This is a genomic window from Bradyrhizobium sp. I1.14.4, assembly GCF_050435825.1.
Classification (GTDB): Bacteria; Pseudomonadota; Alphaproteobacteria; order Rhizobiales; family Xanthobacteraceae; genus Bradyrhizobium.
In genome coordinates this window covers 1-224828 of the sequence record NZ_JBNDLA010000009.1, presented here as the reverse complement: position 1 = coordinate 224828, position 224828 = coordinate 1, and the positions used below count along the sequence as shown (strand labels likewise).

General features: G+C 64.5%; 231 protein-coding genes and 1 riboswitch (1 of these 232 running past the window's edge). Of the genes, 114 read left to right on the top strand and 117 right to left on the bottom strand.

Features of this window, described 5'->3' with window-relative positions; genetic code table 11:
* The 11 genes from ABIB78_RS20515 to ABIB78_RS20465 form a co-directional block, all read left to right on the top strand.
* A protein-coding gene (locus ABIB78_RS20515; RefSeq protein ID WP_429027870.1) for a D-amino acid dehydrogenase crosses the window boundary here: on the top strand, positions 1–694 show its 3' portion. It extends 614 nt beyond the left edge of the window; 694 of the gene's 1308 nt are visible here — the last part of the coding sequence; its start codon lies beyond the left edge, outside the window; it ends in the stop codon at positions 692–694.
* Positions 695–820: 126 nt separating this feature from the next.
* On the top strand, positions 821–1018 hold the full coding sequence (locus tag ABIB78_RS20510) for a hypothetical protein (protein WP_429027868.1): 198 nt from the start codon (positions 821–823) through the stop codon (positions 1016–1018).
* Positions 1015–2313 (top strand): ArgE/DapE family deacylase, encoded by a 1299-nt coding sequence (locus ABIB78_RS20505; RefSeq protein ID WP_429027866.1) that lies wholly within the window; start codon positions 1015–1017, stop codon positions 2311–2313. The genes ABIB78_RS20510 and ABIB78_RS20505 overlap by 4 nt, the downstream gene beginning before the upstream one ends.
* Positions 2314–2575: 262 nt before the next feature.
* Entirely contained in the window at positions 2576–3580 is a 1005-nt protein-coding gene (locus ABIB78_RS20500) for an ABC transporter permease (protein WP_429027863.1), read from the top strand.
* A 3-nt stretch (positions 3581–3583) separates the two neighbouring features.
* Positions 3584–4471 carry an ABC transporter permease gene (locus tag ABIB78_RS20495; RefSeq protein WP_429027861.1) on the top strand — a complete coding sequence of 296 codons (888 nt, stop codon included), beginning with the start codon at positions 3584–3586 and terminating at the stop codon, positions 4469–4471.
* Entirely contained in the window at positions 4468–6132 is a 1665-nt protein-coding gene (locus ABIB78_RS20490) for an ABC transporter ATP-binding protein (RefSeq protein WP_429027859.1), read from the top strand. Before ABIB78_RS20495 ends, ABIB78_RS20490 begins: the two co-directional genes overlap by 4 nt.
* Before the next feature lie 222 nt (positions 6133–6354).
* The gene (locus ABIB78_RS20485) at positions 6355–7875 is read left to right on the top strand and encodes a M81 family metallopeptidase (protein ID WP_429027857.1); all 1521 of its coding nucleotides are present in this window, start codon (positions 6355–6357) and stop codon (positions 7873–7875) included.
* Between the two features lie 7 nt (positions 7876–7882).
* Complete coding sequence (locus tag ABIB78_RS20480; RefSeq protein ID WP_429027855.1) at positions 7883–9055, top strand: M20 aminoacylase family protein; 1173 nt, start codon at positions 7883–7885, stop codon at positions 9053–9055.
* Positions 9048–10466, top strand: a complete 1419-nt coding sequence (locus ABIB78_RS20475; RefSeq protein WP_429027852.1) for an amidase — start codon at positions 9048–9050, stop codon at positions 10464–10466. Before ABIB78_RS20480 ends, ABIB78_RS20475 begins: the two co-directional genes overlap by 8 nt.
* Positions 10467–10594: 128 nt before the next feature.
* Positions 10595–11485 (top strand): crotonase/enoyl-CoA hydratase family protein, encoded by an 891-nt coding sequence (locus ABIB78_RS20470; protein WP_429027851.1) that lies wholly within the window; start codon positions 10595–10597, stop codon positions 11483–11485.
* Entirely contained in the window at positions 11482–12156 is a 675-nt protein-coding gene (locus ABIB78_RS20465) for an esterase/lipase family protein (RefSeq protein ID WP_429027848.1), read from the top strand. The genes ABIB78_RS20470 and ABIB78_RS20465 overlap by 4 nt, the downstream gene beginning before the upstream one ends.
* A 19-nt stretch (positions 12157–12175) precedes the next feature.
* On the opposite strand, the gene ABIB78_RS20460 is transcribed toward ABIB78_RS20465, so the two are convergent.
* The 3 genes from ABIB78_RS20460 to ABIB78_RS20450 all read right to left on the bottom strand — a co-directional run bounded on the left by ABIB78_RS20460 (position 12176) and on the right by ABIB78_RS20450 (position 14605).
* Entirely contained in the window at positions 12176–13153 is a 978-nt protein-coding gene (locus ABIB78_RS20460) for an NADPH:quinone oxidoreductase family protein (protein ID WP_429027846.1), read from the bottom strand.
* The gene (locus tag ABIB78_RS20455) at positions 13153–13764 is read right to left on the bottom strand and encodes a 2-hydroxychromene-2-carboxylate isomerase (RefSeq protein WP_429027843.1); all 612 of its coding nucleotides are present in this window, start codon (positions 13762–13764) and stop codon (positions 13153–13155) included. The genes ABIB78_RS20460 and ABIB78_RS20455 overlap by 1 nt, the downstream gene beginning before the upstream one ends.
* A gap of 136 nt (positions 13765–13900) precedes the next feature.
* Entirely contained in the window at positions 13901–14605 is a 705-nt protein-coding gene (locus ABIB78_RS20450; RefSeq protein WP_429027841.1) for a glutathione binding-like protein, read from the bottom strand.
* A gap of 99 nt (positions 14606–14704) precedes the next feature.
* Here ABIB78_RS20450 and ABIB78_RS20445 point away from each other — a divergent pair, with 99 nt between their 5' ends.
* Positions 14705–15727, top strand: a complete 1023-nt coding sequence (locus ABIB78_RS20445; RefSeq protein ID WP_429027839.1) for a methionine synthase — start codon at positions 14705–14707, stop codon at positions 15725–15727.
* A gap of 16 nt (positions 15728–15743) precedes the next feature.
* Here ABIB78_RS20445 and ABIB78_RS20440 read toward each other — a convergent pair whose 3' ends face one another.
* From ABIB78_RS20440 to ABIB78_RS20430, 3 genes are all read right to left on the bottom strand, one after another.
* Positions 15744–16367, bottom strand: a complete 624-nt coding sequence (locus ABIB78_RS20440; protein ID WP_429027837.1) for a hypothetical protein — start codon at positions 16365–16367, stop codon at positions 15744–15746.
* A 154-nt stretch (positions 16368–16521) separates the two neighbouring features.
* The gene (gene gpt / locus ABIB78_RS20435) at positions 16522–17049 is read right to left on the bottom strand and encodes a xanthine phosphoribosyltransferase (protein ID WP_429027835.1); all 528 of its coding nucleotides are present in this window, start codon (positions 17047–17049) and stop codon (positions 16522–16524) included.
* A gap of 6 nt (positions 17050–17055) precedes the next feature.
* Entirely contained in the window at positions 17056–17808 is a 753-nt protein-coding gene (locus ABIB78_RS20430) for a competence/damage-inducible protein A (RefSeq protein ID WP_429027832.1), read from the bottom strand.
* Positions 17809–18035: 227 nt separating this feature from the next.
* On the opposite strand from ABIB78_RS20430, the gene ABIB78_RS20425 reads away from it, so the two are divergent.
* The 5 genes from ABIB78_RS20425 (at position 18036) to ABIB78_RS20405 (ending at position 22878) form a co-directional block, all read left to right on the top strand.
* Positions 18036–19454: a circularly permuted type 2 ATP-grasp protein gene (locus ABIB78_RS20425; protein ID WP_429027829.1), complete on the top strand. Its 1419-nt coding sequence runs from the start codon at positions 18036–18038 to the stop codon at positions 19452–19454.
* Positions 19455–19462: 8 nt separating this feature from the next.
* A complete protein-coding gene (locus tag ABIB78_RS20420) occupies positions 19463–20407 on the top strand; it encodes an alpha-E domain-containing protein (RefSeq protein WP_429027827.1) in 945 nt (314 codons plus the stop codon).
* A gap of 171 nt (positions 20408–20578) precedes the next feature.
* Positions 20579–21421 carry a transglutaminase family protein gene (locus ABIB78_RS20415; RefSeq protein WP_429027825.1) on the top strand — a complete coding sequence of 281 codons (843 nt, stop codon included), beginning with the start codon at positions 20579–20581 and terminating at the stop codon, positions 21419–21421.
* Positions 21422–21538: 117 nt separating this feature from the next.
* Positions 21539–22381: an alpha/beta fold hydrolase gene (locus tag ABIB78_RS20410; protein WP_429027823.1), complete on the top strand. Its 843-nt coding sequence runs from the start codon at positions 21539–21541 to the stop codon at positions 22379–22381.
* A gap of 71 nt (positions 22382–22452) precedes the next feature.
* On the top strand, positions 22453–22878 hold the full coding sequence (locus tag ABIB78_RS20405) for a carboxymuconolactone decarboxylase family protein (RefSeq protein WP_429027821.1): 426 nt from the start codon (positions 22453–22455) through the stop codon (positions 22876–22878).
* A gap of 180 nt (positions 22879–23058) precedes the next feature.
* On the opposite strand, the gene ABIB78_RS20400 is transcribed toward ABIB78_RS20405, so the two are convergent.
* Genes ABIB78_RS20400 through pdhA form a run of 3 tightly spaced genes read right to left on the bottom strand, consistent with a single transcriptional unit; the run spans position 23059 to position 26250 of the window.
* Positions 23059–24159: a dihydrolipoamide acetyltransferase family protein gene (locus ABIB78_RS20400; protein WP_429027818.1), complete on the bottom strand. Its 1101-nt coding sequence runs from the start codon at positions 24157–24159 to the stop codon at positions 23059–23061.
* A 20-nt stretch (positions 24160–24179) separates the two neighbouring features.
* Positions 24180–25160, bottom strand: a complete 981-nt coding sequence (locus ABIB78_RS20395; RefSeq protein ID WP_429027815.1) for an alpha-ketoacid dehydrogenase subunit beta — start codon at positions 25158–25160, stop codon at positions 24180–24182.
* Entirely contained in the window at positions 25153–26250 is a 1098-nt protein-coding gene (gene pdhA / locus ABIB78_RS20390; RefSeq protein ID WP_429027814.1) for a pyruvate dehydrogenase (acetyl-transferring) E1 component subunit alpha, read from the bottom strand. Before pdhA ends, ABIB78_RS20395 begins: the two co-directional genes overlap by 8 nt.
* Positions 26251–26365: 115 nt before the next feature.
* Between pdhA and ABIB78_RS20385 the strand changes: the two genes are divergently transcribed.
* A complete protein-coding gene (locus ABIB78_RS20385) occupies positions 26366–26629 on the top strand; it encodes a hypothetical protein (protein WP_429027811.1) in 264 nt (87 codons plus the stop codon).
* A 340-nt stretch (positions 26630–26969) separates the two neighbouring features.
* Entirely contained in the window at positions 26970–27263 is a 294-nt protein-coding gene (locus ABIB78_RS20380) for a GYD domain-containing protein (protein ID WP_429027808.1), read from the top strand.
* A 131-nt stretch (positions 27264–27394) separates the two neighbouring features.
* On the opposite strand, the gene ABIB78_RS20375 is transcribed toward ABIB78_RS20380, so the two are convergent.
* On the bottom strand, positions 27395–28993 hold the full coding sequence (locus ABIB78_RS20375; RefSeq protein ID WP_429027805.1) for an ABC transporter substrate-binding protein: 1599 nt from the start codon (positions 28991–28993) through the stop codon (positions 27395–27397).
* Between the two features lie 306 nt (positions 28994–29299).
* Here ABIB78_RS20375 and ABIB78_RS20370 point away from each other — a divergent pair, with 306 nt between their 5' ends.
* The 5 genes from ABIB78_RS20370 (at position 29300) to ABIB78_RS20350 (ending at position 34819) form a co-directional block, all read left to right on the top strand.
* Positions 29300–30061 carry a peptidase gene (locus ABIB78_RS20370; protein ID WP_429027803.1) on the top strand — a complete coding sequence of 254 codons (762 nt, stop codon included), beginning with the start codon at positions 29300–29302 and terminating at the stop codon, positions 30059–30061.
* A gap of 12 nt (positions 30062–30073) precedes the next feature.
* Positions 30074–30835, top strand: a complete 762-nt coding sequence (locus ABIB78_RS20365; RefSeq protein ID WP_429027800.1) for an SDR family oxidoreductase — start codon at positions 30074–30076, stop codon at positions 30833–30835.
* A 619-nt stretch (positions 30836–31454) separates the two neighbouring features.
* Positions 31455–32441 (top strand): Bug family tripartite tricarboxylate transporter substrate binding protein, encoded by a 987-nt coding sequence (locus tag ABIB78_RS20360; RefSeq protein WP_429027799.1) that lies wholly within the window; start codon positions 31455–31457, stop codon positions 32439–32441.
* Positions 32442–32467: 26 nt separating this feature from the next.
* On the top strand, positions 32468–33661 hold the full coding sequence (locus ABIB78_RS20355; RefSeq protein ID WP_429027798.1) for an FAD-dependent monooxygenase: 1194 nt from the start codon (positions 32468–32470) through the stop codon (positions 33659–33661).
* A 63-nt stretch (positions 33662–33724) separates the two neighbouring features.
* Positions 33725–34819, top strand: coding sequence for an alpha/beta fold hydrolase (locus ABIB78_RS20350; RefSeq protein WP_429027795.1), 1095 nt, complete (start codon positions 33725–33727; stop codon positions 34817–34819).
* A 348-nt stretch (positions 34820–35167) separates the two neighbouring features.
* Here ABIB78_RS20350 and ABIB78_RS20345 read toward each other — a convergent pair whose 3' ends face one another.
* Positions 35168–36388 (bottom strand): MFS transporter, encoded by a 1221-nt coding sequence (locus tag ABIB78_RS20345; RefSeq protein WP_429027792.1) that lies wholly within the window; start codon positions 36386–36388, stop codon positions 35168–35170.
* 116 nt (positions 36389–36504) lie between these two features.
* On the opposite strand from ABIB78_RS20345, the gene ABIB78_RS20340 reads away from it, so the two are divergent.
* A complete protein-coding gene (locus ABIB78_RS20340) occupies positions 36505–37761 on the top strand; it encodes a NupC/NupG family nucleoside CNT transporter (protein WP_429027789.1) in 1257 nt (418 codons plus the stop codon).
* A 213-nt stretch (positions 37762–37974) separates the two neighbouring features.
* Here ABIB78_RS20340 and ABIB78_RS20335 read toward each other — a convergent pair whose 3' ends face one another.
* Both ABIB78_RS20335 and ABIB78_RS20330 read right to left on the bottom strand, forming a co-directional pair.
* Positions 37975–38529: a cupin domain-containing protein gene (locus ABIB78_RS20335; RefSeq protein ID WP_429027787.1), complete on the bottom strand. Its 555-nt coding sequence runs from the start codon at positions 38527–38529 to the stop codon at positions 37975–37977.
* Positions 38530–38627: 98 nt separating this feature from the next.
* Positions 38628–38918 (bottom strand): usg protein, encoded by a 291-nt coding sequence (locus tag ABIB78_RS20330; RefSeq protein ID WP_429027785.1) that lies wholly within the window; start codon positions 38916–38918, stop codon positions 38628–38630.
* Between the two features lie 379 nt (positions 38919–39297).
* Here ABIB78_RS20330 and ABIB78_RS20325 point away from each other — a divergent pair, with 379 nt between their 5' ends.
* Positions 39298–39612 (top strand): co-chaperone GroES, encoded by a 315-nt coding sequence (locus ABIB78_RS20325; protein WP_176530387.1) that lies wholly within the window; start codon positions 39298–39300, stop codon positions 39610–39612.
* A 57-nt stretch (positions 39613–39669) separates the two neighbouring features.
* A complete protein-coding gene (groL, locus tag ABIB78_RS20320) occupies positions 39670–41310 on the top strand; it encodes a chaperonin GroEL (RefSeq protein WP_429027783.1) in 1641 nt (546 codons plus the stop codon).
* A 134-nt stretch (positions 41311–41444) separates the two neighbouring features.
* On the opposite strand, the gene ABIB78_RS20315 is transcribed toward groL, so the two are convergent.
* A complete protein-coding gene (locus tag ABIB78_RS20315) occupies positions 41445–42284 on the bottom strand; it encodes a LysR family transcriptional regulator (protein WP_429027780.1) in 840 nt (279 codons plus the stop codon).
* Positions 42285–42410: 126 nt separating this feature from the next.
* Here ABIB78_RS20315 and ABIB78_RS20310 point away from each other — a divergent pair, with 126 nt between their 5' ends.
* The 5 genes from ABIB78_RS20310 (at position 42411) to ABIB78_RS20290 (ending at position 45075) form a co-directional block, all read left to right on the top strand.
* A complete protein-coding gene (locus ABIB78_RS20310) occupies positions 42411–42893 on the top strand; it encodes an isochorismatase family protein (RefSeq protein ID WP_429027778.1) in 483 nt (160 codons plus the stop codon).
* Positions 42894–42902: 9 nt separating this feature from the next.
* Positions 42903–43532: a glutathione binding-like protein gene (locus ABIB78_RS20305; RefSeq protein ID WP_429027775.1), complete on the top strand. Its 630-nt coding sequence runs from the start codon at positions 42903–42905 to the stop codon at positions 43530–43532.
* A gap of 447 nt (positions 43533–43979) precedes the next feature.
* The gene (locus ABIB78_RS20300; protein WP_429027774.1) at positions 43980–44411 is read left to right on the top strand and encodes a phasin family protein; all 432 of its coding nucleotides are present in this window, start codon (positions 43980–43982) and stop codon (positions 44409–44411) included.
* Positions 44412–44623: 212 nt separating this feature from the next.
* The gene (locus ABIB78_RS20295; protein WP_429027772.1) at positions 44624–44836 is read left to right on the top strand and encodes a hypothetical protein; all 213 of its coding nucleotides are present in this window, start codon (positions 44624–44626) and stop codon (positions 44834–44836) included.
* A gap of 41 nt (positions 44837–44877) precedes the next feature.
* Complete coding sequence (locus ABIB78_RS20290) at positions 44878–45075, top strand: hypothetical protein (RefSeq protein WP_429027769.1); 198 nt, start codon at positions 44878–44880, stop codon at positions 45073–45075.
* 17 nt (positions 45076–45092) lie between these two features.
* On the opposite strand, the gene ABIB78_RS20285 is transcribed toward ABIB78_RS20290, so the two are convergent.
* The 8 genes from ABIB78_RS20285 to ABIB78_RS20250 all read right to left on the bottom strand — a co-directional run bounded on the left by ABIB78_RS20285 (position 45093) and on the right by ABIB78_RS20250 (position 53582).
* The gene (locus ABIB78_RS20285; RefSeq protein WP_429027985.1) at positions 45093–45830 is read right to left on the bottom strand and encodes a Crp/Fnr family transcriptional regulator; all 738 of its coding nucleotides are present in this window, start codon (positions 45828–45830) and stop codon (positions 45093–45095) included.
* Positions 45831–46072: 242 nt separating this feature from the next.
* The gene (locus ABIB78_RS20280) at positions 46073–47569 is read right to left on the bottom strand and encodes an AMP nucleosidase (RefSeq protein WP_429027766.1); all 1497 of its coding nucleotides are present in this window, start codon (positions 47567–47569) and stop codon (positions 46073–46075) included.
* 138 nt (positions 47570–47707) lie between these two features.
* Positions 47708–48844, bottom strand: a complete 1137-nt coding sequence (locus ABIB78_RS20275; RefSeq protein WP_429027764.1) for a tlde1 domain-containing protein — start codon at positions 48842–48844, stop codon at positions 47708–47710.
* Between the two features lie 427 nt (positions 48845–49271).
* On the bottom strand, positions 49272–49967 hold the full coding sequence (locus ABIB78_RS20270) for a DUF899 family protein (protein ID WP_429027762.1): 696 nt from the start codon (positions 49965–49967) through the stop codon (positions 49272–49274).
* A gap of 78 nt (positions 49968–50045) precedes the next feature.
* Positions 50046–51548, bottom strand: a complete 1503-nt coding sequence (locus ABIB78_RS20265) for a glycosyltransferase family 39 protein (RefSeq protein WP_429027760.1) — start codon at positions 51546–51548, stop codon at positions 50046–50048.
* 7 nt (positions 51549–51555) lie between these two features.
* Complete coding sequence (locus tag ABIB78_RS20260) at positions 51556–52689, bottom strand: glycosyltransferase (RefSeq protein ID WP_429027758.1); 1134 nt, start codon at positions 52687–52689, stop codon at positions 51556–51558.
* A 247-nt stretch (positions 52690–52936) separates the two neighbouring features.
* On the bottom strand, positions 52937–53143 hold the full coding sequence (locus tag ABIB78_RS20255) for a hypothetical protein (RefSeq protein WP_429027757.1): 207 nt from the start codon (positions 53141–53143) through the stop codon (positions 52937–52939).
* Positions 53144–53210: 67 nt separating this feature from the next.
* On the bottom strand, positions 53211–53582 hold the full coding sequence (locus ABIB78_RS20250; RefSeq protein WP_429027754.1) for a hypothetical protein: 372 nt from the start codon (positions 53580–53582) through the stop codon (positions 53211–53213).
* A gap of 141 nt (positions 53583–53723) precedes the next feature.
* Between ABIB78_RS20250 and ABIB78_RS20245 the strand changes: the two genes are divergently transcribed.
* Together ABIB78_RS20245 and ABIB78_RS20240 are read left to right on the top strand one after the other, a co-directional pair.
* The gene (locus ABIB78_RS20245; protein ID WP_429027752.1) at positions 53724–54551 is read left to right on the top strand and encodes a DUF72 domain-containing protein; all 828 of its coding nucleotides are present in this window, start codon (positions 53724–53726) and stop codon (positions 54549–54551) included.
* Positions 54552–54561: 10 nt separating this feature from the next.
* Positions 54562–55023 carry a DUF488 family protein gene (locus ABIB78_RS20240; RefSeq protein WP_429027750.1) on the top strand — a complete coding sequence of 154 codons (462 nt, stop codon included), beginning with the start codon at positions 54562–54564 and terminating at the stop codon, positions 55021–55023.
* On the opposite strand, the gene ABIB78_RS20235 is transcribed toward ABIB78_RS20240, so the two are convergent.
* The 16 genes from ABIB78_RS20235 to ABIB78_RS20160 form a co-directional block, all read right to left on the bottom strand.
* A complete protein-coding gene (locus ABIB78_RS20235; protein WP_429027748.1) occupies positions 55020–55937 on the bottom strand; it encodes a PhzF family phenazine biosynthesis protein in 918 nt (305 codons plus the stop codon). The two genes, ABIB78_RS20240 and ABIB78_RS20235, sit on opposite strands and share 4 nt — an antisense overlap.
* A 103-nt stretch (positions 55938–56040) precedes the next feature.
* Positions 56041–57354, bottom strand: a complete 1314-nt coding sequence (locus ABIB78_RS20230; RefSeq protein ID WP_429027746.1) for an adenylate/guanylate cyclase domain-containing protein — start codon at positions 57352–57354, stop codon at positions 56041–56043.
* A 72-nt stretch (positions 57355–57426) separates the two neighbouring features.
* The gene (locus ABIB78_RS20225; protein ID WP_429027744.1) at positions 57427–58590 is read right to left on the bottom strand and encodes an ABC transporter permease; all 1164 of its coding nucleotides are present in this window, start codon (positions 58588–58590) and stop codon (positions 57427–57429) included.
* 5 nt (positions 58591–58595) lie between these two features.
* The gene (locus ABIB78_RS20220) at positions 58596–59555 is read right to left on the bottom strand and encodes an ABC transporter ATP-binding protein (RefSeq protein ID WP_429027742.1); all 960 of its coding nucleotides are present in this window, start codon (positions 59553–59555) and stop codon (positions 58596–58598) included.
* Positions 59552–60337 carry an HlyD family secretion protein gene (locus tag ABIB78_RS20215; protein ID WP_429027739.1) on the bottom strand — a complete coding sequence of 262 codons (786 nt, stop codon included), beginning with the start codon at positions 60335–60337 and terminating at the stop codon, positions 59552–59554. The genes ABIB78_RS20220 and ABIB78_RS20215 overlap by 4 nt, the downstream gene beginning before the upstream one ends.
* Positions 60334–61059 carry a TetR/AcrR family transcriptional regulator gene (locus ABIB78_RS20210; protein WP_429027738.1) on the bottom strand — a complete coding sequence of 242 codons (726 nt, stop codon included), beginning with the start codon at positions 61057–61059 and terminating at the stop codon, positions 60334–60336. The genes ABIB78_RS20215 and ABIB78_RS20210 overlap by 4 nt, the downstream gene beginning before the upstream one ends.
* A 357-nt stretch (positions 61060–61416) precedes the next feature.
* The gene (locus ABIB78_RS20205) at positions 61417–61827 is read right to left on the bottom strand and encodes a DUF2000 family protein (protein ID WP_429027736.1); all 411 of its coding nucleotides are present in this window, start codon (positions 61825–61827) and stop codon (positions 61417–61419) included.
* 33 nt (positions 61828–61860) lie between these two features.
* Entirely contained in the window at positions 61861–62217 is a 357-nt protein-coding gene (locus ABIB78_RS20200) for a DUF4189 domain-containing protein (protein WP_429027984.1), read from the bottom strand.
* Between the two features lie 279 nt (positions 62218–62496).
* Entirely contained in the window at positions 62497–64101 is a 1605-nt protein-coding gene (locus tag ABIB78_RS20195; RefSeq protein WP_429027735.1) for an NTP transferase domain-containing protein, read from the bottom strand.
* Positions 64098–64799, bottom strand: coding sequence for an XdhC family protein (locus ABIB78_RS20190; protein ID WP_429027733.1), 702 nt, complete (start codon positions 64797–64799; stop codon positions 64098–64100). Before ABIB78_RS20190 ends, ABIB78_RS20195 begins: the two co-directional genes overlap by 4 nt.
* A 168-nt stretch (positions 64800–64967) precedes the next feature.
* Positions 64968–65291 carry an XdhC family protein gene (locus ABIB78_RS20185; RefSeq protein ID WP_021077800.1) on the bottom strand — a complete coding sequence of 108 codons (324 nt, stop codon included), beginning with the start codon at positions 65289–65291 and terminating at the stop codon, positions 64968–64970.
* Between the two features lie 12 nt (positions 65292–65303).
* The gene (locus ABIB78_RS20180; protein WP_429027730.1) at positions 65304–66506 is read right to left on the bottom strand and encodes a vWA domain-containing protein; all 1203 of its coding nucleotides are present in this window, start codon (positions 66504–66506) and stop codon (positions 65304–65306) included.
* Positions 66507–66565: 59 nt separating this feature from the next.
* Entirely contained in the window at positions 66566–67474 is a 909-nt protein-coding gene (locus tag ABIB78_RS20175) for an AAA family ATPase (RefSeq protein ID WP_429027728.1), read from the bottom strand.
* Positions 67475–67521: 47 nt separating this feature from the next.
* Positions 67522–68328: an FAD binding domain-containing protein gene (locus ABIB78_RS20170; protein WP_429027726.1), complete on the bottom strand. Its 807-nt coding sequence runs from the start codon at positions 68326–68328 to the stop codon at positions 67522–67524.
* An 83-nt stretch (positions 68329–68411) separates the two neighbouring features.
* Positions 68412–68897: a (2Fe-2S)-binding protein gene (locus ABIB78_RS20165; protein WP_429027724.1), complete on the bottom strand. Its 486-nt coding sequence runs from the start codon at positions 68895–68897 to the stop codon at positions 68412–68414.
* A gap of 169 nt (positions 68898–69066) precedes the next feature.
* Positions 69067–69513 carry an SRPBCC family protein gene (locus ABIB78_RS20160; RefSeq protein WP_429027723.1) on the bottom strand — a complete coding sequence of 149 codons (447 nt, stop codon included), beginning with the start codon at positions 69511–69513 and terminating at the stop codon, positions 69067–69069.
* Between the two features lie 211 nt (positions 69514–69724).
* On the opposite strand from ABIB78_RS20160, the gene ABIB78_RS20155 reads away from it, so the two are divergent.
* From ABIB78_RS20155 to ABIB78_RS20145, 3 genes are all read left to right on the top strand, one after another.
* Entirely contained in the window at positions 69725–71080 is a 1356-nt protein-coding gene (locus tag ABIB78_RS20155; protein WP_429027720.1) for a 3-carboxy-cis,cis-muconate cycloisomerase, read from the top strand.
* 106 nt (positions 71081–71186) lie between these two features.
* On the top strand, positions 71187–71969 hold the full coding sequence (gene pcaD / locus ABIB78_RS20150) for a 3-oxoadipate enol-lactonase (RefSeq protein ID WP_429027982.1): 783 nt from the start codon (positions 71187–71189) through the stop codon (positions 71967–71969).
* A 142-nt stretch (positions 71970–72111) separates the two neighbouring features.
* Positions 72112–72504 carry a carboxymuconolactone decarboxylase family protein gene (locus ABIB78_RS20145; RefSeq protein WP_429027718.1) on the top strand — a complete coding sequence of 131 codons (393 nt, stop codon included), beginning with the start codon at positions 72112–72114 and terminating at the stop codon, positions 72502–72504.
* Here ABIB78_RS20145 and ABIB78_RS20140 read toward each other — a convergent pair.
* Together ABIB78_RS20140 and ABIB78_RS20135 are read right to left on the bottom strand one after the other, a co-directional pair.
* On the bottom strand, positions 72484–73011 hold the full coding sequence (locus ABIB78_RS20140; RefSeq protein ID WP_429027716.1) for a hypothetical protein: 528 nt from the start codon (positions 73009–73011) through the stop codon (positions 72484–72486). The genes ABIB78_RS20145 and ABIB78_RS20140 overlap by 21 nt on opposite strands.
* Positions 73012–73283: 272 nt before the next feature.
* Positions 73284–73442: a hypothetical protein gene (locus ABIB78_RS20135; RefSeq protein ID WP_429027714.1), complete on the bottom strand. Its 159-nt coding sequence runs from the start codon at positions 73440–73442 to the stop codon at positions 73284–73286.
* 372 nt (positions 73443–73814) lie between these two features.
* Between ABIB78_RS20135 and ABIB78_RS20130 the strand changes: the two genes are divergently transcribed.
* The 6 genes from ABIB78_RS20130 (at position 73815) to ABIB78_RS20105 (ending at position 80097) form a co-directional block, all read left to right on the top strand.
* A complete protein-coding gene (locus tag ABIB78_RS20130) occupies positions 73815–74732 on the top strand; it encodes an ABC transporter permease subunit (RefSeq protein WP_429027713.1) in 918 nt (305 codons plus the stop codon).
* 10 nt (positions 74733–74742) lie between these two features.
* Positions 74743–76068: a high-affinity branched-chain amino acid ABC transporter permease LivM gene (gene livM / locus ABIB78_RS20125; RefSeq protein WP_429027712.1), complete on the top strand. Its 1326-nt coding sequence runs from the start codon at positions 74743–74745 to the stop codon at positions 76066–76068.
* Complete coding sequence (locus ABIB78_RS20120; RefSeq protein ID WP_429027710.1) at positions 76065–76898, top strand: ABC transporter ATP-binding protein; 834 nt, start codon at positions 76065–76067, stop codon at positions 76896–76898. Before livM ends, ABIB78_RS20120 begins: the two co-directional genes overlap by 4 nt.
* The gene (locus tag ABIB78_RS20115) at positions 76895–77644 is read left to right on the top strand and encodes an ABC transporter ATP-binding protein (RefSeq protein ID WP_429027708.1); all 750 of its coding nucleotides are present in this window, start codon (positions 76895–76897) and stop codon (positions 77642–77644) included. Before ABIB78_RS20120 ends, ABIB78_RS20115 begins: the two co-directional genes overlap by 4 nt.
* Positions 77645–77809: 165 nt before the next feature.
* Positions 77810–78928, top strand: coding sequence for a branched-chain amino acid ABC transporter substrate-binding protein (locus ABIB78_RS20110; RefSeq protein ID WP_429027706.1), 1119 nt, complete (start codon positions 77810–77812; stop codon positions 78926–78928).
* A gap of 173 nt (positions 78929–79101) precedes the next feature.
* Positions 79102–80097, top strand: a complete 996-nt coding sequence (locus ABIB78_RS20105; RefSeq protein ID WP_429027704.1) for a P1 family peptidase — start codon at positions 79102–79104, stop codon at positions 80095–80097.
* Between the two features lie 200 nt (positions 80098–80297).
* Here the strand turns inward: ABIB78_RS20105 and ABIB78_RS20100 are convergent, their stop codons facing one another.
* Complete coding sequence (locus ABIB78_RS20100; protein WP_429027702.1) at positions 80298–81122, bottom strand: EF-hand domain-containing protein; 825 nt, start codon at positions 81120–81122, stop codon at positions 80298–80300.
* 251 nt (positions 81123–81373) lie between these two features.
* Here ABIB78_RS20100 and rpe point away from each other — a divergent pair, with 251 nt between their 5' ends.
* On the top strand, positions 81374–82075 hold the full coding sequence (gene rpe, locus ABIB78_RS20095) for a ribulose-phosphate 3-epimerase (protein ID WP_429027699.1): 702 nt from the start codon (positions 81374–81376) through the stop codon (positions 82073–82075).
* Between the two features lie 13 nt (positions 82076–82088).
* On the opposite strand, the gene ABIB78_RS20090 is transcribed toward rpe, so the two are convergent.
* From ABIB78_RS20090 to ABIB78_RS20060, 7 genes are all read right to left on the bottom strand, one after another.
* Entirely contained in the window at positions 82089–83567 is a 1479-nt protein-coding gene (locus ABIB78_RS20090) for a serine/threonine protein kinase (RefSeq protein ID WP_429027697.1), read from the bottom strand.
* A gap of 5 nt (positions 83568–83572) precedes the next feature.
* Positions 83573–84313, bottom strand: coding sequence for a metallophosphoesterase family protein (locus tag ABIB78_RS20085; protein WP_429027695.1), 741 nt, complete (start codon positions 84311–84313; stop codon positions 83573–83575).
* Between the two features lie 108 nt (positions 84314–84421).
* Positions 84422–85015, bottom strand: a complete 594-nt coding sequence (locus ABIB78_RS20080; protein WP_429027692.1) for a TetR family transcriptional regulator — start codon at positions 85013–85015, stop codon at positions 84422–84424.
* Positions 85012–85146, bottom strand: coding sequence for a hypothetical protein (locus ABIB78_RS20075; RefSeq protein ID WP_016843141.1), 135 nt, complete (start codon positions 85144–85146; stop codon positions 85012–85014). The genes ABIB78_RS20080 and ABIB78_RS20075 overlap by 4 nt, the downstream gene beginning before the upstream one ends.
* A 615-nt stretch (positions 85147–85761) precedes the next feature.
* Positions 85762–86370 (bottom strand): hypothetical protein, encoded by a 609-nt coding sequence (locus tag ABIB78_RS20070; RefSeq protein WP_429027690.1) that lies wholly within the window; start codon positions 86368–86370, stop codon positions 85762–85764.
* Positions 86363–87037, bottom strand: coding sequence for a hypothetical protein (locus ABIB78_RS20065; protein WP_429027688.1), 675 nt, complete (start codon positions 87035–87037; stop codon positions 86363–86365). The genes ABIB78_RS20070 and ABIB78_RS20065 overlap by 8 nt, the downstream gene beginning before the upstream one ends.
* The gene (locus tag ABIB78_RS20060) at positions 87027–87827 is read right to left on the bottom strand and encodes a MotA/TolQ/ExbB proton channel family protein (RefSeq protein WP_429027686.1); all 801 of its coding nucleotides are present in this window, start codon (positions 87825–87827) and stop codon (positions 87027–87029) included. The genes ABIB78_RS20065 and ABIB78_RS20060 overlap by 11 nt, the downstream gene beginning before the upstream one ends.
* A 258-nt stretch (positions 87828–88085) precedes the next feature.
* Between ABIB78_RS20060 and ABIB78_RS20055 the strand changes: the two genes are divergently transcribed.
* The 4 genes from ABIB78_RS20055 (at position 88086) to ABIB78_RS20040 (ending at position 93027) form a co-directional block, all read left to right on the top strand.
* Positions 88086–89459, top strand: coding sequence for a sensor histidine kinase (locus ABIB78_RS20055; RefSeq protein ID WP_429027684.1), 1374 nt, complete (start codon positions 88086–88088; stop codon positions 89457–89459).
* A 25-nt stretch (positions 89460–89484) separates the two neighbouring features.
* On the top strand, positions 89485–90129 hold the full coding sequence (locus ABIB78_RS20050; RefSeq protein ID WP_429027682.1) for a response regulator: 645 nt from the start codon (positions 89485–89487) through the stop codon (positions 90127–90129).
* A gap of 313 nt (positions 90130–90442) precedes the next feature.
* Complete coding sequence (gene purB, locus ABIB78_RS20045; RefSeq protein ID WP_429027681.1) at positions 90443–91750, top strand: adenylosuccinate lyase; 1308 nt, start codon at positions 90443–90445, stop codon at positions 91748–91750.
* A gap of 104 nt (positions 91751–91854) precedes the next feature.
* Positions 91855–93027, top strand: coding sequence for a M20 aminoacylase family protein (locus tag ABIB78_RS20040; protein ID WP_429027680.1), 1173 nt, complete (start codon positions 91855–91857; stop codon positions 93025–93027).
* A gap of 128 nt (positions 93028–93155) precedes the next feature.
* On the opposite strand, the gene ABIB78_RS20035 is transcribed toward ABIB78_RS20040, so the two are convergent.
* Complete coding sequence (locus tag ABIB78_RS20035; RefSeq protein ID WP_429027679.1) at positions 93156–93719, bottom strand: cytochrome b; 564 nt, start codon at positions 93717–93719, stop codon at positions 93156–93158.
* 172 nt (positions 93720–93891) lie between these two features.
* Here ABIB78_RS20035 and murI point away from each other — a divergent pair, with 172 nt between their 5' ends.
* The 8 genes from murI to ABIB78_RS19995 all read left to right on the top strand — a co-directional run bounded on the left by murI (position 93892) and on the right by ABIB78_RS19995 (position 102604).
* A complete protein-coding gene (gene murI, locus ABIB78_RS20030) occupies positions 93892–94689 on the top strand; it encodes a glutamate racemase (RefSeq protein ID WP_429027677.1) in 798 nt (265 codons plus the stop codon).
* A gap of 59 nt (positions 94690–94748) precedes the next feature.
* Positions 94749–95525 carry an HpcH/HpaI aldolase family protein gene (locus ABIB78_RS20025; RefSeq protein WP_429027676.1) on the top strand — a complete coding sequence of 259 codons (777 nt, stop codon included), beginning with the start codon at positions 94749–94751 and terminating at the stop codon, positions 95523–95525.
* Between the two features lie 263 nt (positions 95526–95788).
* Entirely contained in the window at positions 95789–96052 is a 264-nt protein-coding gene (locus ABIB78_RS20020; RefSeq protein WP_429027674.1) for a thiosulfate oxidation carrier complex protein SoxZ, read from the top strand.
* 277 nt (positions 96053–96329) lie between these two features.
* Positions 96330–99785 carry an ATP-binding protein gene (locus ABIB78_RS20015; RefSeq protein WP_429027673.1) on the top strand — a complete coding sequence of 1152 codons (3456 nt, stop codon included), beginning with the start codon at positions 96330–96332 and terminating at the stop codon, positions 99783–99785.
* A gap of 457 nt (positions 99786–100242) precedes the next feature.
* The gene (rpsD, locus tag ABIB78_RS20010; RefSeq protein ID WP_429027671.1) at positions 100243–100860 is read left to right on the top strand and encodes a 30S ribosomal protein S4; all 618 of its coding nucleotides are present in this window, start codon (positions 100243–100245) and stop codon (positions 100858–100860) included.
* Positions 100861–100993: 133 nt separating this feature from the next.
* On the top strand, positions 100994–101221 hold the full coding sequence (locus ABIB78_RS20005) for a hypothetical protein (RefSeq protein ID WP_429027669.1): 228 nt from the start codon (positions 100994–100996) through the stop codon (positions 101219–101221).
* A complete protein-coding gene (locus tag ABIB78_RS20000; protein ID WP_429027668.1) occupies positions 101200–101496 on the top strand; it encodes a type II toxin-antitoxin system RelE/ParE family toxin in 297 nt (98 codons plus the stop codon). Before ABIB78_RS20005 ends, ABIB78_RS20000 begins: the two co-directional genes overlap by 22 nt.
* A gap of 40 nt (positions 101497–101536) precedes the next feature.
* Positions 101537–102604 (top strand): threonine aldolase family protein, encoded by a 1068-nt coding sequence (locus ABIB78_RS19995; protein ID WP_429027665.1) that lies wholly within the window; start codon positions 101537–101539, stop codon positions 102602–102604.
* Between the two features lie 145 nt (positions 102605–102749).
* Here ABIB78_RS19995 and ABIB78_RS19990 read toward each other — a convergent pair whose 3' ends face one another.
* From ABIB78_RS19990 to grxD, 4 genes are all read right to left on the bottom strand, one after another.
* A complete protein-coding gene (locus tag ABIB78_RS19990; protein ID WP_429027663.1) occupies positions 102750–104012 on the bottom strand; it encodes a serine hydrolase domain-containing protein in 1263 nt (420 codons plus the stop codon).
* A gap of 99 nt (positions 104013–104111) precedes the next feature.
* Positions 104112–105392, bottom strand: a complete 1281-nt coding sequence (locus ABIB78_RS19985; RefSeq protein WP_429027660.1) for a serine hydrolase domain-containing protein — start codon at positions 105390–105392, stop codon at positions 104112–104114.
* Positions 105393–105432: 40 nt separating this feature from the next.
* Positions 105433–105987 (bottom strand): O-acetyl-ADP-ribose deacetylase, encoded by a 555-nt coding sequence (locus tag ABIB78_RS19980; RefSeq protein WP_429027981.1) that lies wholly within the window; start codon positions 105985–105987, stop codon positions 105433–105435.
* A complete protein-coding gene (grxD, locus tag ABIB78_RS19975; protein ID WP_028336765.1) occupies positions 105984–106316 on the bottom strand; it encodes a Grx4 family monothiol glutaredoxin in 333 nt (110 codons plus the stop codon). Before grxD ends, ABIB78_RS19980 begins: the two co-directional genes overlap by 4 nt.
* Positions 106317–106608: 292 nt before the next feature.
* Here grxD and egtB point away from each other — a divergent pair, with 292 nt between their 5' ends.
* The 3 genes from egtB to ABIB78_RS19960 are packed head-to-tail and all read left to right on the top strand — an operon-like array spanning position 106609 to position 109310.
* Positions 106609–107862 carry an ergothioneine biosynthesis protein EgtB gene (gene egtB / locus ABIB78_RS19970; RefSeq protein ID WP_429027657.1) on the top strand — a complete coding sequence of 418 codons (1254 nt, stop codon included), beginning with the start codon at positions 106609–106611 and terminating at the stop codon, positions 107860–107862.
* A 53-nt stretch (positions 107863–107915) separates the two neighbouring features.
* Positions 107916–108884, top strand: coding sequence for an L-histidine N(alpha)-methyltransferase (gene egtD / locus ABIB78_RS19965; protein WP_429027655.1), 969 nt, complete (start codon positions 107916–107918; stop codon positions 108882–108884).
* A gap of 30 nt (positions 108885–108914) precedes the next feature.
* Positions 108915–109310, top strand: a complete 396-nt coding sequence (locus ABIB78_RS19960) for a DUF4345 domain-containing protein (RefSeq protein ID WP_429027652.1) — start codon at positions 108915–108917, stop codon at positions 109308–109310.
* Between the two features lie 11 nt (positions 109311–109321).
* On the opposite strand, the gene ABIB78_RS19955 is transcribed toward ABIB78_RS19960, so the two are convergent.
* Both ABIB78_RS19955 and ABIB78_RS19950 read right to left on the bottom strand, forming a co-directional pair.
* Positions 109322–110503, bottom strand: a complete 1182-nt coding sequence (locus ABIB78_RS19955; protein WP_429027649.1) for a low temperature requirement protein A — start codon at positions 110501–110503, stop codon at positions 109322–109324.
* Positions 110504–110536: 33 nt separating this feature from the next.
* The gene (locus tag ABIB78_RS19950; protein WP_016843470.1) at positions 110537–110773 is read right to left on the bottom strand and encodes a BolA family protein; all 237 of its coding nucleotides are present in this window, start codon (positions 110771–110773) and stop codon (positions 110537–110539) included.
* 182 nt (positions 110774–110955) lie between these two features.
* Between ABIB78_RS19950 and ABIB78_RS19945 the strand changes: the two genes are divergently transcribed.
* Positions 110956–111315, top strand: coding sequence for a DUF427 domain-containing protein (locus ABIB78_RS19945; protein ID WP_429027647.1), 360 nt, complete (start codon positions 110956–110958; stop codon positions 111313–111315).
* 121 nt (positions 111316–111436) lie between these two features.
* Here ABIB78_RS19945 and ABIB78_RS19940 read toward each other — a convergent pair whose 3' ends face one another.
* Entirely contained in the window at positions 111437–111610 is a 174-nt protein-coding gene (locus tag ABIB78_RS19940; RefSeq protein ID WP_429027646.1) for a DUF1328 domain-containing protein, read from the bottom strand.
* 199 nt (positions 111611–111809) lie between these two features.
* Here ABIB78_RS19940 and ABIB78_RS19935 point away from each other — a divergent pair, with 199 nt between their 5' ends.
* Entirely contained in the window at positions 111810–112994 is a 1185-nt protein-coding gene (locus ABIB78_RS19935; RefSeq protein ID WP_429027644.1) for an acyltransferase family protein, read from the top strand.
* A 177-nt stretch (positions 112995–113171) separates the two neighbouring features.
* Positions 113172–113432, top strand: a complete 261-nt coding sequence (locus tag ABIB78_RS19930; RefSeq protein WP_429027641.1) for a GlsB/YeaQ/YmgE family stress response membrane protein — start codon at positions 113172–113174, stop codon at positions 113430–113432.
* A 110-nt stretch (positions 113433–113542) separates the two neighbouring features.
* Here the strand turns inward: ABIB78_RS19930 and purL are convergent, their stop codons facing one another.
* On the bottom strand, positions 113543–115774 hold the full coding sequence (gene purL, locus ABIB78_RS19925; protein WP_429027639.1) for a phosphoribosylformylglycinamidine synthase subunit PurL: 2232 nt from the start codon (positions 115772–115774) through the stop codon (positions 113543–113545).
* 174 nt (positions 115775–115948) lie between these two features.
* On the opposite strand from purL, the gene ABIB78_RS19920 reads away from it, so the two are divergent.
* A complete protein-coding gene (locus ABIB78_RS19920; RefSeq protein ID WP_429027636.1) occupies positions 115949–116428 on the top strand; it encodes a PaaI family thioesterase in 480 nt (159 codons plus the stop codon).
* Between the two features lie 273 nt (positions 116429–116701).
* Positions 116702–118930 carry an alkaline phosphatase family protein gene (locus ABIB78_RS19915; protein WP_429027633.1) on the top strand — a complete coding sequence of 743 codons (2229 nt, stop codon included), beginning with the start codon at positions 116702–116704 and terminating at the stop codon, positions 118928–118930.
* Positions 118931–119020: 90 nt separating this feature from the next.
* Here ABIB78_RS19915 and pstS read toward each other — a convergent pair whose 3' ends face one another.
* Positions 119021–120013 carry a phosphate ABC transporter substrate-binding protein PstS gene (pstS, locus tag ABIB78_RS19910; protein WP_429027631.1) on the bottom strand — a complete coding sequence of 331 codons (993 nt, stop codon included), beginning with the start codon at positions 120011–120013 and terminating at the stop codon, positions 119021–119023.
* 284 nt (positions 120014–120297) lie between these two features.
* Here pstS and ABIB78_RS19905 point away from each other — a divergent pair, with 284 nt between their 5' ends.
* Positions 120298–121278 (top strand): DMT family transporter, encoded by a 981-nt coding sequence (locus tag ABIB78_RS19905; protein WP_429027629.1) that lies wholly within the window; start codon positions 120298–120300, stop codon positions 121276–121278.
* 9 nt (positions 121279–121287) lie between these two features.
* Here ABIB78_RS19905 and ABIB78_RS19900 read toward each other — a convergent pair whose 3' ends face one another.
* Genes ABIB78_RS19900 through purC form a run of 5 tightly spaced genes read right to left on the bottom strand, consistent with a single transcriptional unit; the run spans position 121288 to position 124567 of the window.
* Positions 121288–122250, bottom strand: coding sequence for a tripartite tricarboxylate transporter substrate binding protein BugD (locus ABIB78_RS19900; RefSeq protein WP_429027627.1), 963 nt, complete (start codon positions 122248–122250; stop codon positions 121288–121290).
* 5 nt (positions 122251–122255) lie between these two features.
* On the bottom strand, positions 122256–122957 hold the full coding sequence (purQ, locus tag ABIB78_RS19895) for a phosphoribosylformylglycinamidine synthase subunit PurQ (protein WP_429027626.1): 702 nt from the start codon (positions 122955–122957) through the stop codon (positions 122256–122258).
* Between the two features lie 4 nt (positions 122958–122961).
* Positions 122962–123528: a hypothetical protein gene (locus tag ABIB78_RS19890; RefSeq protein ID WP_429027624.1), complete on the bottom strand. Its 567-nt coding sequence runs from the start codon at positions 123526–123528 to the stop codon at positions 122962–122964.
* A 13-nt stretch (positions 123529–123541) separates the two neighbouring features.
* Positions 123542–123784: a phosphoribosylformylglycinamidine synthase subunit PurS gene (purS, locus tag ABIB78_RS19885; RefSeq protein WP_407151658.1), complete on the bottom strand. Its 243-nt coding sequence runs from the start codon at positions 123782–123784 to the stop codon at positions 123542–123544.
* 15 nt (positions 123785–123799) lie between these two features.
* Positions 123800–124567 carry a phosphoribosylaminoimidazolesuccinocarboxamide synthase gene (purC, locus tag ABIB78_RS19880; protein ID WP_016843454.1) on the bottom strand — a complete coding sequence of 256 codons (768 nt, stop codon included), beginning with the start codon at positions 124565–124567 and terminating at the stop codon, positions 123800–123802.
* A 349-nt stretch (positions 124568–124916) separates the two neighbouring features.
* Here purC and ABIB78_RS19875 point away from each other — a divergent pair, with 349 nt between their 5' ends.
* Positions 124917–125240: a DUF1476 domain-containing protein gene (locus tag ABIB78_RS19875; RefSeq protein ID WP_429027622.1), complete on the top strand. Its 324-nt coding sequence runs from the start codon at positions 124917–124919 to the stop codon at positions 125238–125240.
* A 32-nt stretch (positions 125241–125272) separates the two neighbouring features.
* Here the strand turns inward: ABIB78_RS19875 and ABIB78_RS19870 are convergent, their stop codons facing one another.
* The gene (locus tag ABIB78_RS19870; protein ID WP_429027621.1) at positions 125273–126217 is read right to left on the bottom strand and encodes a LysR family transcriptional regulator; all 945 of its coding nucleotides are present in this window, start codon (positions 126215–126217) and stop codon (positions 125273–125275) included.
* A gap of 112 nt (positions 126218–126329) precedes the next feature.
* On the opposite strand from ABIB78_RS19870, the gene ABIB78_RS19865 reads away from it, so the two are divergent.
* Positions 126330–127157, top strand: coding sequence for an isocitrate lyase/PEP mutase family protein (locus tag ABIB78_RS19865; protein ID WP_429027619.1), 828 nt, complete (start codon positions 126330–126332; stop codon positions 127155–127157).
* 297 nt (positions 127158–127454) lie between these two features.
* Positions 127455–128885 carry an adenylosuccinate lyase gene (gene purB / locus ABIB78_RS19860; protein ID WP_429027617.1) on the top strand — a complete coding sequence of 477 codons (1431 nt, stop codon included), beginning with the start codon at positions 127455–127457 and terminating at the stop codon, positions 128883–128885.
* A 95-nt stretch (positions 128886–128980) separates the two neighbouring features.
* Here the strand turns inward: purB (ABIB78_RS19860) and cynS are convergent, their stop codons facing one another.
* From cynS to ABIB78_RS19825, 7 genes are all read right to left on the bottom strand, one after another.
* Complete coding sequence (cynS, locus tag ABIB78_RS19855) at positions 128981–129463, bottom strand: cyanase (protein ID WP_429027616.1); 483 nt, start codon at positions 129461–129463, stop codon at positions 128981–128983.
* Positions 129464–129482: 19 nt separating this feature from the next.
* Positions 129483–130394 (bottom strand): ABC transporter ATP-binding protein, encoded by a 912-nt coding sequence (locus ABIB78_RS19850; protein ID WP_429027615.1) that lies wholly within the window; start codon positions 130392–130394, stop codon positions 129483–129485.
* A 2-nt stretch (positions 130395–130396) separates the two neighbouring features.
* Entirely contained in the window at positions 130397–131236 is an 840-nt protein-coding gene (gene ntrB / locus ABIB78_RS19845) for a nitrate ABC transporter permease (RefSeq protein ID WP_429027613.1), read from the bottom strand.
* A 160-nt stretch (positions 131237–131396) separates the two neighbouring features.
* Positions 131397–132788 (bottom strand): CmpA/NrtA family ABC transporter substrate-binding protein, encoded by a 1392-nt coding sequence (locus ABIB78_RS19840; protein WP_429027611.1) that lies wholly within the window; start codon positions 132786–132788, stop codon positions 131397–131399.
* A 106-nt stretch (positions 132789–132894) separates the two neighbouring features.
* Positions 132895–133773 (bottom strand): sulfurtransferase, encoded by an 879-nt coding sequence (locus ABIB78_RS19835; protein WP_429027609.1) that lies wholly within the window; start codon positions 133771–133773, stop codon positions 132895–132897.
* A gap of 49 nt (positions 133774–133822) precedes the next feature.
* Complete coding sequence (locus ABIB78_RS19830; protein WP_429027606.1) at positions 133823–134953, bottom strand: acyl-CoA dehydrogenase family protein; 1131 nt, start codon at positions 134951–134953, stop codon at positions 133823–133825.
* Between the two features lie 35 nt (positions 134954–134988).
* On the bottom strand, positions 134989–135531 hold the full coding sequence (locus ABIB78_RS19825) for an OsmC family protein (RefSeq protein ID WP_429027603.1): 543 nt from the start codon (positions 135529–135531) through the stop codon (positions 134989–134991).
* Positions 135532–135785: 254 nt separating this feature from the next.
* On the opposite strand from ABIB78_RS19825, the gene ABIB78_RS19820 reads away from it, so the two are divergent.
* Positions 135786–136448 carry a TetR/AcrR family transcriptional regulator gene (locus ABIB78_RS19820; protein ID WP_429027601.1) on the top strand — a complete coding sequence of 221 codons (663 nt, stop codon included), beginning with the start codon at positions 135786–135788 and terminating at the stop codon, positions 136446–136448.
* A gap of 11 nt (positions 136449–136459) precedes the next feature.
* Here ABIB78_RS19820 and ABIB78_RS19815 read toward each other — a convergent pair whose 3' ends face one another.
* The gene (locus tag ABIB78_RS19815) at positions 136460–137188 is read right to left on the bottom strand and encodes an SDR family oxidoreductase (protein ID WP_429027598.1); all 729 of its coding nucleotides are present in this window, start codon (positions 137186–137188) and stop codon (positions 136460–136462) included.
* 216 nt (positions 137189–137404) lie between these two features.
* On the opposite strand from ABIB78_RS19815, the gene ABIB78_RS19810 reads away from it, so the two are divergent.
* From ABIB78_RS19810 to ABIB78_RS19795, 4 genes are all read left to right on the top strand, one after another.
* Positions 137405–139825: a phosphoketolase family protein gene (locus tag ABIB78_RS19810; protein WP_429027596.1), complete on the top strand. Its 2421-nt coding sequence runs from the start codon at positions 137405–137407 to the stop codon at positions 139823–139825.
* A gap of 37 nt (positions 139826–139862) precedes the next feature.
* Entirely contained in the window at positions 139863–141041 is a 1179-nt protein-coding gene (locus tag ABIB78_RS19805; RefSeq protein ID WP_429027593.1) for an acetate/propionate family kinase, read from the top strand.
* 175 nt (positions 141042–141216) lie between these two features.
* A complete protein-coding gene (locus ABIB78_RS19800; protein WP_429027590.1) occupies positions 141217–142443 on the top strand; it encodes an ABC transporter substrate-binding protein in 1227 nt (408 codons plus the stop codon).
* 180 nt (positions 142444–142623) lie between these two features.
* Positions 142624–143316 (top strand): glutathione S-transferase C-terminal domain-containing protein, encoded by a 693-nt coding sequence (locus ABIB78_RS19795; protein WP_429027588.1) that lies wholly within the window; start codon positions 142624–142626, stop codon positions 143314–143316.
* A 431-nt stretch (positions 143317–143747) separates the two neighbouring features.
* Here ABIB78_RS19795 and ABIB78_RS19790 read toward each other — a convergent pair whose 3' ends face one another.
* Positions 143748–144947, bottom strand: coding sequence for a TrmJ/YjtD family RNA methyltransferase (locus ABIB78_RS19790; RefSeq protein ID WP_429027586.1), 1200 nt, complete (start codon positions 144945–144947; stop codon positions 143748–143750).
* 305 nt (positions 144948–145252) lie between these two features.
* On the opposite strand from ABIB78_RS19790, the gene ABIB78_RS19785 reads away from it, so the two are divergent.
* The 3 genes from ABIB78_RS19785 to ABIB78_RS19775 all read left to right on the top strand — a co-directional run bounded on the left by ABIB78_RS19785 (position 145253) and on the right by ABIB78_RS19775 (position 148959).
* Complete coding sequence (locus tag ABIB78_RS19785) at positions 145253–146980, top strand: alpha/beta hydrolase family protein (protein ID WP_429027584.1); 1728 nt, start codon at positions 145253–145255, stop codon at positions 146978–146980.
* A 225-nt stretch (positions 146981–147205) separates the two neighbouring features.
* Positions 147206–148420 (top strand): NADP-dependent isocitrate dehydrogenase, encoded by a 1215-nt coding sequence (locus tag ABIB78_RS19780; RefSeq protein ID WP_429027582.1) that lies wholly within the window; start codon positions 147206–147208, stop codon positions 148418–148420.
* A 38-nt stretch (positions 148421–148458) separates the two neighbouring features.
* Positions 148459–148959, top strand: coding sequence for a DUF3455 domain-containing protein (locus ABIB78_RS19775; protein WP_429027580.1), 501 nt, complete (start codon positions 148459–148461; stop codon positions 148957–148959).
* On the opposite strand, the gene ABIB78_RS19770 is transcribed toward ABIB78_RS19775, so the two are convergent.
* Both ABIB78_RS19770 and alaS read right to left on the bottom strand, forming a co-directional pair.
* Positions 148956–150206, bottom strand: a complete 1251-nt coding sequence (locus ABIB78_RS19770; RefSeq protein ID WP_429027980.1) for a cyclic nucleotide-gated ion channel — start codon at positions 150204–150206, stop codon at positions 148956–148958. The genes ABIB78_RS19775 and ABIB78_RS19770 overlap by 4 nt on opposite strands.
* A gap of 8 nt (positions 150207–150214) precedes the next feature.
* On the bottom strand, positions 150215–152902 hold the full coding sequence (gene alaS / locus ABIB78_RS19765) for an alanine--tRNA ligase (protein ID WP_429027577.1): 2688 nt from the start codon (positions 152900–152902) through the stop codon (positions 150215–150217).
* A 202-nt stretch (positions 152903–153104) separates the two neighbouring features.
* Positions 153105–153192: riboswitch (glycine riboswitch) on the top strand.
* 141 nt (positions 153193–153333) lie between these two features.
* Here alaS and gcvT point away from each other — a divergent pair.
* The 4 genes from gcvT to ABIB78_RS19745 all read left to right on the top strand — a co-directional run bounded on the left by gcvT (position 153334) and on the right by ABIB78_RS19745 (position 158370).
* On the top strand, positions 153334–154479 hold the full coding sequence (gene gcvT, locus ABIB78_RS19760) for a glycine cleavage system aminomethyltransferase GcvT (RefSeq protein WP_429027574.1): 1146 nt from the start codon (positions 153334–153336) through the stop codon (positions 154477–154479).
* 8 nt (positions 154480–154487) lie between these two features.
* Positions 154488–154853, top strand: coding sequence for a glycine cleavage system protein GcvH (gene gcvH, locus ABIB78_RS19755; protein ID WP_429027572.1), 366 nt, complete (start codon positions 154488–154490; stop codon positions 154851–154853).
* A gap of 10 nt (positions 154854–154863) precedes the next feature.
* Positions 154864–157752, top strand: coding sequence for an aminomethyl-transferring glycine dehydrogenase (gene gcvP / locus ABIB78_RS19750; protein WP_429027571.1), 2889 nt, complete (start codon positions 154864–154866; stop codon positions 157750–157752).
* A 180-nt stretch (positions 157753–157932) separates the two neighbouring features.
* Complete coding sequence (locus ABIB78_RS19745) at positions 157933–158370, top strand: acyl-CoA thioesterase (RefSeq protein ID WP_429027569.1); 438 nt, start codon at positions 157933–157935, stop codon at positions 158368–158370.
* A gap of 61 nt (positions 158371–158431) precedes the next feature.
* Here the strand turns inward: ABIB78_RS19745 and ABIB78_RS19740 are convergent, their stop codons facing one another.
* Together ABIB78_RS19740 and recA are read right to left on the bottom strand one after the other, a co-directional pair.
* Positions 158432–159406, bottom strand: a complete 975-nt coding sequence (locus ABIB78_RS19740) for a hypothetical protein (protein ID WP_429027568.1) — start codon at positions 159404–159406, stop codon at positions 158432–158434.
* A 107-nt stretch (positions 159407–159513) separates the two neighbouring features.
* Positions 159514–160602: a recombinase RecA gene (gene recA, locus ABIB78_RS19735; RefSeq protein WP_429027567.1), complete on the bottom strand. Its 1089-nt coding sequence runs from the start codon at positions 160600–160602 to the stop codon at positions 159514–159516.
* Between the two features lie 2404 nt (positions 160603–163006).
* On the opposite strand from recA, the gene ABIB78_RS19730 reads away from it, so the two are divergent.
* A complete protein-coding gene (locus tag ABIB78_RS19730) occupies positions 163007–163213 on the top strand; it encodes a hypothetical protein (protein ID WP_429027978.1) in 207 nt (68 codons plus the stop codon).
* A gap of 51 nt (positions 163214–163264) precedes the next feature.
* On the opposite strand, the gene ABIB78_RS19725 is transcribed toward ABIB78_RS19730, so the two are convergent.
* The 3 genes from ABIB78_RS19725 to ABIB78_RS19715 all read right to left on the bottom strand — a co-directional run bounded on the left by ABIB78_RS19725 (position 163265) and on the right by ABIB78_RS19715 (position 164106).
* Positions 163265–163495: a hypothetical protein gene (locus tag ABIB78_RS19725; protein ID WP_166207085.1), complete on the bottom strand. Its 231-nt coding sequence runs from the start codon at positions 163493–163495 to the stop codon at positions 163265–163267.
* 99 nt (positions 163496–163594) lie between these two features.
* Positions 163595–163900 carry a hypothetical protein gene (locus ABIB78_RS19720; RefSeq protein ID WP_429027565.1) on the bottom strand — a complete coding sequence of 102 codons (306 nt, stop codon included), beginning with the start codon at positions 163898–163900 and terminating at the stop codon, positions 163595–163597.
* Positions 163901–163974: 74 nt separating this feature from the next.
* Complete coding sequence (locus tag ABIB78_RS19715; RefSeq protein ID WP_429027564.1) at positions 163975–164106, bottom strand: peptidylprolyl isomerase; 132 nt, start codon at positions 164104–164106, stop codon at positions 163975–163977.
* Positions 164107–164281: 175 nt separating this feature from the next.
* Here ABIB78_RS19715 and ABIB78_RS19710 point away from each other — a divergent pair, with 175 nt between their 5' ends.
* Together ABIB78_RS19710 and ABIB78_RS19705 are read left to right on the top strand one after the other, a co-directional pair.
* Complete coding sequence (locus ABIB78_RS19710) at positions 164282–165757, top strand: amidase (RefSeq protein WP_429027562.1); 1476 nt, start codon at positions 164282–164284, stop codon at positions 165755–165757.
* Between the two features lie 46 nt (positions 165758–165803).
* Positions 165804–166265, top strand: coding sequence for a PaaI family thioesterase (locus ABIB78_RS19705; protein WP_429027560.1), 462 nt, complete (start codon positions 165804–165806; stop codon positions 166263–166265).
* Between the two features lie 211 nt (positions 166266–166476).
* On the opposite strand, the gene ABIB78_RS19700 is transcribed toward ABIB78_RS19705, so the two are convergent.
* The 4 genes from ABIB78_RS19700 to ABIB78_RS19685 form a co-directional block, all read right to left on the bottom strand.
* The gene (locus ABIB78_RS19700) at positions 166477–166809 is read right to left on the bottom strand and encodes a hypothetical protein (protein ID WP_429027558.1); all 333 of its coding nucleotides are present in this window, start codon (positions 166807–166809) and stop codon (positions 166477–166479) included.
* Between the two features lie 1035 nt (positions 166810–167844).
* Positions 167845–169869 carry a pyrroloquinoline quinone-dependent dehydrogenase gene (locus ABIB78_RS19695; RefSeq protein ID WP_429027556.1) on the bottom strand — a complete coding sequence of 675 codons (2025 nt, stop codon included), beginning with the start codon at positions 169867–169869 and terminating at the stop codon, positions 167845–167847.
* 72 nt (positions 169870–169941) lie between these two features.
* Positions 169942–171387: a caspase family protein gene (locus ABIB78_RS19690; protein WP_429027554.1), complete on the bottom strand. Its 1446-nt coding sequence runs from the start codon at positions 171385–171387 to the stop codon at positions 169942–169944.
* 130 nt (positions 171388–171517) lie between these two features.
* On the bottom strand, positions 171518–171748 hold the full coding sequence (locus ABIB78_RS19685; RefSeq protein ID WP_429027552.1) for a hypothetical protein: 231 nt from the start codon (positions 171746–171748) through the stop codon (positions 171518–171520).
* Between the two features lie 180 nt (positions 171749–171928).
* Here ABIB78_RS19685 and ABIB78_RS19680 point away from each other — a divergent pair, with 180 nt between their 5' ends.
* Positions 171929–172360 (top strand): hypothetical protein, encoded by a 432-nt coding sequence (locus ABIB78_RS19680; RefSeq protein ID WP_429027551.1) that lies wholly within the window; start codon positions 171929–171931, stop codon positions 172358–172360.
* Between the two features lie 191 nt (positions 172361–172551).
* Here the strand turns inward: ABIB78_RS19680 and ABIB78_RS19675 are convergent, their stop codons facing one another.
* Positions 172552–173301, bottom strand: coding sequence for an SDR family NAD(P)-dependent oxidoreductase (locus ABIB78_RS19675; protein WP_429027977.1), 750 nt, complete (start codon positions 173299–173301; stop codon positions 172552–172554).
* A gap of 326 nt (positions 173302–173627) precedes the next feature.
* On the opposite strand from ABIB78_RS19675, the gene ABIB78_RS19670 reads away from it, so the two are divergent.
* Complete coding sequence (locus ABIB78_RS19670) at positions 173628–174812, top strand: GNAT family N-acetyltransferase (protein ID WP_429027548.1); 1185 nt, start codon at positions 173628–173630, stop codon at positions 174810–174812.
* Positions 174813–175111: 299 nt separating this feature from the next.
* On the opposite strand, the gene ABIB78_RS19665 is transcribed toward ABIB78_RS19670, so the two are convergent.
* The 3 genes from ABIB78_RS19665 to ABIB78_RS19655 all read right to left on the bottom strand — a co-directional run bounded on the left by ABIB78_RS19665 (position 175112) and on the right by ABIB78_RS19655 (position 177388).
* On the bottom strand, positions 175112–175750 hold the full coding sequence (locus ABIB78_RS19665; RefSeq protein WP_429027546.1) for an NIPSNAP family protein: 639 nt from the start codon (positions 175748–175750) through the stop codon (positions 175112–175114).
* 85 nt (positions 175751–175835) lie between these two features.
* Positions 175836–176501: a DsbA family oxidoreductase gene (locus ABIB78_RS19660; RefSeq protein WP_429027543.1), complete on the bottom strand. Its 666-nt coding sequence runs from the start codon at positions 176499–176501 to the stop codon at positions 175836–175838.
* A gap of 62 nt (positions 176502–176563) precedes the next feature.
* Positions 176564–177388, bottom strand: coding sequence for a helix-turn-helix domain-containing protein (locus ABIB78_RS19655; RefSeq protein WP_429027540.1), 825 nt, complete (start codon positions 177386–177388; stop codon positions 176564–176566).
* Positions 177389–177482: 94 nt separating this feature from the next.
* Between ABIB78_RS19655 and ABIB78_RS19650 the strand changes: the two genes are divergently transcribed.
* On the top strand, positions 177483–177707 hold the full coding sequence (locus ABIB78_RS19650) for a hypothetical protein (protein WP_429027537.1): 225 nt from the start codon (positions 177483–177485) through the stop codon (positions 177705–177707).
* Positions 177708–177737: 30 nt separating this feature from the next.
* A complete protein-coding gene (locus tag ABIB78_RS19645) occupies positions 177738–178136 on the top strand; it encodes a hypothetical protein (protein ID WP_429027535.1) in 399 nt (132 codons plus the stop codon).
* Positions 178137–178284: 148 nt separating this feature from the next.
* Here the strand turns inward: ABIB78_RS19645 and ABIB78_RS19640 are convergent, their stop codons facing one another.
* Positions 178285–178761 (bottom strand): group III truncated hemoglobin, encoded by a 477-nt coding sequence (locus tag ABIB78_RS19640; protein ID WP_429027532.1) that lies wholly within the window; start codon positions 178759–178761, stop codon positions 178285–178287.
* Between the two features lie 84 nt (positions 178762–178845).
* Here ABIB78_RS19640 and ABIB78_RS19635 point away from each other — a divergent pair, with 84 nt between their 5' ends.
* Entirely contained in the window at positions 178846–179280 is a 435-nt protein-coding gene (locus ABIB78_RS19635) for an RrF2 family transcriptional regulator (RefSeq protein WP_429027530.1), read from the top strand.
* Between the two features lie 42 nt (positions 179281–179322).
* On the opposite strand, the gene ABIB78_RS19630 is transcribed toward ABIB78_RS19635, so the two are convergent.
* Positions 179323–180090, bottom strand: a complete 768-nt coding sequence (locus tag ABIB78_RS19630; protein WP_429027528.1) for an SET domain-containing protein — start codon at positions 180088–180090, stop codon at positions 179323–179325.
* A gap of 193 nt (positions 180091–180283) precedes the next feature.
* Here ABIB78_RS19630 and ABIB78_RS19625 point away from each other — a divergent pair, with 193 nt between their 5' ends.
* Positions 180284–180856 carry a hypothetical protein gene (locus ABIB78_RS19625; RefSeq protein WP_429027975.1) on the top strand — a complete coding sequence of 191 codons (573 nt, stop codon included), beginning with the start codon at positions 180284–180286 and terminating at the stop codon, positions 180854–180856.
* A 22-nt stretch (positions 180857–180878) separates the two neighbouring features.
* On the opposite strand, the gene ABIB78_RS19620 is transcribed toward ABIB78_RS19625, so the two are convergent.
* The gene (locus tag ABIB78_RS19620) at positions 180879–181604 is read right to left on the bottom strand and encodes a TetR/AcrR family transcriptional regulator (RefSeq protein WP_429027526.1); all 726 of its coding nucleotides are present in this window, start codon (positions 181602–181604) and stop codon (positions 180879–180881) included.
* Positions 181605–181716: 112 nt separating this feature from the next.
* Between ABIB78_RS19620 and ABIB78_RS19615 the strand changes: the two genes are divergently transcribed.
* The 4 genes from ABIB78_RS19615 to ABIB78_RS19600 all read left to right on the top strand — a co-directional run bounded on the left by ABIB78_RS19615 (position 181717) and on the right by ABIB78_RS19600 (position 184975).
* A complete protein-coding gene (locus ABIB78_RS19615) occupies positions 181717–183120 on the top strand; it encodes a carotenoid oxygenase family protein (protein WP_429027523.1) in 1404 nt (467 codons plus the stop codon).
* Positions 183121–183414: 294 nt separating this feature from the next.
* Positions 183415–183990, top strand: coding sequence for a hypothetical protein (locus ABIB78_RS19610; protein ID WP_429027521.1), 576 nt, complete (start codon positions 183415–183417; stop codon positions 183988–183990).
* Between the two features lie 54 nt (positions 183991–184044).
* The gene (locus ABIB78_RS19605; RefSeq protein ID WP_429027519.1) at positions 184045–184599 is read left to right on the top strand and encodes an inner membrane-spanning protein YciB; all 555 of its coding nucleotides are present in this window, start codon (positions 184045–184047) and stop codon (positions 184597–184599) included.
* A gap of 79 nt (positions 184600–184678) precedes the next feature.
* The gene (locus ABIB78_RS19600; protein ID WP_429027516.1) at positions 184679–184975 is read left to right on the top strand and encodes a hypothetical protein; all 297 of its coding nucleotides are present in this window, start codon (positions 184679–184681) and stop codon (positions 184973–184975) included.
* A 112-nt stretch (positions 184976–185087) separates the two neighbouring features.
* Here ABIB78_RS19600 and ABIB78_RS19595 read toward each other — a convergent pair whose 3' ends face one another.
* Both ABIB78_RS19595 and ABIB78_RS19590 read right to left on the bottom strand, forming a co-directional pair.
* Positions 185088–185762 carry a DUF429 domain-containing protein gene (locus ABIB78_RS19595; RefSeq protein WP_429027514.1) on the bottom strand — a complete coding sequence of 225 codons (675 nt, stop codon included), beginning with the start codon at positions 185760–185762 and terminating at the stop codon, positions 185088–185090.
* A gap of 9 nt (positions 185763–185771) precedes the next feature.
* Entirely contained in the window at positions 185772–187442 is a 1671-nt protein-coding gene (locus tag ABIB78_RS19590) for a fumarate hydratase (RefSeq protein WP_429027512.1), read from the bottom strand.
* Between the two features lie 231 nt (positions 187443–187673).
* Here ABIB78_RS19590 and ABIB78_RS19585 point away from each other — a divergent pair, with 231 nt between their 5' ends.
* A complete protein-coding gene (locus ABIB78_RS19585; protein WP_429027510.1) occupies positions 187674–187991 on the top strand; it encodes a Kazal-type serine protease inhibitor family protein in 318 nt (105 codons plus the stop codon).
* Between the two features lie 102 nt (positions 187992–188093).
* Positions 188094–188555, top strand: a complete 462-nt coding sequence (locus ABIB78_RS19580; protein WP_429027973.1) for a hypothetical protein — start codon at positions 188094–188096, stop codon at positions 188553–188555.
* A gap of 4 nt (positions 188556–188559) precedes the next feature.
* Here the strand turns inward: ABIB78_RS19580 and ABIB78_RS19575 are convergent, their stop codons facing one another.
* Positions 188560–189000, bottom strand: a complete 441-nt coding sequence (locus tag ABIB78_RS19575; RefSeq protein ID WP_429027509.1) for an SRPBCC family protein — start codon at positions 188998–189000, stop codon at positions 188560–188562.
* Positions 189000–189326, bottom strand: a complete 327-nt coding sequence (locus ABIB78_RS19570) for an ArsR/SmtB family transcription factor (protein ID WP_429027508.1) — start codon at positions 189324–189326, stop codon at positions 189000–189002. Before ABIB78_RS19570 ends, ABIB78_RS19575 begins: the two co-directional genes overlap by 1 nt.
* Before the next feature lie 157 nt (positions 189327–189483).
* On the opposite strand from ABIB78_RS19570, the gene ABIB78_RS19565 reads away from it, so the two are divergent.
* Together ABIB78_RS19565 and ABIB78_RS19560 are read left to right on the top strand one after the other, a co-directional pair.
* The gene (locus tag ABIB78_RS19565; protein WP_429027505.1) at positions 189484–190158 is read left to right on the top strand and encodes a methyltransferase family protein; all 675 of its coding nucleotides are present in this window, start codon (positions 189484–189486) and stop codon (positions 190156–190158) included.
* A gap of 9 nt (positions 190159–190167) precedes the next feature.
* On the top strand, positions 190168–190527 hold the full coding sequence (locus ABIB78_RS19560) for a GFA family protein (RefSeq protein ID WP_429027502.1): 360 nt from the start codon (positions 190168–190170) through the stop codon (positions 190525–190527).
* A 116-nt stretch (positions 190528–190643) separates the two neighbouring features.
* Here the strand turns inward: ABIB78_RS19560 and ABIB78_RS19555 are convergent, their stop codons facing one another.
* Positions 190644–191351, bottom strand: coding sequence for a glutathione S-transferase (locus tag ABIB78_RS19555; RefSeq protein ID WP_429027499.1), 708 nt, complete (start codon positions 191349–191351; stop codon positions 190644–190646).
* Positions 191352–191505: 154 nt separating this feature from the next.
* On the opposite strand from ABIB78_RS19555, the gene ABIB78_RS19550 reads away from it, so the two are divergent.
* The gene (locus ABIB78_RS19550) at positions 191506–191742 is read left to right on the top strand and encodes a DUF3606 domain-containing protein (protein ID WP_429027496.1); all 237 of its coding nucleotides are present in this window, start codon (positions 191506–191508) and stop codon (positions 191740–191742) included.
* A 58-nt stretch (positions 191743–191800) separates the two neighbouring features.
* Here ABIB78_RS19550 and ABIB78_RS19545 read toward each other — a convergent pair whose 3' ends face one another.
* The 9 genes from ABIB78_RS19545 to flgB all read right to left on the bottom strand — a co-directional run bounded on the left by ABIB78_RS19545 (position 191801) and on the right by flgB (position 200053).
* Positions 191801–192427, bottom strand: a complete 627-nt coding sequence (locus ABIB78_RS19545) for a lectin (RefSeq protein ID WP_429027972.1) — start codon at positions 192425–192427, stop codon at positions 191801–191803.
* Between the two features lie 204 nt (positions 192428–192631).
* A complete protein-coding gene (locus ABIB78_RS19540; protein WP_429027494.1) occupies positions 192632–193591 on the bottom strand; it encodes a Tim44 domain-containing protein in 960 nt (319 codons plus the stop codon).
* Between the two features lie 244 nt (positions 193592–193835).
* A complete protein-coding gene (cckA, locus tag ABIB78_RS19535; RefSeq protein WP_429027970.1) occupies positions 193836–196415 on the bottom strand; it encodes a cell cycle histidine kinase CckA in 2580 nt (859 codons plus the stop codon).
* A gap of 141 nt (positions 196416–196556) precedes the next feature.
* Complete coding sequence (gene flhB, locus ABIB78_RS19530; protein WP_429027492.1) at positions 196557–197630, bottom strand: flagellar biosynthesis protein FlhB; 1074 nt, start codon at positions 197628–197630, stop codon at positions 196557–196559.
* A gap of 107 nt (positions 197631–197737) precedes the next feature.
* A complete protein-coding gene (gene fliR, locus ABIB78_RS19525; protein ID WP_429027489.1) occupies positions 197738–198508 on the bottom strand; it encodes a flagellar biosynthetic protein FliR in 771 nt (256 codons plus the stop codon).
* A gap of 18 nt (positions 198509–198526) precedes the next feature.
* On the bottom strand, positions 198527–198790 hold the full coding sequence (gene fliQ, locus ABIB78_RS19520; protein ID WP_050401183.1) for a flagellar biosynthesis protein FliQ: 264 nt from the start codon (positions 198788–198790) through the stop codon (positions 198527–198529).
* 62 nt (positions 198791–198852) lie between these two features.
* Positions 198853–199164, bottom strand: coding sequence for a flagellar hook-basal body complex protein FliE (gene fliE, locus ABIB78_RS19515; protein WP_429027486.1), 312 nt, complete (start codon positions 199162–199164; stop codon positions 198853–198855).
* Positions 199165–199189: 25 nt separating this feature from the next.
* Positions 199190–199615, bottom strand: a complete 426-nt coding sequence (gene flgC / locus ABIB78_RS19510; RefSeq protein ID WP_429027483.1) for a flagellar basal body rod protein FlgC — start codon at positions 199613–199615, stop codon at positions 199190–199192.
* A gap of 27 nt (positions 199616–199642) precedes the next feature.
* Complete coding sequence (gene flgB / locus ABIB78_RS19505; RefSeq protein ID WP_429027480.1) at positions 199643–200053, bottom strand: flagellar basal body rod protein FlgB; 411 nt, start codon at positions 200051–200053, stop codon at positions 199643–199645.
* Positions 200054–200393: 340 nt separating this feature from the next.
* Here flgB and ABIB78_RS19500 point away from each other — a divergent pair, with 340 nt between their 5' ends.
* From ABIB78_RS19500 to ABIB78_RS19485, 4 genes are all read left to right on the top strand, one after another.
* Positions 200394–201353 (top strand): flagellar biosynthetic protein FliO, encoded by a 960-nt coding sequence (locus ABIB78_RS19500; protein WP_429027478.1) that lies wholly within the window; start codon positions 200394–200396, stop codon positions 201351–201353.
* A complete protein-coding gene (gene fliP, locus ABIB78_RS19495; protein ID WP_429027476.1) occupies positions 201350–202102 on the top strand; it encodes a flagellar type III secretion system pore protein FliP in 753 nt (250 codons plus the stop codon). Before ABIB78_RS19500 ends, fliP begins: the two co-directional genes overlap by 4 nt.
* A gap of 86 nt (positions 202103–202188) precedes the next feature.
* Positions 202189–203076, top strand: coding sequence for a hypothetical protein (locus ABIB78_RS19490; RefSeq protein ID WP_429027475.1), 888 nt, complete (start codon positions 202189–202191; stop codon positions 203074–203076).
* Positions 203077–203129: 53 nt separating this feature from the next.
* A complete protein-coding gene (locus ABIB78_RS19485; RefSeq protein WP_429027472.1) occupies positions 203130–204281 on the top strand; it encodes an aminotransferase class V-fold PLP-dependent enzyme in 1152 nt (383 codons plus the stop codon).
* Here the strand turns inward: ABIB78_RS19485 and ABIB78_RS19480 are convergent.
* Positions 204278–205513 (bottom strand): YbfB/YjiJ family MFS transporter, encoded by a 1236-nt coding sequence (locus tag ABIB78_RS19480; RefSeq protein WP_429027471.1) that lies wholly within the window; start codon positions 205511–205513, stop codon positions 204278–204280. The two genes, ABIB78_RS19485 and ABIB78_RS19480, sit on opposite strands and share 4 nt — an antisense overlap.
* A 506-nt stretch (positions 205514–206019) precedes the next feature.
* Between ABIB78_RS19480 and ABIB78_RS19475 the strand changes: the two genes are divergently transcribed.
* Both ABIB78_RS19475 and ABIB78_RS19470 read left to right on the top strand, forming a co-directional pair.
* Entirely contained in the window at positions 206020–206331 is a 312-nt protein-coding gene (locus tag ABIB78_RS19475; protein WP_429027470.1) for a glyoxalase superfamily protein, read from the top strand.
* Positions 206332–206344: 13 nt separating this feature from the next.
* Positions 206345–206863, top strand: coding sequence for a hypothetical protein (locus ABIB78_RS19470; RefSeq protein ID WP_429027468.1), 519 nt, complete (start codon positions 206345–206347; stop codon positions 206861–206863).
* Positions 206864–206875: 12 nt separating this feature from the next.
* On the opposite strand, the gene ABIB78_RS19465 is transcribed toward ABIB78_RS19470, so the two are convergent.
* Positions 206876–210700 carry a tetratricopeptide repeat protein gene (locus ABIB78_RS19465; protein WP_429027465.1) on the bottom strand — a complete coding sequence of 1275 codons (3825 nt, stop codon included), beginning with the start codon at positions 210698–210700 and terminating at the stop codon, positions 206876–206878.
* Positions 210701–210944: 244 nt separating this feature from the next.
* Between ABIB78_RS19465 and ABIB78_RS19460 the strand changes: the two genes are divergently transcribed.
* Positions 210945–211172: a DNA-binding protein gene (locus tag ABIB78_RS19460; RefSeq protein WP_429027463.1), complete on the top strand. Its 228-nt coding sequence runs from the start codon at positions 210945–210947 to the stop codon at positions 211170–211172.
* Positions 211129–211236: a hypothetical protein gene (locus tag ABIB78_RS19455; RefSeq protein WP_429027461.1), complete on the top strand. Its 108-nt coding sequence runs from the start codon at positions 211129–211131 to the stop codon at positions 211234–211236. Before ABIB78_RS19460 ends, ABIB78_RS19455 begins: the two co-directional genes overlap by 44 nt.
* Before the next feature lie 100 nt (positions 211237–211336).
* On the opposite strand, the gene ABIB78_RS19450 is transcribed toward ABIB78_RS19455, so the two are convergent.
* Positions 211337–212179: a c-type cytochrome gene (locus ABIB78_RS19450; protein ID WP_429027459.1), complete on the bottom strand. Its 843-nt coding sequence runs from the start codon at positions 212177–212179 to the stop codon at positions 211337–211339.
* Between the two features lie 454 nt (positions 212180–212633).
* Here ABIB78_RS19450 and ABIB78_RS19445 point away from each other — a divergent pair, with 454 nt between their 5' ends.
* Positions 212634–212969 (top strand): YybH family protein, encoded by a 336-nt coding sequence (locus ABIB78_RS19445; protein WP_429027969.1) that lies wholly within the window; start codon positions 212634–212636, stop codon positions 212967–212969.
* Between the two features lie 66 nt (positions 212970–213035).
* On the opposite strand, the gene ABIB78_RS19440 is transcribed toward ABIB78_RS19445, so the two are convergent.
* The 4 genes from ABIB78_RS19440 to fliL are packed head-to-tail and all read right to left on the bottom strand — an operon-like array spanning position 213036 to position 216024.
* Complete coding sequence (locus ABIB78_RS19440; protein WP_429027457.1) at positions 213036–213848, bottom strand: MotE family protein; 813 nt, start codon at positions 213846–213848, stop codon at positions 213036–213038.
* Entirely contained in the window at positions 213845–214318 is a 474-nt protein-coding gene (locus tag ABIB78_RS19435; RefSeq protein ID WP_429027454.1) for a DUF6468 domain-containing protein, read from the bottom strand. The genes ABIB78_RS19440 and ABIB78_RS19435 overlap by 4 nt, the downstream gene beginning before the upstream one ends.
* Entirely contained in the window at positions 214315–215517 is a 1203-nt protein-coding gene (fliM, locus tag ABIB78_RS19430; RefSeq protein WP_429027452.1) for a flagellar motor switch protein FliM, read from the bottom strand. The genes ABIB78_RS19435 and fliM overlap by 4 nt, the downstream gene beginning before the upstream one ends.
* Before the next feature lie 18 nt (positions 215518–215535).
* Positions 215536–216024 (bottom strand): flagellar basal body-associated protein FliL, encoded by a 489-nt coding sequence (gene fliL, locus ABIB78_RS19425; RefSeq protein ID WP_429027451.1) that lies wholly within the window; start codon positions 216022–216024, stop codon positions 215536–215538.
* 384 nt (positions 216025–216408) lie between these two features.
* Between fliL and flgF the strand changes: the two genes are divergently transcribed.
* The 6 genes from flgF to ABIB78_RS19395 all read left to right on the top strand — a co-directional run bounded on the left by flgF (position 216409) and on the right by ABIB78_RS19395 (position 221056).
* Complete coding sequence (gene flgF / locus ABIB78_RS19420) at positions 216409–217173, top strand: flagellar basal-body rod protein FlgF (protein WP_429027449.1); 765 nt, start codon at positions 216409–216411, stop codon at positions 217171–217173.
* Between the two features lie 16 nt (positions 217174–217189).
* Positions 217190–217978, top strand: coding sequence for a flagellar basal-body rod protein FlgG (flgG, locus tag ABIB78_RS19415; RefSeq protein ID WP_429027447.1), 789 nt, complete (start codon positions 217190–217192; stop codon positions 217976–217978).
* A 2-nt stretch (positions 217979–217980) separates the two neighbouring features.
* Entirely contained in the window at positions 217981–219036 is a 1056-nt protein-coding gene (gene flgA, locus ABIB78_RS19410; protein WP_429027446.1) for a flagellar basal body P-ring formation chaperone FlgA, read from the top strand.
* Between the two features lie 5 nt (positions 219037–219041).
* Positions 219042–219794, top strand: coding sequence for a flagellar basal body L-ring protein FlgH (flgH, locus tag ABIB78_RS19405; RefSeq protein WP_429027444.1), 753 nt, complete (start codon positions 219042–219044; stop codon positions 219792–219794).
* A gap of 425 nt (positions 219795–220219) precedes the next feature.
* Positions 220220–220663, top strand: a complete 444-nt coding sequence (locus tag ABIB78_RS19400; protein ID WP_429027443.1) for a hypothetical protein — start codon at positions 220220–220222, stop codon at positions 220661–220663.
* A 99-nt stretch (positions 220664–220762) separates the two neighbouring features.
* Positions 220763–221056, top strand: a complete 294-nt coding sequence (locus tag ABIB78_RS19395; RefSeq protein WP_429027440.1) for an antibiotic biosynthesis monooxygenase — start codon at positions 220763–220765, stop codon at positions 221054–221056.
* Positions 221057–221098: 42 nt separating this feature from the next.
* Here the strand turns inward: ABIB78_RS19395 and ABIB78_RS19390 are convergent, their stop codons facing one another.
* From ABIB78_RS19390 to ABIB78_RS19370, 5 genes are all read right to left on the bottom strand, one after another.
* On the bottom strand, positions 221099–221602 hold the full coding sequence (locus ABIB78_RS19390; protein WP_429027439.1) for an N-acetyltransferase family protein: 504 nt from the start codon (positions 221600–221602) through the stop codon (positions 221099–221101).
* A 40-nt stretch (positions 221603–221642) separates the two neighbouring features.
* Entirely contained in the window at positions 221643–222089 is a 447-nt protein-coding gene (locus ABIB78_RS19385; protein WP_429027437.1) for a DUF1801 domain-containing protein, read from the bottom strand.
* 46 nt (positions 222090–222135) lie between these two features.
* Positions 222136–222369: a hypothetical protein gene (locus tag ABIB78_RS19380; RefSeq protein WP_429027967.1), complete on the bottom strand. Its 234-nt coding sequence runs from the start codon at positions 222367–222369 to the stop codon at positions 222136–222138.
* Between the two features lie 224 nt (positions 222370–222593).
* Positions 222594–223025, bottom strand: coding sequence for an SRPBCC family protein (locus ABIB78_RS19375; RefSeq protein WP_429027435.1), 432 nt, complete (start codon positions 223023–223025; stop codon positions 222594–222596).
* Positions 223022–223345: an ArsR/SmtB family transcription factor gene (locus ABIB78_RS19370; protein ID WP_429027433.1), complete on the bottom strand. Its 324-nt coding sequence runs from the start codon at positions 223343–223345 to the stop codon at positions 223022–223024. The genes ABIB78_RS19375 and ABIB78_RS19370 overlap by 4 nt, the downstream gene beginning before the upstream one ends.
* Before the next feature lie 523 nt (positions 223346–223868).
* On the opposite strand from ABIB78_RS19370, the gene ABIB78_RS19365 reads away from it, so the two are divergent.
* Positions 223869–224615 carry a carbonic anhydrase gene (locus tag ABIB78_RS19365; protein ID WP_429027431.1) on the top strand — a complete coding sequence of 249 codons (747 nt, stop codon included), beginning with the start codon at positions 223869–223871 and terminating at the stop codon, positions 224613–224615.
* The last annotated feature ends 213 nt before the right edge of the window (positions 224616–224828 follow it).

The following is a 224828-nucleotide window of genomic DNA, read 5'->3' as shown; positions in this document are numbered from 1 at the left end:
CGCCTGCGTCCGCCGCGGCGCGAGCTTCGTCCATGAGGCTGATGTCGATACGATCGCGCGCGGCGATGAGGGCTTCCGCATCGGCTGGAACGACGCAGCTTCGCATGATGCCGGAGTCGCGACGCGACATGAGTTGCAGGCGGATGGCATCGTGATTTGCGCCGGCGTGGCGAGCCGCCATTTCGCCGGCCTGCTCAACGATCGCGTCAACGTCTATCCGGTGAAGGGTTATTCGATCACGGTGCAGCTCGATGCTCCGCAAAGCCGGGACGCCGCGCCGACCGTCAGCCTGCTCGACGAAGCCGCGAAGATCGTCACCAGCCGGCTTGGCGCCGACCGCTTCCGCGTCGCCGGCACGGCCGAGTTCAACGGCTTCAACCGCGACATTCGCGCCGACCGCATCCAGCCGCTGGTGGACTGGGTGCGACAGCATTTCCCCGGGATCGATACGTCGAAAGTCGTGCCCTGGGCGGGCCTGCGCCCGATGATGCCGAACATGATGCCGGTGGTTCGCGCCGGACGGATTCCGGGCGTGTTCTACAATACGGGCCATGGTCATCTCGGCTGGACGCTGTCAGCTGCGACGGCGCAGATGGTCGCAGGGGCGATCGACGATTGGCGCGACCTCGATGCGCCACCGATGGCGCCGTCGCAGGTCGATGCGATCGAGACCGCCCGCGCAGCTTTCCCCTAATTATCCGGTCGAAGAGGAAGAATATGAGCGTACTTGCGTGTGGCCAAGTCGGAATTCGCTGAGAAACGCCGCGTGACAGGGACTAGCGTCACAATGGGGAAAAGCGCTTCAGCGCGGGAGGGGACAATGCGCATTGGGGTAGCGGGCACGCATGACATTGCGGTCCGGCGCGGGATTCCGGACGGCACGTGTGCCGGCGGCGATCTCTTCGGCGGACCGATACGTAACCTCGCCACCGGCACGCGCACCAACTCGATGCGCGACCTTTCCGAAACGGTCAACGCTCAGGCTCACGCACAAGGCTCCATGAGAGGCGAGACATGACAACCGAGACGTTGACCAAGCCGGATCAGATTGCCGCAGAGCTGTCCGCGGCCGTCGATCGAAACTTCGACGATCAGATCGCGTTCCTGTCGCGCATGGTGCAGTTCCGCAGCCTGCGCGGACAGGAAGCGCCACAGCAACTCTGGCTGGCCGAGCAATTCGCGAAGCGCCGCTACGACGTCGATGTGTTCAGCCTTGCGGACGTCAACCTGATGAGCCATCCGAAGGCTGCGCCAATGGACGGCATCGATCTTGCCGGATCGCAGCAGGTTGTTGCGACGATGAACAGCAAAGGCAGCGGACGCAGCCTGATCTTGCAAGGTCATATCGACGTGGTGCCGGAGGGGCCTGCTGACCTTTGGGACCAACCGCCGTTCTCGGGCGCCGTGCGCGACGGCTGGATGTTCGGGCGTGGGGCGCAAGACATGAAGGCCGGTGTCTCGGCAATGATCTTCGCGCTCGATGCGATCGGCGACGCCGGATATGCCCCGGGCGGGCGCGTCCATCTGCAGACCGTGACCGAGGAAGAGAGCACCGGCAACGGCGCACTCTCGACCTTGATGCGCGGCTATCGCGCCGATGCCTGCCTCATTCCCGAGCCGACCGGACACACCCTCACGCGCGCCCAGGTCGGCGCCGTCTGGTTTCGCCTGCGCGTCCGCGGCACGCCGGTGCATGTCGCCTATTCCGAGGCCGGTACGAGCGCCATCCTGTCGGCGATGCATCTGGTGCGCGCGTTTCAGGACTACACCAAGGCGCTCAATGCCCGGGCACTCGACAACGGCTGGTTCCGCAGTGTCAAGAATCCGATCAAGTTCAATGTCGGGATCATCAAAGGCGGCGATTGGGCCAGTTCGACCGCGGCCTGGTGCGAGCTGGATTGCCGGCTCGGTCTCCTGCCCGGCGAAACACCGCAGCAAGCGATGCGTGGCATCGAGGAATGCCTGGCCGAAGCGCACAAGGCCGACGACTTCCTGGCCGACAATCCGGCCGAGCTCGTGTGGAGTGGTTTTCAGGCAGACCCAGCGGTGTGCGAGCCCGGCAGCGAAGCGGAGGCAGCGCTGTCTGCCGCCCATCACTCCGTCTTCCAGGCTCCAATGCAGGAGCGGCTGTCTACGGCCGTCAACGACACCCGTTACTATTGCGTCGACTATGGCATCCCTGCACTTTGCTACGGTCCTTACGGTATCGGCCCACATGCGTTCAACGAACGTGTCGAGCTCGACAGCCTTCGCAAGACAACGCAGAGCATCGCACTGTTCGTAGCCAACTGGTGCGGCATGATGCGAGCGTGAATGGACTTGTCGTTTCAGTTCGGTGGTGCATGGCGACATCTGCAATTCGAAATAGCAGATTCAGACCAAGGGAGCTTCCAACGGTTTGAACCCCGCCTTGATATGACGTCGCCATTGGCACAGTATTTGCCTGTAAATTCATCACTTTCGCGCTAGCTTTGAGACAAGACGCAGAAGCGCATGAGACACATCACGGGGACACCATGAGTATGATGCGGCCCAGCCTTCGCTTCGCACCATCTGACGGCAGGAGATAGCAACGATGCTCGGCTATCTCCTCCGACGCATCCTCGCCGCCGTTCCCGTGATGGGCGTGGTGGCCCTGTTCGTGTTCCTGTTGCTGCGGTTGACGCCGGGTGACCCCGCCGCAATCCTCGCCGGCGACAATGCGACGCCGGAACAGCTCGAGCGCATCCGCACCTCGCTTGGTCTCAACGAGCCGATCTACATCCAGTTCTACACCTGGGTCGCCAAACTGCTGCACGGCGACCTCGGCGTCTCCCTGATCTCGAACAAGCCGATCCTCGAAATGATCGGCCCGCGCCTCGAGCCTTCGATTTCGGTCGCGCTGGCCACCCTCATCCTCTCGATCCTGGTGGCGGTGCCCCTCGGCGTGATCGCGGCGTGGAAGCACGGCACCTGGATCGACCGCTTCGTGATGGGGCTTTCGGTGCTCGGCTTCTCGGTGCCGGTGTTCGTGATCGGCTATGTGCTGATCCAGGTGTTTGCGATCGATCTGCGCTGGGTGCCGGTGCAGGGCTACAAGAGCATCATGTCGGCCTGCGCGACAGCGCCACCGAAATCGCTCAGTACGCTGGAGGTCGCCGCCTGTCTGAGGGACAGCTTCGGTCCGTTCTTCCAGCGCCTCATCCTGCCGACCTGCACGCTCTCCTTCATCTATGTCGCGCTGATCGCGCGCATGACGCGAGCCTCGATGCTCGATGTGCTGGGTGAGGATTACGTGCGCACGGCACGCGCCAAGGGCATCGGCGAGACCGGCGTGCTGCTGCGCCACGCGCTGCGCAACGCCGCGGTTCCGGTCGTCACCGTGATCGGTTCCGGTTTCGCGCTGCTGATCTCGGGCGTCGTCGTCACCGAGAGCGTGTTCAACCTGCCCGGCATCGGCCGCCTCACCGTCGATGCGGTGCTGGCGCGCGACTATCCGGTGATCCAGGCCATGATCCTCCTGACGTCGGGTATCTATGTCGCGGTCAATCTCTTGATCGACCTCGCCTACACCCTGCTCGATCCTCGTATCCGGTACTGAGCAATGGCGATCGAAACCCTCCCCGAATCCTCCATTCCCGTCACCCGGCCGTTCCGCGTCAAGCTCGGCTTCCTGACATCAACGCCGATCATCGCGGCTGCGACGATCTGCCTCTCCCTCGTCATCCTGATGGCGATCTTCGCGCCGCTGCTCGCGCCGCACGATCCGCTGCTGCTGACGCCGTCGCAACGGCTGAAGCCGTCAAGCGCGCAATTTTTGCTCGGTACCGACGCCTATGGACGCGACCTGCTGTCGCGCGTCGTCTATGGCGCACGGATCTCGCTGTTGATCGGGCTCGGCGCCGCCGTCTGCTCCATCGCCATCGGCCTGCTGATCGGCCTGGTCGCCGGCTTCTTCCGCTGGGTCGATGCGGTGATGATGCGCGTGATGGACGGCTTGATGGCGATCCCCGCCATCCTGCTCGCGATCGCCGTCGTTTCGCTGTCGGGCGCCAGCATCTGGACCGTGATGATCGCAATCACGATCCCCGAGATCCCGCGCGTGGCGCGGCTGGTGCGCTCGGTGGTGCTGACCGCGCGCGAGGAGCCCTATGTCGAGGCCGCGATCTCGCTCGGCTCGAGCCTGCCGAAAATCATGTGGCGGCACTTGATGCCGAACACCATCGCGCCGCTGATCGTGCAAGGCACCTATGTCTGCGCATCCGCGATCCTGACCGAGGCGATCCTGTCGTTCCTCGGCGCCGGCATTTCGCCGGAAACGCCGACCTGGGGCAACATCATGGCCGAGGGCCGCGCCTACTTCCAGGTCAAGCCGTCGCTGATCTTCTGGCCGGGGCTGCTGCTCTCGATCGCCATTCTCAGCGTCAACCTGATCGGCGACGCCGCGCGCGACGCGCTCGATCCCCGTATGAAGCAGCGTGAGGGCAAGTGACCGCAACCAACTCTTCCAACGTCGTCCTCGACATCAACAATCTCGTCGTCGGCCTCGGCCGCAAGGCTGAAGCGCATCGCATCATCGACGACCTCTCGCTGCAGGTGCACGAGGGCGAGACGCTGTGCCTCGTCGGCGAAAGCGGCTCCGGCAAGTCGGTTACCTCCCTCACCGTGATGGGCCTGTTGCAGAAGGGCACGCTGGTGCCGTCTGGCGGCAGCGCCAAACTGGTCGGCGAGGAACTGCTGACCGCCAGCGACCGCCGGCTGCGTCAGCTCCGCGCCACGCGGATGGCGATGATCTTCCAGGAGCCGATGACCGCGCTCAATCCGGTGATGCCGGTCGGCCGCCAGATCGACGAGGTGCTGCGCGCCCATACCGATCTCGACTCCCGTGCCCGGCGTCAGAAGATCCTGGCGATGATGGAGCATGTGCGGCTGCCGGATGTGGAGCGCATCTTCTCCTCCTACCCGCACCGCCTGTCGGGCGGACAGCGCCAGCGCATCATGATCGCGATGGCGCTGGTGCTTGAACCCAAATTGCTGATCGCGGACGAGCCGACCACCGCGCTCGACGTCACCACCCAGAAGCAGATCCTCGCCCTGATCCGCGACCTGCAGCGCGATCACGGCACCGCCGTTCTGTTCATCACCCACGACATGGGCGTGGTGGCTGAGATCGCCGATCGCGTCGCCGTGATGCGACATGGCCGGCTGGTCGAAACCGGTCCGCTGCAGGACGTGCTGCGCAATCCGACAATGGAGTACACCCGCAACCTGCTGTCCGCGGTGCCGAGCCTCGTGCCGCGCGCGCCACGCCCGCAGACGAGGGAGCCGGTGGTGCTGGAGGCCAACGAGCTCAGCAAGGTCTACCGGGAGCGGTCGCTCTACGGCAAAGCCCGCGAGGTCGCCGCCGCCAGCAACGTCACGCTCACTCTGCGCAAAGGCCGCACGCTCGGCATCGTCGGCGAAAGCGGTTCCGGCAAATCGACGGTGGCGCGCTGCATCGTCCGGCTGATCGATCCGACCTCGGGCGGGGTGCGCCTCGCCGGCCGCGAGATCTCCGACCTGTCGCGCCGGCTGTTGCAGCCGCACCGGCAGAAGATCCAGATCATCTTCCAGGACCCCTACCGCTCGCTCAATCCGCGCGTCACCGTCGGCGAGAGCATCGCGGAGGGCCCGATCAATTACGGCATGCCGCGCAAGGACGCGCTGGCGCGGGCCCGCGAGCTGCTCGAGCTCGTCCACCTGCCGCCCGACGCGATCTCGCGCTATCCGCACCAGTTCTCCGGCGGCCAGCGCCAGCGCATTGCGATCGCACGCGCGCTGGCGCTCGATCCCGACGTGCTGGTGGCTGACGAGGCTGTGTCCGCGCTCGACGTCTCGGTGCAGGCGCAGGTTCTGAATCTGCTTGACGAAATCCAGACGCGGCTGGGCATCGCGCTGCTCTTCATCACGCATGATTTGCGGGTCGCCGCGCAAATCTGCGACGACGTCGCCGTGATGCAGCGTGGCCGTGTCGTGGAACAGGGACCGGCGGCGGAGGTGCTGACCAATCCGCAGCAGGCCTATACCCGTGCGCTGCTCGACGCAGCACCCGGGCGCGGCTGGGACTTCGCCAACTTCCGCCCAGTTTCGGAAGGCATTGTGGCGACAGCCTAGGTCTTTGGCCGTAAGCCTTTACGCCCACAGGGCATGCAAATCCGGCAGTGCTCCCCGGCTTGCGCTTGGCGCGACGACACGCTTAACGTCGCGCGCTGGAGCATGGCCCGGAAGGTGGACACCGGTCTTCCCGAAAGATCACGCTCCAACCAACGAGACGAGATCATGACGCGCGCCGTTCTGATCGCATCATGATCGAAGAAACGTATCGAGACCAACTTGATGACCCGCATTGCCGTTGGCGGCTTCCTGCACGAGACCAACACCTTCGCACCGACGAAGGCAACGTATGACGACTTCGTGCATGGCGGCGGTTGGCCGTCGATGACGCATGGCACCGAGGTACTCAAGGTCATGCGCAAGATCAATGCCGGCCTCGCCGGGTTTGTCGAGGCCGCGGAGGCCAATGGCTGGGAGCTGGTCCCGACGATTGCAGCCGGCGCAACCCCGTCGGCGCATGTGACGAGGGATGCCTTCGAGCGGATCGTCAAGGACATGGTCGACGGCATTGCCGCGGCCGGGCCGATCGACGGAGTCTATCTCGATCTGCACGGCGCGATGGTGACCGAGCACCACGACGACGGCGAAGGTGAGATCCTTGCCCGGGTACGCAAGGCAATCGGCAGGGACATTCCGCTGGTCGCGAGCCTTGATCTGCATGCGAACGTCTCGCCCGAGATGATCGAACATGCCGACGCGCTGATCGCCTACCGAACCTATCCGCATGTTGACATGGCTGGCACCGGCCGCGCCTGCGCCCGGCATTTGGCCTTGTTGCTCAAATCCAAGCAGCGTCTCGCAAAGGCGTTCCGGCAGCTGCCGTTCCTGATCCCGATCAGTTGGCAGTGCACCAACGACCAGCCGGCCAAAGGCATCTATCAGAAGCTTGCGGCGCTCGAGAGCGACGCGGTTCCGACACTTTCGTTTGCGTTCGGCTTCCCGGCCGCCGATATCAGGGACTGCGGCCCGAGCGTGTTCGCCTATGGCCGGAGCCAAGCCGATGCCGACGCCGCTGCCGACCGCATTGTCACACTTGTCGAAAGCCACGAAGACGATTTTGACGGCCGAATCTATTCGCCCGACGAGGGCGTGCTGCTTGCGATGGAACTGGCGGCATCGGCGGCGAGGCCGATCGTGATCGCCGACACCCAGGACAATCCCGGCGCCGGCGGCAATTCCGATACCACAGGCATGCTGCGGGCGTTGGTCCGCAACAAAGCGAGCGCCGCCACCGGCGTGATCTGCGACCCGCAGTCGGCGAAGGCGGCGCATGCGGCCGGTGTCGGCGCAACCGTCACGCTCGATCTCGGCGGCAAATCGGGCATTCCGGGCGACGCACCATACAGAGAGACCTTCGTCGTCGAAAAGCTCTCGGACGGCAAGTTCATCGCGCCAGGCCCCTTCTACGGTGGTCGTGACATGGACATGGGACCATCCGCTTGCCTACGCATCGGCAACGTCCGCGTCGTCGTCGGCTCCTACAAGGCCCAGCTTGCGGACCAGGCGATGTACCGCTATGTCGGCATCGAACCGACGGCGCAGAAGATCCTGGTCAACAAGAGTTCGGTGCATTTCCGCGCCGATTTCGAGCCTATTGCCGAAAAGCTCTTGATCTGCGCCGCGCCTGGGCCGATGCCGGCCGATCCCGCCACGCTGCCGTGGAAACATTTGCGCCCCGGCATCCGTATCAAGCCGAACGGCCCCGCTTTCACACCCGCCTCCCCATCACGCACAAACGGATAGAGAGACCATGCCGACCATTGAGCGCATCGACAGTTTTGCCGACGAACTCACCGCCATCAGACGGGATCTGCATGCGCATCCCGAGATCGGCTTCGAGGAGGTCCGCACATCAGGCATCGTCGCCGACAAGCTCACGAGCTGGGGCATTGAGGTGCATCGCGGCCTCGGCGGCACCGGCGTGGTCGGCGTGCTCAAGGGCAAGGGCAGCGGCACCAGGAAGATCGGCCTGCGCGCCGACATGGACGCGCTGCCGATGGAGGAGAACACCAATCTGAAGTGGCGCTCCACCATTCCCGGCCGCTTCCACGGCTGCGGCCATGACGGCCACACCACGATGCTGCTCGGCTCGGCGCGCTATCTCGCCGAGACCCGCAATTTCGACGGCACGGTGCATTTCATCTTCCAGCCGGCCGAGGAAGGCCTCGGCGGCGCCCGCGCCATGATCAAGGACGGCCTGTTCAAGCAGTTCCCCTGCGACGAGGTCTACGGCCTGCACAACGCGCCCGACCTCAACCATGGCGAGATCGCGATCCTGCCGGGACCTGCAATGGCCGCAGCCGACTTCTTCGACATCAGGATCCAGGGCTACGGCGCGCATGGCGCGATGCCGGAGCGCTCCAAGGACGCGGTCGTGATCGCAATGACGCTCGGACAAGCGTTGCAGTCGATCGTCAGCCGCAACGTCGATCCGCTGCAGGCTGCGGTGCTGTCGATCACGCAGATCCATTCCGGGTCGGCGTACAACGTCATTCCCGGCGAAGCCTGGATGTGCGGCACGGTGCGCTGCTTCTCCGACGAGATCCGTGCGCTGATCCGCAAGCGCATGCGCGAAATCTGCGCCGGCTTTGCGGCGGCATATGACGCCGAAATCTCGGTCGAGATCCGCGACGGCTTCAGCGTACTGGTGAACCAGGAAGAGCAGTCCCGCGTGGTCGAGGAAGTCGCGCGCACCGTGGTCGATCCGGCCAAGGTGATCACCCGCTCGACGCCGAAGATGGGCAGCGAGGATTTCGCCGACATGATGCAGGCCATTCCCGGCGCGTATTTCTGGGTCGGCCATGACGGTTCAGTGCCCGTGCACAATCCCGGTTACGTTCTCGACGACAAGATCCTGCCGATCGGCGCCAGCATGTTCGCCCGCATCATCGAGAAACGCATGCCGGCAGGTGCGCATGCATAAACCGAAACAGGACGCGATCACATCGCTGCATGATCTGTCGGCCGTCGACCTGCTCGCCGGCTATCGTGCCAAGCAGTTCTCGCCATCCGAGGTGCTGGAGGACATCATCTCCCAGGTCGCGACCTGGGAGCCGCACATCAAGGCGCTGTACCTGTACGACCCTGACGGGGCGCGGAAGGTCGCCAAGACCGCGACCGAGCGCTGGCAGCAGAGCGAGCCGGCCGGCACGCTCGATGGCGTTCCCGTCACCATCAAGGACAATGTCGCGACCAAGGGACAGCCGGTGCCGCTGGGCACGGCAAGCGTCAAGCTTGCGCCGGCGGAAAAGGATGCGCCGCCTGCCGCCCGGCTGCGCGAAGCCGGCTGCGTGATCTTCTCCAAGACCACGATGCCGGATTACGGCATGCTGTCGTCGGGACTGTCGTCATTCCATCCCCTCACCCGCAATCCCTGGGATGTCAGCAAGAACCCCGGCGGCTCGAGCGCGGGCGCGGGCGCGGCCGGTGCTGCCGGCTACGGCCCGCTGCATCTCGGCACCGATATCGGCGGCTCGGTGCGGCTGCCGGCCAGCTGGTGCGGCCTCGTCGCCCTGAAGCCGAGCCTCGGCCGCGTGCCGATCGATCCGCCCTATGTCGGCCGCGTGGCGGGTCCGATGACCCGCACCGTCGATGACGCTGCGCTGATGATGAGCGTGCTGTCGCGCCCCGACCGCCGCGACGGCATGAGCCTGCCGGCACTCGAGGTGAACTGGAAGGCGCTGGAGAAGTCGCCGCGCAAGCTGCGCATCGGGCTGATGCTCGATGCCGGATCCGGCCAGAAGGTCGAGAAGGAGGTTCGCGAGGTCGTCGTCAAGGCGGCGAAGGCGTTCGAGTCCGCCGGCGCCGTCATCACCGAGATCGACGGCATCCTGACCCCGGAGATGCTCGCGGGGCTCGACAATTTCTGGCGGGCGCGGACCTGGGACGAGCTATCGAAATTGTCGCAGGCCGATCGCGGCAAGACCCTGCCCTACATCCTCAACTGGGCCGAGGCGGGCGCAAAGCTCTCCGGCGTCGATGTGGTGCGTGGTTTCAACATGACGATGGCGATCCGAGCGGGTGCCGCAAAGCTGTTCTGCGAGGTCGACTATTTGATCTCGCCGGTGTCGCCGGTCGTGAACTTCCCGGCGGAGTTCGCCGCGCCACTCAACGACCCCGCAAAGCCGTTCGAGCACATCTGCTTTACCGTGTCGTGGAATATGTCGGAGAATCCCGCGCTGTCGATCAACGGCGGCTACGACAAGAAGGGCTTTCCGATCGGCGTCCAGATCATCGGCCGCCGCTTCGACGACGTCGGCGTGCTCGGCATGGGCAAGGCTTTCGAAGCCCTGCGCGGCCCGCAGAAGCCGTGGCCCATGCCGCCGAAGAAGTAGCGCCTCGGCCTTCCAAATTGTCATGCGCGGGCTCGACCCGCGCATCCATCTTCTTCATAAAGAAAGGATGGATTGCCGGGTCAAGCCGGGCAATGACAAATGGATAAAAAAGGAAGGAAATCATCCCCATGGCGTATGAGACGATCAAGTACGAGGTCGCCGAGCAGATCCTGACCATCACGCTGAACCGGCCCGACAAGCTCAACGCCTTCAACGCCACAATGCAGCAGGAGCTGATCGACGCGTTCGACAAGGCCGACAAGGATGACGACGTCAGGGCCATCATCGTGACCGGTGCGGGCCGCGGCTTCTGCGCCGGCGCCGACCTGTCCTCCGGCGCCAACACCTTCGACCGCGATGCGCGGCGCGGCCCGGTCAAGCGCAATGCCGACGGCAGCGTCGACTACAGCGATCCGCAGGTGCGCGACGGCGGCGGCCAGGTCACGCTGCGCATTTTCAAATGCCTGAAGCCGGTCATCGCCGCGGTGAACGGCCCGGCGGTCGGCATCGGCGTCACCATGCAGCTTGCGATGGATATCCGCATCGCCTCCGAAGCCGCGCGCTTCGGCTTCGTGTTCTCCCAGCGCGGCATCGTGCCGGAAGCCGCCTCGAGCTGGTTCCTGCCGCGCATCGTCGGCATCTCGCAGGCGCTGGAATGGTGCTACAGTGGCCGCGTCTTCCCGGCGCAGGAAGCACTGGCCGGCCGGCTCGTCAGCAAGGTGGTGCCGCCGGACGATCTATTGCCGGCCGCGCGAGCGCTCGCCAAGGAGTTCGCGGCCAAGACCGCGCCGGTGTCGGTGGCGCTGATCCGCCAGATGATGTGGCGCATGATGGGCGCCGACGATCCGATGGAAGCGCACAAGGTCGACAGCCGCGGCATTTATGCCCGCGGCCGCTCCGAGGATGTCAAGGAAGGCGTGGTGTCGTTCCTGGAAAAGCGCCCGGCGCAGTTCAAGAACAAGGTATCGTCGGACATGCCGGACTATTTCCCGTGGTGGCAAGACCGCGACTATAAGTGAGCGAACGGCGTCCCGCGGCGTCCACACCTGACGGCGTCGTCCTGCTGCATGGCATCAGCAGGACGGCGCGCTCGTTTCGCAGGATGGAGCTGGCGCTCAGGGATGCCGGCTTTGCCACCCTCAATCTCGACTATGACAGCCGGCGCAAGCCGCTCGATGCGCTGGCCGAGGACATCCATCCCGCGCTCGATCGGTTCGCGCAGAGCCTCGACGGCTCCGTGCATTTCGTCTGCCATTCGATGGGCGGTCTCCTGGCTCGCGTCTATCTGGCACGACATCGCCCAACCCGGTTCGGTCGCGTCGTGATGCTCGGCACGCCGAATGCCGGCAGCGAGATTGCCGACCGCCTGAAAAACGTCGCGGCCTATCGTGCCTTCTTCGGCCCGGCCGGCCAGCAGCTCGTTACCCGCCGCGATGCCGCGACCAGCGCACTGCTGCCGGCGATCGATTATGCTGCCGGCATCATCGCCGGCAACCGCTCGATTTATCCGATCACCTCCATGGGCCTGCCGCGGCCGCACGACGGCCGGGTGTCGGTCGCCAACACAAGGCTCGACGGCATGGCCGATCACATCGTGATCCGCACCTCGCATCCCTGGCTGGTGCGCAATCGGGAGGCGATTGCGCAGACGATCGTGTTTCTGCGAGAAGGGAAGTTCGCCACGCCATAGCCGTCATTGCAATGACGAGCTACTGCTGCATCATCAATGCCACACGCCCGATGGCCTTGCGTTCGATCAGCAATCGCATCGCCTTCGCGTAGTCCTCCAGCGGCAGCCGGTGTGAGATATTCGGCCGCACCCGGCCCGCCTCGGCCCATTCGCTCAGCGCCTTGAACCTGGCCTCGCCGAGCGCGGGATCCTTCCGCACCGCCTCGCCGGCGCGGACGCCGAGCACGCTCGCACCCTTGATCATCAGGAGGTTGGTGCGGGCAAGGCCGATGCCGCCGGTGAAGCCGACGACGAGAATTCGCGCGCCCCAGTTGATGCAGCGCATCGAGTTCTCGAACACCTCGCCGCCGACGGGATCGAACACGACGTCGGCGCCGCGGCCGTCGGTGAGACGCTTGACCGCATCGCGGAACGGCTCGCGCGCGTAGAGCACGAGGTGATCGGCGCCGCGCGCCCTGGCGATCGCGAGCTTCTCCTCGCTAGAGGCCGCAGCGATCACGGTGGCACCGAGCAGCTTGCCGATCTCGACCGCGGCAAGTCCGACGCCGCCGGCCGCGCCATGCACCAGCAGCACCTCGCCCGGCTTGATCTGCCCGCGGTCGATCAGCGCGTGATGGGCCGTGCCGTGCGCGGCAAGGAAGGTCGCGCCTTCGGCATAGTCGAAGGTCGACGGCACCGGCACGAGCTGCGACGGTGTCGCAACCGTCTCATCGCAATAGGCGCCGAAGCGCATCTTGACGATCACCTTGTCGCCAATGGCGACGCCTGCCGCGTCATTGACCTCGACGACATCGCCGGCGGCTTCCGAGCCCGGCGTGAACGGCAGCGGCGGCTTGAGCTGGTACTCGCCGGCGGCCATCAGGATGTCGGGGAAATTGATGCCGGCGGCGCGGACCGCAACACGCACCTGCCCCGGCTGCAAAGGCGCCGAGGCAAAATTCTCGAGCTGAAGACGCTCGGGCGGTCCGAGCTCGCGGCAAACAACGGCTTTCGGCATCAGGCAGCCCGCGCCTTGAGACGTGCCAGCGCCTCGCGGATCAGCGGCAGGCGGTCGTTGCCGAAATACATGTCGGTCTTGTCGAGATAGATCGTGGGCGAGCCGAAGCCGCCGCGCGCCATCACCTCTTCGGTGTTGGCCTTGAGCTGATCCTTGATCGCCTGGTCGCCGATGCCGGCAAGGAACTGCGCCGGATCGATCCCGAGCTTGGTGCAGATTTCGGTCAGCACGGCATCCTGCGAGATGTCCCTGTCGTCACCCCAATAGGCCTCGAACACCGCGCGGGCGAACGGCACCATCTTCTCATTGCCGAGCCAGATGCAGCCGCGCATCGCCTTGACGCTGTTCACCGGGAACACGGTCGGCGGCATCTTGATCGCAAGGCCCGCCGAGCGCGCCCAGTCGGTAAGATCCTTCTTCATGTAGCGCGCCTTGAGCGGCACCGGCTTCTCGCGCTGCGCGTAGACCGACGGATTGACGGTGTTGAAGATGCCGCCCACCAGGATCGGCCGCCAGGTGATCGGAACGTCGAACTCCCTCGCGATCGGCTGGATGTTGTGCCAGGCGAGATAGGTCCACGGGCTGGAACAGTCGAAGAAGAATTCGATCATGGCATTTTCCCTCATTTTCGTTTCTCTTGATCCTCATCCTGAGGAGCGCGCATCACGCGCGTCTCGAAGGATGAGGCGCGTTTGTGGCCTCATGGTTCGAGACGGCTGCGCCTCCTCACCATGAGGGGTTAAAGCGTCATTTCCTCTCCACCAGCTCCTTCGCACGCTGGCCGAACATGTTCTTGCGCGATTCCTCGTCGAACGGCTCCTTGACGAATTTTCCGATCGCAAGGCCCGCCTGCACCTGCGGGCGAGCACGCACCGCCGCATACCAGCGCTTGATGTTCGGGTAATCGTCGAGGGTAAAGCCCTGCGCCTTGTGGGTCATGGTCCAGGGGAAGCAGGCGATGTCGGCGATCGAATAGTCGTCGCCGGCGACATAGGCGCCGGTCTTGCCGAGCTGGCGGTCGAGCACGCCGTAGAGCCGCGCCGTCTCGTCGCGGTAGCGCTCGATCGCATACGGGATTTTCTCTGCCGCATAGAGCGCGAAATGGCCGTGCTGGCCGAGCATCGGCCCGAGGCCGCCGATCTGCCACATCACCCATTGGATGACGTTCGACCGCGCACGCAGCTCCTGCGACAGGAAACGGCCGGCCTTGTCGGCAAGATAGATCAGGATCGCACCGGTCTCGAACACCGAGAACGGCCCGCCGCCGTCAGCGGGCTGATGGTCGACGATCGCGGGGATGCGGTTGTTCGGGCTTATCGCCAGGAATTCGGGCCGAAACTGCTCGCCGGCGCGAATGTTCACCGGGATCACCTTGTAGGGCAACCCCAGTTCCTCCAGCATGATCGAGATCTTCCAGCCGTTCGGCGTCGGCGCATAGTGCAGGTCGATCATCGGCGTCCTATTCCCGGTCACAAAGACTTTTGTTGTTCTGTACCTTCACCTTAGGACATGGCACACAGGCGCTCAATCAGAACCCAGCGGGAGGCACCCATGCTGTTTCCAACCACAATCGCAGGCTCGCTGCCGAAACCGGAATGGCTCGCCGAGCCGAACATGCTGTGGGCGCCCTGGAAATCGGAAGGTGCCGAACTCGCCCGCGCCAAGCGCGACGCCACGGTGCTTGCGGTCAAGCTGCAGGAGGACGCCGGCGTCGACATCGTCACCGAGGGCGAGCAGGCGCGCCAGCATTTCGTGCACGGCTTTCTGGAGCGGATCGAGGGCATCGATTTCGCCCACAAGGTCGAGATGGGCATCCGCAAGGACCGCTATAAAGCAATGGTCCCGCAGGTGGTCGCGCCGTTGCAGCTCAAGGGTCGCGTCCATGAAAGCGAGGCGCGTGCGGCGCGCGCCCACACCAAGAACAGGCTGAAATTCACCCTGCCCGGCCCCATGACGATCATCGATACCATCGCCGACAAATATTACGGCGACCGCGTGAAGATGGCGTTCGCCTTCGCGGAGCTGTTGAACCAGGAAGCCAGGGCATTGCAGGCCGACGGCGTCGACGTGATCCAGTTCGACGAGCCTGCCTTCAACGTCTACATGGACGAAGTCCGCGACTGGGGCATCAAGGCGCTGGAGCGCGCCGCCGAAGGCCTGACCTGCGCCACCGCCGTACACATCTGTTACGGCTACGGCATCAAGGCCAACACCGACTGGAAGCAGACGCTCGGCGGCGAGTGGCGGCAATATGAGGAAACCTTCCCGGTGATCGACAAGAGCACGATCCAGCAGGTCGCGATCGAATGCCGCAACTCGAAGGTGCCGATCGAGCTGCTCGCCGCGCTCCCCGGCAAGATCGTGCAGGCCGGCGTGATCGACGTCGCCAGCGACGAGGTCGAAACCGCTGACGACGTCCTCGAGGTGATCGAGGCGGTCGCGAAATACGTGCCGAAGGGCAACATCATCGCGACCACCAATTGCGGCATGGCGCCGATGCGGCGGGACATCGCCGAAGCCAAGCTGATCGCGCTCGGCGCCGGCGCAATACTGGCACGGCAGCGGCTGGCGTGAGGACTACGCCGACAGATCAACCCAGAACGGCCATCGCGCTCGGATGCAACACCGGCCGGTAGCCGACCTGGAACGCGCGGACGGTCGATGGTGGCGTCAGCAGCATGGCCGGCTCCGGTACGTCGGCCCGGCTGTAACCGGCGAACGACCAGCGCAACGTGGCGCCGTCGGCGACAAGGTAGCTCTCCCCGCCAGCCTGCACCATCGCGCCGTCGGGCAGCTTGTTGACGGGCACAGGCAACGGATGCAGCCGCTTCTTGCCGCGGTCGAGCCGCTCGGCATGCAGCACCGCATCCATCGCCTTGGCGCTGAGATCGTGCGCGCCGTTACCTCTCTCCCAGGCGGCACGAAACCGCTTGGCGTCGTCGCGGCGGCAGTAGAAGCAGGGCCGGTGTCCGGCCGCGAATGCGGTGGCCTCATCGAGGAAGAACAGCTCGGTCCAGCTCTGCCGGCTCATCACCTTGCGCCGCCGTCCCCTGAACTCGCAGACGCAGGTGAGCCAGGCCGGGCTCGACCAGCGCTTGTTCAAAAGCGTCCGCGTCGCGGGATCGTGGATGATGCCGCGATTGCCGGTGAATGTGCCGCGATGTTCTGACGCGACGATGTCGCCTGTCGGGGTGACGCGGTTTTGCAGGGGCATACTTCTTACTTCCCCCTCGCCCCGCGCTTGCGGGGAGAGGGTCGGGGTGAGGGGCCACTTCCACAAAGATAGTGAGAGATAAATACGCGGCGAATCCCCCTCACCCGATCGATTCGCGATCGACCTCTCTCCGTAAGCGGGGCGAGGTGGAGTTCTAGGCCGCGCCGTCGCGGATCGGCGGCTGAAACGACAGCGCGGTGTCCCAGGGAAAATAGATCCATGTATCCTGCGACACCTCGGTGATGTAGGTGTCGACCAGCGGCCGTCCCTTGGGCTTGGCGTAGACGGTTGCGAAATGCGCGTCGGGAAGCAGCTCGCGCACCAGCTTGCCGGTCTTGCCGGTATCGACGAGGTCGTCGACGATCAGAAGCCCCTTGCCGGTGCCGCCGCCGAGCTTGGCGGTCTGCTCGGAGATGCCCTTGAGCACCTTCAGATCGCCCTGCTTGTCATGGTCGTAGCTTGCGACGCAGACGGTATCGATCACCCGCAAGCCGAGTTCGCGCGCGACGATCGCCGCCGGCACCAGCCCGCCACGGGTGATCGCGATCACCGCATGGAACGGGCCGACCTCGTTCAGCCGCCAGGTCAGCGCCCGGCAGTCCCGGTGGAATTGATCCCACGAGACTGGAAACGGCCTGCCGGCCCGCTCCTGTGCACTCGGTTCAGAATTTCGCTCGACCATATCGCTTCAACCCACCGGCTTCTTCTGCGCAGCCTGTACCTGCTTCAGCATCTCCTTCACCGCGGCCATCGCCGCTGCGAGCTTCTCCGGATCGCGCGAGCGCACCACCAGATTGGTGTTCGGCCTCTGGTACTCATCCTGGAACGGATAGCTGCCGATGATGGTCTCGGGATAGGCTTCGGCGATCGCCCGCAGCGGGCCGCCGATATCGCCTTCCCTTGCGTCGGCGCGGACCGAATCCGACAGCATCCGCACACCGGATTTCAAGGTCGGCGCCACGATATCCATCATCGCCTGCATGATGGTGGGGATGCCGGCCATCACGATGACGTTGCCGAGCTTGAAGCCCGGCGCCAGGATGGTCGCGCTCTGGATCAACTCGGCGCCGTCGGGCACCCGCGCCATCCGCAGCCGCGCCTCGTTGAGGTCCTGCTCGCTCCAGCGCTCCCTGAAGCGCGCCACCACGTCGGGGTGATGGTGGATATCGACACCGAACGCCTTCGCCACGCTGTCGGCGGTGATGTCGTCATGGGTCGGCCCGATGCCGCCGGTGGTGAACACGTAGGTGTACCTATGCCGCAGCGCATCAAGGGCGGAGACGATGTCGGCCTCGTCGTCGGCTACGACGCGGACCTCCTTCAGGTCGATGCCGATATTGGTCAGGTATTCGGCGATGAAGCCGATGTTCTTGTCCTTGGTCCGGCCGGACAGGATCTCGTCGCCGATCACCAATATCCCCGCCGTGACGATCTCACTCATGGTCTCATTTCCTTAAACTTGATCCCCTGACATTGCCGTTCCAATGCCTTGATGTCACGAGGTTTTGCCGCCGAATTAAGCAGACCTCAGCCGGTTTTTCGGGCAGGCCTTCCGCCTTCCCCTTAGCAAATGCCACAAGCCAATGCATATCGCGCTGGCCCGCCCCTTGCTACCATCCCATCAAGTCATGCACTGTGTCACATGGCTTGGGAGGGCAGTCGGGATATATGGCAGTCGCGTTCGATGAGATGAACGGCCTCGGCGAGGATCTCCGCCCGGCCTACCAGGAGCTCTCCCGCTGGCTCAAAGAGACGCCGCCGGATGCGCTCGAATATCGACGCCAGGAAGCGGAGCTGCTGTTCCGCCGGATCGGCATCACGTTTGCGGTCTATGGCGATACTGAAGCCCAGGAGCGGCTGATCCCCTTTGACGTCATTCCGCGCATCATGTCCGCGACCGAGTGGACGCTGCTGGAGAAGGGCCTCAAGCAGCGCGTGCTCGCGCTCAACATGTTCCTCAAGGACATCTATCACGGCCGCGATATCCTGCGCGCCAACATCATCCCCGAAGACCTGATCTTCCAGAACCCGGTGTTCCGGCCGGAGATGAACGGCCAGGACGTGCCGCACGACATCTACGTGCATATCGCCGGCATCGACATCATCCGCACCGATCCGGACAACTTCATCGTGCTGGAAGACAATGCACGCACGCCGTCCGGCGTCTCCTACATGCTGGAAAACCGCGAGATCATGATGCGGCTGTTTCCGGACCTGTTTTCGCGTCACCGCGTCGCGCCGGTGGAACGTTATCCGGACGAGCTGTTGTCGGCGCTGCGGTCGGTAGCGCCGCTCAGCGCCGCCGCCGAGCCGACGGTCGCGCTGATGACGCCCGGCGTCTACAACTCGGCCTATTACGAGCACTCCTTCCTGGCCGACAAGCTCGGCATCGAGCTGGTCGAGGGGCGCGACCTCATCGTCAAGAACGACGAGGTGTTCATGCGCACCACCGAGGGTCTGAAGCGGGTCGACGTGATCTACCGTCGTGTCGATGACGATTTCCTCGACCCTCTCACCTTCCGGCCGGATTCTGCGCTCGGTGTCCCCGGCCTGATGTCGGCCTACGCGGCCGGCAACATCACGCTCGCCAACGCGGTCGGCACCGGCATCGCCGACGACAAGGCGATCTATTCCTACATGCCCGACATCGTAAAATTCTATCTCAGCGAGGAGCCGATCCTGAAGAACGTGCAGACCTGGCGCTGCCGCGAGCCGCAGGACCTGTCCTACGTGCTCGACAACCTCGCCGACCTCGTCGTCAAGGAGGTGCACGGCTCGGGCGGCTACGGCATGCTGATCGGTCCTGCCGCCACCAAGGCAACGATCGAGGCGTTTCGCGACAAGCTCAAGCGCGAGCCGGAGGGGTTCATCGCCCAGCCGACGCTGGCGCTGTCGACCTGCCCGACCTGCACCGACAAGGGCCTGGCGCCGCGCCATGTCGACCTCCGCCCCTTCGTGCTGACCGGCAGCAGCCACACCACCATCGTGCCCGGCGGACTGACCCGCGTCGCGCTGAAGGAAGGCTCGCTCGTGGTCAATTCGAGCCAGGGCGGCGGCACCAAGGACACCTGGATACTGAGCGAGTAGTTGAAAGCATGCTGTCGCGCACCGCCGAAAACCTGTTCTGGCTGGCCCGTTATGTCGAACGCGCCGAGTACCTCGCGCGCACGATCGACGCCACGCTCCGCGTCACCGCGCTGCCCGCGGCCTATGTCGGCAAGACCAACGAGTGGGACTCCGCGCTGCTCACCGCCGGCGTTGGCGCGGCCTTCTACGACCATTACGAAGAAGCTAATGAGCGAAACGTCGTCGAGTATCTGTCGTTCTCGTCGGAGAATCCGTCCTCGATCAAGAACTGCATCGAGGCCGCGCGGCTCAATTCGCGCTCGGTGCGCACCGCGCTGACGTCGGAGATGTGGGACACCATCAACTCAGCGTGGATCGAGCTGCAGGCGGTCTGGAACAAGGGTCCCGCCAACCGCGAGGAGCTGGCGAAATTCCTGCGCTTCGTGCAGGAGACTTCACTGCGCTTCGACGGTTCGGCCTACCGGACCATGCTGCGCAACGACGCCTACTGGTTCTCGCGGCTTGGCGTGCATCTCGAGCGCGCCGACAACACCGCCCGCATTCTCGACGTCAAGTACCACATGCTGCTCCCCGAGGAAGAGCATGTCGGCGGCCCGCTGGATTACTATCAGTGGACCTCGATCCTGCGCTCGGTGTCGGCGACGACCGCCTATCACTGGGTCTACCGGGAAACCCTGAAACCCTGGCTGATCGCCGACCTGCTGATCCTCAACGACACGCTACCGCGCTCGCTCGCCAGCTGCTACAGCAATCTCGTGCGCAATCTGGACCAGATCGGCGTCGCCTATGGCCGCCAGGGAGCCTCGCAACGCCACGCCCGCGGCATCAGGAACCGGCTCGAGCACAGCCATATGGACGATATCTTCCAGCACGGCGTGCATGAATTCATCCAGGAATTCCTTGCGGACAATTCGCGGCTGGGTGAGATCGTCACCAAACAGTACCTGATTTGATCGATACAGCCGGAAAACGCTCAATTTGTCGTCATGGCCGGGCTTGACCCGGCCATCCACGTCTTGCTTTGAAGGCCTATAAGGAAGAAAGACGTGGATGCCCGGGACGTCTGGCGCGAAGACGTGCTTCGCGCTTTTGCCCGGGCATGACGATCCAACCCCGGTTGAGCCATGCGCCTGCGGATAGCCCACACCACCACCTATCGCTACGAGCCGGCGGCCTCGGGCGTGATCCAGATTCTGCGGATGACGCCGGGTAGCCATGACAGCCAGTACGTCGCCGATTGGCAGATCGACGTCTCGACCGATTCCCGGCTCGACACCCATGAGGATGCCTTCGGCAACGTCACCAATGTGCTGACGCACGGCTCGATAACGGACCTCACGATCCATTGCGAGGGTCTGGTCGAGACCCAAGACACCGGCGGCGTGCTGCGCGGCAGCGACGAGCGGTTTCCACCGAGCCTGTTCCTGCGTGCGACGCCGCTGACCGACCTCACCCCGGCGATGACGAGTTTCGTGCGCGAGCTGCGAGCGGAAGCCGGCGCCGACGTGCTCGGCTTTCTGCACGCGGTCATGGTGCAGATCTATGAGCATATGACCTTTGACGAGGACCCGACCAACAGTGCTACCTCGGCCTCCGAGGCGTTCGCGTTGAAGCGCGGCGTCTGTCAGGACTACGCGCACATCCTGATTGCCTGCGCGCGCGCCGGCGGCGTTCCGGCTCGGTTCGTCTCCGGCCACTTCCTGCGCTCCGACGGCATGGTCAACCAACAGGCCGGCCACGCCTGGGCCGAGGCTTTCGTGCCTGACCTCGGCTGGGTCGGCTTCGACGCCGCCAACGGCATCTGCACCACCGACGCCCACGCCCGCGTCGCGATCGGCCTCGATTATCTCGGCGCCGCCCCGGTCCGCGGCACCCGCTATGGCGGCGGCAACGAGACGCTGACGGTCGCCGTCAAGGTCGACCAGGCCGGACGCCCCGGGCAGTGGCAGAGCCAGACGCAATCGTAGGCGGACCTCGTCTTAACATCGTCATTCTCGGGGCGCCTGCTGGCGCGAGCGCGGAATCTGCAAGCCGCTCCGGCGGGTCGCAAGGCTGTCTTGCGCGGGCTTCTGGAGAGCATGATCATGGACCGGCGTCTTTTCCTTGCGACTGTGCTGTTCGGCCTGGCGCGCATCCCGCGTGCCGACGCGCTGGAGCGCTGGGAGAATTTGCCCGCGACGCCGGCGCCGATCGCAGGGCGCAGCGCCCGTGCCGAGGTCAATGGGATCAGCCTGTTCCACGTCGAGACCGGTGACGGAAGCCCGGTGGTCTTCCTGCATGGCGGGCTTTCCAATTCCGATTACTTCGGGCTGCAGGTCCCGGAGGTGGCGCGCCGGCATCGCGTGATTTGCGTCGACAGCCGCGGCCATGGCCGCAGCACCCGCAATGCGCAGCCGTTCGGATACGATCTGATGACGGACGATGTCGTGGCGTTGCTCGATCACCTGAAGATTCCGCGTGCGGCGATCGTCGGCTGGAGCGACGGCGCGATCATTGGACTGGACATGGCGATGCGCCATCCCGATCGGATCAGCCGTGTGTTCGCGTTCGGCGCCAACACCCAGACGTCAGGGCTCAAGCCCGACGTCGACAAGAACCCGACCTTCGCGCAGTTCATCGCGCGGGCGAAGACCGAGTACGAGCGCCTCTCGCCGACGCCGGGCGAATATGACCAATTCCTGCAGCAGATCGAGAAGATGTGGGATAGCCAGCCGAACTGGACCGATGAGCAGTTGCGCACGATCCGCGCGCCCGTGCTGATCGCGGACGGCCAATACGACGAAGGTATCGAGCGCGAGCATACCGAATACATGGCCGCGACCATTCCGGGTGCCGGCCTGCTCATCCTTCCCAATGCCAGCCACTTCGCGTTCCTGCAGGATCCCGCGCTATTCAACGCCGCGCTGCTGGACTTTCTCGACTCCTGATCGCGGACACGGCGCCGGCCGGGCCCTGCTACGATCGTTATTGTCTTCAAACTGACGCAATGAGACAAACCATGGCAACTGTAAAACTGCTGTCCGACAATGAACTCTCAGCCGACGCACGCGCTGTCTTCGACGACATCCGCAAGACCAGGAACTCGGACTTCATCAATAATTTCTGGCGCGCGCTCGCGCATGATCCGAAGACCCTGCGGCGAACCTGGGAGAGCATCAAGGAGGTGATGGCACCCGGCGCGCTCGACCCGAAGGTCAAGGAGATGCTCTACGTCGCGGTCTCGGTGGCCCATGGCTGCAGCTACTGCATTCACTCGCACACCGCGAGTGCCCGCGCCAAGGGCATGACCGAAGCCGAATATCAGGAAATGCTGGCGATCGTCGGCATGGCCGCCGAGACCAATCGGCTGGTCACCGCGCTCGGCGTGCCGGTGGACGAGGCGTTCCTCGTCGATGCACCGGCGCGACGAAGCCAGGAGCCGTGAGAGACTCCTGCCGCGCTCTATTGAAGTCATGCGATCGCTCTAACCGCCCTATCGAGCGCCGCTTGTCCAGCCAGACATCCACGAAGCGTAGATCGTTATGCCCGGAGTGGCAGGAATTATCGTTCAACCAAGTTTCGGTCGGGATATCGACGCCGATAGCTGTCTCGCGAAGGAGTGATGTCACGAAATGCGCTCAAGGTCGGATTTGAGGACAACCAGGAAACGGGCCGCTTCGCCACCCGTCACCACCCGATGGTCGAAGGTGAGCGACAGCGGCAGCGTGCGTCTGACTGCGGCCTGCCCCTGATGCGCGACCACGCGCGCCGAAATCCGCCCGGCGCCGACGATCGCGGTCTGCGGCGGCACGATGATGAGATTGGCGAAGCGGCCTCCAATCATTCCGAAGTTCGACAACGTGATCGTGGCACCGCGCAGCTCTTCCGGGGGTATCGCGCGCGCGATAGCGTCGGCGCGCAGGCGGTCGAGCCCAGCCCGCAGGTCCGATTCGCTCCGCTCCGCGACGTTGCGCAGCACGGGAACGATCAGGCCGCCGCCGGTATCGACCGCGATGCCGAGATCGATGCGCTCGATCAGACGCCGCTCTCCCGAGCCGGAATGATACCAGGCATTGAGCGCCGGCTCTGCCTTGCATGCGGCGGCGATCGCATGCACCAAACGGATTGTCACGTCCTCGCCCGGTCGCCAGTCGTTGATGTCGGCTTCATCGGTGACCGTCGCAGGGACGATTTCCGCGTGCGCCGCCGTCATGCGTTGGGCCATTGCGCGGCGCAGGCCGCGCAGCGGCTCGGCGGGGCCGCCGTGAGACATCCGCTTCGCCGCCCGCTCGACATCGGCCCGCGTGATGGTACCGCCGGGCCCCGTCGCCTCGACGAGATCGAGCGCGACGTCAAGCTTGCGCGCGAGGGCGCGTACCGCCGGAAATACCTGAGCTGCCTCCCCGCTCGGCGGCTTCGAAGGAGCTGCCGGCGCCGGCCGTTGCTCGCCGGTGCCGAGTTCGCCCACAATCGTGCCGGTGTCCTCCCCGGCGCCCTCGGCAAACTCCACGAGCGGGGCGCCGACCTTCACGATATCGCCCTGGGCACCGAACAGCCGCGCGATGCGTCCGTTCGACGGCGCCGGTATCTCGACCACTGCCTTGTCGGTCTCGACCGAAACGAGCGGCTGGTCGGTCACGACGTGGTCGCCCTCGTTGACGTACCAGGTGACGATCTCCGCTTCTTCAAGACCTTCACCAAGGTCCGGCAACATGAACTGGCGCATGGGACAAGGTCCGTTGGTGTTCAGTTGTATTGGCACGCCTTTCGGGCTGCGGTCGCGATGCGTCCGACCGACGGCATGTAGTGTTGCTCAAGGCGCGCCATCGGGACGACCGTGTCGTAGCCGGTAACGCGGGTCACGGGCGCGAGCAGCGAGGATAGTCCGCGCTCGGCGATCAGGGCGGCGATCTCCGCGCCAAATCCGCCGGTGTGCGCCGCCTCGTGCACGATGACACAGCGTCCCGTCTTTGCGACCGAACCGAGCACGGTGTTTTCATCGTAGGGCTTGAGCGTGGCGAGGTCGACGACCTCGGCGGCGATGCCCTCATCGGCAAGCGTGTCTGCTGCAGCCATCGTTTCCTTCAACATCGCGCCCCAGCTGATCAGCGTGATGTCGCGACCTTCCCTCAGGACAAAGGCGTGATCGAGCGGCAAGGCTTCGCCGTTGTCCTCCACCTCGCCTTTCGCCGCGCGGTACAGCCGCGTCGGCTCCAGGAACACCACCGGATCGGGATCGCGGATCGCGGCGAGGAGAAGTCCATAGGCGCGTTCCGGAGACGAAGGCATGACGACACGCAGGCCCGGAATGTGGGCCAGCATCGCCTCGGTGCTTTCGGAATGATGCTCGGGCGCGCGAATGCCGGCGCCATGCGGCGTGCGCAGAACCATCGGACAGGTGAGCCGTCCCTGGGTACGGTTGCGCATCCGTGATGCGTGGTTCACCAGTTGATCGAGACAGGGATAGATGAATCCCATGAACTGGATTTCGCCGACGGGCTTCAGTCCCTGCGCGGCCATCCCGACACAGAGCCCGCTGATCAGGAGTTCGGCAAGCGGCGTATCAAGCACGCGCTCCGGACCGAAGCGCTCCTGCAAGCCGATGGTCGCGCGGAAGACGCCGCCATTGACGCCGATATCCTCGCCGAGCACGACCACATCGGGATCATCAGCCATGGCGCGGCCGAGCGCCAGATTGATGGCTTCGACCAACGTCAGTTCAGGCATCGTCCTCTCCCGCGAGTTCGCGACGCTGCGCGGCATAGGCCTCGGGCAGATCGGCATAGAGGTTGTCGAACATGGTTTCTGGCCGGCGCGGCGGCGTCGTCAGATAGCGCTGCACCGCCGCCTCGATGCGCTCATGGCACTCGGCGGCAAGCTGCTCCTCGTCCGCCTTCGTCCACATCTTTTGACCCACAAGATAGGACCTGAGCCGCGCAATCGGCTCTTCCTTCCAATGCGCCTGGACTTCCTCGGCCGGACGATAGCGCAGTGCATCATCTGACGTCGTGTGATCGCCGAGCCGGTAGGTGACTGCTTCGATCAAGCGAGGGCCCTTGCCGTCGCGGGCAGCGGCAATAGCCTCCTCGGCCGCGGCGCGCATCGCCACCACGTCGCACCCATCCACTTGCTCGCCGCTGAACCCGGCAGCGATCGCCTTCTGGGCCAGCGTTTCGGAAGCAGTCTGCAGCCGCAGCGGCACCGATATGGCCCATTGATTGTTGGTGGCGACGAACACGAGCGGCAATTTGTGAACGCCGGCAAAATTCATGGCCTCGTAGACATCGCCTTTCGAGGTGGCGCCGTCGCCGAACAGGCAAACGGCCACGCGCGGCTGCTTGCGCAGCTTCAAGGCATAGGCCACGCCGGCGGCATGCGGCGCCTGTGATCCGACGGGAACGCAGAACGGAAAATCGTGGACCGGACCGGAGAACTGATTGCCACGTTCATCGCCGCCCCAGAACAGCAGGATCTCCTCGGGCTTGACGCCGCGCCAAAGCAACGCGCCATTGTCGCGATAGGAAGGCAGCAGAACGTCATCTTGCCGCATCGCACTCGCGATGCCGACCGACACGGCCTCCTGGCCGAGCGAAATGGCATAGGTTCCCAGCCGGCCGGTGCGCTGCAACGCAACAGCCTTACGGTCGAACAGGCGCAAGAGCACCATCGACCGGTAAAGTTCGATTAGCAGCTTGGCATCGGCGGCGAAGGCGGGAAGCGGCCGGCTGATCGCGCCGTCCGGTGCGAGGTAGTTGCGGCGGCGCACCTCAAAGCGCGCAATGACGGGGAGCTCTTCGTTTGCTCTTTTGCTGGCCACGCTCACTCTCCCGGAGCGGTTCTGCCTCCCACGTTCAGCTATTTGGTGTTCGAGCCGCGACGATGCAATACCGGCGCAACTTTGCTCCTGGCGCGCGCGCCGCGGGGATCGATCGATGAGATTCCGTGGAAACGGCGCCGCGATCGCGCTATATGAGACCATGGCAAATGGTCAGGTTGTCCTCGTAACAACTGAGCCGTTGGACGGCGGCCCGCCTGTTCGCTCGGTCTTCTTCGTGGCTGAAGGAGACGCGGCAAAGGCGACGGCAATTATTGCGGAAATGATGGCCCCGAATGAAAGGGTTGAAGCGTGGGGGCCGCTTCCAGAAGCGGCTGTCAAGGCGCTCGGATTGAAACCGGGTGACTACACCCATTCTTGACTTGCAGCAGATGACTTGCGGAGCGTGCGATCTCGACGCAGCGTTCTCGCTTGTGCGAATTTCGCGTGATCACGGAGCCTCGCCACTGCGCTTGCGATCACAACGCGGGGAGCCCTCTTTCGCGAGCAAAGGACATGGCGTAATCTATGATGAGCTGCCCTTTGAGACGGGACGGGCCGACGTCTCCGTTTGACGGAACGGGCAGCGGTCAGGCCGTCGGCAGGCATCTCAGCCTGGAAGCAGCGCCTGCCTTATGTGGCGCTCCCTCAACTTCAACATGAAGCAGGTTGGCCTGCCGCGCGCGGCAGAGAGGGGAAATGCGTAACCCTTGGAGGACGACATGGCGACATTCATAGTGAGGATCGACTGGACCGACCAGGGAATTCGTAATGTCAAGGACGCTCCCAAGCGCAGCCGAGCGGCGAGAGAACTCGCCAAGACGCTCGGTGTCGAAATCAAGGAGGTCTATCTCACCTCCGGCGAGCATGACATCCTTCTCCTCGCCGAAGCGCCTCTCGGCGACAACATCACAAAGCTCGCGCTTGCCCTCAGTTCTCAGGGAAACATACGGACCTGCACCTCGCGGGCCTGGCCCGAGGCCGAGTGGACCAAGCTGATATCCGAGCTTCCGTAGCCGCTTCTGATGTTCTGACGGATCTCTAAGCGGTCTGATTGACGGTGCCCTCGCTATTCTGACACCCGGCGATCGGCGCGAGCGCTTCGCGTGTTCGCAGGGCGGCAGCGCATGTCGTCAGGCAGCATGCATTATTTGTCCAGCCAGACATCCTCGAAGCGCAGATTGTTGTACTGGCTGTTGTCATGCGGATGGAAATTCCTCACATAGGGCTGCCAGCAATTGCCGGCCGATGAGTGCAGGATGACCGGCCGTGCGGCGTCGTCGACCAGCAGGCGCTCGATGTCGAACACGATCTTCCGGCGCTTGTCCTTGTCGACCTCGCGCGACTGCGCGACGAGCAACTTGTCGACCTCGGCATTGCAATACTGGGTGTAGTTGCGCTCGGAGTTGCAGGAATAGTTCTCGACCAGATTGCCGTCGGGATCGTCGACGCTGACGCCGGTGACATTGAGGCCGATCGTGTAATCCTTGCGCTGCAGCCGCGAGTACCAGCGCGGCGTATCCAGAATGTCGAGCTCGGCGACGATATAGATCTTCTTGAGCTGGTCGGCGAGGATCACGGCCGGATCGCGATAGGTCGGCAGATTGCGGGTCTGGATCTTGATCGACAGCGGCTTGGCGTCGCTGTAGCCGAGCTTCTGCATGATCGCCTGCGCTTCGGCGAGGTTCTTCCCGGTATCGGGGCCGTAGCCCATCAGCGTCGACAGCACGTCAGCCGGCATGCCCCACTCGCCTTCGGGCTTGGCCTGCATCGCGCCGCCGAGCCGGCCTGTGCCCTCGAACAGGATGCTGTTGAAGGCCTTGCGATCCAGCGCCAGCGACATCGCCTTGCGGATATCGGGATTGTCGAACGGCGGATTGACGCGGTTCACCAGGAGATTGATCTGCAGATTGGTCGACGTCATCTCGCAGATCGCGTTCGGCGCCCGCGCCTTGACGTCCTTCATCAGGGGAATGCTGACATCGGAGGGAAAGGTGATGTCATAGTCGCCGGTCGCGAATGCCAGCATGCGCGTGGCACGGCTGTCGATCGAGCGCACCGTGATCTCGTCGAGATACGGCCGGTCCTTCTTGAAATAGTCGGGGTTGCGGACGAGACGGATCGAATCTCCGCGGCGGAATTCGACGAACTTGAACGGCCCGGTGCCGACCGGCCTGGTGCGCATCACCTGCTGCGGCACGTGGCAGGGATAGACCACCGAGAAGGCGCTGGCGAGCAGCGCCAGCAGGCCGGGCTGTGGCTCGGTCAATTCGAAGGTCGCTTCATCGTCGCCGTTGACGCTAACGTCCTTGAGCTTCGAGTACCAGACCTTGCGCGGATTGCGCTTGAAGTCCTGGGTCTCGCTCTTGCCGATCAGCATCCGCCAGGTGCATTGCACGTCCTTGGCTGTGAAAGGCTGGCCGTCATGCCACTTCACGCCGTGCCTGAGCTTGAAGGTGAGCTTCGTGTTGGTCGAATCCCACGACCAGCTCTCGGCTAGATCAGGGATCACGGTGTCGATGCTTTCGTGCGCCTTAGCCGGATCGAACACCACGAGGTTGTTGAAGACAGCCGCGAACGGCATCACCGAGGCGATGGTGGATTCCTCGAGCAGTGAGGTCGAGGGCGGATTGTCGTTATGATAGAGCCGCAGGGTGCCGCCCTTCTTCTGCGCCGATGCAGGGCTCGCAGCCATTGTCGTCGCGATGCCCAATGCCACGATGCACGCGGCCAGTTTGAACGACATTCTCGCCTCCCGGAATTTCTTGTTGTTTGTCGGTTGCCGACAGTCGAGCACAACGCCGTGTGCCTCGCAATGATACGGGGCGCAGAGCAGTGCCGGCTGCGCGCAACGCAGAACGAGCCCGGCGCCCCGACATCTCCGGCCAGGCAGAAGGCTGGAACAGGCCCATACAGGTCATCACCGCCATCGGCCGCCCTGCCCTTTTGACCGGCTGTCGCATGTCCCGCCGCGGGGAATTGGGGTTGGATGCGACCTCGAAATTGGCTACACGTTTTGCGCCGAGAAACTCGGACCGCTTGAGGACTGGAAATGACCTATTGCTGCGGAATTCTGGTGCGCGACGGCCTTGTCATGATCGCCGATACCCGCACCAATGCCGGTCTCGACAACGTCTCAACCTTCCGCAAGCTGCACATCTTCGAAAAGCCCGGCGACCGCATCATGGCGATCGCCAGCGCCGGCAATCTCGCGATCAGCCAGTCGGTGCTGTCGACCCTGACCGAGGGCATGGAAGATCCGCACACCGGCGAGCTCGAGACGCTGATGAACGCGCCGACCATGTTCCAGGCAGCGCAGCGGATCGGCCGCGCCATCCGGTCGGTGCATGTCACCGAGGGTGATGCGCTGCGTTCCGAGGATATCTCGTTCGACGTCTCGTTCCTGTTCGGCGGCCAGATCAAGGGCTCGCGGATGCGCCTGTTCATGGTCTACACCGCGGGCAACTTCATCGAGTGCACCACGGACACGCCGTATTTGCAGATCGGCGAGCATAAATACGGCAAGCCGGTGCTCGACCGCGCCATGCATTACGACGTCGAGCTCTACGAGGCGCTCAAAACGGGGCTGATCTCGATGGATTCGACGATGCGCTCCAATCTCGGCGTCGGCCTGCCGATCGACGTGCTGGTGGTGCGCGCCGATGCCTGCGAGGCCGATCTCAACCACCGCATCGAGGCCGGCGAGCCCTATTTCCACGACCTGCGCTCGCGCTGGTCGGCGGCGCTGCGCGCGGCACACCAGAATATTCCACGCCCACCCTATAAGAACGAAACCGAAGCAAAAACCAAGTAAGAGGAAACTCGGATGACTGAGGCAACCAGCAGGATCGCACTCGTCACCGGCGCCGGCACCGGCGTCGGACGCGCGGCATCGCTCGCTCTGATGAACGCAGGCTACACCGTGGTGCTCGTCGGCCGTCGCATCGAGATGCTGGAAGAGACCAGCAAGCTCGGTCCCGCCGGCAAGAGCCTGTGCGTCACCGCCGACATGGCCGACCCGGCCGCGATCGCTGCGCTGTTCGACAAGGTGAAGGTGACCTATGGCCGGCTCGACGTTCTCTTCAACAATGCAGGCATGGGCGCACCGCCCGTCAACTTCGAGGACCTGCCGCTCGAGCAGTGGCAGGCCGTGGTCAACACCAACCTGACCGCGCCGTTCCTGTGCACCCAGCACGCCTTCCGCATCATGAAGGACCAGACGCCGCGCGGCGGCCGCATCATCAACAACGGCTCGATCTCGGCGCATGCGCCGCGGCCGTTCTCGGCGGCCTACACCTCGACCAAGCACGCCATCACCGGCCTCACCAAGGCCTCCAACCTCGACGGCCGCATGTATGACATCGCGGTCGGCCAGGTCGATATCGGCAATGCCGCGACCCCGATGACCGACCGCATGGTGAACGGCCCCGGCGTGCTGCAACCGGACGGCACGACCAAGCACGAACCGCGCATGGATGCGAAGGCGGTCGGCGACGCCGTGGCCTACATGGCCGGCCTGCCGCTCGACGCCAACGTGCTGTTCATGACAGTGATGGCGACCAAGATGCCGTTCGTGGGACGGGGCTGATCTTCTCGCCGCTTGCGGCAGGGCTATCACGTCGTCATGGCCGGGCTGGTCCCGGCCATCCACGCCGTTCCCTGGGCCCACGCCAAAATATTGAAAACAACCCCATGCAAAGGAGCCGGGGGTTGCCGGCGTTCGACGCGGCAACTTGACTCGTCGGGCAACTCAGCAATATTCTTTCAATATTCCGAAATCATGCAAGCGTCCCTCGCCCGTGGCTATCGCATACGGCATTTGCGGACTTCTGCACCTGAACTTTCCCGCCGGCAGCATGGCCTTGATGGCAATCCATTCACAATCGGCGAGTTTATAGCGCACAGTTCGAGCCCCCAGTTTGGAAGCTTGAATCACAGGGGTCTGGCCAGACGCAGCGCTTCCGGGCAGGCCCCGGTCGGACGCTTACGGGCAGAAGCGGACATCAGCCAGCAGACAATCTCCGCTGAAACCATCGAAAATGACCCATTGCGGACACCTCGATCGACGATCTCAGTCCCGATTTTCGGGACGCTAAGGTTCGCACCTTGAAGGTTTCCTGGGACATCGGCCCCATGACAACTTTCGAATTGCATATGACTATCCCTCCATTGGTTGCGGCCTGAAGGCTGCTTGCAGGAGGCAATCAGTGAATTATCTCGCCCGTTCTTCAATTGCGATTTGCCTCATCGCGGCTGTTTGTACGACTGCCGCCACGGTCAGTGGGTTGGCCGCGGCCGAGGATTTTCCCCACCGCGCGATCAAGATCGTCGTACCCGTACCGCCGGGACCGTTGTTGGATGTCGTACCCCGGATCATCGCCGAGAAGCTGTCAGCGAAATGGGGCGTAGCCGTCATCATCGAGAACCGACCTGGGGCGGCTCAGAACCTCGGTGCCGAGGCCGTGGCCAGGTCAGATCCCGACGGATACACGCTCCTGGCCTCGCCCCCGGGGCCGCTCGTGGTCAGCGGTCATGTTCGGAGCAAGTTGAACTTTGATCCAGACGCGTTCGTGCCGGTGAGCCTGATGGTCAAGCTTCCGACCGTGCTCGTCATCAATCCCACGGTACCGGCCTCAAATCTCCAAGAGTTGCTTGCCTATGCCAAGGCCAATCCCGGCAAACTCACATTCGGATCGCCAGGAACGGGTAGCACACCGCACCTCGCCACCGAGCAATTGATGAAGGCTGCCGGCATTCGCCTGGTCCACGTGTCCTATCAAGGCATGGCGCCGGCGATGAATGATCTGATCGGCGGTCATATCGACATGATGATCGACCTCTACGGCAACGTCGCAGGCAACATCAAGGAGGGCAAGCTCAAGCTGCTTGCTGTTACAACGCCAGCACGACTGCAACAGGAGCCTGCCGTTCCGACGATTTCCGAGGCCGTGCCGGGATTTGCTCATGAGGAATGGTTTGCGATCGTAGCTCCACCAAAAACGCCGGACGCTATCGCCGCAAAGCTTTCCGCAGCGATCAGAGAAGTCCTGGCGCTCCCTGACGTTGCCGGACGGCTGGCCGATCTCGCAGCGGTTCCGGTGGGCAGTAATCCGGATGAAGCCGCCGCCTACATCAAGGCCGAAAGCGCCCGCTGGAGGGAGCTGATCGACACGACCGGTCTCAAGATCAACTGATTCCGCCTCCGGCCAGAGCCCTTGAGATGAGCAAACCCCGCGCCTTGGTCATCGGCGGCTCCCTGAGCGGACTGCTCACGGCGAACCTGCTACAATCCATTGGGTGGCATGCCGATATTTTCGAACGCGCACGTGGAGATCTCGCCGGGCGTGGGGCCGGACTTGGTGCGCAGGCCGACTTGTTCATGGTCATGCGACAGATTGGAATCCGTATCGACAGGTCGATGTGGACGGAGGTGCGCTCGCACGTCTGCCTTGCCCGGAGCGGTGAGTCGATTTGCAAACTGCCGGTGCGAGAAGTGACTACGGCATGGGATCGGGTCTACCAGTCTCTCAGGGAAACGTTCTCGACCGGACCCTACCATGGGGGAATGACGCTCATGCGCTGCGAACAGAAGGACCGCAGTGTTGTTGCCTTGTTCGAAAATGGCGCGCGCGTCGAAGCCGATCTGCTGATTGGGGCGGATGGTATTCGTTCAACGGTGCGCCGGCAGTACGTGCCTGAAATCGCCCCGCGCTATGTCGGCTATGTCGCATGGCGAGGCATCGTCGAGGAAAACAGCATCTCGCCGCAATGGCGCGCCAGTACACTCCAGGACATGGTATTCTGCCTGCCGAACGGTGAACTCGCGTTTTCCATCCCGATCGCAGATCGTGACGTGGTTGGCGGCCGCAGATGCATGTTTGTCTGGTTTCGTCCGGCCGACTTCGGTTCCACGCTGCGGGAGTGGTGCACCGATGCGACGGGATATTGTCACGGAGATTCGATACCGCCCCCTCTTATCCGAAAAGAGGTCATCGCCGAACTCAAGCTGACCGCTCGCACATTGCTGGCTCCTCAGCTCGCCGAGTTGGTCGCCAGCGCTCGACAGCCGATTCTTTCTGCAATTTTTGATCTCGAAACGACGTGCATGACGTTCGGTCGTGTCGCGCTCGTTGGCGATGCGGCTTTCGTGGCTCGACCGCATGTCGGCACCAGCGTCACCAAGGCCGCACAGGACGCCTGGGCGCTTGCCGATGAGCTTGCCAAAGGAGACATTGGCGGCGCATTGGCCGCCTACGAGCGCCGCCGAAAGCAAGCGGGCAGGGAGCTTGTCGCGCGTGGACGTCGCTTGGGCAAATATCTCGAACCCACAGGCGACGGCACACGGCCTCCGATTGATACACTTCTACAGCAATACGGACCCGGCAGCATTGGCGCGTGGCCCTCGACGGTCTAGTCATGGATATGGTAATTTGATGCCACATCGTGCTGAAGCCGCACACCCCCGTGGGTACCCGTGTTGCCGTCAACGCAGCAGATTCGCTTTTGCGCCAGCCGCGATGGCACACGCATCGCCTATGCGATATGCGGCAACGGACCTCCGCTGGTGTGGGTCGCGCATTTTGTCCACCACCTCAATTTCGATTGGGACAGCCCGGTCTGGCGGCCTTGGATATCGGCGCTGGCAAAGCGGCACACCCTGATCCGCTACGATTTTCGCGGGACCGGCCTATCCGATCGTACGGGTGTTGAGTTCACCTTCGAGAAGCTCGTTGAGGATTTTGAAGCCGTCGTCAGCGCGTCTGGAGTCCGCAATTTCGCACTCGTGGCCATGTCCGGTGGCGCGCGAGTCGTTGTACCCTTTGCCGTGCAGAATCCTGATCGTGTCAGCCGGCTCGTGCTGTATGGCACATCGCCGGCGGGGCCACTGACGGCAAAGGCCCCGCCTGAGCGGGTCGAGAATATGCAGGTACAGCTCAAGGCGTTCGAGTTGGGTTGGCCGCAGGACATTCCCGGATTTGGGACCTTCCTGACATCTCTGCACATTCCAGACGCGACTGCAGAGCAGGCTCGTTCTTTCAACGAGCTGCTACGTTTGACAACCTCTGCCGCAAACGGGGTCGCGCTGCTGCGCGCGCTCGTGGAGAGTGATATGCAGGACCTGCTGCCGAACCTGCGCTGTCCAACACTTGTCTTTCATTCCCGTCAGAGCGCGGTGTTGCCCTTTGATGATGGTCGGAAGGTCGCAGCGTTAGTTCCCGACGCACGATTTGTGCCGCTCGAGAGCCGCAATCACATTCTGTTGGGCACCGAGCCGGCCTGGAAGCAGTTCGTGCATGAGCTCGACGAGTTCCTTCCCTGTACCTCTCATGACAGGGCGACCGAGCCATTCGATGAATTGACAGCGCGGGAGCGCGATATCGTCGAACTTCTTGCACACGGTATGAGCAATGCCGACATCTCTGTCCGGCTGAAGATCTCGGCAAAGACCGTCCGCAATCATGTCTCGGCCGTCTTGGGGAAACTCGGAGCAAACAGCCGCGCCCAAGCCGTGGCTGTTGCTCGCGACGCGGGCTTCGGCCGAAGAATGATGATGCGTACCCGCTCTGATTAGCTCTAAGTGTGAACTGGCGTTAGGCGCCCGTGAGGGCCCCGCTACAGCCGATGTCAGCTTGTGGCCCATCGCGACATACTGCGCTGCCGCATGAACCTGGTCGCTATAGGTGCAAAGCCGACGTAGTCACCTGTCACATGACGCCACCGGGTTTATAGGTGCACGGCCTGACCACATCTCCGTCATTGCGCGCGAAGCGAAGCGAAGCAATCCATCCATCCTTACGGAGAAAGCAGGGTTGCTTCCGCCTTCGCCAAGCCGTCGGCGAACAAGTCGTCGCTTCAGCGCAAATTGTTTTGCAATTTCGTTGCTTCGCTCCTCGCAATGACGGTGGGTGGAAGCGTCGCCCTACTCCAGCTTCTCGACGTCCCGCAGCGTCGGGAACAGCTTCATCCAGAGCAGCGCGACCGCAACCGTGGCGACGCCGCCGAGCACGGCCGACGGCACCGCGCCGAGCAGCGCGGCGGTGACGCCGCTCTCGAACTGGCCGAGCTGGTTCGACGCATTGATAAACAGGAAATTGACCGCGCCGACGCGGCCTCGCATCTCGTCGGGCGTGGCAAGCTGCACCAGCGAGAAGCGGATCACGACACTGATCGTGTCGGCGGCGCCGAGCACCGCCAGCGCCAGCGCCGACAGCCACATCCAGTGCGACAGCGCGAACACCACCGTCGCCACGCCGAACACGATCACCGCCTGGAACATGCGCATGCCGACGCGGCGGTTGATGGTATGCCGTGCCAGCACCATCGTCATCAGTAGCGCGCCCACCGCCGGCGCAGCACGCAGGATGCCGAGACCGAGCGGACCGGTCATCAGGATGTCGCGCGCATAGATCGGCAGCAGCGCCGTGACACCACCGAACAGCACCGCGAACAAGTCGAGCGAGATGGTGCCGAGGATCGCCGGATTGCGGCGAACGAAAGTGACGCCGGCAAACAGATCGTCCGACGACGCGCCATTCGCTGGCGCCTGCCGCAGCCGGCCGATGCCGCCGGTCAGGGCCGCGCCGAACAGCCAGAACACCATCATCACCGCATAGGGCGCGCTCGGCATCATCGCATAGGCGAAGCCGCCGAGCGCGGGGCCGGTGATGGTCGCGACCTGCGCCGCACCACTCGAGATCGCGGTCGCCCGCTGCAGCGAGCCCTGTGGTGCGATCAGCGGCAACAGCGCGGCGGTCGCCGGGCTCTCGAACGCGCCGGCGATTCCGAGCACGAAGGTCGCAGCGAAGATCTGGATCTCGGAGATGGTGCCGGCAAATGTGCTTCCGGCGAGAAACAATGCGGTCAGCGCTTCCGCAAGCTGGCAGGCCTGGACCACGCGCTTGCGCTCGAAGCGGTCGGCGGCGTGACCGGCAACGAACACCAGCAGCGCCGTCGGCAGAAACTGCACCAGTCCGACCATGCCGAGGTCGAACGCGCTGCCGGTCAGATCATAGATCTGCCAGCCGATCGCCACCGCGCCGATCTGGCTGGAGAAGCGCGACAGGCTGCGCGACGACAAGAAGAACAGGAACGGTCTGTGGCCGAGCAGATCGCGGGCGCCGGCCGGCGTGGCGGAGGACATGCATGATTGCGTGACTGAGCCCCTGCAACTTGTCAATGGATTCGGGATGAACGCGCAACAGCATTGCGCTGCGCGAGGCCCCTGCCCATAATCCCGTGCGGGTTCTTGGGGGCGTGATGCTGCAGTTGCAATCGGCGTTCGGCGTGGTGGCGTTGCTCGTAATCGCCTGGGCGCTGAGCGAGAATCGCTTGATGGTGTCGCTGCGCCAGGCGGCGATCGGGCTCGTCGTCACGATCGTGACCGCGCTGGTGCTGATCAAGGTGCCGCTGGTGACGCAGGCCTTCGGCGCGATCAACGATGCCGTCGGCACCATCGCGGCCGCGACGCGCGCCGGCACCGCCTTCGTGTTCGGCTATGTCGGCGGCGGCCCGGCGCCATTCGATCCCAAGGCGCCGGGCTCGGACTTCATCCTCGCCTTCCAGGCGCTGCCGATCGTGCTGGTCATGAGCGTGCTGACGACGCTGCTGTTCTATTGGCGCGTGCTGCCGCCGGTGGTGCGCGGCATGGCCTGGCTGCTGGAGCGCACGCTCGGTGTCGGCGGCGCGGTCGGGCTCTCGACCGCGGCCAATATCTTCCTCGGCATGGTGGAAGCGCCGCTCTTCATCCGCCCCTATCTCGCGCAGCTCAGCCGCAGCGAATTGTTTCTGGTGATGACCGGCGGCATGGCCGGGATCGCCGGCACCGTGCTGGTGCTGTACGCCACGCTGCTCGCGCCGCTGATCCCCGATGCCGCCGCGCATTTCGTCATCGCCTCGGTGCTCGGCGCGCCGGCCGCCATTTTGGTTAGCCTGATCATGGTGCCGGAGACGTCCGGCAAGCGAACCGGCGGATCGCTCGACAATCCCGACATTCAGGTGTCGTCGACGATGGACGCCATCGTGAAGGGCACGGCCGCCGGGCTCGAGCTCCTGATGAACATCATCGCGATGCTGCTGGTGCTGGTCGCGCTAGTCTATCTCGCGAACGCGATCATCGGCCTGCTGCCGGAGATCGGCGGCGCCAGGATCTCGCTGCAGCGCCTGCTCGGTTACGTGATGGCGCCGGTGTGCTGGCTGATGGGCCTGCCGTGGCCGCAGGCGATCACGGCCGGAAGCCTGATGGGCACCAAGACCGTGCTGAACGAGCTGATTGCCTATGTCGACCTGTCGAAACTCGGCCCCGACGCGCTCGATCCGCGCTCGCGGCTGATCATGCTCTACGCGATGTGCGGTTTTGCCAACTTCGCGAGCCTCGGCATCATGATCGGCGGCCTCGGCATCATGGCGCCCGAACGGCGCGACGAGATCAACGCGCTCGGGCTGAAGTCGATTGTATCGGGCACGCTGACGACGTGCCTGATGGGCGCGATCGTGGGGGTGCTGACGCAGCCGTAGATCGGATGAAGCGCAGCGCAATCCGGGGCCCTCGTGACGGTGCGCGTGAGTCCCGGATTTCGCTTCGCTCCGCCCGGACTGCGAAACCGTTGGCCGCCACCTACAAAATTGTCATGCCCGGGCTTGACCCGGGCATCCATCAACCTGGAAAGAGTCTTGCGAAGCAAGATGGATGGCCGGGTCAAAGCCCCGCCATGACGACTGGAGAAAGGCTTACGCCTTCAACTCCACCGTCTTGAACTCGGCCGGCAGGATCACCTCCAGCAGCTCGACGTCGTCGGAGTAGTCCAGGATCATGTGCCGGATGCGCGGTGGCTGGGTCCAGGCGCTGCCCTCTTTCATCAGCGTCTCGCCCTCGCCTTCCATGTAGGTCTTCACCCAGCCCTTGAGCACATAGACCATCTGGAAGTCGACGTCGTGGAAGTGCAGCTTCGACACCTCGTCCGGATTGCACGGCCCCTGCAGCCGGATCACATGCGCCTGCGCGAGGCCATGCGAGGCGGCGGCGATGCCGAGGTCGCGGTACTTGGCGTAGGTGCGCAGCCCGTCGGCCTTGAAATCCTCTTCGCGGTGATGGCTGATCGCGACGCGCTGCTTCGGCCGAGCCTTCGTTGCAGTCTTCGGCGCGCCCTTCTTCGCGGCGGTGACGCGGCCCTTGGACTTGATGGTCTTGCGCGCGGAAGATTTCTTGGCGCCGGCGCCAAGCCCCGACCATTTCTTCTTCACCGCGGTCTTGGCTGCGGATCTCGATGCCGTCTTCTTGGCCATTGTTCGCCTCCCGTCTTTTTGTGACGGGCGAAGGCTAACACAAGTCGCGCCGCGCGAGGTGGGCAAAGGCGCAGGCGACGCCCCGCCCCCTTTGCGGATCAATGCAGCCGGAACACGCCTTCGACGGCGCGCAACTCGGCCGGCTTCACCAGCTTGGAATGCGCCACCGTCACCGAAAACAGCGGGCCCTCGAGCTTCTGCTGCCAGAAGGCGAGGAAATCCTGCAGCGCCGGAAATTTCGGAAACAGGTCGTAGTTCTGCCAGACATAGGTTTGCAGCAACGAGGGATGGTCCGGCATCCGATAGAGGATTTGCGCCGTCGTCAGTCCATACCCCAGCAACTGCTTCCGGAAATCGTCGGAAACAACCCCACCAACTCGCGAGACCATGCCAACCTCCTGTGACGGAGCGCATTCACAAGGCGGCCGACCCCCGCCGGACCACCGGCAATGGATGCGCTCACATGAGAGAAATGTGACGCACGCGACTAACCCATCTCAAGCCTAAATGTTTAATAGGTTGTTGAAATTTCTTGCGTTGGCAGCAGCTTACCGCATCTGCTAATAGCCTTGGCGGGCCTGCGGGCGGCATTAAGGATGCCGAAATGATCGTGGCAGGCGACACCCACGAGTGCCAATTTTTCTGCTAGAGGCACTTGCCCGCCGCCACGGCTTGGCCTATCTCCTGCGCAGCCCGTCTGGCACTCGCTGGACTGGACTGCTAACACTCCAAAAATCTACAGCATCTACAAACGTTTAGGAGGACTGCATGAAATTCCGTCCGCTTCACGACCGCGTCGTGGTCAAGCGTATCGACGCCGAAGAGAAGACCGCTGGCGGCATCATCATTCCGGACAGTGCCAAGGAAAAGCCCTCGCAGGGCGAAGTCATCGCCGTCGGCCCGGGTGGCCGCGACGAAGCTGGCAAGCTGATCCCCATCGACATCAAGGTCGGCGACCGCGTCCTGTTCGGCAAGTGGTCCGGCACCGAGGTCAAGATCGACAGTGAAGACCTGCTGATCATGAAGGAAAGCGACATCATGGGCGTGCTCGACGTCCCCGCTTCCAAGAAGAAGGCAGCCTAAGCGCCTCCTCCTTCCCAAGATTCCTCCAGGGTAAAACCATTCCAAGGAAAAATTCAGATGGCAGCTAAAGAAGTCAAATTCTCCGTCGATGCGCGCGACAAGATGCTGCGCGGCGTCGACATCCTCGCCAATGCGGTGAAGGTCACGCTCGGCCCGAAGGGCCGCAACGTCGTGCTCGAGAAGTCGTTCGGCGCTCCCCGCATCACCAAGGACGGCGTCACCGTCGCCAAGGAGATCGAGCTCGAGGACAAGTTCGAGAACATGGGCGCGCAGATGGTGCGCGAAGTCGCCTCCAAGTCCGCTGACGCGGCCGGCGACGGTACCACCACCGCCACCGTGCTCGCCCAGGCGATCGTGCGTGAAGGCGCCAAGTCGGTTGCCGCCGGCATGAACCCGATGGACCTGAAGCGCGGTATCGACCTCGCGGTCGAAGCCGTCGTTGCGGACCTCCAGAAGAACTCGAAGAAGGTCACCTCGAACGAGGAGATCGCCCAGGTCGGCACCATTTCGGCCAACGGCGATGCCGAGATCGGCAAGTTCCTCGCCGACGCCATGAAGAAGGTCGGCAACGAGGGCGTGATCACGGTCGAGGAAGCCAAGTCGCTCGAGACCGAGCTCGACGTCGTCGAGGGCATGCAGTTCGACCGCGGCTACATCTCGCCCTACTTCGTCACCAACGCCGACAAGATGCGCGTTGAGATGGACGACGCCTACATCCTGATCAACGAGAAGAAGCTCTCCTCGCTGAACGAGCTGCTGCCGCTGCTCGAGGCCGTGGTGCAGACCGGCAAGCCGCTGGTCATCGTCGCTGAGGACGTCGAAGGCGAAGCCCTCGCCACCCTCGTCGTCAACCGCCTGCGTGGCGGCCTGAAGGTCGCGGCCGTCAAGGCTCCGGGCTTCGGCGATCGCCGCAAGGCCATGCTGCAGGACATCGCGATCCTGACCGGCGGCCAGGCCATCTCGGAAGACCTCGGCATCAAGCTCGAGAACGTCACGCTGCAGATGCTCGGCCGCGCCAAGAAGGTGATGATCGACAAGGAAAACACCACGATCGTCAACGGCGCCGGCAAGAAGTCCGACATCGACGCCCGCGTTGCCCAGATCAAGGCGCAGATCGAGGAGACCACCTCGGACTACGACCGTGAGAAGCTGCAGGAGCGTCTCGCCAAGCTCGCAGGCGGCGTCGCGGTGATCCGCGTCGGCGGCGCGACCGAGGTCGAGGTGAAGGAGCGCAAGGATCGCGTTGATGACGCGATGCATGCGACCCGCGCGGCTGTCGAGGAAGGCATTGTTCCGGGCGGCGGCGTCGCCCTGCTCCGTGCTTCCGAGCAGCTCAAGGGCCTGCGCACCAAGAACGACGACCAGAAGACCGGCGTCGAGATCGTGCGCAAGGCGCTGTCGTCTCCCGCCCGCCAGATCGCGATCAACGCCGGTGAAGACGGTTCGGTCATCGTCGGCAAGATCCTGGAGAACAAGGCCTATAACTACGGCTTCGACTCCCAGACCGGCGACTATGCCGACCTCGTCAAGAAGGGCATCATCGACCCGACCAAGGTCGTCCGTACTGCGATCCAGAACGCTGCCTCGGTTGCCGCGCTGCTGATCACCACGGAAGCGATGGTTGCCGAGCTGCCGAAGAAGAACGCCGGCGGCCCCGCGATGCCTCCGGGCGGCGGCATGGGCGGCATGGACTTCTAAGTCCAGCCACTCGGGCAATTCACGAAATGCAAAACCCCGGCAGCAATGCCGGGGTTTTTGCTTTTGGGGTTTCGTCATTCCGGGGCACGCGAAGCGTGAGCCCGGAATGAAAGCAAATCGACACCCTGCTTCCACTACCCGCTGTGCGCGACATCCTGAAAGCAGGCACGCAGCCACTCGATGGTGATGCGCGTCGCCGCGTCGCGCGTGAGATGGCTTTGCACCAGGAGCCAGACGTCACGTCGCTTCGGCAATAGCGTGGCGCGCAGACGGCGGTCGGCCAGCAGATCCACGCAACTATGCTCCGGCAGCACGCCGGCCGCGTGATGCGACTGGATGAGCCTGCGGATGATACGGACATTGTCGGTCACACAGCGTGCGCGAAGTCGCCTTGCGCGCAGGAACTGCATTTCCGGAATTCCTCCGAGCTCATCCGGATAGGCGCACGTCACCGCTTCTCCCGTTGTTGTCGCGACCGGCTCGAAGAAATACAGCCGGACTTCGGCGAGTTTCGAGATCGCGAAGTCGCCCTTGTCGGGCTTGCGCAGGCGGATCGCGAGATCGGCCTCCCAGCGCGAGAATTTTACGTTCTCGCTCGAGGTCAGGAATTGCAGCGTCAGCCCTGGATGGGCGCGCAGCAATTCACTTGCGCGCGGCGCCAGCACCTCCTCCGCGATCGCATTGGTGGAAGCGATGCGCAGCCGGCCGACTGGCCCAGGCAGGCTTTCGCCGATCCGGCCGATCTCCTCGGCATGCGCAGCCATTGCCTGGACATGCGCCAGCACCACATCGCACTGCCGGGTCGGCCTGCGGACGCCGTCGGCGGCCTCGAACAGGCGCAGGCCGAGCGCGCGCTCGATCCGCGCCAGCCTGCGTCCGACAGTGGTCTCGTCGATGCGCAGCCGCGCGCTGGCGCCGGCATAGGTGCCCTCGTCCCTGACGGCCGCGATGATGCGAAGGTCGTCCCAATTCATGGCCGCAGGCTACATCGTGCCTGGCCTTCCTGCAATAACGCAGCCACCGGCTGCAATATCCCTGCATAACAGCAGGCAGGTCCGCGGCTATATTTCGGCGACCCGTCCGCTGGAGATCTCAGGACCATGACCGCAGCTAAAACCTTGATGCAGCTTGCCGGTATCGACCTCACCCCGCCCCGCCTCGGCGAGGCCTGCCTGGTGCTGATCGATATCCAGAACGAATATCTCGCGGGTCCCCTGGCTTTGCCCGACGCCAATCCCGCGATTGCGCGCGCAACCGCATTGCTCGTGCGCGCGCGGGAAAGCGGCGCCGCGATCATCCACATCGCGCACAAGGGACAGCCGGGAAGCCTGTTTGATCGCACCGCCGAGCGTGGCGCGATCGTCGCACCGCTGGAGCCGCGGGCGGGTGAGATCGTGAGCTCGACGGCCCGCGCCGCGCTCGATCTCGGCTTCCGCACCACTGTTGATGCCGACAGCTGCGCCACCCGCGACCTGCCGGACGGTGTCGGCGGCACGATTGCGGCAAGGCTCATTCACGACGTCGCGCTCGCCGAGCTGTCCGACCGCTTCGCGATCATCGCGCGCGGCGACGCTCTCGCCTGAGGATGCAATATGCTGCAGCTCTATTTCTTTCCCATGGCCTGCTCGCTCGCCAGCCGCATCGCGTTGATGGAAGCTGGCATCGAGGCGCGTTACCACCTGGCCCATATCTGGACCAAGAAGGTGCTGGACGACGACAGCGATTTTCGCGCGGTGTCCCGGAAGGGCGCGGTGCCGGTACTTGTGCTTGAGAACGGCGAGCGGCTGACCGAAAGCGCGGCCGTGCTGCAGTATATCGCCGATCGGAAGCCCGGGCTCGGTCTCGCGCCGCTGCCGGCCGACCCGGACCGCTATCGCTTGCAGGAATGGCTGAGCTTCATCGGCACCGAGATCCACAAAGGCTTCCTGTTTCCGACCTTCTGGTACAAGGACGATGCATCGAAGGCCGGCGCGCGCGAACGGATCGGGCAAACCGTGGCGGTCGCCGCGGCGCACCTCGCAAACCGCGAATTCCTCGTCGGCAACAGCTTCACGGTCGCGGACGGCTATCTGGCCTGGGCGCTGATGCTGCTTCGCCACGCCGGTGTCGATCTCGCGCAATGGCCCGATCTCGCCGACTATCTCGCGCGCATGCAGGCCCGGCCGCACATTAGGGCCGCCGTAGGCATCGAGATGCAGATGCGCAAGACGATGACGGTGTGATCGCAGCGGCGGACACGAACCTCGGTAGTGCACCCCGAATACACCCGCGCGGATCGTCGAGCCGGCGAGGAATGCAAGACCCGTCAGCGATGCCGGCGTTTTTGCTTACGGGCAAACCACCCTGACCCCTTCCACAGCGCAGCTCATGCGTCCGCTTGGCACAACCTGCCGCTGAGGAAAAAGTTTTCTGCTGCCCACGATATCCACAGACATGCACGGCCCCCCTGCAAACATACGTTGGTTTAAGTTGACAACTTGAAAAAAATATTTTGCGAGAGTCGCAAACCGAACCGACAGTCCGGCCTTCATCCCGCACAGTAGCGTCGGGACTGGATCGGCTTACCCATCATCTGAATCGAACACGGAGCGTCAGCTCTCGTGACGCGAGCGAGCGTTGCGGGGAAGGCCTTCGCTTGAGAAGGGGACTGCGCCTTGAGTGAAAGTGAGATGAAAGTCACAACGAACGGCACGAATATCTTCGGAATGCCGTTACTGGATTTCCCGAGGGTCGCCCTGCCCGGTGCGATCGGCGATCTTGCCGAACAAGGTCTTGTCCGCGCGCAGGCCGCGTCGAAGCAGATGACGGAGGCGTTGGGCGAAGCGTATTCATGCAACGCGCGAGGCGCGACAGACTACGGGCTCAAGGTGTTCGAAATCTCACACGCCAATGCCGCCTCCGCGCTCGATTTCTTCGTCCACCTGCTCGGCAGCAAGTCAGCGACCGATGTCTTGACCTTGTCCACTGAGCACGCCCGCAAGGCCTTTGATATGGCATCCGACCAGAACAAGGAACTGTGGGCGCTTGGCCAGAAGCTTGCCACGGAAACAAGCGAGCCGGTCAAGAAGCACTTCGCCAGGGTTTTCCACCAAGCCGGCTAGAAAGCGGCGATCAATTCACGTCGAGGATTCGTCAGAGGAGGGATCCGGCCGGTTGGAACAAGCCCAGCGACGAGCACGCAGCCCCCACTGCCCGATGCTCAGTCGACCGCCGCAGGTGCGCGATGCCCCAAGTCACCGCACCGACAGAGGCCCAATCCAACCGGCCGGCGCTTTTTGACAAGAGCAGAAAAGCAATATCGAGGGAGGCTCACATGGACATGCTCATGGTCAAATGTCCGCAAACCGGACACGCGATTTCCACCGGCATCCGGACCGATCGCGAGAGCTTTAGACGCAGCACGGTATTCTTCTCACGCACCCATTGCCCATTCTGCCGCACTGATCACGCCTGGTTCGCGCGGGACGCCTGGGTGGAGGAGCCAAGCATCCGCGTGCGGCGCCGCGCCGCCGGCGCGCCTGCCTGAACGACGACACCGACCATTGATGATCGCGATGGAGGGACACCATGGCGCGCATGCAGATCGCAACGGAAACATCCACCTGGCTATTGCAGGCCAAGGACTTTCTCGACGAGGCGCGACGGCTGAAGCCTGGACCGGAGCGCAATGAATTGCGCCAGACGGCGAAGGTGCTGCGCGAAATTGCGAAGCTGGAGACGGCATCCGCCCCTGCACAGAGGCTTGATCGGCGACGGAGAAGCTGATCGCGCCTCAACCGCGCTCACAGTGCGTCGTCCGTTTCGGTTTCGGAGATGCGCGGATTGTCGGTGAGGGCCGCCGCGCGAGATCGGGCCTTATTGTCCGAGAAGATCTCCTCGGCTTCAAGACGCATGACGCGATGGCATTCGCACGCCGCCGCCGAGAGCCGCGACCTGTCGATCTCGATCCGGCCTCGTTGATCGGACCTGATTGCGCCGCGGGTGCGCAGATTGCGCATCAAGAGCGTCACCGTCGTTCGTCGCACGCCTAGGATTTGCGACAGCGCCTGCTGGGTCAGCGGCAGGACGTCGCTGTCGACATGGTCGCGAAGCTGGAGCAGCCAGCGCGCCATCCGGGCCTCGACCGGGTGCAGCGCATTGCAGGCGGAGCCGAGCTGGAACTGGATCAGCATCGACCTGATGTGCTTTTGCATCGCCTGCCGGATCGCGGCACTGCGTCCGAAAGCGGCATGAAAGCGCGGCGCCGAAATTCGCGAGGCGGCGCCCGCAGCACGAACGACTGCGGTGATACCCGACGGGGACGACCCGAGCACCGAAAGACTGCCCACCGCCCCTTCGCGCCCGACCACGCCGGTCGCAACTGTGTGCCCGTCTGCCATGTCGATCATCAGCGTGATCGCCCCGCTATGGGGGAAGAAGACGTAGTCGATCTCGTCACCTGCGCGCGCCAGGATCGCATCCTGATCGAGCGCAACCGTCTCGAGCTCGGGACGCAACAGATCCAGGTCCGCCGCCGGCAGTGTTGCGAGAAGGCGATTACCATTGCCGCCGGAAGCATTCACCGGCGGTGACCCATAGTGAAACGACACCCAACTAACCCACTCGGATACGCTCTCAAAAAACAAACTCCAAACGCTTGACCGTAAGGCGGAATTTTCTGCAGCAGTACTCCGAGAAGTTAGAGGCAAATGCGCCGCCGGACGCAATAGCAAAATGCGCATGGTCCGACCGTAGAACTGCGGAACCCAAAAGTTCCACGGAGCTACTGAAACGCGACCTCGGCAAAGCTGCGCAGCTTGCGCGAATGCAGCCGCTCGGTTTCCTGCTGCTTGAGCCGCTCCAGCGCCCTGAGGCCGATCTCGAGGTGCTGGCCGACACGTTGGCGGTAGAATTCGCTCGCCATGCCCGCGAGCTTGATCTCGCCATGCAGCGGCTTGTCGGAGACGCACAGCAGCGTGCCGTAGGGCACGCGGAAGCGATAGCCGTTGGCGGCGATCGTCGCCGATTCCATGTCGAGCGCGATGGAGCGCGATTGCGACATGCGCCGGATCACCTGCGGCCCGCTGATCTCCCAATTGCGATTGTCGACGCTGGCGACCGTGCCGGTGCGCATCAGCCGCTTGAGCTCGAAGCCGGAGAGTCCGGTCACCTCGCCGACCGCTTCCTCGAGTGCGACCTGCATTTCCGCAAGCGCGGGGATCGGCACCCACAGCGGCAGCTCGTGATCGAGCACGTGATCCTCGCGGACATAGCCATGGGCGAGCACGTAGTCGCCGAGCCGCTGCGTATTCCTGAGACCTGCGCAATGCCCGATCATCAGCCAGGCATGCGGCCGCAGCACCGCGACGTGATCGGTGATGTTGCGCGCATTGGATGGACCGATCCCGATATTGATCAGGCTGATGCCGCGATACCCGGGCTCGACGAGATGAAACGCCGGCATCTGCGGGACGCGCTCGAATGCGGTCCCCGTCGTGCCGCCGCCGAGCTGCGCGTTGCGCGTGATCACATTGCCAGGCGCCACGAAGGCCTCGAGGCCAGCCTCGCCCGAGGTAAGGCGCTGCTGGGAGAGCTGTACGAAGGCATCGACGTAGAACTGGTAGTTCGTGAAGATCACGAAATTCTGGAAATGCTCGGGATCGGTGCCCGTGTAGTGATAGAGCCGGCGCAAGGAGTAATCGACCCGCGCGGCGCGGAACAAAGCCAGCGGCTCGGGCGTGCCGGGCGTCAGTTCGAACGTCCCGTCGGCGATCGCGTCGTCCATCGCGGCGAGATCGGGCGTATCGAAGACGTCGCGCAGCGATCGCGTGAACGCCGAACTGTCGGCGATGGTCAGCGCCGCCTCGATATTGATGTCCCGCCGGTAGGCGAAATGGATCGGAATCGGCTCGTTGGATTCGCCGATCTCGACCGCCACGCCGTGGTTCTTGATCAGGAGCCCGATCTGCTCGGTGAGATAGGTCCGGAAAATATCCGGCCGCGTGATGCTGGTCTCGTGGATACCCGGCCCTGCGACAAAGCCGTAGGCAAGCCGCGAATCGAGCCGGGCATGCGACGAGGTCGTGATGCGGACGAACGGATAATGCGCGCGCACCCGCGTGGTGACAACGGCGCCATTGACATAGGCCTCAAAGCGATTGCGCAGGAAGCCGGTGTTGCGCTCGTAGATCTCTTCGAGACGGGCAACGGCCGCGGCGGCATCGACGAACGCTTCGGTCGCGATGGGCGGTGGAGTTTCAATAGGCGGCGTGGGAGACATGTTCGCTTTGCACCAGATCCGTTGCCGAGCTTGGACTCGCCCTGGATCAGCGCAGTATAGCGACAATGGCCTTCAGTTCCAGATGGAGCTGGAATCGCGCCGCGCAACGGGGCAGCGAACCGTCCGGAAGAAGAGCGCCTACTGAATCTTGGCGAGCACCGCGAGACGGCGGATGCCCTTGTTGCGGTAGGCGTCGAGGAACGCGTAATAGTCCTTGAACGAGACGCAGCCGTTGGAATCGCCGTTCGGGCCGAGCATGAAGGTGTGCGCGAGCAGGCCGTCGCGGTTGAAGATCTTGCCCTCGCCGCCGATCGGATTGAGGCGCAGCGCCGGCACGCCGTGGAACAGCGCCTCGCGCGGCTTGAGCTCGTAAATGTGCGGCGGCGTCACGCCGACCATCTTCAGATGCGAGGACCTGGGATCGTCGAGCCTGGAGCCGAGGCCGGAATGCGCCTCGAGGCGGGTGCCGTCAGGCAGGTACACGGTCCTGGCCGAGATGTCGTAGACCGCGGTCTGGCGGTCATAGGGCGGCGAGCCGCCGAGCATCGGGTTCTGGTCCAGTGTCGACGGGATGCTGCCGGTGACATTGGCGTCGGCCGAGGCGAAGGAGAGCAGTCCGCCGCTCGACTCGCGCTTGCCCCACAGCTTCTCGACCATGGTCTGCCGCTCGCTCGATGCAATCGACATCACCGCGGCCTTGGCGCGCGCCGCCATGTCGCGGACGCCACCGGATTTCGTCGCCTGCTTGGCCTCGAGAGGCTTCGCCTCGGTTGCCTTCTCCGCCGTCTTGGGCTGAACCGTCGCAGAGGGATCGTTGAGCGCTACCTTCAGATTGGCGGCGGCTTGCTTCCTGGCGGTCTCGATCGACTTCGGCGCCGGCAACGGCTTCGATGTCTCGGCGAGTTCAGCGGTGGCCACCGCCCTCGCCGCTTCGGCGACCTTGGGCGCGGCGGCCTGCTTGATCGGGTCGATCTGCGATGCGGCGTCGGCCACGACGCTCGACGCGACGCCCTCGGGCGAGGCGGCCGCAAACCGATCGTTAAACATAGGCGAAGGTGCCGGTGCTTCCGACTTCGCGATCCCGGCCTTCGCGGGGGCCGCGGGCGTCAAGGACGCGAACACCTCGTTGAACGCGGGAGTGGGCCGCGCGGCGACCGCCACGGGCCGCTTCACCACCGGCGCATCAAACGACGCATTGCCGACTGATGGATAGACGCTCGCCGCAAAGATGTTGGCATAGACGGTCCAGGCGCAGCCAAGCACCAGCCCCGCCACCGCGGCGCTGCCGAGGAAATGCTGTGGGAGAATTTTTCGGGAGGATTTCTTGCGGCTCGGCGCCCCAAGAACACACGCACTCGCACTCGTACCCATACACCCGGCGCTCAAAACAGGTCCACCTTTGTCCCTCACTCGACGCCAGGTCGAACGATGTTCGGCTCAACGTCGCGCGGGGGCACAGACGGCCATTAAGGCGACTTTTAGTTAAATGCGACTTAACCGGATGCGATCCCCTGCAACGCGGGAAGTGCCTGTGGCGTAGGGCTTTTTTAAGATGACATTGGACCGCCAAAGCGGCTTTTGTGTCCCGCGATGAGACACTCCGGCAGGCTGCTCCAGCCGCAGCATGCCGGCATGAAGTCAGGGAGAATTTCCTTGCCGATCGCCCCCGTAATCACGCGGGGATCGCGCAAAAACCATCTCCTCAATAGGCGAGCTTCGGATACCAGTCCGTGCCACGTCCTTCGGGCGTGGTGTCGAGCACGGTCCAGAGCGGATCCATGTCCGGCGCGCCGCGCGGGTCCTGGCCAGGGTCCATCGTGCCCGCCCCCATTTCGCCGGCCCAGAAATGACGCAGCGTGCCGTTGTGGCGTGTGAAGACATTGTAGCCGGGCAGGTCGCTGTCATCCTTGCTGACATAGTCGCGCGTGTAGTCACCCGACGCATCCGAGTAGATCTTGTGACGCGTCCAGCCGCGCGCCTTTTTTGCCTCGATCAGCCGTGCGATCGGCGAGCGCGCCACGAACACGAACGACACGCGCTGCTCGATGTCGGGCAGCTTCTCTTCCCATGTGCCCATGAACGACGTGCACATCGGACACGGCTTCTCGCGCTGCGGGCCGAACATGTAGCTGTAGATGATGAGTGTCTGCTTGTTGCCGAACAGATCGCCGAGCGACGCCACACCGGCCTCGCCGGTGAACTCATAGGCCCTGGTTACCTCGCCGCCCGGCGGCAAAGCGCGGCGCAGCTCGGCCACGCGCGCGATATGCCGGCGCAGCTCGATCTCTTCGACGAGCAGCGCCTGGCGCGCGCGACGATACTCGACGCTCTCGTTGGGAAAGCGCGTGACGTTGGTCTTGGCGAGCTCGGCGGCAGGCTTGAGGATGGAACTGGTCATATCGGAACCTCGTGTGGTTGACAGGCTCCCTGGAAGACGAGCCGGAACCGGACGATCCGACATTCAACGGCGGTAGCTTTACTGCAGTTCCGGCGGCGGCGAGCGGTCAAGGACGTCGCCCTTTGGACCTTCCAGTAGCTCAAGCGCATACGTCTCAACAATCAACGACCCACGCATGCGCTTGGCCTCGGCAATGGTTTCGACATGAGCGAAGTTGTCGCGCACCGAGGCCGGCATCGCCTGCTCGACCTCATGCACGTACAGCAGCTTGCCGGCCAGCTGCGCCGCGCTCGGCTCGGGCATGTTGACCCAGCGAATGCGCTGGCTCTGCTGGGCGACGCAGGTGCCTTTGGGGAGATAGAAGGCAAGCCAGCCGGTGGTGCCGTAGTCCGCCGCCAGCACGCAGGTCGCGCCGGACCGCACGCGCGCCGCCTCGATCTCGTTGGCCAGCTCCTGCCAGCCGACACCGACGCTGCGCACGGTGGCGTCGCGGCGGTACCCCGAGAGCAAACCGGTGTTGGCCTGCACGATCAGCAGCGCGAACAGCACGACGCCGACGGGCGCGGCCCAACGGCGGCAGAAGTCGATCATGCGCTGCTCGCGCGGCGCCCACTGCACCTGGATCGCGGCGACCGCGGCCGCCACCGCAAAGGCCGGATAAACCGGCGCGAACCAGTTGGCCTCGACCCGCGCATGCAGCGCGTGCCAGGTGAAGTAGACCACGATGGTCCAGAACATCGTGCTGACCAGCACCCGTGCGGCCATCGCGCCGGCGCGGCGCCGGGAGAGCGCATAGAGGCCCATCACGCCGAGGATGAAGACCAGCGGCGTCGCGAAAGCAAACTGCGTCGGGATCAGCTCGGCGATGTAGGTCGGCCGGAAATCCTCGATCCGGGCGCGGCCCATCTGCTTGATGAACGACACCCATTGGTGATCGGCATTCCAGAGGATGACCGGCGCGAACAGGCCGGCCGCAACCAGGCCGCCGAGATAGAGCCAGGGCGAGAGATACCAGCGCCGCAGCTTCGGCACCATCGCAAGCCAGATCAGGATCGCCGGACCAAAGAACAGCGCCGTGTATTTTGACAGCAGCGCCGCCCCGGCGCTGGCGCCGACCGCAAGCCACCAGGCGCCGCGGCCGCTCTCCAGTACCTTTGCGAGCGCGTACAGCAGGAAGCTGGCGGCAACCAGCAGCGGCGCATCCGGCGTCACGATCAATGTGCCGACGGCGGCCATCAGCGTGACATTGAGCAGGACCGTTGCGCTGGCGGCGATGCGGTCGCCGCCGAACAGGATTTCGGCCGCACGGTAGATCGCCCAGCTCATCGGCAGCGCGAGCAGGATCGACACCAGCCGCACGCCGAACGGCGTGTCGCCCGCGATCATGGTGCCGAGCCGGATCACCACGGCCGCCATCGGCGGATGGTCATAATAGCCGCCGGCGAGCGCCTTCGACCACATCCAGTAGTAGGCTTCGTCGAAGGTCAGCGGCGTCCATGCGGCAGCCGCCAGCCGCAGCACGACCAGCGCGCACACCGCAAGCGCGGTGTTCCGGGCGAGCCGCGCCTCGTTCGGGTTCATGCCACCGTCATCGCTTGCGCCAGACGAACAGCCCGGACATCGCGTAGTTCCAGACCACGCCCATCAGCGCACCGGCCGCGCCCGCAAGCCACCAGATCGGCTCCTGGTCGTAGACCGAGAACGCGACGCCGACATTGGCGAGCAGGCCGACGCTGCAGACCAGATAGAACAGCAGCAGGCCGCGCAGGATGCCAAACCCCTTCAGCCGCTGGTCGCGATAGGTCAGGAAATTGTTGAGGATGAAGTTGCTAGTCATGGCGACGATCGCGCCGGTGGCCTGGGCCTCCGGGAATGGCGCCTTGAACAGCTCCAGCGAGATGAACAGCACCATGAGATGCACCAGCAGGCCGAGCCCGCCGACGGCGGCGAACAGAATGAAGCGCAGCGAGATCAGATCATTGGTCAGCTTCGCCAGCACCAGGCCGAGGAAGTCGAGCGCGACCATGGAGTCGAGCTTGCTCTCGCCATGCTGGCGGGCACCGAACGTATAGGGAATTTCGACCGCGCGAAGCTTGCCCTCCGCCGTCGCCACGACGTCGAGCAGGATCTTGAAGCCCTGAGTGGACAGTTGCGGCGCAAGCTGCTCGAAACCGTCGCGGCGGATCATGAAGAAGCCGCTCATGGGATCGGCGATCTCGACCTTCAGCGCGCGGCGCGCGATCTCGGTGGCAAACGCGCTGGCGCCGGCGCGCTGCTTATTGAAGCCGTCGGCCTTGTAGCCCTCGATGTAGCGGCTGCCGACCACGAGCTCGGCCTCGCCGCTCTGCAGCAGTGCCACCATCTTCGGGAGCTGGGTCTCGTCATGCTGGAGGTCGGCGTCCATGACCGCGGCATAGGGCGCACTCGATGCCAGGATGCCCTCGATGCAGGCGCCGGACAGACCGCGCCGGCCGATCCGGCGGATGCAGCGTACGCGGGAATCCTTCCGCGCCAGCGCGCGCACCACGTCCCAGGTTCCGTCGGGCGAATTGTCATCGACGAAGATGACTTCCCAGGACACGTCCTTCAGGGTCGCGTCGAGCCGACGGTACAGTACCGTGACATTGTCGCGTTCGTTGAAGGTCGGGACGACCACCGAAAGCTGCGGCAGACTTGCTGCCTGCGACGAGGTCTCGGGGCCTAGCTTGATGGCGTCATTCATGAGCGCCAGCGTATAGCCGCAGCCTCCCCCGCTGCCAAGGCGGGCCGGCCCAAACGCTGTCTCGGGAAGCGGGAAAACGGGGCAAAATGCCCCTGAAAATGCCAACGACCACGAACAAAGGGGCGCGCGTACATCCGGCGCAGCCAAACAATGTGGTGGTCGTCCCAGCGCCGAAGCCCTGAAGCTGCAACGTCGCCGTTATGAGCCAGATAGGAAGCCCCCATGCGGTCCGCAAGGGGCAGGTGGGTTAGTTGTTCGGGACTTCCCGGATCACCGGGCCGCGCGGCGCCGGGGCCGCCGGCGCGGCCTCAGCGGGAGCCGCCTGCGGCCGCGCCGCTCCAGGCTGGGTCGGGTTATGGAGTTGGCTCGGCGACGGCCCATAGATGAACGCCGCCGCCAGCACGATGGCTGCGACCACTACGCCCAAAAAGCCTGCCGTCGATTGTGAGTTCATCCCGATCATCCCCTCGCCTGGCCGGATTGATATCAAAAATCGGCCGGCCGCAACAGGATTTGGGAACCTATTTCGCCGCGGCCTTGCGCCGGGTGAAGGCGGTCACGATGTCCTTCTGCGCCAGCTCGATCGCGCGATTGGCCGTCGTCAGATTGGCGTCGCCATCCTGCTTCGGAAATTGCAGCGACAGGAAGTCGATCAGCGACACCCGGAAGTTCTGCCGCTCCGAGGGACAGACATTGGCGATCAGCGCGATGAACTCCTGGTCGGACATCGTCTTGTTGCTGTCGCGGGGATATTCGCGGGCGAGACAATTCCAGTAGGCGTCGCGGCCGGTGATCGCGAGCTTGTGGGCATCGTCGACCTCGTCGGCCATCGCAGCAGACGATATGGCAGCGGAGGACGTGATCAATAGGGCGACCGCAACCAACATGCGCATTGTTGTTCTCCATTCTGGCGCATCGTAGCGAAGAGCGACAACCACGATAAGCACCCCCACGCTCATCTGGCAAACTGGCCAATCACGATTATTTTGACTACTCTCGATCCCTGTTCCCCCTTCCTCGCGATGAGTGCAGTCGTGGCCAAAGCTCCCACCAAGGCGACCAAGACGGACGCAGGCAATATCTATATCGGCATCGGCGGCTGGACCTTCGAGCCTTGGCGCGGCGTGTTCTATCCGGAGAAGCTCACGCAGGCGAAGGAGCTGTCCTACGCCGCCTCGAAGCTGACCTCGATCGAGATCAACGGCACCTATTACGGCTCGCAGAAGCCGGAGAGCTTTCGCAAATGGGCCAGCGAGGTGCCCGACGGCTTCATCTTCTCGCTGAAGGGGCCGCGCTTCGCCACCAACCGCCGCGTGCTCGCCGAAGCCGGCGATTCGGTGAAGCGGTTCTATGATTCGGGTGTGCTGGAGCTCAAGGACCGGCTCGGCCCGGTGCTCTGGCAGTTCGCGCCGACCAAGAAGTTCGACGGCGCCGACTTCGGCAAGTTCCTCGAGCTGCTGCCGCGCAAGCTCGACGGCCGCGCGCTGCGCCATGTCGTCGAGGTCCGTCACGACAGCTTTTGCGTACCCGAATTCATCGCGCTGCTGCGCCAGTTCGAAGTGCCCGTGGTGTTCGCCGAGCACGGCAAATATCCGGCGATTGCCGATCTCGCCAGCGACTTCGTCTATGCCCGGCTGCAGAAGGGCAATGACGAACTGAAGACCTGCTATCCGCCGAAGCAGCTCGACGCCTGGGCCAAGCGGTTTCAGGACTGGGCCGGCGGCGGCGAGCCCGACGATCTGCCGAAGGTCGACAAGACCGCGCCGAAGAAAGCCCCGCGCGACGTGTTCGCTTACGTGATCCACGAAGGCAAGGTTCGCGCGCCCGCAGGCGCGATGGAACTGATCGAACGGGTGAAGTGAGGGAGAGCCGATGGCGAAGGCAGCGAGGCTGTTCACCATCGGCTACGAGCAGACGCCGTCCAAGGCCGTGCTCGACGAACTCGAGCACGCCGGCGTCAAGCTCCTGGTCGACGTCCGCGCGGTCGCCTCCTCGCGCCGCCCCGGCTTCTCCAAGAGCCAGCTCGCGGCGGGCCTCGACGAACGCGGCATCGGCTACGTCCACCTGCGCGGCCTCGGCACGCCGAAGAGCGGACGGGAGGCGGCGCGCAGCGGGCAATATGCGCTGCTGCACAAGATCTATGCGGCGCACCTGAAGACGGCGCAGGCCAGGGAAGAGCTCGACGAGTTGTCGGCGCTGGTGAAGCAGTCCGGCCCGGTCTGCATCCTCTGCTACGAGCGCAACCACGAACACTGCCACCGCCGCTGGATCGCCGAGATCATCGAGGAGCGCGACGGGATCAAGATCGAGAACCTCGCTGCACCGCAGGTCTAGCCGCCCTCACCCGGCACGCTCACCGTTCCTTCCATCATCTTGACGCAACCGCCGCCGACATGCACCGACTTGATCGCGCCGTCCTGCTTGCGGACCCGCGTCAGCAGCAGGCTTGGCCGGCCCATGTCGACGCCCTGCCCGATCCGCAGCCGCAATTCGCCGTCACGCGCCGGATCGATATCGGCAAGCAGCGCCGCGCAGGCCGCAGTCGCGCTGCCGGTTGCGGGATCTTCCGACAGGCCGCTCGCGCCCGGATGAAACATGCGCGCCTGCAAATCGAGCGGCTGCTCGCCTGCCGGCACATCACGCGTGTAGAAATAGACGACGTCGCGGCCGATCTGCGCCAGCGCCCGGGCAAACGCCGCGGCGTCCGGCCGCGCCCGCTTCAGCGCCTCGCGCGAGGCGATCTCCACCACCAGGAACGGCAGGCCCACCGAGACGACTTGCGGCGCATGACGATCGGTCTTCACGTCGTCGGCCGACAGCGACAGGCAGGCGGCCGCGTCGGCCGCACTCACCACGTTGGTCCGCTCCAGCCGCTGTGGTGCCGTCAGCTCGGCGCCAATCACCCTGCCTCCGTCGGAGAGGATCTCGACCGGCACCAGGCCCGCCTTCTCCTCGAACCTCAGCCGCGCCGGCGGCTTCGCCTCCTGGCCCGCCAGCACGAACGCGGTGCCGACATTGGGATGGCCGGCGAACGGAATTTCCGAGCGCACCGTGAAGATGCGAACCTGGGCGTCGTTGGCCTTGTCCTGCGGCGGCAGCACGAAGGTCGTCTCGGAATAGTTGAACTCGGTCGCGATCGCCTGCATCTCTTCCGTCGATAGCCCTTCGGCGTCGAGCACCACGGCGAGCGGATTGCCGCCAAAGGCGCGGTCGGTGAAAACGTCGACGGTGATATAGCGCCGCTGCATCTTGCGTATCCTTGTGCTCAGGGTCGCTCACGACCAATCGCATGCATTCTAACATGGCCGGAATCGCGCGCTTCAGTGCATTCGGTGCAATCACAACAGGCATCTACCCCAATTGCCAGACCGGCACCGGCTGCTCGTAACCCCGCACCGGGATCTCGCCGCGCGAGACGGCGTCCTTGCACTCCTCGCCGAGCGCGTCGCGCACGGCAGACGAAATCAAAAATTGTGTGCCGAGATCCTTGTTAAGCGCTTCGAGCCGCGCGGCAAAGTTCACGGTGTCGCCGATCACGGTGTATTCCTTGCGCCGGGGCGAGCCGATATTGCCGGCGACGACCTCGCCGACATGGATGCCGATGCCGATGCGCAGCGGCCAGCTCGATGCCGCATTGGCGCGATCATTGGCGGCCAGCATCTCGCGCGCGGCGGCAACCGCCTGATGCGCGGCGTCGCCGGCCTCGAACGGCGCGCCGAACAGCGCGAGAAAGCCGTCGCCGAGAAACTTGTTCACGATGCCGCCGTGGCGATCGAGGATATCGACCAGCACCGCAAAGGCGCCGTCGAGCCGGTCCACCACCTCCTGCGGCGAGCGCGTGCGGGCGCCCGCGGTGAAGCTGCGGAAATCGACGAACATCACGGCGACACGGCGGATGTCGCTCCCGGTGCTGGCGCCCTCCGCCATCAACCGCTCGACCACCTGCGGCGAGACGTGCTGGCCGAACAGATTGGTGATGCGGTCGCGCGCGGTGGCGGCCGCGATGCTGGCCGCGAACTGCCGGCGCAGCTGCAGGCCGACCGCACCCGCCAGCATGCCGCAGATCAGGACGATCGTGCTGCGCGCAGCGTGATAATAGATGCCGGGATCGGCGTTGACGCCATCGGCCGCATGGAAGAACACCGCCATGTAGAACAGCTCGGCCGCCGCGACGAAGCCGGTGAAGGTCGAGAGCCAGAAATCGAGCCGCAGCGTCGACAGGATGATGAAGACGAAGTAGATCAGCGGCGCCACAAAGCCGAGCGCCTCCTGCCGGCCCATGCTGCCGATATGCATTGCCAGCACCACGGTCGGCAGCGACGTCTCGACCAGCACGCCGACATAGCGCCTGACCACCGGCAGGTCGCGCCCCTTGCGCATGTGCCGGCTGATGGCTCCGTGCACCCACAGCTCGAACACAATGAGCGGCACGATGACGTAGAAGACGTAGACCGGACTGAGATTGCCGTGCCAGACGCGGCTGACCGCCTCCGGCGCGAAGAAATGCACCAGCAGGCTGATGACACCGAGCAGGATTGTCGTGCCGGTCAGCACCTTGATGCGGAGCAGCTCGGTGGTCATCACCTCGCGCATCAGGGCGTGATGGAAATCGGCGGATACGGCCGTGTCTGCCGCTGCGTTGCCCTTGTCCGAAAATTCCGTCATTCCCCCATCCCCGTCGTTCCGGGGCGCGAAGCGAACCCGGAACGACGCTCTGTCGTATCAGCCATCCTAGCCTCAATCGAGCGTGCGGCGGAAGCGCGTCACGGCGACGGTCATGGCGAACAGCATCAGGGCGACCAGCGCGATGGTGTCGTATTGCAGGTTCGCCATCGCCGCGCCCTTCAGCATGATGGCGCGGACGATGCGCACGAAATGGGTCAACGGCAGCCCCTCTCCGATATACTGCGCCCAAACCGGCATGCCCGCGAATGGAAACATGAAGCCCGACAGCAGGATGCTCGGCAGGAAGAACATCATCGAGAGCTGCATCGCCTGCAGCTGGTTCTGCACGATGGTCGAGAAGGTGTAGCCGATCGACAGGTTGGTGGTGATGAACAGCGTGGTGAGCAGCGCGAGCAGCGTCAGGCTGCCGAGGATCGGCACGCCGAACAGCACAACGCCGATGCCGATGATCAGCGTGGCCTGGATGAAGCCGACCAATACGTAGGGGATGATCTTGCCGAACATCACCTCGACCGGCTTGATCGGCATCGACAACAGGCTCTCCATGGTGCCGCGCTCGATCTCCCGCGTCACCGACAACGCCGTGAAGATCAGCATCGTCATGGTCAGGATGGTTCCGACCAGGCCGGGCACGATGTTGAGGCGCGAATCCGCCGCCGGGTTGTAGCGGGCATGGGCGCGGATTTCGAACGGCATTTCGGGCGGGTCACCGATGTGCAAATCATGCGCCAGCGCCGACTGCACCAGCGGCCCGAGCGTCCCGAGCGCGGTGCCTGATGCGACCGGATCGGTGGCATCGGCCGCGACCAGCAGCGCCGGTCTGTCGCCGCGCCGCACCGCACGCTCGAAGCCGCGCGGAATCTCGACGCCGAACAGCACCTTGCCGGATTGCAGCAGCTCGTCGAATTCGTCGACGGTGTGGACCTCGCGGATGAAATGGAAATAGGCGGTGTTCTCCATCGCCTTCAGGATCGAACGCCCGAGGTCGGTATCCTCCTGGGTCAGCACCGCAGTCGGCAGATTGCGCGGCGTGGTGTTGATGGCGTAGCCGAACAGCGTCAGCTGCATGACCGGCAGCATGATGATCATGGCGAACGAGACGCGGTCGCGGCGGAGCTGGATGAACTCCTTGACCAGCATCGCATAGCTCCGCCGCCAGAAACCGAACCCCGGCTCCCTTGTTTCGCCATTCCGGATGGTATCCGTCGCACTCATGGCCGTTATCCCTGGAAATTATCTTTGGAGCGCCCCATCAAATCGATGAAGACGTCTTCGAGCGACGGCTCGCTCGGCTGCCAGTGCCATTTCGCAGTGCTGCGGTAGGGCGCAATCGCAGCCTCGAGCGCCGCCTTGTCGCGGCCGGAGACGTGCAGGCTGGTGCCGAACGGCGCCACCATGTCGACGCCGGGCTTGTCCGTGAGCTCGGCCATCAGTCCGTTGAAATCCTCGCCCGTTACCGTCCAGGTCGACAGCGCGGAGGCCGCGATGACCTCGTCCACCGTGCCGTGCGCCAGCAGATGGCCGTAGGCGATATAGGCGATCTCGTGACAGCGCTCGGCCTCGTCCATGTAGTGGGTCGAGACCAGCACCGTGAGGCCTTCGGCGGCGAGCGCGTGGATCTCGTTCCAGAAATCGCGCCGCGCCTTGGGATCGACCCCGGCGGTCGGCTCGTCCAGCAACAGCAATTGCGGATTGGGCAGCGTACAGGCGCCGAGTGCCAGCCGCTGCTTCCAGCCACCGGAGAGATTGGCGGCGAGCTGCTCCTCGCGGCCCTTCAGCCCGATCCGCGCGATCATGTCGGCCGCGGCGCCGCGGGCGTCGGGCATGCCATAGAGCCGTGCGACGAACTCGAGATTCTCGCGCACCGACAGATCCTGGTAGAGGCTGAAGCGCTGCGTCATGTAGCCGACCTTGCGCTTGATCTTGTCGGCATCGCGCCGGATGTCGTAGCCGAGGCAGGTGCCCTCGCCGCTGTCGGGCGTCAACAGGCCGCACAGGATGCGGATGGTCGTGGTCTTGCCGCTGCCGTTGGGGCCGAGGAAGCCATAGATCGAACCGCGCTTGACCTGCATCGACAGGTCATGGACCACCTCTCTCCCGCCAAACGATTTGGTGAGGCCCTTCACATCGATCGCGATGCGAGATGCGTTGGGCTGCGCGCTGGTGGGGCCGCCATTCATCTGCGATCCGCCATTGGCGTCTTCGGATTGAGGTAGATGCTGATCGGTTGACCGACGCGCAGGACATCGGGCCGGCTCGGCCGCGCCTGGATCAGATAGACCAGCTTGTTGCGCTCATCGAGGCTGTAGATCACGGGCGGCGTGTACTCCGCAGTGGTGGCGATGAAATAAATCTTTGCGGTAAGATCGGCGGCGCAATTGTCGCAGGTCACCCTCACCTCGTCGCCGAGCGCAAGCTTCGGCAATTCCGTCTCCGGTACGAAGAAGCGCAGCTTCATGTTGCCGGGCGGCATGATCGACAGCACCGGCCGCTGCGCCTGCACCATCTCGCCCTCGCGGAAATAGATCTGCTGGATCGCGCCCGCGATCGGCGCAAAGCCCTTGCGGCGGTCGAGCCGGGTTTGCGAGGTGTTGACGCGCGCCTCCGCGACGCGCAGCGCCGAGACGGCGGAGTCCAGATTGGCCTGGGTGCCGGCGCCGGTGCCGCGCAGCGAGGCCGCTCGGTCGTAGCTCTGCTGGGCATTCGCGAGCGTCGCGTTGTTCTGGTTGAGATCGGCGCGCTGCAGGTCGTCATCGACCGAATAAAGCAGCTCGCCGGGCTTGACCTCGTCGCCCTCGCGTACGTTGAGCTTGATCACGCGGCCGGATTCATCGGGGCTGACGAAGATCATGTCGGCCTCGACCCAGCCCTGGAAGCCGGGGTCCCGCTTCTCCTTGCAACCGGCCAGCGCCGCCGCCAGCGCGACGACTGCGACCAGCTTCAACATCTGCGGCGCGGTCATGTCGTCCTCCGTTCGCCGAAGATCAAATCGAGATGCACCTTGAACATCGCGAGCCCATCGAGCGGCGCATGCCGGGCAAACAGGCTCTGCCAGATCACCGCGACGATCGCAGGCGCAACGACCAGCTGAGGAAATTCGCCGAGTTCCCGGTGCCTGATCTCGCCGCGCGTGATCGCGAGCTGGACCAGCGCCCGCATCGCGGCCATCCCCTTCGACACCACCTCGCGAAAATAAAAATCGGCGATCGCCGGAAAGCGCGGCCCTTCGGACACGATCAGGCGGATGATGTCGCCGCGCCGGGTCGCCACGACCTCACGCATGAAGGTCTCGGCAAACCCCTCCACCGCGTCGCGCACGGGACCGGTGATGGTGGGCAGCGCGGTCAAGCGGCCGATCAGCGGCACCAATGCGGTGCGGATCAGCTCCTCGAACATCGACTCCTTGTCCTTGAAGTAGAGATAGAGCGTGCCCTTGGCGACGCCCGCCCGCTTGGCGATGTCGTCGAGCCGCGTCGCGGCGAAGCCGCGCGCGATGAACTCGTCCATCGCCGCCTCCACGATCGCAGCCCGCCGCTCCGCGGATTTCCCGGCGCGGTTCGCAGCCGGCTTCGCCTCGGGCAGTTTTGCCGAGACCACCTTCGGGATCCTCGCTGCGGCCGCCCGGATCGTGGTCCGGCGCTTGGCAGCCTGAGTGCGGGTCGTCTTCTCGGTGCGCTTGGTCATATCCACAATATGACTGACCAGTCAGTCATTGTCAATCTGTCGAAAGAAAACGTTCGTCGGCGTCAAGTGTTCCTGTTGTGTGGTCCGTCCTGGGATGCCTGCATGCGACCGCGATCTCGCGGCCTAAACGCCCGAGTTTTCTGCTTATTTCCGCCGCTCTGAAACCAGAGGGCGCAGGGAAAGCCGGGCAGCGGAAGGTCCTCCTCGCGGGCAGAGCAATCGCATACGGGAGCTATCCCCACAAATTCGTCATGCCCGGGTTTGTCCGGGCATCCACGTCTTCGTTTCCACGCGAAGAAAGACGTGGATGGCCGGGACAAGCCCGGCCATGACGGTGCGGGAAGGTCTTGCGCCCGACTAGCTGTGAAACTTCAGCCCGTCGAGGATCTTGTCGACCACCTTGCGCTCGGCGCGGACGGCGAGGCCGACCAGATTGAGATCGCTACGTGCCACCGCCTTCACCACCCCGCGGTTGGCGGCGTCATGCGTAGTCCCGAACATGTCCTCGGTGTAGAGCGCCGGCTGCACATCGCGCGCCAGCGCGCGATCCAGCGCCCGCGACAGCTGCGCGCGGTCGGCGCCGTAGATCAGGATCGGCTGGCCGATCAGGGAGAGATATCTGGTCCCCGAGCCGTCCTCGTAATTGTCGCCGATACATTCGGGGAAGGAAGCGGCGATGCCACCGGCCAGAAAGGACGCCACGTTGAGCTTCTGCCAGACTTCCAGGTCGGTGCGGATCACGACCGCGATCTTGGTGTCGAATTGCATGGGGCAAGTCTAGCGGCAGGTTGCCCGGCCGCGCTACCCCTTGGCGTCGCAGGCCCAGGCGCGGATCACGCATTCCTTGCCGCCATAGTCGTAGCACTTCTTGGTGGCGGCATTGAGCGAGCTCGAGATCTTCGGCGCCACCGCGTAGCCATGGGCGCCGCAGGGATTTTTCATGTCGATCGCAAGCGCGGCACAGGCGCGCTTCATGGCGACAGTGGTGCAATCACCCTTGCACTGTTTCAGCGCCGCGGCGCGCGCCGCGCCTTCCGCGGGATAGTCGTAGGCCTGGCCATACGCCCCGCATTTGCCGACCGCGAACGCGCCGGCCGCGCGAGCCTTGGGGACGAAATTGTCCACGGAGAAACGCGTGGCGCCAAGCAGTAACGTCAGGACGAGAATCGTCAGCGCGCGACGCTGCGCGGCGGCGGTCGAAATGATCAAGTGGAAATCCCCCAAAGCCCGGCGCGGACTGTACGCAGGGGTCGTTTCCAGATAGTGAATGACGGGTGAAGGCTAGTCTATCCGTTCGTCGTCCCTGCGAAAGCAGGGACCCACAACCACCGAATGTCGTTGTTGGCACGGAAGCGGCCCCAGCCTCGCAAGAGAACCAGCATTTGTGGTTATGGTTCCCGGCTCGCGCTTCGCTTGGCCGGGACGAGGCGGATAATGTTATCCCCGCCGCGCAGCTTCCAGCGCCTGCGGCGTGTCGATGTCGAGGAAGGCGCTGTTGCCTTCGACCGGGACCTCGGCGACCACCTCCGTATGCTTGGCGATCAAATGGCGGGCGCCGATGTCGCCGTCGAGCGTCATCAGCTCCTTGAAGAAGCGTCGCGACCACAAAACCGGATTGCCGCGGCGGCCCTCGTTGACGGGGACCGCGATCAGATGGCCGCGGTCGGGCGCGAAGGACTCGATCAGTCGGTCGATCAACTTTGCATCGATCAGCGGCATGTCGCCGAGGCAGACGACCGCGCCGTCGGCGCTGTCGGAGACCGCCGAGATGCCCGCCTTGACCGAGCTGGCGAGGCCACCGGCGAAATCGGGATTGCGGACGAACTTCACCTTCAGTCCATCAAGCGCCTGCTCGACCAGGTCGGCCTGATGCCCGGTGACGACGATCACCTCCGAGGCTTTCGAGGCCAGCGCCTGCTCGGCGACGATGCGCGCGAGCTTCTTGCCGTCGAGCTCGGCGAGCAGCTTGTTCGGGCCGCCCATCCGGGTCGAGCGGCCGGCGGCGAGCACGATCGCCGCGACGTTGCGATTGCCTTCGGTGTCCGGCACGGTGCGCGGCTGCGGCCGCGTCACGATCTCCATCAACAGGCCGCCGACGCCCATGCCGGTGAGATCCGATCGGGTCACCTTGATGCCGGCGAGCAGCCGCATCAGCACCCAGTCAAAACCGTTCTCGACCGGCGAGCGCGCGCAGCCCGGCGCGCCCAGCACCGGCACGCCGCCGGCGCTGCCGATCAGAAGCAGATTGCCGGGATCGACCGGCATGCCGAAATGCTCGATCGCGCCGCCGATCCCGGTGATCGCGGCCGGGATGACATCGCGGCGGTCGGCGATCGCCGACGCCCCGAACACGATGACGAGTTCGGCGCCTAAGCCGAGCAATTCCTTGATCGCGGCCGCGAGCACCGTTTCGTCATGCGGCACCCGGCGCTCGGCGATGACGGTGGCGCCGGCCGGCGCGAGACGCTCGGCGGTGACGCGCAGCGTCTTGTCGATCACCTTGGGCGAAAGGCCCGGCAGCAGCGTCGAGACCACGCCGACCTTCCGGATCAGATAGGGCGCGATCCGCAGCGTATCCTTGCCGGCCACCGCGACGGCGGCATCGCGCAGCCTGCCCTCGACGCCGAACGGGATCAGCTTGACGGTTGCGATCATCTCGCCTTCAACCACCGGCTTGAACGCCGCGAGGGTGGCGAAGGTGATGGCCTCGTCGACGCCGTTGATGCGGTCGACCGCGGCGCGGTCGACCACCAGCACGCCGGCGCGCGCCGCGAACAGGTTGGCGCGGCCGGTGAAAGCGCGCTCGACATTGACGCCCTCGCCCGCCACCGCCTGTGCGATGCTCGCCGCCGCGACGTCCTCGGAGACGTCGCCCTCGTCGAGCCGGACCACGACGATCTCGTCGACGCCGGCCTTGGTCAGCGCCTCGACCTCGGCAGGACCGATCGTGGTGCCCTTCTTGAGCACCAGCGTGCCCTGGCGGAGCGTATGCACGGTGACGCCGCCAATCGCGTCGGCTGGACTGGCGGGACCGAATTTCATGCCGCTTCTTCTTTTTGTTTGGGAGGCAGACGCAGCTGCGCGGTGATCTCCGCCATGATTGCAACCGCGATCTCCGACGGCGACACCGCGCCGATGTCGAGGCCGATCGGCGCGTGGATGCGCGCGATGTCGCTATCCTTGGCGCCTTGCGCGCGCAGCCGCTCGGCGCGCTTGGCGTGGGTCTTCCGCGAGCCGAGGGCGCCGATATAGAAGCAGTCGCGGTCGAAGGCGTGCAGCAGCGCCGGATCGTCGATCTTGGGATCGTGCGTCACAGCGACGAACGCGGTGTAGTGATCGACGTTGAGCGGCGGCAGCGCGACGTCGGGCCATTCGGCGACCAGCGGCACGTCAGGGAAACGCTCCGGGCTCGCAAACGCGGTACGCGGATCGACCACCGTCACGTCATAGTCGAGCGAGCGCGCCAGCGGCGCCAGCGCCTGGCTGATATGGACCGCGCCGACGATCACGAGCTTTGCGGTCGGCGCGTAGACATTGAGGAACAGCTTCTTGTCTCCGACCTCGATAGTGCCGCTCTTGCCCATCCGCAATTGCTTCGCCAGTTCGGCGCGCAGCGGATCGGCGGCGATGTCCCCGGCCTTGACCAGGCGCTGCTCGCCATTGGCGGTGTCGGTGACGATGATGACCGGGCGGCGCGCGGCGCGCTCGGCGTTCAGCTCTTTCAAGATCTCGAGTTTCACGACAAGTGCCCCGTTTCCGAAGTTCGTACCTCTCTCGCGGCGCCCTCTCGTACGAACTTCGGAAACAAGAGGGGCACTTGCAACTTAACGATTGTAGTGCCGCTTATCGATTTGAAGTTCCTGAACCGCACGCGCGGCATACACTACAGGAACTTCAAATCGGCGGCACTACCCGACCTTCTCGACGAAGACGCGGATGGTGCCGCCGCAGGACAGGCCGACATTCCAGGCGGTCTCGTCGGCGACACCGAATTCGAGCATCTTGGGCTGGCCGCTCGCGATCACGTCGAGCGCCTCAGTGACGACGGCGCCCTCGACGCACCCGCCGGAGACCGAGCCGAGAAACGTGCCGTCGTCATTGATGACGAGGCTCGATCCGGCCGGGCGCGGCGCCGAGCCCCAGGTCTCGACCACGGTGGCGAGCGCCACGCCGTGGCCCTGTTTCTGCCAGGTCTCGGCGGCCTGCAGGATATCTTCGTCGCGGTTGAGCATGAGCGGTCTCCCTCAAGCAACAGAGCGGATCAGGCTGCGGTGGTGCGCCGGCGGCGGGGATGACAGCGCCCCGATCAAGCCCTTGATGGACGTCAAGTTATGCACCGGGCGAAATTCGTCAACGTGGGGCAACATCATTTTGATGCCTTGGGCCTTGGCCTCGAAGCCCGAGTAGCGCAGCAGCGGGTTGAGCCAGATCAGGCGGCGGCAGGAGCGGTGCAATCGGTCCATCTCGAAGGCCAGTTTGGCATCGGCCTCCCGTTCTAGTCCATCGGATATAAGGAGGACGATTGCGCCCTGCCCGAGCACCCGGCGGGCCCAGAGCTGGTTGAAGGTGTGGAGCGAGGTCGCGATCCGCGTGCCGCCGGCCCAGTCCTCCACCGAGGACGAGCAGCTCGCCAGCGCCTCGTCGGGGTCACGCGCCCGTAACGCGCGCGTCACATTGGTCAGGCGGGTGCCGAACAGGAACACCGAGACCCGCTTGCGGTAGTCGGTGATGGCATGCAGGAAGTGCAGGAACAGGCGGGTGTACTCACTCATCGAGCCCGAGATATCGAGCAGCGCCACGATCGGCGCCGGCTTCTCGATCCGGCCGAGCTTTCGGATATCGATGATCTCGCCGCCGGTGCGCAGCGAATTGCGCACGGTGCGGCGCATGTCGAGCCGCAGTCCCCGCGCAACCGGCCGATAGCGGCGGGTGACGAGCTCGGCCTGCGGCAGCCGCATCATCGCGATCTCTCGCGTCACCTCGGCGATCTCGGCCGCGGTCATCTGCGCAAAATCCTTCTTCTGCAGCACCTCCTTGTCGGAGACCGAGAGCTTCAGCTCCTGCTCCTGGGCCTGCGGCCGCTCCTCGCTCCGCGCCGGCTGCGCCATCGCCTCCTGGACGCGGCGCGAGGCCGGCGGCGGCTTCTTTTTGGCGTGGTCGGGCAGCGGCACCGAATCCAGCATGCTCTTCCACTCCTCGGCGGCACGGAAGAACAGCTCGAAGGCCTGGCGGAAGATCAGCGCATGCTCATGGCGCTTGACGAAGATCGCTTCCAGCGTGGCGTAGAAATCGCCGCGATGGCCGACTTCGATCAGCTGCAGCGCGTCGAGCGCGTCGATCACCGAGCCCGGCCCCACCGGAAGGCCTGCCGCCCGCAGCGCGCGGGCAAAGCCGACCACGTTGTCGGCCATATGGCCGGTCGGGGGCGCGAGGTGGTTGATCGCCATTCGAAACTCCCGACTTCGTCATTCGCCCCGGAACGACGGACGCGAAATGCGACTGCGACTTACGTCTCGCTCGTCGCTTCCTTCAATGTCTTCTGCAACGCATCGCCCTGCATGCGCGCGATGTCGTCCTGGTATTTCAGCAACGCACCCAGCGTGTCGCCGACGACCTGCGGCGTCAGCGAGCGCGCGTCGAGCTCGGACAGCGCGGTGGCCCAGTCGATGGTCTCGGCGACACCCGGCGACTTGTAGAAATCCTGGTTGCGCAGCGCCTGCACGAAGCGGACGACCTGCTGCGACAGCTTTGCGGAAATGTTCGGCACCCGCGACTTGACGATCGCGAGCTCGCGCTCGGCTGAGGGATAATCCACCCAGTGATAGAGGCAGCGCCGCTTCAGCGCGTCGTGGATCTCGCGGGTGCGGTTCGAGGTGATGATCACGATCGGCGGCGCCGGCGCCTTGACGGTGCCGAGCTCCGGGATCGTGACCTGGAAGTCGCTGAGGATTTCCAGGAGATACGCCTCGAACGCCTCGTCGGCGCGGTCGAGCTCGTCAATCAGAAGCACCGGCGGCCCCGCGACATCGGGCTCGAGCGCCTGTAACAGCGGCCGCTTGATCAGAAAGCGCTCGGCGAAAATGTCGCTCGCGAGCTGGTCGCGATCGGTATCGCCGGAGGCTTCCGCCAGCCGGATCGCAATCATCTGCGCCGCGCTGCTCCACTCGTAGACCGCGGAGGCGACGTCGAGGCCTTCATAGCATTGCAGGCGGATCAGCTTGCGCCCGAGCGCCGCCGACAAGACTTTTGCAATCTCGGTCTTGCCGACGCCGGCCTCGCCTTCGAGGAACAACGGCCGGCCCATGCGCAGCGCGAGATAGGCCACGGTCGCCAGCGACCGTTCGGCGAGGTAGCCGCGCAACGTCAACAGCTCCTCGATCGCATCGACGGAAGTGGGTAACGCCGGTGCGCTCATGGAACAGCCAGTCTTCGAACAGGAGTTGGTAAAATCACGCCTTAGATTTAGTCCTTGGCGTTCGCGGCTTCCACCGCCCTGCGCGTCAAAACACCGATCAGGTGGGCGCGGTATTCCGCGCTGCCGTGCAGGTCGCTGTTGAGCCCTTCGGCCGGAACGGAGATGCCGTCGAGCACCTTGTGCGAGAAGCGCTTCTTCAAGGCGTCCTCGAACGCGGTGACGCGGAACACGCCGTCGGAGCCCGCGCCGGTGACCGCGACGCGCACGTCCGACGGACGCTTGGCCACGAACACACCGACCAGCGCATAGCGCGAGGCCTGATTGCGAAACTTGATATAGGCCGCCTTCTTCGGCACCGGAAACATCACCTTGGTGATGATCTCGTCGCCCTCCAGCGCGGTCGTGAACAGGCCCTGGAAATATTCTTCAGCCTTCAGCCGGCGCTTGTTGGTGACGATGGTCGCGCCAAGCGCCAGCACCGCGGCCGGATAGTCGGCGGTCGGATCATTGTTGGCGAGCGAGCCGCCGATGGTGCCGCGGTGGCGCACGGCGGGATCGCCGATCATGCCCGCGAGTTCGGCAAGCGCCGGGATCGCCTCGCCCACGACCGCGGAGTCCGCGACTTCGGCGTGTTTGGCGGTGGCGCCGATCACCAGCGAGCGGCCCTTCATCTCGATCGTGTCGAGACCTTCGATATGGGAGAGGTCGACCAGATGCGGCGGGCTCGCGAGCCGCTGCTTCATGACCGGCACCAGCGTATGGCCGCCGGCGATCAGCTTGGCGTCCTCGTTCTTCACCAGGAGATTGGCGGCCTGCCGCACGGTCCCGGGGCGATGATATTTGAATTCGTACATTGGAATGTCCTGATCGCTTGTCGCGACATTTACTGGAGCATGATCTTGTCGGAAAATCGCTTCGCACTTTTCCGGATCAAGCCTTAGGCGAGGTCCGATTTGGCCATCGCCTTGGCGCCGGCGGCGATCGAAGCGACGATGTTCTGGTAGCCGGTGCAGCGGCACAGATTGCCTTCCAGCTCCTCGCGGATCACCTCGTCGGAGAGGTCGTGGCCCTTGCGATGGACCAGGTCGACGGCGGTCATGATCATGCCCGGCGTGCAGAAGCCGCATTGCAGGCCGTGATGCTCGCGGAAGGCCTCCTGCATCGGATGCAGCGGCGCACCGTCGGCCGCCAGCCCCTCGATGGTCTTGACCTCATGACCGTCGGCCATCACCGCGAGCGTCGTGCAGGACTTCACCGCCCTGCCGTCCAGGTGTACGACGCAGGCGCCGCACTGCGAGGTGTCGCAGCCGACATGGGTGCCTGTCAGCCGCAGATTTTCGCGCAGAAACTGGACCAGAAGGGTACGGGGGTCGACATTCGCGTTAACGGGATTGCCGTTCACGATCATTGAAATCTTGGCCATCAGCACTCTCTTATCTGCGCCACCGCATGTCGGCGAAGCAGGCGGTTTAAAATCATTCCAGACGGCATAATATGGGCGCGCCCCGAGATGGGCAACCTTTCGAGCCACCCATCCAGGACATAACGGGAAGACATGGCGGGGCCTGAATCATCCGGCCCGATTGTGGGGGTTAACCCTGCACCGCCTTGGCGAAATTTGCAAAGAATTCGTCCGCCAGCTTCTTGGCGGCGCCATTGATCAGGCGCTGGCCGAGCTGGGCGAGCTTGCCGCCGATCTGCGCCTCTACGTTGTAGCTCAGAAGCGTGCCGCCATCCTTGTCGGCAAGCCCGACGGTGGCGCCGCCCTTGGCGAAGCCGGCCACCCCGCCCTCGCCTTCGCCTGAAATCTTGTAGCCGTTCGGGGGATCGAGATCGCTCAATGTGACCTTGCCCTTGAAGCGGGCGGAGACCGGGCCGACCTTCATCTTGGCGGTGGCGCGGAAGCCGCCCTCGTCGGTCTTCTCCAGCTCTTCGCAGCCGGGAATGCAGGCCTTCAACACTTCGGGATCGTTGAGCTTGTCCCACACAGCCTGGCGCGGCGCTGTAAGCTGGACTTCGCCGGTCATTGTCATGGCCATGGGGGACCTCCTCGATCGTGAGAAACCTTTTCCCCCAAGTAAAGCAGCCGCGGCTCAAAGGAAAGGGCACCTTCGGAGGATGAGCGATGCATATTCGCAACCGCAGCAAGCCAAGCCCGCTGTTCACGAAATCGCGCAAACCGCACTGTTGAAAATGCAGGCAGCCCCGGGGCATTGGCAGGAACGCGCGGGAGTGGTTAGGTCGCGCGCCATGAGTACAGCCCTCTCCCCCCTGCTTGCGCCGATGCTGTCCAGCGCCGCGATGCGCGCGGTGTGCGACGACGCTACCACTCTGCAGAACATGCTGGATTTCGAGGCCGCGCTGGCCCGCGCCGAAGTGGCCTGCGGCGTGATTCCCGCCGCTGCCGCGGGGCCGATCGGCGACGCCTGCAAGACCGAATCATTCGACCTGGCCGCGCTGGCCGACGCCGCGACGCGGTCGGGCAACCTGGCGATCCCGCTGGTGAAGGCCCTGACCGCCAATGTCGCCAAGGCGGATGCCGAAGCGGCGCGCTATGTGCACTGGGGCGCGACCAGCCAGGACGTCATCGACACCGCGACCATGGTGTCGTTGCGCGCCGGCGTCGATGCGTTGCTCGCCGACCTCAACCGCGCCGTTGCGGGCTTTGCCAAGCTTGCGCGCGTCCACCGTGACACCGCGGTGGTGGCCCGGACCTGGCTGCAGCACGCGCTGCCGATGCCCTTCGGCCTGAAGCTCGCCGAATATGCCGCGGCCCTGCATCGCTCCCGCAAGCGGCTGCAACGCCTGCGCCGCGAAGCGTTGGCCCTGCAATTCGGCGGTGCCGCCGGCACGCTCGCCGCGCTCGGCGACAAGGGTCTGGCGGTCGCCGCAGCGCTCGCCAAAGAGCTGGACCTGCCCTTGCCGGATGCGCCTTGGCACACCCATCGCGACCGCATCGCCGAGGCCGCGTCCGTATTCGCCATCCTCGCCGGCAGCTGCGGCAAGATCGCACGCGATGTTTCGCTGATGATGCAGACCGATGTGGGCGAAGCCTTCGAGCCCGCGGGCGTCGGCCGCGGCGGCTCCTCCACCATGCCGCACAAGCGCAATCCCGTCGCCGCCGCGAGCGCGCTGGGCGCCGCGACCATGGCGCCGAACCTCGCCGCGACGATCTACGCTGCGCAGGTGCAGGACCATGAGCGCAGCGCCGGACCATGGCACGCCGAATGGCCGACATTGCCGAGCCTGATGCTGGTGACCTCGGGCGCGCTCGCCGCCATCGTGGACCTCGCTGAAGGGCTCGAGGTCGATGCGGCGCGCATGCGCAGCAATCTGGAGGCGACCGGCGGGCTGATCATGGCGGAAGCGGTCGCGATGGCGCTCGCCGAAACAATCGGCAAGAGCGAAGCCCATCATCTGATCGAGGCTGCCAGCAAGACAGCGGTCGCGAAGAAAAAGCACTTGCGCGACGTGCTGTCGGCGGATGCAAAGGTGACCGCGCATCTCGACGCGAAGAGGATCGCGGAATTGTTCGAACCGATGGCCTATCAGGGCGCGTCGCAAGCGCTGATCGACCGCCTGCTCGCCTCGCTCGACGACAAGTAGCGGAGATGTCATTGCCGGGCTTGACCCGGCAATCCAGATTCGCGGCGAGATTCAAAGTTGGATGGATGCGCGGATCAAGTCCGCGCATGACGAGAGGGACAAGACGATGCCGATGATCAACGCCGACGGGTGCCTGCTCAATGTCCAGGTGGACGGCCGCGACGGCGGGCCGACGTTGATGCTGTCGAACTCGCTCGGCTGCACTTTGCAGATGTGGGAGCCGCAGATGCGGGCGCTGACGCAGATGTTCCGCGTCATCCGCTACGACCGCCGGGGTCACGGCAAATCCGGCGTGCCGGCCGGCCCCTACTCCATGGAGCGCTTCGGCCGCGACGTGCTGGCGATCCTCGACGATCTCAACATCGAGAAGGTGCACTGGTGCGGCCTGTCGATGGGCGGCATGGTCGGGCAATGGCTCGGCGCCAACGCGCCTGAGCGGTTCGGCAGGATCATTCTCGCCAACACCGCCTGTTATTATCCCGATCCGACCAACTGGCTGAACCGCATCAAGACAGTGAAGCAAGGCGGCATCGCCGCGGTCGCCGACGCCGTGATCGCAGGATGGCTGACGGCAGACTTCCGCGAGCGCGAGCCGGAGACCGCGGTGCGCATGAAGGCGATGTTGCTGGCCTCTCCCGTCGAGGGCTATCTCGCCTGCTGCGAGGCGCTGTCGACGCTCGATCAGCGCGCGCTGCTGCCAAGGATCAAGAGCCCGACCCTGGTGATCGCAGGAAAGCAGGACATGGCAACGCCGGTGTCGGCGGGTGAAATGATCCGCAGCGGCATTCCCGGCGCGAGCATGACACTGCTCGATGCCGCGCATATTTCCAATGTCGAGCAGCCGCACGCCTTCACCGAGGCTGTGGTCGGGTTCCTGACGCAACGGTAACAGCAGAGACCGTCATTGCGAGGAGCGAAGCGACGAAGCAATGCATGCCTCCGCAAGCGGCGAGATGGATTGCTTCGCGGAGCCTGTCATCGGGCGCGCATTCGCGCGACCCGTTGGCTCGCAATGACGGGAGGAGACATCAATGGACGACGATCAGCGCCGCGACGACGGCATGACGCAGCGCCGCAAGGTGCTCGGCAATGAATGGGTCGACAAGTCGCTTCAGAACCGCAACGCGTTCAACACCGACTTCCAGGACCTGATCACACGCTATGCGTGGGGCGACATCTGGACCCGGCCGCATTTCGATCACCGCACGCGGCGCGTGCTTGTGATCGGCACCATGGTCGCGCTCGGCCAGTGGGACGAATTCCGCCTCCATGTGCGCGCAGCGCTGGCCGAAGGCGGCTTCACGCCCGACGACATCAAGGAGATCCTGCTGCAGCAGGCGATCTATTGCGGCGTTCCCGCAGCCAATCACGCCGTCAAGGAAGCCGGCGCGATCATTGCCGAGCTAGGGCTGCTGAAGGGATAGCTCGCTTGCCGGTGCATCCGCCCGGGCGGCAGAAACCTCGGCAGTTCGCTTCGGCGAGGTCTCGAACAGCATGACGATCGCGGTGCCGAGCAGCATCAGAAGCTCGGCCGCATGCATGCGCAACGCTTCGATCTCGCCGACCTTGGAGGCCATCATCATGCTGGCAAAGCTCAGCACGCTGCCGAGGCAGAGCGCCACCGCAAGTGCCTCGTCGGCGCCGCTGCTGCTCTTGCGCAACGGCGAAAAGGCGGCCATCGCGAGGAAGATCGCAAAAAACGCCACCACGGTGATCCGCGCCAGCGCCAGCAGCCATGCGAGCCGCACCGTCGCCATCTTGGCGAGGTGCAGATGGTCGCTCGCATACAGCGCGATCGACACGCTCGGCCGCTCATAGAGGCCGTGGATCGGCGACACCATGATGCTGAAGGCGATGATGGTCCAGACCGGAATGAAATAGGCCGCAAGCAGCGCGCCATTGAAGGAGCTGATCCGCCAGTTGTTCGACATTGCCGCTTCCCGTTTCTCTCCGGCGCCTTTCGGATTGGCGACGGTTCAGCGTGCTGAGGTAACGCTGATCAATTGCCGGCGGCAATTTAAACCCTTTGTTTACCTTAACTGGGCTGGGGATTGTTTCGGGACGGTCGGCGCCGTGCCAGAACGGCGCAAAATGGGGCACCGCGCCAACAATTGGAGCACAGCGCAAACGGAGCACACGCAAAATAAAGGGTCCCGCCCTTCGGCGAGACCCTTCTGTTACTGCAACTGCTCACTTATCCGAACTAGCGCTCCGGATCGGGCTTATGATCCTGCCGTCCCGGATCCTGCTGCTGCTGGCCGGGCTTCTGGCCGCCGCCTTGCTGCTGCTGAGCTTCCTTCTGACCTGGCTTCTGACCCGGCTTTTGGCCTTGCTGGCCCGGGTTCTGATTCTGGTTACTCATGCGGGTACTCCCTTTGCTTTCGTGAAGCTGGGGACAACGCGCGCGTCAGGAGCGCAGTTGCTCAGGGAACAAGGGTTCCGGCGTGATCATTGCAAGGCAACCACGTGTCGACCCTGTGACATCGGAACCGCACCCGCCGAAGTAGTTATGTACAAGCCCTTTCGGCCACAGCCAGCGCTGTTGCCGCCGCCGGGGTTCCACTGTTAGAAAATGACACGACGCGACGGATCAGGCTGCCGGGGGCCCTCGCCGCGTCAGCCCTCGACGTAGCGTTTTCGAGCGAAGTGGGAACCGGTTCGCATGAAGAAAACGCGTCCAAGTCAAAACGAGAGCCTGTTCGGTTCTCAACCGAACAGGCTCTAACGGCAGCGCATGGATTATTTCGCCCAGCAACTGATCAACGGCCTCGTGCTCGGTTCGATCTACGGTCTGATCGCCATCGGCTACACGATGGTCTACGGCATCGTCGGCATGATCAACTTCGCCCATGGCGACATCTTCATGATCGGCGGCTTCATCGCACTGATCTCGTTCCTGGTGCTGGTGTCGCTCGGCCTCACCGCGATCCCCCTGATCCTGCTGATCGTGCTGCTGGTCTCGATGGCGATCACCGCGCTCTATGGCTGGACCATCGAGCGCATCGCCTACCGGCCGCTGCGGCATTCGTTCCGGCTTGCGCCGATGCTCTCGGCGATCGGCATGTCATTCGTGCTGACCAACTACTCGCAGGTGTCGCAGGGCGCGCGCGTCAAGCCGGTGCCGCCGATCATCACCGGCGGCTACACGCTGCATGAAGGCTCCCAAGGCTTCGCCGTGCAGCTCTCCAACGTCCAGATCATGGTCGTGCTCGCCACCATCGTGGTGCTTGCGCTGTTCACCTGGCTGGTCTCGCGCACCCGGCTCGGACGCGACATGCGCGCCTGCGAGCAGGACCAGACCATGGCCGCGCTGCTCGGCGTCGACGTCGACCGCACCATCTCGATGACCTTCGTGATCGGTGCCGCGCTCGCCGCCGTCGCCGGCATGATGTACCTGCTGTATTACGGCTTGGTCGATTTCTTCATGGGCTTCGTCGCCGGCATCAAGGCGTTCACCGCCGCCGTGCTCGGCGGCATCGGCTCGCTGCCGGGCGCGATGCTCGGCGGGCTCGCGATCGGCCTGATCGAGACGATGTGGTCGGCCTATTTCTCGGTGGAGTACAAGGACGTCGCCGCGTTCTCGATCCTGATCGTGGTGCTGATCTTCATGCCGACCGGCCTGCTTGGCCGTCCCGAAGTCGAAAAAGTCTGACAGGCACTTCGTGAGCCCGACCACAGCCCGCCCCTCGCACGCCGCGCAGCCCTCGGGCGGCGCCTTCATTCTCAAGAAAGCCCTGATCAGCGCCGCTGTCGCGCTGGTGCTGTTCTCGCTGATGATCGGCGTGCGTACCGAGGCCGGATCGCAAGGCGGCCTGATCTACTGGACGCGGTTCGGCGACCTCGCCGCCATGGTTGCGGTCGTGTTCGGCGGCAGCATCATTGTCGAGTTGCTGCGGCAATGGTGGGGACCGGTCGGCACGATCAGGATCGTTCCGCCGCCGGTGCAGGCCGCGATGTCGTTCGCCGGCCGATGGCTCGCGACGGCGCTGCTGGTCTTCACCTTCCTCGTCCCCGTAATCTTCTACGACCAGCGCTACATTCTCGACCTCGGGATCCTGGTCCTGACCTATGTGATGCTGGGATGGGGATTGAACGTCGTGGTCGGCCTCGCGGGCCTGCTCGATCTCGGCTACGTCGCGTTCTACGCGGTCGGCGCCTATTCCTACGCGTTGCTTGCGACCAATTTCGGATTGTCGTTCTGGGTCTGCCTGCCGCTCGCCGGCATCCTCGCCGCGTTCTGGGGCGTGCTGCTCGGTTTTCCGGTGCTGCGGCTGCGCGGCGATTATCTGGCGATCGTGACGCTTGCCTTCGGCGAGATCATTCGCCTCGTCATCATTAACTGGCAGAGCCTGACCGGCGGCCCGAACGGCGTTTCGGGAATTCCCCGCCCGACCATGTTCGGCATTCCGCTGACGCCGAGCGATGACGGCCTCGCGGCCAGGCTCGGCATCGAATTCTCGCCGACCCACCGCATCGTGTTCCTGTTCTACCTGATCCTGGCGATGGCGTTGCTCACCAACTGGGTAACGATCCGGCTCCGGCGGCTGCCGATCGGCCGCGCCTGGGAAGCGCTGCGCGAGGACGAGGTCGCCTGCCGCGCGCTCGGCATCAACGTCACGACGACCAAGCTGACGGCGTTTGCGACCGGCGCCATGTTCGGCGGTCTTGCCGGCGCGTTCTTCGCCACGCGGCAGGGTTTCATCAGCCCGGAATCCTTCACCTTCCAGGAATCGGCGCTGGTGCTTGCGATCGTCGTGCTCGGCGGCATGGGCTCGCAGCTTGGCGTCGCGCTCGCCGCACTCGCGATGATCGGCGGCTTCGAACTGTTCCGCGGCCTCGACCAATACCGCATGCTGGTGTTTGGCATGGCCATGGTGCTGCTGATGATCTGGCGGCCGCGCGGGCTGATCGGCCATCGCGCTCCGACCGTGTTCCTGGAGCGCAACCAGGCGATCTCGTCCGACCTCGTCAAGGAAGGCCACGGATGAGCGGCGACCACATCCTCACCGTCGACCGCCTGATGATGCGCTTCGGTGGCATCGTCGCGGTCAACGAACTCTCCTTTGCCGCCGAGCGGCGCAAGATCACCGCGCTGATCGGGCCGAACGGCGCCGGCAAGACCACCGTCTTCAACTGCATCACCGGCTTCTACCGGCCGACCGGCGGTGCGATCCGCCTCAGCCACGACGACGGCCGCACCATCCAGCTCGAGCGGTTGAACGATTTTCGCATCTCCAAGCAGGCCAAGGTCGCGCGCACCTTCCAGAACATCCGGCTGTTTCCCGGCATGACCGCGCTGGAAAATCTGATGGTCGCCCAGCACAACGCGCTGATGCGCGCCTCGGGCCTGACCCTGCTCGGCCTGATCGGCGTGCCGTCCTGGCGCCAGGCCGAGCAGCGCGCCATCGATCTGGCGCGGGCCTGGCTCGACCGCGTCGGCCTGCTCGACCGTGCCGACGATGCCGCGGGCAACCTGCCCTATGGCGACCAGAGGCGGCTCGAGATCGCGCGCGCGATGTGCACCGAGCCGGCGCTGCTCTGCCTCGACGAGCCGGCGGCCGGCCTGAACGCGCGCGAGAGCGGCGGGCTCAGCGAGCTGTTGCTGTCGATCCGCAGCGAACAGGGCACCTCGATCCTGCTGATCGAGCACGACATGTCTGTCGTGATGGAGATCTCCGATCACGTCGTGGTCATGGACTACGGCGTCAAGATCGCCGAAGGCACGCCGCAGGCCGTGCGCGACGACCCCAAGGTGATCGCCGCCTATCTCGGCGCCGACGAGGAAGAGGCGATCGCCGTGATGGAGAGCGGCACGTGAGCGCGGCACTGGCAATCACACCCCTGCTCGCGGTGCGTGGCGTGCGCGCGGCGTACGGCAAGATCGAGGCGCTGAAGGGCGTCGACATCGAGATCAATGCCGGCGAGATCGTCGCCCTGATCGGCGCCAACGGCGCCGGCAAGTCGACGCTGATGATGACGGTCTTCGGCCGGCCGCGCGCCCGCGCCGGCCTGATCGAATTCGACGGCCGTGACATCACCGGCGTGCCGACCCACGAGATCGCCCGGTTGCGCATCGCGCAATCGCCCGAGGGCCGGCGGATTTTTCCGCGCATGAGCGTCGCGGAAAACCTGCAGATGGGCGCCGATGCCACCGAATGCAGCGAGGCCGAGCGCGAAGCCGGGCTGGAACGCGTGTTCGCGCTGTTCCCGCGCCTGAAGGAACGCGTCGCGCAGCGCGGCGGCACGCTGTCGGGCGGCGAGCAGCAGATGCTGGCGATCGGCCGCGCTCTGATGAGCCGGCCGCGGCTGCTGATGCTGGACGAGCCCTCGCTCGGCCTCGCCCCGCTGATCGCGCGCCAGATCTTCGATGCCATCCGCACGCTGAACCGGCAGGACGGCCTCACCGTGCTGATCGTCGAGCAGAATGCCAACCATGCGCTGAAGCTCGCCCATCGCGGCTACGTCATGGTCAACGGCCTGATCACGCTGGCCGGAACCGGCGCCGAATTGCTGCAGCGCCCGGAAATCCGCGCCGCCTATCTGGAAGGCGGCCGCCGCGGCTAGCTGCACGTTCCGTGCCGTCCCTGCAGCAAGATGCAGCTGATGCAGCGTCGATTTGCCTGAAAATTGCCGGTGACTTCGCTGCGAAATCAGCCGAGAATGCCCGCGGTTTTGGGGCCCGGCGTGCCGGGCTCTTCCGCAAGAGGCAACGACCACGAGGGACGTCTCATGAAATCACTGAAGCTGATCGGCCTGGCATTGGGCGCTTCGTTCGCATTGTCGGCGAGCGCATTCGCGCAAGACATCACCGTCGCAGTCGCGGGCCCGATGACGGGCTCCGAATCCGCTTTCGGCAGGCAGATGAAGAACGGCGCCGAGCAGGCGGTCGCCGACATCAACGCCGCCGGTGGCGTGCTCGGCAAGAAGCTCGCGCTTGAAGCCGACGACGACGCCTGCGATCCGAAGCAGGCGCGCTCGATCGCGGAAAAGATCGGCTCTTCGAAGATTCCGTTCGTGGCTGGCCATTTCTGCTCGTCGTCGTCGATCCCGGCGTCCGAGGCCTATGCCGACGCCAACGTGCTGCAGATCACGCCGGCCTCGACCAACCCGCTGTTCACCGAGCGCAAGCTCTGGAACGTGGCGCGCGTCTGCGGCCGCGACGACCAGCAGGGCCTGGTCGCCGCCGACTACATCATGAAGAACTACAAGGGCAAGAACGTCGCGATCCTGAACGACAAGACCACGTATGGCAAAGGCCTCGCCGACGAGACCAAGAAGGCGCTGAACAAGGCCGGCTTCCAGGAGAAGATGTTCGAGTCCTACAACAAGGGCGACAAGGACTTCAACTCGATCGTCTCGCGCCTGAAGCGCGACAACATCGATCTGGTCTATGTCGGCGGCTATCATCAGGAATCCGGCCTGATCCTGCGCCAGATGCGCGACCAGGGCCTGCAGACCGTGCTGATGGCCGGCGACGCCCTGAACGACAAGGAGTTCGCTTCGATCACCGGACCGGCCGCGGAAGGCACGCTGTTCACCTTCGGCCCCGATCCGCGCAACAAGCCGACCGCGAAGGCGATCGTCGAGAAGTTCAAGGCCAAGAACATCGACCCCGAGGGCTACACGCTATACACCTACGCCGCTATGCAGGTCTGGACCCAGGCCGTCGCCAAGGCCGGCTCTACCGACGCCAAGAAGGTGATGGCCACCATCAAGGCCGGCGAGTGGGACACCGTGCTCGGCAAGATGGCCTTCGACGCCAAGGGCGACATCAAGGCGATCGACTACGTCGTCTACAAGTGGGACGCCAAGGGCAACTACACCGAGATCAATCCGAAGGGCTCCTGAGCCTCTCGCGCCCGATCTGAATCCGAGAACAACGCCCCGGTCCGCCGGGGCGTTTTTTTGCCCTGATGCCTGCAAGTCTTACCGCAGGTCCCCGCCCGCGCGCGTCGGACGGTTGATGCATCCGCCGCTGCTGCTATACCGGATCGATCGGACAGCAGGCGGACAGACCCATCGTGAAAAACCTTCTCACCGATATTGCCGGCGTCAGCGTCGGCCATGCCGACGACGCCGTGATCGCTTCCGGCGTCACCGCCATCCTGTTCGAGCGGCCGGCGGTGGCCTCGATCGATGTCCGCGGTGGCGGCCCCGGCACCCGCGAGGACGCGCTGCTTGCCCCGCACAACGTCGTCGAGGCGATCGACGCCATCACGCTGTCGGGCGGCTCCGCGCTCGGGCTCGACGCCGCTGGCGGCGTGCAGGCCTGGCTCGCCGAGCGCGGCCGCGGCTTTCGCATCCGCGACGCGGTGATCCCGATCGTGCCGGGCGCGATCTGCTTCGACCTGCTCAACGGCGGCAACAAGGCGTGGGGGCGCTTTCCGCCCTATCGCGATCTCGGCTACGCGGCTGCAGATTCGGCGTCGGAGGTGTTCGAACTCGGCAGCGTCGGCGCCGGCATGGGCGCAACCACGGCCAATCTGAAGGGCGGCCTCGGCTCGGCGTCTGATGTGACCGACGACGGCGTCAAGGTCGCAGCGCTCGCGGTGGTCAACGCGGTCGGCAGCGTCACGGTCGGCAACGGCCCCTGGTTCTGGGCTGCACCGTTCGAGATCGGCGGCGAGTTCGGCGGCCGCGGCTTGCCGCCCTCGTTCACGTCAGACATGCTCAAGATTCGGCTGAAGGGAGGCGCGGACGCAACCAGCGCCGAGAACACCACCCTCGTCGTGGTCGTGACCGATGCGCAGCTGACGAAGCCGCAGGCCAAGCGGCTTGCGATGATCGCGCAGACCGGCATGGCGCGCGCGATCTATCCGGTGCACGCCCCGCTCGACGGCGATGTGGTGTTTGCCGCCGCGACCGGCGCCAAGCCGATCGATCCGCTGTTCGGCCTGACCAAGCTCGGCGCGCTCGCGGCCAACACGGTGGCGCGCGCGATCGCCCGCGGCGTCCATTCCGCGACCGTGCTGCGCTTCCCCGGCGCGCTGCCGAGCTGGCACGATCGGTTCGGTTAGGCCGCGAAGGCAGTGTGCTCCCTCGCCCCGTTCTTACGGGGAGAGGGTTGGGGTGAGGGGCTGCCTCCGCATCGAGGGTGACAGACAGACTCGCGGAGAATCCCCCTCACCGGGAACGCATCTAGCGATGCGTTCGGGCCTCTCCCGCACGCGGGGAGAGGCGGAGCTCGCGGCTACGCTGTCTCAGACAGCGTAATGTGTTACGCGCTGACCGACACACCTGCGGAGGCCTGCGCCGAGATCGCCTGCGACTGGCGCTGGATCAACTGCTCGATGAAATTATAGGACGAGGTCGCGCTGCTGCTGGCGGAGGACGGGGTCGCATTGCTGGTGCCGGACGCCGCGGCCGGCGACGTCATCGACACCTTCGAGCCGTCGGCATAGGTCATTGTCGTGGTGGTCGAACCGTCGCTGTTGGTCACCGACGTCGAGGTGGCGCCGTCCAGCGCCTGCATCAGCGGATCGGAGCTCGATCCACCCGAACCGCTGCTGGAGCCGGATCCATCGGTCGCGTCACCGGCCGCGTGATGGTGATGATGGCCGCCGCCCTTGTGGCCCTGCAAGGCCTGCGACATCTCGTCGAGGCTGACGCTGCCGTCGCCGTTGGCATCGAGCTTGGAGAACACGTCGTCGGCCTGCGCGGTGTTGGTACCGCCGGCGCCGAGCGCGTTCTCGAACTCGGATTGGGTGATCTGCCCATTGCCGTCGGCGTCGATCTGCGAGAACAGGTCCTTCAGCGCATCCGACCGGCTGGTCGGGGTCGCGCTGGTGGAAGCGGTGGTCTGCGACTGGCTCTGCGCATCGAGCAGCGCGCTCATGGTCTGCGGCGAAATCTGCGCGGCGCCGCTGCCCGATCCGGCAGTGGTGGTGCTGCTGGTCGAAGTCGATGCACCGGTCGAGGGGGCGAACAGCCCGGTCGACTGACTTCCCTGGCTGGAGCCGCCCGTCTGGGTCGTCGACTTCGACGACATCAGCGAGCTCAAAAGATCGATGGCCGACGATGCAGCGCCAATTGCAAATAACATGGCAATACTCCGACAAAGCCGCGCATGCGGCTCGAACGCGTGTCAGTGGCGCAGCAAGGGGCGTGCCATGGCAAAAACCCAGTAAAACCAGGCCTTGGCGCATCGATGCGGGTTCCGCGCACCCGGCAAGAGCTGCCGCCGGCGGCAGAATTTTCCAGGCCCGACACGCCAACCGCTCGCATTGCCCGCCACGCGTCCGCATGTTAGGCGGACTGACCCGTCGCCCCCTGAAGTCTTCCGGAACAGCTGACATGACTCAGTCATTCACCCCGCGTCCCCTCGTTATCGCTCCGTCGATCCTGGCGTCGGATTTCTCAAAGCTCGGCGAGGAGGTCCGCGCCGTCGACCAGGCCGGCGCCGACTGGATCCATCTCGACGTGATGGACGGACACTTTGTTCCCAACATCTCCTATGGCCCCGACGTCATCAAGGCGATGCGGCCGCACACCAAGAAGATCTTCGACGCCCATCTGATGATCGCGCCCTGCGACCCCTATCTGGAGGCCTTCGCCAAAGCGGGCTGCGACCACATCACGGTGCATGCCGAGGCCGGCCCGCATTTGCATCGTTCGCTGCAGGCGATCCGCGCACTCGGCAAGAAGGCCGGCGTCTCGATCAATCCGGGAACGCCGCCGAGCGCGATCGAATATGTGCTCGACCTGATCGACCTCGTACTGGTCATGTCGGTCAATCCCGGCTTCGGCGGCCAGGCCTTCATCCGCTCGGCGATCGGCAAGATCAGCGACGTCAGGGCGATGACAGCCGGCCGGCCGATCGACATCGAGGTCGATGGCGGCGTTGCGCCCGATGTCGCGGGCCAGCTCGCCGCCGCAGGAGCCAATGCCTTTGTCGCGGGATCTGCCGTGTTCAAGGGCGGCACGGTCGAGGCCTACAAGACCAACATTGCCGCGATCCGCCATGCCGCGGCCGAGGCGCGCGGCGAAGCGATCTGAGGCCGCTCGGCCGTCAGAATAAAGCTGGCGGCGTGACCGCGGCATCGGCCGGCTGGTCCGCGCCGCCATCGCCCTCATCAGCATCCGTCGCCGGCGTCAGCCGCGACGGCCGTACCACGGTCACCGTGCACGGCGCTTCCGCGGCGACCTTGGCGGATACGCTGCCGAGCAGCGCGCGGCGCATCGAGGTCTGCCGCGCGCCGATGATGATGTGATCGACCAGATTGACCGCGGCGAATTCCAGGATCGCGGCGGCTGGATCGATCGCCTCCAGCACATGCACGGTCAGCCGCCCCTCCTCGAGCTTGAACGGCCGCGCCCAATGCTGCAGCGCCACCAGGCGGTCGACATGCTTGTTCTGGCCCTGCTCGTCGTGGGTGCGGTCGATCGCCAGGCGATTGAGCTTGAGTACGTTGACGCAAGCGAGCCGAGCCGACGGCGACGTCGACAGCACCTGCTCCGCGGTGACGCGGATGGTGTCGTTCAGCGCCTCGGTTCCCTCGCCGATATCGAGCGCGACGGCGACGATCGGACTCGATGCGAGCTGCGCCGCGACATCAGACTTCGGCTGCGGCGGCACCGCGCCGAGATTGAAGCGGCGGCGCCAGACCGTGCCGAGCGGATCGCGGTTGAGCCGCTGCGCCCGCGCCGTCAGCTTCACCTGCTCGGGATGGCCGAGATCGAACGCAAGCTGCGCCGCGGTCGGATAGCGCGCGGCCGGATCGATCTCGAGACACCGGAGCACGATCTCCTGCAGCCAAGGCGGATAGTCGGGCTTCAGCTTGCGCGGCGGAACGGGATCACGCCACAGCCGCCGGCGCATGCCGCGCAGGGTCTCGGTCTCGCCGTACGGGCGAACGCCGGTGGTGAAGAAATAGAGCAGCACGCCGAGCGAAAACAGATCGCTGTGCGGATCGTCGCGCACGCCGTTAAGGCGCTCCGGCGCCATGTAGGGCGCGGTGCCGTAAGGCAGGCGAAACTCCTCCTGCAACAGGTCCGGCAGATGCTGGTGATGCGAGAGGCCGAAATCGATCAGCACCGCCTCGCCGCGGTCGCGGAACATGATGCTGCTCGGCTTGACGTCGTGATGGATCACGTTCTGCCGGTGCAGGCCGGCGAGCGCGGTGGCAATCTTGCCGCCGATCACCCTCGCCTCCTCATACGGCAACGGGAGAGCGTCGAGCCGCTTGTAGAGCGTCTGCCCACCGATGCGCTCCATCACCACATAGGCCTGGCGCTCGAAGTCGCCGGTGCCGAAACAGGCCGGCACATGCGGCCCCGACAGCCGCGGCAGGATCATCTGCTCCATCTCGAAGCTGACGATTGCGGCAGGGTCCTCACCCTCCGAGGTGAGCGGCACCTTCATCAGCAGCGGCACGTTGATGCCCGGATGGGTGACGCTCCAAAGCATCGCCATGCCGCCACGGTGCAGGCGCTCGCCGATGGTGAAGCCATCGATCTCGGCGCCCGGCTGCATCGTCAGCGCCGCCATGTCAGTCACCTGCCGATCGGCAGACGGTCGGCGAGCCAGTGCGGCAGGCCGTTCGCCTTGATCCGCGCCGCGGCGGTCGCGACATCGTAGGGGATGCGATGATAGGTGATCTCGCGACTCGCGGTGTCGAACATCGCAAACGATGCCGCGGGATCACCGTCGCGCGGCTGGCCGACCGAGCCGAGCACGGCAAGCCAGCGCCGGCCCGTCAGCAATTGCACCGGTACGCCCGAAGTCGGAACGAAGCTCGTCATCTTCGCGGTTGAGGACATCGAGTAGAGGCCGGGACGGTGGATGTGGCCGCAGAAGGTGATCTGCAGGTCGGTTGCCATCATGCTGCGCGCAGCGTCGGCGGTATCCCGGACATAGCGCCACTTCGCCGGGTCGGAGGCCTCCGAATGCACGTAGAGACGGTTGTCTTCCTCGCGCGTGATCGGCAGGCCCGCGAGGAAGGCCCTCTGCCCGGCACTGAGCCGGCTGCGGGTCCAGTCGATGGCGGCCTGTGCCTCGGCATTCATGCTGTCGCTCGGCACACCGATCGCATTGTCATGATTGCCGCGCACCGCGATCGCGCCTTTGGCCACGAGGTCCATCACCGTATCGACGGCCCATTCGGGATCGGCGCCGTAGCCGACGATATCGCCGAGGCAGATCAGCCGCTCGGCGCCGCGCGCACGCGCGGCGTCGAGGCAGGCGGCGAAGCCCTGCCGGTTGGCATGGATATCGGCAAAGAGTGCAAGCCGCATCGTGGTCCGCGTGACTGATCCCTGCCCGATATCAAGCACACGCGGCCCCGGGCTCGCAATCGGGCCAAAGGCATCAGGGAGTTCAGGATATGTCGGAAGGAGCGCCGGCTAGTGCTTGCAGGCCTGAAGCCCCTTCAGCAGCAACGCGATCAGGGCGTCGATCCGCGACGGGCATTCGGGCTTGGCCCATTCCTCGGCATGCGCCGGGTGGTGGTAGCGGACGGTGGCGTCGAACACCGCACGAGCGGTGGCCTTGACGTTATCGATCTCGAACACGCCCTGCGCGACACCGTCGGACAAAATCTTCGCGACCAGATCGACCTGCTTGTCCTTGTAGGCTTCCACCACCTCGCGCGCCTCCTGGGCCAGCGCGAGATAGGTCGCAAACATCTCGGGATCGTCGCAGACCTTCTTCTGCTTGATCGCGAACATGGTCCGCAGCCACTTCTCCAGCCGCTCCGGCGCCGGGCCGGACGCGGCCGCGAGCTTGCAGAGCGGTTCGTTGGCGCGGTCGAGCCAGCGCTTGGCGACCGCGTCGCGGAGCGAGGCTTTGCTGGGGAAATGGCGGTAGACGCTGCCATGGCTGACATCCAGCGCTCGGGCAACGTCGACAACGGTGGCCTTGGCCAGCCCGTAGCGCCTCAAGACATCCTCAGTTGCCTCGAGGATCCGCTCCGGAGTCAAAACCACCGCCTCGTTCATGCGTTTACCGTCTGGTTATCGCTGTCCTGGCCGCGCGTGAACTTGGCGGCCTGGGCGGCCAAGTGGCGGGCGACGCGAAGATTGAGCCACTGTTGAATCTGGGCGGTCAATTGAAAGATTTCTATGGTCATGGAGGTAGTCCTTCGAGGTAGTCAAATTAAGTACGGCTTCCCCGGCCAAACGCCGAAACAGCCACTGGGCGCCCTCCTCCCTTGGGCCAATGAGTATATACACCATCCCGCTGACAGATTTCAATATCTGTCAGACAATATTTTGTGAAATGACAGGGGGTCCCTGTAGCCTCCGCCCTCGAGTCCGGATTGTGGGCGCTACACCGTTCCGCGAGCAGCCGGGCGATCTGCCAGTCCGTGCATTATGTCACCTCGGGGTATCCGGGAGAGAACTGCATGGACCGGCCGATAACTTTCAAGGAAATCGCAAAGATTACCGCCGGCGCGGTGGCCTCGCTCGTCATTGTCGGATGGCTGATGGTGCTCGCGATCGCATTCCTGACAGTGCTGTGAGGTCGCTTCACTGCAGCGGAACCGGGCGCCGGAATCGAAAGGGGCCGCCTCACGCAGCGGCCCCTTTGCCGGGAAAATGGCTTGGGGATAAAATCTAGCCCCGGTTAGCTCCAAGATTACACCGTTCAGGGAATTGAGGAATTCCGGATGATTACTGTCCACCCAGCTGACTGATTATTGGCGATCCCTATTTTTGTGCCATCCTCTTATTGGTGCGCCCTCCTATTGCTGCTCGTCCTTGGGCGGCATCCGGGGCGGCGGCAGCGGCGTGAAGACCGACCCTTGCGCGCCTGCCGGCGGGGGCACGAACGTACCCGTCGTGGAATCGCCGCCCGTGGTCTCCAGGATCGTCTTCGGCGTGATGTACTCCCTAACGAAGTCCATGATGGTTCCGTCGCCGCCGCCGAAATCCGCAGCCCGTCCGCCCTGCGGATGCCCGGCCTTGATCTCGTTCTCGGCGGTATGGGTCTGTTCGGCCAGCGCGTCGCTGTAGGGAATGCGGAAGGCGCGCGGGACCGCGCTCGGTCGGTTATCGTCGTCGAGCTCCTCGACCCAGAGATAGATCGAGCCCGGGTCGCCCTCCAGCGAATGCGGCTCCACGATCCGCGTCGACAGCAGCTTGAAGTTGGCCGGCAGCTTTTCCGCGGACGCCCAGCCGAGCAGGCCGCGCATGCCGCCAAAGCTGACGAAGTAGAAGGCGCTGGTCACGACGATGACAACAGCCTTCAGCGACCAATGCAGCCGCGCATAGACCAGCACGATCAGGAGCAGCGCACCGACCACGGCGTAGGCGACCGCGAGCGTAAGGATCACTGACTGCAAGCTAATCACGACGAAGCATCCTGACGCCGGTTTTCGGATCGAGATCGCCGCCGTTGCGCCAACTGCTGCGGAAGGTCTCGAGCAGCGATTTCGGCCGCCGATCGACGTTGATCACCTTGCCCTCGGCGTCGAGACGAAACCTGACCGCGGTCTTCTCGTCGCCGGTGTGATCGACGGTCAGCTTGTCGTCGAAGATCACCTGCGCCGTCGGATTGAGCTTCTGCACCTTCACATTGGCCTGCACCGGCTCGCCGGTCGTGGCCTGGAAATGCGAGACGTTGACGGTGTATTCGCCGGCGACGATGCCGCGCAGCGTGACGATCTCCTCGCGGATCGGGGACGCGATCTTCTTGCCGTTGACCACGATGAAGTCGTTGGCGCCGCCGCGGTCGTCGCGGTCGAGCGTCAGGAAGCCGGCTTCGCGATGCCTGTACCAGGCGATGTTGCCGGCGGGGTCCTGCACGAACAGGTCGAGATCGTCAGGATGATTGTCCGGCCAGTCCATCGTGATGATGAACTCCGCTTTGGACTCAATCTTGCCTTCCTTGGAGTCCGGCGACACCGCCAGCAACGCCAGGAAGAACAGGAAGGCGATCACCTGCAGCGCCTTGAACAGCATGACACCAAGGGGATCGAATGCTTCCTCACGCGGATAGAGCCCGAACTCATCCATCATGGCGGCGTCCAAGGGACGTTTCAAGGCGACGTTCCAAGGCCGGGGTGACGTGCGTCTCGGTCAGCACGACGGCATCGGAAAACACCCGCTGGGTCGCGGAATCCAGCATGTAATACTGGATCCGGACCAGGATGGACCCGATCAACCCGGCCAGCGTCGTGTACATCGCGACCGCCATGCCGTCGCTCATCAGGCCCATCGACGATTTCATCGCGACCTTGTCGGCGGCATCGAGGGAGGCGATCGGCGCCAGCATGATGATGAAGCCGATGATGGTGCCGAGCAGGCCGAGCTTCATCAGCGTGTCGGAGACGAAGGCGCCAAAGCCGTTTGACCCGCGCAGGCGGTCCGCCAACGTCCGCAGCAGCAGCGTCTGGTCGATCCGGCCTTTCGCTTGCGCCTCGGCCTTCTGCACCAGGCTGCGGATGTGATCGGTGACGAGGCCACCGGGCAGGCTGCGCGCATCCGATACAAGCGCCTCTGATACAAGAACCTTGGCACCGTCAGGCGCGGCGAGGATCGCGCGACAGGAACGCGCCACCTCGCCTTCCCGCGCGATCGCCCGCGTCCGCCAGAAGCAATGGATGCAGGTGACGAGGTAGAGAACCGCGATGACGCTGGAAATGTAGGTGCGGTCGGAACTGACCATGAGGCGGATCAGCCCGTAGCGCCACAGCAGGAAGGCGGCGAAGACCGAAAGGCCGGTGAAGATCATCCAGAGCAGCAAAACGCTGCGCTCCGCCGCATCCGTGCCGGCCGATGCGGCCGCGGCGTCGACCTTGGCATCCATGCTGCGTGAGCTCCCTGTGCCGACTGCTCATGAGGCTCTGCGAGGGCCTCATTGCCGTTAGAGCAGAGCCGGCCGGCGCCGTCCAAAGACATCTGCCCAAGTATCGTCGGGCAAATTTCCCGACCTGCATAGCTTCGCACGCTTGCGATTGGCGGGGAATACCGGTGCTGTTAGCATCACTCTCTCGTTTGAGCATGATGTTCCCCGGAAAACCGCGTCACGCCTTTCCGGATCATGCGCTGGCCGTGGAGTGATCGCATGCGCCTCGTGCTTCAACTGGTCGCCCGCCTGCTCGTCATCGTCGCGCTGTGCCTCGGCGCGGCCACCGTCTGGGCCACGGTCGACGCCTATCGCAGTGTCGATCGCGCCACCGAGGCGTCCGCCGCTCGGGTCTCGCAGGCACTCGAGGCGCTGTACTGGCGTGAATTGCTGCTGCGCAGCAACCGGATGCGCGAGCAATTGCTGCCGATGCCGGACTGGCGCACCATCGAAACCATGGGCCTGATCGCGCCCGGGATCTGCCTGCAATTCGAACCGGCGGGTGCCTTCGAGAAGCCGCTCTGCGGCCAGAGCAAGGGGATCGGCAAGGCGCCGCCACGCTGGTTCGCGGCCGCCGTGCAGATGGTGCTCGGCGATCACGCCACCGTAGAGCGGCCGATCAGTGCCCGCGCCGCGACCGCGGGAACCGTGCGCGCCACCGCCGATCCAGCCGCCGCGATCGCGCTCGCCTGGCAGCACATCCTGGACAACATCCATGTCGCGCTCCTGATGGCGCTCGCGATTGCGCTGCTCGCCTCGCTTGCGATCGCGCATACGCTGGCGCCCGCCCACTCGATCGTGTCAGCGCTGCGGCGCATGGCCGACGGCGAGTACCGGACACCGCTGCCGCGCGTCCGCTCGATGGATCTCGCGATGATCGGACGCGCCGTCGGCGATCTCGGCGACCGTCTCGCAGAGGCCGCGGAGGAGCGCACGGTGCTGACGAGGCGGCTGCTGGAAATCCGCAATGACGAACGCCGCACGCTCGCCCGCGAGCTGCACGATGAATTCGGCCAGAATCTCACCGCGATCCTCGCCTTCGCCAACACGATCGAGGCGAGCGCCGGGGACAAGTACGCTGACGGCACCGAAATTGCCCAGGATGCACGGATGATTTCGCAGGCCACGCGCCGCATCATCGCCTGCCTGCGCGACACGTTGAACCGTCTGCGTCATCCGCCGGCCGAGGAACTCGGGCTCGAAGCAAGCCTGATCGATCTCGTCGACAGCTGGCGATCGCGCGACGCGACGCAGCCGATGATCCAGCTCGACTTGCAGGGCGACCTTGCCGACATCAGCGGCACGGTCGCCGCGACCGCCTATCGCGTCGCGCAGGAGTGCCTGACCAATGCGCTGCGCCACAGCGCCGCGCGCGAGATCGTGCTGCGGATCGAGCGGCGGACCGGAACGGAGAATGCGCTCCTGGTGCGCGTCGAGGATGACGGCGGCGGCGATGCGGCCAAGGTGGCGCAGTCGGCGGGCTTCGGCCTCACCGGGGTCAGCGAGCGCGTCGCCGCGCTCGGCGGCTCGCTGTCGATCGCGCGCGCCAGCCGCGGCCTTAGCGTCGCCGCCACGATCCCGCTCGCCGCCTGAGATGACGACCGCAAAGACGATATCCGTGAAGACAAGAGGCATCTCGATCCTGCTGGTCGACGACCATCCCGTCGTCCGACAGGGTTATCGGCGCGTGCTCGAGCATCAGGACGATTTCAGCGTGGTCGCCGAGGCCGACAACGCCGCCAATGCCTACCGCGCTTTCAAGTCGCACGAGCCCGACGTCGTGGTGATGGACATCTCGATGCCCGGCGCCAGCGGGCTGGAAGCGATCCGCAACATCCGCGCGCGCGACGCCGACGCCCGCATCCTGGTCTTCAGCATGCACAGCGAGGCCGCGCAAGTGAAGGCGGCGTTCGGCGCCGGCGCCAGCGGCTTCGTCACCAAGGGCAGCGAGCCGGCCGAGCTGATCGCGGCGATCCGCTCGATCGCGCGCGGCGAGCACGCCATGAGCGACGACGTCGCGCGGGTGCTCGCCCTGGAAAGCCTGGTGCCGACCCAATCGGCGCTCGACCAGCTCGGCGAGCGGGAGATCGAAATCCTCCGGCAGCTCGCGGCCGGCAGTACCAAGGAGCAGATCGCGGCCAACCTCAACCTCAGCACCAAGACCGTGCAGAACTACCACTACCTCATCAAGGCCAAGACCGGCATGCGGACCGACGCCCAGCTGGTCCGCCTGGCGGTCGAATGCGGGCTGGCAAATTTGTAGCGGGACTGCTCCCGCTCCGCGTTCTTACGGGGAGAGGATTGGGGTGAGGGGCCGCCTCCGCGAATTCGGTGACAGCTGGATTCATGGAGATTCCCCCTCACCCGGATCGCATCTCGCGATGCGTTCCGACCTCTCCCCGCACTCGGGGCGAGGTGGCGTGGAGCCCGGCTCGATCGGATTTCGACCCACCCCATTTGCTCTTGCGAATCCCCGTATCAGTGGCCTCCCCCGGCCCGATTTGCTAAAGCACGGCATAGAAACAAAATCGGCCGGCAGCGCGGTGATGCCCGCCCCGCTCGTTTCGGAGATTTCGATGATCCCCCGCTATACCCGCCCGGAAATGGCTTCTATCTGGGAGCCGCAGACGCGTTTCAGGATCTGGTTCGAGATCGAGGCGCACGCCGCCGACGCGCAGGCCGAGCTCGGCGTGATCCCCAAGGAAGCCGCGAAGACGATCTGGGCCAAGGGCAAGGACGCCATTTTCGACGTCGCGCGGATCGACGAGATCGAGCGCGAGACCAAACATGACGTCATCGCCTTCCTGACCCATCTCGCCGAGATCGTCGGGCCCGAAGCGCGCTTCGTGCACCAGGGCATGACCTCCTCGGACGTGCTCGACACCTGCCTCAACGTCCAGCTCAAGCGCGCGGCCGACCTGCTGATTGCCGATCTCGACCGGGTGCTTGCGGCGCTGAAGACGCGCGCATTCGAGCACAAGATGACGCCGACCATCGGCCGCTCCCACGGCATCCATGCCGAACCGGTCACCTTCGGCCTCAAACTCGCCTACGCCCACGCCGAGTTCTCACGCGCCCGCGCCCGCCTGGTCGCCGCGCGCGACGAGATCGCGACCTGCGCGATCTCGGGCGCGGTCGGCACCTTCGCCCAGATCGACCCGCGGGTTGAAGAGCACGTCGCGAAAGCGATGGGCCTGCGGCCGGAGCCGGTCTCGACGCAAGTTATCCCGCGCGACCGCCACGCGATGTATTTCGCCACGCTGGGCGTGATCGCCGCTTCGGTTGAGCGGCTCGCGGTGGAAGTACGCCATCTACAGCGCACCGAGGTGCTGGAAGCCGAAGAGTTCTTCTCCGAGGGCCAGAAGGGCTCGTCGGCGATGCCGCACAAGCGCAACCCGGTGCTGTCGGAAAACCTCTCCGGCCTGTCGCGCATGGTGCGCGCCTATGTGACGCCGGCGCTGGAGAACGTTGTGCTCTGGCACGAGCGCGACATCTCGCACTCCTCGGCCGAGCGCATGATGGGCCCCGACGCGACTGTCACGCTCGACTTCGCGCTGGTCCGCCTGGCCGGCCTGATCGAGAAGCTCCTAGTCTATCCGCAAAACATGCAGAAGAACCTCGACCGGCTCGGCGGCCTCGTGCATTCGCAGCGCGTCCTGATCGCGCTGACCCAGAAGGGCGCCAGCCGCGAGGACGCCTACAAATTCGTGCAGCGCAACGCAATGCCGGTCTGGCGCGGCGAAGGCGACTTCCAGACGCTGCTGAAACAGGACGCCGAGGTGAAGAAGTACCTGACGGATGCCGAGATCGATGAGAAGTTCGACCTCGGCTATCACCTCAAGCATATCGACACGATCTTCAAGCGGGTGTTCGGGGAGAGCTGAGACCCTCTCCGGCATTGCCACGTGACAACACGGCGGGTTGCGCTACGCTAGCTCGCCCTACGAACTGACCCGCCCTACGCAAGCACAAGAAACGGACGCTCCCCATGCCCATCGTCAATCGTGTTGCCGCCCTCTCGGATGAAATGGCCGCCTGGCGCCATGACTTCCACGAGAACCCCGAATTGCTCTACGAAGTCCACCGCACCGCCGGCATCGTTGCCGAGAAGCTGCGCGAGTTCGGCTGCGACGAGGTGGTGACGGGGATCGGACGCACCGGCGTGGTCGGCGTGATCCGCGGCCGCAAGTCCAATTCGGGCAGGACCATCGGGCTGCGCGCCGACATGGACGCGCTGCCGATCGCGGAGGCCTCGGGCGTCGACTACGCCTCGAAGATTCCCGGCAAGATGCACGCCTGCGGCCATGACGGCCACACCGCGATGCTGCTGGGCGCCGCGAAATATCTGACCGAGACGCGCAATTTCGACGGCACCGCGGTCGTGATCTTCCAGCCCGCCGAGGAAGGCGGCGCCGGCGGCAAGGCGATGGTCGACGACGGACTGATGACCCGCTGGGGCATTCAGGAGGTCTACGGCCTGCACAACATGCCCGGCCTGCCCGAGGGTTATTTCGCGACCACGCCGGGCCCGATGCTCGCCTCGTCGGACACGTTGAAGATCATCGTCCACGGCAAGGGCGGCCACGCCGGCGCCGCGCCGCACGAGGCAGTCGACAGCGTCCTGATCGGCGCCCAGATCATCAATGCGCTGCAGTCGATCGTGTCGCGCAATGTCGATCCGCTGAAATCGGCGGTCATCTCGATCACCATGTTCGAGGCCGGCAGCGCGTTCAATGTGATCCCGGAGACCGTCACGCTGGGCGGCACCGTGCGCACGCTCGATCCCGGGGTGCGCGACCTGGTCGAGCGCCGGATCGGCGAGGTCGCCTCCAATATCGCCAAGGCCTATGGCGGGTCGGCCGACACGGAGTATGTGCGCATGTATCCGGTGACGCTGAATCACGCGCGTGAGGCCGGCGTCGCCGCCGAGATCGCCCGCGATGTGGTCGGCGCCGACCGCGTCAACGAGAACCTGGTGCCTGTCATGGGCGCCGAGGATTTCGCCTTCATGCTGGAGGCGCGCCCCGGAGCGTTTGTTTTCCTCGGCATGGGCGACGGCCCGATGTGCCACCACCCCGCCTACAAGTTCAACGACAACATCCTCGGCCACGGCGCCTCCTACTGGGTGCGCCTGGTCGAGAAGCAGATGCCGGCGGGATAGAGCATGATCCGGAAAAGTGCGAAGCGGTTTTCCGAAAAGATCATGCTCAAACAAACAGCTGAAGCGCGATGACGGTTCAACTCGATTTCATCGCGCTTTAATCCGCGCCCGGCGCCGACCCCTGTGCTTCAAGCCGCGCGGTCGGCGGGGTTCGCCCCGATCATCCGTGCGCCGACGCGGTCGCGCTTGACGAAATGATGGAAGGCGGCCGCGGCGAGGTGCAGCACGATCAGCGCGAGCAAGACATAGGCGAAGAAGATGTGGCGCCCCTCATAGGCGTCCGCCGCGGCCTTGTCTGGCGACGTGATCTGGGGAACGTGGAACAGGCCGAAGAAGCTCGAATAGTCCTGTGCGCGGCTACCCGAATGCGCCCAGCCCAGCATCGCCACCAGGATGGTGACGGCGTAGAGCGCGCCATGGCTGATCCGGGCGGCGATCCGCTGCCAGGAGGGCATGTCGGCCGGCAGCGCCGGCGTCGGATTGACGCCGCGCCAGAGCAGCCGCAGCACCGTGAGCGACAGCACCAGATAGCCGATGTCGGCATGGATCGACCGGTAGAAGAACTTGTCGGCCCGCGCCGGGATGTGGTTCATCCACCAGCCATAGGCCAGCATGCCGATGATGGCGATGCCCAGCACCCAGTGGAATGTTCGGGCAAGCGAGCCCCAGCTTGCGGCGGTATTGCGGATCATGATCGACTGGCTCCGTTTAGATTTAGCACGTCGCAGCAATGGTTTGCCGTGATACTTGCAGGTATTGGCCAAGGCCATATGAAATTCCCGCCTTCACCGCCTTTTGTCGGCCGCAGAGGCCGGGTAGCCAAAGACAACTGAATAGTAACCCTGGTTCGGATAGAATTTCCGCGTGTCCACCCCCCCAACCATCCTTGTCTTCGATTCCGGCCTCGGCGGCCTCACGGTGCTGCGCGAGATCGTCCGCACCCGGCCCGACGCGCACTATGTCTACGTCGCCGACGACGCCTTCTTTCCCTATGGCCACCACGGTGAGGACGAGATCATCGCCCGGGTGGTGCCGCTGGTCGGCGAGTTGATCGCGGCCTACGCACCCGACCTGGTTGTGATCGCTTGCAACACGGCATCCACGCTGGTCATGTCGCATCTGCGCGACGCCTACCGCCTGCCCTTCGTCGGCACCGTGCCGGCGATCAAGCCGGCCTGTGCGTCGTCGAAGACAAGGCGCGTCTCCGTGCTTGGCACCAGGGGCACCGTGAAACGGGAATATACTCGCAAGCTGATCTCGGACTTCGCGCAGGGCTGCGAGGTGACGCTGGTCGGTTCGGGCGAGCTCGCGTCGCTGGCGGAAGCCGCCCTCAGCGGCCAGACGGTGCGCGACAATGACATCGCGGCCGAGCTCGCGCCCTGCTTCGTTGGTGATGGCGCGACTGACCCCGCACGCACCGACACCATCGTGCTCGCCTGCACGCACTATCCGCTGCTGCTGGAACGCCTGACCAGGCTCGCGCCCTGGCCGGTCGACTGGATCGATCCGGCGCCGGCGATCGCCCGCCGCGTCGCCGACCTGCTTGGCCCGGCAGGCACCGAGAGCGACCAAGCTGGCGCCGAGATGATATTCACATCGAAGCGCCCGCACGCGCTGACGGTGGCGTTGATGCCGTTCTTCGGCGGCCGCGTCCCGGCCTGATCCTTTTCGCCGTCACAGCACGCTGCTAGCCTCTGCTCTCCTTCGAAGGAGGACCGCACTTGACCCCAGCACCGCTGACGCCGCTCAATCGCCTGCGCAAGCAGTGGCGCGACAAGCGCCCGACCTTTGGCGCGATCGCGACCATTCCAAGCATCCAGACCGTGCAGATCATGGCGCAGTCGCTGGACTGGATCATCGTCGATCTCGAGCACGGCCCGATCGATCTCGGCACCGCGCATGCGATGATCGTGGCCACCTCGGGAACGCCGTGCGTGCCGATGGTGCGGATCGCCGCCAATGAGCCGCACCTTGCCAAGGCGCCGATGGACATCGGCGCGCTCGGCATAAACTTCCCGATGATCTGCAACCGCGACGACGCCGGGAAGGCCGTGCGCAGCGTGCGCTATCCGCCGAAGGGCGACCGGCTCTGGGGACCGTTCCATGCGCCGTTCCGCTGGGGCGTCTCGATGAACGACTACATGGCGACCGCCGATGACGACATGATCTGCATGATCACGATCGAGCATGTCGATGCCGTGAACCGCATCGACGAAATCATGGCGACACCGGGCATCGACCTCGCGGTGATCGGGCCCGGCGATCTCGCCACCTCGATCAACAAGCGCGGCCTGCCCGATGATCCCGAAGTGGTCGCGTTGATGCAGCGCGCCGAAGAGGGCATCATGAAGAGCGGCGTGCCGATCGGCGGCGTCGCGCGCACTGCCGAACAGGCCAATGCGATGGTCGACCGCGGTTACCTCGCGCTCGCGCTTGGCTTCGACTGGTCGCTGTTCCAGCGCGGGATTGCCGCGGCGTTTGCCGGGATCAAGCGGTGAAGGTGACGGCGACGGTGCGAACGCACTGTCGCCGTGATGACGCGCTTGATCGTCGTCGGCCACTTCTTCCCTACGATCCAGCCGCAGCTTGGTCGTAACAGCGCATCCGCCCGTGCACGCCGTCTGCAACGTCAGGGTACGCGATAAGCAGTTCGGCATTCTGCTGGCGAGCGATTTGCTGTTCGTCGATCGGTGACCGACCTCGACGGCGACCTCAACGGCTGGCTCGCCGAGCTGGCGATCGGTCGATCGACGCTTCGCTGGTGCGGTCGCGGTTCATCGTCAGCCATCCGAACTATAGCGGGATGCAGCAGAACACGAGCGGCGACTACGGGCCGGCGCGCTATCTGGAATGGGTCACGGTCAGCGTCGGCGTCAATGTGTTCGACATGGATGGCGGCATCTCGCTGAGCGAGAACCCATCGATCGTCTTCACCCATGTCGCCAAGGACAACGCCAAGGTCGATGTCAGGGTGCAGCACAGGACGTCCGCGCAGTTCGCGCAGCATCTCGACGCGCTTCAATAGCGGCGGTTGGCATCCGTCACGCGCACCCGATAAATTCGCGCGGGCAAGTTCCAGGACTAGACTAGAAAGGTCAGGGTTCCTTCCGTAGTTCTCCGGCCGTGAACAGAGTTCCCGTCGGCCGTTCTCCTCCTGGTCCCGCTCCAGGCAGCTAACCGATAAGGGGAATTGCATGGAATACCGCGGCTACGCCAAGCTGTACCCAGCCAAGCTGACCTAAGTCTGGGCCTCCCGGAACGAGGCCCATAGCCGCGGATGGGCTGGAGTCGGACGGATCACCATGCCGGAGAAAGAGCCAAGCACGGATACCGAGGCTGCTCTTAAGCACTGGCTCGAAACCGTTGAGCTCGGCCAGTACAGCGAACTCTTTGTCCTGCACCATATCGGTTTGGACATCCTGCCCGATCTCACCGAGCGGGATCTGGTCGCACTTGGGCTTCCGCTCGGAGATCGCAAGCGCTTCCAGCGCGCGGTCGCTACCCTCGCCCATTCGGCAAAAGGGTCGGCGGGCGGGACGAGCGTCGTAGAAGGCGTGGCGGCGACCGCCGAGCGGCGCCAACTGACCGTGATGTTCTGCGACATGGTCGGATCGACCGCGCTGTCCGAACAGTTCGATCCGGAAGACATGCGCGACATGATCGCGAGCTTCAGGGAAAAGTGCGTCAGCGTAGTGAAGAGGTACGAAGGCTTCGCGGCCCGCTACCTCGGGGACGGCATCCTGATCTATTTCGGTTATCCGAATGCGCATGAGGATGATGCCGAGCGGTCGGTGCGCGCGGCGCTCGAAATTGTACGGAGCCTGTCGGCGGCGAGAACGAGCGACGCGCGCGGGGTCACCGGTGATGGGCCCAGCGTGCGCATCGGGATTGCGACCGGCCTTGTTGTCGTCGGAGATCTGGTTGGACGAGATACCGCCGAGCGCGATTCCGCGGTCGGCGAGACGCCCAATCTGGCTGCCCGTCTGCAGGCCCTGGCGCCTCCAAACGGCGTCGTCATCGCGTCTTCGACGCAAACCCTGCTGAGAGGAAAGTTCGACTACCAGGATCTCGGATTTCACGCGCTGAAGGGAATCTCCGCGAAAGCTCAGGCCTGGCTTGTGGTCCGGCCCTCCCGCGCGGAAACGCGATTTGCCGCAGCCATGGGCTCCAGATTGACACCGCTGGTCAACCGCACCGAGGAGGTGGCATTGCTGCTCACGCGTTGGCAGCAGGCGAAAGCCCGCGAGGGCCAGGTTGTGCTGGTGACGGGTGAGCCGGGAATTGGAAAGTCCAGGATCGTTCAGGAACTGCGGGAGCGGATCGCAAGCGATCGGCACGGACAGGTTTCGTTCCAGTGCTCTCCCTATTACAGCAGCACCGCCTTCCATCCCTTCATCGCGCAGCTCAAATTCGCGCTCGACCTCGATGGCGAAAGCTCGTCCGCGCTCGGGCTGACCAGCCTTGAAGCTGACGTCGCCGCCTCAAATGGCGCAGCGGAAACAGTGGTGCCGATCCTTGCCGCGCTGCTTTCAATTCCCACCGGTGACCGATATGCGGCGCTAGATCTCTCGCCGCAGCAGCAGAAGGATGCGACCGTAGCTGCGCTCGTCAACCATCTGCTCGCGCAAGCGCGCGAGCGACCTCTCCTGGTCGATTTTGAGGATGCACATTGGATCGATCCCACCTCGCGGGACGTGCTCGATCTCCTGGTGGAGAGCATTCGCAGCACGTCGATGCTCGTCGTGATCACCTGTCGTCCGGAGTTTCAGCCGGGCTGGAACGAACGCACGCATGCCGTGACTGCGAACCTGAAACGTCTCGGTCGGCAAGTCCGCACGACATTGGTCGAGCGCGTGGCGGGAGACAGGCAGCTTCCCCGGGAAGTGGTTGAAGACATCATCGTCAAGACCGATGGCGTGCCGCTCTTCCTCGAAGAGCTGACCAAGGCCGTTCTCGAGTCCGACGTCCTGACCGAGCAACATGGACGCTACGTCTTGTCCGGTCCATGGCATCAGCTCGCTATTCCCGCGACACTGAACGATTCCCTCATGGCCCGCCTCGATCGGATGGGACCGTTCAAGAAAATCGCGCAGATCGGCGCCAGCATCGGCCGCGAGTTCTCCTATGAACTCCTTCTCGAGGTTGCCGATGCGCCGGCGGACCAAGTCGAAGCCGCCCTGAACCATCTGGAGGCGGCCGACTTGATCGTCCGCTTCGGCGTCCTGCCGGAGGCGCTGTACTCATTCAGACATGTGATGATCCAGAACGCGGCGCATGAAAGCCTGTTGCACAGGGAAAGACGGACGCTGCACGCGAGGATCGCGCGTGTGCTGGCCGAAAAATATCCGGAAAAGACCGAACGCGAGCCGGAACTTCTCGCCTACCACCTGACCGAATCAGGCCAAAGCGAGCCGGCTGCGGGTTTCTGGCTCAAGGCAGGCAGGCAGGCCGCAATGAAGGGCGCCACGCTGGAGGCGATCGGCCATTTGCGTCGTGGGCTCGCGGTTCTGCAAGGCTCGCCCGGCATGCAGGGACGAAACGAGTCCGAGCTGGAGCTTCGCATCGCTCTGGGTACTGCCCTGATCGCGGCCAAGGGATATGCCGTGGAGGAAGTCGAGGAGAACTACGTTCAGGCACTCGAGCTCGGCCGGCACCTTGACGACAGGGCGAAGGTCTTTGCGGCGACGCGCGGACTTTGGGTGTGCCACTTCATCCGCGGCGATCTCGGGCGGGCGCATGAGCTGAGCGCGGAGCTTCTGAAGTTCGCAAGGCGCGAGGCCTTGAACCAGGGATCATCCCCGACGCAACAGACCGGATATCTCATCGAGGCGCATCGGGCGATTGCGATGACCATGCTGTACCGTGGCCGATTTGTGGCCGCCGAACATCATCTTCAGCGCTTCAGGAGCCTGTACAGTCCGGAGCTGCACGGTGCCCTGACGGCAACGCACGGCATCCATCCGGGCGTCGTCTCGCTCTCCTACCTCGGATATCTCTTGTGGTTTCTCGGCCGTCCCGACTCGGCGCGCCAATACAGCCAGCAGGCCGTTGCAGAGGCCGAGAGTCTACGCCACCCCTTCACGCTGTCGTTTGCCTTGACCTTCGGCGCCTACGTTTGCCAGCATCTTCGCGACGTCGAAGGGACCCGAGATTACACCAACAGGGCGCTGATGCTCTCATCGGAACACGGCTTCCTGCATTGGAAGCATCAGACAACCATTCTGCGCGGATGGGCGATGACAGAGCTTGGGGATGTCGATGACGGATTGGACCAAATGCGAACGGGCATCGACGGTTACGAGGCCATGAATGCCTGGCTCGCCAGTTGCTGGTTCAGGAGCTTGCTCGCGAAGGCCTATGCAAACGCCGGCTTGCCTGATGCTGCCTTGCATGAACTCGACAGCGCAGCGGCGATCGGCAGAAGAACGGGAGAGCACTTTTACGAAGCCGAGATCTATCGTCTGCAGGGCGAGATGACGCTGGATTATGGGCAATCATCGTCGGTCGAATCCGCCGAGCGATTATTCCTCTCCTCGATCGAACTGGCGCGCAGGCAAAACGCGCGGTCCTTTGAATTGCGGTCGGCTGTCAGCCTGGCGCGCCTGTGGCAACATTCCGGCAAGCACGCGCGAGCGGCGGAGTTGCTGCGACCTGTCGTGCGAACGTTCGCGGAAGGTCTGCTGACGCCTGACGTCAAGGAAGCGCTCGAGCTCGCGAGCGAACTTGGGGTAGAAATGCCCGCAGCTGAGAAGTCATAGCCCGGGTGAGCCAACGACGGGGCGCGGGAATGCGCGCCCGATGCTGCTGCGCTGGGACCCATCTGCGACGCCGCCCTGATCGCCCGGCCCCTGACCCGGCTCGAGCAGGTGCTGGGCGGCGAAATCGCCGCAGAATTGGGCGGGATTCGACTGCAAACCGACGTCCGGGCGGCCGGCAGCCGTCTTTGAGGGGGCGAAAACAGCCATTTTGGCGCCGATTCGGCCAAAATGCCCTGCGTTTTGTTTGACAGAACCGGACTTTCTCCTTAAGACCACCCTTGCTCGCGGGCCGGTTTCGGCCCGCGATGCGTTTCGCGACCCGTGGTTCTCCCCGAGCTTTCGAGGCGGACCTGTCGGTACAGGCCTTTTGGCCGGTACACAGGAGGGCGCGTCTCCTCAAACCTGAAACTGACAAAACGCCGGGCGCTTCGTGCGACGGCTATGCAAAGAGGACGCGATGACAAAGCGCAGTGAGGCGAAGTACAAGATCGATCGCCGCATGGGCCAGAATATCTGGGGCCGCCCGAAGAGCCCCGTGAACCGCCGCGAATACGGCCCCGGCCAGCACGGCCAGCGCCGCAAGGGCAAGCTCTCCGACTTCGGCGTGCAGCTCCGCGCCAAGCAGAAGCTCAAAGGCTACTACGCCAACATTTCCGAGCGCCAGTTCCACGGCATCTATGTCGAGGCCAGCCGCCTGAAGGGCGACACCGGCGAGAACCTGATCGGTCTGCTCGAGCGCCGTCTCGACACCGTGATCTACCGCGCCAAGTTCGTCGCCACGATGTTCGCCGCGCGCCAGTTCATCAATCACGGCCACGTCAAGGTGAACGGCCGCAAGGTCAACATCGGCAGCTACAAGCTGAAGGTCGGCGACGCCATCGAGGTCAAGGAAGCCTCCAAGCAGCTTACCCCGGTGCTGGAAGCGACCCAGCTCGCCGAGCGCGACGTGCCTGACTTCCTCGACGTCGACCACGGCAAGATGACCGCGAAATTCGTCCGTATCCCGGCGCTCGGCGACGTGCCGTTCCCGGTGCAAATGGAGCCGCATCTGATCGTCGAATTCTATTCGCGCTGATCACAGCACGCATGCGAGATCCGAAAGGCCCCGGTTTTGCCGGGGCCTTTTTGTTTGACCACAAGACGACTATGATAGGCAGGACTTATATTTGCAGGACTTGGCAGATGGCTGCCCGCAGAGGTTCTTGCCGATGACTCGATTACTCGAACAGGCGTTCGATACAGTTTCAAATTTGCCTGACACGGAGCAGGACGAACTCGCGCTTATCATGCTGCAGCTTGCCGGTGTCGACCAACCGCCGCTCCAGCTCACGCCGGAGGAAGACGCCGATCTGGCTGAAGCTGACGCCGAGATTGCACGCGGCGAGTTGGCAACAGACGGGGAAGTTCGTGCGATGTGGAGAAAGCACGGGCTGTGAACGTCCGCTATACGCGACACGCCCTTGTTCAGATCGATCGAGCGCTCTCCTATATCGAAGCACGATCGCCTCAAGGGGCGGTCCACGTTCGCGACCGCGTCCTGACCCTCGTCACACTGCTGCAAGAGCAACCCCGTGCAGGGCGCGCGACGAGCCGTCCAGGCGTCCGCAGGCTTTCGGTCACGCCATATCCTTACCTGATCGACTATCGCGTAACGCCGACCGAGATTATCATTATGCGGTTTCGTCACGCTGCCCGGAGGCCTATACGCTAGCGGCGAAGCCGCAGCCCAGCGCGGAGCGATGAGGAAAGCCATGCACTACACCCCTGCCCGCCCCGCCCCCAACGCACCCGCCGTCCGCATCAATCTGCTGTCGGATACACAGACGAAGCCGACGCCGGCGATGCGCGAGGCGATGGCCAAGGCGGAGGTCGGCGACGAGCAGGTCGGTGACGATCCGACCACCAACGAACTCTGCGCCCGCGTCGCCGATCTGCTCGGCAAGGAAGCCGCGGTCTTCATGCCGTCGGGCACGATGTGCAACGTCGCGGCGACACTGGCCTATTGCCGTCCCGGTGACGAGATTTTGGCTCATGCCACCGCTCATATCGTCGCACGCGAGGGCGGCGCGCATGCCGCGCTCGGCGGCTTCCAGATCACGCAGCTCGCGGGCGACGACGGCCAGTTCGCGCCGGATACCTTCCGCGCCGCGCTGCATCCGCGCACCCGCTACCAGCCGCCGCAGGTGCTCGTCAGCGTCGAGCAGACCGCCAATATCGGCGGCGGCACGATCTGGAAGAAGGCCGCGCTGGACGAGGTCGCGAGCATCGCCAAGGCCCATGGGCTCGTGACCCACATGGACGGCGCGCGGCTCCTGAACGCGACCGTCGCATCCGGCATCTCGCCGCGCGACATGACGGCGGGCTGGGATTCGGCCTGGATCGATTTCTCGAAGGGCCTGGGCGCGCCGATCGGCGGCGTGATATCAGGCACCCGCGCCTTCATCGACGACGTCTGGCGCTGGAAGCAGCGGCTCGGCGGCTCGATGCGGCAGTCCGGCGTCTGCGCCGCCGCATGCATCTACGCGCTCGATCACCACGTCGACCGTCTCGCCGACGACCACGCCAATGCGCGGGCGCTGGCGCGCGGGCTGTCGCAGATCAACGGCGTTGTGGTGCAGGCCCCCGAGACCAACCTCGTCTTCTTCAAGCCCGACGGCGCCGGCGTGCGCGGAGACAAGATGATCGCCGAACTGCGCAAGCGCGGAGTGACGCTGGCGATGATGGACGGCCGGATCAGGGCCTGTACGCATCTCGACGTCACGGCCGCGATGATCGAGGAAGCCGTCGGCCACGTCAGGGATATCGTTCGCGCGGCGTAGTCTCCACTCGTCATTGCGAGGAGCGATAGCGACGAAGCAATCCATGTCTCGGCATGTGATGGAATGGATTGCTTCGCGGAGCCTTTCATCGGGCGCGCATTTGAGCGACCCGTCGGCTCGCAATGACGAGTGGTCTAGCCCGAAACTACCGTCCCATCGCCCGATAGATCAGCGTCTTCAGCTCCTGCTGGATCCGGCCGCGCTGGGACGGCGTCTGCACCATGAAGATTCCGAACAGGTCGTCCGCGGGATCGATGAAGAAGAACGTGCCGCCGACGCCGTCCCAGCGATACTCGCCCAACGGCCAGGACGTGTTCGGCGGCACCGAGGTGCGGACCGCGAAGCCGAGGCCGAAACCGGAGTTCGGACCCGGATAATAGTTCTGGTCGCGCACGACCCCGGTTTCGGGACCAATGTGATCCGACGCCATCAGCGCGATGGTTTCCGGTTTCAGATAGCGCTTGCCCTCATAGCTGCCGCCGTTCAACAGCATCTGCGAGAAGCGCGCATAGTCGCCGACGGTGCCGACCATGCCGCCGCCGCCGGATTCCCGTCGCAGCGGCTGGCGCGGGTCGCTGACGTCAGCGACCGGACTGATGGTGCGATCCTTCGGCATCGGCTCGGCGATCAGCGGCCATTTCGTCCGGTCGGCAACATAGAACGCGGTCTCGTTCATCCCGAGCGGACCGAGCAGCCGCTCCTTCTCAAACTGCAACAGGGATTTCCCTGTTATCACCTCGATGATGCGGCCGAGCACGTCGGTGGAATGGCCGTAGTCCCATTGCATGCCAGGTTGTTCGGCGAGCGGCAAGGCCGTGAGCCGCGCCACGAATTCGGCATTGGATGGATCGTTGTTGAACAGGCCGGCGTCAGCGTAGGTCTCGTTCACGACGCCGCCGCCGTAATAGCCGTAAGGCAGGCCGGCGGTGTGGCGCATCAAATCCTCGATGGTGATGGGACGCTTGAGCGGCTCCAGCGTCATCGTCGTCTTGCCCTCGTCGCCACGCTTCTCCACGCCGACCTTCATGCCGGCAAAGGCCGGGATATACTTCGAGACCGGATCGCTGAGGGCGAGCTTGCCTTCCTCCACCAGCATCATGGCGACAACCGTGGTGATCGGCTTCGACATCGAATACAGGCGGAAGATGGTATCCGCGCTCATCGAGAACTCGGTGGCGATGTCGCGAACCCCGAATTTCTCGTAGTAGACCGGCTTGCCGTGCTGCTGCAGCAGCAGGATCGCGCCGGGAATCTTTCCGGTCGCGATCTCGTTCCTGATATAGTCGGAGACCCCGGCGAGGCCTTCCGCCGAGAAGCTGTGCGCGGCCCGCCCCTCGGAGCCGGCCTGCGCAACCGTTGCGACGAATGCGAGCGCGAGTGCCGCGACGAACGCGCGGCACCCACGCATGCAAGAGCATGACCCGATCCGATTGAATCGGGTCATGCTGTTATTCTTTTTGTTTGACGCGTTTTCTTCACGCGAACCGGTATCCACTTCGAAAACGCTCTAGTTTTCCATGGCTTCATAGACGAGCAACTTCAACGTCCGCTGGATACGCTGGCGCTCGGTCGGCGTCTGCTCCAGCAGGACGAAGAACATGTCCTGCTTGCGGTCGATGACGAAATAGCAGCCGCTGGCGCCGTCCCATTTCAGCTCGCCGAGATCGCCGGGCGGCGGCGGCTTGGCGTTGCCGGGATCGGTGCGCACTCCGATCCCAAGCCCGAAGCCGAAGCCGTCGCCGGGAAAATAGAAATAGTCGCGCTCGACGCCGGAGCCCGGCCCGACACGGTCCGTCGTCATCTCCTTGAACGTCTCGGGCTTCAGGATGGTCTTGCCCTCGAGCGTGCCGCCATTGAGCAGCATCTGGGCGAAACGCGAATAGTCCGCCATGGTCGAGACCATGCCGCCGCTGGCGGATTCCCATTTCTTGACCTTGGTCGGATCGTTGACCCGGCCAACCCGGAAATCGCTGTCATTCGGCATCGGCTCGGCCATTAGCTTCTGTTTCTCAGGATCGGTGACGAAGAAGCGGGTGTCGTTCATGCCGAGCGGATCGAGCAGCTTCTCGCGTTCGATCGTCAGGAGCGGCTTGCCGGTGGCGACTTCCATTACGCGCGCCAGAATGTCGGTGGAATGGCCGTATTGCCAGAGCGCGCCGGGCTGGTTGTGCAGCGGCAGCTTGGCGATCCGCTCGGCGAATTCGGCGAGGTCGAAATCGCCGGCATAGACGTTGGCCTCGCGATAGGCCTTGCGGACCAGGGTGTCGCCATAGAAGCCGTAGGTGATGCCCGACGTATGCGTCATCAGATCGAGGATCGTGATCGGCCGCTTCAGCGGCACCAGCTCGAGCGTCTTGGTGCCGTCCTCGGCCTTCTTCTCGACGCCGACTTTCATATTGGCGAATGATGGAATGTATTTCGAGACGGGATCATCGAGCTTGTACTTGCCCTCTTCCAGGAGCTGCATCGAGACCACGGCGGTGATCGCCTTGGTCATTGAAGCCAGGCGGAAGATGGTCTTGTCCGTGATCGGCGCCTTGCTGACCACGTCCTGCACGCCGAAGGCCTGGTGATACACCGGCTTGCCGTGCTGCTGGATCAGCACGATGGCGCCTGGAATCTTGCCGGTCGCGACCTCGTTCTTGAAGAACTCGCCGATCCTGGCGAGCTTGTCGGGATTGAAATGCGCGCCCGCCGGAATCTCATAGGTGCCTTCGGCGCGCACCATCGGCGCCGCAAGCGCCACCGCGGCGGCTGCGGCCGCGCACGTCAATCGAAATAAATACATGAACCCCCTCCCGGATACCGGCGGAAGTGTAACCACCGTGTCAGTCCGCACAAGGGCTGCCAAAGGCATCCAGGACATTCTGATGAAGCTCGCCGCTCTGGACCGAGAAGCAGCAGAAGATCACCTGTGTGACGTCGGGTGCCGCCGCCAGGGCGTCGACGACAGCCTTGACCGCGATCTTGGTGGCCCGATCAGCTGGGAAGCGAAAGGCGCCCGTCGAAATGGCCGGGAATGCGATCGATGCGAGATTGTTGGCCCGACATAGTTCGATGCTGCGGCGGTAGCAGGACGCGAGCTGCGCATCCTCACCGCGGTTGCCGCCGTACCAGATCGGACCGACCGCGTGGATCACATGCTTGGCAGGGAGCCGATATCCCCTGGTGATCTTGGCATCGCCAGTCGCGCAGCCGTTGAGTGTCCGACACTCGGCCAACAATTCCGGACCGGCAGCCTCATGGATCGCGCCATCGACGCCGCCGCCGCCGAGCAACGATGAATTGGCCGCGTTGACGATGGCGTCAACGCGGAGCACCGTGATGTCGGTAACGATGACTTCGAGCCGCGCCTTGCCGATCTGGCGCGCCGTCAAGGTCAGGCAGCCACGTCGACCGGGATGCCCTTGTCGGCGAACAGCTGCTGCAATTCACCGGCCTGGAACATCTCGCGGATGATGTCGCAACCGCCGACGAACTCGCCCTTCACATAGAGCTGCGGAATGGTTGGCCAGTTCGAATAGACCTTGATGCCGTCGCGCAGCTCGGCCGATTCGAGAACGTTGAGGCCTTTGTAGCCGACACCGATGTGGTCGAGGATCTGAACGACCTGACCGGAAAACCCGCACTGCGGGAATTGCGGCGTGCCCTTCATGAACAGCACGACGTCGTTCGACTTCACTTCGTTGTCGATGAATTGCTCGATGCTCATTTTCGCTTCCTTCGGGGGCGGCGCTCTCAAGCCTTGCGGGCCGGCCCGCCCTTCTAACCCGTGACCAACTATATATGTAGCTCAAACCATTGTGCATCCAAAGCAAAATGGCGGAAATCTGGCATGCGGCAGGGGCCGGACGGCACCCCAAAAAGCGCCGGGATTATCTGACGGTCCCAATATCATCGAGGGGGAGGCTTTTTTCCCGTAATGGAGCCCCTATCTAGGACGAACTGTCCGTCTGGAACCAGTTTGCCGAAGCAACGTTCTCCCCTTGAATCGGAGACCATCGTTGACGAAACCAGCCTCTGCCGCCGCCGCCATTTCCGGCGCCTCCCCGTCATTGTCCTCCGAATCCGGGCCGCTCGCCCAGCGGCTGGTGGACGCCTATAGCGCGGTCCGCGACGAGACCGAGCGCCGGGTCGCCCCGCTGTCGCCTGAAGACCAGTTGATCCAGTCGATGCCGGATGCGAGCCCCGCCAAGTGGCACCGCGCCCATACGACCTGGTTCTTCGAGCAGTTTCTGCTCGGCGCGCACGTCAAGGGCTACACGCCGTTTCATCCGGACTACGCCTATCTGTTCAATTCCTATTACGTCACCGCCGGGCCCCGGCACGCCCGCCACCAGCGCGGCCATCTGACCCGCCCGACCGCCGACGAAGTCACCGCATATCGCCGCCATGTCGACGCCGAGGTGGTGAAGTTCTTCCGGACCGCCGCAGCGGACAAGCTCGAGGCGCTGGTGCCGCTGGTCGAGGTCGGCCTCAATCACGAGCAGCAGCATCAGGAGCTGATGTACACCGACATCCTGCATGCCTTCGCGCAGAACCCGATCCCGCCGGCCTACGATCCGGCCTGGCGCTTCCCGGCGTCACACCGCGGCGCTGACGAATGGGTGACGCTCAGCGAAGGCATCCACACCGTCGGCCACGCCGACGACAGCTTCCATTTCGACAACGAGAAGCCCGCGCATCGCGCTCTCGTCGGCCCGGTCAAGCTCGCCAAGAACCTCGTCACCAACGCCGACTGGCTCGCCTTCATGAAGGACGGTGGCTATTCCAGCGCGACGCTGTGGCTGATGGATGGCTTCGGCACCGTCAGCAACGAGGGCTGGCAGGCGCCCGGCCACTGGCGCGAGATCGACGGCGAATGGAAGATCATGACGCTGGGCGGTCTGCAGCCGATCGATCCGCAGGCTCCGGTTTGCCATGTCAGCTATTACGAGGCCGACGCCTTCGCCCGCTGGGCCGGCAAGCATCTGCCGACCGAGATGGAATGGGAAGTCGCGGCGCGCGCCGGTGTGCTCAACGACGCCTACGGCATCGTCTGGCAATGGACCCGGAGCGCCTATTCGCCCTACCCGGGCTACCGCGCGATCGAAGGTGCGCTCGGTGAGTACAACGGCAAGTTCATGGTCAACCAGCTCGTGCTGCGCGGCTCGTCGCTGGCGACGCCACCCGGTCACAGCCGTGTCACCTATCGAAACTTCTTCTATCCGCACCATCGCTGGCAATTCACGGGGTTACGCCTCGCCGACTATGCCTGATTGAGTCCTATCGACATCAATAGCGCGCCGGTAAGCGCGTTCGGGAGAGTATCATGAATGTGCATGCCGCCGCTTTGGCAAAAGCGTATCCATTCGACGAAGCGACATCGGCGTTTGCGGGCGACGTGATCGGCAATCTCGCGCGTCACCCGAAACGGTTGTCGCCGAAATATTTCTACGACGCCACCGGCTCGGAGCTGTTCGAGCAGATCACGGTGCTGCCGGAATATTACCCGACGCGCACCGAGCTCGGCATCCTTCGCGATCGCGGCGCCGAGATCGCCGCGATCATCCCCGAAGGCGCGGCGCTGGTCGAGTTCGGCGCCGGCGCGACCACCAAGGTGCGCCTGCTGCTCGAGCATTGCGAATTCGCAGCCTATGTGCCGGTCGATATCTCGGGCGATTTCCTCAAGGCCCAGGCCGACGGCCTGCGCCGGGATTTCCCCGGTCTCGGCATCTACCCGGTCGCGGCCGATTTCACCACGCCGTTCGCGTTGCCCGAGGCCGTCGCGGCCATGCCGAAGGTCGGCTTCTTCCCGGGTTCGACGCTCGGCAATTTCGAGCCGAGCGAGGCCGCCGCCTTCCTGCGCAGCGCGCGCAAGATCCTCGGCCACGGCGCACAGATGATTATCGGCGTCGACCTCGAGAAGGACGAGCGCGTGCTGTACGACGCCTATAACGACGCGGCTGGCGTCACCGCACGCTTCAACCTCAATGTGCTTGTTCGCATCAACCGCGAGCTCGGCGGCAATTTCGACCTGTCGGGCTTCACCCACCGCTCGATCTACAACCGCGACCGCCATCGCATCGAGATGCACCTGATCAGCCGCAAGGCGCAGACCGTGCGCATCCTCGGCAACACCTTCGCGTTCCGTCCCGGCGAGAGCATTCACACCGAGAACAGCTATAAATACAGTCTCGAGCGTTTCACCGCGCTCGCCCGCAGCGCGGGCTGGACGGTGCGCGAAAGCTGGACCGACGCCGACACGATGTTCTCGGTGCACGCGCTGGTCGCGGGCTAGCACCGAAGCAGCGGGGATAGGGCGCCGATCATGGGCAGGCGTGCGCTGCAGATTGCGACGGCGGTGCTCGCCCTCGTCCCGATCCTGACCGGCATCATCACCATGCTCGGCGTGAGCGACCCGCTCTATGCCTCGTCGGGCGTTCCGGCGCTGCCGGTGCTGGACAGCAATCTGCGCTTCTTCGGCGGGGTCTGGCTCGGTCTCGGCCTTGCTCTGCTCTGGCTGGTGCCGCGTATCGAGAGCGAGAGCGTGCTGTTTCGCGTGGTCTGGGCCGGCATCTTCCTTGGCGGTATCGGCAGGCTGCTCTCGATGGCGGTGGTGGGCTTGCCGCCGCTGCCCTTCGTGGGCTTCACCGCGCTCGAAGTGATCGGCGCCCCGCTGTTCGTCTATTGGCAGCACCGCGTCGCCACGGCAGGTCGCAGTTAGCGCGGCCCCCCCTACTCCTCGCCCTCCGTCGACCGCAGCGAGACCGATTCCCATGCCGCGACCACGATCATGATCGCGGTGGTGACGATCGAGAGCATGAGCGGCGACATCTCGCGGGCAAAATAGGCCGTGATCGCCAGTGCGATGATGCCGACGCCGTGCGAGAGCTGCAGGAAGTTGCGGATCACGTACTTGAACAGGATGGTCCCGACCAGGAACAGCGCAGGACCGCCGACCGAGCTGACGATCGTCTTGAGATCGGAATGGCCGCCGGGGTGCTTCAGCACCAGTTCGTCGGCGACCGCGGTGAGGATGATGCCGCCGACGATCGGCATGTGCAGATAGGTGTAGGCGATCCGCGCCACGCGGCCGGATTCCTCCGCCTTCGAAATCATTTCCGAGCCGGCTTCGGCGCCCTTGTGGAAATAGATCCACCACATCGCGATGCTGCCGACCAGCGCCGAGATGAACGCGGCGACATTCTCCGGCGTCCAGGTCAGCTCGGCAAAGGTTGCGCCATCGACCACGATGGCCTCGCCGAGCGCGATGATGATGAAGCCCGCGCAGCGTTCGGCCATATGGCCGCCCTCGACCGACCATGCCTCCATCGAGGAAAATCCGAGCCCCGGCGTCCAGAACCGCGCGGCCGGCGCGACATATTCGATGCTCAGCGCCGCGATCCAGAGCCACATCCGGGTCTCGTGCTCGGCGAAGCCGCCGAGAATCCAGAGCACGGCCGAGCAGCTCAGCCAGGTCAGGATGCGGATCGCGTTGTGGCGCACCGCCGTCCGGCGCCGCGGCGTCGCCAGCAGCCAGAATGCCGTGCGGCCGACCTGCATCGCCGCATAGGTCCCTGCAAACCACAGCCCGCGCCCCTCGAACGCGGTCGGAATAGAAGTCGACAGCAACAGCCCGCCCAGCATCAGGACGAACAGCAGCAGGCGGACCGGCGTCAGGTCGGGATTGAGCCAGTTGGTGACCCAGGTCGTGTAGACCCATACCCACCACACCGCGAGGAACAGCACCGTAACCTGCACCGCCCCTGATGGGGTGAAGTGATGCAGCAGCGTATGCGACAGCTGCGTGACGGCGAAGACGAAGACGAGGTCGAAGAACAGCTCGGCATTGGTGACGCGGCTGTGCTGGTTCGGCACGATGACGCGAAACATCGCACCGCGCGGATTGTCTGCCATCGCTCGAGGCCCCCGCCCGCTGGTTTGTCGGGCCTAGCCTTCCGGCACGCCGGTCTGCAGGGCCAGCGCGTGCAGCACACCGCCCATCTGGCCCTTCAGCGACTGGTAGACGATCTGGTGCTGCTGGACTCGGGATTTGCCCCGGAATGACTCGGAAATGACAGTGGCCGCGTAGTGGTCGCCGTCGCCGGCCAGATCGCGGATCGTCACCTCGGCATCGGGGATCGCTGCCTTGATCATCGATTCGATATCACGGGCGTCCATCGGCATCCCAGTCCACCTCCGTCAGGTCGTTCGAATCAGGGCCGGCTTGGCAGCCATGCAGGTAAAACCTAGCGCCTGAGGTCTTCTAGGTTATCCCGGGCACACTATATTCCCATTCCTAGCGATTTAAACCTGCATCAATCGGTCACAAGCCATCACGCCGAAATGACCAGAAGAGGCGCAGAACCATGAAGCTCCCCGGCCCCGACCATCCGATCACGATCACGCCCAATGCCAAGCGCGTCCGCGTCACCGCCGACGGCGTCGTGATCGCCGAGACCATCCATGCGCTGACCTTGAAGGAAGCAAGCTATCCGGCCGTGCAATATATCCCCCGGCAGGACGCCAACATGGAGTTGTTAAGCCGCACCGAGCGGACCACGCACTGCCCCTATAAGGGGGACGCGAGCTATTTCAGCATCAAGGCCAACGGCAAAACGCTGGACAATGCGATCTGGACCTATGAGGAGCCCTTCCCGGCCATGACCGAGATCACCGGCCACCTCGCCTTCTATCCGGACAAGGTGAGGATCGAGGAAGTCGCCTAGGCCGTCTCGCCGCAAGCGCCGGGCCCAGCCGGCCCTTCGCCTCGCGCAAACCCAGCCTGAAAAACGTAAATGCCCGGGCGAGACCCGGGCATGACGACGGAAGTGTTCGGCCGGATCGCCGCTAGACCCTGAATATCGTGAGCCCGAGGATCAAGAGCACCAGGAAGATCACGACGAACACGTAGAACAGGAAGCGTGCGACGTCGGCGGAGGCGGCTGAAATGCCAGTGAAGCCGAGCAGGCCCGCGATGATCGAGACAACAAGGAAGATCAGCGCCCATTTCAGAATCGTCATTGCCTGCTCCTCGAGACAACTCGCCCTGCGCGTGTCCGGTTGTCCCGAATAACGCCCCCTACCAAGCCCAGTTCCAAAAACGAAACAGATCCACTGAACTGAAATGACCGACCTCGACACCCCGGAAGCGAGCCGATTGGGTCTTGCTGAATCGAGTTCCCGATTGCAACATCAGGGTGCAGACCCGGCTGGGGGCACCATGAAATCGATTGCTCACGCGGCTCCGGCCGTCGACATCCAGGCAGCGCCGAAGCTCCATAAGCGCAACGTCGCCCTGGACCGTGCACGCACCTTCCTGACGCTGGTCGTGCTGCTGCACCACGCTGTGATCCCCTACACCTATTTCGGGCACACCGACCCGACATCGTGGATCGGCTTCGACTGCGTGGTGCTCGCCACCGACAGCTTCTTCATGGCGATGTTCTTCTTCCTGTCGGGGCTGTTCGTCTGGCCCGGACTCGGCCACAAGCCGTGGCTGATCTTCCTGCGCGACCGGTTGCTGCGGCTCGGCCTCCCCTTCGTGATCTGCGCGGTCACCGTGATTCCCATCGCCTATTACGCGATCGCGCTGCGCGCGACGCCGGAGCTTACCTTCTCCGAGTTCTGGTCGAAGACCATGACGGTCGGGCCGTGGCCGAGCGGTCCGATCTGGTTCGTCTGGGTCCTGATGACCTTCGACGTGACGGCGAGCCTGCTGTACCGGGTATCGTCGCGTCTGCTCGACCCGATCAACCGTCTGTCGATCAAGGGATTTGAACGTCCCTCGAAATTCTGGCTGTTCCTCGTCGTCGTCAGTGCCGCCGTCTACCTGCCGATGCTGGTCTCTTACGGCCAGAACTACTGGTTCGAGCTCGGACCGTTTTCGGTGCAGGCGAGCCGCGTGCTGCTGTATGCGGCGTATTTCTTCATTGGTGCGGGGATCGGGGCGGCAAACCTCGAGGGAGGCCTGCTCAGCGCGCACGGACGGCTGACCGAGAGGCGCTGGTTCTGGACCGGGATCACACTGATCCCCTACTGCCTGATGTGGGTCATGATCTACGTCAAGCGCCAGATCATCGGTAACCCCGATCCGCTGCCGGGCTGGTATCTCGCGATCTACGGCACCTTCTACGTGCTGTTCAGCGCCTCGATCCTGTTCGCGATCCTGGCCTACTTCCTGCAATCGAAATCACCGGGGCCGACGCTGCTCGACCGCATGCAGAGCGACGCCTACGGCATGTTCCTGGTGCACTATCCGATCGTGCTGTGGCTGCAATACTGGCTGTTCGATATGGATTTGCCGGCGATCGCAAAGGCCGTGATCGCGTTCTTCGCGACCGTGGCGCTGAGCTGGGCGGCGACCGCCGTGCTGCGCAGGATTCCCGGCTCAAAATACGTGCTTTAGTTTTGCAGTACGTATTCGCAGCGTCGGGACCGCATCTCCTCTCCTGCTTGCGGGGGGATGGCAGGCTTGAGCCCCTCGTTGTGGCCGACAAATTGGGCACAACCTGCCATTGGTCACATGCCGCCGGGTGATTCTCGGTTATGCTGGCCGGACTGCTTGACCTCAAGGAGTCCTGGGATGAACGACCCTCAAGTTGGATGGATCGCCGCGATCATCGTCGGCGGATTGGCCGGCTGGCTCGCCGAGATGTTCATGAAGACCGGAACCGGCATCGTCATGAATATCATCCTCGGCATCGTCGGCGCCGCGCTGGCGAACTGGCTATTGGGTCTGCTCGGCGTGTCGCTCGGCGGAGGATGGATCGGCTATCTCGTCGCCGGCTTCATCGGCGCCTGCGTCATCATCTTTGCGTGGCGCGCGGTCCGCGGCGCGACGTAAAATTTGATCCGAACGGATCGCATTTGAGCAAAAAGCAATAGCGCGATGACGGGTTCATCGCGCTATTGAGGTCTTCCTTGCTTGACGCCGCAGCGCCTGATGCAGCCTGATCAGGCGGCAGTGCTGCGCATATAGTTCGGCAGCCAGTGCTCGAAGGCGCGGGACAGGCTTTCGACGGTCACCGGCGGCTCGCCGGCGACCGCAATCGCGTCCCCGCCGGTGGTGCCGATGCGCGCGCAGGGCACGCCGGCACCCTTCATCTTGGCCAGCACGAGGCCTGCGTCGGCAGCAGGCACGGTGACGATGTAGCGGGCCTGGTCCTCGCCGAACCAATAGGCATGTGGCACGTGCGAGGACGGCGCCGCCAGCAGCTGTGCCCCGATGCCGCTCGCAATCGCCATCTCGGCCAGCGCGATCAGGAGCCCGCCGTCGGAAACGTCATGCACCGCGGTCGCGGTGCCGGCGTGGATCATGCCGCGGATCACGTCGCCGTTGCGCTTCTCGGTGGCGAGATCGACCGGTGGCGGAGCGCCCTCCTCGCGGCCGCAGACGTCGCGCAGGTACACCGACTGGCCGAGCCAGCCTTGGGTGTCTCCGACCAGCAGGATCGCCTCGCCTGCCGCCTTGAATGCCAAGGTCGCCGACCTGGTGAAGTCGTCGAGCAGGCCGACGCCGCCGATCGAGGGCGTCGGCAGGATGCCGCGGCCGTTGGTCTCGTTGTAGAGCGAGACGTTGCCGGACACGACCGGGAAGTCCAGCGCGCGGCAGGCCTCCGAAATGCCCTTCAGGCAGCCGACGAACTGGCCCATGATCTCGGGCCGCTCCGGATTGCCGAAGTTGAGGTTGTCGGTGATCGCGAGCGGCCGGCCGCCGACCGCGGTGATGTTGCGCCAGGCTTCGGCGACCGCCTGCTTGCCGCCCTCGAACGGATCGGCCTCGCAGTAGCGCGGCGTGACGTCGACGGTGAGCGCGAGCCCCTTCGGCCCGTCCTCGACGCGAACCACCGCGGCATCGCCACCGGGACGCTGCATGGTATTGCCCAAGATGACGTGGTCGTACTGCTCCCACACCCAGCGCTTCGAGCACAATTCGGACGTGCCGACCAGCTTCGTAAGAGCCTCCGCGATGCCGAGCGGCGGTTTGACGTCCTGCCCACGGATCACCGGCAGCGCAGTCGAGGCGACGTGCGGGCGGTCATAGACCGGCGCCTCATCGCCGAGCTCCTTGATCGGCAGATCAGCCATCACGTCGCCGCCATGCTTGACGACGAAACGCTTGGTCGGCGTGGTGTAGCCGACGATGGCGAAATCGAGCCCCCATTTGCGGAAGATCGCCTCGGCCTCTTTTTCCTTCTCGGGCTTGAGCACCATGAGCATGCGCTCCTGGCTCTCCGAGAGCATCATCTCGTAGGCGCTCATGCCGGTCTCGCGGGTCGGCACCGCGTCGAGATCGAGGTCGACGCCGAGATCGCCCTTGGCGCCCATCTCGACCGCCGAGCAGGTCAGGCCCGCCGCGCCCATGTCCTGGATCGCGACCACGCAATCGGCCGCCATGATCTCGAGGCAGGCTTCCAGCAGCAGCTTCTCGGCGAAGGGATCGCCGACCTGCACGGTCGGGCGCTTCTCCTCGGAGGCATCGTCGAATTCGGCCGACGCCATCGAGGCGCCGTGAATGCCGTCGCGGCCGGTCTTGGAGCCGAGATAGACGATCGGCATGTTCACGCCCGAGGCCGCCGCGTAGAAGATCTTGTCGGCGTCGGCGAGGCCCACCGCCATCGCGTTGACCAGGATGTTGCCGTCATAGCGGGTATGGAAGCGCACCTGGCCGCCGACCGTCGGAACGCCGAACGAATTGCCGTAGCCGCCGACGCCCGCGACCACGCCGGAGACGAGATGCCGGGTCTTGGGGTGCTCCGGCGCGCCAAAGCTCAGCGCGTTCAGGCAGGCGATCGGCCGCGCGCCCATGGTGAAGACATCGCGCAGGATGCCGCCGACGCCTGTGGTCGCGCCCTGGTAGGGCTCGATGTAGCTCGGGTGGTTGTGGCTCTCCATCTTGAAGACCACCGCCTGGCCGTCGCCGATGTCGATCACGCCGGCATTCTCGCCGGGGCCCTGGATCACCCAGGGGGCCTTGGTCGGCAGGCCGCGCAGATGAATGCGCGACGATTTGTACGAGCAGTGCTCGTTCCACATCGCCGAGAAGATGCCGAGTTCGGTGAAGGTCGGAACCCGCCCGATCAGCTTAAGGATGCGCTCATACTCGTCCGGCTTCAGCCCATGGGCGGCGACGAGTTCGGGGGTGATCTTGGGCTCGTTCTTGGGCGCGTTCTTGGGCTCGGTCATGGGACCCTTAATAGGTAGATCGAACGGGGGCGAAAAGGCCTTTTACGGGGCATTTCCGCCCTGTCCAGAGCTTTGCGGCCAGTGTCGGTCGGCCCGGGATTTGCGCCCGGGATTTGCACAATGGGGATGGATCGGATTTAAGGACCCGAACCCGATAATTGAAGGCCATATTTCGTGAACGAGCTCGCCAAAACCGCATTCAACCGCCGTCCCGACCTGCACGTCGAAACCGAGGGCGAATTCGCCGGCTGGCGAACCTGGACCCGGGACAATTTCGAGACCCATACCGGCCCCTTTTACCACCGCATGGACGAGAACGGCCGCATCGCCTGCGCATTCCGGGTCGGCAAGAAGCACCTCAACGGCTCCGGCAACGTCCACGGCGGCTGCTTCATGACCTTCGCGGACTACTGCCTGTTCGCCCTCGCCGCCTCGGTGCTCCAGGGCCCGGGTGTCACGGTGTCGTTCGCCTCGGAATTCCTCGATGCGGCGCGCGAAGGCGACCTGATCGAATGCACCGGCGAGGTCACCCGTGCCGGCGGATCGCTGATCTTCGTGCGGGGCATGCTGACCTCAGCCGAGCGGCCGCTGTTCACCTTCTCCGGCACCATCAAGCGGGTGAAGCGCAAGGCGCCGGCGGAGCCGACAGTGTAAAATTCACAACCCGCTTCGCGCGAAAGCGCGCGACGTCGGTGGACACATGCCGTCATCCAGCCGTTACATCGGCACGGATGAATCGAAAGCACAACTCTAGCTCGTTGTGTTCACGCGCGTTCTTCGCGTGACGCAATGCGAACGCCAGCTGTGACGCGACGCCGTGCTGTCGTTGCGTCGTCGCGCACGCGTCACATGCGCGTCAGCCAAGCCCCTGAAGATTGCTGAACGGTTTCCGTTTGTGCGTTCGCGCAGCGAATATGGGGCATTCTCATGAAATTGAAGACGTTTGTTTCCGTGACGACGGCGATGTCGCTTGTCGCATCACTGGCGTGGACTGCGACTCCGGCGCGCGCCGGTCAGGACGGCGACAATAGTGATCGCGGGATTGGCGATTCTCGCCGTCACGACCAGGATCTGGACCATGACGGCGACCATCATGGCCGCAAGCCGCGCGTGGTGTTGATCTCGCTCGATGGTGCCAAGCCCGATTTCATCCAGAAATTCATCGAGGAAGGCGTGCTGCCGCGAGACGGCGGCCTGGCCCGGCTGAGCCGGCGCGGCGCGGTGGCGTTGCAGAACGTGACGGCGTCGCCGTCGCTCACCGCGGTGTCGCATATCGCGATCGCGACCGGTTCGACGGCGGTCCACAACGACATCCCCTCGAACACCTTCGAGCCGATCGTCGGGCCGATCTCGAGCAGCATCAGCGGCTTTGCGGCGCCGATCGGCGGCTACAACGAGAGCCCGCTCGGGCCGTCGCCGCACCCGACGGCACAGCCCTTATGGGTGCAACTGCGCCAGCAGGGCAAGAAGGTCATCACCGCGACGTGGCCCGGCGGCGACGGCGCCGACATCTCCATCAACAAGACCGTGGTGCAGCCGGCCCAGCCGACCCGCGTGACCGATTTCACCGTGCCGTTCGGCGCGTTCGGCGGCATCGGGGCCCAGGGCTTCTCGCTGTCGCGAAGCGATTTCACGGCCGATCCGGGCATCGTGGCGGCGCTACAGGCTGCGGGCCGTTTCTCGTTCAGCCCGGTGCTGGTGACCTCGGCGCCGATCGAGACGTTCTCATGCTCCGCCGCGGCGACCGCGACCTGCACCAACGCGTCGACGCTCGACGTCAGATATTCGATCCGCGTCGCCGCAATCGATACCACCAATGATCGCAAGGTGAACTACGACACGCTGGTGTTCTTCGACGACAACCGCGGCATTACCGCCGGACCGTTCCACGCGCCATCGACCGGGCCGGCCTATGTCAAGTTCGGCGGCGAGAACGCACCGTTCTTCTTTGAAGGCAGCGGGGCGAAGGTCGGTGCCGCCTACTTCGTCTCGGCGCTGTCGCCCGACCTCTCGGTCGTGCGCTTCGCCCGCTACGGCGCCAACTTCATCCCGCGCAATACGCCGGTGCTTGCCGATGTCGACGACATCAACAACAACATCGGCTTCTGGCGTCCGCAGGCCGACTTCCGCATTCCGGAACGCCTGAGCCCAGGCTTCACCAGCTTCCCCGACGTCGAGATCGAGACGATGTACGAGGACATGGTGAAGACCTTCGTCCGCTACCAGGCGAATATCGGCGAGCGCGCGATCAAGACTCATCCCGACGCCGACCTCGTCATGGTCTATATCGAGCAGCCCGACGGCTCCGAGCACCAGTTCCTGCTGACCGATCCCCGCCAGGGCACCAGCCCGACCGATCCGAATTCGATCGGCGCCAACCAGGATTCTGCCAAGGTCAAGCGATACGCGTCCTACATCCGCTTCGCCTACCAGATGGCCGACAAGGCGGTGAAGCAGATTGCCGATGCGGCGGGCCGCGACAGCAATGTCGTCGTGGTGTCGGATCACGGCTTCGCGCCGTTCCACACCTCGGTCAATCTCACCAACATCCTCCGCAACGCGGGCATCGACACCAGCAAGGTCGGGATCCGCACCTCCGGCCCGGCCGCCGACATCTACATCAACCTGCAGAACCGCGAACTCGGCGGCACCGTCGATCTGGCGACCTACCGGGCCTTGGTGGCGCAGATCACCGACGCGGTGAAGAACGCGGTCGATCCCAATGCGCGCTTCAACTACTCGCTCAAGGACCAGCGCATCTTCACCGTCGTCGAGACCCGGCCGCTGCAATGCGACGCCGGCACCGGACAGTGCACCAGCAAGACCGTCGGCCAGGACTATGGCGACGTGTTCGCGCTGATGGCACCCGGCTACAATTTCGACGGCGTGCAGAATCCCGGCGTCGCGCGCCAGGGCGATGCGCCGTTCAGCGCGGCAACCACCGCGCTGTCGATGCCGAACTTCTACGGTGCCCACGGCCACGACCCCGAACTTCCGGTGATGAGCGCGACGTTCATCGCCGCGGGGCCGCAGATCCGCAAGGACACCGTGGTGCGGCACATGCGCAATATCGACGTAGCGCCGACCATCATGCGGCTCCTCGGCACCACCCCGCATCAGGTCGATGGCGAGGTGCTGAGCGAGGTCCTGCGCTAGATCTCGCGCCGGTAGTTCCGGCAAATGTTAAGCGATGGACGCCAGAACGGCGTCCATCGCGGCATTAGGCCTCTCCAAATGCATGCAACGTCAGCGCTTTGCGGGCGTCGCCACCGACGCCGTGAGCGCCTCGAAATTGTGTTGCCAATACTGCTCGATTTGCTCGACCAGCGTGGCCGGCAAGGGAACGTAGTTGAGCAATTGCGCCTGCGACTTGCCTCTCTCCAATGACCAGCGCAGGAAGTCGATCGCGGTTGCCGACCGGTCGGGCGATTTCGGCTGCTTGTGCATCAAGACGAATGTCGTGGCCGTGATCGGGTACGCGTCTTCGCCCGGCGCGTTGGTGAGGACCAGGTTGAAATCCTGCGTCGTCGTCCAGTCGGCGCTTGAGGCCGCAGCCTGGAACGATGCGGCGTCCGGCGTGACGAAATTGCCGGCACTGTTCCGTACCAGGCCGAACGAAATCCGGTCGAGCCGTTGCAGCGCGTAGGCGTATTCGAGATAGCCGATCGCCCCTGGAATCAGACTGACGAGCGAGGCGACGCCATCATTGCCCTTGCCGCCGAGCCCGACCGGCCATTCGACCGACGTACCCTCTCCGACGCTTGCCTTCCACTGCGCGCTGATCTTCGAGAGATAGTTCGACCAATTGAACGTCGTGCCCGAGCCATCGAGGCGATGCACCACGGTGATCGCCGCGCGCGGCAGCCTCAGATCGGGATTGACCGCCTGGATGGCCGGGTCATTCCATAATTTGACGTTGCCGAGATAGATGTCGGCGAGCAGCTGCCCGGTGAACTGGATCTGGCCGGGCTTGACGCCCTCGATGTTCACCACCGGCACGACGCCTCCGATCACGATCGGGAATTGCATCAAGCCGAGCCTGTCGAGCTCTTTCGGATCGAGCGGCATGTCGCTCGTGCCGAAATCGACGGCTGCCTTCTTGATCAGGCCGACGCCGATGCTCGAGCCCACCGATTGATAGCTGACGGTGTTGCCGGTCTTTGCCTTGTAGGCATCGATCCATTTCGCCATCACCGGTGACACGAAGGTTGAGCCCGCGCCCTTTGTCTCCGCAGCCAAGCACTGCGTTGCGACGATCAGAGCAATGAAAATGATCGGTAATCTGAAATGCTTCGTCATGCGTTCGAGCCTAGCAGGACGCGCGACATGCCCGTGTGGGCCATGTCACAAAACGGTAATATGAGCTGGAGCGGCAGACGGCACGCGCCCTCAGCCCGCGCCTGGGGCGCAGCCTGCCAATTCCTCCAAACGGGATATCCGCGCAAATTCAATGCTCTAGCGTTGCAGCGTGCAGCCACGCTAGATTGCTGCTTCGCGCGCCAATGCGCGGGGGAGCCAACAAGGTGCCGAAGAGCACAGCGAAGACGGGCGGCGCGACGGCTCCCGCGATAACGCCGATCCTGTCCACCGCGCCGGGCGCGCGGGGCTGGCGCGACTATGCGCTGCTCGTGGCGCTGGCCTGCTGCTGGAGCTCGACCTATCCGCTGACCAAGATCGGGCTCGGCTCGATCCCGCCGGTCACCTTCATCTCGGCGCGCTCGCTGGTCGCCGCCCTGTTCCTGCTCGTGGTGCTGCGGATCCGCGGCATCCGCATCCCGACCGACATCAAGGCCTGGAAGCTGTTCGCCTTCCAGCAGACCATCAACTCCACCGTCCCGTTCCTGGTGATCACCTGGGCGCAGCTCTATGTGCCGGCGTCCAACACCGTGGTGCTGGCCTCGACGACGCCGATCTTCGCCTTCCTGATCACCTGGGCGATCACGCGGCACGAGCCGGCCTCGCCGCTCAAGCTGGTCGGTGCAATCCTCGGCCTCGCCGGCACGGTCGCGATCATCGGCCTCGACGCGCTCTCAGGCTTCGGCAAGGAGATCTTCGCCGAGATCGCGATCCTCCTCGCCACCGTCTCGTTCGCCTGCGCCACGATCTTCGGGCTTCGGCTGTCGGACTACGATCCGATGGTGGTGGCCGCCGGCTCGCTGCTGTTCGGCGGCACCGTGCTGCTGCCGGTCGCGTTGATCGTCGACCATCCCTGGACGCTGCACCCGACGCCACAGGCGTTGGTCGCCACCGTCGTGATGGGCATCTTCTCCAGCGCGTTCGGGTTGATGCTGTTCTACATGTGCCTGACGCGGCTCGGAACGCTCACCACAAACGCGCAGGGTTACCTGCGGATTCCGATCGGCGTCGCATTGTCTGTGCTGCTGCTCGGGGAATCGGTGCCGTCGAACCTGGCGCTGGGCCTCTTGCTAGTCATGGCCGGCGTCGCGGCGATGACGGTGCCGGCTGAGGCCATCAAGCGGTGGTTGCGGCGGCTGCGACGATAGGCTTGCGGCCTACTTCTTGTCGTCCGCCAGCAGCGCGCGGTATTTCGCGACGTCGCGGGTCACGAGTTGCTGCAGCACCTCGGGCGCGAGCTCGTTGGCGTCGGGCGCGACCGTCGACAAATCGACAAAGCGCTTCTTCACCGTCTCGCTCGCGACCGCAGTGCGCGCGGCGGCGTTCAGCTTGGCGATGATGTCGGGCGGCGTGCCCTTGGGCGCGAACAGCCCGTTCCAACCCTGCGCCTCGAACTCGGGCAGACCGGCCTCGGCCGAGGTCGGCAACTCCGGCAGCGAGGCGAGCCGCACGGTCGAACCGACCACCACCGCTTTCACCAGCTTGTCGTCGATCGCCTGCGACACCGAAGCCGCGGCATCGCAGACGCCATCGATCTGGCCGCCGATCGCGTCCGTCAGCGCCGGCGCCGCGCCGCGATAGCCGACCAGTTGCACGTCGATCCCGGCGGCATGCACGAAGCTCTTGCAGATCAAATAGTTCGACGAACCGACGCCGGCATGGCCGAGATTGACCTTGCCCGGATTCTTCTTCGCGTAGTCGATGAATTCCTTGAGATCCTTGGCCGGAAAATCCTTGCGCAGCGCGACGATGCCGAAGGTTTTCGCCACAACGGCAATCGGCGCGAAGGAGTCGGGCGTGAACGCCAGCTTCGGATAGATGGTGTAGGTCGCCGCGTTGGTTCCGGCATTGCCGATCGCGATCGTGTAGCCGTCCGGCTCGGCGCGGGCGGCGCGGGTCAGCGCGGTCGAGCCGCCGGCGCCGCCGACATTCTCGATGATGATGGTCTGGCCGAGCGCTGTGCCCATCTGGTCGGCCACCGCGCGGGCGATCACGTCGGACGTGCCGCCTGCCGCGAACGGCACGATCATCGTGATCGGACGCTTCGGGAAGTCCTGGGCGTTGGCCGCCGTCGCAAGCACAACCGCCGCAGCCGCGGCAAGGCACCACCGCCGCAGCATTGTCCTTACGCCGCCTTTTCGTGATGCTGGACCAGGCCTGCGAACAGGCCGCGGCCGTCGGTGCAGCCCATGATCTCTTCGACGTGGTTTTCCGGATGCGGCATCATGCCGAGCACATTGCCGCGCTCGTTGACGATGCCTGCGATCGAATGCGCGGCGCCGTTGACGTTGGAGGCCTCGTCGACCACGCCCTCCGGCGAGCAGTAGCGATAGAGCACCCGCCCGTCGCCTTCGAGCCGCTTCAGCGCCTCCTCGTCCGCCTCGTAATTGCCTTCGCCATGCGCGACCGGCACACGGATCACCTGGCCGGCATTGTAGCCGCGGGTGAACGGGGTGTCGGAGCGTTCGACCCGCATATGCACGTCGCGGCAGACGAATTTCAGCTGCGCATTGCGCATCAGCACGCCCGGCAGCAGCCCGGATTCGCACAGGATCTGGAAACCGTTGCAGACGCCGAGCACGAGCCCGCCCTTGGCCGCGAAGTCGCGCACCGCGTCCATGACGGGCGCGCGGGCCGCGATCGCGCCGCAGCGCAAGTAATCACCATAGGAGAAGCCGCCCGGCACCACGACGAGGTCGGTGCCCCTGGGCAGCGTGGTCTCGGCGTGCCAGACCATCGCGGTCTCATTGCCGGAGGCGAGCTTGAGCGCGCGCGCCATGTCGCGCTCGCGGTTGATGCCAGGGAAGACGAGGACGGCTGATTTCATCGGATCACCGGATCTTGGACGCTAGAGCAACCATGAACTTTGCGTAGTTGTCATTGCTGGCCTTCTCGTTGTGGGCCGAGCTGATCAGGCTGGCAGAGGCGCGCGCACCGAACAGCAAACCATTGACTTGATACTCGCTGACACCGTTTGGCGTCACGGTCAGGCGCCGTGCCCGGAACATGCGTGGCACTGCAGTTCCCTTGTCACCATCGACCCCTAGAATCGTGATGCGCTCTCCCGGCGTTCGCTGCTCCAACGCCTTGATGATCTGGTCCTGGCTGTCACGGAACTGCTCCAGGGTCATCGGATTGTCAGCAGCATAAAGCCGAAAGCTGACCTTGGACCCCGCACCGCAGCTCGATTGTTCGCAGTGGAAGACGTGCCTGTCAGCACCGCTGCGCTCGTAACGCCAGCCGCTGACTGCAACCGGCGGCCGCTGCGTCGCGGATGGTGGCGCCGGCACCGATTGCGCCGAAGCACCTCCGATTCCAGCAGCCATCAGCAGGACAAGCAAGAACGATGGGACCAAGGCGCGATTGCTGCCGGAACGGGCGGGAGCGGCGGATGTCATGTGGCTCGCTCGGTCAGCTCAGGAGTTCGACCCGATAGTTCTCGATCACGGTATTCGCCAGCAGCTTGTCGGCGGCGGCCTTCAGCGCCGCCTCCGCCTTGGCCTTGTCGGTCGCGGCGAGTTCGATGTCGAACACCTTGCCCTGGCGGACGCTGGCGACGCCGTCGACGCCGAGCGATTTCAGCGCACCCTCGATCGCCTTGCCCTGCGGATCGAGGATGCCCGACTTCAATGTCACAGTCACACGTGCCTTCACGGTCGCCCCTTAAGCTTAACTCTTCACCAGCACCGGGCCGCTGCCGGCCGGCCGCTCGTTTTCGATCAGGATGCCGAGGCGCTTTGCCACTTCGGTATAGGCCTCGAGCAGGCCACCGAGATCCCGGCGGAAACGGTCCTTGTCGAGCTTCTCGTTCGACTTGATGTCCCACAGGCGGCAGGAGTCCGGCGATATCTCGTCGGCGACGATGATCCGCATCATCTCGTTTTCGAACAGCCGCCCGCACTCCATCTTGAAGTCGACGAGACGGATGCCGATGCCGAGGAAGAGGCCGGTCAGGAAGTCGTTGACGCGAATGGCCAGCGCCATGATGTCGTCGATCTCCTGCGGCGTGGCCCAGCCGAAGGCGGTGATGTGCTCTTCTGACACCATGGGGTCATTGAGCTGGTCGTTCTTGTAATAGAACTCGATGATCGAGCGCGGCAGCTGGGTGCCCTCCTCGATCCCGAGCCGCTGCGACAGCGAGCCGGCGGCGACGTTTCGCACCACCACCTCGAGCGGCACGATCTCGACCTCGCGAATCAGCTGCTCGCGCATGTTGAGGCGGCGGATGAAGTGGGTCGGCACCCCGATGTCGTTGAGGTGCTGAAACAGGTACTCCGAAATCCGGTTGTTGAGGACGCCCTTGCCCTCGATCACCTGGTGTTTCTTGGCGTTGAACGCGGTCGCGTCGTCCTTGAAGTGCTGGATCAGGGTTCCCGGCTCGGGGCCTTCGTAAAGCACCTTGGCCTTGCCTTCATAAATACGGCGTCGACGGCTCATTGGGATGTACCGTGTTTTGTTGAAATCCATGGATTTGGGTGCTCCGGATGACTTGGGGTTACGACCCACGACGGAGCTGCCGCGGAGGCCTGGAACCTGGGTAATCCAACTGGAAACAGAACAAGAACCATGCCTGTTGGCAACCTATCCGATTGGCCCATCCAGCACAATCGATAGTGCCCCCTTGGGGGCACTTATACCGCCCTATCATAAAGGGCCGATTCCGCCTGTTTTGCCTGCGGCTTAACGGCTCGTTGTCTTGCCGATTCCTCTTACCTATCTAGGCAGGCACCGGGGCTGCCGCAACGCGCAGCAGCCCGCCATTCAGCAGGGGATTGGAACTTCGGCCATGAGCGAATTCAACAAGCGCGAGGAAGGTTTCGAGAAGAAGTTCGCCCTCGACGAGGAGCAGAAGTTCAAGGCCGAGGCCCGCCGGAACAAGCTGCTTGGCCTGTGGGCCGCCGAGAAGCTCGGCATCGCAGGCGATGCCGCCAACGCCTACGCCAAGGAGGTGGTGGCCGCCGACTTCGAGGAAGCCGGCGACAATGACGTTCTGCACAAGGTTCTGAGGGACCTCACCGCCAAGGGCCAGGTCGTCACCGAGCGCGACGTCCGCGCCAAGATGGACGAGCTGCTGGCCGTGGCCGCGGCGCAAGTGAGGGCGGGAACCTGAGTTCACGCGCCGCCTGAGCTTCAATTCAATCTTTACGCGCGCCGGACACCGTTCCGGCGCGACGTGTTTGTGCCCCTCGCCTTCGTGAAATCGGCCCGGATGATATCGAGCAGGCGGCGTGACGCGGCGCTGAGGAAGCCGCCATGCCGCGTCACCGCGACAACCTCGTGACTTGCGGTGAGATTGCCGACCCGGATCGTCGCGATCGTCGATGCGCGCAATTCCTCGGCTGCATTGCTGTGTGACAGCAGCGCGATCCCAAGCCCGGCCTCGACCAGCCGCTTCTGCGCCGTCAGGCTGTCGACCGGCGTCCAGGCGACTTCGCCGAGCCCGTGTGTCAGGAACAACGCGAACACATGCGAGGCGGTGATCTCGCGGCGTCCCGGCACCTCGGGAAAGGCGATCCAGCGCTCGTCCCTGAGATCGGCGAGCTTGCCGAGCCTGCGTCCGGCCAGCGGATGGTCCGGCGCGCAGACCACCTGGAGCGGCTCGGCGAACAGCACCTCGCAATCGAGATCGCCTGAGCGGTCGCGATCGTAGCGCAGCCCGATCGTCGCCTCGCCGCGCCGAATCAGATCACTGACCTCGGCGCTTGTGGCGGTGCGCAGCGTCAGCGCGACATCCGGATGCCGGCGGGCAAAGCGCTTCAGCACTTTCGAGAGCCGCTCGCCGGCGAGCGTGCCCGTCACCGCAAGCGCCACCGGGCCGGAATTGTCACGCAGCAATGCGCGCACCGCATTCTCGGCGTCCTGCGCCGCCGCCACCGCGCGTTCGGCATAGGGCACCATCACTCGCCCGGCGTCGCTGAGCCTCGTCTTGCCCGCGATCCGCTCGAACAGGGGCACGCCGAGCTCCTGCTCGAGCAGCGCGATGCGCCGGGAAATCGCCGGCTGCGAGCGATGCAGCGCCTTGGCGGCATGCGAGATCCCGCCGCGCCGATGCACCACCAGGAACGTGTTGAGTGCGTCGCTGTCCATGTCGGACCTCATGCAAAAAGCTGATGCTATCGAGAGAAATAACAAATTTGTCTGATGGAAGAAACCGCCCTATCGCTTGGGCCAGTCGATCTCGGAACAGACAGGAGCTCAGATGCGCACGCAGGCAGACAAGGCAGCAAGGTTTCGCGAGCTGCATCAGCGGCCCGGCGCCTTCATCATTCCAAACCCGTGGGATGCCGGAACGGCGAAGCTGCTCGCGGCGATGGGCTTTGAGGCACTCGCGACCACCAGCCTCGGGCTCGCCAACACGCTCGGCCGCGCGACCGTCAGCCTCGACGAGATCATCGAGAATTGCCGGGCGATCACTGATGCCACCGACCTGCCGGTCAGCGCCGACCTCGAAAATTGCGGAGCCGACATGCCGAAGCTCGCGGCCGAGGCCATCCGGTTCGCCGCCGAAGCCGGCGCCGTCGGCGGCTCGATCGAGGATTCGACCGGCAATAGCGAGCATCCGATCTATGAATTCTCGCTGGCGGTCGAGCGCGTTCAGGCCGCCGTCGAGGCAGCGCGGGCACTGCCGTTCCCGTTCACGCTGACGGCGCGGGCGGAGAACTTCCTGCACGGCCGCAAGGATCTCGACGACACGATCAAGCGGCTGCAGGCCTTCGAGGCCGCCGGCGCCGACGTGCTGTATTCACCGGGCCTCTACGACATCCGCACTATCAAGACCGTGGTTTCGGCGCTGAAACGGCCGTTCAACCTCGTGATGGGCTTTGCCGACCCGACCCTGACGGTCGAGCAGCTGTCCGCCGCCGGCGTCAAGCGCATCAGCGTCGGCGGCGCGATGCAGCGCCACGCGCTGGCTGCGTTCCTGCGCTGTGCCCGCGAGATGAAGGACAACGGCGCGTTCAGCTTCGTCCGCGACATGGCGCCGGTGAAGGAAGTCCGCGAGGCGTTCTCTGCCACAGAGGGCGCATAGAGAGTAGTGAATGGCGAATCTTCCGGCACGTCGCCGCTCGCGGCGGCGCGCTTCGATTTGCGCGACCGTACAAAACGACGGACAGAGAGAACTGGACCAGCGACGTGCCCGCGTCATTGCGAGGTGCGGCGGCGGCGAGCCGTCGGCCGGCGCCGCCCCGGATTGCCTGGGGCGGCGTCCGTAGGGATCTGGTATGGTGGGGCAACGCCGCAAGCCGCCCTGGTGCTATCGCTCTCGACAAGCCAGAGCAGCTCACGGCTTGCAGCCGGCTCCAGGTAATGCCAAGAGAGCGGGATCATGTCCCAAGATCACATTTCCAACGTCCTCGCGGAACGTTATGCCTCACCCGCCATGCGCGCCATCTGGAGTGGCGAGGGCAAGGTTCGCCTCGAACGCGACTACTGGATCGCCGTGCTGAAGGGCCAGCGCGATCTCGGCATTCCGGTTCCGGAAGGCGTGATCGAAAGCTACGAGCGCGTGAAGGACCAGATCAACCTCAAGTCCATCATGCAGCGGGAGCGCGTCACCCGCCACGACGTCAAGGCACGCATCGAGGAGTTCTGCGATCTTGCCGGTCACGAGCACCTGCACAAGGGCATGACCAGCCGCGACCTCACGGAGAACGTGGAGCAACTGCAGGTCTACCGCGCGTTGCAGCTCGTCGAGACCAAGAGCGTCGCCGCGCTCGTTCGATTTGCCAGGCGCGCGCGGCAATTGCGCGACATCCCGTTCACTGCACGCACCCACAATGTGGCGGCGCAGGTCACCACGCTCGGCAAGCGCATCGCCATGTCTGGCGAAGAGATGCTGCTGGCGCATCAGAGCCTGGTCAATGTGCTGCAAACCTATCCCGCGCGCGGCCTGAAGGGCGCGGTGGGCACTCGTCTCGACCAGATCACCCTGTTCAATGGTGATGCCGGCAAGGCGCGCGCGCTCGAGCAGCGCATCCTCGTTCACCTCGGCCTGCCGAAGGCCCTTGATGCCGTTGGTCAGGTGTATCCGCGCAGCCTCGACTTCCGTGCGGTCAGCGTCCTCACCGAGCTCGCCAGCGGCCCCGGCAACTTCGCCAAAACCATACGCCTGATGGCGGGCCACGAACTCGCCAGCGAAGGTTTTGCGAAAGGCCAGGTTGGTTCCTCGGCCATGCCGCACAAGATGAACAGCCGCTCTTGCGAGCGCATCAATGGCCTGCATGTGATCTTGAAGGGCTATCTCGCCATGGCCTCAGGGCTCGCCGGCGATCAGTGGAACGAGGGCGATGTCTCCTGCTCCGTCGTCCGTCGCGTCATGCTGCCCGATGCCTTCCTCGCCACGGATGGACTGCTCGAAACCCTGCTCACCGTGCTCGATCAGATGGACGTGTTCGAGGCGGTCGTCGAGACTGAGCTCAACCGCTACCTCCCCTTCCTGCTGACCACCACGGTGATGATGGAAGCGGTGAAGAAGGGCGCCGGCCGTGAAGGCGCGCACGAGGCGATCAAGGAGCATGCCGTTGCTGCCATCGGCGACCTCCGCACCGGCAAGATCGTGCAGAACGATTTGCTGCAGCGCCTCGCCGCCGATCAGCGTCTGGGCTTGAGCGCAGCCGAACTGCAGCTTGTGCTCGATCACGGTCGCGCCAACTCCGGCGACGCCGGGGCCCAGGTCGATTACTTCGCCGAGCAGGTCGAGGCTCTGGCCCGCGCCAGGCCCGAAGCGGCGAGCTACGCGCCAGGCACGATCCTGTGATGTCAGAGGTGGTCTGAAGCGCTCGCGAATAGTGAGTAGCGAATAGCGAATGAGGAAGATACCATCTCACTATTCGCCATTCGCTATTCGCCCGCTTACTCCTCCTTGAAGCCGTATTCTGGCACGTTGCCGCTGGCGCCGTAATATTTGTACGGCAGGAACTTGCCGCTCATGGTGATCTTGACGCGGTCGCCCTTCGGGTTCGGCAGCCGCTCCATCACCATGTCGAAGTCGATCGCCGACATGATGCCGTCGCCATACTCTTCCTCGATCAGCGCCTTCCAGGCCGGCCCGTTGACCATCACGAGCTCGTAGAAGCGATAGATCAGCGGATCGGTCGGCGGCATCGGCATGCCGCGCATCGGGGTCTCGTTCAGCATCGTGATCTCGGACTTCGACAGGCCGAACAGCTCGCCGGCATTCGCCGCCTGCGGCTTTGTCAGCTTCATCTGGCCGAGGATCGCGCCGGTTATCAGCACCTCGGAATAGCCGCCGATCTTTTCGCAGATATATTTCCAGCTCCAGCCCTTCTCGCGCTTGATGTCGAGCAGCTTCTCGGTGAGGTCTTCGCGTTTCATTAGGTTTCCTCCTCAGGCTTCAGCGCGCAGCACTCTGCGCGGGATTGGGTTCGACAACGCGCGCCGGCGAGACGATCGTAGGCTCCCCGACACCTGGCCGCACCGTCGGCACCTGGCGCGGATCGTGACCGGTCACCTCGGCCGCAAAGCTCTTGCTCCGGCTGACCAGGAAATCGACGATATGGTTGCGCAGCGCATAGTAATAGGGATGGCGGTGCAGGTCGATGCGGCCGCGGTCCTTCGGTAGCGGGTTTTCGACGATCTCGGCTAGCACCGCGCCCGGACCGTTGGTCATCAGAAAGATCTTGTCGGCGAGGAAGATTGCCTCATCGACGTCATGGGTGATCATGAAGGTGGTCTGCCCGGTCTCGAGACAGATACGCCGCACTTCATCTTGCAACGTGCCACGGGTGAGCGCGTCGAGCGCCGAGAACGGCTCGTCCATCAGCATGATCTTCGGGGTGATCGACAGCGCCCGCGCGATGCCGACGCGCTGCTTCATGCCGCCGGACAGCTCCGAGGGATGCTTGTGCTCGGAGCCGCTGAGCCCGACCAGATTGATGAACTTCTGCGCGTGCGCCTTGACCCGCGCGCGGTCCCATTTGCGCCATTTCGAGCTGACGGCGTAGCCGACATTGCCGAGCACCGTGCGCCACGGCAGCAGCGCGTGGCTCTGGAAGATCACGGCGCGGTCGAGGCTGGTGCCCTCGATGCCCTGTCCGTCGACGATGACCGCCCCCTCGCTCGGCTCGTCGAGGCCGGCGAGAATGTTCAGCACCGTGGTCTTGCCGCAGCCGGAATGGCCGATCACGCAGCCGAATTCGCCGCGCGCCATCGCCAGCCAGAAGTTCTCGAACACCGCAGTGGTGCCGCCGCTCGCGGAGGGATAGCGGCGGGCGATACCTTCGATGGAAATGAATTTGTCGGTCATCGCTACTCCGGGAACGTCACCATGCGCGTGAAGCGGGCAAGCACCTGGTCGAGCAGCATGCCAACGAGACCGATCAGCAGGATCGCAATGATCACATTGGTGATCGACAGATTGTTCCACTCGTTCCAGACGAAGTAGCCGATGCCGGTGCCGCCGACCAGCATCTCGGCGGCGACGATCACGAGCCAGGCTATTCCGATCGAGATCCGCATGCCGGTGAGAATCGTCGGCGCCGCGGCCGGCAGGATCACGGTGAAGGCGCGCCTGACGGTGCCGACCTCAAGCGTCCGCGCCACGTTGATCCACTCCTTGCGGACGCCGGCCACGCCGAACGCGGTGTTGAGCAGCATCGGCCACACCGAGCAGATGAAGATGACGAAGATCGCCGAGATCGAGGAATCCTTGATGGTGTAGAGCGCCAGCGGCATCCAGGCGAGCGGCGAGATCGGCTTCAGCAGCTGGATGAACGGATCGAGTGCCTTGCTGATCAGGGGCGACATGCCGATCATGAAGCCGAGCGGGATCGCGACGATGACCGCGATGAGGTAGCCGAGCCCGACGCGTCCGATCGAATAGGCGAGCTGGATGCCGAGCCCCTTGTCGTTCGGTCCGTTATCGTAGAACGGCCGCCTCAAGTGCTCCCACAGTTTTGCGCCGACATCCAAGGGTCCTGGCATCGCCGACTTGCCTTGCGTCGCCGTCAGCCCCATCAGCTTGGCGTATTCGGGGCTCATATTGGCAGCCGCGCCGCTGCCGCGGGTCGCAAGGTGCCAGGCGCCGAGGAAGGCGGCGAGCAGCACGACGGAAACGATCGCAGAGCGAAGACGGAGGTTCAGAGTCATTGCGCGATCTCCCTCAGCCCGTCGTCCCTGCGGAAGCAGCGACCCATACGCCGTGCCGCCTTGGCGAGGCACGCGGGGAGACACCGTGCACAATCACCAACGGTCGTGGTTATGGGTCCCTGCTTTCGCAGGGACGACGTAGGTGAGCCCACCTCCCCGCTCACGACGACTTCCTGATCTTGAAGCTCGCGAGATAATCCCCAGGCTTGGCCGGATCGAAACTCTTGCCCATCACCGAGAATGATTTGGTGGCGGTGGTCGGCGGCGTCAGCCCCATCTCGGCCATCACCTTCTTGGTGTCGGTGGCAAGATAGACCTGCTCGGCGACTGCGTTGTAATCGACCTCGCCCTTGATCTGGCCCCAGCGCTTCATCTGCGTCAGCATCCACACCGCAAATGACTGCCAGGGGAATGGATCGAAGTCGACCCGCCTCGGATCGGTCTTCACGCCGCCGAGGCCGTCGGCATAAGTGCCCGTCAACACCTGCTCCAGCACCGTCACCGGCGCGTTGATGTAGTTGGCCGGCGCGATCGCTTCCGCGATCTGCTTGCGGTTCTCGGCCTTCGCGGCGTAGCCGGTGGCGTCCACGATCGCGCGGGTCAGCGCTGCGAAGGAATTCGGCGCCGTCGTGATGAACTCGCGGCTCGCCGCAAAGCTGCAGCAGGGATGTCCGTCCCAGATCTCCCTGGACAGGATGTGCAGGAAGCCTGCGCCGTCATAGATCGCGCGCTGGCAGATGTTGTCGGGCGCGAGGAAGCCATCGATGTTGTCGGCGCGCAGATTGGCAACCATCTCGGGCGGCGGCACCGAACGAAGCTGCACGTCGGTATCCGGATCGAGCCCGTGCTCGGCGAGATAGTAGCGCAGCAGGTAATTGTGCATGGAGTAGTCGAATGGAATGGCGAACTTCATACCCTTCCAGTCCTTCGGGTCGCGCCTGTCCTTGTGCTTCATGGCAAGCGTGATGCCCTGCCCGTTGATGTTCTCGATCGCGGGCACGGTGAACGGGATCGCATTGGCGCCAAGGCCGAGCGAGATCGCGATCGGCATCGGCGCCAGCATGTGGGCGGCGTCGTATTCCTTGTTGATGGTCTTGTCGCGGATGACGGCCCAGCCGGCGGTCTTCACCACCTCGACGTTGAGGCCCTGCTTGGCATAGAAGCCGAGCGGCGCCGCCATGATGATGGGGGTCGCGCAGGTGATCGGGATGAAGCCGACCTTGAGGTCCTTCTTCTCCGGCGCACCGGCTTCGGCGAACGCCTCCGTCGCCGTCTTCAGCGGGAAGAACTGCGACAGCGCGGCAAGCGCCGTCGCGGCACCGACCGATTTCAGAAAGGCGCGGCGCGCAATGTCCTGCGGAAACACCGCCCGCATCACCGCCGACGCGACGATGCCCTCGTAACGCTTCTCCTCGTTCACGGCAGCGACCGGCTCGCAACGCAACGCTCGCTCGGCACTGTCGTGCTCGGCCGCGGAGCGATGCTGGCCACAGGCGCAGCCCGATCGCACCAGCGCGCGGTCGGCGTCGAAGGGATCATCGAAGATGGACATCATGCGCCCCCTTGTCGCACCGAAACGCAGAGAGCTCCGCGATCCGGTGCATTGATCGGCGTCCGGCCGCGTTTTGCGCCGCCGGACGCCGACAAACATGCAGATTCTATGCCGCCTTGCCGGTGACGACGGCAGCGGTCGGCAAGCCCTCGTCGATCGGCAGCGACGGGTCGCGCGACCACTCGTTCCATGAGCCGAAGTACATCCGCACGTCCTTCACGCCGGCGTTCTTCAACGCCAGGAAGGTGTTCGAGGCGCGCGCGCCCTTGAAGCAGTAGAGATAGACCGGCGTGGTCTGCGAGATTCCGACCGTGGCGCACTCCGCGAGGATCTCGTCCTTCGACTTGAAGCGCGGGCCCTCGGCGGTCGGCTTCATCATCCGGTACCATTCCAGCCACACCGCGCCGGGAATGCGGCCCTTGCGCGGGCAGAAATCCTTGCCGTAGGGCGAGGAGCTTTCGCCGATCCACTCGTCGACATCGCGCACGTCGAGGATCGCGACGCCGGGCTTGCCGACCGCGGCCAGCATCGCCTTGGCGTCGATCATGATGTCGCCGGCCTCAGGCACGATCGCAAAGGAGGCCTTCGCCGGCACCGCAACGTCGGTGGTGACCGGCAGGTCCGCCGCCTTCCAAGCATCGAAGCCGCCATGCAGCACCTTGATATTGGGATAGCCCAGCATCGTGAGCAGATAGTAGCCGCGGCAGGATTGGCCGAAGCCGGAGTTCATCGACTGCTCGTAGATCACGGCGGTCTCCTCGCCGGAGAGGCCGGCGGCGCCGAACGCGTCGGCGAACTTGGTCTTTAGCTCGTGCATGCCCTCCGGGGTCGAGGTCGCAAGATAGGTGAAGACATCATGCACATTGACCGCGCCCGGCAGGTGTCCCGCCGCGTAGGCATCCGGATTCCGCGTGTCGATGATGACACACGGTTCTTTTGTGACGAGCTCGGCAAGTTCGCTGGCGGTGATCAGAACGTCCGTCATGGCAGCCTCTCCTGTTCGTGGTTGCAGTTGTGGTGGTCCCGAACTCCTGTCACGCGTCCGCCAGCATCTTGCGCAGCTGCTTGGTGGCGGGCGTGACGATGGCGACGAAATAGGCTTCGCGTAGCCTGCGCTGGGCGCGGTGGCTCATCAGATAGCCGCGCGCGCCGCAATGGAGCATCGCGGCATGCGCGACCGCGACGCTGGCGTCGCCGATGCGCAGCCGCAGCGCGACGACACGCCGCCAGTAGCTGTCATCGGCGTTGTAGGGATCCTGCGCCAGCGTCATCGCCTCCTTCTCGAACTCGGCATAGAGCTCGCGGAATTGCAGCGGCTGCTGCGGCAGATAGCGGTTGACGTGACCGAGCGGCGCGTGAACCTCGTCCATGATGTTGATGCAGTCCTTCATCAACCCGAGGCCCATGCCGGCCTGCAGCAGGATGAAGCCGGCGCGGATTTTCTGCACGAACGGCGCGGCCGGCTCAGCCAGGATCAGTTCGTCCGGCACGAACACGCCGCGAAACTGGACGCCATAGGTGCCGGTGCCGTCCATCGCCAGGAACGGCTTGCATGGCGTCAGCGTGATTGCGGGATCGGAGCAATCGGCAAGGAACACGACCGTACCGCCCGGCTCGACTTTGCTGCCGCTGTCGTCCTCACGCTCGAAGATCGTCCCGAAGTAGTGGTCGGGCCCGAGATTCGACACCCAGGGCAGCGCGCCGCGGACGATGTAACCGCCATCGACCTTGCGGCCCTTCAGCTTCAGCCGCTCGATGCCGAAGAAGCTCTTCATCGGATTGGAAAGCCCGGTGCCGCCGAGCGTCTGCCCGCTGGAGAAACAGTTGCCGAAGCGCGCGGCGAGCTTCACGTTGGTGGAGTTGGCGACGTACCAGACCAGCGTGTTCTGGCACCACGCCATGAAGGCGGTGGCGCCGCAGACCTCGCCGATCGCGGCCGTCGACTGGATGGCCCAGCGCAGGTCGGCAGGGCCCTCCTGCGGCACGTGGCTGCTCCATGCGCCGACCTTGCCGAGCCGGCGCAGGAAGTCGCCGGGATAGACCGAGCCGGCATCGATCGCGGATGCAAGCGGCGCCAGTTCCTGACGGGCGAGGCGCGCGACCTCGTCCGTGATGGTCGGTGCGGGATCTTGAGCTGCGACCCGCGATAAAGCCAGTGAACCCATGGTCGGTCTCCGCACCTTGAATTGCCGGTCCAGCGTTACGCGCTGACCTCGAGATTGACGGGACGGGTGAAGGTGTTGGCGACCGGCGACCACTGCTTCACATGCGCCACCAGCGCATCGATCTCGCCCTGCGCGACCCCCTCGCATTCCATGTCGACCTTGACTCGGACGTCGGTGAAGCCGACCGGCTTCTCGCTGACGTCGCCGGTGCCCCACACCGCGGTGATGTTGAGGTCGCCCTCGAGCTCCAGCTCGAGCTTGTTGACGGTCCAGCCGCGGTGCACGGCATTGGCGTGCAGGCCGACCGCCAGGCAGGAGCCGAGCGCGGCGAGCGAGGCTTCAGAGGGATTGGGCGCGGTGTCGTCGCCGAGCAGGCCCGGCGGCTCGTCGACGATGTAGGGCGCGAGGTTGCGGATGTAGTTGGCGTGGCGGAACTTGCCCTCGGCCACCGTCTTGCACTTCAAGGTCTTGATGACCTTCGGATTGGCCTTGCCATTGGCAATGAGCTGCTCGAGCCCGCCTCTATCGATCGGCGCGAGGCAGCCGGTCAGTGCGGTTTTTTGAGCGACAGCGGTCATCAGTTTTCTCCCTGGGAGCGATGGAATGGTGAGGATACCGAACGGTCTGTTTCTTGCACGAAGCGTGCCAGTCCGGCGCCAAATCAAAAGGTGAAATCGCGCAGGCGGTTAGCCGCGGCTGCCTGCACATTGATCAGCGCCAGTCTGCTCAATCGCCAGGCAAATGCCCCGCGGCGGCGATGATTTTCAGCGCATGGATGTGCGCATGAAGATGCGACTTGATGATTTTGCCGCGCTCCGATTTACTGCCGCGCATGGCCAAATCGCTCGCGAAGAAAAAACCTGCCGCCGCGTTCGCCGTCGGCGACGATGAATCCGCACGCGGACGCCTGCTGAAGGCGGCGACGCATCTGTTCTGCAAGAACGGCATCAACGCCACCGGCATCGATGCGATCATCGACGAGGCCGGCACCGCCAAGACCACGCTTTACAAGCTGTTCGGCTCGAAGACCAACCTCGTCCACGCGGTGCTGGAGAGCGAAGGCAAGCAGTGGCGCGAATGGTTCATCGGCGCGATCGAGGCCGGCGGCGGCGATCCGCAGACCAAGCTCACGCGGATCTTCCCTGCGCTGAAGACCTGGTTCGCCGAGGAGCGCTTCTACGGCTGCCCGTTCATCAATGCGGTCGCCGAGCACGACAAGGACGCCAAGCAGTTCCGCAATATCGCGCTGAAGCACAAGAAGGTGGTGCTGACGCACATCGAAAAACTTGCCGGTGAAATGGGCGCCGCCGAGCCGGCCGTGCTCGCGCATCAGCTCGCGCTGTTGATCGACGGCGCCATCGTCGCGGCCATGGTGTCGTGTGATCCCGGCGTCGCCGACACCGCGGGCCTCGCCGCCAGCAATCTGTTCGCGCCGGCAAAGGTGAAGAAGCCGAAGCGCGCAGGCAGCGCGGCCGAGCAACTGGTCGCGGTGTAGCGCGGACGCGCCTACAGATCGAAATTCGTCGGCAGCATCACGACGTCGCGGATGGTCATGCCGCGCGGCCGGGTCAGCATGAACATCACGACCTCGGCGACCTCGCTGGCCTCCAGCAGGCTTCCGGCCGCCTTGGCCTCCTCAAGCTTCTCCGCCGGCCAGTCCGCGAGCAGCGCGCTGATGACGGGTCCGGGCGAGATCGAGCCGACGCGGATGCCGTGCTTGAACACCTGGCGCCGCACCGTCTGCACGAAGCAGTTGACCGCCCATTTCGACGACGCATAGACCGGCTCCCACGGCGTCGGGAAATGCGCGGCGAGCGAGCTCGTCACGATGATGTCGCCGGTCCCGCGCGCGATCATGTGCGGCAGCACGTCGTGCACGTTCTTCATCACGACATTGACGTTGAGGTTCAGCATCCGGTCGATCGCGGCGGTGTCGGCATCGACGAGGTCGCCGCCGACATAGGTCCCGGCATTGGCGTGCAGGATGTCGAGCTGGCCGGCCGTCTCGAGCACCTTCGGCAGCAGCGTCGCGCATTCGGCGGGATCGAGCAGGTCGATCACCAGCGGGATCACTGCATCGCCGTGCTTGCCGGCGAGCGCTTGCAGCGCGGCACTGTCGCGGTCGACCATCACCACGCGTGCGCCCAAAGCCAGCATCGCCTCGCTGCTCGCAAGGCCAATGCCCGACGCCGCGCCGGTCACGGCGGCCACCTTGCCTTCCAGTTGATTCATCATTGATCCCACCTTGCTGCGCCCAACGCATTCTACAACGAAGTATAGCCATCCCGCGCGGCGGCGCGGAACCTGCAACGCCGGCGCAGGTCCTTACGGATCGCCGCGCGAGTTGATTGGGCTCAAGCCGCCGTCATGTTTGCAATTTAACGTGGATGCCGATGGAACCGATGGGCGGGCTTTGGTGTCATTTGTTCGCATCTTCCCAGGGAGGCCGGCATGCAACGGACGACGACCGCAGGCGAACGACCGCACACCGCCGATCTGGAACTGCTCGACCGTTACTGGCGCGCCGCCAACTATCTCTCCGTCGGGCAAATTTACCTGCTCGACAATCCGCTGCTCAGGGAGCCCCTCAAGCCGTACCATATCAAGCCGCGGCTGCTCGGCCATTGGGGCACCACGCCCGGCCTCAACTTCGTCTACGCCCACCTCAACCGCGCGATCCGCGCCCTTGATCTCAACGTCATTTATATCTGCGGCCCCGGCCATGGCGGCCCCGGCATGGTCGCCAACACCTATCTCGAAGGCACCTACACCGAGATCTATCCGGAGGTGACGCGCGATACGGATGGCCTGCGAAAACTGTTCCGCCAATTCTCCTTCCCCGGCGGCATTCCGAGCCACGCGGCGCCGGAAACGCCGGGCTCGATCCATGAGGGCGGCGAACTCGGCTATGCACTGGTCCATGCTTATGGCGCCGCCTTCGACAATCCCGACCTGATCGTGGCCTGCGTGGTCGGCGACGGTGAAGCAGAGACCGGTCCGCTCGCCGCATCCTGGCATTCAAACAAGTTCCTCAATCCGGTGCACGACGGCGCGGTGCTGCCGATCCTGCACCTCAACGGCTACAAGATTGCCAATCCGACCGTGCTCGGCCGAATGAGCGACGAGGAAGTCCGCAGTCTCTTCGTCGGTTATGGTTACGAGCCGTTGTTCGTCGAAGGCGACGAGCCGAATGCGATGCATCGGCTGATGGCTGATGCGGTCGACCGCGCTCTCGCCGACATCCGCTCGATCCAGCACGCCGCTCGCGAACGGACCGCGAGCTTCCGGCGGCCGAAATGGCCGATGATCGTGTTGCGGAGTCCAAAGGGTTGGACCGGACCGAAGCAGGTCGACGGGCTGAGGGTCGAAGGATTCTGGCGCGCGCATCAAGTGCCAATCGCCAATCCGCGCGACAATCCCGAACATCTGAAACTGCTCGAACGTTGGATGCGGAGCTACGAGCCCGAAAAACTATTCGATTCGAACGGGCGGCTCATAGGCGAATTGCAGACGCTTGCGCCCGCAGGCGACCGCCGGATGGGAGCCAACCCGCACGCCAATGGCGGCCTCTTGAAGCGCGAGCTGAAGCTGCCGGATTTTCGCGCGCATGCCGTCGAAGTCGTCGGTCCCGGCGGCGTTGTCGCCGAGGCCACGCGCGAGCTCGGCAAGTTCTTGAGTGAGGCCGTGAAGCTGAATGCGGAGGCGCGCAACTTCCGCATCATGGGTCCGGACGAAACCGCCTCCAACCGGCTCGACGCCGTCTTCGAGGCCACCGACCGGGTCTGGATGGAAGGGATCGAGCCCTATGACGTCCACCTCGCCCATGACGGCCGCGTGATGGAGGTGCTGAGCGAACATCTCTGCCAGGGTTGGCTCGAAGGCTATCTGCTCACCGGTCGCCACGGCTTCTTCTCCTGCTATGAGGCCTTCATCCATATCGTGGATTCGATGTTCAACCAGCACGCCAAATGGCTGAAGGTGTCGCGCGAGCTGCCCTGGCGGCGGCCGATCGCGTCGCTCAACTATCTCCTCACCTCGCATGTCTGGCGCCAGGATCACAACGGATTCAGTCACCAGGATCCCGGCTTCGTCGATCTCGTCACCAACAAGAAGGCTGATATCGTCCGCGTCTACTTCCCGCCGGATGCCAACACCCTGCTCTGGGTCGCCGATCATTGCCTGCGCACCTATGACCGCATCAACGTGATCGTCGCGGGCAAGCAGCCGTCACCGCAATGGCTGCCGATGCGCGAAGCGATCACCCATTGCGAAGCCGGCATCGGCATCTGGAATTGGGCCGGCACGGAGCTTCCCGACGCCGAGCCCGACTTGGTGATGGCCTGCGCCGGCGACGTTCCGACGCTGGAGACGCTCGCGGCCGTTGACCTGCTGCGCAGGGCGCTGCCGGACCTGAAGATCCGCGTCGTCAACGTGGTCGACCTGATGACGCTGCAGCCGAAGGAGCAGCATCCGCACGGTCTGTCCGACCGGGACTTCGACAGCCTGTTCACCCGGGACAAGCCGGTGATCTTCGCCTATCACGGCTATCCCTATCTGATCCACCGCCTGACCTACAACCGCGCCAATCACGCCGGCATGCACGTGCGCGGCTTCGCCGAGGAAGGCACCACGACGACACCATTCGACATGGTGGTGTTGAACCAGCTCGACCGCTTCCATCTCGCCATCGAGGCGATCGAGCGGCTGCCGGGGCTCGGCGTCGCCGCCGCCCACGTCAAGCAGCAATTCCGCGACCGTCTGATCGAACATTCGCGCTACGTGCGCGAGTACGGAGAAGACATGCCGGAAATTCGCGACTGGGTTTGGCCCGGCAGCGCACGCAGCACGACACCGCGTGCCCCGGGGGGCTGAAGCACCGCATCCGCAGTGCCTGCGAAAGAGATCGCCGATGTCCGAAAATGTCCTGGTGCTCAACGCCGGCTCTTCCAGCGTCAAGTTCGGCCTGTTCCACATCGCGCCGGCCGAGCCGGAGCTCAGGTGCAAGGGCCAGCTCGACGAGCAGGAGAGCGCGCCGCGCATTGTTGTGACTGATGCGTCCGGCAAGCCGCTGTTCGAGAAGCGGCGCCCCGCCGGCGAAGCTGACAGCAACGGCCTGTTTGCCGATATCTTGGCCTGGGTCGAGGATTATCTCGGGGCCGGCCAGCTTGCCGCCATCGGCCATCGTATCGTCCATGGCGGGCGCGCCTTCTCGGGTCCCATCGTGCTCGACGAGCCAACCCTTGCGGCGCTCGACGCGTTGACGCCGCTGGCGCCGCTGCATCAGCCGCGCTGTCTCGCGCCGGTCCGCATCGTGCAGTCGCTGCAGCCCGCCCTGACGCAAATCGCCTGCTTCGATACCGCCTTTCATCATGGCCTGACGCCGCCTGCGAGCCGCTTTGCCATTCCCCGGCGCTTTGAAGAGCGCGGCGTCCGCCGCTACGGCTTTCACGGGCTGTCCTTTGAATATGTCGCGGGCCGCCTTGCCACGCTCGTCCCGACGCAGACGCGTACCGTGATCGCGCATCTCGGCAACGGCGCAAGTCTCTGCGCCCTGCATCAGGGCAAGAGCGTCGACACCACGATGGGACTGACCCCGCTCGACGGTCTCGTGATGGGGACACGCTGCGGAACGATCGACCCGGGTGTACTGCTCTATTTGTTGCAGGAAGAGAGGATGTCGGTCGATGAGGTGCAGCACCTGCTCTATGAAGCCTCGGGCCTGCTCGGTGCCTCAGGGATATCGGCCGACATGCGCGCCCTGCTGGCGAGCCGCGAGCCCGCCGCACGCGAAGCCGTCGACCTCTTCGTTTTCCGCGTCGCCGCCGAAGTCGCCGTGATGGCGAACACGCTCGCCGGCCTCGACGGCCTGGTGTTCACCGGCGGTATCGGCGAGCACGCCGCCGAGATCAGGCAGCAGATCTGCGATCGACTCGCCTGGCTCGGCGTCCGTCTTGATGCCGCGGCCAACGCAAACGGAGAGGAACGCATCACAGCGGCCGGCAGCCAGGTTGACGTGCTGGTCATTCCCACCAGCGAGGAGACAAGTATTGCGCGGCATTGTGCGGCGCTCCTTCGTTCCGGCCGCTGATACCGCAACAATATTTCTGACAGTAGCGACTGCACACAAGTTCCACTGCGCCGCGCCCATAGACTGGTTTGATCCGGCTTAAGCGCCATGGGATGCTTCAAGCCGAGATGCCCGTCAGAGGCTGCCAAACGGCCAACAATGCCAAACGGCCAACAAGAAGAGGCGGAGGACACCAATGACAAGCAACCGTTCGAACCAGCCAACCCGCCGTCATCTCATCAAGGGCGCCGCCGCCACGTCAGCCACGCTGCTGCTCGGCAGGCCCGCGATCGCCAAAGGCAAGACCGAGATCGTCATCGGCAATATCGACGCCTATTCGGGACCGGCTGCGGTCTATTCGTCGATCGGCCGCACGCCCGGCGGCTATTTCAAGATGATCAACGAGCAAGGCGGCATCAACGGCCGCATGATCAGATACATCACCTATGACGACGCCTACAGCCCGGCCAAGACCGTCGAGCAGGCGCGCAAGCTGGTCGAAGGCGACGAGATCGACGTTCTGTTCTCGCCGCTCGGTGCGCCCACCAATGCGGCGATCATGAAGTACATGAACCAGAAGAAGATCCCGCAGCTGTTCATCGCCTCGGGCGCGACCAAGTTCGGCGACTACAAGAATTTCCCGTACACCATGGGCTTCATGCCCTGCTATCAGATCGAGGGACGTACCTTCGCGCAGCATGTTCTCGCGACGCAGCCCGATGCGAAGATCGGCATCGTCTACCAGAATGACGATTTCGGCCGCGACGTCCTGAAGGGCTTCAAGGACGGGCTCGGAGCCAAGGCATCGTCGATCGTGGCGGAGCTATCCTACGAGACGGCGGATCCGACGATCGACAGCCAGGTGGTGCGATGCAAATCCGCCGGCGCCACCGTGTTCATGAGCATGACCACGCCGAAATTCGCCGCGCAAGGCATCAAGAAGATCGCCGAGCTGAACTGGCAGCCGACGCACTATATCGGCAACAACGCCTCCTCCGCGGGTTCGACGCTGAAGGCTGCGGGCTTCGACATTTCCAAGGGCATCATCTCGAGCGCGTACATGAAGGACCCCGTCGATGCCGCCTGGGACAGCGACCCCGCCGTCGTGAAATGGCGCGCATTCCTCGACAAGTACGATCCGGCGGCAGCCAAGAACGACATCTACGCCGCGATCGCCTATGTCGTCAGCCAGGTCATGGTTCAGGTGCTCAAGCAGTGCGGCGACGACGTCTCGTCCGAGAGCATCATCAAGCAGGCCGCGAACCTGAAGGATTTCGAAGCCGACCTACTGCTGTCAGGCATCAAGGTCAATACCTCGCCATCGGACCATTATCCGCTCGAGCAGTTGCAACTGGTGCGCTTCAGCGGCGAGCGCTACGAGATATTGGGACGGGTGATCGACGGCGGCATCTCGAAGGCGTGAGCGCAGGAGCGTGCACCGTCAACGTCGGCTTCTGACGACAAAGCGGACGCTACCCGGCTTGGTCGTCATGGGTGGAGGCAGTCTTTGTGCCGTTTGTCCCGACGCGGACTTACCTAGCCGGCGTTTCCAGCTGACCAATTTTGAGATAGCCTGTAGCGATCTTGAACGCAACGAGCCGCCATGCTCACGCTCTTTTCCTATCCGCCGTTGTTCGGCGTCGCCGACAACAATGGCTACGGTCTGAAGGTATTCGCTTTTCTGAAGCTCGCCGGCGTGCCGTTCCGGCACGAGCATATTTTCGATGCGTCGAAGGAGCCGCGCCAGCAATTGCCCTATATCGTCGACGGCCATGACACCGTCGGCGACAGCGAGACCATCCTCGCCTATGTCACCGAGAAATATCGCGTGACGCTGGACGCGGCGCTGACGCCGGCGCAACGCACGACCAATCTCCTCATCACGCGCATGCTCGACGATCTCTATTGGGTGATGTCCTATTCGCGCTGGCAGGACGAGCGCTACTGGCCCCAGTTCCGCGATGCGCTCAAGCGCGAGCATCCGGGCCTCACCGACGACGGGTTGATGAAGGCCAAGGAGTTCAACGCCCAACGCTACTATTACCAGGGCATCGGCCGCTTCGAGCCCGACGCCGCGATGGCCCGCGGGCTTGCCGATCTCGCCGCACTGGCGAACTTGATCCCGGGGCAAGGCTATGTGCATGGCGACAGACCGACGACCATTGACGCCAGCATCTACGGCTTCTTGGCCAACATCTACTTCTACGACATCAAGACGCCGTTGAAGGAATTCGTGGTCTCGCAGGAGGCGCTGGTACAACATTGCCGCGCCATCCACGCGGCAGTCAGTATCTGAGCGCTGCCGCGTCATCGCGCCCCACCGCACCTGCGGCGGTCCGGAATTGTGTTGCTCGTTGGACACGACGGGCACCCGCGTTTTTTATTACGCGGGACCCAAGGGTGCGATCGGCATCCGGCTTTCCCTGCGCCATCTGTTTGAGATGAGAGGGCGAAACGAATGGCAAGACTCGGGCAAATCATGTCGCGAGAATGCCGACGTATGAATCACTGCCCGCGCAACAAACTCGGTGTCGTCCCTGCGCACGCAGGGACCCATAATTAAAAATTGTTGCGCGATGGTGGAACGACGAGTCCCGTTCACAACCGCAGCCGCGGAGTATGGGTCCCTGCTCCCGTGCGCAATTGCGCACTAGGCAGGGACGACGCTGGAAAGAGACGCGTACTCAAATGCCGTTCTTACCCCGCGGACAGAGAATCGGCGAAAGCTCACTGCTCTTGCCGAAGACTCCGCTCCAGCCGCACCAGTTCGCCGTCGAGATCGCGCTCGACATCAGCCACCTGCATATCGACCACCCGATAGTCGCGCGCCTCGAGCCAGGCGCGGCGCTTGGCGCGGTCGGCGGCGATGGCGTCGCTCTCGTTCGGGTTGACCAGCTCGATCGCGATCCGGTGCACGAAGGAGACGAAATCGGGGATATGGCGGCCGACCGGGGTCTGGCGCTTGAACTGTCCGGCGAAGCGGCGGTCCCGGGTCAACGCCTGCCACAGGATCCGCTCGGCGTCGGTCGGGTTGCGGCGGAGCAGCCGCGCGAGCCCACGCACCGTGCTGGAGTTGTCGGCGACGGCGCCGCCCCCTCCCTGTTCGGCGAGCAGCGCCCGCAACCGGGTCGCTTGGGCGCCGTCGAGCACCCCGCCTTTGGCCGGACCCTTGCGGCCCTCGGCGATCGCCATCACCACCCCGTGCAGCGTGTGCATGTCCTGCTTGGTCGGGTCCATGCGGGTGAAGATGTTGCGCAGGTTCACCAGCATGGTGTCGCGCTTCTCCGCCGGCCGCAGGAACTCGACCTTGTCGAGCTCGGCGACGAGGTTGTCGAAGAACGCCTGCATCTGGTGCTGGGAGGCCGGCTCGGACCTTTCGGGCATCGCGAAGGGCAGCGTACCCCCGGTCGAGAGCTTGAACCATTCGTAGCCTATCAGCAGCACGGCCTGCGCCAGATTGAGCGAGGCGAAGCCCGGGTTGACCGGGAAGGTGACGATGCGGTTGGCGAGCGCGACCTCATCGTTGGTCAGGCCGGAGCGCTCGCGCCCGAACAGGATGCCGGCGCCGCCGCCGGATGCGACATGACCGACGATCTCGCCCGCCGCCGCCTCCGGTCCGACCACCGGCTTGGCCTGGTCGTGGGCGCGCGCGGTGGTCGCAAACACCAGCGTGAGGTCGGCGATCGCCTGCTCGACGGTGTCGAACAGCTCGACGGAACCGATGATGTGGTCGGCGCCCGCCGCCGCACGCTGCGCGGCGACATTCGGCCAGCCGTCACGCGGCTTGACGATGCGCATCCTGGTCAGCGCGAAATTGCCCATCGCGCGCGCGGCCATGCCGATGTTCTCGCCAAGCTGCGGCTCGACCAGGATGACGACGGGACCGGCAAGGTCGTGCCCTGCCTTGGTCTTGTCGGTGCCGGACATTTCACTTCACTTTCTGATTCAACGTCTGAAGGTTTTGAATCAGCTTCCGAAGCGGCTGATTCAAACTCTTATGCAGGGCCCTGCAACCAGCTTTGCACCGGTTTTACGCGGGACCATTTTCTCCAAGGAGATAACAGGGTTAGCGGCGTTTGCGAATCCTCAATCGGAATCCCATTCGCACAGAGCGAAGGCTGCCGCTTGCGCGCGCTTCGCCTTCGGATAGGCTATCAACCACAACCAAAGCGAAGCTGTAAAGGCACGCTTGAGACGCCGGTTGAACGGCGAGGCACCTTGGGGGGACGACGATGCGGGGCAGATGGACGCTGGCGGTTGTGGGCCTGGTCTTGATCGTGGCGGGCGGCCTGCTCGCCCACCTCACGCAGACCGCAGGCGGCATCCGGATCGAGGATGTCCGCTTCAAGGGCGCCAAGGGCAACACGATGAGCGCCCTGCTCTACATCCCGCCGAACGCCACTCCGCAGATTCCGGCGCCCGGCATCCTCGCGGTCCACGGCTACATCAATTCGCGCGAGACCCAGGACGGCTTCGCCATCGAGTTCGCCCGCCGCGGCTATGTCGTGCTGGCGCTCGACCAGACCGGCCACGGTTACAGCGACCCGCCCTCCTTCGCCAACGGCTTCGGCGGACCTGACGGGCTCGCCTATCTCCGCAGCCTCCAATTCGTCGACAAGGAGAATATCGGGCTCGAGGGCCATTCGATGGGCGGCTGGACCGTGCTGGCGGCGGCGGCAGCTCAGCCCAACGACTACAAGTCGATGGTGCTGGAGGGCTCGTCCACCGGCAAGCCGTTCGCCGCTGAGGGCACCACGAGCTGGCCGCGCAACACCGCGCTGGTGTTCGCCCAGTACGAGGAGTTCTCCACCCTGATGTGGGGCGTCGACCTCGCCCGCGACGTCACGAAGAGCCCAAAACTCTGGGCGCTGTTCGGCACGCAAGGCGCGGTCGAGCCGGGCAAGGTCTATGGCGATCCGGCCAACGGCACCGCGCGGGTGCTGTATACGCCGGCGATGACCCATCCGGCCGAGCACATCTCGCATGAGGCGATCGGCTACAGCCTCGACTGGTTCGCGAAGACGCTAAACGGCGGCACCCCGCGTCCGGTCGACGACCAGATCTGGTTCCGCAAGGAGATCGGCACCCTGATCGCGCTGATCGGCTTCGTGGCCCTCGTGATCGGGACATTCGACGGGCTGCTGGAAGCGCCGATGTTCTCCCGGCTGCGGCTGCCGGCGGTTGCCGACGGCACCATGCCCCCGCATGAGGCTGCGAGCGGCCGGCGCTGGACCACGGCGTTCATCCTGTCCGCCTTCATCCCGGCGCTGACCTATTACCCGGCCTTTGCGCTCGGCGGCAGCTTCGTGACGCCCAGCGCGTTCCTGCCGCAGGGCATCACCAACCAGATCCTGGTCTGGGCCATCATCAACGGCCTGATCACGCTCGCCCTGATGCGGTTCGCTCCGAAGCGCGCCAGCCGGGCCGGCCTCATCGGTCAATCCGTCGTGATCGCGGTGGCCTCGATTGCGGTGGGTTACGCCGCGCTCTGGCTCGCCGACCTCGCGTTCAGGATCGACTTCAGGTTCTGGATCGTCGCACTCAAGTTGATGAGTGCGAAGCAATTCCTCATCTTCCTGATCTATCTGATTCCGTTCACGGCGTTTTTCGTCGTGGCGCTGCACGTGCTGCACCGGAATTTCTCGACCATGGGCGCCCCGCGCGCGGCGCTCTATCTGACCAACATCCTGGCGCTGACATTCGGTTTCATCGTGCTGCTGGTGCTGCAATACGGCACGCTGTGGCTGACCGGAAAGCTGCTCAACCCGATCCCGGACCCCAGTTTCGTGCCGCTCTCGACCATCGTCGCGATCCAGTTCGTGCCGCTGCTCGCGATCGTGGCCGCGATCGCGACCTTCACCTGGCGGCGGACCGGATCGAGCCTGCCCGGCGCCCTGATCGCGGGCCTGTTCGTGACCTGGTACATCGTGGCCGGGACCGCGACGCAGGTCCCGTTTTAGAAGGGTTTTCGAGCGAAGTGGGTACCGGTTCGCGTGAAGAAAACCCGTCAAACACAAGGACCCAGAGCCGCCATTCTGGTCCGACCAGAATGGCGGCTCTCGGCTAAAAGATGGGCTTAAAGTGCATAACCGGTCCGCTTCCGCCCGCCCCCGGGCGGTGCTATAGCGCAGGCGTATTCCAACCCGCGGTCAAATGCGCGCTGTTCCCAAGAGGGCCTCTCCGTCATGGCAAAAATCAAGGTGTCCAACCCCGTCGTCGAACTCGATGGCGACGAGATGACCCGGATCATCTGGCAGTACATCAAGGACAAGCTGATCAACCCGTTCCTGGATGTCGAACTGCTCTATTTCGATCTGGGCATGGAATACCGCGATGCGACCAATGACCAGGTGACCATCGACGCCGCCAACGCCATCAAGAAGGTCGGCGTCGGCGTCAAATGCGCCACCATCACCCCCGACGAGGCCCGGGTGAAGGAATTCAGCCTCAAGGAAATGTGGAAGTCGCCGAACGGCACCATCCGCAACATCCTCGGCGGCTGCATCTTCCGCGAGCCGATCATCTGCAAGAACGTGCCGCGCCTGGTTCCCGGCTGGTCCAAGCCGATCATCATTGGCCGCCACGCCTTCGGCGACCAGTATCGCGCGACCGACATCAAGTTCCCCGGCAAGGGCGTCCTGACGATGAAGTTCGTCGGCGAGGACGGTGCCGTGATCGAGAAGGAAGTGTTCAAGGCGAACGGCGCCGGCGTCGCGATGCAGATGTACAATCTCGACGACTCCATCATCGATTTCGCCCGCGCCTCGTTCAACTATGGCCTGATGCGCAACTACCCGGTCTACCTGTCGACCAAGAACACCATCCTCAAGGTCTATGACGGCCGCTTCAAGGACATCTTCCAGGACGTCTTCGACCGCGAGTTCAAGAAGGACTTCGACGCCAAGGGTCTGACCTACGAGCACCGCTTGATCGACGACATGGTCGCCTCGGCGCTGAAATGGTCCGGCGGCTATGTCTGGGCCTGCAAGAACTATGACGGCGACGTGCAGTCCGACACCGTGGCCCAGGGCTACGGCTCGCTCGGCCTGATGACCTCGGTGCTGCTCACCCCGGACGGCAAGACCGTGGAAGCCGAAGCCGCGCACGGCACCGTGACCCGTCACTACCGCGAGCACCAGAAGGGCAAGGAGACCTCGACCAACTCGATCGCGTCCATCTTCGCCTGGACCCGCGGCCTCGCCCACCGCGCCAAGCTCGACAACAACCCGGAACTGGCCAAGTTCGCCACCACCCTGGAGAAGGTCTGCGTTGCGACCGTCGAAGAGGGCTACATGACCAAGGACCTCGCGCTCCTGGTCGGCGCCGACCAGCGCTGGCTCTCGACCACCGGCTTCCTCGACAAGGTCGCCGACAATCTCGGAAAGGCGATGGCGGCCTAAAGGCCGCCGTCTTGGGACAACAGGTGCGAGCGCATATCATGGCCCTTGTCAGAGCCGTCGTGCTCGCATCGTTATTGCTCACCGGATCGGCGGCGCTCGCTGCCGATCCCCTGCCCGACGCCGTCGCGGCGCCCGGCGAGTCCACGGTCCTCACCGTCCATGCCGAGGGCGCGCAGGTTTATGAGTGCAAGCCGGTCACCGACGGCAAGCTCGCCTGGTCGTTCCGCGAACCGATCGCCACCCTGATCGCCGATGGCCGCACCGTCGGCCGGCATTATGCGGGTCCGAACTGGGAAGATGTCGACGGCAGCGCCGTGACCGCCCGCACCGCCGGCAGCGCGCCGGGCGCGACGCCAGCGGACATTCCCTGGCTGAAGCTCGAGGTGATCTCCCATCGCGGCAACGGCCTGCTCTCTGGCGTCGCCACGGTGCAGCGGATCAATACCTCGGGCGGCGAGCTCGACGGCGCCTGCGACAAGGCCGGCGCGTTGAAGAGCGCGGCGTATTCGGCGGATTACGTATTCCTGCGACGCGACTAGTCGCGGATACCGCCGTCGGTCTCGCCCGGCGCCTGGGCGATTTCGCCGGCGGCAAGATCGCCACCGGCGGCGAGCGGGTCGGCAAGCCGCGCCTCCGCCGTCTCGCGGACATGCGCGGCGAGCGCCGGCATCCGTTCGATCAGGGCATGGAAGTCCTGCGCATCGAGCACCAAGAGCTTGGTCTTCCGCGTTGCCGTCACCGTGCCGGAGCGGTTGGTGCGCCTGAGCAGCGCGATCTCGCCGAAGAACGCGCCGTCGGCAAGCCGCACCCGCTGGCTCGGCAGGTCGATCTCGACTTCGCCCGCGGTGATGAAATACATCGATGACGCCGCATCTCCGCGCCGCACCAGCACCTCGCCGGCCTCGATGGTCTGCGACCTCAGCAAGCGCATGATGTCGGCGATATCGGCGGCGTTGAGATGCGAGAACAGCGGCACCCGCGCCAGCATGCCCCATGTCACCACGAAGTCGCGGCGCCGGACCTCGTCGGCGAACGCGGTCGAGATGATCGCGACAGGCAGCGCGATCATCGCAAAGCCGATTACGATCGCAACCACGGTGACGATCCGGCCGAGCGGCGTCACCGGAACGACGTCACCATAACCGACGGTGCCGAGCGTCACGATCGCCCACCACATCGCCTGCGGCATTGTGCCGAACTTGTCCGGCTGCACCCTGTGCTCGATGGCATAGAGCAGCGAGGCGAACAGCAGTACCGCGCCGGTCAGGATCACCACGCAGCCGAACAGCGTGCGCCGCTCGGCATGCAGCGCCGCCAACAGCGAGCGCATCGCGGTCGAGTACCGCACCAGCTTCAGGAACGGCAGCATGCCGAACAGCACCAGTGCCGTCTTGTCACCGATCGCAAGGGCGATGGCCGACGGCAGGAAGGCGAGCAGGTCGATCACGCCGAGCGCCGAGAAGGCGTATTCGAGCCGCGCCTGCAGCGGCGTCATATCGCGCAGCGAGCGGCCGACCACGCTCCACAGCCGCGCTGCATATTCCAGCGCGAAGGCGATGACCGCGGCGATTTCGATCGTAGTGAACAGCCACCACAGCTGGGCATCGATCTCGGGCACCGACGCCAGGATCGCCGCCAGCACATCGACGGTGATGATCGCGACGACGACCCGGACGAATCGCGCGCCGACCGAATATGGCAGGTGGTCCTGCTCGAGCAGCTCGTAGAGACGGTCGCGCAGCCCGGGATCGCTGATCGTGGGCTTGCCCGGAGTCGCCACGATCAGCCTCTCCGTCAGGCGCCGGCCGATGCCTGTTGAGTCATGGCCTGCTCGATCGCGGACAGCGCGGCGTCCGCCTTGGCGCCGTCGGGCCCGCCGGCCTGCGCCATGTCGGGCCGGCCGCCGCCGCCCTTGCCGCCGAGCACCTCGGAGCCCTTGCGCACCAGTTCGACCGCGTTGAAGCGCGAGGTCAGATCGGCGGTGACGCCGACCACGATGCCGGCCTTGCCGTCCTCGGTGACGCCGATGATCGCGACCACACCCGAGCCGATCTGCTTCTTGCCGTCGTCGACGAGGCTCTTCAGGTCCTTGGTCTCGACGCCCTCGACCGCGCGCGCCAAGAGCTTGACGTTGCCGACCTCGCGAACGGCGGAGGCGGCTCCATTCGACGACGCTCCGCCGCCCATCGCGAGCTTCTTGCGCGCATCCGACAGGTCGCGCTCGAGCTTCTTGCGCTCCTCCATCAGGGCGGCGATGCGCGCCGGCACATCCTCGATCGTGGTGCGCAGCTCGGCCGCCGCGGTCTTGGCCAGCGCGATGGTGTCGTTGGCATGCTTGCGCGCGTGGCGCCCGGTCAGCGCTTCGATGCGGCGAACGCCGGAGGCGACCGCGCTCTCGCTTGTCACCGAAATCAGGCCGATGTCGCCGGTGCGGCGGACATGGGTGCCGCCGCAGAGCTCGACCGACCAGCCAAGCGCGTTCTGGCCGTGCTCGCGGGCGCTCTTGCCCATCGAGACGACGCGAACCTCGTCGCCGTATTTCTCCCCGAACAGCGCGCGCGCACCGGCTTCGCGGGCGTCGTCGACGCCCATGACCCGGGTCGTCACTTCGTCATTCTCGAGCACGACATCGTTGGCGATGTCCTCGACCCGGGCGAGTTCTTCCGGCGTGATCGGCTTCGGATGCACGAAATCGAAGCGCAGGCGATCGGGCGCGACCAGCGAGCCGCGCTGCGCGATGTGATCGCCGAGCACCTGGCGCAGCGCCTCGTGCAACAGATGGGTCGCCGAATGGTTGGCGCGGATCGACGACCGCCTGGCGTGGTCGACCTCGAGCTGCAGCGCGGTACCGACGCTCAGCGTGCCCTGCTCCACCGTGCCGAGATGCACGAACAGATCGCCGGCCTTCTTCTGCATGTCGGTGACGCGGAACTTGACGCCTTCGCCAGTGAGGGTGCCGACGTCGCCGACCTGACCACCGGACTCGGCATAGAACGGCGTCTGGTTCAGCACGATCGCGCCGCTCTCGCCGGCCTTGAGGCCGTCGACCTCGGCGCCGTCCTTGACCAGCGCCGTCACCACGCCTTCCGCGCTCTCGGTCTCATAGCCGAGGAATTCGGTGGCGCCGAGCTTCTCGCGCAGCGGGAACCAGATCGCCTCGCTCGCCGCTTCACCAGAGCCGGCCCAGGAGGCGCGGGCCTTCACCCGCTGTCGCTCCATCGCATCGGTGAACGCCGCCTGGTCGACGCTGATGCCGCGCGACTTCAGCGCGTCCTGCGTCAGGTCCAGCGGGAAGCCATAGGTGTCGTACAGCGTGAACGCGGTGTCGCCGTCGAACATGTCGCCCTTCTTGAGACCGGCGCTCTTCTCGTCGAGGATCGACAGGCCGCGCACCAGCGTCTTGCGGAAGCGCACCTCCTCCAGCCGCAGCGTCTCCTCGATCAGGCTCTCCGCACGCACCAGATCCGGATAGGCCTGGCCCATCTCGCGGACCAGCGCCCAGACCAGGCGATGCATCAGCGGATCGCTCGCGCCCAGAAGCTGCGCATGGCGCATCGCGCGGCGCATGATCCGCCGCAGCACATAGCCGCGGCCCTCGTTCGACGGCAGCACGCCGTCGGCGATCAGGAACGCCGACGAGCGCAGATGGTCCGCGATCACCCGGTACGACGCAACGTTCTGCTCGCTCGGTCCGTGGCCGAGGGCCGATGCCGCCGCATCGATCAGGTTACGGAACAGATCGGTCTCGAACACGCTGTCGACGCCCTGCAGGATGGCCGCCATACGCTCCAGACCCATGCCGGTGTCGATCGAGGGACGCGGCAGCGCCACGCGCTCCTCTTTCGTCACCTGCTCGTACTGCATGAACACCAGGTTCCAGAATTCGAGGAAGCGATCGCCGTCCTCCTCGGGGCTGCCCGGACGTCCGCCCCAGATATGCTCGCCGCGGTCGATGAAAATCTCGGAGCATGGGCCACATGGACCGGTGTCGCCCATCGCCCAGAAATTGTCCGAGGTCGCGATGCGGATGATGCGATCGTCCGAGAAGCCGGCGATCTTCTTCCAGTAGCCGGCCGCCTCGTCGTCGGTGTGGTAGACGGTGACCAGCAGCTTGTCTTTCTTGAGCCCGAAATCCTTGGTGATCAGATTCCAGGCGAGCTCGATCGCGCGCTCCTTGAAGTAGTCGCCGAACGAGAAGTTGCCGAGCATCTCGAAGAAGGTGAGATGGCGCGCGGTATATCCGACATTGTCGAGGTCGTTATGCTTGCCGCCGGCGCGCACGCACTTCTGCGACGTCGTCGCGCGCTGATAGCCGCGCTTCTCGACACCGGTGAAGACGTTTTTGAACTGCACCATGCCGGCATTGGTGAACATCAGGGTCGGGTCATTCCGCGGAACCAGCGGCGACGACGGCACGATCTCGTGGCCGTTCGCCTTGAAGTAGTTCAGAAATGTCGACCTGATGTCGTTGACGCTGCTCATGTTCATCCAATCGGAAAAAGGGGCCGGCCAGCCGCAAAAAGGCGTCATTTTCCGGCCGAACGCTTTTAGACAAGGCTAGCTGCGGTGTCCAGAAACTGTGCAGGCGGATCATGGGCTTGCCGCGGGAGCACAAAGCCCATTGGATAGTTGCTGCAGCCGCGTTGACAGTCTTGGTGGCGCGGTGTTTTCTACCTACCTGTACCTAGTCACGTCGGGAGAGACCGGCCTTGCGCCGGCGCCGAAGGAGCAACCGCCCCGGAAACTCTCAGGCAAACGGACCGCGTGACGTCTGACATCTGGAAAGAGGCGCTGGGGTTCTCCCCGATGCGTCCGCCGACGGGATAATACTCTCAGGCACAGCGACAGATGGGGCTTTCTGCAGGTTTCTCAAGGGGAAATAGGTCCCTGGCGGGAACTGCGAGGGCCCCGTGATGCTTGCGCACGAAACTTCACCGCTGAAACAGACCCCGCTGCACGCGCTGCATCTGGCGCGCGGGGCCAAGATGGTGCCGTTCGCCGGCTACGACATGCCGGTGCAATACACGGCCGGCGTGCTGAAGGAGCATCTGCACACCCGCAAGGAAGCCGGCCTGTTCGACGTGTCCCACATGGGACAGCTCGTGCTGAACGCCAAATCCGGCAAGGTCGCCGACGCGGCGCTCGCGCTCGAAAAACTGGTGCCGCAGGACATTGTCGGCATCGCGCCGGGACGGCAGCGCTACGCGCAATTCACCAACGCGGATGGCGGCCTGCTCGACGACCTGATGGTGGCGAATTTCGGCGATCACCTGTTCCTGGTGGTCAACGCCGCCTGCAAGGCCGAGGACGAGGCGCACCTGCGCGCGCATCTCTCCGACGCTTGCGAAATCGTGTCGCTGGCCGACCGCGCGCTGATCGCGCTGCAGGGGCCGAAAGCCGAATCGGCGCTGGCGAAACTTTGTGCCGATGTCGGTTCGATGAAATTCATGGACGCCGGTCCGCGTCGCGTCGCCGACATCGACTGCTTCGTCTCACGCTCCGGCTATACCGGCGAGGACGGCTTTGAGATCTCCGTGCCCGCTGACAAGGCGGAAGCCCTGGTCACCGCGCTGTTGGACGATCCCGACGTGCTGCCGATCGGGCTCGGCGCGCGCGACAGCCTGCGGCTCGAAGCCGGGCTCTGCCTCTATGGCCACGATATCGACACCACGACGACGCCGGTCGAAGGCGCGCTGGAATGGTCGGTGCAGAAGATCCGCCGCAGCGGCGGCGCCCGCGCCGGTGGTTTTCCCGGCGCCGACAAGATTCTCGCGCAATTCGCCGACGGCGCCGCCCGCCGCCGCGTCGGCCTGAAGCCCGATGGCCGCGCGCCGGTCCGCGAAGGCGCCGCGCTGTTCGCCGATCCGACCTCGACCGAGCAGATCGGCAAGGTGACCTCGGGCGGCTTCGGTCCGAGCCTCAATGCGCCGGTCGCAATGGGCTATCTGCCCACCTCCCTTTCCGCCGTCGGCACCACGGTTTTTGCCGAAGTGCGCGGCCAGCGGCTGCCGCTGAAAGTCGCCGCCACGCCCTTCGTACCCAACACCTACAAACGCTAGAGGACCACATGACGACGCTGTACACGTCCGACCACGAATGGCTCCGTATCGAGGGCGACGTCGCCACGATCGGGATCACCGATTACGCCCAGTCGCAGCTCGGCGACGTCGTGTTCGTCGAACTGCCCAAGGTCGGCCGCAGCCTGACGAAGGCCGAGGCCGCCGCGGTCGTCGAATCCGTCAAGGCCGCCTCCGACGTCTACGCGCCGATCAGCGGCGAGGTGATCGAAGTCAACGAGGACCTCGCTGCCGAGCCCGCGCTGGTCAATTCGGATGCCGGCGGCAAGGCCTGGTTCTTCAAGCTCAGAATCGCCGACAAGGGCGAGCTCGGTGGCCTGATGGACGAGGCCGCCTACGCCGCCCACACCGCCTGAGGATCACCCCATGAACGCGCCCTTCAAGCCGATCAACGAAGCCGCCACCGATTTCGTCCGCCGACACATCGGACCATCGCCGCGCGACATCAACGCGATGCTGGAGACGGCCGGCGCCACGAGCCTGCAGGCGCTGATGAACGAGACGCTGCCGGCATCGATCCGCCAGAAAGCGCCGCTCGATCTCGGCCGCGCGCTGAGCGAGACCGAAGCGCTCACGCATATGAGCGAGCTCGCCGCGCAGAACCAGGTGTTCACGTCGCTGATCGGCCAGGGCTATTCCGGCACCATTCTGCCCGCGGTGATCCAGCGCAACATCCTTGAGAATCCGGCCTGGTACACCGCCTATACGCCGTATCAGCCGGAGATCAGCCAGGGCCGGCTCGAAGCCCTGTTCAACTTCCAGACCATCATCTGCGACCTCACCGGGCTCGACGTCGCCAACGCCTCGCTGCTCGACGAGGCGACCGCGGCCGCCGAAGCAATGGCGCTCGCCGAGCGCCACTCGCAGGTGAAGGCGAAGGTGTTCTTCGTCGACAAGGAGGTGCATCCGCAGACGCTGGCGGTGATGCGCACGCGCGCCGCCCCGCTGGGCTGGGCCCTCGTCGTCGGCGATCCCCTCACCGAGCTCGACAAGGCCGATGTGCTCGGCGCGCTGCTGCAATATCCGGGAACGTCGGGCGCGGTGCGCGACCTCCGGCCGGCGATCGCATCGCTGCGCGCCAAGGGCGCGCTTGCAATCGTCGCCGCGGACCTGCTGTCGCTGGCTCTGCTGACCTCGCCCGGCGAACTCGGTGCCGATATTGCCGTCGGCTCGGCACAGCGGTTCGGCGTGCCGATGGGCTATGGCGGACCGCACGCCGCCTACATGGCGGTGCGCGACACGCTGAAGCGTTCGCTGCCCGGCCGCATCGTCGGCCTCTCGGTGGATTCGCGTGGGCAGCCGGCCTATCGCCTCGCTTTGCAGACCCGCGAACAGCATATCCGCCGCGAAAAGGCGACCTCCAACATCTGCACCGCGCAGGTGCTGCTCGCCGTGATCGCCTCGATGTATGCGGTCTATCACGGCCCCGAGGGTCTCACCCATATCGCACGCAGCGTGCACCGCCGTGCCACCGTGCTCGCCGCAGGCCTGCGCAAGCTCGGCTTTGCGCCTGTGAGCGAAGCCTTCTTCGACACCGTGACCGTCGAGGCCGGCAGCAAGCAGAACGAGCTCGTCGCCCGCGCGCTGGCGGAACGGATCAATCTGCGGATCGGCGCAACCACGCTCGGCATCGCGCTCGACGAGACCACGACGCCGGAGACCGTCGAGGCGGTGTGGCGCGCGTTCGGCGGCAAGCTCGGCTATGCCGAGATCGAGGCGGCCGCACGCGAGGCGCTGCCGAAGGATCTGCGGCGCACCAGCGCCTTCCTCACTCATCCCGTGTTCAACACGCATCGCTCGGAGACCGAGCTGCTGCGCTACATGCGCAAGCTCAGTGATCGTGACCTCGCGCTCGACCGCGCGATGATCCCGCTCGGCTCCTGCACGATGAAGCTCAACGCCACCACCGAAATGATCCCGCTGACCTGGCCGGCGTTCGGCAATCTGCATCCGTTCGCGCCGGCCGATCAAGCCAAGGGCTATCACACGCTGTTCAAGCGGCTGGAACAGTGGTTGTGCGACATGACAGGCTATGACGCGGTCTCGCTGCAGCCGAATTCCGGGGCGCAGGGCGAATATGCCGGGCTTCTCGCCATCCGGGGCTATCACCTCGCGCGCGGCGAGCCGCACCGCAAGGTCTGCCTGATCCCCTCCTCCGCGCACGGCACCAATCCGGCCTCAGCCGCGATGGTCGGCATGGAGGTCGTGGTGGTGTCGTGCGATGCGCGCGGCGACGTCGACGTCAGCGACCTCCGCACCAAGGCGGAGAAGCATTCGAAAGACCTCGCCGCTGTGATGATCACCTATCCGTCGACCCACGGCGTGTTCGAGGAGCATATCAGCGAGATCTGCGACATCGTGCACGCGCATGGCGGCCAGGTCTATCTCGACGGCGCCAACATGAACGCGCAGGTCGGGCTGTCGCGGCCCGGCGATTACGGCGCCGATGTCAGCCATCTCAATCTGCACAAGACCTTCTGCATTCCGCATGGCGGCGGCGGCCCCGGCATGGGCCCGATCGGCGTCAAGGCGCATCTTGCGCCTTATCTGCCAAGTCATCCCGAGAATCGCCATCCCGCAACCGACGGCGCGATCGCGCACGCCATCGGTCCGGTCTCGGCCGCACCGTTCGGCTCGGCGTCGATCCTGACCATCTCCTACATCTACATCCTGATGATGGGCGGCGAAGGGCTCACACGCGCCACCGAGATTGCGATCCTCAATGCGAACTACATCGCCGCGCGGCTGCAGCCGCACTTCCCGGTGCTGTATCGCAACGCCAAGGGCCGCGTCGCGCATGAGTGCATCGTCGACCCGCGGGCGCTGAAGACCACCAGCGGCGTCACTGTGGACGACATCGCCAAGCGGCTGATCGACTACGGCTTCCATGCGCCGACCATGAGCTTCCCGGTGGCGGGCACGCTGATGATCGAGCCGACGGAATCGGAATCGAAGTTCGAGATCGACCGGTTCTGCGACGCCATGATCGCAATCCGCAACGAGATCGCGGAGATCGAGAAGGGCCGCTGGAAGGTCGAGGCCTCGCCGCTGCGCCACGCGCCGCACACCGTCCACGACATCGCCGACGACGCCTGGAACCGGGCCTACACCCGCGCCGAGGGCTGCTTCCCCGCCGGCGTGTCGCGTTCCGACAAATACTGGAGCCCGGTCGGCCGCGTCGACAATGTCTATGGCGATCGTAACCTGGTGTGCTCGTGCCCACCGGTCGAGGATTACGCGCAGGCGGCGGAATAGCCGGGCAACGTGCTTCGGGGGGACTTGCGTCGCCCGGACATCAAAACACGGGTTGAGCCCTCCGGCTCAACCCACCATCTACAACGAAAAGAATTCGTCGTTTCGCTCGTCCGCGACCCGCACCGGCCGAAGCGGATCGCGAGACGAACGATAACGAGGGCCGCCCGGGCAGGAGGAAACATGCGCGAGGAATTCTGGTTTCATTTCCCGTTTCGCGTCCGCTATTCCGAGGTCGACGCGCAGGCCGTGGTGTTCAACGCCCACTACCTCACCTATTTCGACACCGCGATCACCGAATATTTTCGCGCGCTCGGCTACGACTATCTCGGCGAAGTGGCGCGGACCGGCATCGACTTCCACACCGTGAAGTCGGTGGTCGAGTACAAGGCGCCGATCCGGTTCGACGAGGACATCGAGGTCTGCGTGCGGGTCGCACGGATCGGCCGTTCCTCAATCGTGCTTGCGCTCGCGATCTTCGCCAAGGGCTCCGAGGACCTGCGCGCGACCGGCGAGATCATCTGGGTCGCGACCGACCAGAAGACGCATCAGTCGGTTGCCGTGACGGAGGACTTGCGGACGCTGATCGCAAGCCGGGAAAAGGCGCTGGCGCAGGGGTAAGCCGATTGCCAATCCGCGTTGTGCGGATTGAGTCATAACGGGTCCGCTCCCCGATCAGGCGTTAGCCTTTGACTAGTGTCGGAGCCCAGCGCCAGAGATTGTCATTGGTAAGATGCGTGCCTCCCCACCAGCGATCGATCGGATTATGACGACTGAAGTCCTCCTGGTGCGCGAGGATGGCCTTGCCAAACTCAGTCAGCGACAGTCGGCTTCGCTGATAGGCCTCCATGCGGGCTCGCAAATTCTCAGGGGCGATGATGCGCAACTCATCGTCGAGCCCGACGATCGCGGGCTGCGGTCCATGCGCGAGGCCCTGGAGCAGCCTGCCGATTTCCATATCGTTGAATACGCCGCGCTGACGGAAGCCGCGAAGGTAGAACAGCGCGTTGGTACCCATGAAACCCGCCGCGATCAGCTCGAGCAGGCGCATTTCCGTGGCACCGAGCCCTGTTGTGCTCCACGGCAGCTCCCGAAGCAGGTCAAGCAGCGCCGGTCTTAGCAAGGGTAAGCCACTCAGGTCCCGATGCAACGCATCGAAACAGGCCTCGGGAGTGGTCGCTCGATAGGCCTGCCAGCATACGGCCGCTGTCTCGATGTCCGCCGGTCTGATGTTGACAAGCGGCACCTCGTTCCATCCACGCCACGTCTCGCTCATTGTCCTCAGCTCGAATCCGACGAGACGCAATTGCAGCTTGGCTGCCATTTCGGGCCACGCCCTGAAAAGGTCCAGCAACCAAATCAGCTGCAATTGATCGTTGGGGTCCGGGTCAAACCATAGTTCAAGAGCATCGAAAGGCGCGCAATAATCGCTGAACGCAAGATCCTTGCAGGCTTTGGCATGCTGAGACCGAGAGCACCAATCCGACCAATGATTTCCGGAAGCCTGATCCGCTCGCGCACCAAAATAGGCATCGAGCTGCAGTGACGAAGGCAACGATCCCCAGGCAAACCGAAAACAAACCGGAAGAACGTCCTCGGCCAGACCTACACGCTCCAGATCGGTGCCGGACGGACCGGTCAAGATCAGACGTCTCATCGGTTCAACTCACTGAACGCCAGCGTCAAAACGAAACGGGCGCCGAAGACGTCGGCAACTCAACGTCCTCAGCGCCCGCTTGCAGCGAAATGATTGAGCCTTGAGGCTTACTCGTCGGCGGGCTCCTCGCCCTCGGCGTCGCGCTCGGGCGTGCCGGCGAGGATCTGCTCGGAGATCAGGCCGGAATTCTGCCGGATCGCGGCCTCGATCTTGGCGGTGATGTCGGGATTCGCCTTCAGGAATGCCTTGGAATTCTCGCGTCCCTGGCCGAGCCGCTGGCTGTCATAGGAGAACCAGGCGCCCGATTTCTCGACGATGCCGGCCTTGACGCCGAGGTCGAGGATCTCGCCCATCTTGGAGACGCCCTCGCCGTACATGATGTCGAACTCGACCTGCTTGAACGGCGGTGCCAGCTTGTTCTTCACCACCTTGACGCGGGTGGTGTTGCCGACGACCTCGTCGCGCTCCTTGATCGCGCCGATGCGGCGGATGTCGAGACGGACCGAGGCATAGAACTTCAGCGCGTTGCCGCCGGTGGTGGTCTCCGGCGAGCCGTACATCACGCCGATCTTCATGCGGATCTGGTTGATGAAGATCACCATGGTATGGGACTTGTTGATCGAGGCGGTGAGCTTGCGCAGCGCCTGGCTCATCAGGCGCGCCTGCAGGCCCGGCAGCGCATCGCCCATCTCGCCCTCGAGCTCGGCCTTCGGCACCAGCGCCGCGACCGAATCGATCACCAGCACGTCGACCGCACCGGAGCGCACCAGCGTGTCGCAAATCTCCAGCGCCTGCTCGCCGGTATCGGGCTGCGAGATCAGGAGCTCGTCGATGTTGACGCCGAGCTTGCGCGCATAGACCGGATCGAGCGCGTGCTCGGCGTCGATGAAGGCGCAGATGCCGCCCTTCTTCTGGCCTTCCGCCACGGTGTGCAGCGCCAGCGTGGTCTTGCCCGACGATTCCGGCCCGTAGATCTCGACGACACGCCCCTTCGGCAGACCGCCGACGCCGAGCGCAATGTCGAGCCCCAGCGAGCCCGACGACACCGTCTCGACATCCATCGAACGGTCGTTCTTGCCGAGCTTCATCACCGAGCCCTTGCCGAACTGCCGCTCGATCTGGGAGAGCGCGGCTGAGAGGGCCTTGGACTTGTCCATGGAGGATCCTTCGACGATACGCAGTGCGGTGGCGGACATTTGGGATGTGCTCCTTATGGCGGGGATTCGCTAGCGGGAAAAACGGGCGATGAGATCAGGCGGAATGCGTTGTTGACTGGAACCTCGTACCACGTTTGTTCTATGTTCGCAATATGTTCTTTCAGGCGGATAGGTGCTGTCCGCATTTAAAGCTCAGTGTCCTAAGTTGATTTTGAGAGTGTCCAAATTACGATTAAGCGAACATCAACCAAGGCTTAGCGCCTGTTCTCGGTAGGACTACTGAGTCGGCAATCCGATGTTCTGCCCATAGCAATTGTTATGGTCCGCCAACTGTTCTTTTCCACAGCGCAGAAGTCTTACGGGGTTCTCCGTGGATGAACAGAGTTCCTAAGAGTTAGTGCGGTACCGGTTTCCCACCTTGCCAGATCCAAGCCTCCGTCGGCATCCAGTAGTGCACTTTCCCGCAATACGGACACTGGGCCGGAAGCGCGACACTTGGCAGCGTCTCAAGGATGACCGTCTCAGTGTCCAAGCCGGTCTGAACGGGCCTTCCCGTCTTCGGGCAACGGATCAAAATGTCGGGCATGAGCAATCAATCTTTCACCGACCCCGAACATAGTTCCGCCGCTCCAATTTCATCAAACTAGCACAAGCGAGATGGGAAGCGGCACGATGAAGAAAACGGACGTAACTTGTCGATGCTGCGGCGCGGGCTTCCGACGATTGGAGTTGTCGTCCCAACCTGGCTCCAAGGGCGAATATCATTGCCCGGCATGCGATACGACGCTGGAGAAGCTCGACGGCGAACACCTCGTTGCCTACCGGCTCACGATCCAGCCAAAGACCGTGAGAGCAATGAGGGGCAATGGGGCCGCCGGCCGCATCTAATCGACGGCCCCTAGCCACTTGAAATGCCTCTTAACCGAAGATGGCAGTAGCTAAGCCAGCAGTATCGCAAAGTCGTTTTGCAGTTTTGTGAAGGGCGCCTCTCTGCGTGCAACAGTGTCGGGGTTTCCCGCCCCGAGTGGCCGCGCTGCGCTCGTTCCTATGCGCGCCAAACCTACCTCGTCGGAGGTATTAACTTTTACGCGTTTTCGTGCAGACTTATCCTCATCAGGATTTTGCACATCCTTCCTGGGGCTAGAAGCTAGCGCCGCTCCGCATGTATTTTAAGCGGGCGGCGTTTGTGCGCTTGGCAGCGCCGCAAACGACAAAGGCCCCAACGGGGGCTAGTGCGTCAGGGCCTCTGCGTCCTCTATCCGGAGCGCCATACTCAACTCTCGTTCCGGACGAGAGCGCAATTCACCATATCGCGAAAGCGCGAACGGGGAAGCGGACCCTCCTGGGTTACCTCCATTTGACAAGTGTCCTAATTCCCATCCGAGACTGTCCTAATTAGGACAACACCGGCGGATAGGTGCTGGCTTGTTTTAACCCGTAGTGGCCTAATCTGATTTTTGCAGTGGCCTGTTTTGGTTTTACCGAATGGCAACCAAGGCTTAGCCGATGGTCTCGGTAGGACTACTGAGAGGGCCAGCAAATGTTCTGGCCCCATAATTTCCTGTGGGTCGCGATCCGTTCCTATCATTCGGAGCGCGAATGTTTACTGGAACAATCGGCCTTGCAGCGCGTCGGTTTATCGCCCCCAGCCAGACAGGTAGCCCCCCGACTGCTGGAGGAAAACCCGTCCGGGACGGGTTGGCGGCCCCCTGTTGGGGCCGTTTGTTTTGAGCAGGAAGGCAACCTTCGCGTAATCGAATTAAGCCAGCCATAACCGTGCTTTAGTGCGTTCTCAGTAGGACTACCGAATTCGCGCGCACGATGCTGTCTTCGAACGGATCGGCAATGAAGTCATTGGGATTCGTCGGCCGTTATGGGGCGATCAAAACCGCGCGCGACCTAAGCGGTATCCCGACCATCCTGGCGGCCATCGCCAGCATTGCCCGATCTGCGCCCCCGACCTGCGCCGGGTCGAGCGACTCATCGGGACTCCGCTCCCAAACATCAGCATCCAGCGATCGCCGGCCACGATCCGTAGTTCTCCGGACCAGAACAAAGTTCCGGAAGCAAGCGACGTAACCGTGGCCTGAAATCTATCACGTAATCAACAGATTACCCGCCACACTTGGCGACGCCGGGATGACCGCTTGGCACAATCTGCATACTACCTTGGTACCCCTCCTGACGCCCGAAAAAACTACGTAGCGTCGCAAGGGAAGACTCGGGGTTCCACCAGTGTTCATAAACATGGGTCAACCCAACCAGTGCGAATTGCGGGTTGCGGGACTGGCGATGCCGCTGGCGGACGTATCCCCGTCCAGGATCCTTTAACGACGCCCGAACGGGCGCAACCTCTCACATTATCGTTTGACGTGTGTTAATTATTGATACAACTTTTGGTTTAAATATCGACGACCGCCATTCATTTGCGGAACCGCTACAGATGATCCACAGGGGCATCGAATTCAGCGTCACTCAGCTGATCGCCGGCGTCTGGAAATGGCGCTTCCAGATCGGTGATCGGGTCTTCACGGGCAAGACCGAAGCGAAGCTCGACCTGTTGGCGATCCGCCGTGTGCAGTTGCGGATCGATCGCGAGCTGAACAATCTCGGGCGGGGGCACACCCGCGGACGCAGCGATGGGGATTGAGACGCAGCCCTTCCGGCAAGTTCCGGCGCGCCGATGGGGCGATCTCGCGCCTCAGTCGGCGCTTGCCAGCCGGCGCATCGTGAACTCGATGTCGCCGCCCGGCAGCTCGCGCCAGCTCTCAACCGCGCTCATATAGGCGGCCTTCGGGTAGCGCTTGAGAAAGTCACGCGCCCGCAGGCGGGCCTGATCGCGTGGCAGGCTGAAGGTCTCGCGCAGATAGCCGTCATCCGGCTTCCGCCGCTCGGCCATCCGGCTGGCGAGATCGCGCGGACGAAACACCATTGCCGCAACTCCGGACCAACTGACGACGCCCTCATTATAGGGACGACGCCGGGAGAATCCGAGTCTGCAGTCGACGGAACGAAGCCGGCCGAACGGCTCTTACTGGCTGCGCGGCGCGGAGCTTCCGGGCTGCGCGGAGCTTCCGGTCTTGGTCTTCGGCTTGGCGGGATGAGCCGCCGCCTTCGGCGGATCGCTGCGCACGACCCCCCAGGGATCGGACGATCCCTTGGCGTCGGGAATCTTCCTGAGCGAGTCCTTGTAGGCCTTGTCGTTGACCGCGTCCTGATCCTTTTCCTCCTGGGTCTTGCTCTTCAACTCAGGCATCAGGTTGATGTTGGGCATCTGCTGCGCATAGGCCGGCGCCGACAGCAGCACCGCAACCGCGACTGCGCACAAAACTCTCATGAGAACGCTCCTTGCATTTTCGTCAGCGGTATATCACCGCAAGAAAGCCGCCGCCAAGCGAGCCTGTCGCTGCCCTAGAGGTGGTCTGACTTGCAGGATTTCGGTGACTGCATCCAGTCGTCCCAGATCGGACCGCATCGCGTGCAGCCACTGAGCGCAAGCCCGATCGCAATCACGCCGCCCAGCAACACCAGCCTGCGGAACATGTGCGCCCCCGCCACTGACGAGGGGCAATTGGGCGCCAAAACTGGGGCATTTTCAAGCCGGGCACAGCGCTTGCACCGCAGCGATCGCGCATCAGAGCGCAGCGGTCGCGCGATGGTTTGACCGGGCGGCCGCTCAAATTACACTGCGCAACAAAGCAGACAAGGAATCGATCAAATGACTTTGGCGATGAGCTGGGACGAGTGGACGCGGCATGACGGGACGGCGCTCGCGGAGCGCGTCCGGAACGGCGAGCTGACGCCCCGGGAGTTGGCGTCGCAGGCTGCCGCCGCCACGGCCAAGGTCGATCCCGCGCTCTCGGGCGTGGTCGAGCTGTTCGACGACGTGATCGCCGATCCCGCGCGCGACGGCGCCGATCTGAACGGTCCGTTCGCCGGCCTGCCCTTCCTGATGAAGGACCTCGGCCCGACCTTGAAGGGACGGCTGCAGGAGATGGGCTCGCTGATGATGCGCGGCAATCGCGCCGCAGCCGACACCTTCCTGACGGCGCAGATGCGCAAGGCCGGTCTCAATTTGATCGGCCGCACCACCACGCCGGAGTTCGGGGTCTGCAGCTCGGCCGAAAATCCTGCGGTCTATGTCACGCGCAATCTCTGGAACACCGATTACACCACCTGCGGCTCGTCGGCCGGCAGCGCGGCGATGGTTGCCGCCGGCGCCGTGCCGATCGCACACGCGACCGATGGCGGCGGCTCGATCCGGATTCCCGCCGGCGTCAACGGCAATATCGGGCTGAAAGTGTCGCGCGGCGTGTTCTCGCTCGCGCCGCATCTGTCCGATCTGACCGGGCTGGTCTCGATCCAGGGCTGCCAGTCGCGCTCGGTGCGCGACACCGCTGGCTTCGTCGATGCCTGTCGCGGTCCGGCGCCCGGCGAGTTCATGCCGTTCTGGACTTCGGCTGAACCATATACGGCGATGATCGCGCGCGACCCCGGCCGGCTCAGGATCGCGCTGTCGCACAGCTGGGGCGACTATCGCGCGACGCCGCATATCGCCGCCGAGCTCGAACGGGTCGGACGCTTCCTCGAAGGCCTCGGCCATCAGGTCGATCACGCCCTGCCGTCGATCGACTATCGCGAAGCCTTCGCGGCGCAGACCACCTGCTACATCAGCAACTTCGCCGTTGTAATCGGCAACATGCTCGCCGCGCGCGGATTGGAGCGTCCACCGGCGGACCTGATCGAGCCGATCAATATCCGGATCTGGGAGCACGGCCGGCACTTTAGCTTCGCCGACCGCGCGCGCATGCAGGCAACCTTCAACACCACGGCGCGCGGCTTCGGCGCCTTCTTCGAGAACTGGGACATCATCCTGACGCCGATCACGGCGCTGCCGACGCCGAAGGTCGGCACCACGGAATATCTCACCATCAGCGACAATCCGTCGGTGCTGGACTGGTTCGGCAATCTCTGGCGCAACTTCGCTTTCACGCCGCTCGCCAATCTCTGCGGCATCCCGGCGATCTCGCTGCCGCTCGCAACCAACGAGCACGGCCTGCCGCTCGGCATCCAGGCGATTGGAAAGCAGGCCGATGACGGGCTGTTGCTGCAGCTCGCCGCCCAGATCGAGCGGGCGATCGACGGCAAGTGGAATGACGGCAAGCGGCCTGACGTGCATGTCACGCGCAACTAGGCAATAAATCAGCAAGCAAGAACATCAGCGGAGGGAACGGAACGTCATGCAGCAGGCCGGTGAATTCGGGATCGACGACGCGAAACGCGTGCTCGGCGACGTCTTTGCGCCGTGGGTGCAGGACCTCAATCTGTCGGTCGAGCAGTTCGAGTTTGCGCCGCCCGCCGGCGGCGATGCCGGCTGGCAGCCCGGTGCCGTCCTGCGCATGCCGTTTTCCGAGCGGTTGTGCCGCAATGGCGGCATCGTCTGCGGCCAGGCGCTGATGGCGTTCGCCGACACCGCGATGGTGCTCGCCAACCTCGCCGCCAACAAGGGCTATCGGCCGATGACGACGGTCGACCAGACCACGCATTTCATGCGCGCGGTGACCGCGTCCGACGTGCTGGCCGAGGCGCGCGTGGTCAGGCTCGGCCGCACCATGAGCTTCGGCCGCGTCACGCTATCCTCCGCCACCGACAACAAGCCGGTGGCGATGGTGTCGAGCGCGTTCGCGATGCTGCCGGGATAGAGCTCTTGCATCATAGACGGTGTATCTCCTCATCCTGGATGTGAAACTTTGTCCTCATCCACTGTTATCGTCGCCCGGCTCGCCGCCTCCGCTAAAGCTTCGGCGTGCCAGGCACTTGTGGCCTCGTCGAAGCCTTAGCGGAGACGGGACCGGGCGGCCCAGTACGCCGCGGCCTATCGGCTCAAGCCACGACCGTCTCTGGAATACTGGATCACCCGCATGCGCGGTTGATGACACTGAGCAAGCTGCGTAGACGAGGAGCTTCCGCGGCAAGCGTCTCGAAGGACGAGGCCACCAGCCCGGCCTCATGGTTCGCCTGGCGATTCGAAGCATCGTACAGAGACGCGCGTTCCGCGCTCCTCACCATGAGGGGTTCGGGCCAATCACGCTGCAGGATTGACTTGCCGAGCACGGCCTCGGCGGTATTGACGATGCCGCGATCTTCTTCATCGCAATCTCCATCGGCAAGTATTTTGAAATCAACAGGAAGCCCGGCGCTTCCGCTCGCGCGTCGTAAACGAAGCACCGCGGCGAACGCAAGCATGGCACCGCACAGACCGTCCCGCACGTCGTTTCGATGCGCGGATTGAGAATTCGTGCTTCTGATTTATGATGGCGCAGCGCTAAAACGTGATGAGAACAGGGCGTGTACTCAAAATCCAGTGTATGCGGGCGGGGATAGCGAGGTCCATGTCGCCCTCAAAAGCCGACATCGGCGATGCTTTGGGGAATGTCCGGCCAGGGCCAAAAGCAGCCTTTCCGTTTTCCTGAACGTGTCATCCCCCTCGCCGAAGGGCCTTCCAAGCCAGAAGAGCGGCTACGAGAGCTGAAATGGCGCAAAAGGCAATAATCCCCAATGTACGGACATCGGGGCGTGGCTCATTGATCCACACTAGCGCCGCAAGGCAGAGGAACGCCGGGACCGCGCAAGCTTGTGTAGCGATATATTGTCTCCGCAATGGCAGCGGCGCACGGGGACTCCAGATGAATTCATCGACCTCAAATCTACGAGATAAGGTATCCAACGGCTCCTGAGGATACGACTTCGCCAGCTCTGCCATCACGGACATGAAACCCCATCCGGCAATGCCGAGGAGTGCGATGGCAAGCATGCACAAAATGCGCGACATTTCACGTCCATAGCATCTGCAACATCAGCCGGAATAGTCCGGTTCGGGTCAAATGCGGCGGTCGAGGATCGTTGATGAGAAGTCCGGACTGCACCCACTACCGGACCAGTCGGAGGCGGCGAAGTTGGTCCACAAGGTGACATCCCCGTGGTCTGCGCCGCGTGTCGCATTTCCTCTCGGAAGCGATATCCCAGATTTTATGAGTCCACGCCCAGATCCAATTGCATCTGCAAAGAACCTGCGCTCCCTCTCCGGTTGCGGGGGGATGCAGGAATGCCGCCAAGCCGATTCAGCCTGACTTCATCGCGCTTGCACCATTTCGGAATAGTCGAAATATGCCCCTGATTTGCCCGACGTGTCAAGTTGCTCTTCGAACGCCGGCAGCCGCCGGCTCCTTTGCATGGGGTTGTTTTCGATATTTTGGCGGCGCGCACCTGCGGCAGGAGCACCTAAGCGGATCGCGAGCGGCGGCTCCGCCGCCAGCGCCACAACAGCGCAACGAGGGCGACGAGCACGAGACCGCCAGCGACCGCCTTGACGGTCAGCCGCCCGCCAGGACGATCGATCAGGCGCGACCACAGCGAAACACCTTCGCCCTGGCGCGGCAGGCGGAAGGCCACCACACTGTCGCCGATCGATGTGCCGGCTTCGGAATGGCCGCCGGCGCCGATCACGACATACTGCTCGCCCTTCCAGAGATAGGTGATCGGATTGGCGACGCCCGGCACCGGAAGCCGGCCGAGCCACAATTGTTTGCCCGACCTGGCATCAAACGCGCGCAGATAGGCATCCATCGCGCCGGTGAACACCAGTCCGCCCGCGGTGATCGCGACGCCATTGACCAGCGGGGTGCCGGTATTGAGCGCGATGCCGAGCGGCGCGAGATCCTCGCTGGTGCCGACCGACGAATGCCAGAGGATCTTGCCGGCCTTGAGATCGACCGCCACTGTCTCGCCCCAAGGCGGCTTGTTGCAGAGCGTACCGAGCGGCGACTTCGCCACCACCCGCGACATTGCAAACGGCGCGCCTTCCTGCCGGCCGAAATCATGGCCGGGCGGCGGATTGAAGCCGTTGGCCTGGTCGCGCGGAATCAGCGTCACGATCTGCACGGCGTGGCTGACATTGGCGACGAGGACCTGGCTGACCGGGTCGAACGCCGCGCTGCCCCAGTTCACGCCGCCGCCGGTCATCGGATAGATCGCGGTGCCTTGGGTCGATGGCGGCGTGTACAGCCCCTCGTTGCGCGATTGCCCGAGCAACGTCTCGCAGGCAGCACGCTCGAAGCCCGGCATCAAGCCGAACGCATCATCGGCGGTGATCCGCTGCGTCAGCAGCGGCGGCACATGGGTTGGGAACGGCTGCGTCGGCGATAGTTGCTCGCCCTCGGCGCCGTTCTGCGGCACGGCGCGCTCCTCCACCGGCCACACCGGCTTGCCGGTGTCGCGGTCGAGCACGAACACGAAACCCTGCTTGGTCGGCTGGATCACGACGTCGCGCAAGCCCGAACCGGTATCGATCCGCGCCAGCGTCGGCTGCGCCGGGAGGTCGTAGTCCCAGACGTCGTGATGCACGGTCTGGAATGCCCATGCGAGCTCGCCGGTCTCGATCCGTAGCGCGACGACGGAATTGGCATGCTCGTCATTGCCGGGACGCTTGCCGCCCCAGAAGTCGGGACTGGGGGATGTCGTCGGCAGGAACACCAGGCCCCGCTCCTCGTCCACCGACATCGGCGCCCAGACGTTGCTGTGGCCGGCCTCGACCCCGTCATGCACGAGCGGATCGAACGTCCAGCGCGGCTGGCCGGTCCGTGCATCGAAGGCGCGCACCGCGCCGACGGGCGCATCGACCCGCCGGTTGTCGCCGAACGCGGAGCCGACCACGACGACACCGCGGCCTGTCACCGGTGCCGATGTGATCTGAAACTCGCCCGGCCATTCCAGCTTCATCCCGGCATCGATCTTGATCTCGCCAGCGTTGCCGAAATCGGCGCAGGGCTTGCCGGTCCCGGCATCGAGCGCGATCAGGCGCGTGTCATTGGTGCCGGTGAAGATGCGTGACTTGCAGGCAGCTCCTTCAGCGGCACGATCATCGGTCCAGTGCGCGACGCCGCGGCAGACGAAGCGATTGGCCGGCCGCTGCGCCATGCTGATCCTCGGATCGAAGCGCCATTTCTGCGCGCCGGTGCCGGGATCGAGCGCGATCACTTCGTTGAACGGCGTGCAGAAGATCAGGCTGTCCTCGACGAACAGCGGCGTCACTTCAAGCTTGGTGCGCTTCATGACCTCGGGCGGGCGGACGTCGAGGTCGCCGGTGCGGAATTCCCAGCCACGCACCAGCGTGCCGACATTGTCAGGCGTGATCTGCGTCAGCGGCGAGAAGCGTGTACCGCCGCGGTCCCCGCCCCAATACTCCCAGGCGAGCGCGGGCTGTACGCACAGCACCAACGCGGCGAGCAGGCGAAACAGGGACCGCATTGCGTCCTCCCGCAAGATGCGATCATCAAACGCCGCATCTCATGCGGGAGAAGCCTTTACGCGATCGGCGCGTCAGTATCCACCCCTGCGATAGCCGCCGCCATAATTGCCGCGATAACCATCGCCGCCGCCGCCGATGCCAATCCCGATTCCGATCGGCGGCCCGACAGGCTCGTAGGCCACGGCCGGAGGCGGCCGGCGCACCACCACCACGTCGTCCTCGACCACGACGCGTGGCGGACGCTTGCCCGCGCGCCGCGGCGGATCGGGATCGGCGCGCTTATCGACACGCTTCTTGGCCGGCACATCGGCCTTCTGCAGCGGCGGCGGCGCGGCGTTGCAGGGACAGATCGGCGCCGCCAGCGCGACATTGGTCGCGGGGACGCTGACCGCGGCGGCCGGCGTCGGATCGGGACGGTAGCGCAGCCGCTCGATCATCTTGCGCGCGGTGGCTGTAAGGTCGGTGTCAGGATATTGCGCGAGGAAGCCGCGATAGGCCGCCGCCGTGTTGACGAGAATGGCATTGTTCCACGCCAGCATGCGGCGATGCCGGTCGAGCCAGTCACGCGCCTGCAGGCCGCGCGGCGTGCCGGCGAAGATCGCGGCGAAGGCTTCATAGGATTCGTCGGTGCCGTCGACCACCATCAGTTCGTTTGCAGCCTCGATCGGCTTGCCCTGCAATTCGCGCTTCCATTCGTCGACGGTGCGCTTGGCCGCGGCCGCGGTCGGCGTGGCCGCAGGCGACGCCGCCGCACCTGCCACGAAGCGGAAGTCGTCGGTGAGCGACGAGGAGTCCCACGGCGTCTGGCGGCCGTCGGTCGCCTTGTTCACCGCAAGGCGAACGCGCTTGAACGTGTCCTCGATCGGGATGCCCGGCTGCTTCGCCGAAGCCAGCAGCGCGGTCGTATAGGGGCTGTTGGCGCCGCTGCCGTCCTCGGCTTCCGCACCCGGTGAGGTCGAGAACGACACGAAGGTGCCGGGCGCGCCGACCCTGGCGTCGACGATGGCAAGCCCGTGCCCCGCGGTCTTGCTGAGCTCCGGGAAGGGATTGTTGCGGCAGGCATCGAGCAGCACGATGCGCATCCGACTCGGCACCGAGGTCAGCGTGTTCAGAATGTCGTTGAGGCGAACCGCCTGGATCGGGATGTCGGCCTCACGCTTCGGATCGACATCGACCGGCACCAGATAGTTCTCGCCGTCGATCTGCAGGCCGTGCCCGGCATAGAACACCAGCGCGACGGTGTCGGCGCCCTTCGCCGCCACCTGGCCGGCGAAGTCGCTGATCCGTGCGCGCATCTCGTCCTGCGACAGATCCGATGCCGACGTCACCGCAAATCCGGCATCAGTCAGCATCTGTGACACCGCCCTGGCGTCGTTGGCCGGGTTTGGCAGCGCTGGCACCGACTTGTAGGCGGACTGCCCGATCACCAGCGCCAGCCGGTTTTCCGCCAATGCCGGCACGGCGCCAAGCAGGATCGCGGCCGGAACGATCAGGCTGAGCAGCGAACGGCGAAGCATGGCGGCCTCCGACATTGACAACGGAGATGGGTCGAACGCCGTCAGGCGAAGGTTCATGCCGTGCGGCAATGTGCTGCCGCCGCCCCCGGTTCTGCTGTCGAATCGTCGCAGGGCCCCCCGGGGGCAACTACTACTTCGGTTTCTTGGCCGGATCGGCGGCCGGCTTGGTGACGCCCCAGGGATCGTATTTCTCCTTGGGCTCGGGGATACGGTCGAGCGCAGCCTTGTAGGCCTTCTCGTCGACCTTGGGCTTCTGCTCAGTCTTTTTGTCGTCGCCCCCGCCGCCGCCTCGCCGGCCCTGGGCCAGGGTCGGTGTCGCGATCAGCGCCAGAATGACGGCAGCAACCGTGAAGCTTTTCATGTCGGTCTCTCTCCCCCGCAGCCGTGGAAACATCCGGCAATACCTCTACCCCAAGATAACTTGTCGCTCGACATTTGTTGATCGACAAAGCGCCGCGCAATGCGAATTCAGCGCCACCAGGGGGGCGCAATCTTGGCGGCGGCACATTAAATTCGCTCAATGGGACAGGGACAGGTACATGTGGCGGCGCTGCTGGCCGGCGCCGCCTTTATGCTGAGCGGCTGCGGGCTGGCGGACAGCCACGCGGTGTGGCCGGAGGCGTTGAAGGTAAGGGCCTCCGAGCCCACACCACTCGAGACGCCTCCGGACGTCAAACGGCTGGTCGCGGGCAAGCTCGATTCGGTGTTCACCGCCGGATCGCAACCAACCCATGTGCGGGTATCCGCCCCGCTGCACGACCCGCGGGGCACCGGCTGGACGGCCTGCGTGCGGGCCGAACTGACATCGGTGATCGGCAAGCCGCTCGGGACGCAGACCTATCGCGTCTTCATCAATGAAGGCGCGATCTTCGATCGCCGGCAGGTGGAGGCCGACGACAACTGCGTGACCGAGACTTACGAGCCGGTCGAGAGCTCCGTTCAGGCCGAAGCGCAACGAAACTCCAAACCCTAGCGTTTGACCCGTTGTCCCGGCGCGAACCCGGCCAAGCCTATATCGGGTACTTGATCAGGTTCTGAAACACGAGCGCTGCCCGCGCCTGGATCAGGCGGGTGAGCGTTGCGCCCACCAGCCCCGTGCCGATGATGGCATATGTCATGCTGACTCCATTGGCGATCGTTGCAGGAAATCCGTTGGCGCCTTGGTCAGACGTTGCTGACGCCGCCATCGACGACCATGTCCGAGCCGGTCATGAACGAGCTTTCGTCCGAAGCGAGGAAGACGGCTGCCGCCGCCAACTCCTCCGGACGCCCGATCCTCAGCATCGGCGTGTAGTTGGAGTACATCTTGCGGATCGCGGCGGCTTCCTCGGGCGTCGCCGCCTGGGAGTCCATGATTGGCGTGTCGACGGGCCCTGGGCTGAGGAGGTTTGCGCGGATGCCGCTGTCCTTGAATTCGGCCGCCCAGGTCCGGACGTACGAACGCACCGCCGCCTTGGTGGCCGCATAGGTCGAGTGGTTCGCCAGCCCCATATAGTGCATGGCCGAGGACACCAGGATGATCGATCCTCCGCCACCCATCATCGGCAGCATCTTCTGCACCAGGAACAAGGGCCCCTTGGCCATCAAGTTGAACGTGCGGTCGTAGTGCTCCTCCGTGATGTCGCGGAGCGGCACCTGCTCGGTGAAGCCGGCGTTGGACACGACCACGTCCACCCTGCCGCTCGTTTTTCGAACCGTCCCGGCGACGCGGTCGAGGTCTTCAAGGCTGGACGCGTCCGCCTGGATCGCGGTGACGTCGCCGCCAATGAGCTTCACCGCCCGGTCGAGGGCATCCTGGCGCCGGCCGAAGATGAACACATGCGCGCCCTCCTTCACGAAGCGCTGCGCGACGGCGAGCCCGATGCCGCTGTTGCCGCCGCTGATCACGGCAACCTTGCCTTCCAATCTCGACATGTCAGTTCCTTTGATTTGCGCACCCGGATCGTCCGGGGACCTTGCAGGTATGCGCGCCTGCTTTGGCCGCTCAGTGCGGAAGCACGCACACCGGTGGTGCAGAAATGATCCGGGCAGCGAGCGGTCCGGACGGGCGTATTTTTCGCCCCAAAGCAACTTGCTGGCGTCAAAGCTCAGCCGCGCCATCGCGGTCGCATGCTGAACGACCCGTTAACATGACCGCTCAAATTGCCCGATGGCCTCAACGGCATTTTCCATCTCTTTCCACTAGCGTCGCCCGTGACGAACGCAGGCCGATCAGCCTCGCGGACCGGGGAAACAGGGACGTGGCCGATATTGCAGACCAGGCAATGATCCGCCGTGCATCGCGCAAGGATACCACGGACGATCGCGCGTTGCCGCCGCTGTCGGCCGCGCCGGTTGGCGCATGGCGCGGCCTCGCCGAGCGCGCGATCGAGGCCAACGGCTACTACCAGCCCGACTGGGAATTGGCGGTCGATGCTTCCGCACGCGGCCGCACCGATGCGTCGCTGCTCAGCGCCGCCGGCGATGCCGGGCAATTGATCGGGCTGTTGCCGGTCATTCCGATGCGGCGGATTTATCGGATCCCGCTGCCCGCGCTGGTCGGCGCCGAACCCTACGGTACGCTGTGCACGCCGCTGCTTGACCGCGACGCCGCCGAGCAAGCGGCCGGCAAGATGTTGCAGCAGGCGCGCGACGCAGGCGCGCATGCGCTGATCCTGCGCACCATGTCGCTCGATGGCCCGGCCATGGCGGCGATCCGCGCGGTGCTCGCGCGCGATGGATTGCAGCCGCGTGTGCTGAGTGCTTATCAGCGCGCGCAACTCGATGCGACGCGCGATGCCGACGAATTGCTGCACGATGCGCTCGGGCCTAAGAAGCTGAAGGAGCTGCGCCGTCAGCGCCATCGCCTCTCCGACCACGGCGCGGTGCGCTTCGACGTCGCGCGCACGCCGCGCGCGGTCGCCACGGCGCTCGAAATCTTCCTTGCCCTCGAAGCCGGCGGCTGGAAGGGCAAGCGCGGCACAGCGCTCAGCCAGCATGCCGGTGACGCGACCTTCATCCGCCGCGCGACATTGGCGATGGCCGAGACCGGCCGCTGCGAGATCATTACGCTGCATGCCGGCGGCACAGCGATCGCGGGCGGCATCGTGGTGCGCCACCAGGATCGTGCATTCTTCTTCAAGATCGGCATCGACGAGCGTTTTGCGAAGCATTCGCCCGGGGCACAATTGACGCTGGAGTTGACGCGCCATCTCTGCGCCGATCCCGCGATCACCTCAGCCGATTCCACCGCGGCGCCCGGCCACCCCATGATCGACCCGATCTGGCGCGGCCGGTTTTCGATCGGCGACGTGCTGCTGCCGCTGCGGCGCCGCGATCCGCTGGTCGCCGCTATTCATGCCGCGCTCACCCTGAACAATCTCGCCTACGAAGCCGCGCGCGACGCCGTCCGCTTCATCCGCAGCCGGCGCGGCAAGCCCGGATAGCACGGTCTAGCTTGCGCGAGCCCACGCGCCTGCGCATTGACCGCCTGGAGCACCGGCGCATCGCGGTGACCTCATGCACCGCGGCCGACGGTTTACCCTTTCGTAGCCATGCAGACACATCAGGAAACAACCGGTCCCACCGTCAGGTTCGTGTCAGCTGGCCCGACTAGCGTTGCGGCGCGCTGTTTCTCAGGCGGCGCGTGCCCTTGCTTGGAAAGCCTCATCCGATGGACCCATCGGGTGAGGCTTTCTGCCGGCATTCTCGACAGGATGGCCGCGACGGCGCGACTATGGTCCCTTCACTGCAACGGCGAGTGCGGTGCCGGCAGCATGATGGTCGAGTGCATCTCCTCGAGTAGCTGCGTGCCCTTGCTCAGAAATTCCAGCCAGGCCGGATCCTTCATGGCGTTGCCGCGCGCCGCGGCGCGGGCGTTGAGATCGGGATAGGCCCAGATGTGGCAGACCTCATTGGGCTGGCCGGCTTCGGTGGTCCAGAGGCCGACGATCTTTGAATATTTCTCGCGCTCCGGCAGCACGCCGGTGACCAGATCGAGCCATTGCTTGACGCCGCCGACCGGTTTGGCGCGATAATTCCGGAATTCGTAGATGTTGCCTGACGTCGCCGGCGCCACCGGCGCAATCACCGCATTGAGCAGCCGCACCTCCTGGCGGACCAGCAGCGGACGGATCAGGGGAATGTACTCGCCGGTCCAGCGCGGATTTTTCGCAAGCTCGGCGCGCAGCCGGGTCCGCTCATTGAGATCGGCGTAGCTCCACATGTGCATGACCTGATTGAGCGGACCGATCTCGGTGATCCAGTAGCCTTCCAGCTTGCCGAAATTGTCGGCGCGGATATCGCGCGAGATCGTGCTCGCCGCCTTCACCATCTCGCCAACGGCTCCCGGACGTACCGTGTAGGTGCGCAGCTCATAGATCATGGTTGTCTCCCTGATTGTTTCCAATGGATTGCGTGGACAAACGAAAAAGCCCGGCGTGAGCCGGGCTTTTGAAAAGGATCGCGGACTACTGCGCCGCCTGCGCGTTGATCTCGACCGAGACCTCGCGGATGGCGCGGGCGAGCTGCTCGGCAGGCTGGGCGCCGGACACGGCGTATTTCTGCGCGAACACGAAGGTCGGCACGCCGGAAATGCCCTTCTCGGCGGCCTCCTGGGCCTGCGCCGAAACCAGAGCTACGTCGTCGTCAGTGGCAAGGCGCTTGCGCACATCGTCGGCGTCGAGTCCGACATCGGCTGCCGCCTGCACCAGCACGCTGGTGTCGGTGAGATCGCCACCGTCGCGGAAATACAACTCCATCAGCCGCTGCTTCATCTCGGCTGCCTTGCCCCTGGCCTCGGCCCAATGGATCAGGCGGTGACAGTCGATCGTGTTCGGCTGGCGCTTGACGAGCTCGGGATGGTAGGTGAGCCCCTCCTCGTTGGCAGCTGCGACCACGCGGCCGGCAATGCCCTTGTAGGCGTCGACCGAGCCGAACTTGGCCGTCAGATATTCCTCGCGGCTGATGCCCTCGCGCGGCACCCAATTGTTGAGGAAGAACGGCCGCCAGTGCACCTCGACTGGCACGTCGGGCACCAGCTTAAGCGCATCCTCGATGCGATGCTTGCCGATATAGCACCAGGGGCAAACGACGTCGGAAACGATATCGAGGCGAAGCGGCTTCAGATCGCTCATGGCGGGGCTCCCGGCGGAGTTGGAACCCCAAAAGTAGGCCGAAAGCGCCCCGAGACAAGCCGCTATTTCATACTGGCTGCCATCTGCCGCATTCGCTCGGCGGTCAGCTCATCGGCCGGGAAGAAGGTCTCCAGCGCCAGTTCCTGCAGCGTGATATCGACCGGCGTGCCGAACACCATGGTGGTCGAGATGAAGCTCAGGATCTCGCCGTTGAGGCGGAGCTTGAACGGGAGCGCGACGTTGTTGTCGGGGGCGAGCGGCGCCGAGCGCGCCGGGATCGGGTAGGACTTCAGGTCCTGATACAGCTTCAAGAGCTCCGGATCGGCGGTCGCCTCGCACTGGCGGTGCAGCCGCTCGAGCAGATGCGCGGCCCATTCGGGCAGATTGACGGTGCGTGGCGCCAGGCCCTCGGGGTGGAAGGCAAGCCGCAGGATGTTGAAGGGCTGGCCGAGCAGGCGCTGCGGCACGCCCTCGAGCAAGGGCGCCACCATGCGGTTGGCGGAAACCAGGTTGTAGTGCCGGTCATAGGCCAGCGCTGGATGCGGCTCATGCGCCTTCAGCACCAGGTTGATCGCCTCGCGCGCCGATTTCAGCGCGGGATCCTCCAGCGAGCGTTGCGGGAATGCGGGTGCGAAACCCGCGGCGACCAGCAGCACGTTGCGTTCGCGTAGGGGCACGTCGAGGCGCTCCGCCAGTTTGAGGACCATGTCGCGCGACGGCGCCGAGCGGCCGGTCTCGACGAAGCTCAAATGCCGCGCCGAGATCTCGGCATCGACGGCAAGGTCGAGCTGGCTGAGATGACGGCGCTGCCGCCACTCGCGCAGGTACTCGCCGATCAGGACGGGTTTTGCGGGCTCGGCCCGCGCCATGGATGCATGTGCGTTCATGGTGGAAAACCTACCACGCGAAATTCGCCCGTTCCATTACGCCTGAGGTAATCGAATTGGCGCGCAGGGCGGCTCATCTTCCACGGCACAGGAGATGACCATGCTGATGCTGTCCCTCATCCGCGCCTTCGCCGTCCTGATCCCGTGGCTGGTCCATCTGGCCACTTGGCTGATCGCGCGCTCGCTCAACATGCCCCAGCCGATCGTGCACGCGACCAGCGTGTTCGTGTTCGCGCAGGTCTATGCGGTCGAGATGAGGGTCGGCAAGGCGCTGTGCCCGTTCCGCCTGTGGCGTCAGCTGCGGTCCCTGATGCGCTGAAAACCCATCCCAACCCGAGGAGACCCTGCCATGATCCATTCGTCCCAGCTGCTGCGCCGCGCCCTGCTTGCCGATGCCGTGTTCAGCGGCGTATCCGCGGTCGCGATGGTGCTCGACACCGGTGCGCTGGCCTCGCTGCTCGGCCTGCCGGAAGCGCTGCTGCGCGAGACCGGACTGTTCCTGATCGCCTACACCGCGCTGGTCGGCTGGCTCGGCGCGCGAACCTCGCTGCCGAAAGGCCCCGTGATCCTGGTGGTGGCCGGCAACGCGGCCTGGACGCTCGCCAGCATCGCGCTGCTGCTCTCGGGCGCTGTGTCGCCGAACCTGCTCGGGACCAGCGTGATCCTCGCTCAGGCGATCGCCACCGGCGTCTTCGCCGAGCTGCAATATGTCGGGTTGCGCCGGAGCGGCGAGGCAGTTGCAGCGTAGCAACAGCCAACACAACGCCGCCATACCCCGCGTATGCGGGGTATCCAGTACGCCGCGGCCTATCGGATCAATCCTTGACGTCTCTGGAATACTGGATCGCCCGCATTCGCGGGCGATGACAGTTGAGGCTCAACGCTGAAGGTTGCTCTCAGGTGCGCATTTGCGCACCTGGAAATGACGAGGCATCCCGCCTGTAACGCTCGCCGACCGCCAGCATGACGCCCTGCCCGCTGGCGACGCCCATTTCGAGGCTGGCGGCAATGCGCCGCGCGCGCTCGATGAAATGAACCGCGGCAACGGGCGGGCACAGTTCATGCGCGGTCGCCTCGAACAGTTCGAGCCAGCGGTCGAAATGCGCGGCATCGATCGGCAGTGGCACATGCTTGACCATCGGCGTGCCGTGATAGCGCCCCGTCATCAGCACGACCGACGACCAGAACGCGCACATCTGGGCCAGATGCGGCTCCCAATTGGTGATCCTGGCCTCGAACACCGACCCGATCATCGGGTCCCTGCGGACCTTTGCGTAGAAGCTGTGCACCAGTTGCTCGATCATGGCCTCGGTGATGCCGGTCCGTTCGATGATGCTGGCCGTGATTTGCTCGCGGCGCTCCGCCTCCGCCATTGCGGATCTCCATAATATGCATTTTAAATACCTATTTAGGCCGCTATAGCCGGTTCTGCCAAGTTCTCAATGCGAGGGGCTTCCATGCGCCTGACGTCGTTCACGGATTTTGGGCTTCACGCCCTGATGCGGCTGGCCGGGGAGCCGGGGCGCTCATTTGCCACCAGCGAGATCGCGGCCGAGTTCGGCATTTCCCGCAATCACCTTGCCAAGGTGGTGCGGGACCTTGCCGAGGCCGGCTTCATCGCGACCCAGCGCGGCGCAGGCGGCGGGTTTTCGCTGGCGCGGCCGGCGGAGACCATCACCCTTGGGCAAGTGGTCCGCGCGCTGGAAGGCGGCAGCCCGCTGGTCGAATGCTTCAGGGATGACGGCGGAGATTGTGTGCGGCGGCCGCGCTGCCGGCTGAAGGCCCGGCTCGCGGCGGCCCGCGAGGCCTTCATGCGTGAGCTCGACGGAACCGCGCTCGCCGAATGCGCCTATCTGCCGCGCCCCGCGCGCCATCCGGGACGCGCATCATGATGACGACCTGCGGCCGAGATCGCAGGGGATCTGTTTCGGAGCTCAGGCTCGCAACACCCGCGTAGTGCCACGATTTGACGGGATCGACCGCTTGCCGGCCGCAGCAGTCAGGCTATGACCGTTCAGTGCCTTGCCGTTCCATGCCTCGCCGTTCAATGCCTCGCCGTTCAATGCCTTCGCGTTCAGCGCCTTGCCGTTCAGCGCCTTGCCGTTCAGAGCCTTGCCGTTCAGAGCGTTGCCGTTGGCGAGCTTGCCGCTTGCCCTTGCTTTCTTCGCCTTGGCCTTCGACCTCTGTCCAGCCCGCTCCCCGGCGAGCTTCTCGGCCTCACGCTTGGCTTTCCGCTCGGCCTTTTCCTTCAGCCGCAGCCGCTCCGCCCTCGCCTCCGCGCGCTTCTTCTTGCGCTTCCTCTCGCAGGCGTCGCACTTGCAGCCGATCGGCTTCAGATAGGCTTTGAAATAGTCGGTTCCGTAATCGTAGTTGATCTCGTCGCCCGGCTCGATGTCCTTGATGGCGCGGATGAACACCTTGCGCTTGCGCGGCTTGACGTCGGATTCCGCGTTCGGCCGGCAGGCATGGTTGATGTAGCGGGCGACGTTCTCGCGGATCGAGCCGTCGATGGTCCATCGGTTGGTGAGTTCGAACAGATATTTGTTCTCGATCGCGTCCTCATCCTTCTTCTTCGAGTCGAGCAACGGCCCGAAATAACGGATGATCTTGGTGCCCTTCTTGATCGGCTTGGTGGCGAAAAGGCCAAGGCCAGTACGGGAACGGCCGACACGATAGGGCTTTTGCGATGATGATGCGGGCATGACGATCGAGGCTAAGGCACGCAAGGTGCACGCGACAGAAGTTGCGAAGCCGCCCTTCTAGGACGATTCCGCGCGCCTGTCAGGTGTTTCCCGCATGTCTGTTGAACCTTCCCCAGATTGCATATGTCAGACACAAAGTAACGTCCGGATCGCAGGTTTCCCGATGAAATACCTTGCTTTTGCAACAGTCGTTATGGCGGTTGCCAGCGCAAATCCTGGTCAGGCTGCCTCCGGGACGATCAGCAGCAGTTATACGTCGACCGCCCCGAAGGCCTGCCGGATGATCGGCAAGCCCAACGAAGAGGACGGCAGCACCACGAGGGTCTGCCCGGGAAAATCCGGCCTTGTGGTGCTGATCAACGAGGGCGATCTGCGCGAAGTGGTCTCGGTGGGCCGAAACCGCGCGGCGGCGGCCAAGGAACCGGCGGCGCAGGCCTGGTTCGGCCCGTTCAGTTCGACCGGCGATATGGTCGAATGGCGTGCTGCCGGTAGCAAGCCCTTCGCGATCATCCAGCGCTGGCAGATCGCCGACAACAGCGAGCAGGACGAGAAAGGCAGTCCGGTCTCACGGGCGATGCTCGCTGTGACGCGGCTGCCGCCGGGCGAGGTCTGTCATGTCGCCTATGTCGACGTCGCGGCCATTCCCAACGCCAACGAGCTGGCGCGACAGGCCGCCGACGATTTCGCCCGCGATTTCAAATGCGGCGCGGACCAGGTGAAGACGATCGGCCAGAGCGGCCGCACCACGTCGCTGACGAAACGCTAGAACGCTGCAGGGGCAGCACCGGCTAGGACCGCGGCTGTCGGCTCGCCGACAACCGCAGCATCGCAGTCAGCAGCATTTCCACAGATGTGCCCTCGGGCGACCGGTCCAGAATCGTCTTGAGGCGTCCGTCGAGCAGGAGCATGGTAAAACCATGCACCAGCGACCAGGCGGACGCGATCGCGGCCGCCTGCTCCAGCGAAAGCGACTCCTTGGAAATCTGCTCGTGTCGGCTGGCACCGACGCCGCGGGTTAGCCCGGCGAACGAAGCCTCGGACGCCTCGTGCAGCGACGGCCGCGAATGATCGAGTCGCTCGCTGCGGAACATCAGCCCATACATGCCCGGATGCGCCTGCGCATAGGCGACATAAGCCTTGGCGCTCGCCATTCCCTTCTCGGGCGGCGTCGCCGCGGACGCATTCGCTGCCGCCATCGCTTCGCCGAACTGCCGGAAACCGATCGCAGCGAGTTCACTGAGCAGACCGGTGAGATCGCCGAAATGATGCGTGGGCGCGGCGTGCGATACGCCGGCCTCGCGCGCCACCGCGCGCAATGTCAGCCCCGGCAGCCCATCGCGTTCGAGCACGCGCTCGGCCGCCTTCAAGAGCGCCTCGTGCAGATCGCCGTGATGATACGGCGTGTCATTTGCCCGGCGCCGCGGCGCCGGTCGATCGGCGGCTGCACGCGCAACCCGTCGGGTCCGCGCCGGTGCCGGGCGAGCTGCCTTGTTTTCTCTGGATAATCTTGCCATGCGGCCCTTATATGTCGCAATTTTTACACTGTAAAGATTTTGCTTGACGATCGGTGGTGTCACCTTTACTGATATCTTTACGATGTAAAGATATCATGCAGGGAGATGCGGGATGCTCGACCAGGTGACATCGAACGCGGCGCGGACCAATCTGGCGCCGATCCCATTTGAAGCCGACGCGCCGTTCCTGAAGGTGACAGGCGAACTGCCGCGCGAGCTGAACGGCACGCTCTACCGCAACGGCCCCAATCCGCAGTTCGAGGCGCCGGGCGCCCACTGGTTCGTCGGTGACGGCATGCTGCACGCCTTCCATCTCGAGAACGGCCGCGCCAGCTATCGCAACCGCTGGGTCCGCACCCCCAAATGGCAGGCCGAGCACGATGCGGGCCGCGCCTTGTTCGGCGGCTTCGGCCGCAAGATGCCGGACGCGCCGGCAACGACCACGACCGATGGCGGCGTCGCCAACACCAACATCATCTTCCATGGCGGCCGCCTGCTCGCGCTCGAGGAAGGCCATCTGCCGACCGAGATCGAACCCGGCACGCTCAATCGCCTTGGCTATTGCGACTACAAGGGCGCGATCTCAGGCCCGTTCACCGCGCATCCCAAGATCGATCCGGTCACCGGCGAGATGGTGTTCTTCGGCTACAACGCCGCGGGCCCGCTGACGCCGGCGCTGTCGTTTGGTGCGGTGAGTTCGTCCGGCGTGGTGACGCGCTTCGAACGCTTCGAGGCGCCCTATGCCAGCATGGTGCACGACTTCATCGTCACCGAGAACCATGTGCTGTTTCCGATCCTGCCGATCACGGGCAGCATGCAGCGCGCGATGCGCGGTCAGGCGCCTTACGCCTGGGAGCCGGAGAAAGGCGCCTATGTCGGCGTGATGAAGCGCAGCGGCGCCTCGAAGGACATCATCTGGTTCCGCGCCGAGACCTGCTACATCTTCCACGTCATGAATGCGTGGGAAGACGGCAACCGCATCATCGCCGACGTGATGCAGTTCGAGGAAGCGCCGCTGTTCAACCATCCCGACGGCTCGCCGACCGACCCGCGAAAGAACCGGGCGCGCTATTGTCGCTGGACCTTCGACCTCGCCGGCAATACCGACCGCTTCACGCAGACCTATCTCGACGACCTCACCGGCGAATTCCCCCGCGTCGACGATCGCCGCGCGGGACTTGTGAGCAATCACGGCTGGTACGCCTGCGCCAACCCGGATCTGCCGATGTTCGGCGCGCTGTCGGGCATCGTGCATGTCGACGGCAAGGGTAAACGGCTCGGCCACTATCTCCTGCCCGCCGGCGACACGATCTCCGAGCCCGTGTTCGTCGAGCGCAGCGCGGACGCCGCGGAGGGCGACGGGTGGTTGCTCGCGGTGGTGTGGCGCGCCCGCGAAAATCGCAGCGACCTCGCCGTGTTCAACGCGCAAGATGTCGAGGCTGGTCCAGCGGCGCTGGTCCATCTCGGCCACCGCGTGCCGGATGGATTCCACGGCAATTGGGTGGGAGCGGCGTAGCTGCCCGTCCATTTCCGACTCATGGCGCGAACACCTGTCCTTCGTCATGCCCGGCCTTGTGCCGGGCATCCACGTCTTCTGCGCCGCTGGCGGGAAAGACATGGATGGCCGGCCCAAGCCCGGCCATGACGACGTGAGAAGAGAAGCCCCTTCAAGGCCGCCACATCGATTTGAAAAGGCGTTTGTTTTCGTCTCAGCTTCACGATTTTGACACTGTAAAGATTTCGCTTGACGCCTCCCCTACCTGCCTCTAGGGTATCTTTACGATGTAAAGATAAGCCGATGAGGCTCCCAATGACGATCTTCCTGATCCTCGCTCCCTACGGTGCCTTCGCCACGCTGATGCTGGTGACCTCGGCCACGGTGAGCCTGCTCTGTGCCGCACTGATCTGCCTTGCCGTCATTGCGTTCGATATCGCGCGCGGCCGCAGCATCAAGATCCTCGGCGTCGGTTCGGTGATCGTATTCACCGCGGTCGGCCTCTATCTCACCTTCGTCGATGCGACGCCGAGCACCATCGCGGTGAAGATCGCCGTCGATGCCGGCATCCTGCTGGTGTCGCTCGCCTCGATCCTGATCGGACATCCCTTCACGCGGCAATATGCGCTCGAACAGGTCGATGCCGAGACCGCGAAGCAGCCTGGCTTCATCCATGCCAACTACCTGATCACCGGCGGCTGGACCGCCGCGACGCTGTTGATGTTGATCGGCAACGTCGCGGTGCTCTATGTCCCGGCCCTGCCGCTGTGGACCGGCCTCTTGATCGCCTTCGCCGCGCGCAACGCCGCGGTGTGCTTCACCCGCTGGTATCCGCAACATCGCGCGGCCAAGGACGGGACGCCGCCGGCCGGCGCGCTGCCGTCACGCTAGACGTTGCCATATCAACATCACAACGATCATCCCGAGGAAACGGACACCACGACGATGAAGAGCGTATTTGCCAGGCTCGCGAGCGACTTCCTCTCCACCATCGTGTTCCTGTTGGTCTATCTCGCCACCGACAATGTCCTGATCGCCACCAGCGTTGCGATCGCTGGCGCGATCGCGCAAGTGGTCTATGCGCGCGTGAAGGGACAGGCGCTCGGCTACATGACCTGGGCGAGCCTGGGGCTCGTCATCGTGCTGGGCGGCGCGACGCTGCTCACCAACGATCCGCGCTTCGTGCTGGCGAAGCCCGCGATCGGCCACATCGCGATCGGCGCGATCATGCTCAAGCGCGGCTGGATGCTGCGCTATTTGCCGCCGATCGTGACCCAGACCATTCCGGAATACGCCACCCTCGCCGGCTATGCCTGGGCCGGGCTGATGTTCATCCTCGCTGCCGGCACGATCGCGATCGCGGCGACTGGCGACATGAAGCTGTGGGCGCTCTACGTGTCGGTGGTGCTGGTCGGCGCCAAGATCGCCGCGTTCGCGATCCAGTATGTCGCGTTCCGCTTCCTGATCGGAAACCGCCTGCGCACCGCCGCCCGCGCCTGATCGCCGCAGCCGCGAACTAGGCGGGCGCAGCAAGATGGGCTATACCGCCTGCTCGCTTGCATCTCGAGGGGAGACATCAATGGCGGTGGACGGAAACTGGAATCTCACGATGACGACGCCGATGGGCGAGCGCAAGGCGACGCTGTCGCTGGCGAGCTCCGGCGGCACGCTCACCGGCACGCAGGGCGCCGAGGGCAACTCCACCGAAATCTTCGACGGCACCGTGAACGGCGACGACGTCGCCTGGAAGGTTTCCATCACCAACCCGATGCCGCTGACGCTGGAATTCACCGGCACGGTCGCAGGCGACGGCATCTCCGGCGAGATGGGCATTGGCCCGATGGGCAGCTTCCCTTTCACCGGCACGCGGGCGTAAGCGCCCTATCCAGAGCATTTTCGGTTCTGATCGAATCAAAACCGATGCTCTAGCTTTTTGTTTTGACGCGTTTTCTTCACGCGAACCGGTGTCCACTTCGCTCGAAAACGCTTTAGAACCAGATCTGCATCGGCAGATCATGCGCATCCAGCGGCTGTGGTCCCTCGGGGACGCAGCCGCTCGGTTGATGAGCGGCGAGCGCCACCGCGCAGGCATCCAGCACGTCGTCGCGCTTTGCGCCGCTGCCGATCCGCGCCTCGACGAGCCACCGATCGATTTCGCGAACGCCTGCCCGCTTGAGCAGCCTGCAGCGGAGCGCATCGCCCTCCTCCGATTTCTTGCGCGGCAAAGGCTCGCCGCCGTTCAGCCGCAGGAACACCAATTCGGGATGCACCTCGCGGATGTCGCGCGCGGCATTCGCACGGACGAACGCGTCGACCTCCATGATCTTCGGCCCGATGTGCCAGAGCTGGCGCGAGACGCGGCTCTGGCCGCGGCGGAGCGCTTCACGGTTTGCCGCGTCCGGATCGCGAAACTCCTGCCACAGCCAGCGCCGCGCGCCAGTGAAGACGCGCGAGCTGTGCGGGCGCAGGCGCTCGCGGGCGAGACGGTCACACGCGCGCTCGCCATCATCGGTCATGCCGATCGGGATATCGATCCCGGCACGATCGAACGGACGCGCCAGCGCGTCCGCAACATCGCTGTGAAAGGAAATCGTGCGCCGGTCGCCGTCGATGGTGACGGCGACCCAGCCCCTGGAGAATCCGTCGAGGCCTGTCGCCCTCAACCCGGATCCTCAACCGAGGTTCAATTCCTTGAAGAAGTCGTTGCCCTTGTCATCGATAATGATGAAGGCCGGGAAGTCGACCACCTCGATGCGCCAGATCGCTTCCATGCCGAGCTCGGGATACTCGACCACCTCGACCTTCTTGATGCAGTGCTCGGCAAGGTTCGCCGCCGCACCGCCGATCGAGCCGAGATAAAAGCCGCCGTGCTTCTTGCAGGCCTCGCGCACCGCGACCACCCGGTTGCCCTTGGCGACCATCACCATCGATCCGCCGGCAGCCTGGAACTGGTCGACGAAGGAGTCCATGCGACCGGCCGTGGTCGGGCCGAACGCGCCGGAGGCGTAGCCATCGGGCGTCTTGGCCGGGCCAGCGTAGTAGACCGGGTGGTTCTTGAAATAGTCGGGCAGCGGCTCGCCCTTCTCAAGGCGCTCGCGCAGCTTGGCGTGGGCGGAATCGCGCGCCACGATCATGGTGCCGGTCATCGAGACGCGGGTCTTGATCGGATACTGCGACAGAGTCGCCAAAATCTCCTTCATCGGCTTGTTGAGGTCGATCTTGACGACCTCGCCGCCCAGCGACTGCTCGACCGCGGGCAGATACTGCGCCGGATTGTGCTCGAGCTCCTCGAGATAGACGCCGTCCCTGGTGATCTTGCCCAGCACCTGGCGGTCCGCCGAGCAGGACACGCCGAGCCCGATCGGCAGCGAGGCGCCGTGGCGCGGCAGGCGGATCACGCGCACATCGTGGCAGAAATACTTGCCGCCGAACTGCGCGCCGACCCCGAGCGACTGCGTCATCTTGAGGATTTCCTGCTCCATCTCGAGATCGCGGAACGCGTTGCCGTCGGCCGAGCCGTGGGTCGGCAGCGCGTCGAGATAGCGCGCCGAGGCAAGCTTCACGGTCTTCATGCAGAGCTCGGCGGAGGTGCCGCCGATCACGATCGCCAGGTGATAGGGCGGGCAGGCCGCGGTGCCGAGCGTCAGCACTTTCTCCTTCAGGAACGCCAGCAGCCGATCCCTGGTCAGCACCGATGGCGTCGCCTGGAACAGGAAGCTCTTGTTGGCGGAACCGCCGCCCTTGGCCATGAACATGAACTTGTAGGCCGAATCTATTTCCGAAGAGCCGCCCTCGGCGTAGATCTCGCACTGCGCCGGCATGTTGTTGGCGGTGTTCTTCTCTTCATACATCGACAACGGCGCGACCTGCGAGTAGCGCAAGTTCCGGCGCAGATAGGCATCGCGCGCGCCCTCGGAGAGCGCCGCCTCGTCGTCGCCGTCGGTGATGACGTTGCAGCCCTTCTTGCCCATGATGATCGCGGTGCCGGTGTCCTGGCACATCGGCAGCACGCCGCCGGCGGCGATGTTGGCGTTCTTGAGGAAGTCGAAGGCGACGAACTTGTCGTTGTCGCTCGCTTCCTTGTCCTCGAGGATCGAGCGCAACTGCTTCAGGTGCCCTGGCCGCAGATAGTGGTTGATGTCGCCAAACGCAGCCTCGGAGAGCGCCCGCAGCGCCTCCCGCGACACCACGAGCGTGTCCTTGCCCAACACCTTCTCGACCCGGACGCCCTCGCTCGTCACCTTCTTGTAGGGGGTGGTATCAGCACCAAGCGGGAACAGCGGGGTGTGCTTGTAGGGTGGAACGGGCTTCTGCTGGTCGGGGAAGGCGGTGGGGGCGTTCATGGGCTGCTCTTTGGGCTGCTCGTCGGTTCGAAAGGCCGGTGCGGGCGCAGGGCCGCCGGCAATGTAGAGCCGTTCTAAGCCTTTTTCGGACAAAGAAAAGGGAAGCCGGCCGTCTTCCAGCCATGCGCAGGACCGGCAATCCACGTGCTATGTTTCATCTCTCCGTAATCTCAGGTTGCCACAACGCAGAACGACCCGCGAAACGGCCAGGAAAGCCATCAGGAGGCCTTCATGAAGACAGCGCTTTTCGTCTGGTTCGCGGCGCTGGCCTTGTTGATCCTCGTCCCGACCGACGCCGATGCGGCCCGTCTCGGCAGACCGTGCGGCGGCCTTGCCGGCGTGCAATGCAGCCGTGGCGGCCAGTTCTGCCAGTTCAAACAAGGGCAATGCGGACGGGCCGACCAGACCGGTACCTGCGCGTTCCGGCCGACGATCTGCAACAAGATCTTCAAGCCGGTGTGCGGCTGTGACGGCAAGACCTATGGCAATGATTGCGAGCGCCGGGCCGCCGGGGCCTCCAAGGCGCAGGACGGCAAGTGCGCATCCTGACGGCGCCGTATTGACGCGCTCCGCGGGAGCCTGCATGTAGCTTCGCGTATTTTCGTACCGCGGGGGTATTTCGTGACAGCACCGTTGCGCCGACGCTTGCCATTGGGCATCCGCTCCAACTTGCCAGCCGCGCTGATCGCGCTGGCGACGGCGTTCGCCGCAGCGCCTGCGCATGCAGATCCCTGCGAGGACATCGCAAAGCAGCTCGCCGGCCAGATCGACGGGCTGAAGGTCAATTTCAGCGCCGCCAACATCACCTACCTGACACACCCGGCGGCGAAGGAATTGTCGCTCGGCTGTCGCGGCAAGGACTATTCGATCGAGCTCTATGCCAAGACCGACCGCAAGATGAGGCCGGAGTTCTTCAACCTGGTCGGCTCGGCCGCAGCGCTGGTCTTCACCTTGCCGAAGGACGACACCGTCACCGGCACGTCGCGCTGCTTGAAGCGCATGGGCATCTTGCGCGGCAACACCATCACGATGCGCTATCGCCGCCTCAACCTGGAGTGCACGCGCACCAGGACCGACGCCTCGATCACAGTGCGGCGCGGCAAGAACGAGTGATCCGTCAAGCTTCGGCAGCGACCCGTCCGATCGCATCGACGATCTTGCCCCAACCTGGGCTCATCATGTCGAACGCGTAGCGGTTGCCGGGGAAGACGAAGCCGCCATGCACCATGCGGACCTGCGTGCCGCCCTCGACCGGCGTCAGCGTCCAGGTGACCACCGAGTCGAGCTTCGAGCCGTAGTCCGGATTGGTGTCGGCGCCACCCTTCCAGGAATAACGCAGCAGGCGCGGCGGATCGCAATCCAGCACCTCGCAATGCACGACGCCGTCCCAATCGCCCATCGGCTTGGTGCGGAAATTGAACCGGTGTCCGACGTCCGGCTGAAAATCGTTCGGCATCAGCCATTTCATCAACAGGTCGCTCGTGGTCAGTGTCCGCCAGATCTTGTCGGCGGCATAAGGCAACACCTTCTCGACCGTGATCGCGTGCGTCTCACCCATTACTCACTCTCCTTCAACAGCCGTTCCAGATTTGCGAAGCGCTCGGCCCAGAACGTCTCGTAATGGCCGAGCCAGTCGATCAGCGGGCCGAGCCCCTTTGGCGCGACGCGATAATGGATATGCCGGCCGTCGCGCCGCTCGGCGACGAGCCCGGCATCGCGCAGCGCGCGCAGATGTTGCGACACCGCCGGCTGCGACACCTTCGAGCCCTGCACCAGCCCGGTCGCGGCGACCTCGCCTTCCCGGATGATCCGCTCGAACACCGCGCGCCGCGTCGGGTCCGCGAGGGTCTTGAGCACGTTGGTCAGCTGCATGGCGGCGGTCATGCCGACATATAAGCAATTGCTTATACGATTGTCAATGCAGAGGTACAATCCGGTCGCGACGCAGGAACGCCTCGCCTGCTCCGAAAGTTGATGACTGCGGCCGCATGCTTGCCGGAAAAAGGGCGCGATAATCGCGGCTGGAATCGCGGAGCCGCCCATGATCGCAAAGCTCCTCCTGCAGAACACCTTCTTCGTCATCGCCATGGCCGCGCTGCTGTTTGCCTTCGCCGGCACGCTGCACTGGCCCGGCGCGTGGGCCTATCTGATCGCCTCGGCGATGATCGGCCCTGCCTGCGGAGTGTGGCTTGCCAGGGTCGATCCCGGCCTGCTGGCCGAGCGCATGCGGCTCACCGCGCGTGAGGGCCAGCCGACCGAGGACAAGCGCTTCATGCTGGTGTTCCTGATCGTTGCCGTGCTGTGGTTCGTCGCGATGGGCCTCGATCGCCGCTTTGGCGGCGCCAATGCCGGCGCGCCGCTGATCGTGCTCGGCCTCGTGCTGTATCTGGTCTCGACCGTGCTGATCCTCTGGGTATTCCGCACCAATTCGTTCGCCGCGCCGGTCGTGAAGGTGCAGACCGAGCGCGACCATCACGTGATCTCGACCGGTCCCTACGCGCTGGTCCGCCATCCCATGTATACGAGCGTGATGCTATTCTTCATCGGCGTGCCGCTGACGCTGGGCTCCTGGTGGGGCCTTGCCTTCGTGCCGGTGTTCTTCGTGATGTTCGCGATCCGCACCCGGATCGAGGAGCGCACGCTGGTGGCGGGACTGTCAGGCTATGCCGATTACGCGGCACGGGTGCGCTATCGCCTCGTGCCCGGACTGTGGTGAGGGACGATCATGGCAGAGACCAAGACCTACACCGGCGGCTGCCATTGCGGCCAGGTGCGCTTCGAATGCACCACCGACATGGCCATGGTTACCGCCTGCAACTGTTCGATCTGCACCAAGAAGGGCCTGCATTTCGTGTTCATGCCGCCATCGAGCTTCCAGCTTCGCGCCGGCGCCGAGAACCTCAAGGAGTATCTCTTCAACCGCCACGCGATCCGCCACCAGCTCTGCGTCGATTGCGGCGTCGACGTGTTCGCGCGCGGCAAGAAGCCCGACGGCTCGGACATCGTGGCGCTGAATGTCAGCTGCATCGACGGCATCGATCTGTCGAAGATCGCGATGACGCCGGTGGACGGAAGGAACAGGTAGCGCGCTGCCACAACACTCCGTCATGCCCGGGCTTGATCCGGGCATCCATCTTACTTGGCAAGAAAGACGTGGATGGCTGGGTCAAGCCCGGCCATGACGATGGCGACGCGCGGCAATCACAAATCCAGCGCCTTGTAGCGCCGGAAAATCCCCTCCTCGTTGAATGGGATCCGCCGCTCGCTGGCGAGATAGGCCTTGATGTTCGGCCGCTCGGCGACGCGATCGCGCAGCGCGATCAGGCGCGGGATCTTCTTCTCGAATGCTGCCATCCGCTTCGGAAACGCATAGCGCAGGCCTTCCACGATCTGGAACAGCGACAGGTCGGCGTAGGTCAGCCGGCGGCCGGTAACGAAGGTGCCGCCGTTCGCCGCGAGCAGGTCCTCGAAATAGCCGAGATATTTCGGCACCCGCGACGCCCAGAATTCCTCGGTGCGCTTCTTCGCCGGCGCCTTCTGGTCCTCGTAATACAGCGACGGCCCGAGCGGATGATGGGTGTCGTGGATCTCCAGCACGAAGTCCGCGATCGTCAGTTGCAGCTCGTGCACCCAGAGCTTTCCCGCCTCCGCCTTCGGCGCCAGGCCGTGGCGCGCGCCGAGATAGAGCAGGATGTTGGCGGTCTGCCCGATCACGAGACTGCCGGCCTTGAGGAACGGCGGCGCAAAGGGCGGCGTGCCCTTGTGCGCATCCATCATCTTCATCATGGCGCCCGTGCCGCCCTTGCCGCGCGCGACATCGGTGTAGCCAGCGCCCGCATCCTCGAGCGCGAGGCGGACATATTCGCCACGGCCCTGAATCATCGGCCAGTAGTAAAGCTGATAGTGCATGCACTTACCTCCACAAACTTCAACGCGTCGCTTCGGTTCACGTCGATCGTAGCCGCTTCACGGTCAGACCGTCCATCGTGCACGGGGCCGCCTGTCCGAACTGCGCGCGGACTGCTAAGGTTCCGACGTCGAATCTTCGATGAAGGATCATCTGATGGCGGACAGCAGGAAGAAGCGGGGCGGTGCAGATCGGGCTCTGATCGCGTTGAGCGAATCCTACGAAGTTGCGTACTGGTCCAAGAAGTTCAAGGTGACCCCTGCCCGGCTCAAGACCGCGGTCGCCGCCGTCGGACATTCCTCGAAGAAGGTCGAGGCATACTTCGCGACGAAGAAGAAAACCGCAAAGAAAAAGAAGACCGCCAAGAAAACCGTCAAGCGCAAGAAGAGCTGAGCGCGCTCGCGAGACAATGAGCGGCGGCGACGCCGCTCAAGCCTCGTTCGTTATCCCCTCAGTTCGCCGCGAAGCAGTACAGCAGGCCGTCGCCGCCGGTGCTCTTCAGATCGGCCTGCGAGCAGCCGCCGTCGGGGCCACGCGAGGGATGTGACGTGTTCCAGGATTTTGACGGCTCGTCGTCGCGCAGGCCCTTGCGGTCGAAATGCCCGACCATGGCGGCGCCTTGCGTGCTGCTTGTCCAATTCTTGCACGTGCGGTCCTCGCCAGCCGCAAACGCCGTACCATCTGCCTGCGATCCCGTCAGCACGTCGTGACGGTTCGGCGTGTCGCCGGCCCCATTGATGACTTCGCCCTTCTCGGACAGAGCGGTCTGCTTGGTGAGATTGTTGCCGGCGCTGTGCAGATCGGCGACGTCCTTGGCGACCACGACGCCCTTGACATTCTTCCACGGTCCCTTGCCGATGCGATCGCGTGCGTTCACCGCCACCTGTCCGTCAGCCGCCTGGGTCGAGAGATAGGCGCGCCAGGTCTTCGGTGCACCGAAACCCGCGGCCTGCGCCAGGGTCTGGCAATGATTGTCGGCGCCGGCGAGGCCGCCGAGGTTGCCGCCATTGCCGATGCCGTTGCTGGTCACGAAGAAGCTGGTGTCAGCGGTCTGCGCCGCTGCCGGCGGCCCGGCCATCACGACGAACGCAAGACAGGCGGGAACCGCGATACGCGCAATGACGCTCATCTTAATCCTCCCGATGGTTGTTTTTTGGTCCGCTGACATCAACCCGCGGCCCGTCCGGATATTCCGGCGCTGCGACACGTGAATGAAGCCCACAAAACAAAAGCGCCGCGGTTGATGCCGCGGCGCCTTGTATCTGTCATCTCTGGCAATCGATCAGTTGGTCTGCTGGATCGCCGATAGCTCCCAATTGCCGCCGCGCTGGCGCACGAAGGTCCAGACCTCGGTGACCTCCTCCGGCTGCCCGCCACTGACCTGGCGGCCGGTGCCGCGTTCGAGCATGCTGTCGACCAGCGAGTAGCGCATCGCGACCGTCGCATATTCGCTGTCGCCTTCGCGCCAGGCTTCCGCCAGATCGCCCTGCAGCAGCTTCACATTGGACGTCTTGTTCGTGACGTTGCGCGCCTTGTTCTCCTCGAGATCCTTCGAGAAGTACGACACCATTTCCGGCGTCGCGAACGTGTGCAGCTTCGCGATGTCCTCGTTCGACCACGCGGTCTGGATGTCACCGAGCAGCCGCTCGAACGTCTCGTAGTCGGCTGGCGTGATCTCGACCGGCGCGTTCGATCCACCGCCGAGGCCAAAGCCGAAGCCCGAACGGGCGTTCGCCTGCGGACCGGGGCCGACGTCGGGGCCGCCCGCGTAAGCCGCAGCCGGCGCATTGCGGCGCTGCCACCACGACATCGCGAGCCGGACCACGAGCACGATCAGACCGATCTGCAGCAGCAGGCCGAGCATCGACGACAGCCCGCCGAGGCCCGAGAACAGGCCGCCGCCGAACAGCATGCCGAACAGGCCGGCACCAAGGAAGCCCGCAGCCAAGCCGCCGAGCAGGCCGCGACCCATTCCGCCGCGGCCGAACAGGCCGCCGGAATTCGCCGCCGCCGGCGAGCCCATGCTGGGGCTACCAGGCTGGCTGAAGGTCCGATTCATCGGCGCAACCGAGCCCGGCGCGGTGCTGGTCGAGGGCGGCGCGGAGAATGTCCGCGAGCCGCGCGAGCCGCCGCCGCCGACGCGGGCGTCGGCCGCCGAAACGGTCATCATCACGGGCAGCGCCAGCACCATCGCGAAGGCGATCGCCCGGACAATTCCACGCGTGCGTTGCGAGAAATTCATGTTGGTTTCCTCAAAGGATTCCCCGGCATGGGGAAACGCCCCTAACATGGGCAGAGCCGGTTAAAAGTGAAGCGGGAAACGGGAACCGCGGCTGCGGCCCTCGGTCGCGGCGATGTGACACTATGGGCCTTGTGGATGCGACAGCGCGTCCTAGCGCGAGATGGGGCCCAGTTTCAACCGCAGCCGGATCGAAACATCACCTCGCACCTGCGAGATGGGAAGCACATCGCGCCGCATTGTGCGGCTAATTCGCCGTCATGGTTTCCTTCACCGCGGCGACCAGCTGCGTCAGCGTGAACGGCTTCGGCAGGAATGCGAACTGCTGGTTCTCCGGCAGGCTCTTCTCGAACGCGTCCTCGGCATAGCCGGAGACGAAGATGATTTTCAGCTCCGCATTGCGGCTGCGCATTTCCTTCAGCAGCGTCGGCCCGTCCATCTCCGGCATCACGACGTCGGACACCACGAGATCGACGGCGCCGTTGTTCTCCTCGAACGCCTCCAGCGCCTCGACGCCGTTCGCCGCCTCGATCACGCTGTAGCCACGCGAACGCAGCCCGCGCGCATTCAGCGAGCGCAGGCCGTCCTCGTCCTCGACCAGCAGGATGGTACCTTGCCCGGTGAGGTCGGGCTTCGGCTTGGCGGCATCCTCGGCGGCGGTTTCCTTTGCCGCGCCGTTGCCGGCCTGCGCTTCCGGTGCGATCTCCTGCTCCTGGCGATGCCGCGGCAGATAGATCCGGAACGTGGTGCCGCCGCCCGGCATGGAATCGACATAGACGAAGCCGCCGGTCTGCTTGACGATGCCGTAGACCGTGGACAGGCCGAGGCCGGTGCCCTTGCCGACTTCCTTGGTCGAGAAGAACGGCTCGAAGATCTTGTCGATGATCTCGTGCGGAATGCCGGTGCCGGTGTCCGAAATCTCAATCTTCACGTAGTCCGCCGCCGGCATGCCCTTGTTGGCGAGTTGGGCGGCTTCCTCCGTCGGCACGTTGACGGTGCGGATGATCAGCTTGCCGCCGTCGGGCATCGCGTCGCGCGCGTTCACCGCGAGATTGACCACCACCTGCTCGAACTGCGAGACGTCGACCTTCACCGGCCACAGATCGCGGCCGTGCACGAGGTCGAGCTTGACCTTCTCGCCGATCAGCCGGCGCAGCAGCATGGTGAGATCAGACAGCGCATCGCCGAGATCGAGCACCTGCGGCCGCAGCGTCTGGCGGCGCGAGAACGCAAGCAGCTGCCGCACCAGCGTCGCGGCGCGGGTGGCGTTCTGCTTGATCTGCATGATGTCCTGGAACGACGGGTCGGTGGGCTTGTGCGCGTTCAGCAGGAAGTCGTTCGCCATCATGATGGCCGACAGCACGTTGTTGAAGTCGTGCGCGATGCCGCCGGCGAGCTGGCCGACCATTTCCATCTTCTGTGACTGGTTGATCTGGTTTTCCAGCGCGCGCCGCTCGGTGGTCTCGAGCATGTAGACGATCGCGGTCTCCGCGTCGCGCTCGTCCTTCTCGATGGTCGTGACGAAGAACTGGGCAAAGCGCTCCTTGGGCCCGTCGAGCATCACCTCGACCGGCGCGATGTCGCCCTGCCCCTCCGCCGCCTGATTGATCGCGGCGATCAGGAGGCCGCGGTCGCGCGGATTGACGGCGCGGAAGATCGACTTGGCCGCGCCGACGTCGCCGTTCAGACCCTGCGCCAGCTTGGCATAGCGCGCATTGGCGCCGACCACATTGCCGCCGCGGTCGACGGTCGCGATCGCCATCGGCGTGTGGTCGAAGAAGCGCATGAAGCGCACCTCGGCGGCGCGCTCCGGATCGGAATGCTCGTCGCGGGCGCGGCTGATCACCAGCGTGCGCGAGGCGCCCGCCACGCCGTCGGCGCCGAAGGCGAGCTTGTGATAGAGCCGCACCGGCACGGTCTTGCCGCCGCGCATCCGCAGGTCGATGTCGAACACCTCGGTCTTGACCTCGCCGGGCACCGCCGCAATCGAGGTCAATAGCGCCGCGCCGTCACCCGAGACGATGTCGGTCAGCTTCAGGCCGCCCGAGCCGATCTCGGCCAGATCGTAGTCCAGCCAGTTGGCCAGCGTGGCGTTGACATAGGCGATCTCGCCGGCCGGATTGACCGAGAAGAAGCCGCACGGCGCATGATCGAGATATTCGATCGCGTGCCGCAGCTCCTGGAACACGTCTTCCTGGCGCTCGCGGTCACGCGTGATGTCGGCGATCGACCACACCGCATATTTCGCGTCGCGCTTGCCTTCGCCGAGCGGCCGCACACGCAGCCGCAGCCAGCGGCCCTGTCCACCACCTTGCCCGGCCTCGTGGCCGGCGACGCGGACCTCCTCCTGCTGCCGCTTGCCCTCGCGCGCCGCCTTCAAGAGGCGGAACACTGCCTCGGAAACGTCGGGGTTGCCGATAAAGACACGTTCAACCGGACGGACGTCCTGCGGCCCGGCCGCGCCGGTCAGCGTCAGATAGGCGGCGTTGGAATAGACCACGTGGCCGCGGGAGTCGGTGACGACAAGCCCTTCCTGGGCGTGGTCGGCGATCCGCCCCATCACCGGGTCGTCGGTGGCGCGGTCGGAGAAGCGGATGATCCCGGCGGCAAACGCGAACAGATTGAACAGCCCGACGGTGGCGAGCAACGCCAGCACGAAGAGGATGTAGGGCTGCGCCTGGGTGCGGCCGATGGTCATCAGCCAGACCGCCACCGCCACGATGCCGACGGCGATCAGGACCACCAGCAGGATACTGCCGCTCCGCCGCGCCGGCCCGTGGGCCACGAACGGCTCGGTCGCGGGAGGATCGTTGCTATCGGCGGTCATCTGGAGAGACATGGCTCGTCTGCATCACGAAGGCGACCGGCCGGCCACCTCGCCCCTGAGTGCCTGAATCGGACCCGAAAACGCAAGTCCATCAAGCGGCAATTTCGCAACTTACGCGCATTTCAAGCGGTTTTCCGCCCCTTACTGGCGCAGGCCGGACAGGCCGCGCCTCAGCCGCATCACGTAGCCGATGATTTCGGCAACCGCATGATAGTGCTCAACCGGGATTTCCTTGTCGATTTCGACGGTCGCATAGAGCGCCCGGGCCAGCGGCACGTTCTCCACGATCGGAATGTCGTGCTCCTTGGCGATCTCCCTGATCTTGAAAGCGAGGTTGTCGGCGCCCTTGGCGACGCAGACCGGCGCCGACATGCTGCGATCATAGGCCAGCGCCACCGAATAGTGGGTCGGGTTGGTGATGATCACCGAGGCCTTCGGAACCTGGGCCATCATGCGCTTCTTGGCGCGCTGGACCCGCAACTGCTTGATCCTGCCCTTGACGTGCGGATCGCCTTCCGACTGCTTGAACTCCTCCTTCATCTCCTGCAGCGACATCTTGTGACGCTCGTACCAGGTCCGGTACTGAAAGAAGTAGTCGGCGATCGCAACCGCAGCCAGGATCGCGACCACCGCCGCCAACAGGTGCACCGTCATGCCGGTGATGGCGGGCAAAAGCTCGGCCGGATCGACCCGCAGGAACGATTCCATCCGCATCCGATCGGGCCACAGCACCATGACCATCACGGCGCCGAGCGCGATCAGCTTGAACAGGCCTTTCAGGAAGTTCGCCGCCGCCTGCTTGCCGAACAGCCGCTTGAAGCCGGCAGCCGGCGAGATCTTGGAGAATTTCGGCTTCAGCTGCTCGCCCGACCACACCAGCTGATGCTGGATCATGTTGCCCGCGATCGCGGCCAGCGCCAGCATCAGGAACGGCACGCCGATCGCGGCGACCACCGCGTAGCCGAGCGACTGCGTCAGCGCCAGCAGGCCGGCACCGTCGGCGCGGATCATCCATGAGTTGGCGAGCAGGTTTCGCAGCGGCATCAAGATGCCGCCACCGATCGAGCCGGAGAAGGTCGACAGCACCAGCGTGGCGCCTGATATCACGAACCAGGTGTTGACCTCCTGGCTTTTGACGACGTCGCCTTTCTCAAGGGCGTCATCGAGACGTTTTTGCGTAGGGTCTTCTGTTTTGTCTTCGGTATCGTCGGCCATCTCTTCTCCCTAGAACATGATGCGACTTGATCGCATCATGTTCTAGGGCCCCTATTTTTGACGCGTTTTCTTCACGCGAACCGGTTCCCACTTCGCTCGAAAACGCTCTAGTTCATTGGAGCGAGTTGGCGCATGACGCCGTTGAAGTAGTCGAAATAGGTATTCATCATCGCCGCGAGCACGACGCCGAAGATCAGGAAGCCGACCATGATCGCGAGCGGCACGCCGACGAAGTAGACCTGCATCTGCGGCATCAGCCGCGCCAGCACGCCGAGACCGATGTTGAAGACGAGGCCGAACACCAGGAACGGCGCCGACAGCTGCAGGCCGATCTTGAAGGCGGCGGAGAACGCGGACGTCGCAAGCGCAGCGACGTCGCCGGTCGGCATGATCTCGCCCGGCGAGAAGATGCGGTAGCTCTCGCTCAGCGCCGCGATGACCAGATAGTGGCTGTCGGTGGCAAACAGCAGCGTCAGGCCGAGGATGGTGAGGAAGTTGCCGACGATCTGGCCCTGCTGGCCCTGGGTCGGATCGACAGCGGTGACGAAGCCGAGGCCGAGCTGCTGCGCGATCACAGAGCCCGCGACGTTGAGCGCCGACAGCGTCACCCGCGCGGTCGCGCCGAGCACGATGCCGATGATGAGCTCTTGCACCATCAGGACGCCGAGCGAGGGGATCGACGTCAGGTCGACGTGATAGGCGTTGCGATGCAGGGGCAGGATGATCAGCGTCAGCAGCAGCGCGATCGACAGCTTGACCCGCGCCGGGATGTTGCTCTCGCCGAAACCGGGCAGCAACATCACCATCGCACCCACGCGCGCGAAGACCAGCACGAAGATTGCGGCCAGCCCCGGCAGCAGGGAGACGTCGATGCGCATGACCGCGGCATTAGTGCATCAACCGCCGATGATTCGCGACGAAATCCGCATCATGTGGCTGGAGAGCGCGTCCGCCATGAACGGCAGCGCCAGCAGCAATGTGACGAAGATCGCGAGGATCTTAGGCACGAAGACCAGCGTCTGTTCCTGGATCTGGGTCAGCGCCTGGAACAGCGACACCACGACGCCGACCACGAGGCCGACCACCATCAGCGGCGACGACACCAGCACGATGGTCCAGATCGCGTCGCGCGCCACGTCGAGTGTTTCAGGGCCGGTCATTTTTTAGTTCTCGCTCTTGTAATCTTGCTTCGCATCGCCCCGGGATAACGTCCTGGCTGACGTCAGATCGGCATCTTCATGATATCTTCATAGGCCTGGATCACGCGGTCGCGCACCGAGACCAGCGTCGACACCGCAACGTCGGTGTCGGCGACCGCCGTCACCACATCCATCACATTCGCCTTGCCTGAGGCCATCGCCATGGTCTGCGCGTCTGACTTCTTGCCCGCTTCCAGCACGCTGCCGACGGAGTCCTTCAGCAGCGCGCTGAACGACGGACCGGCGACCGCCTGCCCGGCCTTCTCGGCACCGCCGCGCTCCATCATCTTTGCGAAATTGGCGTAGGCGTTGGCGGCGACTGTCGGTGTAGCCATGATTTAGGTTCCCTGTTCTTTTGCGTCAGGACTTGAGGATGTCGAGCGTGCGCTGGATCATCCGCCGCGTCGCGCTGATGATGTTGAGGTTCGCCTCATAGGAGCGCTGGGCGTCGCGCATGTCGGTCATTTCGACCATCGAATTGACGTTCGGGTATTTGACGTTGCCGGAGGCGTCCGCCGCCGGATTGCCCGGCTCCTGCTTGACGCGGAATGCCGACTGATCCGGCCGTATCCGGCCGAGGGTCACCACCTGGGCGTCGAGCGTACGATCGAGCGCGGAGGAGAAGGTCGGCACCTTGCGGCGGTAGGGATCGCCGCCCGCGGTCTGCGCCGTCGAATCGGCGTTGGCGATATTTTCCGAGATCACGCGCATCCGCCCCGCCTGCGCGCGCAGGCCTGATGTCGCGATGCTCATCGAGCGGGCGAAATCGCTTGTTCCATCTGCCATGGGATCCTCCTGCCGCCGTCAGGCGGCCTAGCCCTTGCCGATCGCGGTCTTCAGCAGATGCAGGCTCTTGCTGTAGAGCGAGGTGACGGCCGCGTAGTCCATCTGGTTGGCCGACACTTTCAGCATCTGGTCCTCGAGATTGACCGCGTTGCCGGCCGGGCGGGTCTGGAACCCGCTCTTGCCGCGGTCGTTGTCGAATGCATCCGGCGCGCCGGATGCCGCCATGTGGGTCGCGCTGGTCTGCATCATCGGCAGCGTGCCGATGCCGCCGCCGACCGTGGTCCCGGCCCGGTCGAACTTCGGCTCCACCAGGTCGCGCGGCCGGAAGTTCGGCGTGTCGGAATTGGAAATGTTCTCGGCGAGCACCCGCTGGCGCTCCTGGTGCCACTGCATCTTGCTGCGCAACGCCGACAGGATCGGGAGATCGTTCATGGACATCGCCGCGGCTCCGTTAACCTCTAGGCTCTTACGAGGTAGGCAGAATTTGCCCGGTGTATGGTTAACGGGTGGTTAAAATGTCGGACGGAGCCGTGGAGAACGCCGCAACTGCGGCCAGCGAGCGCATTTTCGCCACGAATGCTGCGTTAACCAGCACAAACCAAGACAGTGTGGGCGCTGAGAAGTCGTTTTGGGACAAGCGATTCTTGGTTTATTAATAGAACAGTCGGCTGCAAGCCGCTGGGAATTAAGAAATAAGGCGAATCTCGGGCGTGATTCGCTGCGCAAACCGCACCTATCAATCCGCGCTCGTTGATGGCGGAAGCTGAGGAAGGCCAAGATGGCCGGGGACTCCAATATGCAGGTCATTACATTCGTCTTGGCATTCGTTGTCGTGCTGGCCCTGATCGGCGTCACCGCATGGCTCGTTCGCCGCTTCGCCGGAAACCGCCTCGGCGCCAACGCCAACCGCGGACGGATGCCGCGGCTGGCCGTGATCGATGCGGCCGCCGTCGACGGCCGCCGCCGGCTGGTGCTGGTCCGCCGCGACAACATCGAGCATCTCCTGATGATCGGTGGCCCCACCGACATCGTCGTCGAGCCGAATATCGTCCGGGCAATGCCCGGCCGCGATCAGATGTCGGCCCGCCCCGCAGTCGCACCCGAGGCTGCGCTGCCGCGCGCCGCACCGCTTCCGGACACAGCCTGGAACGAGAGCGAGGCTGCCCGCGCTGACAATCTCAATCTTCCCGAACCGGAGCTGCCGCCGCGCCAGGCGCGCCCCTCCTTCGCCGACGAACTCCGCCGGCCCCCGCCGCCGATTGCCGAGCGTCGCAGCGATCCGCTCGCCGGCTTCACGCCCGAACGCGGCGAGCCGCGGCCCGATCCGGTGCCGCCGCGCCTGCCGCCGCGCTCCGAACCCGTCGTCCCGCGTCCGCCGCGCGCCGCCGAGCCGCCGAAGGCGCCGCCGTCGCTGCGCGCGCCCGAGCGCGCCGTGACACCGCCGCCACCGCCTCCCCCGGCTCCGCCGCCGGTCGCAACGCAGACGCCTCCGGCCGCGCCGGCGGCATCGAACGCCGATGCCAATCTCGCCGAGATGGCACAGCGGCTTGAGGCGGCACTGCGCCGCCCGACCGGCGCGAGCGAGACCGTCGCGCCGCCGGTTGCGCCCGACGCGCCGCCGGTGCGCCCGCCGCGCAGTGAGCCGCCCGCCCCGCCCGCAGACGGACAGAAGAGCGGGTTCGAGAACCTCGAGGACGAGATGGCCTCGCTGCTCGGCCGACCGAAGAATCCTTCGTGAGGTCAGGGGCAGTCCCGCGTAGAGTTTTTTTCATCGCTGTCCTGATCGCCGCCGGATCCTTCGCCGATCCGGCGATGGCGCAGGACATCAGCATCAATCTCGGCGGCGGCAATGGCGGCGTGACCGAGCGCGCGATCCAGCTGATCGCGCTGCTCACGGTGCTGTCGATCGCGCCGTCGATCCTGGTCATGATGACGTCGTTCACGCGCATCGTGGTGGTGCTCTCGCTGCTGCGCACCGCGCTCGGCACCGCGACCGCGCCGCCGAACTCGGTGATGATCGCGCTTGCGATGTTCCTCACCGCCTTCGTGATGGGGCCGGTGCTGCAGAAATCCTATGACGACGGCATCAAGCCGCTGGTCGCCAACCAGATCGGCGTCGAGGAAGCGTTGCAGCGCGCCTCGGTCCCCTTGCGCGGCTTCATGCAGAAGAACGTCCGCGAGAAGGATTTGAAGCTGTTCATGGATCTCTCCGGCGAGCCGACGCCGGCAACGCCGGACGAGATGTCACTGCGCATCCTGGTGCCGGCCTTCATGATCTCCGAGCTGAAGCGCGCCTTCGAGATCGGCTTCCTGTTGTTCCTGCCGTTCCTGATCATCGACCTCGTGGTCGCCTCGGTCTTGATGTCGATGGGCATGATGATGCTGCCGCCGGTGGTGGTCTCGCTGCCGTTCAAGCTGATCTTTTTCGTGCTGGTCGACGGCTGGGCGCTGGTCGCCGGCAGCCTGGTGCAGAGTTACGGGGGGTAGCCCCTGCAAAACAATCATGGGCTATCAGCTGGATCGGCCGTGCCGTTGCACTATCATGCGGGACACCGCATCCAGGGAGCCGCGCCGTGCAGCAGCCGTTCGACCGCGCCGTAGAAGACCTCGGCAACGCCATCCATCTCGAGCATGTCAACGTGCAGGTGCCGGACCAGCGCCTCGCCACGCTGTTCTACGTCGCCGGCATCGGACTGACCCGCGATCCCTATCTGATGGTCTCCGACACCAACATGTGGGTGAATGCCGGCCGCAGCCAGTTTCATCTGCCGAGCGGCCGGCCGCAGGTGCTGCGCGGCCACACGGCGATCGTGATCGCCGGGCGGCAGGCCCTGCTCCAGCGGCTTGCCGCGGTCGCGCCCAAGCTCGAAGGCACTGCGTTTGGCTATCGCGAGCGCAACGATCATGTCGAGGCCACCTGCCCCTGGGGCAACCGCCTGCGCTGCTACGAGCCGGACGCCGAGCGCTTCGGACGCATCGCGCTCGGCATTCCCTATGTCGAGTTTGAGGTGCCGCGCGGCACCGCTGAAGCCATCAGCCGGTTCTATTCCGAAATCATGGGCATCCCCGCCAGCGTCGCGAACGGCGACGATGTCGTCGCGCGCGCCAAGGTCGGCAAGGACCAGTATCTGCAATTCCGCGAGACCGGCCAGGCGCAGGCGGAGTTCGACGGCCATCACGTCCAGATCTACATCACGGACTTCTCGGGTCCCTACAAACGGCTGCGCGAGCGCAACCTGGTGTCCCGCGAGGACAATCAGTACCAGTACCGCTTCTGCGACATCGTCGATCCCGCCGACGGCCGGCATCTCTTCACCGTCGAGCACGAGGTGCGCAGCGCCACCCATCCGATGTATCTGCGGCCGCTGGTCAACCGCAATCCGGCGCAGAACAACCGCACCTTCGCGCACGGCTTCGACCAGGCGCCATGGGCGATGGGCCCGGACCAGTATGGCGGCTGAGCACGCACTCCCCGCATCCCGCCATCATCAGCAAATTTCAGCCACGAGGCGACATGCTTCCCTCCCAGCGCCATCTGTTCGAGATTCCACGCGAGGTCTGCTACCTGAATTCGGCGTCCTACAGCCCGTTGCCGCTGAAGACGCTCGACGCCGGGCGCGCGGCGGTGGGGCGCAAGGGCCGGCCGTGGACGATCGACCCCGGTTTCGCCGGCCGCCAGCATGAGCGTGCCCGCGTTGCGGCGGCCCGCCTGATCAACGCCGCGCCCGATGACATCGCGCTGATCCCCGCCATCAGCTACGGCATAGCTACGGTGGCGAAGGCGCTGACGATTCCGCGCGGCACGCGCGTCATCGTGCTGGAGAACGATCACTCCTCGCCGGTGCTGGAATGGCACGCCCGTGCCGAGGCGCAGGGTTTCGTCGTCGACATCGTGCGCCAGCCCGCCGATGGCAACTGGACGTCGGCGGTCCTTGCAACGATCGACCGCTCGGGCGCTCCGCCGGTCGGCCTTGCCTCGATCTCGTCGGTGCACTGGTCCGACGGCGGCATCATCGACGTCGACAAGGTGCAGGCAACGCTGCGGCGGCATGGCGCGATGTTCGTGATCGACGCGACGCAGAGCGCGGGTGTTGTGGCGATGGATGTGGCAAAACTCGATCCCGACGCCGTGATCTTCCCAACCTACAAATGGCTGATCGGTCCCTACGGCCGCGCCTTCCTCTACGTTGCAAAGCGCCACCAGAACGGCCTGCCGCTGGAGCAGACCTCCGCCGGCCGCCGCAATGTGAACTCCGAGAACCCCGTCTATTTCGGCGATCTCGCTTATGTCGACAATGCCCGGCGCTATGACATGGGCGAGCGCGATCATTTCATCACGTTGGAGATGGCCTCGATCGGCATGGAGATGATGGCGGAATGGGGCGCTGCTGCTGTCAGCCAACGGCTCGCGATGCTCACGGACCGGATCGCCGACGGCGTGCGTGATCTTGGGCTCAACGTGACGGCGCGCAGCGTGCGCGCGCCGCATATCCTGAGCCTCGGCACGGCCGGCGGCATCCAGAAGGAGCTGATCGCGCGGCTTGCTGCCGAGAACATCCACGTTGCGCTGCGGCTCGGCCGGATGCGGATCTCTCCGCATGTCTTCAACGACGAGACGGATGTTGACCGCCTCGTCGCAGTCTTGACCAAAGCGCTGCGCGCTTAGCTCGGCTTGCGCCCCAGCGCGACGACGCTGACCAGTTCGATCGCCAACGCGACAGCCACCGCGGCCGCGCCGATCACGAACAGCAGCGCGTAATCGCCGCCGCTCTGCGCGAACAGGTAGGACAGCCCGTAGGCGCCAGCCGCCTGGAACAGCGCGAAGGTCGTGGTGGCCTGCGCCCACGCGGAGCGCTGGCTCGCGGCGGAATACGGGATCAGCTCGTGGACGCGGCCGATCACGAGCGGCACGATGCCGGGCGTGAAGCCGCCGACGATGAGGCTCGACACGATCAGCGCGGCGGGCGAATTCGTCACGGCAGGCATCGCGACCGCGACCGCCTCGATCAGGAACGCTGCGCGCAGTGCCGCAGCGAATCCGGCGCGATCGGCGAGATGTCCTGACAGCAGCGGGCCGACCACGGCACCGAAGCCGTACAGCACCCAGTAATAGGATCCGGCGGCGATCCCTTGCCCGAGGCCGCGGGCGACGAAATCGACCAGGAACACCATGTGCGGCACCAGCGCCAGCGCGTTGAGGCCGTACTCCAGGCACAGCGCGATCATTAACGGCGAGCGCACGCCATGCGACGCGGCGCACTGCTCGGCCGCAGCGTGTGTGGCAGGCACATCCGCCGGCCACGCCTTCCAGCTGATCGCGGTCAGCACCGCCGACAGCACGCCAAGCCCGTACCAGGCCTGCTTGACGCCCTGCTGCAGCAACAGCGGCACCAGCGTGCCGGACGCGGCGACGCCCAATCCGACGCCCGCGAAGATCACGCCGCCGATCAGGCCGCGCTTGTGTGGTGCGGTGTGCGGCAGGATCGCGGTCGCCGCCAGCACCATGATCACGCCGCCGCTGACGCCGGCGAGGAAGCGGACGCCGAAGAACCAGACGAAGGAGATCGGCACGGCGCAGGCAAAGCAGGTGACGGCGGCCAGCACCATCATGCCGCGCAGCACCCACACCGAGCCGATGCGTGCGCCGAGATCGCGGGCGATCAGCGCGCCGGCGAGATAGCCGGCAAGGTTGGCGGCACCGAGATAGACCGCTTCCGCCGGCGTGAACCATTTGGCTGATATCAGCGCCGGGATCAGCGGCGTGTAGGCAAAGCGCGCCAGCCCGAGCCCGACCAGCGAAGCGCAGAGCCCCGCAGCTGCGGACAGCCACAGCGGTCCGCCGGCATCGTGATGCGGTTCGGCGTGATGGCGCTTGTCATGATCGACATTGGCTGACATGGCATGGCAGTAGGCCCTTCGGCGGTTCGTGAAAAATGATTAGTTGCGATCGCAGCAATCGTTCGCAGCGATCGCCGCGCACCTCTCCCGATCGGGAGAGGTGCCAAATTCGATGCGGCAAAAGCCGTCTGCAGCCGCCCGTCACGGATTTCCTCGGCGATGTGATACGAGAACAGCCGGGTGATGCCCTGCCCTTCGCTGGCCGAGGCGACCGCCGCCGGCACCGTGTTGGCGACCAGCCGCGGCGCGAACTGGACCGCGCGCCACCTTCGACTTCACAGCCGGCAGCGACATGTCGAGAGGACGAACGCGATCACGCTCTCTTGCAATTGACAAATCCAACCTCCCCGGCGAACATTTGGCCGGGTCGATACCACCCGCCGCTTGCACCCCGCCCGGGGACGGTAAACGTATCAAGCCAGGTTTCAGGCTTCCTTTGCCCGCACGAACGGGTCAGCAACGCAAGCCGCTGACGCTTTCCGTTCGTCGATGCAAAGGTTGATCCCATGCGCGACTTCCGTGATGCCAAGGCCATGGCGCAAACGCTGCGCGAAGCGCTCGCCGCCAAGTCCATCCCCCTCACCCACAGCGACAGCCTGGAGCTGATCGCCAACGTCCTCGGTTTGCGTGACTGGAACACACTGTCGGCCCGGATTCACTCCGCCGGACCGCCGAGCACGCCGGCAGAGGCTGCAGACCCCACTGCAGAATCACCGCCGACCGTCGCGCGGCAGGAGGTCGCCGTGGATTCAGCCGCGCTCGATCGTTATGCCGGATTCTACCAGCTCAACGACCGCCGTGTTCACGGTGACACCTGACGGACATCATCTGGTGATGCAACTGACGGGACAGCGCTCGGTGCGGTTCTTTGCGGAGAGTGTGACCGAATTCTTCGCCAAGATCGTCGACGCCCAGGTCAGCTTCGTTGTCGGACCGGACGGACGAGCCACCTCGCTGATTCTGCATCAGAACGGCAGCGGTATTCCGATGGCGCGTATCGACGCCGCGACGGCAAGGAAGATCGCCGACCAGACGGCGGAGCGCGTCAAGCACCAGTCGGCCAGTCCCGGAACCGAGGCTGCGCTGCACCGCCTGATCGATGGGATCGCCTCGGGGAATCCCAACTACAATGAGATGAGCCCGGCGCTGGCGGCGGCGACCCGCAAGCAGATGGCGTGGCTTCAGCCCCTCGCGGACCTCGGCACGATCCAGTCGATCCGCTTTCTCGGTGTCGGCGAGCAAGGCGAAGACGTCTATAGCGTCAGACAGGCGAACGGCGCTGCGCACTGGCGCATCGCGCTTGACGACAAGGGGATCATTTCGACGGCCTGGGTGACACCCGGGCCGTGAGAGCCGGCGCCGCTACGGCGTCGCGCCGGCGCGGCGCTCGCCCTTGATGAGCGGCAGCGCGCTCAGCGGCGCGGCCTTCGCCTTTTCAGGCAGCGATCCGGTCGCGACCGGATCGGGCAGCGGCGCGCGGGCGGTGGCGTCGGGGAAGCGGGTCTTCATCTCGCGGATGAAGCCGTCGAGCGTGTCGACGCTGGCGGCCATCCGCGCGATCTGGGCGAATTCCGCGCTGGAGGTGGCGACCGGCTTGCTGGCGGAGTCGAACGCCAGCCTGTCGGCATCGCCGGACATCAGCGGCGCGTATTTTTCCCGGAACCGGGACAGCCCGATGGCATCCTCGGCGAGCGCGTAGCCGACCACAGCGCGGATGATGTCGGCCTTCTCGCTGGCGTTGAGCGGCGTGAAGTCGCGCCAGCGGTCGCCGTAGTAGAGCTCGATCTGCTCGGACGCCTCGCGCCAGTGCCGCGACGCCCAGTAGATGTCCGAACGCAGCCGGATCGCCTCGCGTCCGGTGATGTTCGAGATGATGTCGAGCGCAAGGTCGTGCCGGCCGACGTCGCTCTGCGCGCGCGCCTCGAGCAGCAGCCGCTGCTGGCGAAGTTCGCCGGAGAGGTCCGCGATCCGGGTCGAGCGCAGCGCGCCAATGGCGCGGTCAGGCTTGCGATTCATCAGATAGACCATCGCAAGCCGCGCGGCGACCTGGGCGCGCGCCGCGCCTTCGAGCCGCTTGTCGACCTGGTATTGCAGGAGGTCGGCGGCCTGGTCGAGCAGATCGACGCCGACGAGGCGGTCGGCGAGGCGGCGGATCATCTCGTCGCCGCGGCGGCCGATCGGCGTCAATTCGCGATAGTCGTAGAAGGTGCCGAGCGCATCGATCGGCGCCATCTCGTCGCCCTTCGGGCCGAGATAGAGCTGCACGAACAAGGCCGAGGCCGCATCCTGCGCCTGGCGCGATTCCGGCGCGTTCGGCTGCAGCCGGGTCGCGGCGCGCGTCACCGCGAAGGCGTCGGCATAGCGCGCGGTCTCGGCGTAGATCTTCGACAGCATGTAAAGCGTCTTCAGCTCGATGGAGTCACCGCGCCACAGCATCGACAATAGCTCAAGCTCCTTCAGCACATCGTCGCGGCCGATCTCGCCGCGCTTCTGCTTGAGCAACGTCTCCAGCAGCTTGCCTTCGGCGGCGGCATGCCGGTCGGCCGAATTGGCGGCGAAGCGATAGGCGTCGAGCGCATCCTTCTCCTGGCCGAGCGCTTCGGCGAGCCGGCCGCGCAGCACCGCAACCGCAGGCTTGAGCTCGTCGGGAACGCCGACCACGTCGAGATCGCTGTTGCGCCGCGCGGCGCCGGCATAGTCCTTGACCTCGAGCGAGGCCTTCATCGAGTCCATGGTGACGATGCGCTGCAGGTCGGGCGGCAGCGTCGCGACCGCGAATTCGGCGTTCTTGAACTTTTCGCGCGCCTCGGCCCATTTGCCTTCGCGGGCGAAGGCTAGTCCCTTCCACAATTGGGAATCGTAACCATTGCCGATCACGGGATTGGCGAGATCCTTCAGGCCCTGCGCCGGGTGCCCGATCAGGATGCTGGCGACTGCATGCACCATCACCACGGACGCCGTCTCGCTGCCCCGCTTGCTTTCCGACAGGGTCAGGTTGGCGACACCATGCGCTTCCTGGTACATGCCGCGCGCCATGTAGAACTCGGCGAGATCGAGCCGCGCCCGCGGCAGCTGCTCGGCGGTGGCCGTTGAAGCCGCCGCAATCAAACCGTCGAGCTGCTTCAGGAAATTTTCCGACTGGTTCTTGCGCCACGCGTCCGGATCGAACAGCGGCTTCACCGCCGCGGTCGCACGCTCGGCGGCGACGTCGGCCGAGGACAGCGTCAAGCCGCCGGGCCGGCCCAGCATCACCTTGTCGGCGCCGACCTCCGCCTTGACGTCATCGGCGTTCGGATGAACCACGACGCCGTGGATCGATTCCAGCAGTGAGAGCTCGACGAAGTCCTGCCGCTTGATGATGCCGCGGGTCGGTGGTGGCGCGGTCACCACCCAGAGCGTATCGCCGGCGTCGGGATCGACCATATTGTGGAGCTGTCCGGGACTGGCGAGCGGCACGCTGACATTGGCAAGCGAGGGCTCGCTGATGTTGCGCACCACGCTGAGCGGCAGCGGCGGTTTCTGCACCCGGTCGGCGAAGGTCAGCGTCCAGCTCACGCCACGCGAGCGGTCGTCGCTTTCGAGCGACGGCATCTGCGGCCGGTTGAGGCGGAAGCGCACCGCCTGGCCCTTGTCCAGCGCAATCCGGCTGACATCGGATATCAGCGAGCCGCCCTTGGCCCGGATCGGATCGACATCGATCGCCTCAGGCGTGTCGAACACCATCCACACCGTGTCAGCGCGGCGGAACATCGCCGCCGGCGTCGCGCCCGGGAATGAGAACGTCACCCGTAGCCCGTCGCTGTCGCGCTGGGCGTCGACCGCGGGCCTTCCACCGGCGCGGGCCTCGGCGGGCGGCGACGGCACGGCAGTGGGCGTCGGCGCTTCCATCGCCGGCGCGGCCGCAACAGTCGGCACAGGCTTCGGCGCTTCGCTTACAGGCGCCTTGCTCTGCTCCGCCGCAGCACCGGCGCTGCCCTCGCGCGGCGTGGCCGGTGCCGTAGCGCTCTCGACGTCGGCCGCCGGTACGGCCGCGATCCTCGGCAGCTCCGAATTGGGAAGCTCCGATCTCGGCTGTTCCATCTTGACGGGCGCGGCCGCCGGTTGTTCGGCCGCGACTGGCTCGGCTTTGACCGGCTCCGATTGCAGCGGCTCGGACTTGACAGGATCGGACTTGACAAGATCGGACTTGGCCTGCTCCGCTTGGGGTGGTTCAGGCTTGATCTCGATCTTGGCCTGCTGCGCGATGCTTTCCGACGTCACCGGTGCGATCGCCGCTGTACCTTTCGGTTTGCCCCGCGTCGGCAACAACGAGCTCAACGAGGGCTTTGCCGCCTGCTGTTGCTCGTTCGGCTGGAAGGCGACATCGACGATGTAGTTCTTCTCGTCGCGGAACGAATGCACGTCGACATCGCCAATCAACGTCACGTCGACCGCTGACGTATCCGTGTCGGCGCGCGCGCTGATCGACGCGACGTTCGGGGGCGCGGCGACCTTGGCATCGGCAAGGTCGAAGCTCAGCACCGAGTTGAAGGACAGCGTCAGCTTCTGCTCGTTCAGCACCGAGGAGACGCTGACGCCGTCAGGAACCTCGAACACGAAGCGGACGAAAGTGGGCTGCACCAGCGCGCGGACGCGTATCGGCGGCTTCTTCTTTGCGGTATCGGCAGCACGCTGGATGCGCAGCAGCCGCTCGGCGGCGCGGGCGCGCTCCGCCAACTCGCGGATCACCTCCTGCGGCAGCGAAGGCGGCGGGCCGGTCCAGGCGTCGGGCAGGAAATCGACGAAGATGCGCTCGCCCGCGGTCATGGTGTTGACGGTGACGCGGCGCGCCAGCGACAGGCGGATCGCCGAACCGTCCGGATCGCGGCGCGCGGCGCCGACATAATCCGGCACCGCATCCGACAATTTCTCGACGGCGATATCGACCGGACGCTTGAATCGGATCACGATGATCGAGCCGGCGGTCGTCACCTCCGATTCGACATCCTCCTTCAGCTTCAGCACCAGCCGGGCATAGCCGTTCGCGGCCGAGAATGTCGCCTCACCCGGCACCGGGTCTTCGGCAAGCGCGGCGGTCGAATATGTGGGGGTCGCGACAGCAAGGCCGGCGGCGAGCAGGCACAGACGCGCAGTCCGCGCCAAGGCGCGGCCTAGCGACCATGTTCCAGCGGCAGCCGTTCGCGCCATCTCGAAACGTCTTCTTGAGATCTCAGCCAAGCCAGCGCGAAGCGCCCTCGCCCACGCGTCCCGATCTTGGATCGGGCGGCGTTAAGGAGCTGTTAACGTCAACGGATTGTTTCGGACCTGCCGCTGCTGCCGGTGTATTTCACGCGCCGAGGCAAAACCATCGTCCTCCTGCTCTGCGGTGGCGACAAGCGAACCCAAAGCAAGGACGTCAAGGCGGCCCGGAAGATGGTGAAGGAGATTTGAGATGCCGCTCAAAACGACCCAGTTCGACATCCAGGATCATCTGAAGACGCTCGAGCAGCAGATCCCCTATCTCGAAGCGGCGCTGGAAGAGGACGATCCCTCGTTCATCGCGACAGCTATCGGCGACATTGCCAAGGCTCGCGGCGTATCGCAGTTTTTCGCGCGAAACTGGCTTAAGCCGCGAAGTGATCTACAAATCATTCCGGCCCGGCGGCAATCCGACTATTGAAACCCTGAACAAGGCGACAAAAGCGCTCGGTCTGAAGCTGAAGCTTGTTCCGAGCGCCGCTTAGCTGGACAGATAGCGGTGCACACTATCTTGGCAAAATTGGAGTGAGCCACGGGCCCGCTGCCGCGGCTGTGACCGGACAAGATTTGTCCTTGCAACGAGGCTTACTCCGCGCTGCCAGGTAACGTGCGCAAATACGCTACGACGGCATCAAGGTCATCGGAACTGATCCGGGCATAGTAATGGTATCCCATCGGTCGACCGAGACGGCCACCATCGCGGCGAACACCTTCGGTGATCGCACGTTTGATCTCGTCGTCGCTCCATGTGCCGATCCCGTTGGTCTTGTTCTGCGTGATGTTGCGTGAAACCGAGACACCCCACGGCCCAGAAAATTTGACGCCACCCGCGCCAAGTTTGCTCATGTATTCTCGTCCCCTCGGACCAATCGGCGTGTGGCACGCCATGCAATGTGCGATCGTGACGAGATAGAATCCCTTCTGCGCCCTGTCGCTCATCATCGTTTCGGCGAATGGCTTCTCGCCGCCCGGCGGAACGTTCTCGACTTGAGGCACCTTGTAGATCGGATCGGGCACCTTGTTGTGGACCGGCGTGATGGTGCGCAAGTATGAGACAACCGCGTCGAGATCGTTTTCCGTCAAGATGTGATAGAAGCTGGTCGGCATGACCATAGCGGTATGCACACCCTTTGGGGTTTGCCCAGTCCGCAGCAGTTTCTTGATATCGGCATCGCTCCAGTTTCCGATGCCTGTTTCCTTGTCTTGCGTGATGTTGGCGGCATGCACCGTGAAGGGAGGCTCGTCCCAGTATCCTCCGCCCGAGAACGCCTTCTCCAGAACATCACCGCTTGGTCCCTTGGGCGTGTGGCAATTGCCGCAAGCTAGGATGCCGTTGACAAGGTAATCGCCCCGTTTGACCAGTTCGGATTGGGCCCATGCCAGATCGGTGGTGGCGATGACGACAAGCATCATGAACAGGCTACGCATATTGGTTTCCTCGAAATTTCTTGGTGACTAAAAATTCAATCTCTGATCGGGCGCAGCTTTCGCTGCCCGGCACAAATGAGCAATTCAATCAATCAACTCAGGCGGCGGTCCATGCGACCGCAATCACGGAAGACTCCAAAACAGCGAATTCGCGCTCGCCTCCCTCACGCCAATGCTAGACTCGCATCAAGCACTTTGGCAATGTCTGCGATGGCTCGGTCGCAACGACCTTCGCGCCGTTCGGCGCGGATGTACCCCAAGGGGCAACAAGAAGGGGGCGCAAGCCGCCTTAGCCCGCCTATATCGGCGAAGGATCGTGACTGGTCAGGCCGGCGATTTGCGGAAGCGAGCCTTGTGCCAGCCTGTCCTTTGCACTGGATCGGGAGACTTGGCGAACTCGGCCGGACGGGCATCGAAGCGGTTAAGCCGCCATGTTGATTGGCAATAATGATTTATCGCAACGCGGAAGCAGCACTGCTGCCTCACTCGCTGGAGCAAAGCCTTCGCTGACGCCGACCTTGACGGTATCGTCAATCTCTATGCCCCGGAAGCGACGATGATCGGAACGTTCGGCAAGGTCGTCATGACGAAGCCGGAGCAAATCCGCAAATACTTCGAAGTGGCGATCCTCAATTCGCGTCCCAACACCGTGGCCCTGCAAAGCGCAGAGACTCTGCTGGTCGACGAGAACACGGTGGTGCTTGCCGGGTTCGATACCATCTCCGGTGTCATGAAGGATGGCCAGCCTTATAGCAGCCTCGGCCGCGTCACATTCGTGATCGCGAAGTAAGCCTCGGATTGGAAGATCGTCCATCTGCACCGGTCTCCACTTCCGAAAACCTGACGACAGACTCTGTCAATTCGTCTTCGGCGCGAGCATCTTGCCTTCGATCTTGGGAAGATCGTCAGTTGACGCCGACTTGTCGCCGCTGGCGCGGCGGGCGAGCTCGACCGTGAGCCGCTCGGCGGCCTCGGGCTGCATCAGGCCGAGGATGTCGGACATCTTGCGCGGCTGGATCTGCGAGGCGATCTGGTAGAGCACGTTCATTTCCAGACGATCGAACACCTTGGCCGCGTCCTTCGGCTTCATGTTCTCGTACATGGTGACGATGCCCTTGAAGCGGGCGGCGTCGGCTTCCGCCTTGGCCGCCGCATCGGCATTCGTCTTGGCATCGTTGGCCTTGGCCTCCTCGACCTTGGCCTCGATGCGCTTCTCGGCCGCCTTCAACAGGCTCTCGCGGATCTCGACCTCGCGGGCGCGCGTCTCGAGCTCCTGGCGGCGCGACTGCAGCCGTTCCAGGATCGCGCGCTCCGATGCCGATACCGGCGCGGGCGCATCCAGATTGATCACCACCCCGTCGGGCTTCGACGGCTCCGCGGCCGGTGCGGCCGGCTTCGGCGCCTCGTCCTTCTTCGCGTCCTTGCCCTCGACCGATCCCGTGATGTCGTTGGGATCGGCCTTGATCTTGCTGTCGGCCACCGCCTTGGGAGCGCCGGGGAAGTTGAAGTTCTGCTGCGCCCAAGACGGGCCGGCCGGGCCGGCCGGCGGCGCATCGTCGGCAAACACGTAACCGCCATCGAGCACGAGGCCCGCGACCTTCAGCACCATCAGGCCGAAGATCGCGACCAGCACCACAGGCATCACTCTGATGTCACGAAGCAACTTCATGCAGCGAGGCCGCCGGCCCTCCTGCGCTCGGTGAAGGCTTCAGCCGCCGCGGCAACCGCGCGCGCGGCGGAAACCCTGGGCGCCGGCGCCACTGGCGGGGCAGGCGCAGCTGCTTGTGCCGGTGCGTGCGCGGGCTCCGGCGGCCGCGCGGCCAGCGCGATCTTGGACAGCCGGCGCACCACGTGGTCACCTTCCGCGAGCTGGTTTCTCAACTGCGCCGACATCTGCGTCGCCGCGTCGAGCTGGTTGCCGAGGTTCTCGTTGACGTCGCGCACCGCGTGCTTCAACCCGCCGATCGCCCGCTCGGCGATCTCGGTCGCGGTGATCAATTCGGCGATGACAGCCTTCAGCGAATGCTCGTCCGCCTTCAGCCGCTGCAGCCGCTTGTTGAGCAGCCAGCAATAGCCGATCGTCAGCATCAGCAGCACGGCCACCAGACTCTCGATTGCTAGTCCAAGCACATGACTCATGGTGCCTCCATCATCTTGGTCCGCTCGTCCGCCTTCTCGAACATCGCGAAGGTGGTTTGGGGTTTACGCAAATTCTTGGTGACGCGGATCGCGACCCGGTCGCCGACGCGGCCCATGCGGCCTTCCGTCAGGGTGACGTTGCCGCAACGGACCGAGACCAGCGCGTCGGAGCGGATATCCAGCGGCAGCGTGTCGCCGACCTTGAGCTTCATCAGCTCCTTCAGCGGGATATCGGCCTCGTACAGCACCGCATCGACTGAAATCTCGGCCTGCGCGACCTCGGTGGCGAAATGGCCTTCCCAGATCGGGTCGCGGCCGAATTTTTCGCCCATGAACATCTGCAACAGCACGTTGCGGATCGGTTCGATGGTGGCGTAGGGCAGCAGCAGTTCGACATTGCCGCCGCGGTCTTCCATGTCGATGCGCAGGCGGACCAGGATCGCGGCATTCGCCGGACGGCTGATCGCGGCAAAGCGCGGATTGGTTTCGAGGCGGTCGATCGAGAACGTGACCGGCGACAGCGGCCGGAACGCCTGCTCGGCATCCGACAGCACCACCTCGACCAGCCGCTTTACCAGATTGGTCTCGATCGTGGTGTAGGGCCGGCCCTCGATCTTGAGCTGGGTCTGGCCGCGGCGACCGCCGAGCAGCACGTCGATCATCGAATAGATCAGGTTGGAGTCGACCATGGCGAGGCCGAAATTCTCCCACTCCTCCGCCTTGAACACCGAGAGCACCGCCGGCAGCGGGATCGAGTTCATGTAGTCGCCGAAGCGCACCGAGGTGATGCGGTCGAGCGAGACTTCGACGTTGTCGGAGGTGAAATTGCGCAACGATGTCGTCATCAACCGCACCAGGCGGTCGAACACGATTTCGAGCATCGGCAGACGCTCGTAGGACACCATCGCCGAATCGATGATGGCGCGGATGCCGGAATGATCGTCGAGGCTGACGTCGCCGACGGTGAAGCCGAGGAGATTGTCGATCTCCTCCTGCGACAGCACGCGCTCGCCGTTGGTGTTCTTGCCGCCGAAGTCGCGGCTGCCGTCCTCGACCATGGCGGCCCATTGCAGCGCCATGTTCTCGGTGAGCTCGTTCTTGGCAGCTTCCGCCGCGGCCGCCGCGGGATCCTCGGAATCGAGCGAGGCCTCCCACTGGGCCGCAATGGCGTCCTGGTCCATCTGGTCGTTGCCGGCCATGGCTTTACATCCACCCCGTCACTGGATCACGACTTCCTTGAACAGCACCGCGTTCACCTGGTTGGGCGCCAGCGCGAGATTGACGCGCTTGGTCAGTTCCTCCTTGAGGCGGAATAGGCCGGCCGAGCCGTTGAGGTCGCTCGGACGCAGCTCGCGCATATAGGTCTGGAACAGGTCGGTGACGCGCGGCAGCGCCGGCTTGATCGCCTCGGCCTGCTTCTCTTCCTTGATCTCGAGCACGAGCTTCAGCTTGAGATATTGCACGCGTTCGCCGGGGGCGCCGACCAGATTGACCAGCATGTCCGGCACGTCGACGAAGCTCGGCGGCTTCGGCGGCGGCGCTTCGGCATGCTGTTCCTCACCGTGGCCGCGCATGAAGAAGAACCATCCACCCGCGCCCGCGCCGAGCACGACGAGGAAGCCGACGACGGCAATGATCAGCTTGAACTTGCCCTTCTTCGGAGCGGCCGCGCCCTCGCCGCCTTCCGTCTTTTCCTCGTCCGCCATCGTCCGCTCGCTTCAACCTGAAGGATGCGAACGCGATTTGCCCCAGCTTTGGCCTGAAGACGCGATACAAATGCCGCCGGCGCACACGCGCCCCAATGCCGGCAACGCTAGGGTCGTAATGGTTAACGGAAGCTTAGGATTTACCTTCCACTAGGAAAAAACTGCCGGGCAAACATGGTCAACAAGACCTTTCTGCCGCCCTTCACGGTGCCTGGCCAAACAGCTAACCCATTCAAACACCTTGTTATTTCGAGTTGGCACGGCTTTCGCTGAGAGGACGGCGTAGTCAGAGGGTTTGGGAGAACCCGATGGTTGCCGCCGGTCCGGCGTGAAGGTTTGGGAGAACCTTTCGCAATCGGATCACCTCACAGGGGAGAACCGCCGATGCAGAATACGCTTCTGGTCGGACTATCGAAGCAGATGGTGCTGGAACGACAGATGGATGTCGTTTCCAACAACATCGCGAACATGAACACCAACGGCTACAAGGCCGACCGGTCGCTGTTCCAGGAATATCTGTCCTCGAACGCGCATGAGGACAATTTCGCGTCCTCCGACCGCCGCGTCTCCTTCGTGCAGGACCGCGCGACCTTCCACGACTTCTCGCAGGGCCCGACCGAAGAAACCAGGAACCCGCTCGACGTCGCGATCGACGGCAATGCCTTCCTGGTGGTGCAGACGCCGGCCGGCGAGCGCTACACCCGGGAAGGCAATCTGCAGATCAACAATCGCGGCCAGCTGGTCACCGCCTCGGGCTACCAGGTGCTCGGCACCGCCGGCCCGATCACGTTCCAGCAGACCGACCATGACGTCAACATCGCCACCGACGGCAACATCTCCGTGCTCGAGGGCACGTCCCGCCTCGACTCGATCCGCGGCAAGCTGCGGCTGGTGTCGTTCGCGCAGGCCCAGCGCCTGCTGAAGGAGGGCTCCAACCTCTATGCGCCGGGCGAAGGCGCGGCGCCGCTGCCGGACACCAAGGCCCAGATCCGCCAGGGTTTCATCGAGAAGGCGAACGTCAATTCCGTCGTCGAGATGAGCCGCATGATCGAGATCACGCGGACCTACACCCAAATCGCCTCGCTGCTGCAGCAGCAGAGCGACCTGCACAAATCGGCGATCGAGAAGCTCGCCGACGTGCCGAACTGATCCGGGGGACTGACCAATGCGCGCACTTTATACTGCTGCGACCGGGATGGCGGCACAGGAACTCAGCGTTCAGGTGATCTCCAACAACATCGCGAACCTGCGCACCACCGGCTACAAGAAGCAGCGCGCCGCGTTCCAGGACCTGATCTACGACCATGTGCGCCGGGTCGGCGCGCAGGCCTCCGACCAGAACACCATCATGCCGATGGGCATCGACCTCGGCGGCGGCGTAAAGACCGTCGGCACGCCGCGGATGATGACCCAGGGCACGCTGTCGCCGACCGGCAACGATCTCGACATCGCGATCCGCGGCGAAGGCTTCTTCAAGATCCTGATGCCGGACGGCACCTTCAACTACACCCGCGACGGCTCGTTTCAGATGGACAACCAGGGCCGCATCGTCAATGCGCAGGGCAATTTGCTGCAGCCGACGATCACGATCCCGCAGAATGCCTCGGGCCTCACCATCAATGCGCAGGGCCAGGTCTCGGTGACGCTGCCCGGCCAGACCGCATCGACCAATGTCGGACAGATCGGCCTGACCCGCTTCATCAACAAAGCCGGGTTGATGCCGATCGGCGACAATCTGTTTTCGGAAACGCCGGCCTCCGGCCAGCCGCAGGACGGCATCGCCAACACCGACGGCTATGGCGACATGCAGCAGAGCAACCTCGAACAGGCCAATGTCGAGGTCGTCTCGGAAATCTCCGACCTGATCGCCGCCCAGCGCGCCTATGAGATGAACTCGAAGGTGGTCTCCGCCGCTGACCAGATGATGCAGTCGACCTCCAACCTGTTCCGCTGAGGATGATGTCGATGATCGCTCGCTCATTCCTGATCGCAGCCGCGCTCCTCGCGGCCACCGCGGCGCCATCAGCCGCGCAAAGCCGCAGCGAGACCATCGCGGTGCCGACGCTGCGCGCCAGCATCACGGTCGCGGACGACATCGTGCGGGTCGGTGACCTCATCGACAATGCCGGCAGCGCCGGCAGCATCGCGATCTACCGCGCGCCGGACCTCGGCACCACCGGCACGCTGCCGGTCGCGCAAGTGCTGAACGTGTTGCGCACCCACCAGGTGATCGGCGTCGATACCCGCGAGCTAAAGGAGATCACGGTCACGCGGCTTGCGCGCACCATCGACGCCAAGGAGATCGAGCAGCAGGCGTCGCGCGCGCTGGAGGGCCGCCACGGGCTCGGCAAGGCCGGCAATATCGCACTGACGTTCGACCGCGATCCCGGCGACCTCCGCCTCGAGGCTACCAATACCGGCGCGATGCAGCCGATCGCCGTGCGCTACGATCCGCGCTCGACGCGCTTCGACGTCACTTTCGAAATCAGCAACGACGCCGGCTCGGCGCCGTACAAGCTGCGCCTCACCGGCACCGCGATCGAGACCATCGAGGCCGCCGTGCTGACGCGCAATGTCGAGCGCGGCGACGTGCTGAAGGCCTCCGACGTCGTGGTCGAGCGGCGCCCGAAAGCCGAAATCGGCAACGACGCGGCGGTGCGCGACAGCGCCGTCGGCATGCAGGTCCGCCGCCAGCTCCGCACCGGCCAGGCGCTGCGCGTCGCCGACATGGCGAAACCCGATCTCGTCACCCGCGACCAGAATGTCACGCTGATCTACCGCACTGCCGGCATCTACCTCACCATCCGCGGCAAGGCGATGGATGGCGGCGCCGAGGGCGACGTCGTCAGTGTGATGAATTTGCAGTCCAAGCGCGCCGTCTCCGGCGTCGTCACCGGCCGCGGCGAGGTCTCGATCTCGGTCTCGACCCCGCGCACAGCACCCGGCGCCGACGCCACGTCGTCAGATTCCGCTCCCGTCAAGCTGAGTTCAGTCGCACCAAACGCCGAGTAAAGTTCATGTCCCAGTACCGTATCAACCGCCTCATCCTGACCGGTGCGCTGTTCGCACTCGGAACGATCGTCAGCGGTTGCTCGTCGATCGACCGCCTCTCCCAGATCGGTGAAAAGCCGAAGTTGACGGAGATCGAGAACCCGACCGCGCAGCCCGGCTACAAGCCGGTGCAGATGCCGATGCCGAAGCCCGAGGTCGCCTCCTACAGTCCGAACTCGCTGTGGCGCAGCGGCTCCCGCGCCTTCTTCAAGGACCAGCGCGCCGCGCGCGTCGGCGACATCCTGACTGTCACGGTGAATTTCACCGACAAGGCCGCGATCGCCAACGAGACCCAGCGCAGCCGCACCAATACCGAGGATTCCGGGGTGACCAATTTCCTGGGCTCGCAGACCATCACGCAGGCCAACAAGATCCTGCCCGGCCGCATTCTGACCGCCGATTCGACGGCCTCGAGCGACGGCAAGGGCTCGGTCAATCGCCAGGAAGCGTTGCAGACCAACGTCGCCGCCGTCGTCACCCAGGTGCTGCCGAACGGCAATCTCGTGGTCGAGGGCAAGCAGGAGATCCGCGTCAACTTCGAAATCCGCGAGCTGATCGTGGCCGGCATCGTGCGCCCGGAGGACATCCAGAGCGACAACACCATCGACTCCTCGAAGATCGCCCAGGCCCGCATCGCCTATGGCGGCCGCGGCCAGATCACCGACGTGCAACAGCCGCGCTACGGCCAGCAGGTTCTCGACGTGCTCTTGCCCTTCTAGCGGCACGATCCCGAAATATGCGAACCGGTTTCCGGAACAGGATCATGCCTGAGTAAGACCTTCACGAGCTCCCACATCTCGTCGCGAACCTAGGCGCGGCGCGGTGTATCAACACGGCCCTCGCCAGCTCCCCTGGCGAGGGCCGTGGCGTTTAGAGCGTTTTCGAGCGAAGTGGGCGCCGGTTCGCGTGAAGAAAACGCGTCAAAACAAACCAAGAGCCCCGTTCCGATTCAATCGGAACGGAAAAGGCTCTTGTGACCGGTCGCATGCACTCGCGCGATCTCGCGCACCAGTCCGATACCTCTTGGCGCAAGTCGCACGATCCCCTTCTCGGTTCGTTAACCCTTGCGACAACCCGCAGTAGCAGTCCTACCGCTTGCAACGTAGGGAGAGGACAACGCAGGGTTTCTGTTTGTATGACGATCATGCAAAGAGACGGACAATATACGGCGTGGTTCCGGACGCCGCACGGCGAAGGTACCGGAATAGTCCGGCTGGCAAATGGCAGGATCAGCGGCGGCGACGCCATGTTCATCTATGGCGGCACCTATCAGCTCGACGAGGACCGCTTCACGGCGGTCCTGACGACGCACCGATATGCCGATGGTCCGTTCACCACCGTGTTCGGATGTGACGAGGTCGAGGCGCAGCTGACGGGCTCCTTCAGCGGCAACCGCGCGGTGTGCTCGGGCACGGCCAAGCAGGCCCCCGGCGTGCTGTTCGAGGCCACGCTGTTTCTCCAGCAACCGGAATCTGCGCCCGCGCCGCGGCCAACATCGCCGCCGCCATCTGCCGATCTCGCACGGCTGCCGAGGCTCACGGCCGATCGCCGTACACCAAATCCGTTCGTGGCCAGGCGCTTCGTCTGATCCGCACCCGTTCCCGATAGCGTCCGCGACCGAGCCGGCGTACGATCGCGCATGCGCGCCAAGCGCGCCCCGATCGATCGAGCCGGAAGGAGCAAGCTCATGTATGCCGCCATCCGTCAGGCCAAGGCAAAGACCGGCACCGCCGAAGAACTCGCGCGCCGGATCAAGGAAGGCGCGATCCCGATCATCAGCGACGTCGAGGGCTTCATGGCCTATTACGTGGTCTATGCCGGCGACGACACCGTCACCGCGATCAGTGTCTTCAACAATCATGCCGGCGCCGAGGAAGCCAACCGCCGCGCGCTGGCCTGGATCGACGACAATCTCGGTCCCTTGCTGGTCGGGCAGGCCACTGCCGTTTCAGGTCCGGTCATCGTGCATACGAAGGCATGACGGCCGCAACCGTGGTTGCGGGTCCAGTCCGGTTACGCCCGGCTATGGCCGGGCGTCGGACCTGTCGCTCAGGACAATGAAGATCTTGCCGTCGAGATCGTATCGTGCGACCTCGCGCATGCCGAGCCGCAGATGCGCCTTGAGCGAGCGTGGATTGTCTTCCCTGATGAAGAGGATTGCCTCGCGGCCGGGAAATGTCGCCTGAAGCTTCGCGTACAACGCGTCAAGGACTCCAAGGCCGCGTGCGTCCGGGGAGACGCACACCGGACCGTACACATACGCATTGGGACCGCCAGGCCAGGCCTTCAACATGGCCTGCACCGGCGGGGTCTCGCCAAATCCCTTTTCCGACGTCAGGAGCGCGCCCAGCAACCTGCCCTCTTCGTCGGTCGCGACGACGATCGGTTGCCCGCTTGAAATGCGTGTCTCGATCACCTTGCGCGGCCATTGCCCGAGCAGCATGCCGCCGCGGGCGCCGCTGTTGGCCTCAAGCAGCGCGGAGACGGATTCCGCATCCGACGATGTGGCGAGCCTGGTGTTGATCATCTCGGTTCGATCGGGTCAGCGGGCCGCATGCCGGCCCAGCTCACGCCCTCTTCTTCGCCGCCGCGCGGGTCCCCGCGGCCGCCTTGTTCGCCGGCTTCTTCGCAGGTTTCTTCGCAGGCTTCCTGGATTTGGCCTGGTTGAGCTCGATCGCGGCGCGGATCAGGGCCTTCAGCGCCGGGGCGTTGATCTTGTCGCCCTCGAACAGATCGATCGCGCGCCGTACATTGCCCTCGAAGCCGGTGTTGAACAGCTTGTCGGGGTCCGGGAGCTGCGCGCCATACATGAAAGTCAGCTTGACCTTGCCCTTGTGAGCGTTGCCGACCGCGATGATGCCGTCGCGCGACCACACCGGGCTGCCCATCCACTTCCACTCCTCGATGATATCAGGGTCGGAAGCGAGGATGCTCTTGCGCAGGCTGGCGAGGGTCTTGCCGCGCCAGTCGGTGAGATCTTCGATCATCTGGTCGATACGTTCCGATGCCGTCATGTCTGCCTCGCGTTCCTCGCCTGCTCCGAGCAATCACACCATGCAATCACACTTGTGAGCCCGAGGTCGATCCCCCATGCACGCGCCGCGGCGTCAGATAGGGCAACGCGAACAAATACAGGCCGCTGAGCAGCATGAAGATCAGCGGGAACAGCGCCAGCAGGCCGATCCAGACGGCCTGCTGCTGCACGACCATCGCGATGATGTTGAGGATGACGGCGACCGTGAAGGCGATCGAGAGCCAGCGGTGAAATTGCCTGATCCAGTTGTTCCAGTTCAATGGGACCTCCCGTTGGGTGATGTTCGGTAGAACCGTCATTGCGAGCAGCTCACGACAAAATTGCAAAGCAATTTTGCGCTGAAGCGACGAAGCAATCCATCTATCCGTGTATGCGGCAGCACGATGGATTGCTTCGCGGAAGCCTGTCATCGGGCGGCGCTGCGCGCCGACCCGTTGGCTTGCAATGACGAGAGAGAGAGAGAGAGAGAGAGAGAGAGAGACGGTCAGCCTTCGCGCACCAGCAGCTGATCGAGATTCTCAAGGAACTGCTTCCACCCGGCATGGGCGCCGCCATAGGCCTGCTTTTGATGCGGCTGGAAGCCGGACTGCTCGACGCGCAGGTGGGTGCCGGTGCGCGTAGGCGTCAGCGTGAAGACCACCACGCTCTCGAGATTGTAGGCGGCGTCCTCATGCGCGAAATTCCAGGTGTAGGACAGCGTCTTGTGCGGCTCGACGGCGAGCACCTTGCAGTCCAGCACGCCGCCCCATTCGCCGCGCAGATTGAAGCTGTGCCCGACCTCGGGCTTGAAGTCGTTCTTCATCAGCCACTCCTCGATCAGATGCGGTTGCGTCAGTGCGCGCCAGAGCTTTTCCGGCGGATGGGCAAATTCGCGCTCGACGATCGCGGCGCGCGTTTCAGCGGTGGTCTTGTTCATTGGTCCATCCTTTTGAGAAGATCTTCGAGGTGGTCGAACCGGTTCTGCCAGAAGCCCGCCATCTGGCTGGTCCAGTCGATCAGCGGCGCCAGCGCGCCGAGTTGCGCGCTGTAATGCGTCTGCCTTCCTTCATGGCGGTCGCGCACCAGCCCGGCATGCTTCAGCACACCGAGATGCTTCGACACCGCCGGCTGCGAAATCTTCGCACGCACCGTCAGCGCGCCGACGGTCTGCTCGCCCTCGCGGCACAGGCGCTCGAAGATGGCCCGACGGGTCGGGTCTGCGAGGGTTCGAAACAGCACATCATGAGCGTCCGGCATTTGCAATCAATAACCCCACGGTTATGGATTAATGTATAACGAGCCAGCTATGGGTGAGTCAAGCGGGATCTCCAGCGATCTAAGGTTGGTGAAATACTTGCTGCTCAGCGCTCCCGGTCCTGACACTGGACGTTCCCGTTATTCATAACCCACTGGTTATTCGCCGGCGTCGCTTTTGCCCGATCGACGACTCGGACTGGCAGGATGGGTGGAGCGAAGCGATGCCCTTCCTGCAGGCGGTCAATCCGGATCAATTCGTTCGGCTTTTCAGAATTTCGCTTGGCGTCTGACCCAACTCAGATGTTCATTGCTTGCGTCTCACCCGATACGAGGGGCGGGTCGCGATCGTCACGAACGCGGTGTGGGATGCGGTGGACGCGGAATGCGCGACTGACGAGAGCGCGTGAGGCGGACGGCAAAGTCGTGGTCCCTCGACGCGGGTCTGAAATCGTGTCGTTGCGAAGCCACAGCCCATGACCTACAAATATCGCGCGGAAGCGGTCCTTGTTCACGGAGAACCTTGATGTGCCAGATCTGCGAAGTCACTCCCGGCCAAACCTCCCGGCGCCGCTTCCTCGCCGCCGCGGCATGCACCGCCGGCCTTGCCTTTGCGCGGCCGATTTCCGCCAAGGAGACAAAACGACCCCCGAAGCCAGAGAACGTGCTGGCGCCGGACGCGGCACTTGACCGGCTGGTGAAGGGCAATCTGCGCTATGTCGACGGCGTCTCGCGGCGGCATGATTTCAAGCACGAGCGCGAGGCGCTGGCCGGCGGACAGAATCCGTTCGCCGGCATCCTGAGTTGCGCGGACTCCCGCATCGCACCGGAATACGCCTTCGACACCGGCCGCGGCGATCTGTTCGTCTGCCGCGTCGCCGGCAATTTCGCCAGCGACGAGACGATCGCAAGCCTCGAATATGCTTCGCTCGTGCTCGGCGCGCCGCTGTTCATGGTGCTCGGACATGACAGCTGCGGGGCAGTCGACGCCGCCATCAAGTCGCTGAAGGACAACACCACCCTGCCCGGCCATCTGCCCTCGCTGGTCAATGCGATCGAGCCGGCCGTGAAGGCGACCGAGGGCAAGCCGGGCGACCGGCTCGCCAACGCCATCCGGCAAAACGTCATCGATAACGTCGCGAAGCTCAAATCGGCGACGCCGATCCTCAGCGCCGCGGTCGATCAGGGCAAGCTCAGGATCGTCGGCGCGGTCTATCGGTTGACCGACGGCAAGGTCGAGCTGGTCACGGACGCCAAGCGGCCCGCGACTTGAAAGTCAGGTGAACGCCGATCCGCACACTCAATGTCGTCCCTGCGAAAGCAGGGACCCATACCCCGCGGCGGATGTCGTGAACGGCGCTCGTCGTTCCGGCGACGCGCAACAACCAACGTTCGTGGTTGATGGGGTGGACGGCCCCCTACGGCATCAGTTGTGCCAGAATGAGGTTGTTGCAAATCTCAGACAAGGGAGCCGTCCGTGAGAGAG

Coding starts and splice junctions, on each gene's coding strand:
- ABIB78_RS20315 (WP_429027780.1), bottom strand. CDS start 42,284: ATGAATTGGGACGACCTTCGCATCATCGCGGCCGTCAGGGACGAGGGC.
- ABIB78_RS20075 (WP_016843141.1), bottom strand. CDS start 85,146: ATGACCATAGAAATCTTTCAATTGACCGCCCAGATTCAACAGTGGCTC.
- ABIB78_RS20210 (WP_429027738.1), bottom strand. CDS start 61,059: ATGACCAAGCGCACCGAGAAGACGACCCGCACTCAGGCTGCCAAGCGC.
- ABIB78_RS19540 (WP_429027494.1), bottom strand. CDS start 193,591: ATGAATTTCTCGCAACGCACGCGTGGAATTGTCCGGGCGATCGCCTTC.
- ABIB78_RS20420 (WP_429027827.1), top strand. CDS start 19,463: ATGCTGTCGCGCACCGCCGAAAACCTGTTCTGGCTGGCCCGTTATGTC.
- ABIB78_RS20310 (WP_429027778.1), top strand. CDS start 42,411: ATGACCGCAGCTAAAACCTTGATGCAGCTTGCCGGTATCGACCTCACC.
- ABIB78_RS19960 (WP_429027652.1), top strand. CDS start 108,915: ATGGGCAGGCGTGCGCTGCAGATTGCGACGGCGGTGCTCGCCCTCGTC.
- ABIB78_RS20090 (WP_429027697.1), bottom strand. CDS start 83,567: ATGGCGGCGCTGACGATGCAGCCGGGCGCCGAGATCGATGGCTTCACC.
- ABIB78_RS20440 (WP_429027837.1), bottom strand. CDS start 16,367: ATGCCCCTGCAAAACCGCGTCACCCCGACAGGCGACATCGTCGCGTCA.
- ABIB78_RS20415 (WP_429027825.1), top strand. CDS start 20,579: ATGCGCCTGCGGATAGCCCACACCACCACCTATCGCTACGAGCCGGCG.
- ABIB78_RS20325 (WP_176530387.1), top strand. CDS start 39,298: ATGAAATTCCGTCCGCTTCACGACCGCGTCGTGGTCAAGCGTATCGAC.
- ABIB78_RS20175 (WP_429027728.1), bottom strand. CDS start 67,474: ATGAGCGCACCGGCGTTACCCACTTCCGTCGATGCGATCGAGGAGCTG.
- ABIB78_RS19605 (WP_429027519.1), top strand. CDS start 184,045: ATGAAGAGCGTATTTGCCAGGCTCGCGAGCGACTTCCTCTCCACCATC.
- ABIB78_RS20215 (WP_429027739.1), bottom strand. CDS start 60,337: ATGACCGCGCCGCAGATGTTGAAGCTGGTCGCAGTCGTCGCGCTGGCG.
- ABIB78_RS19625 (WP_429027975.1), top strand. CDS start 180,284: ATGGCGGTTGCCAGCGCAAATCCTGGTCAGGCTGCCTCCGGGACGATC.
- ABIB78_RS20035 (WP_429027679.1), bottom strand. CDS start 93,719: ATGATCCGCAATACCGCCGCAAGCTGGGGCTCGCTTGCCCGAACATTC.
- ABIB78_RS19985 (WP_429027660.1), bottom strand. CDS start 105,392: ATGTATTTATTTCGATTGACGTGCGCGGCCGCAGCCGCCGCGGTGGCG.
- flgC (WP_429027483.1), bottom strand. CDS start 199,615: ATGGCAGATGGAACAAGCGATTTCGCCCGCTCGATGAGCATCGCGACA.
- recA (WP_429027567.1), bottom strand. CDS start 160,602: ATGTCCGCCACCGCACTGCGTATCGTCGAAGGATCCTCCATGGACAAG.
- egtD (WP_429027655.1), top strand. CDS start 107,916: ATGAATGTGCATGCCGCCGCTTTGGCAAAAGCGTATCCATTCGACGAA.
- ABIB78_RS20015 (WP_429027673.1), top strand. CDS start 96,330: ATGCCGGAGAAAGAGCCAAGCACGGATACCGAGGCTGCTCTTAAGCAC.
- ntrB (WP_429027613.1), bottom strand. CDS start 131,236: ATGACTCTGAACCTCCGTCTTCGCTCTGCGATCGTTTCCGTCGTGCTG.
- ABIB78_RS20280 (WP_429027766.1), bottom strand. CDS start 47,569: ATGTCTCCCACGCCGCCTATTGAAACTCCACCGCCCATCGCGACCGAA.
- ABIB78_RS19650 (WP_429027537.1), top strand. CDS start 177,483: ATGACCATGCTGATGCTGTCCCTCATCCGCGCCTTCGCCGTCCTGATC.
- ABIB78_RS20375 (WP_429027805.1), bottom strand. CDS start 28,993: ATGTCGTTCAAACTGGCCGCGTGCATCGTGGCATTGGGCATCGCGACG.
- ABIB78_RS19955 (WP_429027649.1), bottom strand. CDS start 110,503: ATGGCAGACAATCCGCGCGGTGCGATGTTTCGCGTCATCGTGCCGAAC.
- ABIB78_RS20425 (WP_429027829.1), top strand. CDS start 18,036: ATGGCAGTCGCGTTCGATGAGATGAACGGCCTCGGCGAGGATCTCCGC.
- purB (WP_429027681.1), top strand. CDS start 90,443: ATGATCCCCCGCTATACCCGCCCGGAAATGGCTTCTATCTGGGAGCCG.
- ABIB78_RS19600 (WP_429027516.1), top strand. CDS start 184,679: ATGGCGGTGGACGGAAACTGGAATCTCACGATGACGACGCCGATGGGC.
- ABIB78_RS19585 (WP_429027510.1), top strand. CDS start 187,674: ATGAAGACAGCGCTTTTCGTCTGGTTCGCGGCGCTGGCCTTGTTGATC.
- ABIB78_RS19900 (WP_429027627.1), bottom strand. CDS start 122,250: ATGCTGCGGCGGTGGTGCCTTGCCGCGGCTGCGGCGGTTGTGCTTGCG.
- ABIB78_RS20305 (WP_429027775.1), top strand. CDS start 42,903: ATGCTGCAGCTCTATTTCTTTCCCATGGCCTGCTCGCTCGCCAGCCGC.
- ABIB78_RS20255 (WP_429027757.1), bottom strand. CDS start 53,143: ATGAACTCACAATCGACGGCAGGCTTTTTGGGCGTAGTGGTCGCAGCC.
- flhB (WP_429027492.1), bottom strand. CDS start 197,630: ATGGCCGACGATACCGAAGACAAAACAGAAGACCCTACGCAAAAACGT.
- ABIB78_RS19615 (WP_429027523.1), top strand. CDS start 181,717: ATGCTCGACCAGGTGACATCGAACGCGGCGCGGACCAATCTGGCGCCG.
- ABIB78_RS20265 (WP_429027760.1), bottom strand. CDS start 51,548: ATGAACCCGAACGAGGCGCGGCTCGCCCGGAACACCGCGCTTGCGGTG.
- ABIB78_RS20505 (WP_429027866.1), top strand. CDS start 1,015: ATGACAACCGAGACGTTGACCAAGCCGGATCAGATTGCCGCAGAGCTG.
- fliL (WP_429027451.1), bottom strand. CDS start 216,024: ATGGCGGACGAGGAAAAGACGGAAGGCGGCGAGGGCGCGGCCGCTCCG.
- rpe (WP_429027699.1), top strand. CDS start 81,374: ATGACTCAGTCATTCACCCCGCGTCCCCTCGTTATCGCTCCGTCGATC.
- purC (WP_016843454.1), bottom strand. CDS start 124,567: ATGAGCCGTCGACGCCGTATTTATGAAGGCAAGGCCAAGGTGCTTTAC.
- ABIB78_RS20230 (WP_429027746.1), bottom strand. CDS start 57,354: ATGACGGAATTTTCGGACAAGGGCAACGCAGCGGCAGACACGGCCGTA.
- ABIB78_RS20370 (WP_429027803.1), top strand. CDS start 29,300: ATGACCTATTGCTGCGGAATTCTGGTGCGCGACGGCCTTGTCATGATC.
- ABIB78_RS19930 (WP_429027641.1), top strand. CDS start 113,172: ATGAACGACCCTCAAGTTGGATGGATCGCCGCGATCATCGTCGGCGGA.
- ABIB78_RS20410 (WP_429027823.1), top strand. CDS start 21,539: ATGGACCGGCGTCTTTTCCTTGCGACTGTGCTGTTCGGCCTGGCGCGC.
- ABIB78_RS19435 (WP_429027454.1), bottom strand. CDS start 214,318: ATGAGTCATGTGCTTGGACTAGCAATCGAGAGTCTGGTGGCCGTGCTG.
- ABIB78_RS20110 (WP_429027706.1), top strand. CDS start 77,810: ATGAAATCACTGAAGCTGATCGGCCTGGCATTGGGCGCTTCGTTCGCA.
- ABIB78_RS20185 (WP_021077800.1), bottom strand. CDS start 65,291: ATGCTCAACCGCGACGAAGATATCCTGCAGGCCGCCGAGACCTGGCAG.
- ABIB78_RS19400 (WP_429027443.1), top strand. CDS start 220,220: ATGCAAAGAGACGGACAATATACGGCGTGGTTCCGGACGCCGCACGGC.
- purB (WP_429027617.1), top strand. CDS start 127,455: ATGTCCCAAGATCACATTTCCAACGTCCTCGCGGAACGTTATGCCTCA.
- ABIB78_RS19475 (WP_429027470.1), top strand. CDS start 206,020: ATGCGCGACTTCCGTGATGCCAAGGCCATGGCGCAAACGCTGCGCGAA.
- ABIB78_RS20080 (WP_429027692.1), bottom strand. CDS start 85,015: ATGAACGAGGCGGTGGTTTTGACTCCGGAGCGGATCCTCGAGGCAACT.
- flgA (WP_429027446.1), top strand. CDS start 217,981: ATGATGTCGATGATCGCTCGCTCATTCCTGATCGCAGCCGCGCTCCTC.
- ABIB78_RS20470 (WP_429027851.1), top strand. CDS start 10,595: ATGGCGTATGAGACGATCAAGTACGAGGTCGCCGAGCAGATCCTGACC.
- purQ (WP_429027626.1), bottom strand. CDS start 122,957: ATGAAATCAGCCGTCCTCGTCTTCCCTGGCATCAACCGCGAGCGCGAC.
- ABIB78_RS20055 (WP_429027684.1), top strand. CDS start 88,086: ATGCGCCTCGTGCTTCAACTGGTCGCCCGCCTGCTCGTCATCGTCGCG.
- flgG (WP_429027447.1), top strand. CDS start 217,190: ATGCGCGCACTTTATACTGCTGCGACCGGGATGGCGGCACAGGAACTC.
- ABIB78_RS19555 (WP_429027499.1), bottom strand. CDS start 191,351: ATGCACTATCAGCTTTACTACTGGCCGATGATTCAGGGCCGTGGCGAA.
- ABIB78_RS19635 (WP_429027530.1), top strand. CDS start 178,846: ATGCGCCTGACGTCGTTCACGGATTTTGGGCTTCACGCCCTGATGCGG.
- ABIB78_RS20005 (WP_429027669.1), top strand. CDS start 100,994: ATGACTCGATTACTCGAACAGGCGTTCGATACAGTTTCAAATTTGCCT.
- groL (WP_429027783.1), top strand. CDS start 39,670: ATGGCAGCTAAAGAAGTCAAATTCTCCGTCGATGCGCGCGACAAGATG.
- ABIB78_RS20365 (WP_429027800.1), top strand. CDS start 30,074: ATGACTGAGGCAACCAGCAGGATCGCACTCGTCACCGGCGCCGGCACC.
- ABIB78_RS19485 (WP_429027472.1), top strand. CDS start 203,130: ATGCTTCCCTCCCAGCGCCATCTGTTCGAGATTCCACGCGAGGTCTGC.
- ABIB78_RS20455 (WP_429027843.1), bottom strand. CDS start 13,764: ATGATCGAATTCTTCTTCGACTGTTCCAGCCCGTGGACCTATCTCGCC.
- ABIB78_RS19830 (WP_429027606.1), bottom strand. CDS start 134,953: ATGGGTTCACTGGCTTTATCGCGGGTCGCAGCTCAAGATCCCGCACCG.
- ABIB78_RS20430 (WP_429027832.1), bottom strand. CDS start 17,808: ATGAGTGAGATCGTCACGGCGGGGATATTGGTGATCGGCGACGAGATC.
- ABIB78_RS19800 (WP_429027590.1), top strand. CDS start 141,217: ATGACAAGCAACCGTTCGAACCAGCCAACCCGCCGTCATCTCATCAAG.
- ABIB78_RS20460 (WP_429027846.1), bottom strand. CDS start 13,153: ATGCCGAAAGCCGTTGTTTGCCGCGAGCTCGGACCGCCCGAGCGTCTT.
- ABIB78_RS20300 (WP_429027774.1), top strand. CDS start 43,980: ATGAAAGTCACAACGAACGGCACGAATATCTTCGGAATGCCGTTACTG.
- ABIB78_RS20380 (WP_429027808.1), top strand. CDS start 26,970: ATGGCGACATTCATAGTGAGGATCGACTGGACCGACCAGGGAATTCGT.
- ABIB78_RS20395 (WP_429027815.1), bottom strand. CDS start 25,160: ATGCCTGAACTGACGTTGGTCGAAGCCATCAATCTGGCGCTCGGCCGC.
- ABIB78_RS19790 (WP_429027586.1), bottom strand. CDS start 144,947: ATGTCCGGCACCGACAAGACCAAGGCAGGGCACGACCTTGCCGGTCCC.
- ABIB78_RS20135 (WP_429027714.1), bottom strand. CDS start 73,442: ATGAGTAACCAGAATCAGAACCCGGGCCAGCAAGGCCAAAAGCCGGGT.
- ABIB78_RS19620 (WP_429027526.1), bottom strand. CDS start 181,604: ATGGCAAGATTATCCAGAGAAAACAAGGCAGCTCGCCCGGCACCGGCG.
- gcvT (WP_429027574.1), top strand. CDS start 153,334: ATGCTTGCGCACGAAACTTCACCGCTGAAACAGACCCCGCTGCACGCG.
- ABIB78_RS19465 (WP_429027465.1), bottom strand. CDS start 210,700: ATGGCGCGAACGGCTGCCGCTGGAACATGGTCGCTAGGCCGCGCCTTG.
- ABIB78_RS20480 (WP_429027855.1), top strand. CDS start 7,883: ATGCCGACCATTGAGCGCATCGACAGTTTTGCCGACGAACTCACCGCC.
- ABIB78_RS19640 (WP_429027532.1), bottom strand. CDS start 178,761: ATGGCGGAGGCGGAGCGCCGCGAGCAAATCACGGCCAGCATCATCGAA.
- ABIB78_RS20295 (WP_429027772.1), top strand. CDS start 44,624: ATGGACATGCTCATGGTCAAATGTCCGCAAACCGGACACGCGATTTCC.
- ABIB78_RS20475 (WP_429027852.1), top strand. CDS start 9,048: ATGCATAAACCGAAACAGGACGCGATCACATCGCTGCATGATCTGTCG.
- ABIB78_RS19990 (WP_429027663.1), bottom strand. CDS start 104,012: ATGCGTGGGTGCCGCGCGTTCGTCGCGGCACTCGCGCTCGCATTCGTC.
- ABIB78_RS19715 (WP_429027564.1), bottom strand. CDS start 164,106: ATGTTCCGCAGGCTGGTGTTGCTGGGCGGCGTGATTGCGATCGGGCTT.
- ABIB78_RS20340 (WP_429027789.1), top strand. CDS start 36,505: ATGCTGCAGTTGCAATCGGCGTTCGGCGTGGTGGCGTTGCTCGTAATC.
- ABIB78_RS20240 (WP_429027750.1), top strand. CDS start 54,562: ATGGCGAAGGCAGCGAGGCTGTTCACCATCGGCTACGAGCAGACGCCG.
- ABIB78_RS19720 (WP_429027565.1), bottom strand. CDS start 163,900: ATGAGAGTTTTGTGCGCAGTCGCGGTTGCGGTGCTGCTGTCGGCGCCG.
- ABIB78_RS20195 (WP_429027735.1), bottom strand. CDS start 64,101: ATGAAATTCGGTCCCGCCAGTCCAGCCGACGCGATTGGCGGCGTCACC.
- ABIB78_RS20485 (WP_429027857.1), top strand. CDS start 6,355: ATGACCCGCATTGCCGTTGGCGGCTTCCTGCACGAGACCAACACCTTC.
- ABIB78_RS19785 (WP_429027584.1), top strand. CDS start 145,253: ATGCGGGGCAGATGGACGCTGGCGGTTGTGGGCCTGGTCTTGATCGTG.
- ABIB78_RS19385 (WP_429027437.1), bottom strand. CDS start 222,089: ATGACGGCATCGGAACGTATCGACCAGATGATCGAAGATCTCACCGAC.
- ABIB78_RS20330 (WP_429027785.1), bottom strand. CDS start 38,918: ATGGTCTCGCGAGTTGGTGGGGTTGTTTCCGACGATTTCCGGAAGCAG.
- ABIB78_RS19660 (WP_429027543.1), bottom strand. CDS start 176,501: ATGAGCGATCTGAAGCCGCTTCGCCTCGATATCGTTTCCGACGTCGTT.
- ABIB78_RS19870 (WP_429027621.1), bottom strand. CDS start 126,217: ATGGACAGCGACGCACTCAACACGTTCCTGGTGGTGCATCGGCGCGGC.
- ABIB78_RS19710 (WP_429027562.1), top strand. CDS start 164,282: ATGACTTTGGCGATGAGCTGGGACGAGTGGACGCGGCATGACGGGACG.
- ABIB78_RS19840 (WP_429027611.1), bottom strand. CDS start 132,788: ATGTCCATCTTCGATGATCCCTTCGACGCCGACCGCGCGCTGGTGCGA.
- ABIB78_RS20260 (WP_429027758.1), bottom strand. CDS start 52,689: ATGAATGACGCCATCAAGCTAGGCCCCGAGACCTCGTCGCAGGCAGCA.
- ABIB78_RS20145 (WP_429027718.1), top strand. CDS start 72,112: ATGGACGACGATCAGCGCCGCGACGACGGCATGACGCAGCGCCGCAAG.
- fliR (WP_429027489.1), bottom strand. CDS start 198,508: ATGCGCATCGACGTCTCCCTGCTGCCGGGGCTGGCCGCAATCTTCGTG.
- ABIB78_RS19890 (WP_429027624.1), bottom strand. CDS start 123,528: ATGACATCCGCCGCTCCCGCCCGTTCCGGCAGCAATCGCGCCTTGGTC.
- ABIB78_RS20225 (WP_429027744.1), bottom strand. CDS start 58,590: ATGAGTGCGACGGATACCATCCGGAATGGCGAAACAAGGGAGCCGGGG.
- ABIB78_RS20450 (WP_429027841.1), bottom strand. CDS start 14,605: ATGATCGACCTGCACTATGCGCCGACGCCGAACGGCTGGAAGATCTCG.
- ABIB78_RS19950 (WP_016843470.1), bottom strand. CDS start 110,773: ATGCCGATGGACGCCCGTGATATCGAATCGATGATCAAGGCAGCGATC.
- ABIB78_RS19745 (WP_429027569.1), top strand. CDS start 157,933: ATGCGCGAGGAATTCTGGTTTCATTTCCCGTTTCGCGTCCGCTATTCC.
- ABIB78_RS20160 (WP_429027723.1), bottom strand. CDS start 69,513: ATGGCCATGACAATGACCGGCGAAGTCCAGCTTACAGCGCCGCGCCAG.
- ABIB78_RS20205 (WP_429027736.1), bottom strand. CDS start 61,827: ATGCAATTCGACACCAAGATCGCGGTCGTGATCCGCACCGACCTGGAA.
- ABIB78_RS19570 (WP_429027508.1), bottom strand. CDS start 189,326: ATGACCGCCGCCATGCAGCTGACCAACGTGCTCAAGACCCTCGCGGAC.
- ABIB78_RS20120 (WP_429027710.1), top strand. CDS start 76,065: ATGAGCGGCGACCACATCCTCACCGTCGACCGCCTGATGATGCGCTTC.
- ABIB78_RS19645 (WP_429027535.1), top strand. CDS start 177,738: ATGATCCATTCGTCCCAGCTGCTGCGCCGCGCCCTGCTTGCCGATGCC.
- grxD (WP_028336765.1), bottom strand. CDS start 106,316: ATGAGCATCGAGCAATTCATCGACAACGAAGTGAAGTCGAACGACGTC.
- ABIB78_RS19795 (WP_429027588.1), top strand. CDS start 142,624: ATGCTCACGCTCTTTTCCTATCCGCCGTTGTTCGGCGTCGCCGACAAC.
- ABIB78_RS20165 (WP_429027724.1), bottom strand. CDS start 68,897: ATGGCCAAGATTTCAATGATCGTGAACGGCAATCCCGTTAACGCGAAT.
- ABIB78_RS19590 (WP_429027512.1), bottom strand. CDS start 187,442: ATGAACGCCCCCACCGCCTTCCCCGACCAGCAGAAGCCCGTTCCACCC.
- ABIB78_RS20100 (WP_429027702.1), bottom strand. CDS start 81,122: ATGTTATTTGCAATTGGCGCTGCATCGTCGGCCATCGATCTTTTGAGC.
- ABIB78_RS19825 (WP_429027603.1), bottom strand. CDS start 135,531: ATGACCGCTGTCGCTCAAAAAACCGCACTGACCGGCTGCCTCGCGCCG.
- ABIB78_RS19550 (WP_429027496.1), top strand. CDS start 191,506: ATGGCGGACAGCAGGAAGAAGCGGGGCGGTGCAGATCGGGCTCTGATC.
- ABIB78_RS19730 (WP_429027978.1), top strand. CDS start 163,007: ATGATCCACAGGGGCATCGAATTCAGCGTCACTCAGCTGATCGCCGGC.
- ABIB78_RS20155 (WP_429027720.1), top strand. CDS start 69,725: ATGAGTACAGCCCTCTCCCCCCTGCTTGCGCCGATGCTGTCCAGCGCC.
- ABIB78_RS19805 (WP_429027593.1), top strand. CDS start 139,863: ATGTCCGAAAATGTCCTGGTGCTCAACGCCGGCTCTTCCAGCGTCAAG.
- ABIB78_RS19610 (WP_429027521.1), top strand. CDS start 183,415: ATGACGATCTTCCTGATCCTCGCTCCCTACGGTGCCTTCGCCACGCTG.
- ABIB78_RS19875 (WP_429027622.1), top strand. CDS start 124,917: ATGAGCGAATTCAACAAGCGCGAGGAAGGTTTCGAGAAGAAGTTCGCC.
- ABIB78_RS19775 (WP_429027580.1), top strand. CDS start 148,459: ATGGCCCTTGTCAGAGCCGTCGTGCTCGCATCGTTATTGCTCACCGGA.
- ABIB78_RS19450 (WP_429027459.1), bottom strand. CDS start 212,179: ATGCGTAGCCTGTTCATGATGCTTGTCGTCATCGCCACCACCGATCTG.
- ABIB78_RS19705 (WP_429027560.1), top strand. CDS start 165,804: ATGCAGCAGGCCGGTGAATTCGGGATCGACGACGCGAAACGCGTGCTC.
- fliM (WP_429027452.1), bottom strand. CDS start 215,517: ATGGCCGGCAACGACCAGATGGACCAGGACGCCATTGCGGCCCAGTGG.
- ABIB78_RS19390 (WP_429027439.1), bottom strand. CDS start 221,602: ATGATCAACACCAGGCTCGCCACATCGTCGGATGCGGAATCCGTCTCC.
- ABIB78_RS20140 (WP_429027716.1), bottom strand. CDS start 73,011: ATGTCGAACAACTGGCGGATCAGCTCCTTCAATGGCGCGCTGCTTGCG.
- ABIB78_RS20405 (WP_429027821.1), top strand. CDS start 22,453: ATGGCAACTGTAAAACTGCTGTCCGACAATGAACTCTCAGCCGACGCA.
- cckA (WP_429027970.1), bottom strand. CDS start 196,415: ATGACCGCCGATAGCAACGATCCTCCCGCGACCGAGCCGTTCGTGGCC.
- ABIB78_RS19695 (WP_429027556.1), bottom strand. CDS start 169,869: ATGCGGTCCCTGTTTCGCCTGCTCGCCGCGTTGGTGCTGTGCGTACAG.
- ABIB78_RS19365 (WP_429027431.1), top strand. CDS start 223,869: ATGTGCCAGATCTGCGAAGTCACTCCCGGCCAAACCTCCCGGCGCCGC.
- ABIB78_RS20220 (WP_429027742.1), bottom strand. CDS start 59,555: ATGAATGGCGGCCCCACCAGCGCGCAGCCCAACGCATCTCGCATCGCG.
- ABIB78_RS20500 (WP_429027863.1), top strand. CDS start 2,576: ATGCTCGGCTATCTCCTCCGACGCATCCTCGCCGCCGTTCCCGTGATG.
- rpsD (WP_429027671.1), top strand. CDS start 100,243: ATGACAAAGCGCAGTGAGGCGAAGTACAAGATCGATCGCCGCATGGGC.
- ABIB78_RS20345 (WP_429027792.1), bottom strand. CDS start 36,388: ATGTCCTCCGCCACGCCGGCCGGCGCCCGCGATCTGCTCGGCCACAGA.
- ABIB78_RS20270 (WP_429027762.1), bottom strand. CDS start 49,967: ATGACCAGTTCCATCCTCAAGCCTGCCGCCGAGCTCGCCAAGACCAAC.
- ABIB78_RS20040 (WP_429027680.1), top strand. CDS start 91,855: ATGCCCATCGTCAATCGTGTTGCCGCCCTCTCGGATGAAATGGCCGCC.
- ABIB78_RS19945 (WP_429027647.1), top strand. CDS start 110,956: ATGAAGCTCCCCGGCCCCGACCATCCGATCACGATCACGCCCAATGCC.
- ABIB78_RS20385 (WP_429027811.1), top strand. CDS start 26,366: ATGAGATTCCGTGGAAACGGCGCCGCGATCGCGCTATATGAGACCATG.
- gcvP (WP_429027571.1), top strand. CDS start 154,864: ATGAACGCGCCCTTCAAGCCGATCAACGAAGCCGCCACCGATTTCGTC.
- ABIB78_RS19700 (WP_429027558.1), bottom strand. CDS start 166,809: ATGCTTGCGTTCGCCGCGGTGCTTCGTTTACGACGCGCGAGCGGAAGC.
- ABIB78_RS19725 (WP_166207085.1), bottom strand. CDS start 163,495: ATGGTGTTTCGTCCGCGCGATCTCGCCAGCCGGATGGCCGAGCGGCGG.
- ABIB78_RS20085 (WP_429027695.1), bottom strand. CDS start 84,313: ATGCGGCTTGCACTCTTTGCCGATATCCATGCCAACCGGCAGGGCTTC.
- ABIB78_RS19820 (WP_429027601.1), top strand. CDS start 135,786: ATGGCCAAATCGCTCGCGAAGAAAAAACCTGCCGCCGCGTTCGCCGTC.
- ABIB78_RS19915 (WP_429027633.1), top strand. CDS start 116,702: ATGAAATTGAAGACGTTTGTTTCCGTGACGACGGCGATGTCGCTTGTC.
- ABIB78_RS20495 (WP_429027861.1), top strand. CDS start 3,584: ATGGCGATCGAAACCCTCCCCGAATCCTCCATTCCCGTCACCCGGCCG.
- ABIB78_RS19545 (WP_429027972.1), bottom strand. CDS start 192,427: ATGGCCGGGCCGCCGGCAGCGGCGCAGACCGCTGACACCAGCTTCTTC.
- fliE (WP_429027486.1), bottom strand. CDS start 199,164: ATGGCTACACCGACAGTCGCCGCCAACGCCTACGCCAATTTCGCAAAG.
- ABIB78_RS19740 (WP_429027568.1), bottom strand. CDS start 159,406: ATGAGACGTCTGATCTTGACCGGTCCGTCCGGCACCGATCTGGAGCGT.
- gcvH (WP_429027572.1), top strand. CDS start 154,488: ATGACGACGCTGTACACGTCCGACCACGAATGGCTCCGTATCGAGGGC.
- ABIB78_RS20060 (WP_429027686.1), bottom strand. CDS start 87,827: ATGGATGCCAAGGTCGACGCCGCGGCCGCATCGGCCGGCACGGATGCG.
- ABIB78_RS20180 (WP_429027730.1), bottom strand. CDS start 66,506: ATGGCGATCAACCACCTCGCGCCCCCGACCGGCCATATGGCCGACAAC.
- ABIB78_RS19440 (WP_429027457.1), bottom strand. CDS start 213,848: ATGAAGTTGCTTCGTGACATCAGAGTGATGCCTGTGGTGCTGGTCGCG.
- alaS (WP_429027577.1), bottom strand. CDS start 152,902: ATGAGCAGCGTCAACGACATCAGGTCGACATTTCTGAACTACTTCAAG.
- flgH (WP_429027444.1), top strand. CDS start 219,042: ATGTCCCAGTACCGTATCAACCGCCTCATCCTGACCGGTGCGCTGTTC.
- ABIB78_RS19690 (WP_429027554.1), bottom strand. CDS start 171,387: ATGCTTCGCCGTTCGCTGCTCAGCCTGATCGTTCCGGCCGCGATCCTG.
- ABIB78_RS19375 (WP_429027435.1), bottom strand. CDS start 223,025: ATGAACAAGACCACCGCTGAAACGCGCGCCGCGATCGTCGAGCGCGAA.
- ABIB78_RS20170 (WP_429027726.1), bottom strand. CDS start 68,328: ATGTACGAATTCAAATATCATCGCCCCGGGACCGTGCGGCAGGCCGCC.
- ABIB78_RS20130 (WP_429027713.1), top strand. CDS start 73,815: ATGGATTATTTCGCCCAGCAACTGATCAACGGCCTCGTGCTCGGTTCG.
- ABIB78_RS20445 (WP_429027839.1), top strand. CDS start 14,705: ATGCTGTTTCCAACCACAATCGCAGGCTCGCTGCCGAAACCGGAATGG.
- ABIB78_RS19630 (WP_429027528.1), bottom strand. CDS start 180,090: ATGCCCGCATCATCATCGCAAAAGCCCTATCGTGTCGGCCGTTCCCGT.
- cynS (WP_429027616.1), bottom strand. CDS start 129,463: ATGAAACGCGAAGACCTCACCGAGAAGCTGCTCGACATCAAGCGCGAG.
- pcaD (WP_429027982.1), top strand. CDS start 71,187: ATGCCGATGATCAACGCCGACGGGTGCCTGCTCAATGTCCAGGTGGAC.
- gpt (WP_429027835.1), bottom strand. CDS start 17,049: ATGGTCGAGCGAAATTCTGAACCGAGTGCACAGGAGCGGGCCGGCAGG.
- ABIB78_RS19665 (WP_429027546.1), bottom strand. CDS start 175,750: ATGATCTATGAGCTGCGCACCTACACGGTACGTCCGGGAGCCGTTGGC.
- ABIB78_RS19655 (WP_429027540.1), bottom strand. CDS start 177,388: ATGAACGCACATGCATCCATGGCGCGGGCCGAGCCCGCAAAACCCGTC.
- ABIB78_RS20355 (WP_429027798.1), top strand. CDS start 32,468: ATGAGCAAACCCCGCGCCTTGGTCATCGGCGGCTCCCTGAGCGGACTG.
- ABIB78_RS19675 (WP_429027977.1), bottom strand. CDS start 173,301: ATGTCGAGATTGGAAGGCAAGGTTGCCGTGATCAGCGGCGGCAACAGC.
- ABIB78_RS19460 (WP_429027463.1), top strand. CDS start 210,945: ATGCCGCTCAAAACGACCCAGTTCGACATCCAGGATCATCTGAAGACG.
- ABIB78_RS19370 (WP_429027433.1), bottom strand. CDS start 223,345: ATGCCGGACGCTCATGATGTGCTGTTTCGAACCCTCGCAGACCCGACC.
- flgB (WP_429027480.1), bottom strand. CDS start 200,053: ATGTCCATGAACGATCTCCCGATCCTGTCGGCGTTGCGCAGCAAGATG.
- ABIB78_RS19560 (WP_429027502.1), top strand. CDS start 190,168: ATGGCAGAGACCAAGACCTACACCGGCGGCTGCCATTGCGGCCAGGTG.
- flgF (WP_429027449.1), top strand. CDS start 216,409: ATGCAGAATACGCTTCTGGTCGGACTATCGAAGCAGATGGTGCTGGAA.
- ABIB78_RS20235 (WP_429027748.1), bottom strand. CDS start 55,937: ATGCAGCGGCGCTATATCACCGTCGACGTTTTCACCGACCGCGCCTTT.
- ABIB78_RS19575 (WP_429027509.1), bottom strand. CDS start 189,000: ATGGGTGAGACGCACGCGATCACGGTCGAGAAGGTGTTGCCTTATGCC.
- purL (WP_429027639.1), bottom strand. CDS start 115,774: ATGACCGAGCCCAAGAACGCGCCCAAGAACGAGCCCAAGATCACCCCC.
- ABIB78_RS19940 (WP_429027646.1), bottom strand. CDS start 111,610: ATGACGATTCTGAAATGGGCGCTGATCTTCCTTGTTGTCTCGATCATC.
- ABIB78_RS19685 (WP_429027552.1), bottom strand. CDS start 171,748: ATGAAAAGCTTCACGGTTGCTGCCGTCATTCTGGCGCTGATCGCGACA.
- ABIB78_RS20510 (WP_429027868.1), top strand. CDS start 821: ATGCGCATTGGGGTAGCGGGCACGCATGACATTGCGGTCCGGCGCGGG.
- ABIB78_RS19565 (WP_429027505.1), top strand. CDS start 189,484: ATGATCGCAAAGCTCCTCCTGCAGAACACCTTCTTCGTCATCGCCATG.
- ABIB78_RS20250 (WP_429027754.1), bottom strand. CDS start 53,582: ATGCGCATGTTGGTTGCGGTCGCCCTATTGATCACGTCCTCCGCTGCC.
- ABIB78_RS20335 (WP_429027787.1), bottom strand. CDS start 38,529: ATGGCCAAGAAGACGGCATCGAGATCCGCAGCCAAGACCGCGGTGAAG.
- ABIB78_RS19395 (WP_429027440.1), top strand. CDS start 220,763: ATGTATGCCGCCATCCGTCAGGCCAAGGCAAAGACCGGCACCGCCGAA.
- ABIB78_RS20400 (WP_429027818.1), bottom strand. CDS start 24,159: ATGCGCCAGTTCATGTTGCCGGACCTTGGTGAAGGTCTTGAAGAAGCG.
- ABIB78_RS19850 (WP_429027615.1), bottom strand. CDS start 130,394: ATGACCGACAAATTCATTTCCATCGAAGGTATCGCCCGCCGCTATCCC.
- ABIB78_RS19835 (WP_429027609.1), bottom strand. CDS start 133,773: ATGACGGACGTTCTGATCACCGCCAGCGAACTTGCCGAGCTCGTCACA.
- ABIB78_RS20290 (WP_429027769.1), top strand. CDS start 44,878: ATGGCGCGCATGCAGATCGCAACGGAAACATCCACCTGGCTATTGCAG.
- fliQ (WP_050401183.1), bottom strand. CDS start 198,790: ATGACCGGCCCTGAAACACTCGACGTGGCGCGCGACGCGATCTGGACC.
- ABIB78_RS19500 (WP_429027478.1), top strand. CDS start 200,394: ATGGCCGGGGACTCCAATATGCAGGTCATTACATTCGTCTTGGCATTC.
- ABIB78_RS19995 (WP_429027665.1), top strand. CDS start 101,537: ATGCACTACACCCCTGCCCGCCCCGCCCCCAACGCACCCGCCGTCCGC.
- ABIB78_RS19935 (WP_429027644.1), top strand. CDS start 111,810: ATGAAATCGATTGCTCACGCGGCTCCGGCCGTCGACATCCAGGCAGCG.
- ABIB78_RS19480 (WP_429027471.1), bottom strand. CDS start 205,513: ATGTCAGCCAATGTCGATCATGACAAGCGCCATCACGCCGAACCGCAT.
- ABIB78_RS19810 (WP_429027596.1), top strand. CDS start 137,405: ATGCAACGGACGACGACCGCAGGCGAACGACCGCACACCGCCGATCTG.
- ABIB78_RS19865 (WP_429027619.1), top strand. CDS start 126,330: ATGCGCACGCAGGCAGACAAGGCAGCAAGGTTTCGCGAGCTGCATCAG.
- ABIB78_RS20065 (WP_429027688.1), bottom strand. CDS start 87,037: ATGATGGATGAGTTCGGGCTCTATCCGCGTGAGGAAGCATTCGATCCC.
- ABIB78_RS19815 (WP_429027598.1), bottom strand. CDS start 137,188: ATGATGAATCAACTGGAAGGCAAGGTGGCCGCCGTGACCGGCGCGGCG.
- ABIB78_RS19780 (WP_429027582.1), top strand. CDS start 147,206: ATGGCAAAAATCAAGGTGTCCAACCCCGTCGTCGAACTCGATGGCGAC.